Consider the following 180760-nt stretch of genomic DNA (forward strand, 5'->3'; position numbering starts at 1 on the left):
AGGCATGAACTTCCTGATGCAGAAACAAACGACTGAAATTTTTGGCCGGGAACGCGTTGAAGGGCTTCGTTTTAAAGACGGTACGGAAATTAAAGCAGATTTGGTCGTTATGTCAGCTGGAATCATTCCTAATATCAAGCTTGCCAGAGAAAGCGATATTTACGTGAACCGCGGCATCGTCGTCGATGATTATATGGAAACAAGTGTACCGGATGTATATGCGGTCGGCGAATGTGCCGAGCATCGGGAAATCGTCTACGGAATGGTTGCTCCTCTTTATGAACAGGGGAAAATTCTTTCAGAAAACCTTTGCGGTAAAAAAGAAAAGCCATATGAAGGCTCCGTAACAGGCACACAGCTGAAGGTATCCGAAATAGACCTTTACTCTGCGGGAGAAATTTATGATGATCCTGCTACGAAGGCAATCAAGGTTCATAACGAATTTGAAGGCATCTACAAGAAAGTTTTAATACGCGGCAACACGATTGCAGGGATCGTTTTATACGGAGACACGAAAGACAGCTCACGACTATTTCGCATGATGAACCAGAAAGAGAATATAACCGATCTGACAAATATCGCTTTCTTGCAGGCAGTGAACGCCGGAGAGCAGGCAAATGATGTGGCTTCCATGCCTGATGATGAGCTAATTTGTGGCTGTAATGGCGTAACGAAAGGGACAATCGTAAATGCCATTCAAACTCAAGGCCTTTCAACAGTTGAACAGGTTGGCGGCTGCACAAACGCAGGCAGGTCATGTGGCCGATGCAAGCCGCAAATCTCGCAAATCCTGGAATATACGTTAGGCGATAGCTTTGATCAATCTGCTCAAAAACAGACCCTTTGCGGCTGTACCACTTATAGCCGGGATGAGGTTGTCGCGGAAATTCGTGAAAAAGGGCTCACTTCTATTAAAGAAGTCATGATGGTCCTTGAATGGAAGAATGAAGAAGGCTGTACAAAATGCCGGCCTGCTCTGAACTATTATCTCGGTATGATCTATCCAGAGTATCACGATGACCGTAATTCCCGTCTCGTTAACGAAAAAATGCATGCCAATATCCAAAAGGACGGCAAGTATTCTGTTATTCCAAGAATGTATGGCGGGGTGACATCCGCAGAAGATTTACGGAAAATTGCAGAAGTCGCCGATAAATATGAAGTACCTCTCGTCAAATTAACGGGAGGGCAGCGGATTGGATTATTCGGCTTGAAGAAAGAAGACCTCCCAGATGTTTGGGAAGAGCTTGGGATGCCATCAGGCTACGCTTACGGAAAAACCCTTCGCACCGTAAAAACCTGCGTTGGCTCACAATTCTGCCGGTTTGGGACACAAGATTCCATGAGCCTCGGCATTGAGCTGGAAAAGCGTTTTGAGCGTGTAGATACACCTCATAAATGGAAAATGGGCGTTTCCGCTTGCCCGCGAAACTGTGCGGAAGCTGGAGTCAAAGATGTCGGCATCGTCGGCGTGGACGGCGGCTGGGAAATCTATGTTGGTGGTAATGGAGGAACGGACCTGCGCGCCGCGGATCTACTATGCGTGGTGAAAACGGAAGAAGAAGTGTATGAGATGGTCGGTGCCTATATGCAATACTATCGTGAAACGGCCGTCTATTTAGAACGTACAGCCAAGTGGCTGGAGCGCGTAAGTTTGTCACATGTTAAAGAAGTGCTGGCCGATGAAAACAATCGCCGTGAATTAAACGAACGCTTGAACAAAACAACAGAGCGTTATGAAGAACCATGGAAGAAAGCGATCGATGAACAACCGATCCAGAACCATTACTATACAAGACGTTCTGTGCCTGTCATAACAAAATAATTTAAGTAATGCCGGACGGATCAAACACCGTCCGGCTGCTTAATAAAAGAATCTGAAAGGAGAATGATTATGATTCCAACATTAACCCGCCACGAGATTGCAAAATACTCAGAGCTTCCTGCACTAGTAGGGCAACCTATTAAGATAGGCGACGAAGAGATCGCCTTGTTCCGCTTATCGAACGGGGAGGTTAAAGCGGTAGAAAATAAGAGTCCCCATCCTAAAGGAGGAATCCTTTCTGACGGCCTTGTCAGCGGACATTATGTGTACTGCCCGCTGTACGATTGGAAAATCTCGTTGACAGACGGAAACGTACAAGCGCCGGACGAAGGGCATGTAAAAACATATGATATACAAGTGGAAGAAGATAAAGTATTTTTTTTAAATAAGGAAGGATGATAAGAAGTTCGGTATAATCAAGGTGCCTGCACTTTTCTTAAGATAATATGAAAACATCAGGATAATGTTAAACGTGGAAGGAAGTCGTTAAGATGAAGCATGGAAAGGTATATCTAGTGGGGGCAGGCCCTGGCGATATCGGATTGATCACTGTAAAAGGTCTCGAGGCTATCCGCCGCGCGGAAGTCATCCTTTACGATAGATTAGTAAACCCAAAGCTATTGGAATTTGCGAATAACGACTGTGAACTTATCTATGGCGGTAAGCTTCCCGACCGTCATATTCTCCGACAAGAGACAATCAACGAACTTCTGATTTCCAAGGCATTGGAAGGGAAAATAGTGGTTCGTTTAAAAGGAGGCGATCCAGGTGTATTCGGGCGTGTTGGCGAAGAGGCTGCGGGCTTGGCCGAAAACGGGATTCCTTTTGAAATGGTTCCCGGTATCACATCAGGAATCGCAGCCCCGATGTATGCGGGAATCCCGGTCACTCACAGGGAATATGGCGGATCGTTTGCAATTGTGACGGCTCATGATAAATCCAAAGATGGAAAGCCAAATTTAGACTGGACTTCTTTGGCAAAAGGAATCGATACAATTGCCTTCTATATGGGTGTTGCCAACCTTCCGCATATTTGTGAAAATCTCGTAAAGCATGGGAAATCGCTTGACACACCCGTAATCCTTATCCAATGGGGAACATTGGGCAGACAAAAAACGTTGGAGGGGACACTCTCAACGATTGCTCAAAAAGTGAAAGATGCCAAGTTCAGCAATCCCGCCATCACACTTGTTGGTGATGTCGTATCGATTCGCGGGAAAATCAACTGGTTTGAGAAAAAACCGTTGTTTGGACGTCAAATTTTACTGGCACGGACAGGTACGGAAAAAAGTGCACTTGCAGCTGAACTGCGGGAACAAGGCGCTGATGTGATGGAGTATCCGAAATGGAAACGCGAGGCAGCTCCTGTAAAAGAACAGATCTTGGATCGCATAGACAGCTATGAGAAAATCCTGTTCGGTTCACCTGAAAGTGTAAAGGAATTCTTCGAGCTCTTGATTGGTCGCAGCATGGATATCCGCAAAATTAAAGCCGAATTATTTGCCAGTTCCATTAAATCAAAGAAAGCCTTGAATGAACGGGGGTTTTCAGCGGAAATCGTAGATAAAATGAATAGTACCGGTAACTTACTGATTATTGGCGATAACACCGTGGAAAGTAATGAGCAATATTTAATGAGCCAATATGGAGAATTTGATATGTTTCAGACCTCGCAAAAGCAGCTTGATGAACAGTTCATCCCTATATTCTTACGCACGCTGGAAGAAGTAAAATTAGATACAATAGTGTTCCCTAGCAGTGCATCTGTACAGCAGTTTATCGAAGGCTTGAAAACAACCAGGCTTAGTGAACAAGAGGTTATAAAGGATCTCAAAGTGATCTGTATGGGAAATCACACATATGAAGCCGCAATCGTAAATGGATTAAAGCCCAACGGCATGCCATCTTCCCCAACCTACGAAGCTCTCGTCGATTTTTTAGTTAACCAGGAATAGGGTTGCCACCCAAAAATCGAAAATATCCAAGTATGATTGATGTTTCAAACACCCCACAATCGTCTGCTACGAAACCAGAATAAAGAAAACTTTTTTCTGGCTCTCACAATGTGAGAGCTTTCTTTATGTAAACACCTTTTTTAGAGTTTGTTAACGTTCTGTTAATAGGGTTGTTTTATCATATTTATAAGTTAGGATAAAAATAGTTAATTCGACAGGAGGTAAAAACGATGAAGAAGTTGTGGTTGATAATGTCTCTTACTGTTGCCGTGTTTGCAATCCAATTTTCATCAACGGTAGCCTCAGCCGTCCAGCCTATGAAAGAATCGACAGTTGTACCACTCGCAAAAGCACACGCTCACAACGATTATGAACATGAGCGCCCGCTCTATGACGCATTGGAACATGGTTTTACAAGCGTGGAGGCTGATGTTTGGCTGGAAGACGGGGAATTGCTCGTTGCCCACGATCAAATAAACGTGAACCCGGAGCGCACCTTAAAGTCGCTTTACTTGGATCCATTAAAAGAAAGAGTTCATGAAAACCGAGGTTCCGTATACAAAGGGACTAATCAGGACTTTTTGCTTTGGATTGACATTAAATCAGAAGACGTGGCTACGTATAACGAAATTCACAAACAGCTAGCCGAATACAAAAAGATGCTGACAAAGTTTTCAAAATCAGGCGTAAAGCAAAGCGCGATTACGGTCATTATATCTGGAAACCGTCCGCGTGATCTGATGGAAGACCAGTCCATCCGATACTCCACATTCGATGGACGCATGAGCGATCTTGGAACTAATGTGCCAAATGAATTTATGCCAGTCATCAGTGATAATTGGACGAAGCACTTTACATGGCAAGGCATTGGAGAGATGCCTGAACATGAACGTGAAAAGCTAAATAATATCGTCGAGGAAGCGCATAATCAAGGTCAGATTGTCCGTTTCTGGGCCACTCCAGATAAGGCGCTTTCGAACCGCGAAGCTGTCTGGAATGAATTGCTGAAAGCTGGAGTGGACATCATTAACACCGACGACCTTCCCGGCCTCAAGCAATACCTTCTGGAACATGACCAGAATCCGACGAAACAACATATTGAATGGTAAATTTGAATTTGGATCAGACACCATCCATACCTTAGAAGTAGTCAACTGAAAGCAGTTGGCTGCTTTTCTTTTATTTTAGGAACCCTACTGACACATTTTTCTAAAAAGCTAAATATTCATTGAAGAGGAAACCGTATTAAAGTAAGCTAATATTAAATGGATATAGGTGGAAAACAAGAAGGAGTGATATTATGGATTGGTTACATTGGTATGACTGGATAACTCCTACAAATCCATTTGCTTCTATATTCTTCGGCATCTTACTCTCTGTCATAGTGGCGTTCAGTTTATGGTTTGAAACCAGAGAAAAGAAAACACTTTTGATCGCATTGTTTTCCGGTACTTTAGCTTCAGTAATTTTTGTGGTGATTTTAAGCTCCGTTGGCTTTTATCAGTAGAAAAACTTGAAGCCGGAAAAGTTAGTTTGTATTTTTATTAATTAAGTGTAGTGGTGATGCTTGCCTTATCCAGCTTGATTGCTTACCGAAATAGGATGCCAATTTTTAAAGAAATATAATGATGAAGGATAAGGGCTGTTAATCGGCAGCTCTTATTCTTTGATATTAAAGGGGGATTTTATGGAAGTCGCACAAGCTTCAAAAACTGATTTAAAACAAGTATATCAGCATACGGAAATAGCGCTTACAGAAGGAACGCTGGGCTATTTTAAGGGCGGAGAAGAAAAGGCGATAGCCATGATGGAGAAAGTGTTAAGCAATAATGGGAAACTCCTAGTCTCGAAGGAATCGGGTCAACTGGCGGGATGGATTCTGTATGGAACTCAAGCAGACAGCATGGCCGATATCGAATCAGGTTTTATCTATGAACTTTACATACTTAAGGATTATAGAAAAAAAGGCTACGGAAAGAGATTGATGGAAGAGTGTATCCAAGATCTTAAAGCGCAAGATCTTCAAGAAATCAGGCTCGCCGTTTATCAGGGGAATGGAGCAATGGAGCTGTACCGCCAGCTTGGATTTAGCGAAACTAGGATTATTATGAGCAAAAAGATAAGCGGATAGGCACCAGCCTTGTTTTAAATAAAATGGTGTATCCCCGGTCAATCCCAGGAATACACCATTTCTAAAAATTTTACATGGATGAAGCTTGTTTATTTAATCGGATTAGTAAACGTAAGCTGCTCCAACGATTATGAGAAGGATAAACAATACAACGATTAACGCGAAAGCACTTCCGCCGCCTTTGTAATCAGACATTCAATCCACCCCTTTCTAGCTTGCTAATACAGAATATGAACAACCTTGAAAATTGTCCGGGCTAATGCAAAAAATAGAACGATCTCCTAATGAAAGTGGAAAGGCGGATGAACGAGGATGCCCCGGGACCGATAATATTCTTATGGTGTGGGATCTCTTACTTAATAAACCTTGTGATGAGCGGAATCACATAGGGTCCGACAAAAGGTTTTACTTGATCATACATTCTTTTGGCGTTTTGAGCGGTCCCTGCTATTTTCATATAATCGATATTACCATCCTCATTGCGGAAATTAGACATAATCCCTGATTTCTCTTGTTTAACCGGTGCGCGACGTGAAGGCCCTAGTGAGAAAAAAGCGGGCCTGGGTCGTTGTGGTGGCGGCTGCGGTCTTCTGGAAAACAAATCAAAAACCTCCTTTGCTTTAAAACTCCTCTCACTAATTACTATATGAAAAAATAAACCCTTAAGGTCAGGTACCTGTCCATGGTGCACACATAATTGGGTGGTCAATTCCCATGTTTTTAAAAGCGAAAGAAGGAAAGAACGATAATGGTGTCAAAATAGATAAAAAAGAGCGTTTCTTCGAGGATGAAAATCATTCAATGAAAGGGGATAGGAGAATGAAGGTGCTTGTACTTGGCGGTACACGTTTTTTTGGTAAAAGACTTGTTGAATTATTGATTGAGAAGGGTGCTGATGTCACCATCGGTACGAGAGGGAAAACAGCTGACCCGTTTGGGATTCGTGTTAAACGGCTAGAGCTTGACCGGTTCAACCCGGACTCTCTTAAAGCGACAGCGGGCAGCGACGAGTGGGACATCGTGTATGATCAAATAGGCTATTCGCCAGATGATGCTAAATACGCTTGTGAGGTTTTTAAGGATAGAGTCGGCCATTATGTTTTCACTTCCTCACAATCGGTCTATAAAATGTCTGAAACAATCCTTGATGAAGAGGATTTCAATCCATACTCGTATCCTGTGCGTAAGGGAGACCGGAATCAATTCCCCTATGATGAAGGCAAACGGCTTGCGGAAGCCTTTTTTTATCAACGATCGCCTTTTCCGGTTACAGCAGTCCGGTTTCCTATTGTAATGGGAGTGGATGATTATACAGAACGGCTGCTGTTTCATGTGAGAAAAGTAAAGGAGGGACAAGAGATTGGCCTAAGCAATTGGAAATCATCTCTGTCGTTCATTTCCTCTGAAGAGGCAGCGGCATTTTTAGCTTTTACCGGAGAGAACCCGTTTAATTCTCCGGTAAACGCATGTTCAAATGGTTCTATTGCATTGAAGGAGCTCATGGCTCTTATTGAAGAGAAAACGGGAAAAACAACAATCGTAACCGAGAATATAACCGAGACCAACGAATCACCATATAATCTGCCGATTTCATGGGTTATCGCTAACGATAAAGCCCAAAAAGCCGGATTTCAGTTTAAGAATTTAAAAGAATGGCTTCCTGTGTTGATTTCAGAACTCGCAGGTGAGGTACCAACCATTTAAGTGAAAAAGGAAGAGAGGGAAAGCGATGGGTTTTTATTGGGTCGGTTTAATCTTTTGGCTTTTGATCGCAGTTTCTTGTTTCCTATTTTTATACGGGCTTGTTAAAAAGTCCTGGAAATCCCTTATTATAAGCGGCATAGCGTTCTCACCGATTGCCTTGTATTTCAGTGGTTCAGAAAACAGCTATAGATTACTAGGGATTCTGCCTTTGGTTCTTTTTATCCTAGCAATATATATCAGAAAGAGAGTCAAACACTCATGAAGACTAGTTCTCCCAAACTTCCTTTAACAGCTGAAGAAAAGTCAAAATTAAGAACATCTAAAATAAAATTGAATCAAATAGTGAATATGGACTTATCTGAACTATCCCGATGCTTGCAATCCACAGAACGAGCCAGGTACCTTCAAGCTCTCGCACAATTTCAAGCAATCCCTTCAATCGGTCCAAAGTTAGCTCAAATGGTTATCGAACTTGGTTATTATTCTCTTGAGGAGATCAAGGCGAGGAAGGTGCGGAACTACTCAATCGGTTGGAAGCGATAGTCGGTCACTGGGAAGATCCCTGCGTAGAAGACTCATTGCGTTGTGTTGTTCATCACGCTAACCATCCAGGCAGTGATAGAAGTTGGTGGCATTTTACAGCGGAAAGGAAAGAGTACCGGGAACAATATGGGTACCCAGCGACTAGACCGAGTATCCCTTGGTATGAAGCCAAAGACAAATAATGGGCCAGGTACCATCCAGAGTAAGCAAGCTTTTTTCAATAAAATATAACTTATTTAACTATGCACGAAACGTTTTTTCCAATTCTTGTCCTAATCCAAAATAATAATGGCGGAAATTGTAGATAAGAGGATTCCACTTATTCGGATCAATATGTTTGTCATCCATAAGAATATTTTCATGGGCATGTACGAGTAGAGTCTTGGTTTCCACAATGGCAAAATAAGGCGAGTGCTCTGGAACAGTTAGATTTTTAACAGTTGCTTCAATTTGAATCGGGCATTCGTCGATTCGGCTCGGTGTTACTTTTTCTGCAGACAGGGGAGTTAGTTCGCTCACAGTGTACTTTTCCCGTTGGAAGGTAAAGCCCAAATCTTTTTTATAATTAGGCACGTCTTCTTTTCCGGTGTAATGAGCAATTTTTTCTACGTTTTCCCACAAGTCTTTATTAGGGATATTAATGACACATTCAGAAGTTCGTTTTAAATTGTCAAATGCCTTCCCGCCACTTCCTATTCCTAAATTAATACAATCACCCAAAGCCCAGGACGACGATATAGGGCTAATATTTGTAGAACCATCTTCATTAAGGGTAGTAAGTAAGACCACCGGTGTTCCATAATATAAAATCTTAGGTTCGATAATCCTTGAATTTCGATTTAACGTCTTTCTATTCACTACAATCTCTCCTCGTGATAAATTCTTTAAAAACTTTGTACTTCCAATTTTTTCAACTATCATCGAAATATGGAATACAAATGGAGGAATTCAATTTGAGCATCAATCAAAATGTAGCAAACATAGCTGCCCTTATAAACGAGCACTCACGCTCCGCTATCTTAACTGTGTTAATGGATGGAAGATTTCATACAGCGAGTGAATTGTCTTTCATGATCGGTATCACACCTCAAACCATTAGTTATCATCTTTCTAAATTAGTCGAGGGGAACTTAAAAGCAGTGGAAGGTCAGGGAAGACATCGCTATTTTGGAATTCAGAATCAAGAAGTGCCCAGACCATGGAACATCTGCTTGCTATCGCACCTCCTGTCGAAATCAAATCACTTAGACATTCTAGAGAAGATAACGCCATACGAATCGCAAGAACCTGCTATGATCATATCGCCGGCAATTTAGGTGTAAAAATAACAGATTCATTGATTGAAATGAGCGTGATAAAACAAAGTGAAAATGATTTTGTGCTTTCACACGAAGGGGAGCATTTCTTTAATGATTTTCAAATTAAAGTCGAAGATGTTAAAAAGAAGAGGATATCTTTTTGCCATAAATGCCTGGACTGCAGTGAAAGGCGTCATCATTTAGCGGGAGCACTTGGGAATGCTCTACTAGAGAGGTTCCTGGAACTTCGATGGATTTCACGTTCGGTTAATTCAAGAGCCTTAATCATCACTCCTCATGGAAAAAAAGCATTCAGGACAAGTTTTCAATTGAAATTTGATCGGATGAAGGCTCCCTTGAATAACGGTATGTCCTTGCGCCAACTATTTTTAATCGATATCATGGAGGCATACTAAATTTATGTTTTGAAAGGGTGAGTCACCATGGGAAAACAACTGCCTCCTGGTCAATTCGAAACGGAAAAATGGCCGATCCTGCATCAGGGTGATGTTTATGAATTCGACGAAGAAACATGGAATTTCAGATTGTTCGGAGCTGTGAAAAATGAGGTCACCTTATCGTTTGCTGAGGTGATGAACCTGCCGAAGACGATCTCGACAGTCGATATGCATTGCGTTACGGCCTGGTCAAAGTTTGATACGACATTTGAAGGGATCGCGCTAAGGGAGCTGTTGAAGCTAGTTGAACTGAATGAGGATGTTACCCATGTCCAAATTTATGGATACTATGACGGAGACCGGTTTGGATATAATGCCAACATGCCGCTTAAAGACCTGTTAGGTGATGACGCTTTGTTTGTTTACCGCTGGAAGGACCAAACCCATGACTGGCAGGATCTATCGCCAAAGCATGGTTATCCTCTACGATTTATCCCGCCGGCTTCTTTTTATTTATGGAAAGGGACCAAGTGGGTGTCGGGCATTCGATTTATGAACGTTAATGTAGCCGGTTTCTGGGAACAGCTTGGTTATTCAATGTCAGCGAATCCTTTTAAAGAGGAAAGATATAGCTAAGTTTATTGAAGTTGGCCAATAATAAGAAGAGGGCGGATTCAGCAGAGAATCTGCCCTCTTCCTGGACAACTCTACCCTAGTATCCCTTTGTATAATCGACCAGGTTAACGGTAGGTTTGTTTCCTTTAAGATAGTCTTTCAGGTTTGGTATGAATATGTTTTCGAGTACCCTTTGGTCATAATACTCGGTGGAACCGGCGGTATGAGGGGTGATGATCACATTATCTAGCTCCCATAACGGGCTTTCTTCCGTCAATGGCTCTTTTTCAAAGACATCAAGGCCTGCCCCGGCGATCTCCCCATTCTTTAATGCATCAATGAGCTCTTGTTCCACAACTGTTTCTCCACGGCCAATATTGATAAAAAATGCTGTTTTTTTCATTTTTTTAAATTCTTCCGAGCCGAATAAATGATGGGTTTGTTTTGTATGTGGGAGAGTTAGCACGACATAATCACACCGGGGAAGTATGGAATGAAGTTCTTCCCCGGTGAACATTTCATCGACGAATTCTTCAGACATGCCAGAATTCCTGATGCCTAATACAGTCATCCCAAAGGCTTTTGCGATTTTGGCCGTTTCCTTGCCTATCACTCCGACACCAATGATCCCAATTGTCTTCCCATGAATCTCAAGCTTCATGTTAGCATGATCCCAGGTTTTTGAGCTTTGGTTTCTAACATATGTATGGATCTTCCTCGTCCATGCAAGCATTAACCCAAAGATTGTTTCTGAGATGGGGAAGGCATGGACTCCGTTTGCACTGGTTAGTATCACATTCTTGGACTCTAATGTTTTCAATGGCAAAGAGTCGATCCCGGCACTCCATGTTTGCAGCCAGCGAAGCGAGGATTGATTATCCAGCTTGTCTTTCATTCCTTTTTTCCAGCCCGCGATGATTTCGGCATCTTGAACATGGTCGTTCCAAATTTCAGAATCTCTTCCTGTTATAATCGTCCATTCGGGAATGATTTCTTTTATTTGGTTGATAAAGTTTTGGTCAATATTATGGGTGATGACCAGCTTCCTATTCTTCATAAACAGTCTCCTAATGTAAGATTTATAATAAATATACGTCAATTTAATGGAAATTTCTACGAATTTGATGCTCTTGAATTTTTATGTAATTGGAAAGAGCACACCTACATAACAATGGGTGGCCCCTTCAAAAAAATTAATAGAAAGGTGAGTCATGAGGAGTGTGGTGAGGATAATGCGAATGTGCGAGTCCGTAGAGATTCTCAAACATTTGCACTGCGGCCATTGCGACCTCTAAGTCGTTGGCAACCGTGCTGCCGCTGACGCCGACTCCGCCGACAATCTTTCCATCCTTCATTAGGGGAATTCCTCCACCAATCACAACCAAACGTCCATGGTTCGTAGTGTTGATTCCATACAATTCCGCGTTCGGGACTGACATTTTAGCCAATTTTAAAGTTGGCATTTTCATCGAAACGGCTGTCCATGCCTTATTTTTTGAGATATTGATACTGGCGATCGCCGCATCATCCATCCGGTGAGTGGCGATCAAGTTTCCGCCTTCATCAACAATGGAAATCACTTCAGAAATGCCAAGCTCCTGTGCTCGCCTTTCCGCGGCTTTCAAAAGTTTTTTTGCAACGTCCAGCGTTATTTTTAACATTAAAATCCGCCCCTTAAAACTGAATCTTCCATAGTTCTATCCATGAACCCATCTTATGTACCTCTGCGTTTGTCTGTGTTTGGTCATCTATAATTTAAAGCAAAACAGAAAGGAGGGAACACTTGTATATAAAGAAAAGCCCATACCATTTAGGTATGAGCTTTCCATTTTCATTTAAAAATACATTTCTGATGAATAACCATCGGAACTTCGTCCTGTTCTCCAAATATAACGGTTATCTACCAGGCTTCCTTTTGTGATCCAAACATATTTCTTTTTCGAATGAGATGTGCTCAATACACGTTTTGAAGTCGCTGTTAAACTCATGTTTTCCAGTCCCTCCTCATTGGTATTGACTTTAGCTGATATTTAGATGTCTGAATTCAGGCCCTAACGCTACGTCCATCGGTTTTTCACCAATGTCCCTTTCGTCAGTCTGACAAATCTTGAATGTACCTTAGTCAATACGGATCTTGAAGTCGCTGTTAGATCTTCCAATTTAACCAGTCCCTTCATATTGTATTGCCTTACATTCTTAGTATTCCCGCTTTTTAACAATAAAAACTATTTATTCGTTATTAAAAAGTGGATGTTTAACCATGATTATCCAGAAGAAGAAAGGGTTTGTATGTTAAATCAACTATCATTCTTATTCGTTACTTAGAAGAGACTGTTTTCATTCCAGTAATTTCTGAAATGATTTCGAAGGATCGCAAGCGATCAAAATGGTCAAAGATCGAAGCGTTAATGATCATTTCATCAGCTTGTGTTTCATCTAAAAATGCTTGTAATTTTTCTTTTACCGTTTCTGGACCACCGATAATAGACGAACCCAGCTGTTGTTCGAGGGCAGCTTCCTCGTAAGGTGTCCAAAGTTCATCCATGCTGTCAACCGGCGGTTTGATTTGTCCTGGAGTATTGCGGATCAGGTCCAAGAATTGTTGTTGCATAGAAGTAGCAAGGCGTTTTGCTTTTTCTTCACTATCCGCTGCAATTACGTTCACCCCAACCATCGCGTATGGCTTGTCAAGAAATTCAGAAGGCCGGAAATTGTTACGGTACAATTTCAACGCACCTAACGTATTTTTGGGAGAAAAATGGCTCGCAAAAGAAAACGGAAGGCCAAGTTGCCCAGCTAATTGTGCGCTAAAACCGCTTGAACCAAGTAGCCAGATCGGAATATTCAGACCTTCACCAGGAACCGCCCTGACATGTCTATTCGAAGCTAGGGCAGGTTTGAAGTAGGAGCGTAATTCTTCTAATTGTTCAGGGAAATCCTCACCATTACTCGTTTTATCACGGCGAAGGGCATAGGCTGTCAGTTGATCGGTACCCGGTGCGCGACCGAGGCCCAGATCGACACGCCCAGGAAATAGCGACTCCAATGTACCGAATTGCTCGGCAATTACCAGCGGAGCATGATTTGGTAACATAATACCTCCGGAGCCTATACGAATTTTCGAGGTGCCTGCGCCCACATGGCCAATCACTACGGAAGTGGCAGAGCTTGCAATCCCGGTCATGTTGTGATGTTCAGCGAGCCAAAAACGGGTATAGCCCCATTTTTCAACATGCTGTGCAAGATCGAGTGTATTCTGCAAAGACTCAGAAACACTGCCGCCGACTACAACCGGAGCGAGATCGAGCACAGAAAATTTGATATCAGTTAATTGCTTTGTATTTTCACTAGACATACTTTCAACTTCTTTCTGTTGGATTATCTTTTTAATGGAGAAGGAAAGAGATCAATGTAGATTTCTTAATTACTTTTGGAATTAAAATAAACTTAACTTTTTTAACCTTGACAGATGTCTAGCTACGACGTACAGGACGTACAAGTGCCGACGTCGCCACACGATGTGGCGATCTTAGTCGGCCAGCGCCCAACCCCTCGGGTCATAAGCCAAACCACTGTGGTGGCTGGAGAACTGCCTCCTCGCGGTTCGTCTTATGCCTGTCGGTCTTGCCCAGGATGGGCTGGCATCGACGTTTGCCACATGATGTGGCAGATTTTAGTCGATGTTCCACACTTGCAAGGCGCTTCCGCTTTTCAAGTAAGTTGACCAAATTATATCGGTTAAAAAAAAGATGAGCAAAGAAACTGCTCATCCTTGATATGATTATTTTATGGAAATCATGAAAAATTAAACATTCAAAAACTTGACGCACACTGGATAAGGCACGTGTACATCTGACTGAAGCAAGGTGAGTTTTCCTGTTGCTTCATCTCTTGAGTATAGAACGAGGTTATGTGATTCCTGGTTGGATGCTACAACAAATTTCCCGGATGGATCCAACACAAAATCACGCGGCCAATTTCCTTCGGTAGAAGTGTGTTCAACAAAAGACAGTTCACCAGTCTTCTCATTTACCGAAAATAGAGCAATGCTGTCATGGCCACGGTTACCGGCGTAGACAAATTTCCCGTCCAAAGAAATGTGAATGGCGCTGCCCTGGGTATTCTCTGTAAAATCTTCAGGAATGGTGGAGATATATTGAAATTCAGTAAAGCTGCCATCTTCTGAATTGTAAGTTAAACCAATTACTTCGTTGCTAAGCTCTGTCATGATATAGGCATATTTTCCGTTTGGATGGAAGACGAGATGCCTCGGTCCACTTCCAGCTTCGACGTCGAGTGAATGCACTTCGGTTAATTGGCCGTTATCATGTTTATATGTAGACAGCTTGTCGATGCCTAAATCGACAACCGCGACAAATCTTTCATCAGGGGTAAAGCCAGCATAATGTACATGGGGCTTTTCTTGCCTTTCTTTATTCGGTCCTGTGCCCTCATGCTGGATAACAGACACAACAGGACTGAGCGATCCTTCCTTATCCTCAACGCGATAAGATTCAACTGTTCCCTTATGATAGTTCGAGGTTACAACCGTATGCATTTCGCTATCAACGCTCACATGGCAAGGGGAAGCCCCGGCCGACACTTGGGTGTTTTTCAGAGATAGCTCTCCAGTTGTACGATCGATTGAATAAGCTGCCGCACCGCCAAATTCTCCTTGTTTGGTTACTGCAAACAAGTTTTCATTGTCGTTGCTGATTGTTACGTATGTAGGGTTTTCCAGTTCCGCGGCCAGTGTTGTCTCGCTTAACTTTTCGTTATCTGTATCGAGGGTGAAGGTATAAATGCCTTTGCTGTCGCCTTTGGTATACGTTCCAACGTAGCCAATGAATTTTGTCATGATCTCTCCTCCTGTACATTTCTAGTGTTAGTTTATCATAAGTCGAATGCATTCAAGCATTTCAGGCATTGAACATTCAACCTAACCATCTAAGCACAGTATTCACCACTATCCGAAAATATAAAGGATAATCCTGATAAATGTAGAAAGTGAATGATGATAGAAAGCAGACATAATCATAAAAAGGGAGGGAGGACCATTTCATAACATGCCTTTGCGATACTCCAAGATTTAATTCGCCACATTTGAATTTTTGTAACCACTTTCAAAAATACTTCTCTTCAAGAAATTCCACCATAAAAGCTAAATGAAAAACTGGGAGGATGAAAAATGGCTGAAGTCTTAACTATCGAATCTCAAAAAAACTCACGCCCTTTTTTAAATGAGGATCATCTCTTATTTCAGCAATCTTTACGTAAATTTCTCGAAAAGGAAGCTGTTCCTTTTTTCGACCAATGGGAGAAAGATGGGCTGGTACCACGATCGTTTTGGAAAAAGGTAGGAGGCAATGGATTCTTATGTCCATGGATTGATGAACAGTATGGAGGGCTAGGAGCCGATTTTGGTTTTTCCGTCATACTTGCGGAGGAACTTGGCCGGGTTGGTGCAGGCTTGGGGGGAATCTCCCTGCATTGCGACATTGTTGCTCCCTATATCGCTTCATTTGGGACAGTGGCGCAAAAAGAAAAATATCTTCCATTATTTTTAACCGGAGAAATGATTTCTGCTATCGCCATGACCGAACCCGGGGCCGGATCTGACCTGGCGAATATTCAAGCGACAGCAGAAAAAAAAGATGACCACTATATTATTAATGGTACCAAAACGTTTATTACAAACGGCTACCAGGCCGACTTTATCATCGTTGCCGTGAAGACAGACCTACATGCAAAACCTGCCCATAAAGGGATCAGCTTATTTATTATTGAAAAGGATACGCCTGGTTTTTCACGTGGAAAAAAACTTGAAAAAATTGGCCAACATGCATCCGATACAGCAGAATTGTTTTTCGAAAATGCGATCGTCTCGACGGAAAATTTAATCGGAGAAGAAGGAATGGGATTTTTTTATCTCATGCAGAAGCTGCAGCAGGAGCGTCTTCTTTGTGCCATCGGTGCCCAATTGTCCGCCGAAGATATGCTATTTTTAACGCTTGCCTACATAAAAGAACGGGAGGCGTTTGGAAGAAAAATCAGTCAATTTCAAAACACTCAGTTTACGATTGCGGAAATGGCAACGGAAATCCAGCTTGGGCGGACTTTCGTAGATGACCTTATCGTAAAACATATACAAGGAAAAGATATCGTCACTGAAGTATCGATGGCGAAATATTGGATCACTGAAATGGCTAAAAGAGCGTCTGGAAAATGCATGCAGCTTCATGGAGGATACGGGTATATGGAAGAGTATAAGATTGCCCGCCGGTACCGGGATATTCCGGTCACGACCATCTTCGCAGGTTCGAACGAAATCATGAAGATAATCATTGCGAAGAATCTCGGGCTATAAATCATTAAAGCAATCGGTTAAAACAGGTTCTTATAAAATCGTGGAGGTTATGAATTATGAATATTGTTGAATTGCTGTCATCAACAGTTGAACGTTTACCAGATAACCCAGCCATACATTTTAAGAATGAGATTTTAACATATAAGGAATTACAGCATAAGGTTTTTCAAGCAGCAGCAGGTTTGCGGAGTCTCGGCGTAAATGAGAATACAAATGTCGCTCTCATGATGACCAACCGACCAGAGTATATCATTACCTATTTTGCACTTCTGGCAAACGGAGCGACGGTTGTTCCAATCAATCCATTATTTAAAGAACAAGAAGTAACGTATATCCTAAATGACTCGGAATCTGAATTCCTGATTATCGAAGAATTGTCACGCCAGGTTATCGAAAATGCAAGACCTCAGTTTCAAAGTATAAAAGAGATTATATATTATGGAGACCAAGCACTTTCAGGATATTTGAACTGGAAAGAGTTGCTGCTGCATTCCCCGATCACGGAGATTGTACAGCGAAAATCAATCGACACGGCCCAGATTATTTATACTTCTGGAACAACAGGCAATCCGAAAGGCGCCATGATCAGCCACTCTAACTTAAATTGGATGGCGATTACGTCCGCGGTTTTTAGTGAGATAAAACCGGGGGATCGGATTATGTGTGTGTTGCCATTATTCCATGCCTATGCAAAGCTTCAAGGGTTCCTTTCACCGATCTCACATGGGGCGACGATTTATTTGGAGGAGCGGTTTGAACCTGTTTCGATTTTGGACTCAATCGCTAGTCAAAAGATTACTGTGTTTTTAGGAGTCCCAACCATGTATGCGATGTTCGTTCAATCTCCCAATATCACAGAATTGGATTTTTCAAATCTTCGGATCGCCGGGTCGGGAGGAGCGAGTATCCCAGTCGAAATTATTGAGAAGGCAAACCGTTTAATGGGCGTGGAGATAGCAGAAGGGTATGGGATGACTGAGAGCACGGTCATGTTAACCGCAACCCCTGCCAGCGCGGAGAAAAAACATGGTTCCGTCGGTTTGCCCCTTCCAGGTGTTGACTTAAAGATCATTGACCCGGAAGGAAGCACGTTACCGCCAAAAGCGGTGGGCGAAATTGTTTTTAGAGGGCCAAATGCCATGAAAAGCTATTATAAAAAACCACAGGAAACGGAAAATTCGATTAAGGACGGTTGGCTGTATACCGGAGATCTCGCGTACCAAGATGAAGACGGATATATTTTTATTGTCGACCGTAAAAAAGACTTAATCATACGTGGTGGCTATAACGTCTATCCAAGAGAGATTGAGGAAATTCTGTATGCCCATCGTGAGGTAGTTGAATGTGCAGTAATTGGCAGGCCTGACCCGATTTTAGGGGAAAAAATCGTCGCTTATATCGTTATAAAGACGAGCCAAAGCGAAAAAGATCTTCAGGATTTCTGTAAAGAAAAGCTGGTTCATTATAAAGTCCCTGACCATATTTGCTTTATCGATCAGCTGCCAAAATCGGGAACCGGTAAGATTTTAAAAACCGCTTTAAAAAAACAAGATAAAAATTTTGTGTGAAATAACTCAGGTTCATAGCTCATCAATCCAAATCAGCTAATCATTTATCCAACTCAATCAACGATAAATCCAATTTAATTAAATGAACGGTCTCTAAAAAAGACCGTTTTTTCATGCACTAGATGAGTAAGCTGCGTTCTTTTTCAATTGGAATACGGCTGAATGTTGGGACATGAAAGAGCCCCTGGTCTGTCAGTTTCAATTCAGGTATGACCGGTAAAGCCAAGAAAGACAGTGTAACTATCTGCTGACTAAGGTTAGAAAAAATGAAAAAGGGGGAATAAAGAGGGGAAATCGAATTTACTTGACCAGGGAGAGATCACTATGAGCACAACTACAGAAATCAGCCAGTCTGAACGGTTCGAGACAGCATTTAACAGAATTCATAAAGCGTTAATGAAAACAGTAAAGTATGCAAAAACAGATAAATTTTCTGATTTGGTGTACAAAGGAAAAAGTCATACGTTCATACGATACTACGAAAACGATCTTTTTCAATTTGCTAAGCTTCGGAATGCGATCGTACATGAAAAGATAGAGGAGGGCTATTATATTGCGGAGCCCCATTTAGATATTATCGAGAAAATTGAAAGGATGGCAGAGGAATTCGAAAAGCCTGAGTCCGCTTTGTCGGTCGCAAGCAAGCCGGTTGATTACTTCCATGAAGAGGACAAGCTGGCGGATGTGTTGGCTATCATCAAAAAGCATTCCCATTCGCGATTTCCTGTCTATGACAAAAACGGGGAATACGCCTGGTTGTTAACGTCCGCTGAAATTGTAAAATATCTTGCGGAACACTTTGATGATGAGAAAATGAATTTGAATAATGTGAAAGTAAGCGAGCTCTACAATGAAAATATTAACCACAATATCGTGTTTGTATCCCAAAATTGCGGCATTTTTGAAGTAGAAGACATTTTTGAGGAATACCAATCCAAAAATAAAAAAATAGAAGGAGTCATCATAACGAAAACCGGCTCCCAACAAGAAACGCCGAATGGGATCATCACATCATGGGACTTGCTGGAAGTGGAAATCAGCGAATGAGTCTGGTTTCTCATGGCCGGCCACCCAGGAGAGACCATCAATCAAGCAACCCCAGTGACTTTAAACCGTTATATATGCCGGAGTCCATGACATCTGTTGTTTTATGTTTAGCAAAGGGAAACAGTTCCGGCATGCTGTTGCCCATGGCGAAGCCTTCTCCTACGGCAGCAATCATTTCTTTGTCGTTCATCCCGTCGCCGAAGGCAATGGATGCTTCGCGCGGTATATGGAGTTCTTGGAGTAGAGCATTGACGCCTGTTCCTTTATGAACATTTTCACGAATTACATCAAAACAATGCCGAAAGCCTTCCACATTTACTTGGGAAAGATTGATATCCTTTTCACCAGTATAAAGATCAGCGTCAGCATTAGTAGTTGCAATAATGGTCATGCCGAGTATATCATCTGACACGGACTCGGTGTATGGTTCATTTTGCTTTAAGTGAAATTGCTTCTTGAAGGCATCAACAGAAGGGCTGTGCATATTCGTAAAATGATTTTTAGAACTTGAATAAAGGACTAGTTCATGCTGATGATGTTCAGCTGTTTCAAGAAAATATTTCACAGATTCACCGCTCATTGGTTTTTTGAAAATATCCTTACCTTTGTAAATCGCGTACGCGCCGTTATACCCGATGAATGAATCAATATGTAATAATTGTGCAATTTCCGCTATTTCATGAATCGGCCTTCCGGTGGCCAGGACCGTTTCGATTCCTTTTTGCTTCAACGTGGATACCGCTGTTTTAGTGGATTCCTCAATCGTATGGTCAGGACGCATAACCGTCCCGTCGATATCTAAAAATAAAATTTTATATGAATTCATGATCGTGCTCCTCTCGTCCTTTTTACAATCCCCGTTCTCGGAAACACGATACCATATTTTAAGACATTCAGCCATCCATCTACTTATCTCGGTTGATTTTTTGGTTCATTTTCCTCGCCATCCAATCATTTCATGGATGGCGAGCTATCTTTCAGCAGAGCTGAAAGGTGTAAGAAACCATTGTTTTCTCACGAATGAAGCAAAAATATAGTATCTTATAACAGAGCCATCTAAAAAAAGATTTCTACTCTCCTTAAATTATGCTACTATATCTACTGTGAAAACAGCTGAATAAAAACCCGAATATTCGGTAGAGGTTCTAGCTACCCTCTCAAAAAAACTAAGGAAAACAGGACTGCTTTCTTAGCGGTGCTGTTTTTTCGTTGGAAAGGAAGTTGTAAGGAACATGAAAACAGAAAAAGCTGTTGTTGTATTTAGCGGAGGTCAGGATAGTACGACCTGTTTATTTTGGGCTAAAGAACGGTTTGCAGAAATCGAGACGGTGACCTTTGACTATGATCAAAGACACAGCCAGGAAATTGAATGCGCTCAAAATATTGCAAAGGAACTTGGGGTTAAACACCATATCCTTGACATGTCTTTATTAAATCAATTGGCGCCCAATGCTTTGACTAGAGCGGAGATTGAAGTGAAAGAGGGCATAGAGGGCGAGCTTCCTTCGACGTTTGTACCCGGCCGCAATTTACTTTTTCTTTCATTCGCCGGAGTACTGGCGCGGCAAATAAACGCAAAACATATAATTACAGGCGTCTGTGAAACGGATTTCAGCGGTTATCCTGATTGCAGGGACATTTTCATCAAATCGTTGAACGTCACGCTGAATTTATCCATGGATTATCCTTTTGTCATTCACACGCCACTAATGTGGCTTAATAAAGCGGAGACATGGGGATTAGCAGATAATTTAGGGGCTTTTGATTTTATCCGGGAGAAAACATTGACGTGCTATAACGGCATCATTGCAGATGGTTGCGGCGAATGTCCGGCTTGCAGACTAAGGAAAAACGGCCTGGATGAGTACATGGTTAAGCGAAAGGAGTTATTAAGATGATGTATGGTTTTAGAATTGTCGACAAACTCCAAAAAATAGATGAAGATATCAAGCGTACTCAATTGAGATACCATTCAAAACGGGTCCTGGTCAGCAAGGAGTTTACCTTTGACGCGGCGCACCACCTTCACTGTTACGAAGGAAAATGCAAAAATCTCCATGGCCATACATACAGGGTTATATTCGGGATCAGTGGCTTTGTCGATGAGCGCGGTCTTATGATGGATTTCGGGGATATCAAAGAGATCTGGAAAAATGAGATTGAAATTTTTCTTGATCATAAATATTTAAATGAAACATTGCCGGCGATGAATACGACTGCTGAAAACATGGTCGTCTGGATTTATGAAAAAATGTCAGGAGCGCTGGCCAACAGAATCGGCAATTATGACGGGGCAAGAGTGGAATTTGTAAGGCTGTTTGAAACACCGACAAGCTATGCGGAAGCAAGACGGGAGTGGATGGAGGATGAGTAAGCTGCCAGTTATGGAAATCTTCGGCCCGACGATCCAAGGAGAAGGGATGGTGATCGGTCAAAAGACGATGTTTGTCAGAACAGCGGGCTGTGACTATTCCTGCGCCTGGTGCGATTCTTCCTTCACTTGGGATGGTACCGGAAAACAAGATATCGTCCAAATGGAGCCGGAAGAGATATGGTCAGAACTCAAAAAGCTCGGAGGAAACGGATTTTCTTTCGTGACAATCTCAGGAGGGAATCCTGCACTTTTAAAAAATCTAGACGGTCTTATCGATACCCTCCGGAAAAATGACATAAAAATTTGCTTGGAAACCCAAGGTAGCAAGTGGCAGGACTGGTTTCTGAAAATCAGTGAGCTGACAATTTCTCCAAAGCCGCCAAGCTCGAATATGAAGACGGATTTTGTCATGCTTGACACCATCCTAAAAAAGCTGGAAAACAGGGATCTTGGCAATGCGGTGAGTTTGAAGATTGTCATTTTCGATGACAGGGATTATGAGTATGCTAAAGACGTGTATCACCGCTACCCAGGTATTCCTTTCTATTTACAGGTCGGAAATGATGATATCACGACATCGAACGATCAGGAGCTGGTGGGTCGGCTTCTGCATAAGTATGAGGAACTCATCGAGAAAGTAATCACCGATGAGAAACTGACGGATGTGAAGGTACTGCCTCAACTCCATACTTATATTTGGGGAAACAAAAGGGGAGTATAGTAAACGTTATTCAATGTTTCGATTGTATTGTAGATTTTTAAGAGCATTCAGACCCATGGAGAACACTTAAAGCTTCTTTCAAGACTTTTTCCACTGGAAGTTATACAATAATGTTATACACACATCACGTACTGCTTTAACTACCAGTATATCCTGGGAGGAGATACAATGCTTACATCCAAGATAACATTAGTGAATCAGCAAAAAATCGAAGACATATTAAAAGAAATCGTCCGGTCTGCCTATGAAGAAGTGAGAGAAGAAGGAATGATGCTCTGTATGGAATGCGGAGACGTTGATTTATATATAGCTACTACTAATCATGAGGAATTTCAGGAAGCCGTTAAGGAAAATTTTGAACTCGATGAATTCGGGGAAATTATGGACCATGACAAATTTATGGGGCTCATGGAAGACCTGCATGAATGCTACGTCGAACTTTTTCAAACATCAGGACTCTTCGATTATTTTCCATCGGGGTTTTATCAAGTGAATGGGGAAAAGGTCTTTTCCGAAACGGATATGCTCGCACCGAAGGGGATTTTCTTCGCCCCATTTGACGAAGCGAAAGTTAACCTGTAAGCGATCCATAAGAAAAGAGTATATGTTGAATAAAACACATTTATCAAAACGAGATAAATGTGTTTTTTTATGGATACATTTATTTTAAAATTCAGAATTCGATTCCGTTCTGATAAAATAGTAAAAAACAGGAAAATAGGAGGCCAATCAATGACACTATTGCATGGATTAAAAGTACTGGATTTTTCGACCTTGCTGCCGGGACCGTATGCCACAATGATGCTCGCTGATTTAGGGGCAGAAGTGCTTCGGGTGGAATCACATGTCAGGGCAGATGATACGAGAAGCTTTCCTCCACTTATAGACGGGGTATCTGCAGCCCATTCCAATTTGAACCGGTCGAAGCAATCCATCGCTCTTGATTTAAAAAAGCCGGAAGCCATTGAAATTGTAAAAGAATTAGTGATGGAATATGACATAATTTTAGAACAATTCCGGCCTGGCGTGATGGAAAGGCTTGGGATAGGGTATGAATCGTTGAAAGAAGCCAATCCTAGAATTATTTTTTGTTCGCTGACCGGCTATGGACAATCAGGCCCTTATCGCAATAAGCCTGGACATGATATTAATTATTTATCACTATCCGGAATTATGGGCTACTCCGGGAAGCGGGATACAGGGCCGTCATTGCTTGGTACCCAGGTAGCCGACATTGCGGGAGGTTCCCTGCATGCCATTATCGGTATTTTATCCTCGGTTATCTATAGAGAGCGGACGGGAGAAGGACAGTGGGTTGATATATCGATGACGGACAGCTGTTTTGCGCTGAATACTATGCTAGGAGCGGGTTTTGTCGCGAGTGGCGAAGCTCATCCCGAAAGAGAAAGCATGCTTTTAAATGGAGGCGCCTACTATGACTTTTACGAAACGAGTGATGGACGTTATTTTTCCGTAGGCAGTCTGGAGCCGAAGTTTCTTATTGCACTGTGCGAAGCAATCGGACTTCCTGAATTGGCACATGGCGCAGATTCGGACTTTAAAGTGACGCTTAAAGAAGTATTTCTCCAAAGATCGTTTGCTGAATGGAACAGTATTTTCGTGAATATTGACGCATGTGTTGAGCCGGTATTGGATTTTGCAGAAGCATGCAATCACCCGCAGATCCAGGCGAGAGAAATGATAGTGGAAGTTCCTGATAAGAACGGAAATAGTCGAAGACAAATTGCCAATCCTATTAAATCAACAGCTTTTAAACCGGTTTATTCCCATATCGGTTCAGATATAGGGGAGCATACGGACAGGATTTTAGAAAAGATAGGAAGGAATTCCGAAGAAAAAGAAGTACTACGGCGGAGCGGCGTTATTTCATAAGATAACTATTCAGCAGAATGCGGCTTTTGTAGCCAATTTTATATCATTTTGTAGCTAGAATGCGTACTTTTGTAGCTGGAATTTCATGTTTGTAGCCAGAATGGATTTTTGTAGCTGAAATTTTTGATCGAACCCGAACATAAATGTTTCGGTGGTATTTATTAATAACGCAATTATAAGAAAAAGGACCCTGCCATCCCAAATGACTGGGTCCCGATTCCGTGCATGCTAGATATACCGAACTACATCCTCTACAGGGAGACGGCTCGATTGAAAGGCAGGACCGGCTGCCTTTCCTAACGCGATTAATACGATAGGGATATAGCGGTCGGAAACGTCGAATCTTTCAGCGAACTTTTCTTTATCAAAGCCGCCCATTGGTACCGTGTCATAGCCTCTTGCTTTTGCGATCAGCATAAGCTGCATCGCAACGAGTCCGGCATCAAAGGAAGCGATATTTTTCCTCGCCTCAACAGTAGCATGCGGGTACGTACTATTGGTGCTGTCGATCAGGCGGCGCATGTTTTCTTCATCCATATAACCCGCTTCATAATTTGCCCGGTAGATTTTTTCAACACTTTTATACATTTCAGTATCGCCCAAAACCGCAATGACCGCAGACGCAGTTTCGATCTGTTCTTGATTGTTGGCAATTTCTCTTAATTCTTTTTTTGCCTGCTCATCTTGAAAAACGATGAATCTCCATGACTGAAGATTGCTTGATGAAGGAGCAAGTGTTGCCTCCTTGAGCATTTCTTCAATTTCTTCCCTTGCAATTTTATGATTTGGATCATAATTTCTAACAGAATGACGTTCTCTGATAATGTTTGACAAACTTGTATCCGTTAAAGACATGATGAATATCCTCCATATTTCAATTTTACTTACTAATAGTAAGTGGGGTAATGAGCTTACTATTAGTATGTGTTTTAAGTCAAACAGAATGCTTAAAGAACCCTGCTTAATTTTCCAAAATATTTCATTATCTGAAAACCATCATAAATAAAAAAATACGACATACATCTTCAATATGTACAAGGTTTTATTTGAAAGAGACAAAATATAAAAATAGTATTATTGAATAATAAAGGGACCAATGTCATAGACATAGATTGACTTTATTCTGTCTATCAGAATATAATTCTAATATATCCAAAATAAGTTCAGAATTTTCATAAGCTTAAAATTGCTCTGAACTACTTAATTTTTTACATATATACCAAGTGAATGGAGGGTAAGATTTGATCGAATTCAAGGAAGTAAATAAATACTATGGTGATTTTCAAGTATTGAAAGACATTAATCTTTCGATCAAAAAAGGCGAGGTTGTCGTAATCATCGGGCCTTCTGGTTCCGGAAAAAGTACAATGCTTCGCTGCATCAATCATCTTGAAACAATCACGAATGGTGAATTAACCGTTAATGATATCTCAGTTGCAGATAAAAAGGCGGATATCAATAAGCTAAGACAAAATATCGGGATGGTGTTTCAGCATTTTCATCTGTACCCGCACAAAACGGTGCTGGAGAACATCACGCTTGCACCTATGAAAGTTCTCGGGAAATCGGATAAGGAAGCGAAAGAAACAGCCAGGTTTTATCTTGAGAAAGTTGGGATTGCTGAAAAGGCGGATGCCTATCCATCTCAGCTTTCCGGTGGTCAGCAGCAGCGTGTTGCGATTGCCCGGGGGCTTGCGATGAACCCGGAAGTTATGCTGTTTGATGAACCAACATCTGCGCTTGATCCTGAAATGATCGGCGAAGTGCTTGATGTTATGAAGGCTTTGGCTAAAGAAGGGATGACCATGGTGGTCGTCACTCATGAAATGGGCTTTGCCAGAGAAGTCGCAGACCGGATTGTCTTCATTGATGAAGGTAGAATCCTGGAGGAAGCAACACCGGCTGAATTTTATGCCAATCCCCGTGAAGAGCGGGCAAAGCTATTTCTCAGCCGTATTTTAAACCATTAAACAACAGGGGGTAATGTATGTTGAAGAAAAAGAACTTTTTTAAACTGGCACTTATTTCGCTGATGGCTGTCTTGATTTTGGCTGCCTGCGGCGGCGGAGATGATGAAGCTACAAGCGGTGGGGGCAATGAAGAAAAGGATGCTCTAGCACAGATTAAGGATCGCGACAAAATCGTTATCGGTGTAAAACACGATACTCGATTGTTCGGATTGAAAAACCCGAGCACTGGTGAAGTCGAAGGATTTGATATTGATATCGCAAAAGAAATTGCGAAGGAAATCCTAGGGGATGAAAGCAAAGTTGAGTTCAAGGAAGTAACGTCCAAAACAAGAATTCCACTCCTCAACAATGGAGATATCGATGCGATTGTGGCAACAATGACGATTTCGGAAGAACGTAAGAAAGAAGTAGACTTCACAGATGTTTACTTTGAAGCAGGGCAGTCTCTTCTTGTAAAAAAGGGCAGCAAAATCCAAGGAATTGAAGATTTGAAAAAAGGAACAAAGGTTTTAGCCGTTAAAGGTTCCACATCTGCCATCAATATTCGTGAAAAAGCTCCTGAAGCAGAAGTATTGGAATTCGAAAACTATGCAGAAGCGTTTACTGCATTGAAAACTAAAAAAGGTGATGCGTTAACTACAGACGATGCAATCCTTTATGGTATGGCCGAGGAAGATCCGTCTTATGAACTTGTGGGGGGTACTTTCACTGAAGAGCCATACGGAATTGCCGTGAAAAAAGGGAACACAGAGTTGGTTGATGAAATTAACGATGCTTTGAAAGCCATTAAAGATTCAGGTAAGTACGAAGAAATCCAAAATAAATGGATTAAAAAATAAGAAATACTATCTTTATTAATCAGGATGGGCGCATCGCTCATCCTGATTAATTAGGAGGCGATAATACATTGCTTGATTTTACCATTCTTACTGGAAATTTAGATCAATATTTAGAAGGTTTTAGAGTTACAGTCATTGCCAGTCTTATTGCCCTTGTGGCGAGCTTTCTGCTTGGAATACTCATTGCTGTTTTTCGCATAGCACCATTTAAGCCTCTAAACTGGCTCGGCACCATGTATGTAGAGTTTATCCGAAATATACCACTGTTGATCATTGTATTTTTCTTTTTCTTCGGTCTAGGTTTCTCTGGATTGACTGCAGGGACGGTTGGATTGACGATTTACACCTCTTCATTCATTGCGGAAGCAATCCGTGCGGGAATACTTGCGGTACCTAAAGGGCAGATGGAAGCTGCCCGTTCATCAGGATTATCTTATGGACAAACAATGCGGCTCATCATCTTGCCTCAAGCTATCAAAATAGTTATTCCACCACTTGGCAACCAATTTATTAATCTCGTTAAAAACTCTTCTATATTAGGAATCGTCGCCGGACTGGATTTAATGTACCAGGGCGATTTGATCTCTTCACGAACGTTTGTAGTCTTTGACGTGTATATTTTTGTTGCCTTATTCTATCTGATTCTTACCATACCATTAAGCCTTGGCGTAGGTTACTTGGAAAAACGCCTGGCTAAGAGTAATTGAAGGAGGTGCCACGATGGATTTCATTGGTGCTTATTCTCCCGACCATTTAACATTTTTGCTTGAAGGCTTCTGGGTTACGCTTAAGGTGGCATTCATTTCAATCATTTTAAGTTTCATAATCGGAGGGGCAATTGGTACGTTGCGTTATGCGAATATCCCGGTAGTTTCACAGATTCTCGCAGTCGTTGTGGAGACGATTCGTAACCTGCCGTTGTTATTGATCATATTCTTTACATATTTTGCTCTTCCGGAAATCGGCATTAAATTGGAAGTCACCTATGCCGCCATTGCCGCTTTAACGGTATTCGAATCTGCGATGTTATCGGAAGTCATCCGAAGCGGATTGAATTCCGTTGAGAAAGGGCAGATGGAAGCAGCGCGGTCATCCGGACTTTCTTATATACAAACGCTCCAGCATATCATTATGCCACAGGCCCTAAGAAGAATGGTACCGCCAATCGTCAGCCAGTTTATCTCCTTACTGAAGGATACTTCATTGGCTGTTGTAATAGCATTGCCGGAACTTATGCATCATGGCCAGGTTATTTATGCCCAGAAAGATTCTTATATCATTCCGATTTTTGTCATTGTGGCGATCATGTACTTTGTCGTGAATTTCGCACTGTCCCAGATTGCCCGAAGATTGGAAGTTAAGAGAGCATAACAAAGATCTGACTCGAACCTGAGTCAGGTCTTCTTTTGTGATAAATACCTCATTATTAAAATTAGTAACAATAATTAAGCGATGATGGAAAGTAGTAAACATAATAAACATGTCAGAGAGCTGATGGATGGTGTAAATCAGCATGGGTCTTTTGTTGAATGGGCTTTTGGGACTGACTTTTAGTAAGTCCCGGCGGAGAGTCTTACCGTCACAAGAGTCATCGAATTGAAAGCCAAGAGGTTTCTGTACGTTTTTTGAAGTTCGTTATGTTTTCATAAACAAATGCAGGTGGCAGCATGGGTCTTCCGTCCTTTTTATAGGGATGGAAGGCCTTTTTTGCTTTCTGAATTCCATTAATATCTGTAGGCAAATTAGAAAGGGATGATGGAGGGCATCCGCTGGGGAGAAGCAAAGAAGGAGTTGCTTAAGGTGATCGATCCTTTTGTTTCCAAACCTAGGGAGCAATATAATAATCTTATGTAAACTGGATAAAGGCTTAATGAAATCCTGATGCCGAAGCTAAAAAAGCGCGAATAGGAAACAAACCATTTTTACCTGAAATCAAAAATAATTGGAATCCGTTACTGACATTTACGCTCCTGCCTAAAATGGTTCACCTCCCAAGCCTATCAGTGCATATGCTTATAGAGGAAGGTAGGGAGATCTCGAATGAAAATCTTTAATAAATATAATAACCAAAGTGCATTATCATCTTGGCAGCTGGCTGCCCTTGATTCATTCTCTGAAAAAATGAGTGATTCAACTAAAATGTTTCCCTGCATTCCGGCAACGCAGGGTTTTGCCCTTAATCAGTTACGCTATGGCTTTGCCGGAAAACCGGGTGAAGAAACGACATCAGCGGAAGTGGCCGCCCTATTAAAAGAATTTACGATACAATCAAGGGAATTCGGCAATTATACATCGTTGATCGTCTTTTTAGATACTCCTGACGAAATGGTAGAGGATGGCTCTGTTGATTATTTTGAAGAATTATTCTGGAAGCTTTTAAACCAAATGGCTTCCATCGATGAAAAGGAATGGGTGGTTCCCATTCCTTTGGATCCTGAAAATTCCTTATGGGAATATTGCTTTCATGGTGAGCGCTATTTCATATATTGTGCAACACCTGCGCATGTGAACAGGAAAAGCAGGCACTTTCCCTGTTTTATGCTAGCCATCACACCAAGATGGGCTCTCACTAATTTTGATCTTAATAGTAAATATGCTAATAAAATCAGAGACAACATTAAAGCCAGATTAATAGAATATGATTCCATTCCGCCTCATAGCAGTCTAAATAATTACGGTTCAGCTAATAACTTCGAGTGGAAACAATACTTTCTGAGAGATGATGCAACCTTACTCGGTTCCTGCCCATTTTCACGGAAAAATTAACTTTGTACAGAAGGGGAAAGCTTTCATTGAAATTGTTAAATTGTATAAAAATTACACTTACCAACAGAAATATAACAAAGAAAATGTTTAAATATTTTGTTTATTGCACGGTCTCTTTCATGTATGATAAAGGTTAAAAGAACATTTATTGACGTTAGCAGGTGGAAAATAAAGTGATTCACAGTGTCAAAAATACTAAATTAAAAATTGCCTTATTGGCATCTTCCTATCTTTTATTTTCCATTTTTCTTTTGATTTACTTATTATTTTTTGGTTTTTACCGGCAATCGGTAACCGTACAAGATTATAATCTAGTGCCTTTTAAAACAATCATGATGTATATCTCTCATTCCTCACAGTTTAATACAGGCATTATGTTCAATAACCTTGCAGGAAACGAATTGGCATTCATGCCGCTCGGATTTTTTTTTCCATCATTACTTAATCGTGAATTCACGGTATTAAAAATTATGATTCTGTCATTTACTGTTTCGCTTTCTGTAGAGTGCATCCAGTATTATTATCAAATTGGCGGCTTTGATGTCGATGATATCATCCTCAATACAGTTGGGGAATGGCCGGTTTTTGGCTGGCCAAGCTAGTTATTTATGTGAAACAAAGAGTGTTTTATAACTAGCAATGATCTTACAGTTAGTATCTATAAAATGATCGTAGAGGTGATTTGCAGTTGGTTACCATTCAAAAAGCTGAACCCGAGCATGTAGAAGGAATAGCAAAGGTTTGCTCCGATGGGTACCGAGCTACCTATCAGGAAACCCATACCCAAGAATATATTGAAAGAATCATATCCGAATTTTATAATCACGAACGGATTTTGAAGGAAATCTTCGAGCGACAGCCTGGGTGGAATGGCTGGTTTGTTGCTTTGGAAGAAGGAATCGTAGTAGGGGCAGGGGGCGGAGGAATGACTGGCCCGGCAACAGGTGAAGTGTTTGTGCTCTACCTAGACACGCAAAGAAGGAACGAAGGCATCGGCTCAAAATTATTAGCCACCATCACAGAGGAACAAATTAGACAGGGTGCGAACGAGCAATGGGTTTCCGTTAGCAAAGGGAATGATAAGGGCATCCCATTTTATGAGGCTCGTGGTTTTGTAAAAGATTCCGAGAAAAGTTCATACGGTAATAGCAAAGGTGAAGATTATGCTTCGCTGCGATATCGCAAGGTTCTTTAAGAGATGAAAACCGGCTAAAAGCCGGATTCCATCTAACTAATAAAACGAAATGAGCCATCCGCAGATTGCCCCGGCAACTACAACAAGCCACACAGGAATTTTCCAGAAGGCAAGCATCGAAAATAATAATGCGGAAAGTGCAAAGTCTTGCGGTTTTACTATCGCGCTGGTCCATATAGGATGATAGAAAGCGGCTATTAAAAGACCAACAACTCCAGCGTTAACTCCCATAAGTGCACCGGTGATACTAGGATTGCGGCGGATGCTGTTCCAAAATGGCAGGGTGCCGATAACCAGCAGATATGCAGGCAGAAAAATCGCTACGGTCGCAAGCAAGCCACTAGACCATCCGCCGATCACTGTGCCAATATAAGAGGCAAATGTAAACAAAGGACCAGGAACTGCTTGAGCAGCTCCATAGCCTGTCAAAAACGCATCTTCGGTTAACAAACCTTCCGCGACAAATTCGCCTTCCAATAACGGAAGCACAACATGACCGCCTCCAAATACTAGCGAACCGGCTCTATAAAAGCTATCAAACATGGCGAGCCACCGGATATCGAAAAAAGCACGGACAATCGGAAGTGTAATCAATAAAATAACAAAAATGGATAGACAAATAGCTCCGGCTTTATATGAGACTGGACACTTTAACTCCGTTTCAGCAGTATTGTCTTGATTTCTATAAAGCAAAAACCCAGTTATGCCGGCCAAGATAATGAAAACAATCTGAGTTATAGTCGATGGCCATATCAAAATACCAATCATGACAAATAAGGCAATCGATTTTCTTGGGGCATCAGGTGTCAGTGTTTTCGACATTCCCACTATCGCATGGGCTACAATAGCAACGGCCACAAGCTTTAGGCCATGAATAAAACCACTCTCGTTAAATGCGAAACGATCAATGAACAACGCGAAGATTATTAGAGCAAGCATGGAAGGTAGCGTGAATCCGATAAAAGAAATCAAGCCACCGAGCATGCCTCCACGTATTGTACCTATTCCAATGCCGACCTGGCTGCTGGCAGGGCCGGGAAGAAACTGGCACAGAGCTACCAGGTCCGCATAAGTCTTTTCATCCAGCCATCTTCTTCGTTTAATATATTCCTCATGAAAATAACCCAAGTGTGCGATTGGACCACCAAACGAAGTGAATCCCAGTTTTAAAGAAACGAAAAAGATATCTATTAATTTTTTTAATTTCATGTATGTATTCTCCCAAGATTTTAATATGAATTCATTTAAACTGTAGCAGAAAAGCGAAGTGAAGGGTAAAAGATTAAAAAAAGTTTACAAATCATTTACATGGAAAATCCTGCTTTTTCATTACAAGATATACTCCAATATTACGGTACATAACAATAAAATTACATATATTAAAACGAACTTTATACCCACTTATTTATTCATTCATAGAACGAAAGGTTTAGCAAGCAAGGTGAGAGGGTAATAAACAAATAAATACATATAACCAGTAATTTAGGGAGGTTTTTTACATGTTGAATATTGATATTGATCAATTATTGGAAGCTACAGCCGAAATTGCTGACGATGGTTATTCTTTAGAATTAAGCAAAGTGGACATTGATAAACTGCTCGATAATACAATGGATTGGTAACGAAGCCGGGATAAAGCCCCTGGCTTTTTTTATTTCTTATATTCTTAATTAAGTAGTAATATAAAAGTATCGAAACGAAAAGCTTAGGTGAATACAATGCGTGAACAGGACCATTTATCGGAATTGACGATATTAAAAGAAATAGCGGAGACATTGAATGAAGGGACAGACCTGACGCTTGTGCTGAACGATGTTTTAACCAAGCTCCTTGAAGTCACCGGCTTCGAAACAGGATGGCTTTTTCTTTTTGACGAAAAAGGTGAAGTTAGGATGGTCACCTCGAGAAATCTACCCCCAGCGCTTCTGAATGAAACAGAACAGCCGATGTGCGGCAATGATTGTTGGTGTGTGGGACAATATGAGGACGGGCGGCTTCAAAAGGCCACAAATATTATTGAATGCAAACGTCTGGAGGAGGCCATAAAGCATAATTGGGGGGAAACAAGAGGTCTGACCCATCATGCCACAGTGCCTTTGCGGTCCGGGAATGAACGTTTCGGAATCCTGAATGTCGCTTCTGCGGGAAAAGACCGTTTTAAAGGAGAAGAACTGGCTTTGTTAGAAGCTATAGCATTCCAGATCGGGAATACAATCAAACGGATACGGTTAACTGAACAAGCAAAAGAAGTTGCGTTATTAGAAGAGCGGAATAGACTGGCCCAGGATTTGCATGATTCAGTCAGCCAACTATTGTATTCCATCAATCTGATGGCAAAAGCCGGAACTGCTGCAGAAGAAAAAGAAGAGAACAGTGAAATCTTTAAAAATATCCAAAGCATAACCCGACATGCTCAGGCAGAAATGAAAGCGCTCATTTGGCAGCTGCGGCCAAAAGGGCTTGAGAAAGGAATCATAAGTGCTTTGACCGGTTACAGTGAAATGTTAGGTTTGCATATGACCAGCACAGCAAACGGGGTCGTAGTATTGCCAGCACAAATTGAGGAGGCGCTTTGGCGGATTGGGCAGGAAGCAATAAATAACTGCCATAAGCATTCCGGCGAGCGAGTAATCTCTTTTGACTTCACTTTTAAGTCCAATCTTGTTGAATTGGTCATCAAGGATAGAGGCTGCGGTTTTTCTTACGACTCCCAGGTTGACCTGCCATCGATGGGCTTAAGGAATATGAAAGACCGAGCTGAAGCTCTGAATGGACAATTCAGTTTATTGACAAGCCATGGGGAAGGAACGGTTATCTTTGTTTCGATTCCCTTTTAGGAGGTAGCAGCTTTCATGACAATTACAATTTTAATTGCTGATGACCATCATATCGTCAGAAAAGGTTTAGTTTTGTTCTTACAAACCCAAACAGGGGTTGAGGTGATCGGGGAAGCGGAAAACGGATTGATCGCAGTCGAGAAAGCACTGGAGTTGAAGCCTGATATCATTTTGATGGATTTATCCATGCCTGTCATGGATGGGGTAGAGGCAACTCGAAGAATTCTTGGAGAAAATCCAGCCGCAAAAGTCATGATCCTTACAAGCTTCTCCGACAAGAATCATGTACTTCCGGCGTTAGAAGCGGGAGCAAGCGGCTACCAGCTGAAAGATAGCGATCCTGACAAGCTTGTGGAAGGGATACATAAGATAATCAACGGGGAAAACGAACTGGATCCAAAAATAACATCACACCTTTTGTCCCACTTGCAAGGAAAACATGAAAAAGCGTCACATGTCGATGAGCTGACCAATCGCGAAAAAGAGGTATTAAATGAAATCGCAAAAGGAAGGAGCAACAAAGAAATTGCTTCAGCCTTGTTCATTACTGAAAAAACGGTAAAAACCCATGTTTCTAATATCCTCTCGAAATTGAATTTACAGGACCGTACGCAGGCTGCTTTGTATGCGGTACGGAACGGGCTTGATGGCTAACCAGATTGGCAGGCCTTTTAAGACGATGACAGATGCGTAGCTGCTTTCAAGAGAAGAAGTTATTTATCCAGTCTAATAAAGCCCAGTATAATAAACATACCAATCCAACCAACCACACACACTGTTTGAAGAACAGTTTCAATCAGCACATCATTCATGGAATTTCACTCCGTTCATTCATTTCTAATAGTGTTGGCAAACGTCTTTTTAATTATTTGTCGGGATTTAATCTGTTTTTATAAAAGCCAGGCTATGGCGTCCTGCTCTCATGGATCCGTGAATCTTGATTAAGTCTTTGCGAGAGAACCAGAATATTAAACGTCTAATAGGAGGTTTCATTCTTGAATAAAAAGATTACAGTAATAGAACAGCTGTTGCCTATCTTACAAAGAGCTTGGTCTTTATATTCCAGTTCAAAATGGACTCAAAATAATCCGGCAAAAGGGCAATGTGGTGTAACGGCCTTAATCATTAATGATATATTTGGAGGAGAAATTTTTAAGACACCAGAAGGTTGGCACTTTTATAATAAAATAAATCAAAACTACCATGACCTAACTGCATCTCAATTTTCTACTCAAATTCAATACTTAAATGTTCCTTCAAACCGAGTAGAAGCTTTCAATGACACTAATGAAAAACAGTATGGCTATCTAAAAGAAAAAATCTATAGGTATCTTAAAGAGGATAGATAACATACAGGGGTTTTCTCGAGTACAGAGGATTGTGTCATACTGTAGCGAAATATTTTTGCTCTTTGATCTGTCAAAAATTAAAAGTGGTTAACCCCCAAAACTTGGAGTTAACCACTTTTCTCACTTCATTCCTAGCGCTTTTTTAGTTGCAGGTCCAACAATTCCGTCTGCTTTCAGTTTATTTGCTTTCTGGAACTTGCGTACAGCGATATCTGTATTTTGGCCAAAGACTCCATCGATGCCTTTTGTGCTGTAGCCGCGTTTTGTAAGAGCTTGCTGCAGTTCTTTTACTTCAGCTCCGCGGCTTCCTTTTTTTAAGATTCCTGCAGATGAGGATGGTCCCTTTACATTTGATGGTTTCACCTTATACCCATTTGCCGTTGCAATTGCATCGAATGATTTTCCAGATGTCGTAATAATGACGGGAGTATTCACTTTTACTTTGGAGAAAAGCCATTGCACTTCAGTGTTATGCATACGAATGCAGCCGTTGCTTACATATGTGCCAATCGAGCTTGGGTTATTATTGCCATGGATCGCATAAGTTGTTCCCCAGGTTCCCCTTGCATTCAGGCCAAGCCACCTGTTCCCTAGAGGATTGTTCGGGCTTCCTCCGGGGATTTTTTTCTTGTAGTAAGGACGATTGACGATCTTGTTAACAATCTTGAATTTTCCTTCAGGCGTATACGAAGCTTTTTTCCCGGTGGCAACCCTAAAGACTTTTGAAAGCTGGCTATTTTCATAATAAGCAAGCTGGTTGTTTGATTTGTTTATAATGATGAACTGGGTTCCTGCAGCAAAAGCAGGTTTTACACCGACAAACATAAAGCAAATCAAAACGAAACACAAAAATATTTTTCTCATTTTTCCCCTTCCTTTTGGCTATCTCTGTTTAATAGCAAATCTGACCATTCTATCCTATGCGGAAGGGTTCTCATTTGATTACAGAAATGTTAATTTTTTTACAAATAGATTTCATGCTAAAGTAAAATCAATCTATTTGCACTTGTTGGATGAAGACGTATTTTTCAGAAAGTAGATGTAGAATTATAAATGAATGGGGAGGTCATTTTCTGCGTTCTTTACGCGTATTAATAGCAGTCCTTTTTATATCCTAAATAGGACTATCACGATATTTATTTCTTCTCATTACATATTAAAGAGGTGACTCATATGACCAGAGTGTCTGTAGATGATTATCTGCAAGAAGGAATTCATGGCAAGAAAGAAATAAAACCCGAGGAGCGAAGAAAGTACCTGGGAACATTGCGGGAAAGGGTTGTTGCCGTGTTAACCCAGGCCCAGGTGAGGGAGAAGACCATTTATCCGGAAATAGACCGGTTATTAAAAGAAAACCCTCAAGCCACTTTATTGATGAATGGCTCCCTAAATTACTCAGATATTGCAAAATATATTGCATTGGCCAAAGATAATAAAACAGCCTATAAAATTGTCGCCAACAGTACTCATGTTACAGAATTAGGACTAGTACTGGCGTGTGACACAGCTATTGATAAAGCAACAATTTCAATCGATTCCCGACCAAAAAAAGCAGTTGAAAAAAAGAAGAAACCGAGTTTGTTTTCGAAAATAATACGTAGGATTAAGAAGAAAAGATAATGTTGAAAGCGGGGACACACAATCATTCTGAATTATTATATATCTTGACAATCCCACAGCTGAAGCAGTGGGATTCTTTTTTCCCACATGCCATACGTCGCCATATCTCTCGATAGGGTTTCTTGCCATGAGTTTTCCTATGTCTTTTGAACCTTTGGCTCAAAAAAGACAGCGGTGTTACTTACTTGCTATCCATTAGGCTATCCCCGCTTGTCCAGCGGTTAGGAGTCATATCCCTTCTTTCAGAATGTTCTTGGCTGCGTTGTGATCTCGATCATGATGCGCTCGACATTCACATGTCCATATTCTAATCGAAAGGTTTTTAACGGGCTTGTTTTTCTTTTCACAACTGGAACATCGTTGCGAACTGGGAAAATGAGAACCTACTACCACTAGATGTTTCCCGTACCATTTACACTTATATGCTAGCATTCTACGGAACTCAGACCAGGACACTTCTGAAATGGCTTTGGCTAACTTTCTGTTTTTTAACATATTTTTCACACGCAAATCATAATCGCCATCACTTGGTTTTCGCGAACCAGCGAAGAAGAGAGTTTATGCAAAAAGTCTTGTCGGCCATTCGTGATGTCTTCGTGGATTTTTGCCACTTTCCGTTTTTGTTTATGCCAATTGGAACTGCTGACTTTCCTTCTGGAGAGAATTCTTTGGGTTTTTGCCAGCTTTTCTTCCAGTGAACGAAACCATTTAGGATTGGAAATCGTGGTCCCATCCGAAAATGTGGCAAATTCTTTCAAACCAACATCTATTCCTATTTCAAACAAGGAATATTGTATCGTTTCTATTTCTTGTTCGGTTAGAATAGATACAAATTATTTGCCTGTAGCCTCCTTTCGAACCGTGGCAGAAAGAATTTTTCCTCTCACTTCACGGGGCTTCGCAATCTTCACTAATCCAATTTTCGGCAAAAGGAGAAAATCCTTATTTCCAATGCGGTCAATACGAACGCTTCCTACGCCTTTATTATAGTTGCATTTCGCTTTATAGGATTGAATGTTGTTCTTTTTGCTTTTAAAACGAGGTTTTCCTTTTGATTTATGATAAAACTCTTTGAATGCTTTCCCTAAGTCTTGAAGCGTGCTTTGAAGAGCCGCCCGATCCACTTCGTTTAACCATAGCATTTCTTTCTTCATGTAGGTTAATTACTTTTGAGCGTTGGAAGCATTAAAAAATTCGGATTTCCATCTATTCTCGGTCAGCTGTCCGTTTTGAACCATCTCGTTTACGATATGCCAATAAACGTTCTTTTTTTCTTGTTTGGCTAAAGCTTCAAAGAAAAATCGAACCACGTATCTATAGATACGCCTGGTTCGACCTCACTTTCATCCATCCCCTGAAGGAGTGGGCTTTCGCGTTTTTCGAGGTATCTGTAATTTCACTTATGCAGATAGGTAATTCTATAGTTTCGTACCTGCTAAAAAGTGCCAGATTCATCGACGGTTTCCAGGATATTTTTTCTTTTTCGCAAATGGTAGAACAATCGAAAGTTTTTGAACAAGGTCTTAATCACGGAATACAAAGGTATCGCAATTAAGATTCCGATGAAACCGTATATAGAGCCTGCGACCAGAAGCAGCAAGATAATCGTCAGAGGGTGAATATCAAGCTGCCTTCCCATGATATGAGGAGTGATTAAATTCCCTTCCAGCTGTTGAACAATCACCAATACAATCAACACTTTGATAGCCAGAATTGGTTCCTGTTGCAGTGCTACAAACAAAGCTGGAATAATGCCGATTGCAGGCCCTAAAAAAGGAACAACCGTTAAAAACATCGCAAACAACGCAAGAATAAGCGCATAATCGAGCCCGATAATTAAATAACCGATATACATTAATACTCCATCGGCGACGGCCACTGTAAACTGGCCGATAATATAGGCAGACAGCGTCTTATCCACATCCTTTATGATAATATCTCCTTCATTCTCCACTTCTTCGGGAATCGTCTTCAAGAGATAGGGCCTGAGTCTGTGATCATCCTTTAGAAAATAGAAAAGGATAAACGGCACAATAATCAATACGGTCGCAATGCTTGCAATCGTTGAAAAAATATTCATTAGATTGCCACTTAGTTTGGAAGCCAGCTCTTCGATGTATCCTCTCGCTCTTTCTTCAACATTCTCCAAATTTCCGATCATCCCAAAATCATTTTCTTCAATAACCTTCTCGGATTTAGATGACAATTCCTCGACTTTGTCAGGTAGCTGATCGGAAAGTTGTTGGACTTGTTTGACAATCGCCGGGCCTGAAAAGTGAACCACAAGGAATATTAACCCGAAAATTGACGCAAAAACTACCACTATACTAACTGTCTTCGGCATAAATTTTGAAAGCATTCCCACGATAGGTCTTATAAGATAATAAAGAAGACCGGCAATCAGGATAGGAAAGAAAATGGTTGCAATCATTTTCTGGAAAGGCCAAAAAAAATAATCGATCTTTCCGAAGAAGAATATGATTAAGATTGTAAGTAAAACACCTGTCGCATATTTAAAAAATGGCTTGTTAATCCACAAAAATGAATGCCTCCTCGGTAACTCTCTTTGTTACTACTTTTCCTTCTTCTTCACCGATTAAACAATTTTATGAAATAATAAGAAAAGGATGATTTTCATGACCTGGTTCTTTATTATAATTGCCATCATTTTACTTTTTGCTTTATTTATTGATTGGAGACGTAAAATCATTAAAAATAATCATCAAACCCCGACCAACCCCCATTCTAGAAAAGGAGAAGATGCCAACCATACAATGGGGGACAATCGTTATACCGGCGGGGGGCCTGACTTACTTTAATCTTAAAAAACAATGCTATAATTAAAAATGGTAAAAGCGATCATTCTTTAGATCCCAGGTAGAAGTGGAAGCTTTTTCGTTTGAAACCCTTCATAATTTTTGACTTCCATGGGTATCCTTTTCATCATATAACATTCTCACTGGAAGGAGTTTTGTTATTGATGAGCATTTCCCGGATCGTCTCCCTGGCTGTTATTCTGCTTTTTGCTACAGGTCCTGTTTCGTCTTCCTCCAACGTCAATGAACCATTCGAAAAAGATGTTCCTGTTTTGCAGTTTCCTGTGATCAGTGACGTTCATATATGCGGACAGCCAAGAACGATTGAAGGGGTTCGGATTTGCGAAGCAGAAACCGATGGGAAATTCCTCGAAGCCTTGGAGGATATAGAGCGGATCGCCCCCGGATATAAAGCGATTGCCATTGTCGGGGATTTCACAAATCAAGGGCTTGACGAGCAATATGACCGGTTTATGGACCTTTTATTTACCGGTACCAATCCTGGGGCAGAAAAAATTATCGCAATCGGCAACCATGAATTTTTTGAGAATAAGCATTGGAAACGGCCAATGCTTACTAATCAGATGCTTGTAAAAAGATATTCCACAAAAACCGGCATGGGAAATGTATATTATGATAGATGGATTGAAGGCTACCACTTTATTACACTCGGAAGTGAAAGTATGTTCCGCGGCAATCCTAACAAACCGTTTATATCTGACGCACAATATAAGTGGTTGGAGCAAACGCTCAGCGATAATGCCGCAACGGGAAAGCCTATTTTTGTCTTTTTACACCAGCCAATCAAGCATACCGTCTATGGAACAGAAGGAAACTATGCTGATTTCGAAGGAACACGATTAAAGAAAATTCTCAGTAAATATCCGCAGACGGTCCTCTTTAGCGGACATTCCCACTACGATTTGAACCACCCGAAAACTGTATATCGACAGGGGTTTACAATGGTGAACACCTCCTCAATAAGCTACGTCATGGATAAAAAGGGCCGGAAAAAACATTTATCCCAAGGTATACTTGTAGAAGTTTATAAGGACCGGCTGGAAATCAAAGCAAGGGAATTCAGTAACTCCTCATGGATTAGAGCATACTCAATACCGCTAAAAAAAAAGTCTAAATAAAAAACGCATCACTATTATAGTAATGGTGCGTTTTTTGTACCTATTTTTTAAAAAATATGAAAAATATCAGAATTTTTAATAATTTAGGCTTGAAGTTCATACTGATTAAGGAGTAAAATGGCAGTTATAGATTTCATATATTTTTTATCTTACCAATGAGGAGTTTGCGGAATGAATACACAAAAGATCACCATCACCATTAGCGAAAATAAGAAAGAGAAACCTCAATCCGATCAGCTTGAGTTTGGAAAAGTATTTACGGACCATATGTTCGTCATGGATTTTTCCTCAGAACTAGGCTGGCATGACCCTCGAATTACTCCATATCAGCCGATCACTTTGGATCCGGCAGCAATGATATTCCATTATGGCCAATCGGTTTTTGAAGGATTGAAAGCATATGTCACCGGAGATGAAAGAGTCTTGCTTTTCCGTCCAGAAAAAAACTTCGAGCGCCTGAATAAATCCAATGACAGGCTTTGCATTCCCGAAATTGATGAAGACCTGGCGCTTGAAGCACTAAAGCAACTGATTGAAACCGATCGGGAATGGATTCCAACGGCAGAGGGGACTTCTCTTTATATCCGTCCCTTCATTATCTCAACAGAGCCTTATCTGGGAGTTGCTCCTTCAGGTCGTTATAAATTCATTATTATCATGTCTCCTGTCGGTTCGTACTATAAAGAAGGAATTCAACCTGTCAAGATTGCTGTAGAAAAACAGTTTGTCCGTGCTGTAAACGGAGGAACAGGTACTGCAAAAACAGGTGGAAACTATGCATCCAGTTTAAAGGCCCAGGAAGTATCAACTAAAATGGGATATTCTCAAGTATTATGGCTCGACGGTGTCGAGAAAAAATACATTGAAGAAGTTGGAAGCATGAATGTGTTCTTTAAAATCAATGGCGAAGTAGTCACACCTGCGTTAAACGGAAGCATCCTGGATGGAGTGACCCGGTCATCCATTATCGAATTGCTGAAATTTTGGAATGTTCCTGTAACCGAACGTAGAATTTCCATGGGAGAAATTCGGGAGGCACACCAAAACGGAACGCTTGAAGAAGCATTCGGGACAGGTACAGCAGCTGTTATTTCACCGATTGGAGAGTTCTTCTGGGAGGATGAAAAATTAATCATCAATGACGAAAAAACCGGGGAGTTGTCCAAAAAATTATACGACACATTGACCGGAATTCAACGCGGCGAACTCAAAGATCCGTTCGGTTGGGTTGTGGAAGCTACGAAAATAAGCAAGCTCTCAAGCGTCCGTTAATCCGCAATAAATGGGGCTCAATCTATTGAAGATTGAGCTTTTTCTATTCAGATAAATAATTTTTAAAATCTTCTGACTTCTCAGTTGATATCTATTAAAGAATGTAATAATATAAGGGTAATACGTATTCGTACTCACAAGAATGGATTGGTGTAAGAATGTTATTCGTCACGGAAATGCCTAAAGAAGCGAGAGAGAAAGTATATTATGCAAGTCTTATCCTTTTCACCGAAAAAGGGTTTAAAAACACATCTGTACTCGACATAGTTGAAAAGGCAAGGGTATCAAAGACAACCTTTTATCAAAATTTCACAAGCAAGGAAGACCTAATGGCCCGCCTGTTTGATCAACTTGCAAAAGAAATGATAGAAGAGGTGAAAATCGCTTTTCAACAAGAAGAACGCTTTACTTATAAAGCCTATACGGGAATTCGGCGCTATGTAGAAATTTGTTTCATTGATGCTAAGGCATCCAATTTGATTCTGCTCGAGTCTGTCGGCATCTCTCAGGAAGTAGAGGAAATCAGAAGGGCGGCCTATCGTCAACTAGCCGATTTAGTTTATCAGACGGTTCGTAATGAGCTGCCTGATTCTGTTTCAGCAAAAGATATCCGCATCGTTTCACAGGCCATGGTTGGTGCGATAAATGAAGTGATCATTCAAAATTTCAACCAATCTGAGCTTGATAATGAAGACTTTGACTACTTGGCCAGATTGTTAAATCGAATCATCATTGGTGCTTTTGTTAATTTAGCATGACAGTAAGTAAAATCTGTGGCTTGCAAGGAAAGACATTATACAGCTAAACGACAACAAGAGAAGGATTTTGATAGTAGCCAAAAGATTTCTCTTTTTGTTTGTCCAGAAAGATACGAATACGTACTGGTATTATTTTTAACAAACAGCATTTTATTTTACATTTAAATGAAGAGCTAAATGAAGGAGGGACTAGAGGCATGGTATCTTTTATGCCCACTGATGAGGAAACTGCATTTGCCAAGATGGCAAGAGAGTTCGCAATAAAACAAATCCGGCCCAACGCCAGGAAAAGCGAAGAGAACAAACTCGTGGGGAACGACATCATTAATAAGGCGAAGGAATTGGGATTTCTTTCTCTTGAATTACCTGAAAGCTGGGATGGCTTAGAACTGCCCCTGATTTCGCAAGTGCAAATTTTCGAATCACTAGCTTCCGGTGATTTAGGTGTCGTTCAGGGATTTGGAGGACCAGGCGAGACTGCTTCATTCATAAGGGTGGATTCGGAAAACAGCGTGTTTGCAGATTATAAAAGCGCAGTTAAGTCAGGAATGGACGGGACGGTTGCTTTCCTGCATGCCGACGATCCCAAGAAACACCATGTTACAGCTGAAAAGATTGGCGAAGAATACGTGCTTAACGGCCGCTCAGCACCGGTGAGAATGGCCGGTAAAGCAGATTACCTCCTTATTTCGGCCTTGGATACAGCAGGAGATGATATTGTTTTATTTATCCGCCATGATCCAGACGACCATCATCTTCAAAAGGAACTGAATGGAGATTATCGTCTTGGCTTGCTCTCATCACACTTTGCCTGCTATCATTTTGACCATTTTTCAGTGAAGCAGGAAGCGGTGATGAAAAGAGGAGAAGAAGCCCGCAAGCTGAAAGACGATGCTCTCGGAAGAATCAGCGTTCTTGAAGCAGCTAAAGAGGTCGGCTTAATGTCTGCTGCATTATCCTATGCTACTGAATATACTTCACAGCGGAAGGCCTTTGGTCAGGAAATTGCCAAATTCCAGGGAGTGTCCTTCAATATCGCGCAAATGGCTATCCAGACACAGGCTTCGCGGAATCTTGTATGGTACGCCGCGATGAAATTGGACCAGAAGGAAGAAGACGGGCTTGCATTCAGTCTGGCTACCTTAAATACTACGCATGAAGCAGTTCGCTTCGTGACCGATTCTGCCGTACAGCTTTTGGGAGGTCACGGTTATGTACAGGAACATCCAGTAGAAAAATGGATGCGTGATGCACAGGCTCAAGTGAATGCCCTTGAATCAGAAAGTGAACTGTTAGTCAAAAGCGGGGATTATTTACTAAAAGGAAATGAAAGGGGGTCAGGAAATGATATCTTACGAGCTGTCACCTCATCAGAGCCAAGTTAAAGAAATTGTCCATTGGTTTGCAGAAAATGAAATCCGGCCTATATCCATGGTTGCCGATAAATTGAAAAAGGTGCCTGATGATTGGCTAGTCAAAGTCAACAGTATGGGCATAACACTCAGCACATCTTCCTTCGGGGATTCTGATGAAAACAAAAGCTCTAAGAAAAATTCATCAAAGGGCGAGCGCCAGGGAAATCGACTAGGTGTGATTGCCTCTGAAGAAATGGGCTGGGGCGACCCTGCTGTCGCGTTGACTTTGCCAGGACCAGGCCTCGGCGGTCCACCTGTACAGCACAGTGGAACGCCAGAACAAAAAAAGCGGTTTCTATCGATTTTTTCGAGGGAGGAAGAGCCTCGTTGGGGAGCCTATGCATTGACGGAACCGGATGCAGGCTCAGACGTATCCGGCCTGCAGACAACCGCTATCAAAACAAAGGGAGGCTATATACTTAACGGCCAGAAAATCTTTATCACGAACGGGAAACGTGCTTCTTGGGTCGTTGTTTTTGCGACTGTAGACAGAAGCAAAGGAAGGGCCGGGCATCGGGCATTTGTTGTTGAAAAAGGAACGCCGGGGTTCAGCTGTTCCCGATTGGCTGAAAAGATGGGAATAAGAGCTTCCGAGACTGCCGAACTGCTTCTCGAAGATTGTTTCGTTCCTGATGAAAACCTGCTTGGCGGCGAAGAATATTACGAGAATAATAGTGAAGGACGTCCCTCTGGATTCCGTGTAGCGATGCAGACCTTTGACAGCACACGTCCGATCGTCGCATCGATGGCAACCGGGATTGCCCGTGGCGCCTATGAATATACTTTGGAATTTATTAAGCAAGAATACCCAAGGCATGGACATTCCTATCAAATTGCCGCAGCAACTCTGGCGAAGTTAAATCAGCAGATAACAGCTGCGAGATTGTTGACATGGGAGGCAGCATGGAAGGCTGATATGGGACTGCCAAATGCAAAGGAAGCCGCGATGTGCAAGGCCTATTCGGGAAAAATAGCCCTTGAAACTACCTCGAAATGCCTCGAGTTGCTGGGACCCGCAGGCTTGGAAAACACTATTGTTGAGAAAATGTACCGCGATGCGAAAATATTTGATATTTTCGAAGGCACTAACCAAATCCAACAGTTAATCGTAGCCAGACATTTATACGAGCCGCACGGTGTAAGAGTATAAGGAATAAGCATTTAAGGAGGTGATTGTGACTGGACTAGCACAATTTCTATTAAGATTAAGAATAAATTCGCAGATAAATGACTGAATACTACAAAATCAGGAGGTTATGATCTATGGCAAATACCATTGAAGATTATTCTTTAAAAGAAGCCATGCAAAAAATTGAAGAGGTGTTGAATCAAAATCCTAAGCCGATCGAAGGTTTGAATACAATCTATCAATATGACATTGCAGGTGAAGCAGGAGGCACGTTCCAGTTACATCTGGCGGACGGCACAGCAAAAGTAGCGGAAGGAGAACAGGAACAGGCAAATTGTATTTTACAAATGTCCATGGAAGACTTCAGGCTGTTTTTGCTAGGCAAGCTTAACGGGACAGCTGCTTTCATGTCGGGGAAACTTAAGCTTAAAGGAGATATTGGGAAAGCGATTAAACTAGAGGGAATTCTTCGTCAGTATAATGTAAAAGAATATCTCTAGCATGCAGTCAAGCGGTCCGGGATTTTTCCGGATCGCTAAAACAAGCTAACTATCAATCTACAGGAGGTGTCTAATGAAGGCTCGTAACTTAGTTGATGCTGTAAACCGCACCGTCTGCCTTTACCCTGAAAAAGACGCACTGTTATCAAAAGTGAATGGTTCGTACAGCAGCATATCCTATCAGGCTTTTTGGGAAAAAGTAAGAAGCGCAGCTGCCGGATTGGCCAGTCTAGGTATATCAGAGAATAACAAAGTAGCGATTATATCCGAAAACAACCCAAATTGGCCCATATGCGATCTGGCGATCATGAGCATAAAAGCCGTCAGTGTCCCTATCCATTCCACTTTGCCTCCGGACCAAATATCATATATCCTGCAAAATTCCGATTGCACGTTTGTTTTTGTCGAGAATGAAAAGATACTGCAAAAGGTTCTTCATACAAACCAAATATCACAGAAAATAACTATTTTCTACCCGGATGAAAACTTTGTTGAAAGCGATAGTATTTTTTCTTTCCAACATTTATGCCGCAATGGTGAAGAAAAGCCACTGGAAAACTGGGAAGAAGTATGGAAGAGCATCGAACGGGACGATCTTGCCACGATCATTCATACTTCAGGCACTACAGGGTTACCTAAAGGAGCCATGCTTAGCCATGGAAATATCCTTTCGAATCTGGAAGGAGTCCAATTTTGGATGATCGAGGCCAGGCCGACAGACATCTTTTTATCCCATCTTCCGTTATCACATGTATTTGAAAGAATGGCCGGTCAATTTATGCCGCTGTCCATCGGGTCAACGATCGCATATGCCGAGAATATCGACACCGTTCCGGAAAATTTATTGGAAGTCAGACCAACTGTCCTGGTCAGCGTCCCTTTATTGTTTGAACGGGTATATTCCCGCGCCCAGAAAACGATAGACGCTGGCACTCCACTTCGGAGGAAAATCTTTGATTGGGCCGTTTCTGTCGGAATCAAGAGGTATCATTACTACCTTGAAAACACCTTTGATCAAATATTCCGCAACAGTGAACTTCCCAAGGATTTCAGACGGCAGTGGAAGTTGGCCAATATGCTTGTCTATAACAAAATTAAAAGCCAGATGGGTGGTAGGCTAAGAGGGTTGATCTCCGGTGGGGGCGCGCTTAATCCGAAGATTACCGAATTCTTTTGGGCCATCGATCTCCCAGTCTTGGAAGGCTATGGACTTACGGAGACATCTCCAGTTGTCTGTGTAAATCCGATGGCTAGAACTAAGGTGGGTACTGTAGGAAAGCCGCTCCCTAACCTGGACATAAGAATCGGTGAAGATGGGGAAGTGATGGTCAAAGGGCCCAGCGTCATGAAGGGCTATTATAAAAATGAAGAGGCAACATCCAATCAATTTAAGGAGGGTTGGTTCTTAACAGGAGACATCGGTCAATTGGACGCGGACGGTTTTCTAAAAATCATTGACCGTAAAAAACGGATTATCGTCCTCACATCCGGAAAAAATGTCGCTCCCCAGCCAGTCGAGAATGCGATCAATCAGAGCATCTACGTGCAAAATAGTGTATTGGTCGGCCAAAACAGAAAGTTTGTAAGCGCTTTAATCACGCTGGATTTTGAAAACATCGTATCCTGGTCGAAAAAGAATGGAATCAAGGGAGACAAAGAACGATTGATAAGAAATGAAGCGGTCCAAAGTCTGCTCAAGTCTGAAACAGAACGGTTTACAAAGGATTTCCCTAGCTACGAACAGCCGAAAAAGCTTTTAATTTCCTGCGAGGAATGGACAGTTGAATCCGGCGAATTGACACCATCTTTAAAAGTCCGGCTTCCTGAAATTGAAAGAAAGTATCAGGAAACCATTGAGAGGGCATATTCGGATCAGAAATTGAACGGCATGCGGATGGCTGCGGATGAAACGGCCGTCAGTCTCTCATTAAGCAAACCGAGGAGGGAAAAGGAAAATGAATTTACCGCTTGAGGGTAAAACGGCGATTGTAACGGGAGCGTCAAGGGGGTTAGGCAGGGCAGATGCACTGATGCTCGCAAAGGCAGGAGCGGATGTAATCGTTACCGATATTCTGATTGAAGACGATGAGCACCTCGAGGCGACATCAGAGAGTCTTGGACCAATAGCCCAGGTCATGACTCAGTCGAAAAAGATTTATACCAAATCGACGACCAATGAAATCAAAAACTTCGGACGCAAATCTGCCGCTTTCAAAATGGATGTGACGAACCAAAGTGAAGTTGAATCGGTAATGCAACAAGTAAAGGAAGAATTCGGAAGCATCGATATCCTCATTAATAATGCAGGGACACTCGATCATACTGCCAAGCTTGAATATCAGAGTAATGAATATTGGGAGCGTGATTTGCGTGTGAATCTTACCGGTGCATACAATTGCTGTAAAACGGTTTGGCCATATATGAAGGAGAAGAAATGGGGGCGTATTATCAATATGGCGTCTGTAGCGGGGACACTTGGCGGGTACGGTCAGGCCAGTTATTCCACTACGAAGGCAGGCATTCTAGGGTTAACGAAATCCCTCGCTTTGGAAGGAGCAAAATACAATATAACCGTCAATGCAATCATTCCCGGCATCATCAATACTGAAGCGTTTCAAATGACCAACCTGTCGATGCGGGAACGGATGATTGAAAGAACAGCTTTTAAAAGGCCGGGAGAGCCGGAAGACATCGCGGGCGCCATTGCTTTTCTATCTTCCGAACAAGCGAGTTATATTACCGGTGTCGGGCTGCCTGTAGCGGGAGGAATTGATTTATTTACATTCTAGAAAGAAGGTGAAAACGATGAACGATCGTGATGCAGTTATCATAGATGCAGTCAGAACGCCAATCGGAAGAAAAAAAGGCTCGCTGGCTTCGATAAGACCAGATGAAATGGCGGCATTTTTGCTAAAAGAACTGATAAAGCGAAATCAACTTGACCCATCTGTTATAGAAGATATAAAAATGGGCTGTGTGACCCAGATCGGCGAACAGGGATACAATATTGGCAGAATGGCGTCATTAATTGCCGGTTTTCCACCTGAAGTTTGTGGGGTAACCAGCAATCGAATGTGCGGCTCGAGTCTTGAAACCTTGGCCCAAGGGGCACATACCATCATGGCTGGTATGGCTGATTGCGTTGTCGCAGCAGGAGTGGAAAGTATGAATCGTGTCCCGATGGGCAGTGACGGCGGAGATTTCAGCAATCAGTTGCTGGAACAATACAATATCATTCCCCAAGGCTTTTCAGCTGAACTAATCGCAGAAAGATGGGAGCTTACAAGGGAAGAACTAGACTGCTTTGCACTTACAAGTCATGATAGAGCTGTGCACGCTCAAAAAGAAGGCAGGTTTGATCATGAAATCATCTCGATTGAGGCAGTGAACAAAGAAGGCGAAGTATTTACGATGAATGCGGATGAGACGCCCAGGCCGTCCACAAACCTTGAATCTCTTGCCGGTCTAAATCCTTCTTTTAACCCGGAAGGAAGCATAACGGCCGGTAACTCAAGCCAAATTAGCGATGGGGCATCTGCCATGTTGGTTACATCCAGATCAAAGGCAAAATCACTTAATTTGAAATCCCGTGCCAGGGTCGTTGCGACAGCTTTGGCAGGCGTTGAACCGGAAATCATGCTGACCGGGATCATACCGGCGACAGAAAAAGTCCTTAAAAAAGCCAAGCTTGCTATGGATGATATCGATATATTTGAAGTGAACGAAGCCTTCGCTTCTGTTGTATTGGCATGGGAAAAAGAAATCCGCCCAGATATGAACAAGGTAAACCCAAATGGGGGAGCAATCGCGCTCGGCCACCCGCTTGGAGCGAGTGGAGGCCGAATCATCGCAACCATGCTGAACGAACTTGAACGCACAGGGGGTCGCTATGGATTGGCGACAATGTGTATCGGTTTTGGAATGGCAAATGCCGTGATTATAGAAAGAGAGGGCTAGCGATGGAAAAACAATGTTTACTGGAAACCACCGGCAAAACAGCTGTGATTACAATTAACCGTCCGCCAATGAATACATTAAGCAGAGATACAATACAAGAGCTTGATGCCATTTTAACAGAAATAGAAGCGATTGATTCAATCGGTGCGGTCATCTTAACAGGGACAGGGGATAAAATGTTCTCTGCAGGAGCAGATGTAAGTGAATTCGGTGATTTTTCCGATCGCGAGAAAGCAAAGCAAGCCGTTCAAGGCATTCACGAAATCTTCAATAGGATCGAATCCTTTCCAAAGCCAATCATCGCGAGTGTGAATGGCAAGGCATTGGGCGGTGGGAATGAACTGCAAATGGCCTGTCATCTTACGATTGCTTCCGAAGCCGCCGAATTTGGTCTACCTGAGGTTCGTCTCGGAATCATTCCCGGATATGGCGGGACGCAAAGGCTGCCGCGGTTAATTGGCAGACGCCGCGCCCTTGAACTAGCCTTAAGCGGAGAAAGGATATCTGCAGAGAAAGCGCTGAAGTATGGTCTTATCAATAAAGTAGCCCCACAAAACGAACTTCGGAATGAAACGCTAAATTGGGCAAAGCAACTTGCAGACGGACCACCGCTAGCAGTAAAGGGCATTATCGAATCAGTCGTGAAAGGCTTAGAACAACCCCTCCAAGACGGGTTATCCATCGAGCTTGAACACATGCTTAACGTGTCCCGTTCTGAAGATGCGATCGAAGGAGTTTCCGCATTCTTCGCGAAGAGAAAGCCCGAATTTAAAGGAAGGTAGTTGCAGTATTTTCGCATCAGGATTATGATGAATATAAAATGCGGCTAGCTTCCGGAGATGATAGAAGGATATGTCAGAATCACTATACACCAAAATATTCAAATTAGGCTTTAATCTTTTCCCGGCATTTCGAGGGACAGGCGGCCGGATCACCTATATTGCCAGTGATTTCTCGGAAATTCGCCTAAAGCTGCCGTTGAATTGGCGCACGAAAAACTATGTCAGGACAATCTATGGCGGCAGCATGTACGGAGCAATCGACCCGGTTTATATGCTCATGCTTTTAAAAACGCTGGGGACAGATTATATCGTTTGGGACAAGGCAGCGTCCATCCGTTTTAAAAAGCCAGGGAGAACGACCTTGTTTGCCACATTCACCTTGACTGCAGATGAATTGCAGACGATTAAGCGTGAGCTTGAAGAGCAACTGAAGATTGATCGAATCTATACGGTTCATTTGGTAGACAAAGAGGGCAATATATATGCAACCGCAGAAAAAACGATGCATATAAGGAAAAAACAGAGGGCTTAATATATGACATGCTCCCCCATGTACAGCCGACTTAAAAAGCTTGCCAACCGGCGAGTTTTTTTAATTTAGGTTGTTTTCGCCTATTTCCTAATTTTTCTGTTAAAATTATAAAAAAATGGTAATCGTTAGAGGTATTTATGAAAAAAATAAGCTTGTTTTTCGTATTATTTACATTTATGATTTCTTCATCTGTTCAAGCTTTATCTTGGGCGTATCTTTTTGTTGTTTGGGAAGGGAAAGTTTATGAAGTCAAACAAGAAGAAATAGTCGCAAATAGTGAAATTGGCAAGAGTATAGGTGAAGTAAGGACAATACCTGATGATATGACTGGAGACTATTATGGAAATGCATCAAATTATTATCCAAAAGGAACAAAGTATTACGAAATAATGGGTACATCAACTTCTTCAGCCATTGCAGTGAAAGAAGATAATCAGTGGGTCAAGGCTGTTTTTGTTCACAAAGCACCCTTTCACATCATGAATATCTTTTCAAACGTTTTCTCATTAGTTGTGATTGGAGTAATTCTGTTTATTGTAATTGGAGCAATCATTCGAACAAAAAAGTCTAAAAATCTATGACAAAATGAATCAAACTCATATTTTGACTTCATATTTGAGGTCTCTTATCATGCACTTCTCAATATCTCAACAATTGTGTAATTAAATTTTTGACAGGCTGAAATAAGCATTTGTTCTACACTTTTTTCATTCAAGCCAACGTAAGATTAAAAAAAATTAATTCAAGATTTCAGAACTTTAAAACATCTTATTGCTATTATGTGATGACAGAGTAAAATTAAAAGCGTCGATTCGTTTTAAGAATGGGGTGGACATATTGCGTCCGATTGCATTGGGGATTTGCTCAGCTTTGTTTTTTGCTTTTACGTTTATTATTAACCGAATGATGGAGCTATCCGGAGGTAGCTGGATTTGGAGCGCTTCCTTGCGATATTTCTTTATGGTACCGATGTTGCTTATTATTGTCATGTTCCGCAAAAATCTGCTTCCGCTATTCAAAGAAATGAAGAAACAGCCATTATCCTGGCTGTTATGGAGTTTTGTCGGTTTCTGCTTGTTTTACGCGCCGATTTGTTTTGCCGCAGCTTACGGACCCGGTTGGCTGATAGCCGCAACCTGGCAAATCACGATTATTTCCGGTTCTCTTTTGGTTCCTTTGTTTTATGAAACGATTCGTACTGCTAACGGACCAATGCGGCTGAAAGGGAAAATCCCATTTAGAGGACTGATGATGTCACTTATCATCCTTTTTGGCGTTGCTCTCATGCAAATCGACCACGCTACTGAATTATCGATCAAGGACACCCTCTTATGCGTGATCCCGATTATCATCGCCTCTTTTGCATACCCGCTCGGAAACCGCAAGATGATGGAGATATGTTCCGGCCGGCTTGATGCCTGGCAGCGTGTTTTAGGGATGACGATTGCAAGTTTGCCCTTTTGGGTGATTTTAGCTTGCTACGGTTTAGTCACCGAAGGAATCCCTAGTGGATCGCAAGTATGGCAGTCCGCCGCCGTTGCCCTTTTTTCTGGCGTTTTTGCCACCGTCCTCTTTTTTGCAGCAACCGATCTTGTAACAGGAAACATGCAGAAACTGGGAGCCGTCGAAGCTACCCAATCACTGGAAGTGTTATTTGCTGTTGCAGGAGAGATTATTTTGCTCTCGGGTGCATGGCCTTCAAATATATCCTGGATAGGAATGGGACTTGTCATCGTCGGCATGGTTCTTCATAGTTATGTTTCTTCAAGGACAGGAAAGACATTTGTCCCGACAGCCAGTAAAGAAAAAATCACAGGATAATGCCTTTTCTCATTCCAACCGCTACTGCCTCGGCTCGGTGATTTACACCGAGCTTCCTTACGACTGAGCTCATATAGTCTCTGACCGTAAATTCACTTACTGACATCATCCCAGCCATTTCTTTATTCGAATATCCGTTGGCAAGATGTTGAAGAACCTCGGTTTCCCGCTTGCTTAGAAGATTTTTTTCAGAAGATAGGGGAAAGTAGGGAGAGGTGGTCTGTTTAAAATAATACGCAAGAAGTGATAAATAATTCTTTGTGAACGGATATTCTCCGCCATATCTGTCTACTAAAACAAAACCGACAACTATATTTAATAGACTGATTGGAACGATGGCAAGCGTTGACAGCTCAAAGTGCCGAATGTACTTGTCCGGGAAGGAGATAAGAATATCCTCTCTGTTAATGAAGACAGGCTTATTTCTTGCTAACGCTTGATAAAGAGGAAAGATCGACCGAACGTCATCCTTAATTTCTTCCAAAGAGATCAGTCTATCGTTTTCGATTAGAAATATTCCTTCACCTCGATGGCTTAATGGGGAATAGGTAAATAACGATGCACGCTCGAACGGAAAAAAATGAACACAGCCACGCAGCATCCATTCCGCTTTTTCTCTCACGTCAGATACTTCGGCGATTTTCTTCATATAATCATAGACGGCTCCATCCATCATTCGACATTTATCCCCCCTACATTTTCAGTAATGTTCATCTCATTCTCTTCATCTTACAATATAATGAAAGCCCTTACAATTTTTTGTTAACTTAGAAGGTTGCAGGCTTTATATGTTCAGGAGGAGGTTGTTTAAATGGAGCAGAGAACGATTTTAACAACGAGTAAAAGAGGACTCTTGGAAGATTCCCTGCCGTTTCGGCTTTTTCAAAAAGCAAAACGGTTTGGTGTATGGAACCCAACCGACATTGATTTAACCCAAGATGCCAAGGATTGGAGCACGTTCAGTGCCGAACAGAAAGAAGGAATCTTAAAGCTAATCTCGCAATTTCAGGCTGGAGAGGAAGCAGTAACAAGAGATTTGCTGCCTTTAATGATGGTGATCGCAAAAGAAGGCCGTCTTGAAGAGGAAATGTTTTTAACCACATTTTTGTTCGAGGAAGCTAAGCATACTGAATTTTTCAGGCTCGTATTGAATGCGATTGGGGAAAAGGGCGATCTTTCCGTCTATCATACCGACACCTATAACACGATTTTCAATGAAATACTGCCTACCGCAATGGAACGCCTTGTCGACGACCACTCACCCGAGGCATTAGCTGAAGCGTCGACTGTCTATAATATGTTTGTCGAGGGTGTCCTTGCTGAAACAGGCTATTATTCTTTCTATCAATCCTTGGAGGAAATCGGTGCTATGCCAGGGCTATTGAAAGGGATTGGTTACCTAAAAAAAGATGAATCCCGGCATATCGCTTACGGAACATTTTTGTTACAGCGTTTGATTAGTGAACATCCGCATATCTTTGACATTGTTACAAACAGAATGGAGCAATTAACGCCACTTGCCATCCTACTTAACCAGGAGGGAATGGTGGAAGATTCGCCATTTGGCAATGACTTCGAGGAAACGATGAATTTTACGATGAAACAGCTATCGGTCCGGATGGAGATTCTTGCAAGATCAAGAGGACGGAAGATAGAAGAGATCTATAAGCAAAAGGAAAGCGAATTTGGGATCGTATAACCCGGTAAAAAGGAGGATGGAGCAATGACTGTAGAAGTAGATATTCAAACGTTTCCGTTGTTTATCAATGGGAAATGGGAACCGGCAAGCACTGGTGAAACCTTTGACGTTTTCAATCCAGCAACGGGTGAATTAACAGCCAGAGTTGCAAAGGCAGGTGTTCAGGACGTCGAAAACGCAGTACAAGCAGCGAGGGATGCATTTGATAAAACTGAATGGAAGGAGATGGCGCCGAAAGAACGTGCCCAGGTATTGAATGCCATAGGTCACGGGATTGCCACAAACGCCGAAGAATTGGTATATCTCGAATCCATTTCAAGCGGCGGCACAGTTCGCAGAATCGGGAGCATTGATATTCTCCAAATGGTCGATTTATTCAATACAATGGCCAAATTTGTGCAAGAATACCCTTTTTCAGAAACGCTGCCGAATCCGCCGTTTCCGGGACCGGCACATAATTTTGTCTGGCGGGAGCCCATTGGTGTCTGCGCAGCGATTACACCATGGAATATGCCGATGCTGATCGCCACGTGGAAAATCGCGCCAGCGCTTGCCATGGGGAATACAGTTGTCATTAAGCCGGCAAGCTATACACCGTTATCCACCCTTAAACTTGCGGAAATCATTTCGCAGTTTGTTCCTCCAGGTGTAATCAATGTTGTAACAGGTGCTGGAGCGGAAATCGGTGAAGCACTTGTGCGCCATCCTAAGGTTGATAAAGTTGCGTTTACGGGTTCAACTGAGGTCGGCCGAAGCATCATGGCGCTTGCTTCGGGAACGATCAAGAATACGACCCTTGAGTTAGGCGGGAAGTCGCCAAACATCATCCTGGAAGATGCCGATCTTGATATCGCGGTTCCAGGCAGTTTATTCGGCGTGTTTTTGCATTCCGGTCAGCTGTGTGAATCAGGCACCCGATTATTTGTGCCTGACAAGCTACATGATGAAGTCGTCGAAAGACTCGTTGCCTTGACAAAAACCCTGAAACCCGGCCATCCATTGGATCAAGCAACTGAAATCGGCCCGGTTATTTCCAAGAAACAGAAAGAAACCATCCTCGCCTATATTGAAGCAGGTAAGCAGGAAGGGGCTACTATAGTATGCGGCGGGAAGGAGCTGACAGTTCCCGGATGTGAAGGCGGACATTATATTGAACCAACCATCTTCACCAATGTGACCAATGATATGAAAATCGCTAGAGAAGAAATTTTTGGACCTGTGTTGTCGGTCATTCGCTATTCTGATGTTGAGGAAGCCATCACAATGGCTAATGATTCTATTTATGGGCTTGCGGCGGGAATTTGGACACGCGATGTCAATAAAGCATATGCTGCCGCGAGAAAACTGCAGGCAGGGATTATCTGGATCAACGATTGGCATATGCTCAGGAACGATGCTCCATTCGGCGGGTATAAGCAAAGCGGCATCGGCAGGGAAATGGGTAAGCATTCATTGGATGCCTACACACAGCTTAAACATGTCCACACTTCGATGGTTCCTGAAGTGCATAAGCGGAGCTGGTACCAAATTTTATTCTCGAATTCTAATCAATCTTAAAAGGGGTGATTGCTTTGCTTACAACTACATTATCGAGCTACTGGCTCCGTTCAGCCATTCATAGCGGTTCAAATACACGTGCACTTGTACCTGATTTGTTCAGGGGAATGGGGGCAAAAAGGGTCGTACTGTTCAGTGATAGAGGGCTGGAAAAAGCAGGAATTGTTGATAGAGTAGCTGAAATCTTCAAACTGACGCCACATGGGACAGGACCAGAGCTTGCCGGAATATTTCTCGACATTAAACAGGATGCGGAAAGTGAATGTGTAAATGCCGCCGCCCGTTATGCGAGGGAAGTAGGGGCAGACGCTTTATTGGCTGTCGGGGGAGGCAGTGTCCTTGATACCGTAAAAGGGGTAAAATACTCCTTGTTCAAAGGGTTGACCGATATAAAAGAAGCGATTCCGGGTGGATTTGTATCAGAGTCGTTCCCGCAAGCACAACACATCCCAATCCCGCATATCGCGATTCCAACGACAGCGGGGACAGGGTCGGAAGTTTCACCGATTGCCGTTATTTACAATGAAGAAATAAAAATGAAAACAAATATCATCAATCCGTTTTTGAGCGCGGATATGGCCATACTCGATCCGGACCTAACGACCGGCCTTCCACCACTGATTACCGCTTTTACCGGAATGGATGCTCTAACCCATGCAATAGAAGCGCTCGCGTCACCAAATGCAACATCACTAACAGATTCATATGCAATACAAGCTATCCGCCTAATTGAAAAAAATCTTCCGGTAGCTGTCAGCGATGGCGCAAATGTGGAAGCAAGAATGGAAATGCTCCAGGCCAGTTTAATGGGGATTACCGCGTTTAGTTTTGCATTGAACGCAATTCCTGTCCATAACCTGGCACATGCATACGGAGCTTTGTTCCGGATCCCTCACGGACTAGCGAACGCCGTATTCTTGCCGATTGTCATGGAGTATATTCCAGATTTATACTTGCCGAAAGCGAAAGAGTTGGCACAAGCATTGGATATAAAAGCGGACAATGAAGAACCAAGGGCTTTGCTCGAAAAGTCTATTGAAAAGATCAGGTCTATCCAAGTGAAAACCGGGCTTCCTGCTGATTTTTCACAGTATAATATCTCAGATGAAAACTTGCAAAAGGCCATTCCTGCAGTCATGTCCGACCCAGCCGCAATCAACTTCCCTTTACCGAAAGAATTAATTGCAGCAATTGGGCAAAGAGTAATGCCCCTGCCAGTTAACTAACTTAACAGACAGCTTTACTTTTTAGTAGAGCTGTTTTTTTGCGGTCCAATTTCATAATGAAGAGCTGCTATTTTGATTTAAGATTGATTAACCATATTTATGAGTGACAAACTAAAAATAGGAATGATAATTTAAGGTGAACTGAACCGGCTTTATTGTGTCTCCATATTGATTGGGTATAGACTGCCATTCAGGCCAAAAGACACTTTACCCGTTTCTTCAGATACAACCAACACCATGGCATCTGTTTGTTCGGATAAGCCAAGTGCGGCCCGATGTCTCGTTCCAAGCTTTTTACCGGTTATCGTCTGAGCCGTCAGCGGGAGAACATTGGCTGCCGAATCGATAATACTGCCACGTACCAAAACCGCTCCATCATGAAGCGGATTCCCTGGATAAAAAATCGATTCAAGTAAGGATGGACTTAATTGGGCGCCAATTGGCACCCCTTTCTGAATATAGTCATCAACCGGAGTACCTCGTTCAATGACAATTAGCCCACCATGTTGTTTTTCGCTAAGCTGCTGTGCGCTTTCTGATATTTCTTGATACTTATCCGTAAAGGCAGACAAATAGCATGTCAGATAAAAAGAGGAGGCGAGGGATTCCATCTCCACACATTGTTTTCTTATGTCCTCCAACTTGCATAACAAACAATTTGTTTCATCGTTTACCGCTTCAATGCTTTCATTTAGCTCATTTCTTATATTAACCATCGTCTCTTTTAAGCGATGTTTAATCGGTGAGTAATCGCAATTGTAATCTTCCATGAACCGATTCTTCCTTCCCTAAACACATAACAGTTTATACTATCTTTCCCTCGGTAAAAACGCCTATTCCATTTTAGGGTAAAGAAGAAAAACAGGTAGTTATCAACGATAGACAAACAAACCGGACACATTAAAACCCCTTTGCTAGAAGGAAGGGGATCCTTCTAGCAAAGGGGTTTTGCCTTACACCTTACATACTGTTTAATGCTGTTCCATTTAAATCGAATTCAGGTGTGTCATCTCTTAATTGAGCCAAATCAAATGTATTGGTACCTAAAAGATTCTTCGATAAATCATGATGGTCTTGATCACCCGGACTCTTAACGGCTGCATCATTCTCTTTATTCCAGAGACTGAGGATAGTACTCATTGTAAAACCAGCTCCTTTTCCCGAGAATAGCCATTGACTTGGCAATCCAAACCGTCAAAGGCAAATAGATATTCATATTTAACATTCATTACCTCTAACGCTGATCACCCGGACTGTAAATCGCTTCGTCATTCTCTTTATTCCATTGGCAAAAGATCATACACATAGTAGAATCATCTCCTTTGAACTGAGAATGTCTTACATTATAGATATACCCTGACTGATAGATTCTAAACATAATTATATATATAGCATCAAAAAACTTTCTATCAGATTTAAAGAAATAAAACTTGTCTTTTCCGAACATTCTAAATAAACTAATAGATACATACTAACTGGTTGGTATATACTCTTATCAACACATACTTAAATTTTTCGAAATGTCATTAAATGAGGGATGGAGATGGTTGCATGCATTTACGCCTAACTGATGAACAGAGAATGGTACAAAAGACGATTCGCAGATTTGTAGAAAAAGAGTTAATACCACTTGAAAATGATGTATTAAGAAATGAGAGGGAAGGGAAACCGAGCCTCCCACCTGGAAAGTTAACAGAACTTCAGCTTAAGGCAAAAGAAGCTGGCTTTTGGGGCATTAATACACCTGAAGAGTATGGAGGGGCAGACCTTGGGCAAATGATGATGGCTATCGTGTATATGGAGGTTTCGAAAACATTCGTGCCGTTCCAATTCGGTGGATCGGCAGATAATATTCTTTATTATGGAAACGAAGAACAAAAGAAAAAATATCTAATTCCGACGATCAATGGAGAAAAGAAGTCCTGCTTTGCAATGACCGAACCTGGAGCGGGATCTGATACAAGAAATATTAAAATGACGGCCGTAAAAGACGGCAATGAATGGGTACTAAACGGAGAAAAAACATTTATTACCGGTGGAAACGAAGCAGATTTTGTCATGGTTATCGCTATTACTGACAAAGAAAAACACCAGGCAACGGGGATTGATGGGGTTACCTGCTTCATTGTAGACCGGGATTTGGGCTGGAAATCAGAATATATCGATACGATGGGCGAATGGGGCCCGGCTGGCCTAGTTTTTGATAATGTCAGAGTACCTGAGGAGAATATCTTAGGTGAGGTAAACGGCGGATACAAACTTGGACTAGAGTGGATTGGTTTTGCAAGGTGGATCGTCGGGGCCCGCGCAGTCGGTTCCGCAGAAAGATTGCTGCAAATGGCGATTGATTATGCGAAAGAACGTGTAACGTTTGGCAAGCCCATTGCAGAGAGACAGGCCATCCAATGGCAGATTGCTGATTCGGCAGTTGAAATTGAGGCTGCAAGATGGCTTGTTTTGAATGCTGCTTTTACGCTTGATCAAGGAGAGGACAATCGCCATTTAGCTTCCATCGCCAAATTATATGGGGCAATCATGGGGAATAACGTAGTGGACCGTGTTTTGCAAATCCACGGCGGAATGGGCTATACAAGGGAATTGCCAATCGAAAGATGGTACCGTGAAGCGAGGCTTTGGAGAATTTATGATGGTACCGATGAAATCCAACGCATGATAATATCCAGGAATTTGCTCAAGGGACATGTTAAGGTAGGGCAATTCGGTTAATAATATCCTCCTTCATTTGAAGATATCTATGCAATTAAAATAGTAAAACTTAGAAAAAGTCGGGAGGAATTGAGATGGCAGGCAGGTTTGAAGGCAAGGTGGCATTTGTAACAGGAGGAAGTCGCGGTATCGGCAAAGGAATTGTCCAACTCTTTGCGGAGGAAGGAGCTAAAGTCGCTTTCATTGATCTGAATGAAGAAGCCTTGAGTGAAACAACAAGCGAATTAAAGGACAAAGGTTATGAAGTATATTCGAAGGTTGCCAATGTTGTAGAAGCAGATCAAGTTGAAGATGCAATGAAGGAAGCATATGAAATGTTTGGATCGATTGATATCCTCGTTAACAACGCAGGGGTCATTCGTGATAATTTATTGTTCAAAATGACAGATTCAGACTGGCAGACAGTCATGGACGTGCATCTAAAAGGTTCTTTTAACGTTGCCCGCGCTGCTCAAAAGTATATGGTAGAGAAGAAGTACGGCCGTATCATCAACATTTCTTCTACTTCTGCTCTTGGAAACCGCGGCCAGGCTAACTACGCAACTGCCAAAGCAGGCCTTCAGGGATTCACCAAGACGCTCGCTATTGAACTTGGTAGATATGGCATTACGGTAAACGCGGTTGCTCCCGGTTTTATCGAAACAGAAATGACAAAGGAAACGGCAAGCAGAATCGGGATTTCTTTTGACGATTTAGTAAACGCCAGCGTCAGCCAAATTCCGGTCGGCAGAAGCGGGAAACCTGCTGATATTGCTCATACAGTTGCCTTCTTTGCCGATGAAAAGTCATCCTTTGTGAACGGTCAGGTAATCTATGTAGCTGGTGGACCAAAAGCATAAAAGGGGTGAAATATCGATGTTCAAGGAAGCAATAGGAAAGAAATCCAATAAAATAAAAAATAACGTCGAAAAAGGCGCAGTCAAAAAGTTCGCGGAATCGATTGGAGATGAGCATCCAATTTATTTGGATGAGGAAACAGGAAAACAATCTCGCTATAAACAAAATATTGCCCCGCCCACCTTTCCAAGGGTCTTCGACTACGGGAAAATTGATGATTTAAAGCTGCCAAATAAAGGGCTGATTCACGGAGAACAGATCTACCATTATGAACGTCCGCTGCTAGTCGGAGAGGAAATCTTATGCTATACCGAAGTAAAAGATTATTATGAAAAGACCGGTAGTAACGGAACGATGGGATTTTTAGTAATCGAAAATGGCGGGGAAGACTTTGATGGAAACATCATCTTTACCTCGAGCTCGATCGTGATCATAACGGAAGCTGTCCGAAAGGTGATGATGGTATGAGAAGTTTGCCTGAGTTGCAAGTCGGAGATTCACTTTCTGACATCAACCTAAATCCAGTATCAAGGTTAGATTTAATTAAATATGCCGGTGCATCAGGAGATTATAATCCAATCCATACAATCGACGAAGAAGCGACCAAAGCCGGCCTACCTGGTATAATCGCCCATGGAATGTGGACGATGGGCAATCTGGCAAAGTTATTCACTTCTTATTATGAAGAAGGCTTTATTCAAGATTACTCGATTCGATTCAGAAACATGGTATTTTTAAATGATGTTATCACATTGAAAGCAACATTAAGTGAACGAACAGAGCAAACCCTGAGTTTTGAAGTGGCAGCAGTTAATCAGGTGGGGAAGGAAGTCATAAAAGGAGACGTTGTTTACAGACAATTTTAAGCTTTTCTGCAAACGCTTTCTATTTTCTTCCTTTGCTTGAAGGTGGTGAAAGGGACCCGGGTGGCAAACGAGAATTTCTTTTGTCGCTTGGGTTTTATTGCATTTACACCAAGTTAAAAGAACTCATTGACAAAGTGCCCAAGCAATTTGCAATCATTAAAGAGCTTTTCGGAAACACGGTTGGAAACGATTAACAAAGCAGCTCATTAACAAGAAGTGGAAAAGAGAAGCTTTTAAATGGAGGTGAAAGCATGAATTTTGAATTTAGCGAGGATATCCAGTTTTTAAAAAGACATGTACGAGAGTTTATTCAAAACGAAGTAGAAGCAGTGGCGATGCAGATTGAAAATGATGATAGAATTCCGAAAAAAATCATCGAAATGTCTAAGGAAATGGGTCTTTTTGGATTAAGCATTCCCGAGGAATACGGCGGGCTCGGAATCGGTATGGTCGGTAAATGTGCGCTTTATGAGGAAATCGGGGCAACCCATAACGGTTATACAACCTTAATCGGTGCTCATACAGGAATCGGTACAGTCGGGATTGTAGAAATGGGAAGCGAGGCGCAAAAACGACAATACCTTCCTGCGATGGCGAGCGGCGAAAAGATTGGGGCATTTGCCCTGACTGAACCGGAAGCTGGCTCAAATGCCGTCAACATGAAAACATCCGCTGTAAAAAAGGGAGATAAATATATTGTTAACGGCCTGAAGCATTATATTACGAATGCAACGGAAGCGGATGTTTTCACCGTTATGGCTGTTACAGATTCAGAAAAGGGATCAAAAGGAATCACATCCTTTATCGTAGAAAAAGGCTTTCCGGGATTTCAAATTGGGGCAGTTGAGAAAAAAATGGGCTTAAAAGGTTCACATTCTGCGGAATTAGTTTTCGAAGATTGTGAGATTCCGGTTGAAAATGTACTGGGTGATGAAGGACAAGGATATGTAAATGCCTTAAAAATCTTAGCAAACGGCAGGGCAGGTTTGGCGGCAAGGAACCTGGGCTCATGCCAAAAGCTCCTCGACATGTCTGTAAAACATGCAAAAGAGCGTGTTCAATTCGGGACGCCGATTATTAAACACCAGGCAGTCGGGCATATGCTAGCTGAAATGGCTGTAGAAATAGAAGCCCTGCGTTCTTTTACCTTCCGGGTTGCATGGATGGTCGACCAGGGAATGAAGGTCATCAAAGAGGCTGCGATGCTGAAGTTGTACGGGTCTGAAGTGTATAACCGGGTTGCGGATAAAGCTGTTCAGGTTCATGGCGGTCTTGGATATATAGCTGATTTTCCGGTTGAGCGTTTTTACAGAGATGCCAGGATTACGAGAATTTATGAAGGCACATCTGAAATTCAAAAAAATATCATAGCCGCTCAACTGGAAAAAGAATTCTAAATGTAAAAGAAAGAGAGGGAGACGAATGGATGAAATCGTCATTGTGAGTGCCGTCCGTACACCCGTCGGTCGTTATGGAGGCACTTTAAAAAATATTACTTCGGGACACCTGGCTGCCATTGCGATCAAAGAAGCTGTAACGAGGGCTGGCATCTCAGAGGAACAAGTGGACGAAGTCATTTTAGGAGAAGTAAGACAATCTACGGAATCCTCTAACGTAGCAAGGGTTGCCGCATTAAGGGCAGGGATTCCCGTTACTTCTACGGCGTATACAATTAACCGTCTCTGCGCCTCGGGCATGCAGGCTGTCGCTTCAGCAGCCCAGCAAATCGCTACAGGTCATGCTGGAATTGTTGTTGCAGGGGGAACGGAGAGCATGAGCAGGGCACCGGTTTATTTAAGAAACTCACGGTTCGGAGGAGACCAGGCAATCCTGGTCGACTCAAACACCGAGCCTGGACAACAGCCAAGAGAAATATATGGAGATCAGTTAGGAATGGGCATAACAGCAGAAAATGTAGCGGAAAGATACAATATTTCCCGTGAAGACCAGGATGCTTTCGCCCTAGAAAGCCAGCTTCGGGCGGCCAAGGCCATCTCCATGAATATTTTCCATGAAGAAGTCGTTCCGGTAGAAATCAAGGAAAGAAAACATACCTTTTTGTTTCAACAAGATGAACATCCAAGACCGGAAACAACCATTGAGAAATTAAGCAGCTTAAAACCCGTATTTAAAGAAAATGGTACAGTTACAGCAGGGAATGCTTGTGGAAGAAATGATGGAGCGGCAGCCATGGTAGTAACATCTGCGACAAAAGCCAGAGAGCTTGGATTGATGCCTGTTGCAAAAATCGTCGACTGGGTGGCTACTGGTGTATCACCTGACGTGATGGGTATTGGCCCTGTGCCGGCTGTAACGAAACTATTAAAACGCACAAATAAATCACTCGCTGATATTGGGCTGATTGAGCTTAACGAGGCGTTTGCTTCTCAAGCCTTAGCAGTCATACGCGAGCTTAAATTAGTCCCTGAAAGAGTCAATGTTAATGGAGGAGCGATTGCCCTAGGACATCCGCTCGGGGCAACTGGGGCCAAAATCTTGACCACACTACTCCACGAGATGGTACGCAGACAAGAAAAATTGGGCATAGCTACTCTTTGTGTAGGAGGCGGCCAAGGAATGGCGATTATGGTCGAGCTTGTTTAGTAAAGGAAAAAAATAAAATATCAGGTTGAATATTCTGAATTTATCGTATATTATCAAAATATACTTACATACCAACTAGTTAGTATGCGGTAATAAAACCATTGCTCAAGTCTTAAAACATATATATCGAAGGAGTGAAGAACAATGAATCGAGAAGCTGTGATTGTTTCCGCCGTTAGAACGGCAATCGGCAGGCAAGGGAGCGCTCTTGCCGCGATTCCAGCCCATGTTTTTGGGGCGGAGGTTATAAAAGAAGCGATAAAACGGGCGAACATCGATCCTGAAACAGTCGATGACGTCATCTTCGGAAATGTGCTTAGCGGAGGCGGAAATATTGCAAGGTTAACAGTCCTTCAAACCGGATTATCCATCAATTTACCAGGACTGACTGTTGACCGTCAATGCGGTTCTGGTCTGAATGCAATCAACCTTGCTGCACAGGCAATAAAGGCTGGCGAAGGGGATATTTATATTGCTGGTGGAACCGAAAGCATGAGCCGCGCTCCATACTTGCAGGAACGAGCCGAAAAACCGTTTAGTCCGGTACCGCCCCAATACAAAAAATCTCAGCTCTCACCGAAGGAAATTGGAGACCCGCCAATGGGGATAACGGCAGAGAACTTAGTTAAAAAATACGGAATTACCAGAGAAGAACAGGATGAATTTGCTCTTCGCAGCCAGCAAAGAATGGCAACAGCCATGAAAGAAGGACGCTTCGATGAACAAATTGTATCTTTGAGCATTCCAGTAAGAAAGGGTGATCCTGTCCAATTTAAGACTGATGAACACCCTCGTTCCCAAACCACGATGGATGCTCTGTCTAAGCTTTCACCGGCATTCCTTAAAGATGGAACTGTAACGGCCGGCAATAGTTCCGGATTAAATGACGCAGCTTCTGCCGTTGTCGTCATGTCAAGGGGAAAAGCTGAAGAGCTTGGTCTTACACCGTTGGCAACCATCCGAGCTTATGCAGTGGCAGGAGTAGACCCGAATATTATGGGGATTGGGCCGGTGCCTGCCACAAAAAAAGTCCTCGAGAAAGCAGGCCTCTCATTAAATGAAATGGATATTATCGAAATCAACGAAGCATTCGCGGCACAAGTGCTTGCCTGTAATCGGGAGCTTGAGATGGTTCTGGAGAAAGTGAATGTCAACGGAGGGGCCATCGCCCACGGACATCCACTTGGAGCAACCGGTGCGATACTGGCGACAAAAGCGATTTACGAACTTAAACGTTCAAAAGGCAGGTATGCGCTCATAACCGCCTGTATAGGCGGAGGCCAAGGAATCGCGTCCATCCTGGAACGAGGGTAAGACCGCCCTCAGAAGTGCGGAAGTGTTCGGTCTTCATCCTTCTTCACCATGCAGGTAAGAGCTAATAGGCAATATGCTATAATAATACTCACTTAAAAACATAATTCCGTGAATGGTTCTCCACTTATGCACGGAATCAAATGAGAGGAACGTAGCATATGAAGGAAAAAATTATGGAAGCAAGCATTCATTTATTTGACGAAAAAGGGTTTATGGAAACATCCGTACAAGAAATCGTTGAGTACATCGGCGTAACAAAAGGAACGTTTTATTATTATTACAAAAGCAAGGAAGAATTGCTAAGAGACATTAATCACAACTATATTGATAACTTAGTAAAAAAACAGGAAGCTATTCTGAAAGATGAGAATAAAGACTGCAAGAGCAAACTCCAGGGAATTATTTACATGGTTATTGCGAATATTAAACCTTATAAAAAAAACGCCCGGATTTTCTTTAGAGAAATGAGACATTTAAGTGAAAGCCATCTGGAAGAGATTAAAGCAAAGCGAAACCTTTTTCGAAAAAATTATCAGAAGCTAATAGAAGAAGGAGCAACGCTTGGAGTATTCAATCAAAATTTCTCTCCTGATATTCTTACATTTGGAATTTTAGGCATAACGAATTGGAGTTATTACTGGTATAACCCTGAGGGAGAGGTATCTGAGAAAGAGCTTTCCGAAATCTTTGTAGATCTCATTTTAAATGGAATTAAAAAATGAGATCAAGAAGATCTCATTGCTATAAAAATATACTAACTAGACAGTATTAAAAAGGAGGCCATTATTTATGAGTCTGCATTCCCAAGCAAAAGCATTACTTGAAGTGATGCAATCGGGAACGCCCATCGAACAGCAATCGGTTTCAGAAGCCAGGGAAGCATATGCAAAAATGTGCAGCTATTTTAATAAACGCGAAGAAATTTATAGAGTAGAAGACAGGCAAATAAAAGGATTCCAGCAAAATATTTCGATAAGGATCTATAAACCAACCGAAAAGGCCATTCATCCCGTGCTCGTTTATTTTCATGGCGGCGGCTGGGTTATCGGAGATTTGGAAACCCATGATGCACTCTGCCGTTCATTGGCAAACGAATCTGAAACGATTGTTGTTTCAGTAGATTACAGTCTATCTCCAGAATATAGATTTCCAGTCGCCATCGAGGATTCTTATTTGGCGGTTAAATGGACAGCAGATCATGCCGAAGAGCTGGGAATCGACAAAACATCACTTGCTGTTGGGGGTGATAGTGCAGGCGGTAATCTCGCAACTGTCGTTTGCCATTTAGTCAATCAAAGAAAAGGTCCTTCAATCAGCTATCAAATGCTGTTCTATCCTTCATCTGGATATGGGCGAACAGCGTCAATCGATAAATATGGTGAAGGCTATCATTTAACGAATTCAACAATGAAGTGGTTTCAACAACAATACTTATCCCAACCTGATGATCTGCTTAACCCCCTAGCTGCCCCTATGTTAATTTCAGAATCTGAAACCGCTTTATTGCCACCAGCTTATGTCTTAACTGCCGAATATGACCCCCTTTGCGATGGTGGAGAAATGTACGCCAATAAACTAGAAGATGCAGGAGTAGAAGTGACATACGTCTGCTACCCGGGAATGATCCATGGCTTCTTGACGATGTCGGAACCGTTAGACGATTGCAAACTAGCGATTAAAGAAGCTGCACAAAAGTTAAAAACTCGTTTTACAGAAACAATTGTTCCGAACAATTGAAAACGGAGGTTTATAACGAGATTCTGATTTATGTAGCGAGTTTCTCAATATTGTAGCAACGACGAGTTCATCAGCAATATTTATTTTTGCGACGAATCATGTGACAAATAACATTAAAAGGAGGGAAAAAGTTGGAGATTCTTATACAACAGTTATTTAATGGGTTAACGATTGGAAGCGTTTACAGTTTGGTGGCTTTAGGATTAACACTGGTATATGGCATCCTGCATATTCCTAATTTTGCCCATGGCGCTCTATATATGTTAGGCGGTTATATAACATTGACGATGATGGCTTCACTTGGACTTCACTACTGGCTGGCCATTTTCGTATCGATCATTGTTGTTGGACTCGCTGGGGTGTTCATGGAAAGATTCGTTTTTCATCCTTTAAGAGATGCACCGCCGATACATGACAAAATTGCTGCTATTGGGATTCTATTATTCCTAGAAGCTTTCGCACAATTTGTCTGGGGAGCGGATTATCGTTCAATGCCCACACCTTATGACCAAGTCATCAACTTGTTTGGCATAACCTTTACGTTGCAGAGGATGCTGATAATTGTTGCAGCAATCGCCGTGATGATTTTGCTCTATCTCTTCCTGAAAAAAACATTCATTGGTTCTACCATTATTGCGATGTCACAAAACCGGGAGGGTGCAAGCTTAGTCGGGATTAATACAAATCGAGTCGCGATGCTGACATTCATGATTTCCGGCGGCCTTGCAGCGATTGCCTGTTCTCTTGCGGCTCCTATTAATCTTGTGTTTCCCGGAATGGGACATCTGGTTATTTTAAAAGCATTTGTCATCATTATTTTAGGAGGAATGGGGAGCATTCCTGGAGCGATCCTTGGAGGATATATCCTTGGATTCAGCGAAAGCTTGGGAGCTACCTATATATCCAATGACTACAAAGACATCATTGCGTTTGTTTTATTAGTCATCATTCTTTCCGTACGTCCTAAAGGGTTATTTGCCAAGGAGGTACATTAATGGCGGCGATATTTAAGCAAAGAAATGTAATAGCAGCGCTGATTCTGTTTTCTCTTATTTTTCCTTTCATCACGCAAAATGATTATTTTATCCATGTGATGACTCTTTCATTTATTTGGATTATCGGTGTTTATGGCTTGAATTTGCTTGCAGGATATACAGGCTACTTATCTCTTGCCCATGCTGGTTTCTTTGCGATTGGAGCCTATTCGCTTGGAATACTGACGGTTAAGGCGGAGCTTAACTTCTGGCTGGCGTTCATTCTCTCTTGTCTGATTACAAGTGTCGCAGGTTTATTGATCGGCTTAATTGCATTACGGACTAAAGAGCACTTTTTTGCGATTTATACGTTATGCGTCGGCTACATCATATATCTGGTTATCGACAAATGGGAAAGCTTGACGGAAGGAGTAAGAGGCTTAATCGGAATTCCCGCCCCGGCGGATATCGGTCCCATTTCTTTTCAGACACCACTCTCACAATATTACTTTGTCCTGTTCATCCTGTTATTGGTTATTCTTGTCGTTTACCGTATTGTACACTCTCTGACAGGAAGAACGTACATAGCGATACGAAATAGTGAAGATCTCGCTCAAACGATCGGAATTTCCACGATGAAGCACAAATTGACTGTTTTTGTGCTATCCACATTTTTCGCCGGTTTAGCGGGTGCCCTATACGCATCGTTTGTACGTTTCATCGGTCCGGAAATCGCCGCCACGGCAATAACCTTTGATTTGCTGACGTATTTGCTTGTTGGCGGCATTGGAACACTATCAGGGCCGATTATCGGAACGATACTGATCGTCTGGATTTCCCAGCAGCTGCAATTCCTTCAAGATTATCGAATGTTAATCTTTGGCCCGGTGTTAACCTTGTTGGTTATTTTCTATCCGCGGGGTATTGTTGGGGCTGTACTTGGCTGGAAAATCAAATACCAAGATCGAAAGAAAAGAAAAATAACTGTTAATTCGATCGTAAAACTGAAGAAACATGTGAAGGAGGGGTAGCGGATGTTTTTGGAAACAAAAAATCTTACCAAAAAATTTGGAGGTTTATCTGCGGTTAACTCCGTTGACTTTTCCGTTGAAAAAGGAAAGATTAATGCAATTATCGGTCCGAATGGGGCAGGGAAATCTACTTTTTTTAACTTAATCAGCGGTTTTCATCGTCCTACTTCGGGAGCAGTGATCTTTAAGGGGATGGATATCACCACCCTTCCTTCCAACAAAATAGCAGAATTAGGAATTGCGCGAACCTTTCAAACAACCAATCTTTTTGAACAATCTACCGTTCTTGACAATGTTATCGTTGGCCATCGCTTGCGGACAAAATCTAATCTGATTGATGCGGTTCTAAGAACGAAACGCCTTAAGGATGAGGAGGAAAAATGCAAAGAAAAGGCGATGGAGGTCCTAGACTTCGTCGGTTTAACCGGGTCGGCACATAAATTGGTCGCCGGCAGTTCCCAGGAAGAGAAAAAACGTGTCGCCTTTGCCCTTGCGCTCGCCACCGATCCGGAAATCGTTTTTCTGGATGAGCCTGCAGCAGGAGTCAATCCGGATGAAACGGAAGGCCTAGCATTGTTGATGGAAAAAATGATTCGTAAGGGAATCACGGTGTGCCTGATTGAACACAAAATGCAAATGATCATGAAGCTTGCGGATAAGATCATGGTCTTAAACTATGGTGAAAAAATTGCCGAAGGAACACCAGATGAAATTAAAAACAATGAAACGGTTATTAAGGCATATCTAGGAGGGAGTGCCATTGCTTAAGCTAAAAGGGGTTTCCGTGAAGTATGGAAGCTTTACCGCCATCCAAAAAGTGAATATTGAAGTAAGTGCAGGGGATATTGTTGTTTTACTCGGTTCGAACGGTGCAGGAAAAAGCACAACGTTCAGAACGATAAGCGGCCTAAACAAGCCTTTTGAAGGGGACATCTCCTTAGAAGGGACATCCATAAAGGGTCGGACTCCTGATCGAATCGTCCAATCGGGTGTCGTACAATGCGCGGAAGGCAGAAAGCTTTTCTCAGATATGACCGTTCAGGAAAATTTACGAATGGGCGCGTACGTCCATCGAAGGAAAAAAAACGAGATTAAACAATCACTTGAAACCGTATATGATTTATTTCCAATCTTGAAGGATAAGCAAAATGACGCTGCTGGATCCTTAAGCGGAGGGCAGCAACAGATGCTTGCGATAGCTCGTGCGTTGATGTCAAAACCGAAGCTTATGCTCCTTGATGAACCTTCTGTCGGCCTTGCGCCTCTAATTGTAGAGCAGATGTTTAATATAATCCAGCAAATCAACAAGGACGGCACAACGATTTTATTGGCCGAACAAAATGCAAATGCCGCTCTCCGAATTGCCAGTAAAGGCTATGTATTTGAAAATGGTTCCATTGTGTTAGAGGGTACTTCAGAAGAGCTGTTTGCCAATGATGAAGTGCGGAAGGCATATATTGGAGCTTAAATATTGTTTCAAATTTATCTGGTCCTTTAAATGGAGGTGGTTTAACATACCATCTTGTTTCTGAATGGCAAGAACCAATTTTAGATAATATCCGAGGGGGATGAATATGAAAAAAGCAAAGCGACTTTCAATGGTCAGTGTATTTTTTTCTTTGATTCTTATTTTAGCAGCATGCGGCGGTTCAGAATCGAGCAGTTCTTCAGCAGGAGGCGGAGACAGCAAGGGAGATACGGTAAATATAGGATATAGCGGACCACTAAGCGGTCCGGCTGCTTTCTATGGAGAGCGCACCTTAAATGGATTGAAAATGGCAGCAGAAGAAATAAACGAAAGCGGTGGGTTCGAGGTAAAAGGGAAAAAGTACAAGATCAATCTCGAATCACTGGATGATAAATATTTGCCAAATGAGACGGGTGCCAATGCCAAGCGATTAGTTCAGGAGCATAAAACGCCGATCATTTTCACCCCGCATAGCGGTGGCGTAGCAGCTTTGCAGGTGTTCAACCAGCAAGACAAATTCATTATTGGCGCTTATACGAGCGAACCGAAAATCACCGAATCAGAGAACAAGCTAACCGTACGAATCCCGCCTCGCTACGATGGTTATATTGAGCCTTTCACAGAATATACAATGGAGAGGTTCGGCAAGAAAATCGCCGCTCTGCCAACAGCATCCCAATACGGGAAGGATTGGACGGAAAAGCTTCTGCCCCATTGGGAAAAGAGCGGTGGCGAGGTGGTTTATAACTCGTCGATCGATTTCACAAAGGACACGGACTTCTTTACGATTGTCACCAATGCCTTAAAAAAGAAGCCGGATGTATTATTCATCGGCGGTGCATCAGAACCAACGGCGAAAGTTGCAAAACAAGCAAGAGAGCTAGGGTTTAAAGGTGGCTTTATTATCATGGATCAGGCAAAGCTTGATGAAATGAACAAAGTAACTGGTTCATATGAAGCCCTGGAGGGATCAATTGGTGTGTTGCCATTAGTCGATAATAATAATTCAGGTACCGATGAGTTCGTTAAAAAGTATAACGAAAAATACAAGGAAGATCCCGGATCAGAAGCAGGCTTAAATTACATCGCGATGAATATATTTGTCGAGGCAATGAAGGCAGCCGGCACGGTTGACGATTCTGAAGCGATTCGTGAGCATATGCAAGAGGGATTGGACAATTTGCCGGAGGAGAAGAAGGTGTACAACATTCCTTCTATTGATAAGGATGGCGGATTTGAATCAGAGTTAGTCGTCGGAGCTGTTGAAGAAGGAAAGATTGTACCGATTGAAGTGAAGTGATTTTTCATAATTAGCTAGTAACCTTGAAAAAACATGTCAACAATGAAGGTTTGTTATTCAAATTAAGTGTAACGTACACTATTTAATGAAAACTCGCCAACCAGCGAGTTTTCCTTCGTTATTCCGTCTTTACCTTGCTTACTTTTTATTCAAACTTTATAATAAATTAATGAGTAGTTTGAGTAGAATTTTTTAGGAGTGATTTAGTGAGAATACCAATATTAAAGATGTATGATCTTCTTCTTGTTTCGATACAAGTAGAACTTGATGATAACAGCGCCTTGACGCTTCAGGAAGATTTATTGCAGAAGATCCATGAAACGGCGGCAAAGGGAGTCGTTCTTGATTTGACTTCACTAGAGGTTATTGATTCGTACATAGCGAGAATTCTCGGCGAAATCGTCAGCATGGCAGAATTAATGGGTGCAAAGGTCATTTTGACAGGAATTCAGCCTGCGGTTGCGATTACACTGGTCGAGCTGGGGATACACCTGAATGGAGCGAATACTGCCCTTGATTTAGAAAAAGGTATAGAAATTTTTAATGTCATTATATAAGGGGATCCATGAGAATAATTATTGAAGTACCTATACAAAATGAGTGGGATATCGTGGCAGCACGCCAATCAGGGCGGGAGGCTGCAAAAAAGTTGAAATTCGGAGTTGTGGACCAGTCCAGAATCACGACAGCTATATCCGAATTAGCCAGAAATATATTTAAATACGCACTTCCTGGAAAAATTGTGATCGAGGAAATTAACGAAAACAATCGCTCCGGGTTAAAGATTGTAGCTAAAGACGAAGGGCCGGGAATCAAAGATATTCGAAAAGCACTTGAAGATGGATATACAACCTCAGGTGGTTTGGGAGCCGGCGTACCTGGAGTAAAACGCCTAATGGATCATTTCGAGATAGATTCCGAGGTCGGCACAGGTACGGAAATAACTACAATTAAATGGAATAAATAATAGGTAAAGATGGCTGAGAAACTATGAATTTCTCAGTTTTTTTAACATATAGAAAGTATAACTCTTTCAACCAGGATTTCTAGCTAGACGTACCGGAGATACTAGTGCCGTCGTGACAGATTAGAATCCTTACGCTTTTCTTGAAAAATCGTTGATGAAGGAGTAGTGTGAATGAATCCGATCAATGACCGTATTAAAGATGATTTAGATATTTTATTTGTCGGTTTTAATCCAAGTATCCGCTCAGGTGAGACCGGTCACAATTACGCCAACCCCAACAACCGGTTTTGGAGGATTTTGCATGAATCGGGGCTTACTGAAAGAAAGTACAAGCCAGAAGAAGACGATCAGCTACTGGAGCTAGGTTTCGGCTTTACGAATATCGTTTCGAGACCCACCAAAGCTGCCGATGAAATAACGAAGGATGAATATAGAGAGGGAAGAGCGGAACTTAGAAGGAAGATCAGTATATTTAAACCAAGGGTCGTTTGTTTTGTCGGAAAGGGAGTGTATCAACATTACAGTGGAATCAAAGAACTCCCCTGGGGAGTCCAGGAACAGTCTGTCATTCCGGGAACGGTTGATTTTGTCGCTCCTTCTTCAAGCGGGTTGGTACGGATGAAGATAGAAGAGGTTTTAAAAATTTATAGTGAACTGCCCAGATTGGTTTCTTCACTTAAAACAGAAACTAGCAAATAAAAGTCAAGGAGTAGAATCAAAATATATGAAACTTGCATCATGGAATGTTAACGGCATTAGAGCCTGCGTAGGTAAAGGATTTATCGATTATTTCAATAAAATCGATGCTGATATATTCTGTATTCAGGAATCCAAACTGCAGGCAGGGCAAATTAATCTGGAGCTCGAAGGCTATTATCAATTTTGGAACTATGCAGAGCGGAAAGGATATTCCGGCACCGCAATATTCACAAAAAAAGAACCTCTATCAGTGAGCTACGGGTTCGGGTCGGCTGAAAAAGATGAGGAAGGTAGGATCATAACCCTCGAATTTGAGGATTTCTTTATGGTTACTGTTTATACACCAAATTCCAAAAGGGATCTTTCGAGGTTAGGTTACAGATTGACGTGGGAAGATCAAATTAGATCCTATCTGAAAGAATTGGATTCTAGTAAACCCGTAATCCTTTGCGGCGACCTGAATGTCGCTCACAATGAGATAGATTTAAAGAACCCAAAATCAAACAGAATGAACTCCGGGTTTACGGCGGAAGAACGCGAAAAAATGACATCATTACTGAGCACCGGGTTTGTTGATTCATTCAGATATTATATCCCGAAAAAGAAGGAGCATACACCTGGTGGTCTTACATGAGCAAGGTACGGGAAAGAAATATAGGATGGCGCATTGATTATTTCATCGTATCGGAACGTTTAGCTCCTTCTATCAAAGATGCACAAATTGATTCTCATATTATGGGAAGTGACCATTGTCCGGTCGTTCTTGATATCGATCTTGATTAATCTTGGGAAAAGAGGATATATAATAGAGGAACAGCCATATTTTTAAGGCGATGGGGAATAATAAACCTAACCATTCATTAAAAAACAGGAGGTTAAATCATGAACTCATTTATAGTCAGCTTTCACCAGGAAGATAATGTGGACACGATGCAGGTTCAGAAATTAAACCAAGAAGAATTTCAAAAGTCAACGAGTGGAGGAACGAGACGTTTATTCGAATTAGATACAAACTTCGGATTTTTTATTTTTTTCGATGCTGAAGATGAAGACAGTGATCTGTCCTACCTTGCCCTGCACTATGAAGAGGATAGTGAAGAACCGAGCGGGTGCTACTCTTTCGAGATGAAGGACTTTTATGAGTTTATGGCCCTCTTCATGCAGGATGCTTATTTTCAAGAAGAAAATGAAAATGATGAAGAAGAGGGAGAAGAGGAAGAGGATGAGTACGGACCACTTCATCACCTTGCCCATCTACTGCACCATATTGTTGAAGAAGGAAAACACTTGGAAGTGTGATATAAGCCCCATGCCTCTCTGCAAAGAAGGGGCATTTTTTTATGATTAGCAAAAATGGCAAAAGAATGTTTTAATGGTTTTCTAAGGATTATAGAAAAGACACATGTAAGGGGACTAAAAATGATTACTTTTGATAACGTATCAAAGTTATACCCTGACGGTACAAAAGCGGTAAATTCCTTAAGCTTGGATATAAGAAAAGGGGAATTCTTTGTCATTATCGGACCAAGTGGATGCGGGAAAACGACGATGTTAAAGATGATCAACCGTTTGATAGCGTTATCGTCGGGAACGATTTTGATTGATGGGAAAAAAATCAGTGAGTATGATATCCATGAACTCAGATGGAATATCGGATATGTCCTTCAGCAGATTGCGCTATTTCCCCATTTGACGATTGAAGAAAACATCTCGATCGTGCCTGAATTAAAGAAATGGGCAAAAGAGGAGGTCGGGCAGCGGGTGGACGAACTCATGAAAATGGTAAATCTGGAACCTGAAAAATACAGAACTAGAAAACCCAAGGAGCTTTCAGGAGGACAACAGCAACGAATCGGTGTCATTAGAGCCCTAGCGGCAGATCCGCAAATTATCCTTATGGACGAGCCATTTAGTGCTCTCGATCCGATAAGCCGCGAAAAGCTTCAGGATGAGATGCTGGAATTGCAAAAAAGCATTCAGAAAACCATTGTGTTTGTCACGCATGATATCCAGGAGGCCTTAAAGATAGGCGATCGTATTTGCGTTATGCAAGCAGGCGAAATCGTTCAGGTCGGTACACCTAAAGAAATTCTTGAAAACCCTGCCACCGATTTTGTAAGAGAGTTTGTTGGTATCGAGAAGTCGATCCCAACTGAAGAAATAACCATTGAAAAAGCAGTGCGCCGAATAACTTCAGAGGAAGCTATGAACAATCCCTCTGTTACGATTCCTGTAACCTCATCATTAAAAGAGGCCCTGGGGCTTCTCGCTGAACACGAGAGTATCGCCGTGGAACAAGACGGAGATATTATCGGCATGGTTAACAGGCAGTTGGTCATTCAGTTTATGGCTGAAAGATGGGGAGAAAGAGGGAAAGGACATGAATAACTTCTCTAAGGTTTTAGTAGAAAGACAGGATGAACTTATAAGCGCACTGCTTGAGCATATTCAAATTTCTTTTATCGCACTCTTTTTCGCGATTATTATTGCGATCCCTCTTGGCATCTACTTAACAAGGTATAAAAAAGTAGCCGAAGGAATTATAGGTGTTACGGCGGTCCTGCAGACAATCCCGTCATTGGCTCTTCTTGGACTGCTCATCCCGCTTTTTGGCATTGGTACGATTCCTGCCATTATTGCGTTAGTTATTTATGCTTTACTGCCTATTTTGAGAAATACCTATACAGGGATTAATGAAGTTGATTCTTCGTTAATAGAAGCAGGCAGGGCAATGGGGATGAATCGCCGAAAACTGCTAACGAAGGTAGAACTGCCACTGGCTTTGCCGGTTATTATGGCGGGGATAAGGACAGCGATGGTGCTGATTGTCGGGACTGCAACATTAGCTGCTCTCATTGGAGCAGGAGGGTTAGGGGATCTAATCCTGCTCGGGATTGACCGGAATAACACCTCACTTATTGTTCTTGGTGCTATACCGGCCGCGCTTTTGGCGATCCTTTTCGACTTTCTGCTCCGACAATTCGAACGGATCTCCTTTAAAAAATCGCTCATTATATTAAGCATAGCTGCCATGGCCGCATTGCTTGCCATTGTGTTACCAAATGTAATGGGAGAGGAGAAGGAAGATATTGTGATTGCCGGCAAGCTCGGCGCAGAACCTGAAGTTTTAATTAATATGTATAAGCTCCTCATTGAGGAAGAAACTGATTTACATGTGGAGCTTGAGCCTGGCCTGGGGAAAACCTCATTCGTATTCAATGCCTTGAGATCAGGCGATATTGATATCTATCCTGAATTCACAGGAACCGCCATTTCCGAGTTTTTGAAGGAAACGGCTGAAAGTACAGATAGAGAACAAGTATATAATCAAGCGCGGAAAGGGATGTCCGATAAGTTTGATCTTGAGATGCTAGAACCAATGGATTTCAACAATACGTATGCGCTCGCGGTACCAAAATCAACAGCTGATAGGTACCAGCTGGAAAACATATCAGATTTAAAAAATATACAGCAACAAATAAATGCCGGTTTTACGCTGGAGTTTTCCGACAGGGAAGATGGATACCGGGGCATCCAAAAGCTTTATGATATTAAATTCGCGAACGTAAAGACGATGGAACCTAAACTGCGATATGGCGCAATAAAAACCGGCGATATCAATCTTGTGGATGCCTATTCTACCGATAGCGAGTTAAGGCAGTATAAACTTACAGTACTGGAAGATGATAAAGGGTTATTTCCTCCTTATCAAGGAGCCCCTTTGTTAAGAAAGGAAACACTTGATAAATACCCAGAAATAGAGGAAGCATTGAACAAACTCGCAGGAAAAATTACTGACGATCAAATGCGTGAAATGAATTACCAGGTGAATGTGGAAGGAAAGAAGGCAGTTGAAGTAGCCAAAGAATTTTTGGATACAGAAGGTCTGCTAAACTAGACATGCTATAAAGAGAGGGGCCCCAGGGCCCCTCTCTCTTTACTATGTTAGGGATCTTACATAATCATCCGATAATTGAAGATTTCCTAGAATTTGTTCTGATTGAATAATCGATTCTCTATTAGCAGTCGAAACTGTCCTGCTTACAAGTGAACCAGTGGTAAACATAACTGACAATCTGGATATAAGATACTACAACCTGAGCTTTAACTCGTTCAGACAAGACAATCGTAAACCTTTTTTTGCTTAAGAAGCTCGTACGGAAAATGTCCGTACAACGAGGCAACTATTCTAGGTATTCATGTGTAGATAACTGGTAATAGTAATATATGATCGATTTAAGCTTAGGAGAAATTTGCACAACTATAATAACCCGAACTAAAAACCATACGGCAGATGCAATTAGGAGAATAAGAACTACGCAACGGAACGGAACTACCAGTAAGAAGGGGAAATGCTTTGATGTGGAATGGATGTTCGAAAATCTTCCCCGAGGTGGGGTCCCCCCCCACTTTTTTTATCTTTACAAAGGAGTAGACGGCATGCCAGAGCTTCCCGAAATGGAAAATTACAGAATATTGCTCAATCAAAAGATAGCAGGCCAAACGATTACGGATGTACAGATTAATCGTGCAAAATCGGTAAATGTGGAGCCAGATGAGTTTATTAATAATGTTTCCCGGCAAAAGGTTGTGACGGTGGAAAGAAGAGCGAAACAACTATTGTTTCACCTTGAAAACGGCTATTTGCTCTTATTGCACTTAATGCTCGGCGGAAGGATGTTTTTTGGAACGACTGAGGAAAAGCCCGACCGGACGATCCAAATTCAATTTTCATTTGGCGAGCAGAATCTTTACTTTATCGGTTTACGTCTCGGTTATTTGCATCTCTATGATAAAACATGTATACAAAAGGAATTATCTGACTTAGGTCCTGAACCTTTGGGACAGGAATTTACAGAGGATGTATTCATTAAATTAATGGAGAAGAGACGAGGCCGTTTAAAATCGAAATTAGTGGACCAACAGTTTTTATCAGGGATTGGCAATTGTTACAGCGATGAAATCTGCTTTCACGCAAGAATCCTGCCCATGCGGGAAATGAATGAGCTTAATCAGCATGAAGTCATCCAGCTTTATCAATCGATTCGGTTTGTCCTGCAGGATGCTTTAAAGCACGGCGGGTATATGGAACCCTTTTTTCAAGGCGACACGTTAACAGGAGGATACGATTCGTTATGCAAGGTGTATGATCGGGAAGGTGAAACGTGTGTAAGATGCGGAGTTGCGATTATTAAAGAGATCATTTCTTCTCGAAAGACGTTTTATTGTACAGGTTGTCAATCTTAAAAGGGATCCTCAGAAGAAACGGAAGGGATTTTAATGAAATTTGGTTGCCATGTGAGTATTAGAGAGGGATATTTTGGGGCGGCTAAACATGCAGCAGCACTGAATGCGTCTGCTTTTCAATATTTTCCTAAAAACCCAAGAAGTCTAATCGTGAAAAAGTTTGATAAGATCGATGCTGCGTCTTGTAAAAAGTATTGTCAGCAACACAGGCTGACGTCTATCGCGCATACCCCATACCCGACAAGCCTTACTCCATCGCATGATAAAAGAGAGGCTGTAATCCATTCGTTAATTAATGACTTGGAGATTGCTGAAGCTTGTGGATCTGTAGGGATTGTTGTCCACTTCGGAAGCCAAATCAGCAGCCACGATCTTTTGGCGAGCTATCAATTGATGATTGAGATGCTGAACGATGTTACAAAGGAATGGGGAGGGGTTTGCAAAATACTGCTTGAAAACAACGCTGGAAAACCTGGCAGTATCGGTACGACTTTTGAAGAACTAGTACAGGTGAGGAACCTCTGTGAGAAACCCGAAAAAATCGGATTTTGTTTGGATACTTGCCATGCCTTCGCAAGCGGACTTTGGGATGGGGATAATTGGAAGGCTCTTACCGTTAAAGGGCAGGAGTTATCGTATTTTAAGGAGTTATACGCGATACATTTCAATAACTCGAAATTTCAGTCCAGCCTTGGTAAAGATCGTCACGCCAATATCTTCAAAGGCGGACATATAAAGAAAAATCAATTTGATGAACTTATAAGCTCACCAGTTTTAAAAGAGATTCCTTTTATCCTGGAAACGCCTTCTAAGGAAGGAATTACGCATAAAGATGAAATTCTACAATTACAACATACTTGGGGAAAGAGATGAGGGTCTCTTCTGATAAAAATAGACCCCGGAATCAAAGTCCGGAGTCCGCTTATTATTTCTTATTCCCCAACCGTTCCAGGCGTTGTCGTAACTGCGCGACCGCCTTTCCAGGATAGAACCAGCGCGAAGCTTATCATAAGAATGAAAGCCCCCAAGATATAGGGGAAATTGATATTAACATCAAAGAGGATTCCTGCTAAAGCAGGCCCGATCATGTTGCCGATACTCATATACATATTATTCATCCCGGCCACAAATCCTTGTTCATTTCCTGCCATTTTTGACAATAATGTATTCAATGCCGGTCGCACCAGAGAGGTGGCCGTAAAGAACACAACGGTGATTGCCAGGATGGACCAGAAGTTTACGGCCGCTAACAGCACGATCATGGATGCTGCGGAAATCAGGAACGTCCAGTACATCACCTTTTTTTCACCGAAGCGAGTCAGCATTTTATCAACGATAACCGACTGAATGAACACTCCGATCAAGGCGCCAATCGTAATGATGATCGAAATGTCCTTAGGTGTAAAACCGAATTTTTCATCAACATAAAGTCCGAAAATTGCTTCAAAGTTTGACAAGCCGAAGGTCATCGTAAACACAAGAACAAGAAGCATGAAGTAAGGGGCCTTGAAAGATTTTTGCAATTGTCTAATCATGCTTTCTTTTTTACGTTTATCGGATCGAGCTCGTTGCCTTGCTTCAACAGAAAGTGTTTCCGGCAACAAAAGCAATGACAAAACGGTTGCGATTGCTGCAATGACAGTTGAAGTATAAAACGGTACCCTTATTCCGATTTCAGCAAGAAATCCGCCGATCCCAGGTCCGATAACAAAACCGAGCGACATCGATGCACCGAGAAGGCCCATTCCTTTCCCGCGTTCTTCTTCTGTTGTAATATCGGCAACGTATGCCATCATAGGCGGTATCATGAACGCTGCCCCAACTCCTCCAAGAAGCCGGGAAACATACATCATCCAAATCTCCGTCCCCACGGCAAAAATGAGCTGAGACAAAGCAAAACCAAATAAACCGACAATGAGAGGGATTTTTCTCCCATATTTATCTGAAATTTCCCCGGCGATGGGAGAAAAAATAAATTGGGTTAACGCAAAAACAGCGACAAGATAGCCCATTGCCTGGCCGCCGACCCCGAATTCTTTTAGGAACACCGGCAAAACGGGGATAATCAAGCCAATCCCAACCATCGCAATGAACATATTGACCATTAAAAGGACTAATGGCGTCCGGTTTTCTTTAAGTGATGACATACTTTTCCCCTCTTTCATCGAAAACTTATATACGAATTATTTGAAAAGTACCCTCTACAATAATTGAGAGGCTATTAATCTAACACAATCACATCAACCAATCTTACTACATTGAATGACCTATCAGCAATATGTATTTTTACTAATATTTGAAAAGTAACATTTCTGAATTCTTATGTCACGTTATAAAGCAGAATAGTAGAAGTTTAATGAAATCATTTAATACTGAGCCGATTTTTCATTTTCATGCGTTGATTTATTATTGCAGATAGAGATGAGTTAAGGAATATATTTCAGATGCAAAGCTAACGTTAATAACATGGTGATATTTATCTATATAATGATTACATTTTAAAATTCGAAAAGTGTTTAGTTATGATGTGCAGGACGTGACTTGCGCCGATGCAACCACACGAAGTGACGATCTTATTCGGCCGATGTCTTGCTCGGCGCGTCTTATGTCAGTCGCATAAGCATGGAACGGAGTGGCATCGACGTAAGACATAACGATGCAATTTAGTTGAAGGTCGTACTTGCAAGGCACTTCCGCTTTTATTAATGAGGTGTATCAATTGTTTTTAAATGACAAAACAGAGCGGAGACTTATTGGCTACGCGTTGATTTTGATTGCTGTCTATTTAGGCCCATTGTTTATTTTAGGAGAGAACGCACATATTCGGGTTCATGATAATTTAGACTCAAACATTGCCTGGTATAAGGTGTTAACTGAAAGCAGCCAGCTGTTTGGCGGGGTGACAGCGAAAATACCGCAAGTCATCAATGGCTTGCCAAGAAACGCTTTCGGTACGGAGTATAGCGGAATTATCTGGCTGTATGCTCTGTTCCCAACCATGATTGCTTATGGACTAAGCCAGGCAATTACCAGATTTATTGCCTTCCTCGGGATGTATTGGCTGTTGAAGACTCATTTTATCACGCGGGATGAATGGGGAGTAATCCGGGTTGGAACGGCTCTTGCATTCGCTCTTACGCCTTTTTGGCCATCCGGCATGCTAAGTACGCTGGGAATGCCGCTTGCTCTCTGGGCATTCTTAAATATCAGGAAGGGCGACAATTCGTGGATAAACTATCTTGTGCTTACTCTTTTGCCGTTGTATTCAAGCTTTGTGCTCGGCTTTTTCTTTTTCCTGACCGCAATGGCTGTGTTCTGGGTTGTCGAGGTTATTAGAGGGAAGGGATGGAATTTTCGTTTTATATGCTCGATTGCCTATATGACGTTCATCTACTTGTTAGTGGAATACAGACTCGTTCATTCCTTTCTTTTTTCTTCGGAAGGAAGTAGCCGGGATGAGTATTTTCATGCAAGGCTTCCGCTATGGAGATCGGTTCGGCTAGCGTTTAAGAATTTCGTGCTGGGGCATACACATGTGATGACGGTGCATGGTCTTATTGTTCTTCCAATCATTCTATTTGCTCTTTACTTGCTGATAAAACATAAATTATGGAGAAAAGAGAACGTGTTTGTTTTCCTGTTAGGATTAAACTTTGCCCTCTCCACATGGTATGCGTTCTGGTTCTACAAAGGCTGGCTTCCTTTAACGGAAAGATTTCATTTTTTGGATACATTTAATTTTGCCAGATATCATTTTTTGAGACCGCTAGTCATATATCTTGGTTTTGCGCTTGCCTTGAAAATTATCTGGAATTGCACGAAAAATAATCAATCCATCACAGCTATCATCATCGCACAAATTATTGTCCTGTTTGCTTTTAATGATGAAATAATTTATCAAAAGAAACCTACTGTGAGAGAATATTATGCCGAAGAAATATTCGATGAAATACAGGAATATATCGCGATCCCCCAAGAGGATTACCGGGTCGCAAGCATTGGTATACATCCAGCGATCGCCCAGTATAACGGCTTTTACACGCTCGATACATACAATAACTTTTATCCGTTACGCTATAAATACAAGTTTCGCAAAATAATTGAAGAGGAATTGGCCAAAAATAAGACTCTCCGGATTTATTTTGATGAATGGGGAGGAAGATGCTATGTGTTTTCAGATGAACTGGGCAAGCATTACATGTTTAAAAAGGATTCAAAAAAGCGATTAAAGAACCTTGAACTAAACACTCAAGCATTTAAAGATCTTGGAGGAACCTATCTGTTTTCAGCACTACCGATTGAAAACGCAAGCGACATCGAGCTTCATTTGGAACAGGTTTTCACCTCCAAACAAGCAGCATGGAAAATTTACCTATATAAAGCCAAATAGACACCTAGGAGGTTACATGTATGTCTGAACCAATTCTTACGATTGTTGTACCTTGCTTCAATGAGGAGGACGTTCTGCCAGATACAATTAGCCAGCTACATAACTTGTTAGAAAACATGGCCGTCCGCCAACTTGTTTCCGATAAAAGTAAAATCCTATTCGTTGATGATGGAAGCAAGGATCGTACATGGCAGATCATCCTTAAAGAAAGTTTAAAAAATGAATGGGTAACCGGTTTGAAGCTCTCAAGAAACGCTGGGCATCAAAACGCGCTCCTTGCCGGGCTGTTCACAGCAAAGAATATGTCCGACTGCGTAGTCTCCATTGACGCGGACCTGCAGGATGACATCGCGGTTATTGGGGAGTTTGTTGAAAAGTACCGGGAAGGATTTGACGTTGTCTACGGTGTCCGCAGAAAACGTGATAGCGATTCGTTTTTTAAACGAAGCACAGCAGAAGGCTTTTATAAATTCATGAACAAATTAGGCGTGGACCTTATCTATAATCACGCGGACTTTCGGTTAATGAGTAAAAGGGCCCTTCAACAATTGGAGCGATTTGAAGAGGTAAATTTGTTTTTACGCGGAATTGTGCCGCTGATTGGCTTGCGATCCGCAAAAGTCCACTATGACCGAAAGGAACGGATGGCAGGGGAGACCAAATATCCTTTGAAAAAGATGCTTGCCTTCGCGTTCGACGGCATTACTTCCTTTTCCGTTACGCCGATCCGGTTTGTATTGTTCGTTGGCATCTTTTCCTTTGTAATCAGCTTTTTGTTCGGCTGTTACTTTTTCATTCTAAAGTTTTCCGGGAATACGGCCACCGGCTGGACATCGTTAATTACCTCGATTTGGCTTATCGGAGGATTGCAGTTAATTGCCATTGGCTTGATTGGAGAATATATCGGCAAAATTTACAAAGAGTCCAAACGCCGCCCGAAGTATATTATCGATATGGATTCTTATTCTCTGCCGATGTCGCTACATTTAAAAAATACAGAAAGAGCGGAAGATGACGCATATAACCTTGATCTTAGAAACCTGCCTGAAACGAACTAATTCATTTATCCGCTTTTTACTGGTAGGGGTCATCAATACAGGTGTAGGATTGTCAGCCATTTTCATTCTGATGAACGCTTTCCATATAAGTTATTGGTTCTCCACATTTCTCGGAAACGGGGCAGGGGCTGTCATCAGCTTTTTATTAAATAGGGCATTTACGTTCAAAAGCGACGTGTCCTTTAAAAAAAGCGGCCTATTGTTTGTTTCGGTCATTCTCTGCTGCTATTTTGCATCGTATAGCACAAGTAGCTGGGTCAGTGAACGGATCCTCCATAACATTCCAGTCTCACAACAAAATTTATCCGTATTTCTTGGGAGTTGTATGTACACGATTACAAACTACATAGGCCAGAAGTACATCGTATTTAAGGCGTTTTCGAAATGAAATGGAAAAAGGGCCGTTATTACTACTTTATTACGAGATTAATGATGTCAAAACAGGCAGTCGTGAATAAAATAGTAACATACAAACAGCAGGTGTTTACAGAATCAAAGAAATGTAAGCGCTTCATAAATTTATTTTGTCGTTATTTCTGTTTTTTTTGTTTAGAACATGCCAATTTTGAGAAAAATAAGAATAATAATCCAATTTTTAAGGAGTGACGTTCATGAATGCAGAAAAAGCGATTTCTGTTCTTGACACGATGAGGCTTCCTAATGGTGCATATACAGCCAGCGTTTCTCAAGATTACAATTATGTTTGGATCCGGGACGTAGTCTATACCGTACTGTCGTTTTTGCATTCGCCATGTGAAAGGTATGAAAAGGCTTATCATAGCTTGTTCGACTTATTCAGAAATTACGAATGGAAAATCGATATTCACACAAAAAAGAAACCCCAGCATCTTTATGAATTTATCCATTCACGCTACGCAAAGGATTTAACAGAGCTTCATGTGGAATGGGGCCATGCTCAAAATGATGCAATTGGAGCGTTCCTATGGGGCGTTGGAGAAGGAGTCCGGCACGGTAAGAAAGTCATCAGGGATGAGAAAGATCTGCAAATCGTCCAAAAGCTTGTTCAATATCTTGATTGCTTACAATATTGGCAGGCAAAGGATAATGGAATGTGGGAAGAAAATATGGAGGTTCATGCTTCAAGTATCGGGGCATGTGTCGCTGGCCTGCATGCTGTCAAAATGCTGGTTGACGTTGACGACGATAGCATCCACAAAGGCGAAGAGACGCTCCGTTTCATGCTTCCACGCGAAAGTGAGACAAAAGAAACGGATTTGGCTTTACTGTCGCTAATATTCCCTTATAGAATTGTTGATCGCAATACGGCCCTGCTAATCCTGAATAATATCTCAAGCAGGCTGGAGCGAAAGCATGGCTGTATCCGTTATGAAAATGATGTGTATTATAATGAAGGAAGCGAAGCCGAATGGTGCTTCGGGCTGCCATGGATGGGAATGTGTTATAAGGAACTTGGAATGATGGATAAAGTACAGGAATATATCAGCAAAACAAAGCGCATCGTTCCCGAAAACTGGGAGGTACCGGAATTATATATCGGCGGTACAAACAAACCTAATAAGAACACACCGCTGGCATGGGCGGTTGCGTTATCGTATCTGTTTATTGAAGGAAACGAAAAGGACGAACGGAAATATAAAATAGAATAACGAACACTTGCTGATCGGTTCGCCTTATAGGCGGAGATTAAGCGTGGTCTCACTTATGCAGAAAGGGAATGAAACTTTCCTTCTGCATAGTGAAAAAGGGGGCTTCCTGGTAATAGGAAGTCCTTTTTTCGTGTTCGGCTTCAGGGACTAAAGTACTGTTCTTTATAGTTTATTGGATTCCGACAATAATAGACAGCCCTCGTCAAAGGGTTCGCAATTTTCGCATCGAATGTATTCATATCTTTGTTTATTAGCGACTACATAATAAGAAGGGGTGATGCTAACTTGGATATTGCACTCGAAATGAAGGAGAATATTACTCCGAGTGAACACGATTTATATCTTTTTCATGAAGGAACTCTGTACGAAAGTTACAAAACGTTTGGTGCCCATCTGACCACATTACAAGGTGTCGAAGGCGTCCGGTTTGTCGTATGGGCTCCAAATGCGAGAAAGGTTTCTGTCGTAGGTGATTTTAATCATTGGCAGGGCTCCAATCATAGAATGAGCCGTATCCGAAACACCGGTACTTGGGTCATCTTTATCCCGGGACTGAAGGAGGGGAGTTTATATAAATATGAGATTCATACCGCTGAGAATCATGTCGTTCTCAAAGCGGACCCTTACGCATTCTTTTCCGAAGAACGGCCGAATACGGCTTCGATTATCCACTCAGTAGATCAATATGAGTGGAATGACCGAAAATGGATGGCTGCCAGGGGAAAATCGGATTCCTACCATAATCAGATGCTTATTTACGAAGTAAACCTTTTATCGTGGAAAAGAAAGAAAAATGGCGTGGCTTATACCTATCGTGAGCTTGCAGACGAGCTGATTGAACACGTGATCACAAACGGATTTACCCACATTGAACTCATGCCGGTGATGGAACATCCATTTGACGGTTCGTGGGGCTATCAAATTACTGGATTCTTTTCCGCAACCAGCAGGTATGGGAAACCAGAAGATCTCATGTACTTCATTGATCGCTGCCACCAAAGAGGGATAGGTGTGATATTGGATTGGGTTCCGGCCCATTTCTGCAAGGATATCCACGGGCTGGGTCGTTTTGATGGCACGCCTCTTTATGAGCCGATCGACCCTAGACGGGCTGAGCGCCCCTTATGGGGAACGTACAGCTTTGATTTTGAGAAACCGGAAGTGGTCAGCTTCCTCATTTCAAACGTCCTGTTTTGGATGGATGTCTACCATGTTGACGGTTTTCGCGTTGATGCCGTTTCCTCGATGGTTTTGTTGAATCATGACAATCCTTTGCCGGAAAGGCTTCAAAATGAATTTGGCGGAGAAGAAAACGAAGCCGCCATCCGGTTCCTGAAAAAGCTAAATGAAACAGTATTCAAGAAATATCCCGGGGCGCTGATGATGGCTGAGGAAGCAACAGACTGGCCGCTAGTAACAACACCCATCGATAAGGGGGGCTTAGGATTTAACTACAAGTGGAATATGGGCTGGGTGAATGATGTATTAAAATATATGAAACTCGAACCTTCGGAACGGGTACACCATCCCAATCTTTTAACCTTTTCATTTTTCTATGCTTTTTCAGAGAATTTCGTGCTTCCATTTTCACATGATGATGTCGTGCACGGGAAACGTTCTTTATTGGACAAAATGCCCGGAGATTACTGGCAAAAATTCGCCAATTTACGTTTACTATACGGCTACTTCATGACGCACCCAGGGAAAAAGCTATTGTTCATGGGGAGCGAGCTTGGACAGTTTGCAGAGTGGAAAGACAAGGAGGAACTGGATTGGCATCTGCTTGATTACCCGGCACATCAAGAGCTTAACCATTATCTCAAATCTCTGAACCATTTTTATAAAGATACATCTAGTTTATGGCGGCTTGATCATGAACCGGACGGGTTCGGATGGATTGATCATAGCCATCATGAAAATGTCCTGACATTCATGAGAAAGGGAAAACGCAAAGGAGATTACAGCATCGTTGTTTGTAATTTTTCCACGCATGTTTACGATAAGTACCGCATCGGAATTCCAGCGAATGGTAGTTTCATCGAAGTTTTTAACAGTGATGCCAATCACTTCGGGGGCTCTGGAAGAGTTAACAGTGATGCCATCGAAGCTGAAAAAGTGCCCTATCACAACCAAAGGTTCAGCATGGAAATCACCGTTCCTCCATTAGGTATAGCAATATTTATGAAGCAAACAAAAAAACGGCGGGGGAGAGTCGACCAGAATGGCAGATAAAAAGTGGATCGCAATGTTATTGGCAGGCGGGCAAGGATCAAGACTTGGAGAATTGACACATGAATTAGCAAAACCGGCCGTATCTTTTGGCGGGAAATATCGAATTATTGATTTTGCGCTAAGCAATTGCACCCATTCTCACATTGATACAGTCGGTGTGTTAACACAATATCAGCCACATCTACTAAACTCTTATGTAGGAAAAGGCAGCGCGTGGGACCTGGATCGCAATCACGGCGGTGTCTCGGTCCTCCCGCCTTATCAAGGAAAAAATGGCGGACAATGGTATGAAGGAACAGCGAATGCCGTTTATCAAAACATTCATTATGTGGATCAATATGATCCCGAATATGTGGTCATAATCTCTGGTGATCACATTTACAAAATGGATTATAACAAGCTGCTTGAATTCCATATTGAGCATGGTGCTAATGCAACCATCGCCGTCATTCCCGTACCCTGGCTCGAGGCAAGCCGCTTTGGGATCATGAACACCGATGCGACAGATCAAATCATTGAATTTGAGGAAAAGCCCGAGGACCCAAAAAGCAACCTCGCATCGATGGGAGTATATCTTTTTAACTGGAAGCTGTTGAAGGAGTATCTAATTCAGGATGAACAAAATCCGGCTTCTTCGAACGATTTCGGAAAAGACATCATTCCGAAAATACTAAACGACGGAAACTCGATGTATGCTTACCGTTTTGATGGCTATTGGAAAGACGTCGGGACGATTCAAAGCCTTTGGGAAGCGCATATGGATTTGTTGAACGAAGATTCATCCTTCTCTCTCAATGATCAAAATTGGCAGATTTTCGCTGGAAATGCCAATCACCCGCCGCAATACATTGCACCCGAAGCCGAAGTCAAACAATCGCTAGTGAACGAAGGCTGCATGGTGTATGGGCATATACACCGCTCGGTCCTTTCTTATAATGTTCAGGTCGGTTCTGGTTCGAGGATTCATGATTCAGTCATCATGCCGAATGTGATCATTGGCAAAAATGTAACGATTGAAAAAGCGATTATCGCCAATAACGCCGTCATTGAAGATGGAATGGTCATTAAGCCTACAGAAGGATTAGACGAGGTGATTCTGATTGGTGATAAACGGAAAATTTTTTCACATATTTAAGACGAATATCAAAGACAATCTTAGGGGTGATCGATATGGGCAACGTGTTAGGCATTATTAATACGATCAATGAAAAACCATTTCTAAAAGAATTGACACAGCATCGCAGCATGGCATCTGTGCCCTTCGCCGGACGCTATCGCCTGATCGACTTTACTTTGTCGAATTTCATTAATGCCTCCATCACGAAGGTCGGAGTGGCTACAAAAGACAAATATCGTTCCATTATGGATCATTTAGGGTCGGGAAAGGAGTGGGATCTGGACCGGAGAAATGGAGGGTTATTCATATTGCCTCCTGTCCATCCTGACGAAAAATTACAAGGGGACCTCCAGCATTTTTATGACCATCTTGAGTTTTTCCAGCGTTCAGATGAGGACACGGTCATCATTTCCCCTGGCCATCATGTGAATAAGATTGATTTTAATGATGTTGTAGCCAAACATAGAATGGAACGAGCGGATATCACGGTTGTTTACAAAAATTATCACGGTAAACCGGTCGAAAAGCCGATTTATCATACTTGTACATGTGATGCAGAAGGAACCGTTACAGACATCGAGCTATATACCTCTCCCGTGCACGGCGAACATGTATGCTTAGAAACTTTTGTTATCAATAAAAACCTATTAATCGACTTAATTATAAAATGTGTCGAAAATGATGAATATGACTTGATTAAAGATGCGGTGAAGGCAAATCTTCACACATTGCGTGTAAAAGCCTATCATTTCACAGGTGAAATGCCCTTTATCCATTCAGTCGACAGTTTTTATTCAGGCAATATGTCGTTTCTCGATCCGAAGGTTGTCCGTTCATTCTTTTATGATTCATGGGATTTATATACGAAAGTAAAGCACGAGGCTCCGGTAAACTATGGCCTTTTATCAAAGACAAGCAACTCACTTATCGCAAATGGCTGTGAGATAGAAGGAATCGTCGAAGACAGCATTATTTTTCGCGGAGTCAAAATTCATCCTGGTGCCGTTGTGAAAAACAGCATCATTATGCAAAAAGGAGAAATTGGTGCAGGGGCTTACATAGAAAATGTGATTATGGATAAGCAAGCCATTATTACAAAAGAAACGGTTGTGGTTGGGTCGGAATCCCATCCAAAAGTAATTAAAAAAGCGGAAATCATGTGACGGAGGACTTGTGATGAATGTATTGTTTGCTGCATCCGAGTGCGTGCCGTTTATTAAAACAGGCGGTCTCGGAGACGTTATTGGCACCCTGCCCAAAGCATTAAAAAAACAACATATCAATGCAAGTGTTATCTTGCCGAAATACGGGGACCTGCCCTTTCATTTTAAAGAGCAAATGTCTTTTGTAACTAATGTGGAAGTACCGGTTGGCTGGAGAAAGCAATATTGCGGAATTGAAAAATTGATTCATCAGGAAGTAACCTATTATTTTTTAGATAATGAATATTATTTTAAAAGGCATGGCAGCTATGGTTTTATTGATGACGGCGAGCGCTTTGCGTTTTTATCAAGGGCGGTGTTGGAAGCACTGCCCTACCTGGATGATAAACCGGATGTCCTCCATTGCCATGACTGGCAGACAGGACCTGTTAGCGTCTTGCTGAAGGCCCATTATCATAACCATCCTTTTTATCAGGGGATCAAGACCGTTTTCACCATCCATAATCTTCGCTATCAAGGAATATATCCGAAAGCAGTGTTAGCGGAGTTGCTGGATTTAAGCGATCTCTATTTCAACATGGATGCCCTGGAGTTCCATGGGAATGTAAGTTATTTGAAGGCCGGCCTTGCCTTCTCGGATTACTTGACCACCGTGAGTCCGACATATGCAACGGAAATTCAAATGCCGCATTATGGCGAGAACCTCGATGGGTTTTTGCGGAAACGAACGCCGAAATTGGTTGGTATTCTGAATGGAATTGACCATGAAGAATATAACCCCGCATCGGATGAAGCGATATACTTCCCATTTGAGGATGATGAAGGCAAGCCGGAAAACAAACGGATGCTCCAGGAGTCTTTAAATCTCCCACTGCAAGGAGATGTTCCGGTCATATCAATGGTGACAAGGCTTGTTGAACAGAAAGGAATCGATCTGATTTTACGTGTTTTTCATGAAATCATGAACCTCAATGTTCAGCTTGTCGTTCTTGGAACCGGGGATAATCACTATGAGCATGTCTTGAGGGATTTAGCGGCACAGTACTCTGATCGGGTCAGATTCGAAAATTATTTTGATGAAACGCTCGCACGCAAGATTTACGCCGGCTCTGATATGTTTCTGATGCCATCTGAATTTGAACCGTGCGGAATTGGCCAGCTGCTTGCCCTCAGATATGGAACATTGCCTATCGTTAGAGAAACGGGAGGACTTACGGATTCCGTAGTCGCTTATAATGAATTCACCGGCGAAGGCTATGGATTCAGTTTCGCGAATTATAATGCACACGACATGCTATATTCGATTGAAAGAGCCGTTTGGCTATACCGGTTTCAGTCCAACAAATGGCGCAAGCTGGTCAACAGAGCAATGAACAAGGATTACAGCTGGGATGCTTCAGCCGAACAATATCATAAGTTATATGAACAACTAGTCTTTGGCAAAGAACTGACTACTGCCGATGAAGAATAATTTTCAAAATTTTTAAATAGTTTGAATTGACATAGACCCAAATCTCTTGCATAATAAAAAAAATGAATCCATGAACGTTAATGGAGGGTTAATATACGGGTATCTTTCTGTGTCAGAGAGCGAGTTTACAGCTGAAAGACTTCGCCCAGCAAAGCCGTAGAACCTGCCTCCTGAGTCCTGTGCAAAAAACACAGGCGCTAACTTTGAGCGTTATCAAGCAAAGCGGGATGTGTTATGTGCATCCAAGTAAGGTGGTACCACGGAAATTAAGCCCTTTTCGTCCTTTTCACAAGGATGAAAAGGGTTTTTATGTTTAAAGAAAGCAGAGAACTTCATTGGAGGAAGTATGCATGGAGAAGAAACGGATTGTTGTGAAAATCGGAAGCAGTTCTTTGACAAACTCAAAGGGTGAAATAGACCAGGAAAAATTTTCTGACCATATTGAAGCGATCGCCGCCCTCAAGGAAACAGGCCATGAAGTACTTTTGGTATCATCCGGGGCTGTTGCGGCCGGCTTTATTCGTTTAGGCTATCCGTCAAGGCCGGTTACATTAAAGGGAAAACAAGCAGCGGCTGCGGTAGGACAAAGTCTGTTAATTCAATTGTATATGGAAAAGCTCGGCCAGTTTGGGATCATTCCCGCTCAAATTCTCTTAACAAGAAATGATTTTTCCAAACAAGGAAGGTATAGTAATGCCTACGCAACGCTCATGGAACTATTGGAACGGAGTATATTGCCGATCATAAATGAAAATGATACGGTTTCAGTCGAGGAGTTGACCTTCGGCGATAATGATATGTTATCGGCTTTGGTCAGCGGAATGGTCCATGCGGAACAGCTAATTATTCTGACCGATATTAATGGCATTTACGATTCTGATCCAAGGAAAAATCCATCTGCCAAAAGAATCGATTACTTAAAAGAAGTAACAGAGGAAGTACTCCAAGGAGCAGAAGGGGCAGGTTCGAAAGTCGGAACAGGTGGAATGCTTTCAAAGCTATTGGCCGCAAAAAGAGCACTATCACTCGGGGTTCGAGTTTTCATTGGACATGGAACAGGACGCCGCAAATTACTTGAAATATTAGAGGGAAAAGGAGATGGCACATATATTGGGGAGGACCAACTCACCCAAGTTACCGGTAGGAAGCAATGGATTGCCCACCATTCATCAGTGATGGGGCAAATCTTTATAGACAAAGGGGCCGAGAAAGCACTTCTTTTTCACGGAAAAAGCTTGCTCCCGGCGGGAATTCATAAGATTGCAGGTGCATTTAATAGGGGAGATGTCGTCGAAGTTATCGGCCCAACCGGTTTAGTAGGCAAGGGTGAGGTTCTTTATTCCTCAGAAAGTCTAAAAAAAATCATGGGTAAGCGCACGGGTGACATAGAACACGAAACGATTTTGACCATAGAAGTCATTCATCGTGATCAATGGGTAAGAGCTGAGTAGAGGGGGAATAAGCAATGAGCGAGGTTATGAGAAAAGGCCATGAAGCGAAGTTGGCCAGCTATTCCATGATCGGAAAGACGACCGAAGAAAAAAATGAAGCACTGCTTAAAATTGCTGAGCAACTGTTAATCGACCAAAATAGGATACTCGAGGAAAATAGGAAGGATCTCGAAGTGGGGAGCCAGGCAGGGCTTTCAGAATCCATATTAGACCGAATCCTCTTAAATGATAAACGAATCAGTGATATGGCCGATGCGGTCCGGCTTTTGGTTAATCTCGATGACCCGATTGGGGAAATACTCGAAACGATTCAAAAAGAGAACGGCTTGTTGATCGAAAAGAAAAGAGTCCCTATCGGTGTCATCGGTATGATTTACGAAGCAAGGCCGAACGTCACGATCGATGCAGCAACACTAGCACTGAAAACAGGGAACGCGGTTTTATTAAGGGGAAGTTCTTCAGCCATCCATTCTAACCAGGTCCTCGTCCAATCGATTCACCGTGCGCTGGAAAAAACCTCAATCCCGGTGGAAGTCGTACAGCTAATCGAGGATACAAGCAGGGAAACGGCAAAAGAGTTATTTACCTTAAACCAATATCTGGACGTCCTGATTCCAAGAGGAGGAAAAAACCTGATCGATACGGTCGTGAGGGAGTCGACGGTTCCGGTATTGGAAACAGGGGCGGGCAACTGTCATATCTACATCGATGAATCAGCCGAACCAAACATGGCCGAACGTATCGTGATCAATGGCAAGACGCAGCGTCCAAGTGTTTGCAATGCGATAGAAACAATCCTTGTAGACGAAAAGTGGTTTGACCTTCACGGGAAAGATTTGTTAACATCCCTTCATGAACACCATGTTGAATTATATGGCGATGATATCGTGTGCGGGAATTTCCCGCAGGCAAAACAAGCGACAGAAGAGGACTGGTACAAAGAATACTTGGATTTAACCGTCAGCGTAAAAATCGTCCAAAGTATACAGCAAGCAATCAATCATATTAATCAATACGGTACCAAGCATTCCGAAGCGATTATCACGAATAACAAGAGCCATGCGGAAATGTTTTTAACCAATGTAGATGCCGCTGCCGTCTATCATAACGCCTCAACCCGCTTTACGGATGGCTTCGAATTTGGATATGGGGCTGAAATCGGGATTAGTACGCAGAAACTTCATGCCCGCGGGCCAATGGGGCTTCATGCCTTAACCTCGAGCAAATTTTTCATCTATGGACAGGGTCAAATTCGGGCGTAAACGGTTTTAAAATAGGCTGTCCTTTCAAACATGTCGTACATAGGATACACAGTGTTCTCTGTGATAAGGGAAATCATCGACAGTTTAAAAGGAGAGTGACTTATATGGATTACGATAAAAACGATAATGTTGGCTTTGTGTTGCTCGTTATCTTATTCATCTTATTGATCATTGTTGGAGCTGCTTATGTATACTAATAATTAAATGAAATTTAGGAGTCCTGTTATTTGGTGAAATGCCATTAGCAGGCTTTTTTTATTTGGAAAATCCCATCGATTGAATCCGTTTTTCCTGAGCGTTATAATGCAAGGTATGAAGTGTGCCATAAAGAAAGTAGGAACCTATTTTGAAATTAAGTATTTTAGATCAGTCTCCAATTCTTTCGAATGCTACAGCAAGGCGGGCATTACAGGAATCCTTAAAGCTGGCGCAGATCGGGGAGAAATTGGGCTACACCCGCTATTGGATCGCGGAACACCATGACCTGTCGGGGCTTGCCTGTTCAACACCTGAAGTCATGCTTGGGTTTATCGGAGCGAACACAGAAAAGATCCGAATCGGCTCAGGCGCTGTTTTGCTGCCACACTATAAGCCATACAAGGTAGCCGAAACCTTTAATATGCTTGCAACCTTGTTTCCCGGCCGGATTGATTTGGGCATTGGCCGGGCACCGGGAGGATCTGCAGAGGCCACGATGGCTCTTTCCGATAACTTTTTGGAAGGTATCCGAAAAATGCCGGAAACTTTTAAGGAACTGCTGCATTTTTTACATAACGATTTCCCAGCAGACCATATGTTTTCAAAAGTATCCGCTGCACCCCTTCCTCCGGTTACGCCTGTACCTTGGCTTCTCGGAACAAGTGAGAAAAGTGCGATTCTGGCGGCTACTCATGGAGTAGCCTATGCCTTTGGGGAATTTATGAGTGACAAAGATGGAAAAAAGATTGTTGACAGATATAAACATGATTTCCAGCCGACGGCATCGTTAAAAGAACCAAAAACAATCATTACCGCATCGGTTATTTGTGCCGAAACAAGTGAACGAGCGGAGGAACTGGCCTTAACCAACCATTTATGGAAAATACAGCTGGAGAAGCCCGAAGGAAATAAAGGAATTCCTTCTTTGGAGGAGGCAAGACAGTACTCATTTAGCGCTGAAGAGCAAGACATGCTGGTCGAATCGAAAAAGAAAGTGGTAGTCGGCAACCCGGCCGAAGTGAAACAACAGTTGATTGCATTACAGAACCAATATCAGGCCGATGAGATCATGATCGTGACAATCACGCCATCCTATGAGGACCGACTACGTTCCTATCAATTAATCGCGGATGAACTTCTATAGTTGGGCAACCATTTTCATTCGCGCGAAATCATGAGTGATTTAAGCGGAAAGTATCAGCATTTAAGCAAAAATTTGCGGACTTAAGCGAAAAATATCGTCATTTAAGCGAAGCTCAGATAGCAACCGGTTGAAAGTGTTTCACGGATTTTAACGACATACCATCGATAATCCAAGCAGCTTACTATCATAGGTAAGCTGCTTTTTACTGTAAAATCCTAACCTTTTTGAATGCAAAAATTATCTGCGAATAAATATATCAGGAAGCAGTTTTTTATTAAGGGAGTGGATATACATGCTTGAGGTGCAGCAAGACATTGACCGGATTGTCGGCATATTAAAAAAAGAGCAGTCAACGGATGGTTCTTGGAATTATCCTTTTGAAACCGGCGTGATTACCGATGCCTATATGATCATTTTGCTTAAAGTTTTGGAAATAGAAAATGAAGCACTGATTACATCCCTTGTCGAAAGACTTGAAAGCAAGCAAGAAGCGAATGGAGCATGGAAGTCGTTTGCGGATGAGAAGGATGGGAATTTATCACTGACCATTGAGGTTTATTACGCGATTCTCTTTTCCGGTCTGCGAAACAAAAACGATGGAAATCTGAGGAAAGCACGAACATTCATCCGATCTAAAGGAGGGATAAGGAAAGCAAGCATGTATACAAAATTTATGCTTGCGATGACCGGCCAGTATTCTTGGCCTGTTATTTTCCCTATCCCTCTCGAGGTAGTTTTGCTGCCGCCGTCCTCCATCATCAGCATCTATGATTTGTCTGTATTCGGCCGGTCAAACCTGCTCCCGATTCTATTGCTCGGCCATAAAAAGTTTCAAATCAAATTTGCTTCCACTCCTAGTATTGAAGACTTATATACTTCGAAATACAATAGAAACGAAGAACAACCATGGGAGGAATTACGAAGTGATGAAAACCGCCGATTTGCTTCAACAGTCGAAAAAGCGGTCAAATCTTTACTTGGTTTTCCTTGGTACTTACGCTCGATGGCGACAGACGCGGTGAGACGGTATTTGTTTGATAGATTGGAAGCGGACGGCACTTTGTACAATTATTTCAGTTCCACCTTTTATATGATTTTTGCTTTGCTGTCACTTGGCTATTCAAAAAAAGATGCGACCATTACAAAGGCTGTAGAAGGACTTACGACAATGTCTTGCCAGATAAATGGGCACACACATATTCAATACACGACAGCCAATGTTTGGAATACATCCTTAATTAGCTATGCCCTCCAAGAGTCAGGCATCCCAATGGATGATGAGACTGTTTTGGGGGCCAACCGATATTTGCTATCACGCCAGCAATATAAATACGGGGACTGGATCATCCATAATCCTCATACACTTCCAGGCGGATGGGGCTTCTCAGACAAAAACACCATCAATCCGGATGTCGATGACACGACTGCTTCATTACGCGCTTTGTTCCGATATTTACAAACAACTCCTGATAAGCAAGATGCCTGGAACAGAGGGCTTTCATATACGTTTTCCATGCAAAATGATGATGGTGGATATCCCGCTTTTGAAAGAAACGTAGATAACAAGCTGCTGCATCTGCTGCCGGTCGAAGGAGCAGAATACATCCTCACCGACCCGTCAACCCCTGATTTGACCGGAAGAACCATTGAGTTTCTAGGAAATTACGCCAATCTTAAACTGCCGGATAAGAGAATAAAACGTGCTGTGAAGCAACTCCTTAGTAAGCAGAAACAAAACGGTTCCTGGTACGGAAGATGGGGGATCTGTTATCTATACGGGACATGGTCAGCCTTGACCGGACTTATGGCAACAGGTTTTCCTGCCAACGATGATGCTGTAAAAAAAGCTTCAGAATGGCTGAAAAGCATCCAGAACCAAGACGGGGGCTGGGGAGAATCCTGCTACAGCGATATTAAAAAAACATATGTACCATTGGGCACGAGCACCTTAACCCAGACTGCCTGGGCAGTCGATGCGCTAATCGCCATTTCCCCTAAACCCACTTCTGAGATTGAGAAAGGCATTTCATATCTCAAGAAACGATCTGAACAATCGAATTGGACGTCTTCTTACCCGGCAGGTCAAGGGATGGCCGGTTTTTTCTATATTCATTATCATAGTTATGAGTACATCTATCCTTTACTCTGTCTCAGTCATTATAATGCGAAATACGGATGATCTTAAAGGAACGTATCCGAATAGAGCTTACTCACTTAAAAAGTGATTGAAAACATCCGCCACATCAAATGATTAACAAAATTAAATCAATGATGTAGAAACTAGAAAAAGTAGGCTGCCTTAGTGTGGCCTGTTTGTTATTCACTTTAATTAAATAAAGGTTAACTTGAGCAGAATAAAAACAGAATCGATATCTAACACTACTTTCAAATATTACTTTAGGTGGTGGAGATTTTGTTTTGGAAAAAGAAACCGAGGAAAATTCACTCCCTTGAGACGGAGCAATTGGATTTATCAGTAGAATCATTAAAACGGATAACAGCGAATATGGCTGATGCAGAAATAATTGATTTTCAATCGATAAATAATCTACCAGTAACACTTATCTTCATAAGAACCTTAACAGATCTAGAACGTTTAAACGAAACGATTATTGAACCGCTTACACACTGTTCAGATGGCAATGTTCTGAAATGTATTATTTCATCCAAAATAACGAAAATCACTACTTTAGAGGAAGCAAAAAACGCTCTTTTGACTGGCTTTTGTCTTATATACGACTCTGTACAAAAAAAATGGTTGTCTGTGCCACTAGAAAACCCATTAGGCCGATCGATTGAAAGTTCTGAAACAGAAACGATCCTATACGGGCCGAAAGATAGTTTCACTGAACAAATAGAAAGAAATATCAACATGCTTCGAAGGAGACTGCCGATAGCCGAACTAAAAACCGAGACATTTACAGTTGGCTCTCTGACTAAAACAACTGTGATCCTCATGTACATAGAGGGTATAGCCAATCCTGAAATCATTTCGATTGCCAGAAAAAAAATAGCCAAAGTCAATTATGATCTTATTCTTGAATCATCTAATCTTGGAGCGTTCTTGGAAGATCATATTCATAGTGTTTTTCCTCAGTTTCAGCAAACGGACCGGCCTGATCAAACAGCCTATAATTTGGGTTTGGGGAAGATTGTAATCATGGTTAATAATACGCCCTTCGTGTTAATTGCTCCTGTTACTTTTTTTCACTTTTTTCAATCGTCCGAGGATTATATTCATAAATGGGTAGTTGCCAGTTTTCTGCGTTCGCTGCGGATGGCAGGTTTTTGGGTCTCCATCACGCTGATCCCTTTCTATGTTGCATTGACGACTCATCATTATCAAATGATTCCCTTGCAGCTTCTTTTTGTGTTGATGGAATCCAGAAGTAAATTGCCGTTTTCTCCATTTTGGGAAGGCTTTCTCATGTTACTCACTCTGGAGGTTATGAAAGAGGCAAGCTTGCGAATGCCAACCAAAACAAGTCAGACACTCGGAGTCATTGGAGGCATTGTGATCGGACAGGCAGCCGTTGAAGCCGGGTTTGCAAGCAAAATATTAATTGTTTTAGTAGGCATTTCGGCAATTTCCACATTTTTAGTTCCCAATTATTTAATTAGTAAAACAAACACCATTATTCAATTTATCTTTCTCGTTTTGGCTTCTTTCTTAGGAATAGTGGGAATCGTGTTCGGGGAAATATTGTTAATTGCTCATTTGAATGGATTAACATCCTTAAAACAGCCCTTTCTTGCTCCGCTCGCCCCATTGCAAATAAAAGATTGGAAAGATTTTGTCATACGCGCTCCATTACCATGGTTAAAAACTCGGCCTGAATTTTTACGTCCTGTCCAAAAATGGCGATTTAGCCAAAGGAGGAAATAGCATGGCAGCCATATCTTTTTTTGACAAATCCGCTAGCTTCGGTGGCGGCTATGTTTTATCGATGGTCAACCGGATGCAAATGCTTTATTTTATCTTACTTATCCCTAAGCATTTGATGTATCCTTCGATGATAATTGGCATTGTTATTATCGGACTCATCTCGCAAATTAATCTATTCATTTTAGCAAAATGGCTCGCTTCACCCATGGCCGAAAAAGGATACGAAGGTTTTATAGAGCTGTTCGGCAAAAGAGTGGTCCGCATTTTTACATTTTTGGGCCTTTTATTCATTTTGATCAAAGTCACTACGATTACTCTCGGATATGTCGAAATCGTTCATCACTTAATATTTCCTTCAATGAACACCGGATTGTTGATCCTTGTTATTTTATTGGTCAGCTTTTACATTTCTTCACAGGGAATGGAGAAGACGATCCGGTTTGGGATTATTGCGTTTTTCGCTACCATCTGGATCATTATCTGTTACATTCCTTTTTATCTTCCGCCTCATGCTTCACTTCATCATTTATATCCTATTATTCCGACATCAGGATCGATGATTTCCTGGAAGGGGCTTTTGATGGTTTGGTCTTCGCTGGCAGGACCCGAATATTTGATAGGTTTGCTTCCGTGGCTTGGCCAGAAACAGAAATTGTTAAAACCTTTAATGATTGCAAATCTGTTATCAGTCGTTGAATATTTGATCTTGTTTATTGCTACTTTATTATTTTTTGGGCCATCTTACTTAAATAAAGTTCATTTTCCTGTCTTGAATATGACACGGTATTTGCAAACGTCCGCTTTTGAACGAATTGATCTCATCTTGATTTCTATGCATATGTTTCACTTTGTTTTTAGCATTTCGCTTTTGTTGTTACTTTTTTATGGAGGTGTTCGGATTGTTGCAGGCAGAGCGGGTGAACAGACCTCAAGGATTGGTCTGATCAGCAGTTATGCCGTCATCTTTGCATTTATGGTCGTCATTAATTCCTGGTTTTGGCATGAAGAAAAAGAGTGGAATGCTTGGCCCGGCCTTCAGGTGTTGCTGGGGGCATTTACCTACTTAATAATCCCTGCTTTTTTATTGACGGTTACTAAACTTAAAGGAAGGAATGCTTGAAATGCATTTTTATAGAAAAGCAGCATTAGCTATTTCAATCAGCACGCTCTTATTAAATGCCGGATGCTCTCCATTTGTTGAAGATAACACCGTTGAAGAGATCGCTCCTATAACATTCTGGTCATTCAATAAAGGAAATGATGGAAAAATAAAGATGAGTACACTTGTGCCACCCGTAACCGAGGAGAAAAAGAGCTTATTTAACTTTGAAGTTGATTTGTTAAAACAAGGAAGAAAGAACTTTAATTTAAGATATTTCAGGGAATTGAAACTCGGACAGCTCCGCATGATATTTATCAATGAAAGACTGGCAGAAGAGGAGGTAGTATCGTTAATCAGCACGATCATCTCTGATCCGGATGTTTCGCCGCGACTTTATCTTGTAGTAGCGGAAGGCAATTTTGAGGATTATTTGAAAAATCAAGCAAAAAAAGAAAAAAATCTCGATTATAATCTGTACCGGATGCTTAGACACTATGAGCGAAGAAACCAGGGTGAAATGACCATTGTCAATCTGCATCAATTCATGGAAAGGTATTACTCGCCATACTCTGATCCGGTGTTGCCTGTCTTCAAGGCAGACAAAAAGAATTTCACATACACTGGAACAGGTCTTTTCCAGGATGATAAATTAAAGGGAAAGACAAATAAGATGGAAGATCAAATTTTCCAATTGATTGCAAATGATTATTATTTAAGAAACCTGCCTATCCCGTCATTATCCCTTTCTTTAGGTCAAGTGCGTTCAACGGTCCAAAAGAATTTGAATCAAGACAATTCAACCCTTACAATTACGGTCCATATACGTGCAAGGGTTGATGAGTACCGCGGTGATCTAAGCCTAATGGACCAAAATGAATACAACAAGCTGGATCATAGAATTGAAGAGTATTTAAATAAACATATTGTCGATTTAGTACAGAAAATGCAAAGTCTGAAAGTAGATCCGCTTGAAATTGGTACAGAAGCCGGTCATCCCTTTACAGCTCCACTGAGTAAGGATGAATGGTTAAATGACTGGAAAAAAATAAGAATTAAAGCAGAATGCCATCTTGAATTAAAACCTTTTTCTATTTAAATTGGGAGATTCAAACTTTAATAACGAATGAATAACTTGACGGCTATAACTTATAAATATATACTCACTTACATAAAGTAACTATGAAAAGAGGTATTCTTATGAAATTCCATCAAAAACCAATTACTTATGTCGGCTCTGTTCATCTTATCGTTCAAGATTTAAAACGGTCCCTTTCCTTCTATCAAGAAACGATCGGAATGAAAGTCCTTCAGCAGAGCGGGGGAAAAGCAGTGCTCACCACGGATGGCCAAACGCCATTACTCACAATTGAACAGCCTGAAAACGTTGCAGCTAAGGAACGGAATAGAACAGGCTTATACCACTTTGCGATTTTAGTACCAGAGCGTTCTGATTTAGCAAAAGTCCTTCTTCACTTACTGCAAACAGGCTATCCTCCGCAAGGAGCTTCCGACCATCTTGTCAGCGAAGCGATCTATTTAGCCGACCCTGACGGTCATGGAATTGAAATTTACATGGACCGGCCATCTGAATCATGGACATGGGAAGATAAGGAAATTGTTATGACAACAGAAGCACTAGACGGTGAAGGCTTACTAGCAGAAGCGAAAGGAGAAAGCTGGACCGGTCTTCCGAGCGGTACGGTAATGGGGCATATCCATTTGCAGGTATCGGATTTAGACAAAGCGGAGAAATTTTATTGTGAAGGACTAGGTTTTGACCTTGTAAACAGTAAATACGGCCAAAGTGCCCGTTTTGTATCATCGGGCGGCTATCATCACCATATCGGCTTGAATACATGGCATAGTACTGGAGCGCCTGCGCCCACACAAAACACGGTTGGCCTTAAATTGTATACGTTAGTTCTCCCTACAGAAGAGGCAAGACAAAATGCTGTTCAACAGCTTCAGCAAATGGGGGAATGGGTGACGCAAGAAAATGGTACAGCGCTTACAAAAGACCCTTCTGGAAACCATATTCAATTATTGGTTTATGGAGATAAATAAATTTAATTAGTACTGGAGGAGAAATCATGAAAATTGGTGTAATTGGCGCAAGCGGTAAAGCAGGAACCCTAATTATGCAGGAAGCATTGAAGAGAGGACATGAAGTTACCGCTGTTGTGCGAAATGCTTCTAAGATTACTGAGCAAAATGTATCGGTTTTGGAATCGGACATATTTGATCTTAGCTCCAGCGATTTAGCAGATTTTAATGTCGTCGTGAATGCATTCGGTGCTCCTATGGGGCAAGAGCATCTTCATGTGGATTCCGGAAATATATTAATTAATGCTTTAAAGGATGCGCCTGATACGAGATTGATCGTGGTAGGCGGCGCAGGCAGTCTGTATGTGGATGAAGCGAAAACTACACGTTTATTTGAAACACCGGATTTCCCTGATTTCGTGATCCCTACGTCTGAAAACCAGGCAAAAAATCTGGAGATATTACAGGCGACGGACTCCATCAAATGGACTTTTTTAAGCCCATCCGCCGTTTTTGACCCGGATGGAAAAAGAACCGGTTCCTATCAAAAAGGGAATGATCACTTACTCGTAAACGCCAAAGGGGAAAGTTATGTAAGCTATGCTGATTTCGCGATTGCAGTTCTGGATGAAATCGAAAATCCGCAGCATGTAAATGAACGCTTCACCGTTGTTTCTGAACATGAATAACATCCAAGGCTAAGACTTTACATTTTGTCTTAGCCTTTTTGTTTTTCCCCATTTAGTTACTCGTCTCTCGTTCGATAAACATAAGAATATTAAAACTACTATTAGTTCTTAATTTAGGTAACGGACATAGAACTCCCTCTAATTGGAAATAAGCTACATGGTTTTAATCACTCTGGACATACTGAATATGTATCTTTTATAACGATGCAAAATTCAAATCTGGAGGGAAATCATATGCGTAATCAAAATGAATTTAACGATTTTTCAACCGATTCTTCTGTAGTGAATAAAATGGAAGATATTTTGCGGGCAACCTGCGGTACTTGGCAAAACTGTAATCAAACGAACGTTCAGTCCTTTTTAACACGATGCGAGCAGGAGAACATCGATCCGCAATTTTGTATGAATTGGATGCAGGATAATCGTGATAAAATCCCAAACTGGTCGGATGTTTCTGACACCACCCGTGAATGGGTGATCGAACATACATCTACCGGTTCACCTGTTTCGGTTGCAAAAGACAATACTCACTAGATATTTTCATCTTCTGCACAGTCTTTATCCGATTTAGCAGAGGATATGCAGAGCACCATCGCAAGTTCAAAATATAATAATTTGATCATTATCTTTTTTAGAGAAACTCATTTTTTGATGGGTTTCTCTTTTTGTGTAAATATCGCAGGCCTCCGCTAAATTTAATCTGTAAAACACAAAGGAAAAACATCTCTCCGAATCGTATTTAATAAGGAGTAAAGAAAGCTCATGAAATAGAAAAACGAGCACTCACCTTTATAGGAGGTACTCGCTTTCTCTAAGTTTTACTTATCTTTTACAGCCAGTGTGATGATCATCACTATGAGCATGAGAAACTGAATCATAACTTCTGGGTTAATTCTCATTCGCCTCCAGTACGTTAGTGAAGTTCATTCCTCCGGCTTCTCCAAGAAAGTAAAGACTTACGTTTCCCTGTTACATGTATACGGAGGAAAAGTCGTAAATATGCCTAATTAACAGAACCTAAATTCCGTCTGTCATGACTATTTAATAAAAAGTATCTGATATGTAACTTTAAGGAAAAGAAATTGAAAAAATGGCTTGGTAAAATGATGAGAAAAACTTTTTATTTGAGATACATAATGAAATGAAAAGGGAGATGAAACATGGAGGCACATGTTAGAAAGTCGTTAGAAGAGTGGAGAGACGAAATTTGTGACTTATTAAAAGAGATCGATAAAGAATACGAGGAAATAAAATGTGAACTTCAAGTTTATTCCTATAAATTCAGCATTACGAAACAGGTCGTCCAGTCAACCGTAAATGATGAAATTATCCGAAACATTCGTGAACTCTATCATAAGCCGTTTGAACAAAGATTTAACCAGCTGAAAGAAGAAATACGAGATCTCGAAGAAAAGAAGAAGGTTTTCCAAATGTTCGTTGATAAAATTGATAAGGTGAAAGGAAAAGAAGAAGATGCAACACCATATGCATCCGTTCAATAACCTAGATATGTTAATAATATAAGTTCCCATTGAATGGACAGGGCTCCCCTTCTCAGAAACGGCAGAAAAAAAGCCGTTTTTTTTCATGACTTTAATTGGTTTCAAGGAAGGGAAACATCAGACCATTTATTCAATTTTTAAAGATACGCTAGCCTTAATTAATCGGGTTGAATACCATACATTTTGCCTATTTCCACTCTCTATTTGCTGTGAAATAATAATAGAAATGTAAGCAATTTACTTTTTTGTGCAAAAGATTTCACTATAAACAAGGGATGGGAGAATCTAAGTATGAGAGTAAAAAAGGGCGTGGTAATCATCTTTATTATTTCACTATTTTTGCAAACGCTTACTAACAATTCTTTGAACAGTCATTCCAGTACATTAAAAGTTAACGCAGAAGAGAAAACGGTAACATTGGTGGGTGATCTCCAAAGCGAGTTGAGTGCCGTAAAGGACTGGGATCCTGCTGATCCTGGCACACAGATGGTGAAGGAGGAAAACGGCCGTTATAAATTGTCAGGGACAATGCCTGCAGGAACATATGAATATAAAATTGCTATCAACGGTTCATGGGATGAAAACTATGGAGCTGACGGTGAAAGAAACGGAGCGAATTATAAACTAACCATTGAAAAGGAGACGAACTTGACCTTTATTTATGATGATACAACCCATATTGTAACGGTACTAATGCCGCTACCAAAAGATGAACTGCCGCGTATTGTCGGTGATATCCAGCCTTACATCAATGCGGGCCCGGAATGGTCTCCTGAAGAATCGACTGCATTTTTGAGCGATGATGACAATGATAATATTTATACTTATAGGGTGGAAGTGCCAAAAGGGAAACACGAATTTAAAATTGTTCTTGGAAACAGCTGGGAAAAGCCGACCTATCCTCAAGAAAACTTTACATTAAATATCCTAAAAAATACAGAAATCACGTTTTTCTATAATCATGGCACAAAGGCGGTATCCACTGATTATGATGCCGGATTGCCGGATGGTTCGGTGCAAGGTGATAAACTCTATCACAACACATGGGAAAAGCTCTATCGCTATCCGTTCGGTGCCGTAAAGACAGGGGACAAAGTAAAACTGCGGCTTCGAGCGAAAAAGGGTGATTTGTCAGCTGCTAAAGTTCAGCTTAAAAACTATAACACAGGGAACACCAAATCAATTGATATGGATTACAGCGGCTGGGCCAACCTTGATGATTCCGATGTTGAGTTTTGGGAGGCTAATGTGACCCCTGATGAAAAAGGGGTTTATGGGTATAAATTCATTGCTCGTGACGGGGACCATATGAAAGAATATGGCGAAGATCCTCAAGAAGGAAACACAGGAACAGCGGTTGATTCAAACGCCGGCCTCTTCCAGATGACAGTTTATGATCCACAATACAAAACACCAGACTGGATGAAAGAAGCCGTCGTCTATCAAATTTTCCCTGATCGGTTTTTTAACGGAAACAAAAAAAACGACAAAGCGAAAAATACATCCCGCGGGCCTGAACCGATTGAGCAGCAAGACTGGAATGAGCTGCCTGATAATCCCCGCCTAATAGATAGGGAAGGATACGATGGAGACGGCATTTGGAGCAACGACTTTTATGGTGGAGATATTGCCGGCATTCAGAAAAAGCTGGATTATATCGAATCGCTCGGTGTCAATACGCTCTACCTGAACCCTATCAACCATGCAGCTTCTAACCATAAATATGATGCGACCGATTATAAGGCGATGGATCCGATGTTTGGTTCGCCAGAGGAATTTAATGAATTTACTAAGGAACTAAAAAAACGTGGCATGCACTTAATATTGGATGGAGTATTCAATCATGTCGGGGACGATTCGATTTATTTCGACCGCTACGGCAAATATAAAACGGTCGGAGCTTACGAATATTGGTCACGCGTTTATGACCTTGTAAATAAAGGAACGTCCGAGAAAGATGCCAAACTGCAAGTAGAGGAAGATCTCAAGAACCAGGGGCAGCAATTCAGTCCATATGGATTCCATACCTGGTTCAATATCGAAAACGAAAAAGTAAATGGTGTATATAAATATCAAGCCTGGTGGGGATATGATTCCCTGCCGGAGATCAAGTCCATCCCTGGTAAAGCAGTGGATTACAATTCTGAGTTAAATAACCGACCTTTCGCGGATTATATTATGTATGAGGACGATTCGGCAGCAAAAAGCTGGCTAAAGCGTGGTGCGTCCGGCTGGAGATTGGATGTAGCCAACGAAGTCGACCCTGAATTTTGGCGAGAGTTCCGTAAAGAGCTGAAGAAAGGCAAAAAGATTGATCCGTTAATTCTTGGTGAAATTTGGGATGATGCTTCTGAGTATTTTCTTGGTGACCTTTATGACTCGGTAATGAACTACCGATTCCGCGGAGCGATGATCGATTATTTAAAAAACGGCAATGCCCAAGGAGCTTCTGATGCACTTAATGCCGTCCAGGAAGATTACCCGGCAGAATCGTTCCAGGCCCTCATGAACTTAATGGGTTCACATGATACACCGCGTGCCACATTCATATTGGGTAACGGAACCGATTCCTACGAACGGGCAGAGCATGACAGCAAATATGACCACATTCTTGGCATTAAACGTTTGAAGCTAGCGGCCATCCTTCAAATGGGTTATCCTGGTGCGCCAACTATCTATTATGGAGATGAAGCCGGGGCAACGGGCTCCAAAGATCCGGATGACCGTCGCACATACCCGTGGGGCAAGGAAAATCAAGCTTTAATCAAACACTATCAGAGCGTTGGGAAGATCAGAAAGCAGCACAGCGATCTATTTGCCTACGGAGATCTAAAAACCCTTTATAGCAAAGATGACGTGATGGTCTATGCACGCACCGATAAAAAGAACGCTGCCATTATAGCAACCAATCGCGGAAACAACGACCAAATGATTGAGCTGGATACGAAAGATCTTTTAGTGAATGACGTTAACTTTGAGGATCAACTTAACAAAAAATACAAAGTCAAAACAGAAAACGGTAAATTAAAAATCACAGTCCCAGCAATGAGTGGGCGGATGCTCGTTTCGCAAAAAGGGCAAAATCTGAAGCGTCCTTCAGCGGTGAAACAACTTTCAGCCCAAGAAGGAACCCATACCGTCAAACTGCAATGGAAAGGCGATGCCAAATCATATAATGTCTATCAAACCACGATAAGCGGTGCATTGTATAAACAAGTTGCTACCACTACGAAAAACAATGTGACGATCGATGGGTTAGACAATGGCCGTAAATACTATTTTGCGGTAACCGCAGTAGATAAAGGCAATAATGAATCAACAATAACAGAAATAGAAAAAGCGGCGATTCCACATGTTAAACTCACAAACGGCAACTATGATATCGAAAACGTCTCCACCCTTATTAACGGAACAATAGATTTGTCCCAACAACAAAACATAAATGGAGAAATCTTTATCGATGGAGAAACTGATAGCGGCTTGGCGGAAGGCCTTATTGCACAGCTTCATGTTAAAGCACCAGGGGAAACAGATTGGTCCGCTTATCCTGCGCAATATACAGACCAAAAGGCGAAGTATAATGTTTTTACATCAGGTTTCTTGCCGTTAACAGCCGGCGATTATCAATATAAATATATGTTTTCAACTGATCTTGGACGGAACTGGGCAGTAAGCGAAACAAAGACCGTTACTTATTCAAAAGGTGAGGACACAAGCCCGCCTGCAGAAAGTGTAACGCTTAAAGAGCCTCCTCAGGAATCCGGCCAGGTCAACCTATCCTGGAAGATGCAAGAAGCAACCGATCCGTACATGATTGCGATTGTTCGCGATGGGAAAATTATTGAAAGGTTGTTTAACACTACCCAATCAAGCTACAAAGATATGAATGTCACAAATGGACAGACATACGTTTATGAAGTGCTCGTTTATGATCAATTTGGTAATTACGTTACTTCCGATAAGGTGAGTATTATGCCTGATTTGGTAACGGTTGAAGTAACATTCAAGGTACATGCACCAGACTATACACCTCAGGATACAAAGATTACCATACCAGGCAGCAAAAACGGTTGGAATACCGGAGCCTGGGAAATGACAAGAAATGGTGCGGTCACCAATGATTTTGAATATACGATCGAGGCGCAGGAAGGTGAAGTGCTAACCTACAAATATGTAAAAGACGGCTCCTGGGATAAAGAAGGGCTGGCTGACCATACACCAGGCAATCCGAATGATGACGATATCAGCTATTACGGGTATGGTGCACAGGGTACCGATATGAGTATCGTCGTATCTAATCAGGGCGGCAATAAAATGGTCATTCAGGATAACATCCAGCGCTGGATTGATCAGCCTGTGATGATAACCTCACACAATGACGGGCAAACCGTTACAACAGATACGATTTTATTAAAAGGAAATGCGATTAAAGAAGGAGTACTAACCATTAACGGAGAGAGTGTCAAGGTTCATGACGATATGTCCTTCACACATGCCGTAACATTGAAAAATGGCAATAATGAACTAAACATTCATATCGAACCTTCCGAAGAAAATAAAGCAACGATTTTCAAAAATGACGGCGGTGCCATTAGCAAAAATACAAAGGATATAAAGCTGTCGATTATTAAGAAATAAGCAAATTAGTTAGCTATTAATGGACGAAGAAAAACACCTGTATTGGTTCGTTAAAACCGACGAATTCATTGCAGGTGTTTTCTTTATGGAAGAGATACAGTTTGCGCACATTTATCAATGATTGATTTCATAGAGCCTAATTGGTTTGAAAATTGCTTTTTCCGATGACCATTTGCACCGGAAGGGTGGGGAAAACCAAACAGGCAAGTTAGCCCTGAGAGCTTTCTATCATCAATTAGCGTACGGATAACTTGTTCAACCGATTTTCCTAATGGAATGATGAGCGGACTGTGATGAAGCTCTTCGATTTCTTTTGGAAAAACCTCATAGGCATAATGGCGCAAGAGTGAGGATTGGTCTACTTTAGGCTGGTGGCCGGTATAATTTTTATGATGATAAAAGACCGGATATTTTATAATCGATGTAGTATGCAATAGATCCCTTTTTTCATGAAACAATGCTTCAGCGTTTTCAAGCTGTAACGCTCTTGCCACTCCGCATTCAGTTAACATGGAAATTAAGTGGGTTCTCATCGCACCCGAAAAGCTTGCCGCTGTTTTCGCTTCTTTAAATAGCGTTTCCGGAGACTTTCCTCGGCGCATACTTCTAACAGCCTGCTCAAAGGCCGTTTTCATTTGTGTCCATCCTGGTGTGATTCCGACTATTACGATCCGGGCCTCCCGGTTCACATACTCATTATGGGGCGAGAAATACATCGTCAAATCCCCGTGCTGTTCGATTAAAAATTGTTTTGACAGCAATTGTTGCTTAGTTAGGTTTGTATTGTAAGGCAACCCGGCGATTGATGCTAAAAAATCTTCTATCCGTAAGTCTTGGTCTGACATAGCTTTGGCCTCCCAGCCAGTTATACAAAATTAAGAAAAGCTGTGATCTAAAATGCTTCACAGCTTCCATTACATATTTATAATGTCTTTACATAGTCCTCGATCATTTCAGCTGTTACATTTTTACGATCGGGGATAACCCTTAATCTTGGCAGACGGTTGATCATGTCCGTCACTTTATTTATCTTTTCGATCGTAAACGGACGGCTTTGTTTACACAAGGACACTGCTTCCTCGATATAGGATTCACGTTCCTGATCTAAAGCCGAAAATTGATTGTAAATCTCATTCTGTTTCTTCGCATGCATGGCAAGGTCTTTATGTACGCTCATTTTGTCACTCCTAAATTTAAAGCAAATCTTATTAAACATCTTACCAGTTTATCTTCACTTCGTTAAGAGGAAAAGCCTGTGCATGATACATAACTTCAATAATTGAGGTAGAATAATACTAGAATAAATTTAAATGAAAAGTTGTGATAAACCGTGTGTTTAATCCTATTTGCTTATAAAACACATCCAACGTATAAGCTAATCGTTGCCGCCAATCGGGATGAATTTTACGGGCGACCGACAGCTCCGGCCCATTTCTGGGAGGATCAGCCCCATATACTCGCAGGCCGGGATTTAGAAAAAATGGGGACATGGATGGGAGTGACAGCAGCCGGGCAGTTTGCGGCGCTAACGAATTATCGGGATCCAAAGGAGATAACAGAAGGAAAACGTTCACGCGGAGAGTTGGTGGCAGATTACCTGAAAGGAACTATGCAACCTTCAGATTATATGCAAAAAATAGCAGCGCATCGAGAGGTGTACCCAGGCTACAACATGTTAGCCGGGGATGCTAATGAGCTTTATCACTATTCAAATGTTGAGAATACACTTCATAAGTTAGAGCCAGGAATTTATGGGGTTAGCAATCATTTATTAAATACGGACTGGCCAAAGGTAAAGCTTGGTAAAGAAGGCTTAACCACAATCATTAACCAAAATGGCGAGACCATGGATGAGCAGCTTTTTGCACTTCTCCAACAGAATGATCCAGCGCCGAACGAAATTCTCCCAAACACAGGAATTTCCATGGATTGGGAGAGGATTCTCTCACCCTTGTTCATCAAAAGTGAAGACTATGGCACGCGCAGCTCAACTGTTTTGATGATGACTGACGAAGAAATCTTCTATAAGGAACGAGTCTTTAGGAAACATGAGATGAACGACAAGGAATTTATCATGAAGTTATAACATGAGAAAGAGTGAACATATGCGATCTGCATATGTTTTTTTAATGAATGCGATTGGTAGTTACTCCAGGCAGTTGATATATCTCGTTCTCGGGAGGCTCCTGCATTTTCATTCTTAACAAACGCCCTGTATCCACCAATTCCTCTAAGCCTTCTTCAATTTCGCTTGGTCGAACTCCAAAAATATCAGCGATCTTCACTGTTGAAATAGACATATATTTAGGCGACTTTGTTGAAGACATAATCATCGTTGTTATTCTTTGAAACAATGCTTCTTTATCCAACTTTCCAGCTCCCTTCATTTTTCAACCATTTACTTTCAATTCTCCACTGATTAAGTATTTCTATGTCTAATAATTTCTCTCTTAAAAGTAAAAGTTATACCTATGTGTAAATAGGGAAGTATTTTCCGGACTTTTATTAATATTGTTTTTATTGGCAATGCTAGAAAGATAGCGGGAAATTACCTTTCGTACCTTATATGTAAAAGGAGGCAGCACAGTAATGTTTTCGATTGAAATCAACGGAAAAAAATATCAGGCAGAGCATGGCCAGACCATTCTCGATGTAGCCAAATCGGAGGATTTGTTCGTCCCAAGTATTTGTTACCACCCCGATCTCGGTACGATCCAAACCTGTGATACTTGCTTTGTCAATGCGAATGGTCAGATGGTGCGTGCCTGTGCCACAAAGGTTGAGGAAGGGATGATGGTTGACATTGCTTCCCAGACTGTAAAGGACGCACAATACGAAGCGATGTCGCGCATTCTGAAAAACCATGAGCTGTACTGTACGGTCTGTGATAACAATAATGGAGATTGTAAGGTCCATAATACTGTGGAATACATGGAACTTGAACATCAGGCCTATCCATTTGAAGCAAAGCCCTATCCGCCAGATAATTCCCACCCTTTTTACCGTTACGAGCCGGACCAGTGCATCCTTTGTGGCAGATGTGTCGAAGCATGCCAGGATTTGCAGGTGAATGAAACGCTTACGATTGACTGGAATCGAGAGGCGCCGCGGGTTATTTGGGATAATGACGTTCCGATTGATGAGTCATCCTGTGTTTCTTGCGGACATTGTGTGAATGTATGCCCATGCAATGCATTAATGGAAAAATCGATGCTTGGCGAAGCGGGCTTTTTAACAGGCATTCCTCCAAAAATACTCGCTCCGATGATCGATTTAACGAAAGAAGTGGAACCTGGTTACAAGGAAATTTTCGCCATCTCAGAGGTAGAGGCCTCCATGAGAAAGGCAAAAATCAAACGCACCAAAACGGTTTGTACCTACTGCGGGGTCGGTTGCAGCTTTGAAGTGTGGACCAAAGACCGCGATATCCTGAGAATACAGCCAACACATGAAGCTCCGGTCAATGGGATTTCCACCTGTGTAAAAGGAAAATGGGGCTGGGATTTTGTGAACAGCGAGGAGCGGTTGACGAAGCCGTTAATTCGTCAGGGTGATGAATTTGTCGAAGCGACCTGGGACGAAGCGCTTGATTTAATTGCAAGCAAGCTTGGCAAAGTTAAAGAAGAACACGGGCCGCAGTCCATCGGCTACATTGCCTCGTCCAAGTGCTCTAATGAAGAGAACTTTTTATTCCAGAAGTTCGCCAGAAGCATTATGGAATCAAACAATGTAGACAATTGCTCCCGGTATTGCCAATCCCCTGCTACAGCAGCGCTTTTAAGAACGGTTGGGCTCGGAGGAGATTCAGGGACGATGGAGGATATTATGGCAGCAGACCTCGTGATTGTTGTCGGCGCAAATCCTGCGGAGTCTCATCCCGTCTTGGCCACCCGTGTAAAGAGGGCCCATAAATTACATGGTCAAAAGCTTATTGTTGCGGACATTAGGGAGCATGAACTGGCCCAGCGTGCGGATGTACTGATTCATCCGAAACCAAGCACCGACCTTATTTGGCTCAATGCGCTTACAAAGTATATTCTTGACCAGGGCTGGCATGATCAGCAGTTTATTGAGAGCCGCGTCAACGGGTTTGTGGAATTCTCCAAAAGCCTTGAAAAGTTCACCCTCGAATATGCTGAGGAGAAAACTGGGCTCACGAGCGATGAATTAATTACGATCGCAACGATGATTCATGATTCAAAGGGTACGTGCATTTTGTGGGCAATGGGGGTTACCCAGCATACAGGGGCAACAGATACGAGCACTGCCATCTCCAACCTTTTGCTGATTACCGGAAATTATGGCCGCACAGGCACCGGCGCCTATCCATTAAGGGGCCACAATAATGTCCAGGGTGCCTGTGATTTCGGGACAATGCCTGCCTGGTTCCCCGGTTATGAAGCCGTACAGGATCCGCGCGTGCGGGAGCGCTATGAAAAAGCTTGGGGCGTATCCCTTCCAGAAGAACCGGGCTATAACAACCATCAGATGGTCGAAGGCATTCATAAAGGAAATATAAAAGCGATGTACTTATTCGGCGAAGAAATGGCAATCGTAGATTCCAATATCAATCATGTTCATGCTGCATTCGAAATGCTTGATTTCTTTGTGGTCCAGGACATTTTCTTCAGCAGGACCGCCCAGTTTGCCGACGTGGTATTGCCCGCGGCGCCAAGCCTTGAAAAAGATGGAACATTCGTAAACACTGAACGCAGGATCCAACGATTCCATAAAGTGTTTGAACCGCTGGGTGATTCAAAACCAGATTGGGAAATCTTTCAGCTGGTGGCCAATCGCCTTGGAGCGAACTGGAATTATCAGCATCCTTCTGAAATTATGGATGAAGCGGCGAGCCTTGCCCCGCTTTTTGCCGGTGTCAGCTATGATCGTTTGGACGGCTGGAACAGTCTGGTCTGGCCGGTTGAACCAGATGGTCAGGATACACCTCTGCTTTATACGGAAAAATTCGCTTTTGCAGATGGCAAAGCAAAGCTGATCCCGGTCGACTGGACCCCTCCGGTAGAAGTCGGAGAAGAATATGACTTGCATTTGAACAATGGACGCCTGCTTGAGCATTTCCATGAAGGAAATATGACATACAAATCAGAAGGGCTTACCCATAAGGTGCCTAATCCGTGGCTCGAGGTTTCATTACAACTAGCGAAAGAACGGAATCTCGAAGACGGGGCGCTCGTCGGGTTGACGTCCCCATATGGTTACGTCGAGGTTCGCGTGCTTGTGACAGACCGGGTCAAAGGCAATGAGCTTTACCTCCCAATGAATTCGAGAAGGGATATTGAGGCTGTAAACAGCCTGACAAGCAGCTACCACGATCTGATCACCCATACACCGAGCTATAAAGAGATGAGTGTGAAGCTGGAAGTGATTGAAAGTGAAGGGGAACGGCCGCTTCCAAAGGAGAATCACCGCTTTGGAAACCGGATTCCGCAAATCAGTGTCAGGGTCGAAGAAAAATGGAAACGGGAAGATTTTAAACAGATCGATGAACTGTTTGAGATAAGGGGGGATGAGTATGGCGAAAGCGATCAGGCAAATTAATAAAGAAGTACCTAATCAACAGGAAGAACAGGCTGAAGCAGTAGCAGATATCTTAAAGGAATTAGCAGAAAACCGGGAAGCGATTATGAAGAGCCTTTCCATTTTAAAAGGGCTTAATGACATGAGAGTCCTGGAAACGGCCCATGCTCTTTTAGACCAACGCACCGAGGTTGCAGCAATTGCCATTCAACAAATTAACCAGCCTGGCATGCACAATATCATTAAAAATGGAATGGGCGCTGTCGGGTTTCTCGGAACCCTTCAGCCCGACCAGCTGAATACGATTCTAGACGGACTCGGAAATGGTTTAAAACGTCTTTCCAAAACGGGGGAAAAAGGGAAGAAACAAACGATTTGGACAATGAGAAGGCGGCTGCGAAGTCCGGAAATCAGAGCTGCTATGACAACCATGGTTGATTTTCTCGAAGGAATGGGTGAAGTATTCTTAGAGAACAGAGAGAAACAGAAAGGATGAATGGTATTGGAAGAAGCGGTTGTTGTCGTTAAAAATATGCAACACCAGGATGACGCTGATAAAGTGCTGAATGCCCTGCTGGATGTGTGGGGGATTGGAAGGGCAGAAGTGGACCTTAAGCGTAATCAAGCAACCTTTACTTATGATAATCGAATGGCCTCGTTACAAGATTTTGAGCGTGCACTTCTTGATACAGGCTATGAAGTGGGCACCGGATCAAACGAACGATAACCGATCTTGTTTAAGAGGTTTGCCAGCCGCTTTAAGATGATATTTTGAAGATAACTGATATGAAATGAGGTGTCTGCTAATGAGAAAATGTGAAGTATGCGGCAGGGAGGAAGACATGAATGGAACCGAGGAACTGGTGGGGATCTCTCATTTGCATATTTGTGAAACCTGCCAAACTGACAGGTATTTAGAGCCATTAGAATAAGCTTAGGACTGAATTGTTGCAGGAGCCTACTTCTAATCACTAAAAACCGGCAGCACTGTTCGAAACTGAGTAAGTATTGAGGTGAGAAAGCATGCAGAAATGCATGCTTTTATGTTTGAAATAATTCGCTATATACTGGTAGTTCCCTTTTGCTACATATTTAGCGCATTCCACTGAAACTAGAGGAAGGAAGGGGGTGCAAGATGGAAAAATTGATCATTGAAGGAAAAAAGATAAGTATAACCAACCCAGACATAATGATTTGGGAAGAAGCAGGTATTAATAAAATCGACTACATACAATATCTGCTGAATGTTGCTCCTTTTCTCCTCGAGCATGCAAAAAACAGGCTGTTAATGATCTGGATCTATCCCCATGGCATCGATGGGAAGAGAATTGAAAAACGCTCCCTTCCAAGCAGTGCGCCAGATTGGGTTAGCAACTCGTATTATAAAGAGAAGCAGCGGATTTTATTAAATGATAAAGCGACATTGGTATGGGCAGCAAACTATGGTGCTTTGGAATTTCATGTTCCGTTTGATACTTATCAAAAACCTAATTATCCATTGGAAATGGTGTTCGATTTAGATCCTCCTGATGATGAACATTTCGATCTTGTACTAGAGATCGCACTGAAACTGAAGGATGTACTAGGATCCTTGGGGCTCACTTCTGTTCCCAGGACCTCAGGTTCAACCGGTATGCAAATTTTCATTCCTATCGCCTCAGAGTATCCATTTGAAGAAACAAGAAAAATAAATAAATTTATCGCTGAATATTTAGTTGAGAAGATGCCTAGCGCTTTAACGTTAGAAAGAGCTGTTGAAAAAAGAGAAAACAAGGTTTATTTTGACTACTTACAACTGTGGAAAGGCAGAACAATGCCAGCCGTTTATTCGTCCAGAGGAAAACCACAAGCCACAGTCGCCACACCTGTCACATGGGAGGAAGTACAAGTCGGCTTCCATCCGACTGACTTCTCGATAGTAAATATAAGCGAACGAATCCGTGAAAAAGGCGATCTGTTTTCTATGATCACTACAAAAAAGACACCTCAAAACCTTGATGAAATCCTTTTATTTATAAAGAAACATTAAAAACATAATGATAAAGGACTTATTATCTAAGCCTCGGGAATATCTTTTTCATAAGAGGTGATGGAAATGGATAATGAGACAAATGTTTGTTTTCATTGCAAAAGATTAGTGACTTTTATCGATAATACTTGTCCAAAATGTGCTAAACCGAAAAAATTGCTGTTTGAAAAGCAAATTCAGGAGAGAAAGACACAAAGTAAAAAAGAACAAGAGGAATGGAACAAAAATGAACTAATGAGACTGAGAAACCTTAAAATAAGCGAAATTCAATGGGAGTATATCAAATCTATTGCCCCATCCGAGCATGAACTGAATAAATTGGGGGCATACGGCTGGGAACTCGTAACGACCTATTTAATAAAGCACCATGACGACGAACAGACGCAGGAATTTATCTTTAAACGAAAAATTAATAAATAAATGGGCCGGATCCATAAGTTTTTTTCATATGGGTAAAATATGAAAAACCTTTAATAAAGGAGTCGCTGTTAATGGTTGAAGCACAGGTAAATAAGTTTTGTGAAAAATGCAAGAAAGAGACGATTCATTTTGCAAAAGAAGACGCGTTAGAGATCAAATATCGCTGCATGACATGTGATAATTATGAAGAAATAATAAAGACATTTTTTTAAATGCCTAACACCGATTATTCCTTTTCGACCGAATGTTATTACATCCTATACACAAAAAGCGTTTCCACCAAATGGAACGTGAAGTATGCCTCCTGTAGGGTAATAATAAAGGCGATAACCTTGAAAGGATGGGATGTGCGCATGTCTTTAGAATGGTTTGACCGAGTATGCGGGGAATTACAAGATAGCCTTGAATCCATCTGTGATAAATACGACCAAAACGGCGGGATGTTGATTGAACGGGGTGCAAAACATCCGAGAATCGAATTCTTCACAGAAGGGGAAGAGGATGAACGAGAGTATTTTACTACCTTATTCTTTGACCCGCATAATGAAGAATTCTATATGGAATCTTTTGAACCTGATCTTGGTCACGTTAGCAAGGTAGTCCTATCTGATATAGAGGATATCGTTGATGCAGTCCATGAGAGCTTACACGACTATGTGAACGATGAGGGCTTGAACGAAGATGGTTATGTGGATGAAGAGGATTTACATGATCTGGATGAGAGCGGAGACATTCAGCTTCTAGAAGAGATCGATGTAGAATGGGAAACCCCTGAAGTGACAGCTTATTTAGAAGAAAATGAAGTAGAGGTTACTTATCAATTCGGGGTCATCCAGGAAACAGGTGATGGCGTTCTCAAGCGGATCAACCGGATTTGGACGGATGATGAAGACTTGATAAAAGACGAAACCAACTTCATTTTTAGTAAGGAAGAAGCAACCACGATTATCGCGATGATTGCCAGCCACATGGATTCAATGAGTGAAATGGATATTCAATGATTTCAAAAAGCCGCCGAAATTTTGGGCGGTTCTTCTATTCATTCGCTTATTGTTAGAGAAATTATAGATATTGATTACACCTTTATCGATAACTTCGGTAAAATCCAGAATCTTTTCATTAAAAAAGCATAAGCGGACACAATAAATAGCAGGTTCCTAACAATAACCCATAAAGGTGAAAACAATGACAGATTTTTGTCCGGTCATATGGCCGGAAGAACCAACTCCGGAGAAGCATTTATCATGCCGCGAATGTGGACTTTACGAGCATGGATCACGGATGGTCTGGGGCGAAGGAAATCCAGATGCGCCAATCATGATTATTCTTGATAACCCTGGAGCTCGTGAGGACCGAGAGGGAAGCCCCTTTGTTTGCGGCACGAGACAAACTTTACAAAAAGCTGCCAATGAAGTCGGCTTAGACGCGATTGATTTGTATGTTACATCTATATTGGGGTCCTGCCAACAAAACGCGGAAAACATACGCTAAACAAATTTGAACAAGAAGAAAGCCGAAAATTCCTACGCAAAGGAATTTTCGGCTTTATTTTTATTGTACTATTAAAAATTTCCCCCATTAAATTTGGTCGATATTACGATAATTCCTAATCCTTTTACAAGCCTTTTACTGATATTTATTACCTACATTAACAATCTGTGAGCTTTGATTTCCTTTTCGGAATGTAAAAACAGCAAAAATTGTTGAGGTCAAATACAGGAAAAATGCCAAGTAATAGACATAAACTACACCCACATAGTCTGAAATCACACCAGTAATAAATACAGAAAGTGCAAATATTAAATAATAAAGGTTATCTTTCGCTGCATACAATTTGGATAATGTATTATCTAATATGACTTTCTGTATATAAGTCTGCTGGGAAATATCTCTTAATTGGTAAAAGGGACCCATCAAGACTACTAAGGCAAGAGCTACCCAGGCGGTACTGTTAATGGCATAAAAAAGGACCAAGATACTTACCATAAACGAACCTGTTATAATCCCTTTGATTAAATGTTTTTGAAGCTTAATGGAGAATAAAGTGATAAGTATTCCACCTAAAATACTTCCAGCATAATAACTTGAATTTATGAAACCCCACCATTGTTCTCCTTTTTTTAATACTTCATTTACAAATACCAAGGTTATTCCCCCTATCCAAATCCCAGAGGCAATTCCTTCTAATATATCCATAGTTGTAATAGTTCTCATATGATTTTTTTTACTGAAAAGAATAAACCAACCAGCTTTAATAACTTCCCATTTCGGTCGTTTCTTTGCTTCTTTTATCTTTGTGGTTTTTATTTGTAATGATGAAAATAAAGAAAGTGCTAATAGGCCTATGCTCACTATTAAAGCCCAATTGGCTCCATAATAATTAACGGCTATCGGTCCTAAAGACCACCCAAGTAAAGCAAATGTTTGATCAGTTGTACTAACAAGGCTATTTGCTTTTCCTGTCTTCGAGTCTTGCACCAGTTCGGGTATTAGTGACATACGGGATGGGGAGGCAAACCCATCCATAAATCCTGCTAGGCCGATCAATGAAAAAATAAGCGATAATTGCACAACCTGGTTGATTTCCGTTATTAATATACCTAGTATAGATGCAATTATAAGCAATTGAGTAAGTAAAGACATACTTAAGATTTTTTTTAATGGTGTATTTTCTGTAGCCAGAGGGAATACAAAGGAACTCAAGAGTTTACCAATCACATGAATGAACATAACTACAGAAGCAAGAGTAGCGGAATGAGTAATCGAGAAAATAGTTAAGGTTATGGTCATTGTATATAATGATAAGGCAAGCTTTCCAAAAGAGATACTGACCCAAAGATAGTAAAAAGATTTATTCACCTTTCTCTCCCTCGCTTCTTAAACTTCGTAAACACATCTAAATCCAACATCATTATTTCTTTCAATCAATAATCTTTTATCATAAAAAGCAGGATGTAATAATTCTCCTGCACTTGTAAACGATCCACCCTTTACAATGATCCATCCTGACTAATCATCCCAAACTAGAGACTTATCCATACCTCTAAAGGTTGGTTCTTGCTCTTTTTGATCCATATATCTTGTTCTTGTCCACTCCCAAGTGTTTCCTATCATTCCGATAATACCAAAAGGAGATTTGTTAGAATCCTTTTTAAAAACGGAATGAGTTTTTATTATATCACTTCGCTCAATCAAAATTTCTCTCCACTTATTTATTGAAAAATCTTCAATATCAAAAGCGTGGATGAAATCATTAATAAAGTTTTCCTCTGCATGATAATCATAGCCATTTACCCCTCTAGCAGCTTTCTCCCACTGATCAGTTGTAGGTACCTTCTTTCCCTTCCATGCAGCAAATGCATAAGCATCATACCAATCTATTCCGGTAACCGGATGATCGGACTGGGCACTATCATTATTATGCTTAGGCAACGTCGCGGTTCAATCTTTCTTTAAAGACGAGGACGTTGATGTAAAATCCTTACGCGGTTCTTGGCATGATGTTCATGGATTTCCGACTGCAGTAGCTTACCATCCCCTGGCAGTCAGACGTCGCCCAAATTTATGGCCGTTATTTAAGCAAGATTGGTTGCAGGTTGCCGAGCGTTATCACTATTAACATCCCAATAATGAGACTGTCAAAAAAATAAACCCAAAAAGATGGGTTTATTTTTTTTCTTTATCTTGGGGAGTAAAGGGATAAATCTCTTCTGCCGTTTCCGTCTGATACTGAACTCCCTGTAGCCATCGCGGCCTAAACCGTCTCGGAAAAGTGTTCCTTGCAACATACCTGTGATACAAATACTCAAACATCGCTATCAAAGTAGCGGCAATAAAAGTGATATAAATAGGATTTCCGACTGTAGTCATACCCGAAACCAATGACCATATGATTATCAGCGATATACTAAAATCAGCTAGCGTAGCTATATAATTATTAGTTCTTGGTAAGATGACCAAGTCCCCAATAATATATGCGACTACATTCAAAGTAACAGCAATGAGAACAACACTTGTGAATGACATTCCAAATGCAAGGCTTAGAACAATATACAATAGAACCAGAGTAGAAACAAACTTAACCATTATCGTTCGTAAGTGTCGCAATGAAAATCACCTCCTGTCCTATCATTTTTTCCTAGAGCATGGTAGATAATTCACAATATAGATAAAGGAAAACTGGGATTTCATAAATGATAAACGAAAAAAGTTTCAAGACTTATTAAGTTAAAGTAATATCTAAGCCATCTTCACAATATGATTAAATATCTATTTGGGGAATGGGGCGGTATGGTGAAAAAAGATATTGAATTCTTGATTACGAAAGAGATGCTAGCTCAATACGTAGAATTGAATCGCAAGAAAAAGGAAGTTGAAGCTCAATTGGATCAACTGAAGAAAGTGTTTAATAATTACTTTGACGTGTCAGTTGGCCAGAATGTTAAAGGCGAAATTACCATCAGTGATTATAAATTGCAAAGACAAATAAGAACAACTGAAAAATTCGAGCAGGATTTAACAGTAAAAAGGCTGGAAGAGTTAAATATGAATGAGCTTATTCAAAAAAAGCCGGATGAGGTAAAGATCAAATCCGCTTTAAATCTAGGATTATTAAATACAAAGGATTTAGAAGATTGTATCATCACAAATTCCTCGCAGGCCATTTACGTAAAAAATGTAGAATGAAACAATCTTGTTTTTTTGTAAAAATCTATTTATACAGAGCCTAAAAGGGCTCTTTTTTATTGCTGGTTTTATACAGCGGATATATTCATCTTTAGAATAGGAACAAAATTATAGAAATGTCAGTTGCTTTATTTTCAAAGAGCTATCTTCTAGAAGGAGTATTTATTAACATGAAAAAAGCTTCACTCAAAAAAGTTTACAACGTTAACACTTCATTTAAAATTTCCTATATACACTATGGAATAATGTCGAAATGTGTCGATATAAGTAGAATAAAAACGAAACTTCTTCCATCTCTACCATTTAGATAGAATATCACGTTTAAAGAAAGTTCCGTTCAATAAATTGATTCAATGCTACGGTTATTATACTTAATTTTATTAGGAGTGTTAAAGTTGCCTTTTATAAACCAAAAACATCATAAGAGAAACAAAACAGAGGAAGAATTTAGTGCAAACCTCAAAATTGATGCAGATGCAGACCTCTATAGCTATGAGACGTTAACTTCTCTATTCGATTACCATCCAGATATTATATTTACCTTAAATGTAGCAGGGGATATAGAAGCAGTTAATAAGCGAGTGGATCGTTTAGGATATAAACCAGAAGAAATCAATGGATCTTTTACAGAATTTATTGTTAACAAACATTTGATTAAAACCATTGCTAATTTTGAAAAAACATTAAATGGTTCATCTGAGAATTTCGATATTTCTCTTTTACATAAAGACGGAAGTTCGATTGAGGCAAATATAACAAGCATTCCAATCATAACGAATAATAAAGTTATTGGTGTCATTGGTATTGCAAAGGATATCAGCGACATAAAACAAAAGGAAGCTACTTTAAAAAACATCCAAAATGGACTTACTCTTTCCCAAATGAATGCAAACATCGGCAGCTGGGATTCGGACCTTACAACTGGAAAAATCTTTTGGTCCAAACAAATATTCCGTATATTAGGAATTCATCCGGATGAAGAATTTGTACCAACCTATAACAAGCTTATTGAATTCATCCATCCAAAAGATCGTGAGCGATTCGACACAGTCGTTACTTCTTCACTGCAAAATAATGAAAATTATCAAATTGAATATCGGGTTCATAGAGGCGATGGTAAAGAACGAGTTATTTCTGAGAAAGCTGATTTAATCGTCGATGACGATGGTAAAGCGGTCAGATTGATGGGAATCATCCATGATATTACCGAGCGGAAATTGGCAGAGGAAAATGAAGAGCAATTCCAAAATGTTTACTCGAATATTGAAGCCGGCATTTGGTCAAAAGATCTTAATGCTGACAAATTTCGCTTTGTATCTGCAGGAGTGGAACCAATCTGCGGTTTTACACAGGAAGAAATCATGCAAGAGAAGGTGGAATGGGAAAAAATCGTATATCCAGAAGATTTGCCAGGATTCTTATCTTTGCAAAGGGAATTATTCTCAGGCAAAGCCATACAGCATGAATATCGTATTACCCATCAAAATGATGGTATCCGATGGGTTCGGGATCATACAATCCCGCTTTTGAATGACTTCGGAGAGGTGACACGGTTAACAGGAATCATAACGGACATTACAGATCAAAAAATAGCCGTTGCCAGAATGGAGCATTTCGCACATCATGATTATCTTACGGACTTGCCAAATAGAAGATTATTTGACAAGAAATTATCTTCATTAATAGAAGAATCCCAAACAGAAGATAAGCAATTCGCTGTTATCTATCTTGATCTCGATGGGTTTAAGCGTATCAATGACTCTCTGGGTCATCCGGTAGGAGATGATCTGTTAATAAGCCTATCAGAAAGACTATCTAACCTTTTGACGGGCGACAATTTTATTGCACGAATGGGTGGCGATGAGTTTGCCATACTGGTTTCGAAGTATCTTGAGATAGATGAAATCATTAAATTTGCAAAAACGATCATCAATGAAATCAAACATCCTTTTTTTATAAAGGATTATGAGCTTTTTATAACCGCAAGTATCGGAATTAGTATGTATCCACAGGATGGTTTAGACGCAGCAGCGTTAATCAAAAATGCTGATTCAGCTTTATATCGCGCCAAGGAACTTGGTAAAGACAACTACCAAGTCTATATGGCTTCTAAGGATATTCAAGCGTATAAATCTTTTTTGCTAGAAAAAGATTTAAGGTATGCATTGGCTAAAAATGAATTTCATATCCATTACCAGCCGCGCATTGATTTAAGTCAAAACAAAATCGTCAGGGCCGAAGCGCTTATCCGCTGGAAACATCCAGAGTGGGGCCTTGTTTCACCGGATGAATTCATTCCCTTGGCCGAGGAATCGGGGCTTATCATTGAAATAGGGAATTGGGTGGTACGCAACGTTTGCCAACAATTAACTAGTTGGGTGAAAGAGCAGGTACCTGTGGTTCCAATATCAGTAAACATATCGGCTAACAGCTTTCTAAAGACTAATTGGAGCTCTACAATTCTGCAAATTCTAGAAGAAATGAATGTCGACCCCAGCATGTTAGAATTCGAAATAACCGAAAGTACTATCCTGCAAAATGAAGAGGTAGTCCGGAAATCCGTTGAGTTCGTAAAAGAACTTGGCATAAAGCTTTCATTAGATGATTTCGGCACAGGTTTTTCTTCAATCAGTCATTTAAAGAAGTTCCAATTTGATTATTTAAAGATCGATCGTACATTTATCGAAAAAATCGTTGTCAATCGTCAAGACGCGAATATTACTCAATCCATCATACAACTAGCTCACGGATTGGATATGAAAGTAGTTGCAGAGGGTGTTGAAACCGACGAACAGCTGGAATTATTAAAAACATTTGCTTGTGATGAAATACAAGGCTATATATTGAGTAAACCGATTGAGGCAGAGGTTTTTAAAAAATTATTAATGCCCGTTGTTCTTAAACCAAAAGTCAAAAAAAAATCAGATAAACAGGGGGAAAATCGACGTAAATTTTTCCGAATCGACCTTCCGGTGCCATTAAGCTGCAAAATGACGATACTAAATATTAAAGGTAAGAAAATTTCATTGGGCGCCACAGAAATCATAATGGATAATATCGGACCTGGAGGACTTCATTTTTTGTCACATATTAATATGCCCGTAAGACCGGACATCACTTTAAAAATAATGACCGAAATCCTTGGTGAAAAATTTCATATCCTTGGACATATCGTTTGGCAAAATGAAGTAGAATATAAGGTTTATGAATACGGTCTAGAATTCTTCTTGGATGAAAACGAGCGAGAAAGAGTAATCATGTTATTAAACAAATTATCGGTCGAATCTCGAAAGACAACGATTTTTCAAAAAAACCTTTTAGTTACGGAAGATAAAATACAATATATTCATTCTCTCAGGTACAAATAATCATAACAGGGCATATCGGGGCTTATTCAGAAATATATTTTTTGAATAGGCCCTTCCTTATGACGTTTGAAACGCAGTAGAATCAGGGAAAAATCATTAAAAGGAGTCCTTAATATGAAAGGAGATCTTATGTCAAACATTCATCTCTTAACAAACGAGCATAAATTCTCATATTACGAAGAAGATTGGTATCCACCTCTAACAGCTGCCCTTGAAGGCCTGAGTGCCAAAGAGGCTACTTGGAAACCAGCTGGGGAATCGGTCAATAGCATCTGGGAAACGATAAATCATATGCTCTATTTTGAAGAACGGCTTCTTTACCAATTAGAGGGCAGAATGAATCAATTTAACAAAGTGAGTGAGAACGACCTCACATTCAAAGAGGGAAATTCGGATGATGATCAGGCATGGGAACAAATAGTAAAAAAAATAAATGAAATTCATGCGGGTCTAAAACAGGCGATTACCAGCTTGCAAGAAGACGATTTTGAGAGTTTTGCAGAAGCAATTATGGGTGTAATCAGACACGACGCCTACCATACAGGGCAAATCATTCAAATTAGGAAACTCCAAGGATCATGGGCGGCAAAAAGGAGATTTGAATTCTAACAGTTTCATTTAGTTAATAGCAAATAGCATTCCCATGTTCTAAGAATGGAAAACAACCAACTTTATTATTTTTAAAGACCACTTAGTGGTCTTTTTGTAATTTTACTCTTAAACGAAAGGTGTTTATTTGTAGTAGAACATTCCTTATATGCCTCAAGGCTAGAAAATTGTCGAATCTGAAAGAAAGTTATGTAAATATTTCTATTTATTATTTATACTTAAGGAATGTGTAGGATTTTTCTCGTTAACCGAAAAAAAGGAGTTGGCAATATGTCTGATTCATCTAACCAGAATGTAACAATATTCTCAAATGAAACTCTCATAAACGGCTTCATTGAAATTATTGAAGAAATTGCCGATTCACCGGAATCAACATCTATCATGGAGAAACTCGGTTATCGTACTGGAAAATCGGCGGCTGAACAGATAAATATACATGGCAATAAGCCCGAATTTATAAAAACGCTCTCCTCTTTGAAATTAAAGGGAGGGTGGGGGACAGTGGAAGTAACCGACTTATCAGAGGATAGCAAAATCATGTTATTGAAGCTTACAAAAGAAAATGACAGCAATCAAGGTCTTACACCCGCTGAATGCTTTATCTTTAGCTATCTAGCAGGTTTATTTAGCATGCTTTTTGGAGAAGACATGTGGTATGAACATAAGAAAGAAGGAGCAGAGTACTCGCTTATTATGATTACTCCTTCCGCGAACGTTGTAACGAATGACCTGAAAACAATTTTAAAACGGAAAGAACAAGAGCAGATACAGCATTTAGAAAACATGGTCGAACAAAAAAGCTTAGATTTAAAGCACGCAATAAGGGAGCTATCTTCACCAGTTATACCGGTATTAAACAATACGATCGTAATCCCTTTGTTTGGCAAATTTGAAGATCCCCATGCTAGTGAACTGAATGAAAAGATTCTACAAGGTGTTGTCCAATACGGAGCACGCTATTTGCTTCTTGATTTGACCGCTGTTAAAGAGCTTGATGAATTTACACCGTCGGTCATCCACAACATTACAAATTCGGTCAAACTGCTGGGGGCAAAAACATTTCTCATTGGCATCTCACCGGTCATAAGCAGCGGAATAGTCAAGGCCGGCATGGATTTAGGCAATTTTAAATGTTTTAGTACTCTGCAGCATGCTTTACAATACACACTCTTTATTGAAGGTCTTGAAATTACAAAATCCATGAAAAGTTAAGAAGTTAATAGTTATAAGTTAACAATAGGAAGGTGAGGGAGAATGTTTGCAGCCGAATTGAATGGGAAGATTCCTACACTTACAACTATTTTTTCATGTTCTTGATTTCTTCAGTAACGACAAATGCTAAATCATCGTTGCCAAATAGTGATAAGACACCAAGCAATGTTTCGTCAGCAACTTCACCTGCTTCTTCTTTAGGCACCGTCAAATCAAGTACTTCATTTAAAGCCAGGTTAGAGGCCTGATTGGGATAAGCCCTTATATATATTTCTGTTGGATCGAGGTCATGATTAACGCACCATTGAGCAAACACGAGAATCATCATCTTTTCTTCACTTTGATAGTTTTGGATTATTTTTTCTTGTATCTCTTTTTCATTCATTTATTTTCTCCTTTGAAAGCATCTATATAAATTATAATGGAAGCTGATGAGTTTTTCATTAACTTAAACGAACGATACACTACTTTTCCTGGGAAAGCGCAGGATAAGACAATATTTTTACATTTTCAGGTTAAGGGAGTTTATCCGATTTTGATAATCATCGGCTGACTTGCAGTGGTATTTTACACTTTCCTAAAGATATTAAAGCGTTATTTTGATAAGAATTAGGGAAGATTAAGAATAGGATTACTACTTTGCTTTAGAGAGGAGAAATTTACATGGATCGAATTGAAGCGGGCGAAATCTTCACGATCAGCGATGAGGATGAGCAAGAGCATGAAGTTGAGGTAATGGGTACAATCGTTATTGAAGACACAGAATATGCAGCAGTCAGCTTTGTAGAAGACATTCAAGAAGAAAGTGATGATATTGATGTTTTCTTTTTAAAAATCGACAGTGATGGCGACTTTTCAGCCATTGAGAGTGATGAGGAATTTGAAAAAGTATCCGCCGCATTTGAAGAAATCATGGAAGACGAAGAATAATATCAAAACCGAAAAAGGGGGAGGGGACCCCCTCCTTTTTTTTGCAAAATATATCTTACTTAATAGCAATAATTCACACTTAGGATAGATTTACTAGATAGGAGGATTCAAACAATGCTACACAACCAAATAAAAAAATACATATCGGAAATAATGAAATCAGTGGAAGAACAGCAATCTTCACAGAAAGGCGATGCGATAATAGTTCATATATATAAAGAGGAAAAAGAATATGCAGAGAAACATCAGTTGATAGCTGAAGAATTAAGAGGAAACATCACTTTAGCAGAGCCAGTTTCCCGCTTTTCAGACGCGCATATTGAGCGATGTGATAAAGAATCAGAAGAAGTTATTACTATAGAAAAACCGCAGTTTCTAACAGAACCTATTGAGTACTTAAAAAAACATAAAAATGAATTTATTTACCTGGAATCTGATTGGTGGGAACTTGTGGGTGTGGATGCTGTTTCTTTAGAGGCGGACGATGTATTCGGAACATACAACATCATGTTAGGATTGAAGCTGCAGAAGAAATTCGGAACAGCTTTAAAGACTCATCTCAAAAATGAATTACACGGAGACGATGCAAAGTTTTCCTTATTGTTTAATCCTGATGAAGGTTTATGGAATTTAAACTTTGCCTTGGACTATACGGGCGGCTTTAAAGAAGAATTGTCAATTGGAGAAGCGTATAATCTCATTTACCATTTTTTATTTAAGCTAGTTGAAGTGGTAGAACATAAAGAAAACTCGCCGATTAAAGAGCCGTAAAGGCTGACATTAGGCGCAGTTGAATTCATGCAAATAGAAAGTTTTAGAGAAATGCAGGATCGTGGTGTTTCCAAAAAATAAAGGGGTTGATGGTACTTGATTCGTACTTTTGCGGTGATGAACGATTTAAAGGTGATGAATGATTTACCGCTGAATCGATTATCCGATCCAGATGTAAAATGGTATTGGGTGGATTTTGATGCACCTACTGAAGAAGAGGCTATGCTGCTTAAAACTCATTTCGATTTTCATCCGTTGGCCATTGAAGATTGCTTGCAATTTTTACAGCGTCCGAAACTCGATTATTACGATGGATATGATTTTTTTGTGCTGCATACTCTAAATCAAGTCTCGCTGACACCAGAAGAAGTGGATGTATTTGTTGGCGAAAATTTCATCGTCACTTTCCATTTATCGGCATCACCTGAAATGCAAATGGTTCATCAAAGATTAATGGAGGATGATAATTCTCTGGATAAAGGCACATTATACGTTTTTTATTTAATCATGGATAAAATTGTGGACGAATTTTTCCCTAATATTTATAAAATTGAAGATGATTTAAATGAATTTGAAACCAAAGAAGCAAATAAAAACTTTATTGAAGGAGTCTTTGAACTTAGAAGCCAACTGCTCAAAATGCGCCGAACCATTTTTCCAATGCGTGAATTGGTGTATAGAATTCTTAATTCGGAAAGAGTGATCATACCGAAAGAAGAACGGGTGTACTTCATGGATATTCATGACCATTTGCTGAAACTTTCCGAAATGATAGAGTCAAACCGGGAAATGACTACTGATATACGAGACAGTTACATTTCATTAAATTCAAACCGAATGAATGCAATTATGAAGACACTGACCGTTATGACATCCATTTTTATTCCATTAACATTCATTGCCAGTATCTATGGGATGAACTTTGAATATATGCCTGAACTTACATGGCATCGTGGTTATTTCGGGGTACTAGGAGTTATGCTTGTTGTCGGTTTAGGCATGCTCATCTGGTTATGGCGTAAGGGCTGGTTCAAATGATATACCATTGCCAAATGTATACGCCGATGAATTTGAAAAGTGCCCACCGCATTTGATGATTTCATGTAAGATGAAGAATACTATCAAAAAAGGGGGACCTAAAGCCCCTCTTTTTTGGTATCAAGGTTTCATTAAAAGAAGAAAACAGTCGCTCCATATAAAACGGCTGTAATGGCCGCTGCAATCAAAGCCGGCTTTAACTTAAACCTCGCATACTCCAAAACGGATAAGTTCAAAATTCGTGCAATTGTGTTTGTATCATCACTTAATGGCGATGCAAAGGCCCCAAATGTCCCGCTCGCAAAAACAGCTCCGATCACAAGCGGAAGCGAAATATCCGCCGCAACGGACATCGATACTCCTAGCGGCATCAGGATACCCCATGTGCCCCACGCTGACCCAATAAAATACGAGACAGCCGCACCAAAAATAAACAGTAGTGGCACAACTATGGATGCTGGTATCCAACCTGCATTCTCAGTCACAAAGCCAGAAAAACCGAGCTCCTCAGTTACCGAGGAAAGCCCCCAAACAACGGCCAGCAATACAATAACAGACATTAATTCATTTCCGCCGAAAATAAAGCTATTCAGCAAATCAGCCGTTTTCATTTTCTGAAGCTTAAAGAACAAGAAAGTAAATAACGACGTAAAAAGCAGTGCAATGAGCATGGCATCCATAACATCTGCTTTTATGAATGCAGAAAGAAATCCCTTTTCTTTTTTGTAACCGTCCCACCATGTCAGCAAGAGTGTTAAGCTGACGACTAAAAACAACGGAATAAGCAGGTTCAAGGGCTTGTTCGGTAAATCCCTGCCTACTGCCGGATCACAGCTATGCCAGTCATCTTCATCCTCAGCTTGTTCACCAATTTTCTCAGGGTCACTGTCTTCCGTGGATTTAGAATGATGAAAAAAACTTAAATAGATGCCAAGCAAAATCATCACAATCGAGAAGAAATTAAACGGAATGCTTTGGAGAAACAGGTTGTATGGATCCGCGTCTATTTGTTCATTCCTAATGGCGATATCAACGATCGAAGTCATATAACCGACAAATGCCGTCGCAATCGGAATGAGCACTATGATCGGAGTCGCGGTTGTTTCTATCACAAATCCCAATTCTTGCGTGGACATTTTTACCTTCTTTAGAAGGGCGCGCATGATCGGGGCAATCGTCACAAAACGAAAGCTTGGAGCGGCAAAAGTTCCTATCGTGGAAAGGTATGTAAGAATCAGAGCTTCTCTTTTCGTTTGTATTCGTGATGAAGCTTCCTCAACAAAACCGCGAATTCCGCCGGCAATCTTGATCATTCCGACCAATCCGGAAAAAGCGTATAGGAACAAGAGGATTTTTATATTATTTTCATCAATTAGCCCTTTGACTAAAAATTGCACCATCTTCTCCAGGCCGCCAACGAGAGTGGGCTGCAGCAAGTAGGAGCCAACTAACAATCCTGCAAACAAACCAGGCAACACCTGCTTGGTTCTAATAGCAATAGGAATAACGATTAAAAAAGGGATAATGGAAAACCATTCATTCTGCAAACTATTCACCCTAACCAATATGTACTTACGATTAGGGTGCGATAGATCGAAAAACTTATACGGTTAATCAATAGACAGATGGATGAAAAAGCTCCTAAGCTACATTTTTTTAGCGTGAACGCGCTCTATGCATTAAAGCAAGACGCCTTAGTGTGGCGCTTGTAAAATCGGTTGAATTTCGGCTTTTCAATTGATTTCTAATCGGGTTGCCATTTGGTAAACCAGTGTTCTCATCAGTGTCCGTGTGATTGCGCGCCATACAACCGCCTCCCATGTATTATTATTAATAGTTATTCCCTCTGATTAGCTCATTCATGCAAATATGGCTCAGTCTTATTTACTTTTAATGGCTGAATGGAAGGAAAGGTACAACAGATACTATAAAGGATCTTGATAATTTAAGGGGGAGAAGCACTATGCCGGAACGAGATAACATCAGTCCTGAGAGACATTCAAACAGCAATGTCGGGATAATCTGGAATGATTCATTCCATTCGTTGACACAGTTGCACAATACAGATGACAGACCAAATGAAACTGCAGGTGATTCCAACACTAACCTCGGGCGGAAGGGTTCATAGCACATCGTGAAGCTTTAAATAAATTTAATGATTCGAAATAGATGGAAAGGCAGCCAGATTTTGGGCTGCCCTTTTAAGTATTAAGGGTGTTTAATGCTTTTATTGTTATTCAACCGCTTCTAATCCCATAAAGGATGCATGCTACTCCGATAAGAATCCAGAAAAACTTACCGAAGGAGATGCTGCCAGCCATTCCGATCATACCTACTGCCGTGGACACTATTAATATAATTGGTCCAATCATCGCAAGAGAACTATTGATGATAAGCGCTTTTTCAATTTCATTAAAGCGAATCATTAAAAAAGCAGCAAAAATTTCAATACTGCCCGATAAAATTCGCAATAGAGCCATTCCCATGACAGCTTTTTCAAGTAAGATGAACATATTAGTCCCCCCGGCGCAAGATTCATTAGATTATATTCAGGATAGATATCTTAAAGGACAAAGTTATCGGAGAAATTTTTTATAATTTAATTTTCAACTCTATTCCTAAACATCGAAGCCTTGGATTTATACTCATCTCTTTTGCTATACTATTTTTACTAATGATTATTATATTTTTATCCGCACAACTACTTTTAATTGTATAGACATTCTTGATAACCGAAGCGAAATATCCTCAGGAAGGACAAAGCATTTGAATATAAAGTTAAATCAAAAAATCATTAAAGATCAGTGCGGTACAGTTTCCTTCAGAAGAGGAGAGGCTTTTTATCGCGCTAACAAAGTAACATTTAAAAATTACACTCCCGATCATTGTGAAGCAACGGTTACGGGCACAGAAAATTTTCATGTCACCATTGAAAGGGAGGCAGGCGGGGGCCTTCATTCGACATGCAGTTGCCCTGCTCTTGCTTCCTTTCAAAGCGATTGCCAACATATCGCGGCCGTTTTACTGTCGATTTACGAACATCAGCGAAAAGGAACAAATCCTCTTGCTGCAAATGAAGTTCAAATTGAACCTTTAGTAAATCAGGAGCTTACAGTAGGTTTGCTGAATCTTTTCAATGAGCAGCCGATACGATCAAGCGGACAACAGCTGCATTTTGAAAACAGACAAGTCCTTGATGCAGAGTTTACCTGTAAACCTGTCACGATAAGTAAGGGACGGCATATGTTCGGAATAGAAGTTAAGATCGGTCCGACTACTGTGCATAATATCCGGGATTTTTTAGAGCAAGTAAAAGATGGCAATCGAATTAGGCTTTCCAATTCATTCATATACGACGCAAACCTTCATTGCTTTCACAATGAAGCAGATCCTGTTATTCGGCAGCTTATCCAAGTGGTCCAAGATGAAAAAGGGTATGTGGACGCACTGCCGGACAAATCCGACTATCCAATCAGCAATCATCTATTGCCCATTCCACCATCTTCTTGGGAACAGCTTGTACCTTTGCTTACAAGAGCACCATCGGTAAAGCTTGCATATGATGGGGGAATATTTGATGTTCTTCATTTACATGACGGACCGCTTCCTTTACAGTTTGATTTTTCAGAAACTGAGGAAAAAAAGTTTGTCCTGAAGATCAAAGGGTTGAGTGATCTAATTGTAATGGATTCATATCGTTCTGTGTTATTTGACGGGAAACTAGCCCAGTTGAAAAGCGAGGACTGCAAACGTCTAGCAGACTTAAAACAGATGCTGGATATTTCAGGGACAAATCAAATTTCGATTCCTCATGGACAGGTAGGTTTTTTCCTAGAAAAAGTGGTTCCAGGTTTAAAAAAATTAGGCGATCTCCAAATATCGGGAGCAATGACCGGCCAGTTTGCAAAGACACCATTGATTGCCAAGCTATACTTGGATCGTGTGAAGAATCGGCTGCTTGCCGGGGTGGAGTTCCACTATGAAAATATGGTGATCAGTCCTTTGGAAAATCGTGAACTCCCATCAGGTTCCATGCTGTTCCGGGATGTGGAGAAGGAAGACTTGATCCTGGAGCTGATGGAGGATAGTTCGTTTGCCAGGACGGACGGCGGATATGTTTTGCATAATGAAGAATTGGAATATGAGTTTTTATACCATGTCGTTCCGAAACTCCAGAAGCATTTACAAATCTATGCAACTACGGCAGTAAGAAACAGGATTTTCAGGGAGAATGCCCGCCCGCTGGTCAGGGTCAAGGTAAATAAAGAACGGACCAATTGGCTGGAATTCAAATTTGAAATGGATGGCATTCCTCAAAATGATATTCGTGAAATCTTATTGGCTTTGGAGGAAAAACGGAAGTATTATCGTATGCGGGACGGATCGTTATTCTCGTTAGAAACGAGGGAAATCGAAGAAATTAATCGTTTCCTGAAAGCAGTTCCTGTCCAAGATCAGGATCTGGAAAGCGGATTCAACGTTCCAATCGTACGGGGACTTCAGCTTTTGGATTCTGTTGATGATAATAACGCATTTAAGTTAGAGGAATCGTTCCGTCAGTTCCTGGAAAACATCCACAATCCTGAAAGACTGGAGTTCGAGGTGCCGCATAGTTTAGAATCGATATTGCGAGACTATCAAAAACGCGGTTACCACTGGATGAAAACACTCGCAAACTATGGCTTCGGAGGGGTTCTCGCAGATGATATGGGATTGGGTAAAACGCTGCAGAGCATTGCGTTCATTCTATCAGAGCTTCCTAATATCCGTAGAAAGAAATTACCGGCTCTTATTGTTTGTCCATCCTCTTTAACATATAACTGGCTTAGTGAAATGATCAGATTCGCTCCGGATATACGAACCGTTGTCATTGATGGCAGTAAACCAGAGAGGGTTAACATACAGAAGGATGTTTCGGATATGGATGTTGTTATTACCTCCTATCCGCTGTTACGCAAGGATATAGAGTGGTTTGAAAAACAAGTCTTTCATTCTGTGTTTTTTGATGAGGCTCAAGTCTTTAAAAATCCTGCCACTCAAACAGCACGCGCGGTGAAAAGGATAGAGGCAGATCATCGCTTCGCCCTCACTGGTACACCGGTCGAGAATTCACTTGTGGATCTGTGGTCCATTTTTCACGTTGTTTTTCCTGAGCTATTCCTGGGGTTAGAGGAATATAGTAACCTTTCAAGGAAAAGAATTGCCCGAAGAATCCGTCCATTTATGCTTCGCAGGGTAAAAGAGGATGTACTTTCAGAGCTGCCTGAAAAAATAGAGTCCATGGAGTCAGTGGAGTTGCTGCCAGAACAGAAGAAGCTGTACGCCGCCTATTTGGCGAAGCTGCGGCACGATACATTTAAGCATTTGAATAAGGACACATTACGGAAAAATCGTATCAAGATCCTTGCTGGCTTGACTCGTTTGCGGCAGATCTGTTGTCATCCAGCCTTGTTTGTGGATGGGTATAAAGGAAGCTCAGCAAAATTTGAACAGCTGATGCAGATAATAGAGGAAGCAAAGATTTCAGGAAGAAGAGTGTTGATTTTCTCACAATTCACGAAAATGCTACAGCTCATAGGCAAAGATTTAGCGATTCAAGGACTGCCATTTTTCTACCTGGATGGACAAACTCCATCAGAGAAACGATTGGAAATCTGCAATCGATTTAATGCAGGTGAACGGGATTTATTCCTCATTTCCTTAAAAGCCGGAGGTACTGGACTCAATCTGACGGGTGCTGATACCGTCATCCTATATGACACCTGGTGGAACCCTGCAGTCGAGGAGCAAGCAGCCGACCGTGTTCACCGTATCGGCCAGACGAATGCTGTACAAGTCATTAAACTTGTTGCCCGTGGCACCATTGAAGAAAAAATAAATGAATTACAAGAGAAAAAGCGGCATCTGATTGAGGAAATCATCGATCCTGGAGAGAAGGCTTCTTCTAGCTTAACCGAAGATGATATTCGGGAAATATTGATGATATAGCAAGGCTTTAGGAACATTTTAAACTTCCCAATAAAGTCAATGGTTTATTGAATTCCTTCAAAACAGTATGTTGTTTGAATTAATCGTCAAAATTTTTCGGAAAAAAATGGAATAAGTATTGATATTTATCTGTATAATAGGTTAATATGAGAGCATCAATTAGCGGAAGGGTGACCAAAAGGCGATGATTTATTAATCCTATTTCTTAGAAAACATTCGTATAAGTACGATAATTTTTCTGGATAGGATTATATGGCCTTTTGGATAAACGAAAAGAAGTGTGATGGTACCTCAGGTGCGCCCTGTCTTTTTGTCATTACCAAGCCTCCTGTCCAGAAAAAGGGATAAGGAGGCTTTTTTATGACTGAAAATAGCAGTTCAAAATCGAATGTATCAATGGGAGCGCTGTTCCGAAATCGTGTCATTCGGACCATCCTGCTCTCGGTGTTTTTCCTCCAGATCGGCATATGGGTGAGGAACTATTCCATACTTTTGTATGTGATTGAACAGACCAACGCGGATCCGGTAGCTGTTTCATTAATTTCTGTTGCAGAATTTGCACCTATTTTCTTGTTTTCTTTTATCGGAGGAACCTTTGCTGATCGTTGGCGACCAAAGCGGACGATGATTTGGTGCGATCTCTTAAGTGCAGTTTCCATTTTTGTTGTGCTTATGTCTCTCATGTTTGGAAGCTGGAAGGTCATTTTCTTTGCAACACTGGTTTCTTCGATTCTTTCTCAGTTCTCACAGCCGTCCGGCATGAAGCTGTTTAAACTCCATGTTTCTGAAGAACTGGTTCAGCTTGGGATGTCCATGTATCAAACGATGTTCGCACTTTTCATGATATTAGGACCGATCATCGGAACCTTTGTGTTTCAGCATTTTGGAATCAATGCAGCGATTGGAATAATGGGGATCGCATTCTTATTTTCTGCGGCGGTGTTGTTGTTGCTTCCGCCAGACCGTGAGACATCCCGAAATACAGTGAAAACTACCCTCGTTCAGGAAATGAAGGATGGTTTTCGTTATGTGTGGAATAGCAGGTCATTGTCTCTGCTAGGAGGTTGTTTTACAGCAGCCGGCCTTGCCATCGGCCTCACGCAGCCGCTTGGCGTTTTTATAATAACGGAAAGGCTGGGATTACCGAAAGAGAACCTTCAATGGCTGATGGCCGCCTTTGGAATCGGGATGATTCTCGGTGGAGGGCTTACGATGGCGTTGGCGAAAAAAGCACTTCCGCAGGTGCTGCTCGCACTCGGGTTTGGAGCCAGTGTGATAGGCTTTCTGGGGATGGGACTTTCAAGCGTGTTCTGGGTGACGCTAGCGGCTCAATTTTTCTCTGGACTTTTCATGCCATGCATTCATATCGGAATCAATACGATGATTTTGCAAAGTACTGAGGAAGCATTTATAGGCAGGGTAAACGGTATTCTAAATCCGCTCTTTATGGGAGCGATGGTGATTACGATGACCATAACCGGCTGGATGAAGGAAACATTTTCGCTTGTGGCGATCTATGAGACTGCTGCTTTTCTCATGTTGATTAGTATACTAACATTGGTGCCTTTAATAAGAAAAGGAAAGGTGAAGCAGGTGGTAAGAGAGGAAATGTAGAATCAGAACACGCCTGGATATTACCAGGCGTGTTCTTATGTCCATATTTAACTAACGCGACAGGTTGTATGGAGACTTTAATGAGATAGTATATCAACTGAAACAAAGTTGAGATGTCATTTGTTTGTCTAATTGTATGCTGATCAAAGCAATAGAAAAAAAGCCAGGAATTAAATCTCCTGGCTTTCAAAATGGTACTAATTTTACATCTACTGATTAGCTGGTTGAAGGTTTTTTAAATCTGCTTTAACCGTGAAGTCATTACTTGAAGCAACTAATTGAATGTTAGAGAGAGTACCGGTTAACTTGCTGAATTGATCTTGTCCTTGTAGCAGTTGGTTAACATCAGCTTGATTGTTTACGAGAATAGTCTTGCCAAAATGTTTTTGACCATATCGTTTAAAGGAGAATTGGCCCGATTCGGGATCATAGGATCCTTTCACATTCAACTCACCTGAAAATGAAACAGTTGTTGAATCATCACCTTTTTCTACAGATTCGACTGTTAATGAGCCCAGTTTATCACCTTGTTCCAGCCGATTGATAAAGCTGTTCTTGTTGTTCCAATGGTTATAACGTTGATTGTCACTGTAGTCATGTTTCCTAGATTTGTGTTCAGAGTGGTGTTTACCCTCATCCTTAGGAGAGTCCCAATGAGCACCTGCCAAGGTAGGTACAGAGGATCCAATCAAAGTTGCCATGGCGATTCCTGCAGTAAACTTCTTAAGCTTCGTTGCTTTCATTTTCAGCACTCCTTGTTGTCAGATTTGTGCCAAAATACGACACATAATGCAAGTACCCGGTAGGCATGAGAAAAAACGGATTATAAGAGATTGTTAAGAAAATAATCTGTTTGTTAATCTTGTAAATTACGAAATTTAAGAACTCATGATATTAAGATACAAAGGACTAATTTATTAAAATAATAGTGCACGAATTAAGGAGTTGTTTTGTATGGAATTTAGAGGAGCGAGAGCTTACGACCAAACAGATTTTTTATCTAATTACTTGAAGAGAAGGCGCAGACAAGATAGTCCCAACAATGCTATTGAAGGGCCGATTATTTATGAATTAATCGGTGATTTTCACGATAAAAACATTTTAGACTTAGGTTGCGGCGATGCATCATTTGGGAAAGAAATACTAAATCAAGGTGCCAGGCACTACACCGGGGTTGAAGGCTCTAAACAAATGGCAGTCAATGCAGAAACTAATCTATTCGGAAAGAATGGGACGATACATAACGATACAATGGAGTCGTATACTTACCCAACGAACGAATATGAAATTGTAACCTCCCGTTTTGCTAAACATTATGTCTCAGATATCGATCAACTGTTTCTCAACGTGTATAAATCATTAAAAGAAAATGGCAACTTTATCTTCAGTGTCCAGCATCCACTTACGACGTCTTCTTTTGCGAGTAAGCAAACAGGGGATAGGAGAGGGAACTGGATAGTGGATGATTATTTTCTTGAAGGGGAACGAAAGGAACCCTGGATTGATAAAGTAGTAGTGAAGTACCATCGAACCATTGAACAATACTTCACAGCACTGACAAAGGCAGGTTTTTCAATCTTAGCTTTGAGAGAAGGCACGCCAAAGCGTGAGCATTTTAGCAGGGAGGAAGAATTTTTAAGACGGCAGAGAATTCCAGTAGTATTGGTTTTTTCTTGTATGAAATAAATTTAGCGATTAAAACTTAATTTTACGGGAACTTTCTTTATCGAGCATCTGGCAATTGGTATTTGATGAAACAGTCCTTATAAAATAAAAACGCCAAAAAGATGGCGTTCTGTAGATTTATCTGTTTTGATTATTGCTGCCTTGGTTATTCTTTTGGTTATTTTTTTGATTATTGTTTTGATTGTCGCCTGTCAAAGCGTCCATCACGTTTTCCAACCCTTGACCAATAGAACCCATTATGCCATTTTGTTGGTTATTATTTTGTCCATTATTGTTAGGTTTATCTTGATTTTGATTAGCCATATTAATCACCTCCCAAGCTTTATCATGTACAAAGCACAAGAGATTTATTACATGAATGAGTTTCGCATTAAAGGATCATGCTGTTTCTTGTTGAACTACCGGGGGTAGTTAGGCAAATGTCTAATCCCAGGACAATTGAGGAACATAGGATAAACAGAATATAATTAATACTAAGAAAGGGAGTTAAAAATGAATCCTTATCATTATCACATGTCTTATCATCAACCTCAATATTCCAGTCAGTTTCCGCAATATCCTGAGTCTGAGATTTGGGCAGAGCAACTAACCAAACAACCTTTATATCCTTATTTGAAATCACAAGTGTTAAATATTATTGCCCCTTTTGTTAACTATGGCTTGGAAGAGGCAGAAAATACTTCATATGCGCATGCCTTGCAGGAAGTTGCTGCGATGACCTATTTAATAGGCAAAGGGATGGACCCGCAGACCGCCTATTTAATCGTGGAATCATGGGAAATTAATGAAAAGTTTTAAACTGAATGGTCCTAACCTTTGTGAAAAAACTTGTTATAAGCATTATCACAGGTGTCCGCTGTGGATTTGGAAAAACAGCTATGTAGAGTCCTAAGAGGCTGATTTACCAGGCAGGAGATCAAACTGGTGTGACCTCCTAAACTAAAGCAGGCCAGCGGATTAAAGTTACGTTTATGACACTAGAATTTTAAAATGGAAACTTTTTCAAGACTAGGTCAAAATATAGGAGTGAAATTTTAAAAGGAGAGAAATTCATGACACAAAATCAGCAAAACATTGATGTATATCAATTAAACTAAGCTAAAGCAAATGTTACTCTTACACAGAATTCACTAAATCTAAAAAAAGCTTCTTCAGACCCAATTCTGGCTCAAGAAAAAAGCAATCAAACAAGCTGGAACTGAAATAGCACAAGCGCAAACAATTGTTAGTCAAGTGCAAAGCTCGGCTCAAAACCAAAAATCACAATAGAGAAGCACAAAATTCCCCCTACATTTATATATGTGTTGAAGGGGGAATTTTGTATATTTTTTATTCACATCTAGTCATTTACAATTTGCATTATTTGGAGCCCCTTTTTTGGAGGCGGTATTTGGAGTCTTATGCTAGGTTATTGGCTGGTGCAATTTTACATTCGTTATAAAACGACCAATTTTTAAGAAAACTGGTCGCTTTTTTTGTATGGATATTTCTTTCCTATGGCATAAAATCTTCCTTGTTTAAAAAAAGGATAAGAATTAAAAGAATTATTATTATACTTAGTTATTTGAACTTTGTTGAGTGTTTTGCGTATTTTGCTGTTGTTGCATCTGTTGACCTTTGCCACCCATTCCTGTTGCTAATGGTAAAAATTGTTGAAGGGTTTGTCCCATGCCTTGACCTCTGGTCATACTATAAAACGCAGCCGCACCGATACCGGCAGATGCTAGTAATGGAAACCATATTTGCTGTTGTTGTTGCAATATTACTCACCACCTTATATTAACGTTTAATGCCCTTTTAATTTTTGATATAGGAACTAATAATATGTAAGTGAACCATTTCCATAATAATTATGAACACAGGTAATAACAGTCTAAAGGTAATGTTTCAGGACCTAAAGAAATCTTTTGGTAAACAGCATTTTGCCGTATGGTTTTAGCTTACTTCAAACGAATTAACACTAGTTGTGAAAAAATTCCGTTATTGTGTTTTTAAAAAATCTTCAAACGTGCAAACAGATATCGAAGTCAACCAGCACATTAAATTTTCAACATTACGCCAAGAGTGAGTTAAGGCCAGCCTCTTCAGCAATCTATATAAGTTGAACTAAAGATTACGCATTAATAAATTTTTGGCTCATTTAAGCTCCAACAGGATAGGCCGGGGAGAAAGCGAGCTTTCTCTCGGCCTATCCTGTTGGAGCAACCTTTCAGCTTTGCTGAAAGGCATGTGAAACTCTGGTTTCACATGAATGAGCCAAAATTAAATCATTAATTCAACTTATATAGAAACCTTTACCTGGTTTCTTTTTTTACGGAAGTGTAAAAAATCTCTAACAACTTATACTATCTGTTGTGAAAAACTAATGGTCAGATTAAGAAAATTTTTTATTAACCGCTGTATTATACCTTAATTCATGATTTATTTTACCATCATAATATTACGAATAAATATGGAGATATTAAAAAAGTATTTTTTAATCTAAGAAAAGTGGGATAGCTATGAAATCAACTGGATATAGTTTAGAGCAAATTTTAGGCGTGAATATCAGAGCAAGGCATAAAAGAGAAGAAGAACATTTTGATCGATACTTTCAAAATCCCATTGTACATAAGCAAATAAAAGGGGATAAAATATACGTGCCCATAGATTTAAATAGGGTTTGGAAAGGAGAATAAGCACTGATAGTATACTGAAATTATAATGCTCACTTATTTCTTTATTTACGATTTATTAGGATTTTTTTATTCAAGGATTGTGTGAATTGTAAAAAGTTAAAAATTCATCAATGGACGAGATAGACATGATAAGTAGAGTGGTGCAAATCTGCATTTATTAATGATCTGAGACTAACCAGTCTTTGTTTGAGATTTCTGGATTTTTTAATGATTCTATATTTATGTAATTAGAGCTGGAGCCACTATGGTTGGGTAAACTCCCACTTAACACATATACAACAGAAGTGTCTGGTCGCTGCTTCGACATTACCAGATGTGTATGGCAAGTAGAGAAATTGCTAATAAAAAGCTAAAAATAATTTAAAGATCTTATCATTTTTCTTATGTTACCTTCTAGAATGTTATAACACTATTGGCATTTTTATCTTCACTAATGGTCAAAAAGAATACTTTAGCCATCCTTCTATTTATTACATTGTGCCAATTAAACAAATGGATACTAATAGAACATCAAAAAGGGGGAGTGAAGGTTATGGCTATGTGTCCACTATGTAATTCTTTTAAAGAGTTGGAAATATATTGTATAACATGTGGAACCTCTCTAGACGATTCTGGTAAAGTATCCGATTTTTTAGATCCTTACGGTCATTATAATGATGAAGAAACGGTTAAGATGGGCGATGGATATCCAAACACGTCAAGGGACCAAATTTGCCCACATTTAATGTCCTGCAAATCATGTGGACACGATCAGGTGGTATTTATTCAAGAGGAATGATGGGACTGGTTAAATGACTGTCTCACCTTATCCTAATTATATATAAGACGCTTGTAACATCATGCTAACTACAATGTAAGATACTTTTTGATATGCTTTTAATTTATTTGTTGAATAACGTTCATATGATAGTATTTCTTATCTAGTTAATATTTCAAATATTTCTCTAACACTTGTTCCCCAGATGCTAACAAACTTTTGAACCGATTCTCAATTGGTGAGGTGATAACGATATCACCCTTTTTCTTCCATCGAATTTCTGTTTATTTAAACCTCTCCGTTTACCCGCAAAATTCAATCGGGATGATTAGATCAACCCTTTGCAAAAAAAACACCTCCTTTTTTGAAACACATCCAATTCATCCTAACAAATCATTTGTGACATATCATTCCATCTTAGTAAGTTCCTCATCATGATGTTGGTCAAAGAAATGAAGTGATACTGTTCTAGACAAGCTGGTTTATGCGCTTTTCGATTTAGCGATGCTCTACTCTAGGTGCCAACACGGTCCTAGATTTTTTCAGCAATGTCTCGAGGTTTTTCACCTTATTCTTCGCCACCTTTTTAGTAATGTGATTATCCTTTTTCGTATATCGGTTTTACAAAGACTCAATAAAAATAGGCATTTGAATCGGTAACAATACCTAATCATTATTCATATTTTATTGGGGAAAGCATTTGAGTTTTTGGTGGATTCACCTATTGCACAGATGTTATCTGATTTATGTTCATACTGTCCCCCCTTTCTATTTGCTCGCATTTTGTTAAGAAAAATTACGGAGGTAATGAAAATGAATGATTTTCAAAATGAACTCCAAATGTTGAATATTGGAGATTTCCAGACAAGCGAGGCAGTTCCCTGGGATCAAAACCAGTACTATATGGATGATTCGTCACGACAATTCGGTGGTTTCGGTGGTTTTGGTCGTTGCTTTAGTTGCTTTAGTTGTTTTAACTGCTTTCGTTGCTTTAATTGTTTCCGTTGCTCTAGTTGTTTTAGTTGCGGCGGTCGTTGCGGTGGCGGAGGCCGTTGTGGTGGCGGTGGCCGTTGCGGTGGTCGTTGCGGCGGTTATTAGTTTTTATTTTTTAACGAAAACTCTGGAGAAGAAGATGTCCCTGCATGAGTTGTTGCAGGGACCTTTCTCTATAAGATTAGACATAAGAGACAAATTGCAATACATAGTATTATAGAGTAAAAGTGATGATGCAGATTTGTGAACAGCTACAGGTGAGGAGGAGCGGAATGACAAATTTGACCACTTCAATGCGTCTGAAAGTTAAAAGGGATACGTTTTTTCTCCCTGAACCAAACAGCGGTGTGTATTTTCGGAACAACTTAAGTTCGTTCCGTATGGAAGGCAGTTCGATCGATCAGTGGGTTGAAAAACTGATACCTATGTTCAATGGGGAGCATACGTTGGGGGATTTGACAGACGGATTGCCAGGCCCGTTCAGGGATAGGGTTTATGAAATTGCAGAAGTGCTGTATCTAAACGGGTTTGTTCGAGATGTGAGCCAAGACCGTCCGCATCAATTGGCGGATCAGGTTCTTAAAAATCATGCTTCTCAAATTGAATTTTTGGACAGTTTAGGTGACTCAGGTGCGTACCGTTTTCAAGGTTATCGTCATATAAAAGTGTTAGCAGTTGGCTCTGGTCCTTTTTTTGTTTCGTTGGTTTCTGCGTTGATTGAATCCGGATTGCCTAGATTCCATGTACTAATTACGGATTCGGTACCAACCAATAGACATCGGTTGATGGAACTCGTGGCACATGCCCGTAAAACAGATCCCGAGGTGGCTGTAGAGGAGGTCACTCTGCAGAAGGAGGGGGTAAGTTCTTGGCGGGAGATTGTGCAACCGTTTGATTCGATTTTGTATGTGTCGCAAGAGGGCAATGTAGAGGAACTGCGGGTTCTTCATTCGGTGTGTAGAAAAGAGAAGAAGGTGTTCCTCCCCGCTTTATACCTTCATCAGGTGGGAGTGGCAGGTCCGCTGGTGCAACCAGACTCTAATGGGTGTTGGGAGTCTGCTTGGCGCCGCATGCACCAATCTGTGCTTGGCAAAGACCAGCAGTTCTCAACCTACTCTTCGACAGCAGGAGCGATGTTGGCTAATGTGATTGTGTTTGAATTGTTTAAAGAAATTTCAGGAGTGTCCGAATCGGAACGGAATAATCAATTCTTCCTGCTTGAGCTGGATACTTTAGAAGGAAACTGGCATTCGTTCATGCCCCATCCTTTGGTGACCGGACGTGCTGCAGCCGAATGGATTCAAGATATCGATATACGGCTTGAACAGGAATCGAGCAGAGGTGAGTCTAGTGGATTGCTTCTTTACTTCAGCCAGTTGACATCGGCGCAATCAGGTATTTTCCATATTTGGGAGGAGGGGGACTTAAAGCAGCTTCCGTTGGCTCAATGTCGCATTCAGGCAGTCGAACCCTTGTCGGAGGGACCGGCTGCGTTGTTGCCAGACATTATCTGTACAGGTCTGACGCATGAGGAGGCACGCAGGGAAGCCGGTCTGACCGGGATCGAAGTGTATGTGTCGAAAACCGTTGATCTGCTCGTTAAAACTCTGCCTCAACATCAGGAAATAGGTGTTACTAATGTAGAACTTCAGGAATTTGTCGGCGTCGGAACGGGGGAAACGTTTGCCGAAGGTGTTTGCCGTGGGTTGCAGAGGTGTTTGGAGGACGAGTTCCGCAAGCAACAGTTCAATCAAAAGAATTTTGTAACTCAGGTGCAGTTGGGTGCGGTAGAAGATGAACGTTGCCAGTATTATTTGCAGGCATTGACCACGATGCAGAGAGCACCGACAATCGGCTTAGGTAGGGAAGTGTCCGGTTTCCCGGTGGTCTGGGTTGATACAAAAGAAGGCTGGTATGGCGGTGTGGGTTTGAATAAAACAATGGCATTGCGGAAAGCGTTACAACAGGCGGTTATAGAGGCACAAAACCAAACGACTAATCTCACGACACAATCGTTGGAGGTTTCGATCGTGATCCAGGACGAAATGGCACTGCTAAACCTAGTGATCCCCGCGGGAAAAAAGGCGACACAAACCGAGGTTTTGCAGTCCGCTATCCAAGATTTGGAACGGAACCAAAAGAAGCTCTTGGTCTTTGAACTAAAACTGGAACCGTTTTTGAAAGAGGAACTGGCAGGGGTGTTTGGTGTGCTGTTGCGAGAGGAGGAAACAAGGTGAATGCTGTCGTATTGGTAGTCGGAGAAGGGGTGTTGGCGGACCGTGTGTGCGGAGAACTATCCGGCCAATACCAGGTAATTCGCGAGACCGATTTCGAGGCAGGAATACCAGAAACGACTGATCTGGCTCTGGTGCTGCAAGATGCCTGGAATCCCACTGTTCATAAAAAGGCGGAAGAGGTGTTGCCACCAATCGGAATCCCTTGGCTACGTGGTTTCGTTTCATTTGGCGAGGGCGTGGTCGGGCCGCTCGTTCACCCGGGTACGCCGGGGTGCTCCCAGTGTGCGGACCTGCGACGTATTATGGCAGGACGCGACCGTAAAGAGATGTGGGAGATACAACATAAACTGGAGGCTCATCGAGGAACTCAGCGTGACGTGTGGGCATCTCGTACGGGACTTTCACAGATGGCTCACCTGATTGGGGCCGAGGTACAGAGGGTATTGCAAGGTGAAAAGCCCCACTCAGAAGGACGGGTATTACTATTCAATCTAAAAACATTGAATAGTTCTTGGCATACCTATCTTGCCGACCCGTTGTGTACGGTTTGTGGACGATTACCCGACGATTCACCGGCTGCGGCACGAATTACGTTACAACCAAGTCCTAAGATCAGTGCCGACAGTTACCGCTGCCGTTCGATAGATAATCTGAGTAAAGTTCTAGTCAAAGACTATCTGGATCACCGAACTGGCTTTTTGAATGATAAAATGTATGACCTCGTACCGCCATTTGCCGATGTAAGTGTCAATCTGCCTTTGTTCATGGGGGACGAGGGAGCAGCAGGTCGGACTCATTCATACAAGATAAGTGAGTTGACTGCCATTTTGGAGGGTTTGGAGCGGTATTGCGGATTAGAACCCCGTGGCAAACGGACAGTAATTCATGACAGCTTCCGCAATTTGAAAGATCAAGCACTCAATCCTATCAAGGTAGGCGTGCACGCAAAGGGACAGTATGCACAGCCTGGTTTTCCATTCGAACCGTTTAATCCCGATCGCTCAATTAATTGGGTCTGGGGCTATTCGTTTTTGCAAGAGCGTCCAATTCTGGTGCCAGAATTGCTGGCTTATTACAGCTTGGGCTGCGGCGACGGATTTGTCTATGAAACTTCAAACGGATGCGCGTTAGGCGGAAGTTTAGAGGAGGCGATTCTCTACGGAATCTTGGAAGTAGTTGAGCGTGATTCATTTCTGATGACTTGGTACGCGCAGTTGACTCTCCCGCGTCTGGACCCTAAATCCGCAAACGACCAAGAATTGCAGTTGATGATCGAGCGCGTACGGGCGGTGGCGGGATACGATATATATTTATTTAACTCGACAATGGATCACGGTATTCCTAGCGTTTGGGCAATGGCGAAAAACAGGAAGGAAAAGGGGTTGAATATCATTTGTGCGGCCGGAGCTCACCTGGACCCGGTACGAGCGGTTAAAAGTGCGATTCACGAGTTGGCTGGTATGATGCTGACTCTTGACGAGAAATTGGAGGCGAACCAAGAGGAATATGTGAGAATGTTGCAAGATTCTTCACTGGTAAAGAAGATGGATGATCATGGAATGCTGTACGGTTTGCCGCAAGCCGAAGAGCGCCTGCAGTTTTTGCTGGATGATAATCGTCCGTATCGAACGTTTGACGAGGAATTCAAGTGGAAGGCAAGGCATTTAGACCTGACCGAAGATCTGCAGGACATTCTTCACGTGTTTCGTCGAATGAACCTCGATGTGATTGTGGTTGACCAGACGACACCGGAAACCGTACGGAACGGATTGTATTGCGTGAAAGTGCTGATTCCGGGGATGTTGCCGATGACATTCGGACATCATCTTACCCGTGTAACAGGGCTGGAGAGGGTACTTCGGGTACCAAACGAACTCGGGTATACGAAACAACCACTGAAACTTCAACAACTAAATCCACATCCGCACCCGTTTCCATAAGCGGCGACTAGGAGGTAGGAGGATGAGTCTAGAGACTTTTCTATACAATCTACATTTTGACATTGACAAGGTAAGTCCACCGGATTGGGAAGTAGATTGGGAAGATGCACCGCTTGCGTATAAGCTCTACCGTGGCTTGCCTGTTGTTCCTTTTTCTCTGGATGTACCGTTGACGCTTGAGGAATGGGAAACACCCTCAAAGCCTGACCTTCGCAGGATTGGTCATTTCCTTTGGTATGTATTCGGTCTTTCTCAATATAGCCAGACAGTCTTGACCATGGATTCCTCAGAACAAAAAGCGGACCTTATGCAGTCATTTCGGCGTTTTGCTCCTTCTGGAGGAGCGTTGTATCCAAACGAATTGTACGTGTATCTGAAGATGGAGGATTTGCCTGCTGGGATGTACCATTATGATGTGGCACACCACCGCTTGGTGTTGTTACGAGAGGGCAATTTCGATTCATATATAGCCCGGGCTCTTGGTAACCGCTGTGACATGTCTGCTTGTTTTGGTACTGTTTTTGTATCAACAATGTTTTGGAAAAATTTTTATAAATATAATAATTTTTCATACCGTCTGCAAGGGTTGGATGCTGGTGTTCTGATTGGACAGTTACTGGAAGTGGCTAAAAGGTTTGGCTTCGCATCGGGGGTGTACTTCCAATTTCTTGATCGGGCCATTAACCACCTGCTTGGGCTATCCGAACAGGAGGAGAGCGCGTATGCGGTTATCCCACTATCGGTGGAACCTACAATCTGGTTTTTAAATGTAAATGACATTGGCGGGTTTGTCTCTGCAGCCGAATTGTGCCGAGAGTTGACAACGATTCAGTGCAATCACTACGTACGGTCACGGAGAGTAAAAGAGTATTCGATGTTAACCAAAATGAATGAAGCGTCCATGTTGGAATCAACGCGATCGTTTCGACAGATCCATGATAAGGAGAATATGAATTCTGAGGGGCAAGGGATTGACCTGCCTCCCACAAAGCGGTTATCATACGATCTGGCGGCGGTCTGCCGAAAACGACATTCACCGGACAAGGATTTCGTTATGGGAAAGGTAAGTCAACAGCAACTGGCCAATCTACTGCAAGAGGCGACGGCTTCTTTCTCGTATCGAAATGATTTGGATGGAGGAGATAAGCACGAGTCCCGCGTCTCACTATATGGTTGTTTCTATAATACAGAAGGCATTCAGGATGGTGCTTATCATTATGATAGCGTTGCTCATGCATTACGACAGGTACATCTCGGAGATCATCGACTCCAGCTGCAATACGGAATGTCTGCGGATAATGTGAATTTGTTCCAAGTCCCGCTCTGCATACATGTAGCAGGGGACAAGGATCATTTACAGACGGAACTGGGACACAGAGGATATCGCATTCAACAAATGGAAGCAGGAATGCTCGTGCAACGATTGCTTTTAGCAGCGTCAGCCATCGGGATGGGGGGACACCCTCTCCTCGGGTATGATACGAACTTGTGTGATGAGATTTACAAGATGGATTCACAAGGAACAACCAGCCTAATCCAAATCCCAATCGGTCCATATCGACAACGCCCTTGGCTGATGGGAAGTTTGCATAGCTAAGTAAAGACGTTGAAAGCAACGAAAAAGAGGAGAAACAAAAGCAAAGAATATACGTATAAACGAGTTGTATCTAGAGGTAGAGGAACTTATCAAGGATCTTACCCGTAAAGTCCAAGGATTCAGGAATTATTATGTTTTGATAAGGAGGAAAAGGGAGACAAGACAGAATAAAATCTTGGTCAGGTGAAAAGCCCTAAATCACTTAGTATGTTATGGGAAGCAACTCGAAATGAAATTTCTAGTTGAAGGTATAAAAATCAGTACTAATTAAGTAAAAGGGGAGCCCTAAAAATAGAGCAACCCCTTTTTACTATTTTTAAATTAATTTTTAATAACCACCATAGCCGCCGAAACTGGCTCCAATGATTATCAATTTAATATTCGGAAGTTGTATTTTATTAAATTTCCAATTTCATTTCATCTGATAAAAGAGGTAATACAGACAGGATTAACGAACATGGATGTAGTTCACCTACTTATTTTTGACGGCGAACAGTCCATCACCGAATAACAATATACGGTCTCATCATTTCATAATCTTCATGCTCCAAAATATGACAGTGCCATACATACAATCCCGTAAACGGACCAAATTTCATGATAATTCTAGTTACCTGGTTAGGATTAGCTCTTACTGTATCTTTCAATCCTTGTTCTTGTGGTTCCGGAGGCATCGCTGGGCCCGTATAATAGATAACTTTCTCCTTGTTATATTTTTCTAAATCGAAATCTCTCCGGTCTAATATTTGAAAATCAATTAAATGAAGATGGATAGGGTGTGAATCAGTTGTTAAGTTAATTAGATACCAGATTTCGGTTGATCCCAATTTTGGATTTTCTGTTATCGGGGCATCCCACTGTTTATTATCCAATAGCATGAATTCACGACCGTAATTATCCATATTGTCGTTTAATGTTAGATACCGTATCTTTGAAGCTGTCTGTTCGTTTATTTTTGGAAGAGGCATCATATAAGCCGGAATAACACTCGTATCAACACTTGACAGTGGATGTGTCACTCTAAACTGCATCACAGTACCAGTATTTTCATCTACAGGATCTCCGGTCGGAAAAGGAGCGGGGGCATCATTTGTCATGATAATATTCTTGCCCTGAAGATTGGTAAAATCAATGATCACATCAGCTCGTTCTGCAGGTGCCAACATGATTTCTTTGACTCCTATAGGGTATTGCATTAATCCTCCATCGGTAGTGATTTGATAAATAAGTTGTCCTGAATCTAGCTTTAATCTATAGAAACGGGTGTTGGATGCATTTAGCAACCTAAATCGATACTTACGTGGTTCCACATTTAAATAGGGCCATACTTTGCCATTCACCAGGATGGTATCCCCAATAAATTCCGGGACTATCGACGTTTCCAATTCCGGGACTGGTTTTTCTGGTTGTCTCGGGTAAAAAAGAGAACCATCTTTATTGAAAGTCTTGTCCTGTATGATAAGAGGGACCTCATATTTCCCACTTGGCAAATTCAATAAACGTTCCTGATGATCTCTGATAAGATAGAATCCTGCCAAACCAGCATAGACATTGAGCCTCGTGATTCCAAGCGAATGGTCATGATACCAGAGGGTGCAAGCCCGATTGCAATTATCATATCGATATATTTGCTTCCTAAAATATGGACCAACTTGTTTGAATCCCTTTGTAAACCAAGCCTCCGGATAGCCATCGCTTTCCGATTCGACACAAGCGCCATGAACGTGTACCACGGTTCGAACTTCTGGTACATCCTTATGGGCACCATGCACCGTAAAGTCTACCGGCAATAGATGCTTATCCGGAAGATTGTTAATCCATTTAATAAACACTTTTTCTCCGGTCTCTACTTCAATGGTAGGTCCTGGATAGCTGCCTTCATAGCCCCATACCGTTGTATCATTTAACTCACTATGGAGAGATTGTTTAAATTCCGTCATATTCACTTCGTAAAAAGTATGAAATTGATCTTTCACACGAGGTTTTAAAACAGGGAGTATGGGAAGTTCATCTACGAATTTAGAGAGAGTTATACTGGTTGGAGTTGACTCACTACATCCACATTGTTTTTCAGGTGTACATTTACATTGATCCCCACATTTACAATTTGGATTATGACAATACGGGTTAGCACAGGGTTTGGAGAACGCTTCCAGATTTTGCGAAAAACCGTCATTACTATACATTACGATACCCCCATTTTCCTTGTTTTGAAGTATGATAACAAAGCAACCGACTCACACTCGTTATCAGGGATCACTTCATAAAACATCATGGTAACGTACATTTATCCATAATCCAACTTTCTTTGAAACAGGTATCTCCGATCTGCAGCTAAAAAACCTAAACAAAAATACATAACACTTTTTATGAAAAATAAAAACCTTTCACAGTTTAATTCGATAGGAATATCACAATTAAAATCTACTCTTTTCTACCAGTTTTTTGGGTTGGAGGAAAACCGGGATATTTCACAACAGGCCATTTCTCCGTGCGTAGAGACTCGAGCAATTCTGATCCAACATTCAAGTTGCTTGAACTAATTCTTTAGGAGTCAGTGCCATCCATTGATTCAGCGACACGTCTTCAAATCGGTTGCTTTTGAAAATCTCTAAAAACCATAACGTTTCGGAACCGGTGTTCTGAATATAGTGTCCAGTAGCAAAGGGGACATAGCCGACATCACCAGCTCTATAATCAAATGTACGAGCGATACCATTTCCAGCAAATACTGTCATTCGTCCTTGTCCGGTTAGGTAATACTGCCACTCGTCGTTATTGGGATGCCAATGAAGTTCTCTCATTCCACCCGGCTCAATCTCAACGAGTGCTGCTGCGATTGTTTTTGAAATAGGGAAGTTCGAGGAGTCCACAATTCTTACGCTTCCACTAGGCGTGTTGATTGGTGTTTGTTTCAACAGCTCGTGCTTGAAGGTTAACGGAACTTCTCCGTAGGGTGACTGGACTTCCTGACTTTGCAGCGAACCGGGTACCTTTCCCTGATAGATATAAACCTGATCTGAAGGAATGGAGTTAAAGGCACTCTCTGGTACGCCAAAATTGGCCGCCAGAACATCTTTTGGAGTATGTGCAAACCAATCGGAGATGGACAAAGTGGAAAGATCAGAAAAGTTTCCGTCATCGAAGACGAGCAGAAATTCGCAATGTTCCAACCCTTGAATCGAATGTGGGATTCCTGCGGGAAAGTACCACAGATCACCTGGGCCGACGTCGGCAATGAAATTTCGTCCATCTTGGTCAACCGAGGTTAACCGTGCCGGTCCTAACAGCATATAAGACCATTCTGCCTGTTGATGCCAATGGAGTTCACGTACTCCGCCGGCCGTTAAGCTCATATTAACTCCAGAAAGTGTGGTCGCAACCGGAAGTTCCCGAGCGGTGATTTCCCGGGACCATCCCCCGTGATTTAATTTCATAGAAGTGTCTGAGAATGAGAATTTCAAGTTAGGAAGCAAGCCTGCATCTGTAATAGGCGGGACGAGCATATTTGGATTTTGAAGATCCCGGATAATATTACGCGGGCCGGAGTCAATCGCTCCTGCTCCATCACTACGGATCGGTTGTGGCACATTTCCGTCCACTTGATTAATAGTAGTTCGGTTTTCCATTAAGGGGCACCTCATTTGTGGGATTATAAAGGAAAAACCTTTTATCGTACTATTATGAATTGGGCTTCGAATGTGTGCCTATCGATAAAAAACAAAGAAGTATCACTTATTGAAGAATCCCTTTAATTATGGGTTCAAATAAGAATCTCCTTCTAACGTTTTAATATTATTAAATTTGGAACGAATAAATATCAATTTATCGAACTGGATAACTACTTAAAACTTATGACAATATTTTTTGAACAAGACAGTCCATAAAAAACCTCCTTTAAAACAAGCGAGATAGCATAATCGACATTATCGGAGTACCCATATTACCTTGCGCACATCTCTTTCTCATTGTGAATATTATAGAGGACGAGTAGATATTTGTATTTATGAGGGAGAATAGGGTAGATTTCATGAATAATCCATCTAAAGAAATCCTCGGTTCATGGATAGCAGCAATTGGAACAATTAGCTCTGCCATTGGAAGTACACCATCCCATTTTATAGATAGTGATTTGCGAAACAATTTAAATGTATGGGGGAATGTTTTGCAAGCAACCGGAAATGCTCTGGAAGCTGATGGCCAAGGGGGAGTTTCTCTTGAAAAATTTGGAAATGAAATACAATCGGTTGGAAATGTTACTGTAGTTTCTGGGCTGATTAGTAACTTTGAAAAAGAAACGGAACAGAGGTTGATAATTTCTGGAAACTGGATCCAAGCTTTAGGTGGACTTGTTTCACTAGCAGATGAATTAGAGGATCCTACAGCTTCAGGTCAATTATATAACATTATAGGTAATCTATTACAATCTATAGGTAATTCATTGCAGGCTATAGCAGGAATTTATGAATTAGAAAATAATCATGTTGAGAATAAAGGCTATAAAATTCATGAAAATCCTGAATCTTTAGAAGTTAGTGGTAGTTGGATACAAGCAATTGGTTCTGTAATTTCATTGATTGGACAAATAAAAGAAGAGGATAATGAAAATTAACTATCAGAAAAGTAATCATTGCATTTGCTTTGTTTACTTTTACCTCTTGTTGTTTTGCACAAAGAAAAATTAGGGACATTGGATTATCAAAGTTGTCGTCGCTCTACAATTAATCTAAAACAAAAATTACAATCGAGAATGAAAGATTAGTATTCCAGAAAAAAGCTGGCTTAAGGCTTAGGTTATGTCTGTTCCTAGGCATTGTAGACAGACTTCTCACTTTTAAATAATTTAAAATTATCATATAATATAGATATATTAATCTATTAATAATTGTAATACACTATATATGGATATAATTGAGACAGAAAAGTTGTGTGACCAGGTTGCGCCTTAGCTTGTTGTTACGCCTACATCTTTTCTGCAAATTTCAAGGGAAAAGGTTGGTAAAAATGAGCAACAGAGAAACTAAAACAGACGTCATCTTAATTGGTGCCGGAATCATGAGTGCGACTTTAGGGACCCTCCTGAAAGAATTAGTACCGGAATGGAATATAAAAGTGTTTGAGAAGCTTGAAAAAGCAGGCGAGGAAAGCTCTAACGAATGGAATAATGCCGGAACAGGGCATGCGGCACTGTGCGAGCTTAACTACACGGTCGAAAAACCAGACGGATCTATAGATATTAGCAAAGCGATTAAAATTAATGAACAGTTCCAGGATTCAATGCAGTTTTGGTCTTATCTTGTAAACAGCAAGCGGATCAATAATCCTCAGGACTTTATCATGCCATTGCCTCATATGAGTATGGTACAAGGGGAAGAAAATGTAACGTTTTTAAAGAAAAGATTTGAAGCACTGTCAAACAATCCCCTGTTCCAAGGGATGGAATTTTCTGGTGACCCAGCAAAACTGATGGAATGGATTCCACTTATTATGCAAAATCGTCCATCGAATGAAGCGATAGCGGCAACAAAAATAGATACGGGAACGGATGTCAACTTTGGTGCTTTAACACGCATGTTATTTGACCACTTAAAGACTAAAAACGTTGATATCAAATATAAACATAGTGTTGATAATATTAAACGTACTAGCGATGGCTCGTGGGAATTAAAAGTGCGTAATGTCGATAACGGTAGCGTTGAGCGCCATACGGCAAAATTCGTCTTTATCGGAGGCGGGGGAGGAAGCTTGCATTTACTGCAAAAATCCGGTATTCCTGAAGGAAAACATATTGGAGGATTCCCGGTAAGCGGAATATTTATGGCGTGTAATAATCCGGATGTTGTAGCTCAGCATCATGCAAAAGTATACGGCAAAGCGAAGGTTGGAGCACCACCAATGTCTGTTCCGCATCTTGACACACGATATATTGACAACAAAAAATCGTTACTATTTGGACCATTTGCCGGCTTCTCACCAAAGTTCTTAAAAACGGGTTCAATGCTCGATTTAGTTACTTCCGTAAAACCGTATAATGTCTTAACAATGTTAGCGGCAGGCGGAAAAGAGATGTCATTGACAAAATATCTGATCCAGCAAGTTATGTTATCGAAAGAACAGCGTATGGAAGAGTTACGCGAGTTTATCCCGAACGCTAAGCTTGAGGATTGGGATTTAGTAGTAGCGGGCCAACGTGTACAAGTTATCAAAGATACAGAAGCAGGCGGCAAAGGAACGCTTCAATTTGGTACGGAAGTGATTACTGCTGCTGATGGCTCAATTGCAGCATTACTAGGCGCTTCTCCGGGTGCTTCTACAGCCGTTCACGTTATGCTTGAGATAATCAAAAAATGCTTCCCGCAACATATGGAAGAGTGGGAACCGAAAATCAAAGAAATGATTCCTTCTTATGGCGAGTCATTAATGGAAAACCCAGAGCTTCTGCACGAAATTCATACTTCAACAGCAGGGACGCTTGGTCTAAGCGAAAAAGAACCGGCCTTTAGTTAATTCTTTGGATGTAGAAACCAAGGTATTGAACGAAAAAGTTTAAGCAAGATTTTTCATTATTGGACAATCAGAACTATCTATATGAATTTATGTAAAGTAAAGCAGCTATTAAATGTAACAGATGATGCGAGTGGTCTAGCAGGAGCAATCGCAGGAATCAGTGCTGTTATTAAGAGTGCAGCGCCTTCGTCACCGTATATAGGAGCTATAGCAGGATTGCTATGGTTAAGTCGATATGCCATTAAAAAAATCTCTGCAAATGGTACTTATGGTGTCAAATATGAAATATGGGGTGTTTCACCAACTGCATTTGTAATGTATCCTTGGAGACAATAGCAAAGGAGTTTTGCTAATGAAGATCTACAAAATAATGCTTTTTATTGCCAAAGCTGTTTTGATTATCAGCGCAGTAATAATGCCTTTGACTGGTGATGGATTTGACATTAGAGGCATTGGTTTGGCAGGCATATTAATTGCTATATACGCAAATAACAGAAGGCAAAAGCACAACAAAGTTCAATAATATTATCAAGAAAGGGCAGGAAGTGACTATCGACACAAATGTGGTGACCTTCTGAATACTATACTTTCAATAAATTAAAAGCAAGGACAACACTTTTGTGTCGATGAAACCGCCACACAAAAGTGTTGTCCTTGTTAGTTTACGACACAAATGTGTTGACTTTGAGCGAAAAATCCAGCCATGTACTGTTAGGAAAAAGAATCTCATTTTATCTTTACCGGTGATAAAGATTCAGGAAAAACTGCGTTATTTTTCTATTTATAACGGAATGAAAAGTTAGGAGCTGAGTTTGTAATGCATAAAGAGATATATGAACTTGCTAGTGAAGAACAGTTAAAAAAGTATGCAGAACTTGCTGTACGAGCTGGTGTAAATGTGCAAAAGAATCAATTAGTGATTATTCATAGTGATATACAAAATGTTACGTTTGCTCGTCTAATCCAAACGGCAGCCTATGAGGCGGGAGCTTCAAATGTGTTTATAGATTGGACAGATGAACAGTCTACCAAAGAATTTTATTTACGCGCAGCAGATGATGCCATCGATTACTTTCCTGACTGGCAAGCTACGCGCTTTAAGGAGTGGGACGATGCGGGTGCTGCTTACATCCATATTATCTCTGAAAATTTAGATGTCTTTAAGGAGGTTTCGTCAGAACGGATAAGTCGCTTCCAAAAAGTTTCTCGTACCAAGTTGAAGGATTATTACGCAAAGATTAGATCCCACGAGGTACGCTGGTGTCTTCTAGCTGTTCCACACTTAGCATGGGCAACTAAAGTATTTCCGCACTTAAGTCAAGAAGAAGCTTTGCAATCATTATGGAAATCAATCTTACAAGGAGCTCGGGCAGATGGGAAAAATCCTATAAAAGACTGGAAAAATCATGACAGAGCCTTTGAGTCCCGGAAGAAAAGATTAAACGATAGTCAGTTTAAAGCTCTCCATTTTACGAATAGCCGAGGAACTGATATATTAGTCGGTATGCCTAAAAATCATATATATATCGGTGGAGGGGTTATAGATAAAAAGGGAATACCATTTTTTCCGAACATTCCTACGGAAGAAATATTTTCTGCTCCCCATAAAAATAAGGTAAATGGCAAACTAGTGGCTACTAAACCACTTGTCTATAGGGGATGTGTCATCGATGATTTTTATCTAATCTTTAAAGATGGACGGATTACTGACTATTATGCTGGCACTGGGCAAGACACGTTACAAAGTCTTATTGAGACAGACGAAGGTTCACATTATCTAGGTGAAATTGCCTTGGTCTCTATCAATTCTCCTCTTTCTCAGACAGATATTCTCTTTTACAACACCTTGTTTGATGAAAATACAGCCTGCCATATTGGAATTGGAAACGCCTCTCCTTCTAACCTTCAAAATGGTAGCAACCTATCAGAGGAAGAGTTGAAGGAAGCAGGCCTTAATATTTCACTCTTGCTAGTTAACGTGACCTTTGGTACCAAAGATATGAAAGTAGTAGGTATTAAAGAAGATGGGACTGAAATGTTGCTAATGAAGGATGGAGATTTCCAATTCTAACTTGGCTACTCCTTAAAATAGATAAATCGCCAGGAAAATGAGCTTAATGTTTGAAGGAATAGTAATTTTATTGCTGTTCCTTTTCAAATTGATTCTTTTAATTCTGAAAGTATGTTTTTACATAAAAACGTACATTGAAAATCCCGATTTTTCTTTACTCGTCCTCTTTCTCCTTTTACAATGGAGATAGATAGAAAAATAGTACATTCAAAACATTGATTTTATTGGGTTTGGGAGAGGTGATAGTCAACATGAATCCAATCAAAGATGTGCAGCCGATTCGTAGTAAGCAGCAACTTGAAGACATGAAGTGGGCGTTAAAACGTCACTGTTCGGAACGAGATTATATCTTGTTTCTCTTAGGAATTAATACGGGATTGCGTGCGGGGGATCTGTTGGCGTTGAAAGTGAAAGATGTGAAACGGAAGAAACAGCTTCTTATCCACGAAGGCAAGACGAAAAAACCACGCAAAATCAACCTCACCAACATCTACCACGAATTGCAGGACTATGCACAAACGGTGGCTTCCGAGTGGTTGTTTCCTAGTCGAAAAGGCGACCAACCCATCACTGTCACGCAAGCGTATCGTCGGTTAAACCACGCAGCCACCATGGCGGGCATCGATGGTGGCATTGGCACCCACACCATGCGTAAAACCTTTGGTTATTGGTATTATAAACAATATAGAGACGTGGCGAAGCTTCAATACATTTTAAATCATTCTACACCAGCAAACACGTTGCGGTATATCGGCATTACCGAAGAAGAAGTCGAAGAAAGTTTAAACGAATTCGTGTTGTAAGGAGGAAGAGAAGATGGAAGAAGCACCAAAAAAGAATAATATGTTAGTAGGTTTTCATATTAAGAAGCAAGATGAAAGTGGTTTAGTGTTACACACGGCAAACTATGTACAAATGGTTTATCCCGAAAGCTTTACGAGACTTGGATATTCAAAAAGGCGATATTGTGTGGGTACGCAGTGGATTAAGACAAAATAGAAAGAAAAAAGTACGTGTTCCGGTCCTTGTGATGGATGTCTACCGTCAAGAATTAGAAGAACATGAATAGGTCAATAAACCGATACTAGGATTGAAAGAACGAGCTCCACAACCTGTTGAAACGACTTGTTGAATAATACATTTGTGTCGGTAGTCACTTAACCTGCTCTTTTTTATGCGAAAAATATTTAGTTTACATAATATATATTATAGGTAGTTATATAAAATAATGAAGTTTCATCTCAAAACCAAAGATTACTTAAAATAATGAGATATTTTGAAATTTTTGTTCTAAAATCAGTTTTGTCATTAACTCGACTATTAAAATTGTATATTAAGGTCTCATCCATTATTTAACTCAGAATTCGTTTAATAATACATACAAGTTTCTTCATTTAAATATTATTGAATTTAAAAACGAACTTCTAATAATTATTTAAATTTCTCCTCTAGTACGTTTAATTTAGAAAACACCCCCTGAGATATAAAAAGCAAAAAGAGATTACACCTTTGCAGGTCTAATCTCTTTTTATCGAGCCACATGAACCTTTTTCAATTAATTTATGCTTTATGATGATTCTCTTCACCGGCTCTTCAGGATTTTCTATTTTTTGGATAAGGCTTTTCGTTGCATGGTACCCCAAGTCGAATATATTAATATCCACTGTTGTCAATGGCGGTCTTGATAATTCGGAAAGCATTGTGTTGTTAAAGCTGATTACAGATATATCTTCCGGAATGCTGATGTTCATCTCATCAAGAGTGTTTAGCACTCCCAGTGTCATTAGCTCGTCGATAACAACGAGTGCTGTTGGAGGTTTTTTTAGAGAAAACAGTTCTTTGACTGCTTCCCGCCCTCCCTCTTTTAAAAACTCTTCGTGAATCACATATTCATCCTGAAGCATAATTCCGGCATCGCGTAATGCCTTTTCATACCCAAGCAAACGATCTACTGTCATAACAAAGTTGAAACTTCCCCCTATAAAACCAATATGTTCATGGCCAAGCTGGACCAAATACTCTGTTACTTCTTTAGCAGCCCGGAAATTATCATTATCCACATGGGTAATTTCCTCCACATGCTTGAAAGGCTTCCCGATTACGACAAAAGGGAAATTCCGTTTCTGTAAGTAAGTCAGGATTTTATCTTCCACCCGGGAATATAGTAAAATGATGCCGTCGACACGTCCTCCCTGCACCATTTGAACCACGCCCTCGTAAATTTCGCTTTCCGTTTTTCCGGTATTAATTTGAAGCGAATAACTATGTTCATGTGCCCCTTCACTAAGCCCGCGCAATACAGTCGGAAAGAAAGGATTTTGAAAAAATATCTCCGTTGAGTTGGGAAATACTAGTCCAATCACCTGGGTAGATTGGCTCGCAAGACTTCTCGCGATGAAATTAGGATGATAGCCTAATTCATCCATTGCTTCCCGAACACGCTTCTTCGTGTTTTCGCTAATCCGAGGATTGTTGGCAATTACTCTTGAAACTGTAGAAGGAGCAACGTCTGCCAACTTTGCTACATCCTTTATTGTTATAGACATCTTCTTTCTCCCCTCACGCAGCTGTTTATATATAGGAGGGCTGCTAACAAACTGAAATAGCTTATAATAATTTAATAATAATTCTCTTTTAGACAATTGAAAAGGTCTTGGAAGTTAAATAGGTAAATTACCCTTTCGTTCCTCCAGAAGTCAAACCAGAAACGAAGTACCTTTGGAATGCCAGGAATAAAAGCGCAATCGGAATGGCAATTAATACTGCTCCAGCTGCAAACTTTGTAAATTCATTCCCGAACTGTTTCGCTACCATTTCATACAGCCCTACCAGAATGGTGTATTTTTCATCAGAACGAATCAGCATACGGGCAATGATGAAATCTGCAAACGGAGCCGTAAACGAAAATAATGCTACGACAGCTATAATCGGCTTTGCCAAAGGCATAACAATCTGCCAAAAGATACGGAAGTGGCCTGCACCATCCATCTTCGCTGATTCATCAAGCTCTCTAGGGATGGTATCCAGATACCCTTTCATAAGCCACGTATTGATTGGAATTTGGCCTCCAACATAAAATAGGATCAGCCCTAAATGGGTGTCGATTAACCCTGTGCGGGTCGCAAGAACATAGATGGCTATAAGAGCGGCAAAATTAGGGATCATTTGCATGATTAAAAAGGTTACAAGCCCATTTTTTCTACCGACAAAACGGTATCTTGAAAACGCATAGGCTGTGAATGCCACCACAACAATCGTAAGCCCCATCGTTGACAAGGAGATCTTGATAGAATTCCAGAACCAGGTGAAATACAGGCTTTTATCAGTATCAAACAAATAGGCATAGTGCTTGAAAGTGGGATTTTCAGGAAACATGCTTGATCCTGATAAGCTTTGCCCAGGATTGAGTGATGAACCGATGATCCAAAGGATTGGATAAAAAATGAGGACACTCATCACCAGGACGACTAAGTAAGTGAAAGAAAGCCGGATAATTCTGTTTCTTTTTATGCTCATAGTTACATCAAATCCTCTTCCTGGAATGATTTTGTTCGCTTAAATTGCCATAATGCGATACTGATGATAATGAGTGAAAGAATCATCGTGATTGCGGCTGCTTTTCCATATTGTGCTGAAGTCATCGTTAAACGGTATATCCAGGAAATCAATATATCCGTTCCCCATGCATTTTGCTCAGGGATTGCAGGCCCCCCATTATTGAAAAGGAAGATAACATTGAAATTGTTGAAATTAAAGGTATATTGCGTAATTAAAATCGGTGCTGTAGCGAAAAGGACCAACGGCAACGTAATTGTTCTGAACTTTTGCCAAGCGTTTGCGCCATCCACTGTTGCGGCTTCGTACAATTCATCGGGAATTGATTGAAGAATCCCGGTTGTCATAGCAAAGATGAACGGGAATCCTAACCATGTTTGGACCATAATCAAAGCCAGACGCGTCCAATTAGCTTCGGTCATCCAATTAATCGGATCGATTCCTAATATCGGAAGAATTGTGTTATTGATCGCCCCGAAAGATTCATTGAACATTCCAGAAAATATCATTGTAGATACAAAGGCAGGTACGGCCCAGGGCAAAATGAAAATCGTACGGATGATTGCCTTCCCCTTCAAGTCTTTTTGATTAACGAGAACGGCCAGAAAAATCCCAAGGGCAGTCTGAAGGGTAGTGGCGGCCAATGTCCATACAATCGTCCATCCTAAAACCTTGAAGAAAGTGGTTCTCCATATATCGATTTTAAAAATATCAATAAAGTTCTGGATCCCAACCCAGTCCACCAATTTTGCCGGCGGAGAGTGGTATAAGTCATAATTCGTGAAGGCTAAAAGAAAAACAAAGATGATCGGAAAGATAACAACGAATAGTAACAGCAAAAAACCAGGGCTAACCATCAGATATGGGAATCCGTTATCGATAAGATTATGATATTGCTCCCGCACGCTATTAACCTTGAGTCCAATGTCGCGTTTTTTCCCCGTGTTATACGCGTCATACAAATTGAAGATATAAACAGCTAAGCCTAAAGCGGTTACAATCAATGCTAAGATACCGTTTATTAATAGAAATACGGAATGGTCTTCTCCCGGAAGCTCACCTAAAGTAAATAGCCCCCAAAATCCCATATTCATTAAATCACTAAATACAATAAAGAATGATGCTGCTAAAATGAGAAGCACAACACCTTTTAAAATTTGTTTATTATAAAGCTGGCCTATCCCTGGAATAATCGATAATAAGGCAGCATTTCTTCCGTATTTAGAAGTGGGTTTTATTTCATTGATTTGTGGATCAGTCGTTTGTAATTCTGCCATGTGTACCTTTACTCCCCTTCCCTATAGGAGGAAATAGTCTCGCAAATTGTGCAAGTCTCTGATTAGGAATTAAGCATATGTCCACACTGACCAGCTGCTCATTCATTTTTTATTGTGAGCAAGATTAGTCCGCGGTTTAAAAAAGGCAGGTCATACCTCCATTCGGAGGTATCGCCTTTTCCCCTATTTCTTATGGTTTGTTTCAATATTAGTCTTTATCGCTTTAACAGCATCGTCCATCGCTTTTTTCGGTTTCGCTTTTCCGGTGGCAATTGTTTGAAGAGCGGTCGCCATTGGATCCCACACTTCAGCCATTTCCGGAATATTAGGCATTGGAACGGCTACTTCAGATTGCTCTGCAACTGCTTTAGCTGCCTCATTGTCTGCAATAATTGGGTCGTTAATTAATTCCTTAACCGGAGGGATTTCCTGGCTCGCTTCAAAGCGTGCTTTTGCACTGTCTTTATTCGTAATAAACTCTACTAGTTTCGTAGACCAATATGGGTTTTTCGTGAACGCAGTAACATGCCAGCCTTTCACACCCATGAACGTTTTTACCGGTTCTCCGTTTGCTAGCGTCGGCATCGGGGCAACACCATAGTCAATGCCAGCATCTTTCATACTCTGTAATGCCCAAGGCCCGTTCATTACAGAGGCAACTTTACCTTCGTTGAATAGTCCATCCATAGCTGATCCGCCATTTTCGCCAATAATGCCTTTTGGAAATAACTCTTCTTTGTACCATTTTTGGATGTCCTCGGCGCCTTTAACAGCACCCTCGTTATTTAACCCAATATCGTCCCGATTTAAAGCGCCATCCTCGTCAGCGAATACATATCCACCCATGCCGCCAACTAAACCGTGTGCGAAGTAGAAATTATCGAACAAAGCCAAGAAACCGTAGTTTCCGCCTTTCGTGAATTCCTTAGAAAAACTATAAACCTCATCCATAGTAGCGGGTGCACTATCCATTAATTTCTTATTATAAATAAATACAGGTGTTTCCGTTGATTTAGGAAGTCCGTAGAGTTTACCATCATACATTTGTGCTTGTACAGAAGCCTCCGTGAATGTGTCCAGTACAGATTGTTCCACTTTAACTTCTTGGATTAGACCTTCTGTTACGACTTGCCCAATTTGGTCATGTGGAAGAGTGACAACGTCCGGAGCAGTTCCAGCTGGCCCATCCAGGCGCAATTGGTCACGGATTTTATCTGCCATATTTAATTCTTTAAATTCGACTTTAATGCCATATTCTTTTTCGAATTCTTTAATAGCAGGCTCCAAGGCAATCCCTTTGTCTTTATCCTCCCAAACAACCAGTTTTTCAGGCTTCTTTTCTTCTGCGTTTTGGCCATCGTTCTTGTCAGTTTTTGTCCCACTGGTTTCACGATCCGGACCACATGCTGCAAGTACACCCATCATTAAAACAAACATCATTAAAACGGATACTATTTTCTTCATCTTCTTTCCCCCTCCTACAGTGTCAAAATTGATTGGTTTTCAAAAACATACAATCGTTTGCACAAATATTAATAAAGACCCTCATGTAAGCGTTAACATTAAAATCATTAGAAATATAGATAAGAAGATTTAATCATGCATACTTAATAAATATGTATAATACATCTACTTATCATATTGCGAAAACGATTGCACAATTTATAAATTTATTATACAATCTTTTTAATCTTTTACAACCAATTTTTACATAATTACCTTCATATTCCACCCTAATTCCTTCTTAAGTCCTCTAGAATCTACTATTAGTTTCTGTATAAATGCTATCTCTCTATTAAAAAATAATCCAACAAATCAAAATTTCTTTTACAAGGAGTGACGATATGGAAAAGTCCACTATTTATCACCGCCCGGAAGATAGCTATCTTTATCTCTTGGATTCAAGCACGCTATATATTCAAATAAGAACAAAAAGAAACGACATCGAAAGAATTGGAGTCATTTACGGAGATCCTTTTGATTGGCATGAGGGATTATGGGTAACGGAAGAATCATCAATGAGTCTTTCCGGAAGTGATGATTTATTTGATTACTGGAGCGTTGCGATTGAAACTGAAATGCGTCGGTTAAGATATGGATTTAGACTAAAGTCATCTTCAGAAGAAGCAATCCTTACTGAGAAAGGCTATTTTGAGGTTACTCCTGAAGACCCTGGACACTACTTCTGCAAGCCTTATATACATAAGACAGAAGTATTTTCTCCACCTGAATGGGTAAAGGATACAGTTTGGTACCAAATCTTCCCTGAACGATTTTCAAATGGAACTATTGATAATGATCCCCCGCACACGAAAGCTTGGGGCAGTGAAGCACCGGCATGGGATAATTTCTTCGGGGGAGATTTAGATGGGGTTATCCATCACCTTAGCTATTTAGAGGATCTTGGCATAAGCGGAATTTATTTCACGCCTATTTTTAAAGCACACTCAAACCATAAATATGACACGATTGATTATATGGACGTCGATCCCCAGTTTGGGACGAAAGAGACTCTCAAACGATTAGTGGAAGAATGCCATAAGCGAGGGATCAAGGTAATGCTTGATGCCGTTTTTAACCATAGCGGATTCTACTTCCCACCTTTTCAGAATGTATTGAAAAATGGCGAAAATTCACCGTTCAAGGAATGGTTTCATATTCGCAGTTTTCCTGTACAGACTGGGGACCGGCCCAATTATGAAACATTTGCCTTTAGCGACGCAATGCCAAAGCTTAATACTTATCATCCTGATGTGAAGAAGTACTTATTAGATGTTGCAAAATATTGGATAAAGGAATGTAATATTGATGGTTGGAGGCTCGATGTCGCAAATGAAGTGGACCATCAATTCTGGCGGCAATTCAGAGAAGAAGTAAAAGCAATAAAACCTGATGTATATATTTTGGGGGAAATTTGGCATGATTCTACTCCTTGGCTGCGCGGAGACCAATTTGACGCTGTCATGAACTATCCTTTTATGGCAAACATCTTAAACCTCTTTGCCAATGAAACCATTTCTGTAGAACAATTTGTTCATAACATGGGGGCTATCTTACACAGTTATCCGATCAACGTATTGGAAACAACCTTCAATCTGGTAGGAAGCCATGATACACCAAGAATTTTGACAGAATGCAAGGATGACATTAAAAAAACGAAACTGATTTACACAATGCTTTTGACCTTTTTGGGCTCTCCATGTATTTATTACGGCGATGAAATTGGAATGACTGGCGGCGGAGACCCTGATTGCAGAAAATGTATGGAGTGGGATACTACTAAACACAATCAAGAAATTTTTCAACATATTCAAAAGCTGATTGCTTTAAGGAAACAGGAAAAACTCCTCGCAAATAAAGGCCGGCTTCAATTCTTATCAACCGAAAATAATAAGGAAATTGTTGCTTTTAAGAAATATGATGAAGAATCAACTATAATAGTCGCCCTTAATCCATCAACGGAGACAAATAGTTTATCTCTCCCGGCTTATACAAAGGACGTCTCTATACGGGATGTATGGACAGATAAAGAAATCATTTTACATCCAGATAACTTTCACTTAGAACTGGAACCCTATTCTTTCGTTATTCTACTCATTAAAGACAACAGCTAGATTACGTTTAATAAGTAAAAATAGAGCAACTATCATTTAATATTCAATGATAGTTGCTCTATTTTTTATTATATTATTTTCTGTTTGAGATCAATCTAACGCTGACTTTGCCAACATTTGAATCGTTGAATCATCCATCGGAGGATTGTGAAGTCCTGCACGAACATCCCGGTAATAACGTTGCATCGGGTTTGATCGCTGTAAGCTTTTCGCTCCGACTACTCTCATCGCCTTATCGACAATGGAAATCGCATTATTGGTAATACGGAATTTGACGGCAGCTAGATCCTTTGAAAGTTCTTCATGCAGCTGGGGCTTGGTTTCCCACTTTGCGGCTACAGAATAAAGAAAATGCCGTGATTCTCTGATTTCCAGTTCGATTTCACCAATTATCCTCTGGACGTTTGGCAAATCTTTTATCGGCCCTTTGAGGCTGTTAGGTGAATAGGTTTTGGCAAACCCGACGGCATAATCCCTTGCTGCAATCGCAATACCGAGGTAGCATGCCGGAATGTGGAGCAGCCAAGCTGATTTCCCTCTTGGCCTGTCCTCTAGTTTTTCGACGTAGTACTTCTCAGGAACTTCTACATGCTCAAGCACAAGATCATGGCTACCCGTTCCTTGCATCGAAATCATATCCCAGGTTTCTTCAATGTGAACACCTTCGTTATTCCTATGGATCAGGAACGAGCCGATTGTTTCCTCTTCGGGGACCCAAGCACTGATGATAATCATATCCAAAACAGGAGCAAGGGTCGTAAACGTTTTTCGTCCATTGATCACCCATTTGTCCCCTTTTTTCACAGCCGTGGTTTCCGGCCGTCCCCCGCGTGTTGGGCTTCCAGTGCTCGGTTCTGTTGCTGCCCGGTTTACAAGTGCACCGTTCGCCACTTCCTGAAAAAACTCGTCTAAAACCGCTTGATTCCAGTTTTGGTTTTCAGCTAATTCTAATATAACGCCATTATGCCAGCCGATTCCGAGAGCAGTTGGCCCGCATTCCCGGGCGATTCGTTCCTGGGAAAGGAGATAATCGTACAACGACCCGCCTTTGCCGCCATATGCTTTCGGCAGTGTTAAGGTATGATAACCAAATTGCTTTAATTCCTCAATATTCTTAAAAGGAAATCCTCCAGTCTCATCCAGTTCCTGTGCTCGCTTGGAGAAATCCTGTATCGCTTTACCCAATTCATCGATGTATTCTTTCTGCTGATCTGATTGATAAAAAGGCACCCATTTTCATCCTTTCAGGACATAACATTATCCATAAATCATACCACCAACCTATGAAATCTCTAAGTGATATGCTTCCCTTAATTTATCCCTAAAGCCATAATGTTTCCCCGATTTTCAATATTTTCAGCTGTTCATCCGGCATTTCAAGTCGTTTCCACTCTGCCAATAATCGATCGAGGGCTTCGGGCCCTGTATCATCAGCAAGCCGGTATGCCCCATAATGCATCGGAATAAAGAATTCCCCTTTCAGCTCTAAAAAAGCTTTGACGGCATCCTCTGGATTGATATGGGAAACTTCCATGAACCATTCGGGCTCATAAGCCCCGATTGGCATAAGGATATGTCTGGGTTTATATTTTTCTGCGATATCGTTAAATCCCCTGAAATAGCCGGTGTCCCCGACAAAATAAACGGACTGATCTCTTAGTTCTTCTTCCAGCAGCCAGCCGCCCCAATGGGATGTATTGGTATCCAGAAGGCTCCGTCGTGTCCAATGCTGGGCTGGTACAAATGTAAGTGACAACCCTTTATCTTTAAAGGATTCCCACCAATTGGCTTCTATTACATTGGTATAACCCTTTCTTTTGAAAAGGGATCCTAATCCTTCCGGCACATAAAAGGCCGGGTTCCCCTTCAACTTTTTTATTGTTGGAAAGTCCAGATGATCATAGTGGCCATGGGAAATACAAACGATATCAATTTCGGGTAGTTCAAATAAAGGGATACCAGGCGCTGTAAGCCTTTTTTGCATCCCCATCCTGGCAGCATATACAGGATCAGTGAGGATATTCATACCGCCCAGCTGGATTAGGAATGTTGAATGGCCGATCCACGAGATGGAGCCTTTCGTCTCGTTATTATGGAGAGCATCTACTTCTGCTTGGTCCACGCTTGGAGTCTGCGTGCTCAAATCCTTTTTCTTTGCTCGTCTCTCCCTTGTCCATTTCAACATATCCCCTGTTGTTTTGATATTCGAAATGCCATCCAGGTTGTCATATCTCTTCTTCATACTTGTTTCATCCTCTATAACTTGATACTTTGTTTCTCTTCTAAGAATAATAACACGTTCGTTAAGTATTTTTGAATTTCGCGTACTTGGTAAGCGGCGGAATCGGCAATCTGTTTATAATGATAGCGGCCTTCCTCTGTAATTCTTAAAAATCGCTTCGTTCTTTTCTCGCTTTCCCAGCCGCCGATAAGCAGGCCGGTCTCTTCCATCTCATGTGCCAGATCATATAAGTATCCATTGCTCGCATTCCAGCCAAAGTTAGCCTTTAAAATTTCGCCGACTTCTCCCATATACAGTTTTGTTCTCGTCTGCGCCGTCTTCAACGTGATGAACCGGACAAGATCTTTCACCGATATAATCTTTGAGAAGTAAGAGCGGTATTCTTCCGGAAGCTCGTGATGGACAGTCGGATTGCTGCCGGATCCGGTAAGTTCATACATAAACCGGTCAATCACCAGCTTCACTTCAATCATTCTTTCCTTGAAGTTGGATTTATACCATGTAAATAACTCTTTGCCTTTTTCGGTGAGTTTATAATAATTTCTTCCTTTTTCCGTGTATAATTGCAAATGATGTGAATCGACCAGTTGATTGCAGATCTTACATAAATAATCATAGCTGTGCGTTTTTTCGGAAAACTGGTTATTTAATTCTTGATGTATCGCTCTTGGGTAGTTAGCCTTGTCCGAAAGTGTATGAAGCAAATATAACGTCAAAAATTCTCGCTGGCTCATTCCAACTGATTCGATTGAAACAGACTGATCCCCGGATTTTTTCATTTATCATTCTCCTCTCTATTGCTTAAATGACTGCTTTTACTATAGAATATATGTTCTGCATCGATCCTTTCTTTTCCTGCTAATCAGTCAAATATGTAAGGTAATTAAGCCTTTTCGCATCTTAGTACTACTGAATATGATGATTTTCGAAATAGTGAGGATTGCCGAGAGAATTTATATATTCTATCGAGGTTCTTAATGAAATAACTTTTATAGGAATGGCTCCATTTGGTTGAAGCTCTAAACAATGAGGGTGTTGCTAACTGTTCATAATGAAAAAATCCTGAGGGTTCATGCTTTAACTTGAACCCTCAGGATTATTACATTTCCTTTTACTTTACCGGTATCCAGATCTCAGAATATAAATCCGGACTCGCAGGATGTGCTTCTGTATAGACTTCTAAGTCAGGTGTGCCAGCATGCTCATAATTACTGGAAGGCAACCATTCTGAAATGATTTGTTTCCATACGTTTTGCATGGCATGAGGCATCGGGCCATGAACTTCAAATACAGCCCATTTAGATGCTGGTATTTCACATTTCATTAATCCTTCGGGTATGTCTCCGTCATATTCTGTAGCTACCCAATAATCCATAGCTTGCTGCGATTGTGTCTCGCTATTAACAACACATACCCCCAGTACTCCCTTAATCTGGCCATTATTCAAGCTGAATAATAAATCGTCCATACCATTTTGATTTACTTCTTCCCACAGTTTAGGAATACCTTTCAGATTCTCCTCATTGGCTAATGAGAATTCCCGCTTTATTCCTACGACTTGAAACCTGCCTTTTTCCACGATTTTGTACTTCATTGGTTCTGCTCCCTTCAGGCTCACCTGTATAATCAGGCGGTTATAAGATTTCAGCTTTCCAATGTACTTTCTTGCTTCACTTGGTGATACGCCATGTTGTCTGCGAAAAGCCTTTGAAAAAGCCTCGGGAGTGTCATAGCCATATTTGTAGGCGAGATCAATGATTTTGCAATTTGTCCTGGATAACTCCTGTGCGGCAAGTGTCAGACGTCGACGCCTGAGATATTCACCAACGGATATGTCAGTCAATATTGCAAATGTACGCTGAAAGTGGAATGCCGACACATTCGCTTGTTTCGAAATATTTTCGATCGTTATCTCTTGGTCCAATAAATGTTCTTCCATATAATCTATCGCTCGCTGCAATGATTCAAGCCACACCATATCGCTCACTCCTTGATTTCATACTAACAACCATTTCTGCTTTCATCCTGTCATTTTTTGCTTTGTTTAGACTGTATTTTTTGAGATAAAAGAAATTGCAAGCTGGTAGTGCGTCTTGAACAGTTATCATATATGATGTAGGTTTCCAAATAACCTTGATAAATGAACAAATAGAAAGAGCATGTTTTAAAAAAAGCTTGATCAAAACATGCTCTTATCTCTTTTTATTAGGGCAATTCTTTATAAAAAAGTTTGATCATTTTTGTGTTCCTTGTTTCATTAAAGCGCCCGATTGGAGAATATCGTTTATCTATTGAATAGTATTGTTGTACTGTGCAGTAAATGAAAAGGGTTGTGTTTTCTCAAGATAAGTATCTACTAGTCTAAATTCTCATGTTATCTTCTACATCCATTTGAATTTCATAGAAAAAGACCGCCAAATTGACGATCTTCTTGTTCAAATTTTGCACCCTCTACACAATAAATTCATCTTTAAAATCTAACGAACGTTTTTTCGGGTACTTCCATTTGGTCTATATCAAATTTATTGACTTGGATGGTTACTTGACCTTTACTTGACCACCTGGACTTAGGCAACAGTTCGATAGAATTATGCCATCAAGATATATTTTTTCTATTTTTTCATTGCCTTATTGACTTTTTCATTGACCGATTCTTGATAGAGATCCGAGTAAGTTTTTGAATCTCCGATCAGCGCATCACAGAAAGCAGCAACGTCTGTTCCTGTTACTTCAAGCACATCTTTCCCAGCAGCTGCGGATTCTTCAAAGAAGCTAAGAATTTCCGTAAGTAGTCCGATACCTTCGTCTAGTTCTACAGGCCCGACCTTGAAGAGATATTTTTGGATCTCTTTATAAACAATTTGATAATCTTGTGGAAGTTCATTGACACGTGAAACATGCGCTCTCCACTCTTTTTTTCCTTCGATAATTTTTATAATACTCATTTCAGCCCTCCTAATTTTCTTTCTACGTTCTTGTTGAGTTGGACACGCCATTTGTCTCGATAAGTTTTTGCGCCTTCGTCACCAACAAGCGCTGCGCAGAAGTCTTTAATATCATCTCCTAGTACTTCTTCGACACTCTGACCGTCAGCTGATGTAACTTCAAGCAGTTCAAGAGCACTTTCCAGAATCGGCATTAGATTTCGACCGGTGAAATCTCCGTGAATCCAGAGATTGTTTATAATTTCTTTCCAAGCAGTTTGATATTCAGCTGGCAAGACTTTTGCTCGTGCTTCAAAACCTTTCATTTCTTTAGTCATGTCGCTGCCAGTTATTTTTTCTAAAAAGTTCATTGTAGTATCCTCCTAATTAACATATACATGTCTTTTTGTTTAGCATTAAACAATTTCCACTTTCTCTGGTATTCTTACCCTAACTGACGTTTAAATGCTTTACTGGCAATCAAGTAAGCAATGACCATGATTCCCAAACACCAGGCAAGCGCAGTCCAGATTCCATTAACCACAGTTCCTTCATACAAGAGGGCACGAATCGAATTCACAATTGAAGTCACGGGCTGGTTCTCAGCGAACACACGAACAACTTTAGGCATGGTTTCAGTGGGAACAAATGCCGAGCTAATGAACGGAAGAAAAATCAGCGGATACGAGTATGCTGTCGCCCCTTCCATAGACCTTGCTGACAATCCAGGAATGACCGCCAGCCATGTCAGCGCCAGTGTAAACAGCCCTAGTATCCCAACTACCGCAAGCCAATCAATGATACCTGCATTAGGTCGGAATCCCATCAAAAATGCGGCGAGGATAACCACCACGACAGTAAGTGCATTGGAAACCAGTGAGGTTAACACGTGCGCCCACAATACTGACGAGCGCTTGATGGGCATGGTGATAAAACGTGCCATCAGTCCACTTTTTACATCCGTAAATAACCGCAAGGAAGTGTATGCAACGCCAGATGCGATGGTGATTAGCAGAATACCTGGTAATAAATAATTGACATAATTGTCCGTACCAGTTTCTATCGCACCACCAAATACATAAACAAACAACAACATCATCATAATTGGCGTAATCGCCACTGTTATTATCGTATCCGGACTGCGCATGATATTGCGCATTAATCGCCCTAATAAGACCCCTGTTTTACTTTTCATTTATTTCTCCTCCTTTTTCCCGATGATTTCGAGGAAAATTTCCTCCAATGTCGGCTGTTTCTCAACGTATTCCACTTTCGTTGGCGGGAACATCTCCTTGAGTTCGGTAAGGGTACCGCTCTTAATGATTTTTCCGCCATGTAGGATAGCAATACGGTCCGCAAGCTGTTCGGCTTCCTCTAGATACTGGGTCGTCAGTAATATGGTTGTGCCGCCGCCTGCAAGCTCCTTGACGGTTTCCCAGACTTCAATTCGTGCTTCAGGGTCAAGCCCAGTAGTTGGTTCGTCGAGAAAAATGACTGCCGGAGTTCCAATCAAGCTCATAGCGATGTCTAGCCTACGCTTCATCCCCCCAGAATATTTGTCAGCACGGCGGTTGGCCGCATCGGTCAGGTTAAATCTTGAGAGCAAACTGTCGGTAACTTGAGCGGGATTGGAAACTGCTCGCAACTTAGCAATCATCATCAGATTTTCTCTACCCGTTTGCATACCATCTAAAGCTGCAAACTGTCCTGTCAAGCTGATGCTTTGGCGAACTATTTCCGGTTGACGTTGAACATCATAGCCGCAAATGCTTACTTCTCCACCATCTGGCTTCAACAGAGTTGAGAGAATGTTGACCGCAGTAGTCTTGCCTGCTCCGTTTGACCCCAGTAGTGCGAAAATTTCGCCACGCTGCACCTCAAAATCCACCCCCTTTAACACTTCTTTGTCTTTAAAGGATTTTATTAACCCTTTTACAGAAATCGCTGTATCTCTCATATTTTTTCCTCCTTATTATTAGCGCAGCAAGAGCGCATTCTAGAACCGAAAATTTGGTGCTTTGTCTGATAAGTGAGCAAGTAGTTTGCATTCAAACAAAGCTTAGTCATGATTTGGTCAATTAATTTGTGCATCTGTTGTCTATACCCCACTACTTAGCAATACCGATATTCTGTATTACTGATTACCGGATTAAAATATAACTGAATAGTGAAGGTGGCAACTCTCATTAGTAGCCAGCTATTCAGTCGGAATGTTCTATTGAATTTACTTATATCAATGGCATTAAGGCATTTTAACTAATCTTCAATATCTGAGCAATAGGTTTTAAGGTTTAAGTTCTGCAAAGACACTAAATCATCCCTGCTATTTTCCAAAAATTATCTACTTTATGCCGTTTCAGCTTCAACCACGGCTATTAATCACGACCAATTATATCATTCAACTTCTCGCGATATTTATCTTTCCAAGTCTTCGCATCCTTCACTAGTTCTTCACAGAAAGAGGCCACGTCTTCACCCGTAAGTTCAGTGACTTTCTTGCCTGATGCTGCACCTTCTTCAAAAAGATCAAGAATACCACCAAAAATACGGCTTATATCCTTCCAGTCGGTGAGGCCACCAGCAGTCCACATATATTTTTGAATAGCTTTGTATGCGTTATGATACTCACGTGGAAGTACCTTCGCACGAGCCTCCATTGCCTTCCATTCTCGCTTGTCGTCCAGACTTCCGATGATTTTTTCAATAAAATTCATTTTATCTTCTCCTTTTGATTTCTTTTGTTTTGAGTTCGTTCATTTTGCTTGAGATGAAATCCCATTTTACCCAAAATAGTTCAAGTTGCTTTTGACCTGCTTCGTTAAGAGTGTAAAATTTTCTCGGAGGTCCCACAGTGGATCGCTTTTTCTCGATGTCAACCAGATTGTTTTTCTCAAGCCGCATGGTTATCGTATAAACTGTGCCTTCAACTACATCAGTGAAACCAAGTTCTCGCAGATGCTGTGTGATTTCATAGCCGTAAGTTTCGCCACGACTGATGATCTCCAGCACACAACCCTCGAGTACCCCTTTGAGCATTTCTGTGATATTTTCCAAATTTATCACCCATCTGTATTTGATTATTTTTTTAGTACTCTGTATTACCGGTATTAAGTAATACTGATTACCGGTATATAGTAACGCAGATTAGCGTCACTTGTCAATCATAAATTTTAATTTTAATTGTTTGGGTTAGGATAGATGCAATAGTCGGTATTATAACTTCCATCTTCACCGCATTTTTTAATAAGTTTGTGAAGATGCTTGTTTGCGCAGTATATAGTCTACTACGCAATATAAGAGTTGCTCCACAATATGGCCCTTAACATAAAGAAAGAGCACAATTCATGCTGCGAAATTGCGCCCAATTGTTGAAATATAATTTTCTATTGCAAAGTATCCTTGTACTACGTAATATAAAACTACTCAACAATCCGGCCTTGTTTACAGGGTACTTACCTTATTGAAAATCATCCAAATTCGTATAGTAATTGATTCTCAAAACTATGTTTTTTATCTTTTATCATCAGAAGTTTTGAAGTGGTATACAGTCTTTCATTCCTCGGTACACTTATTGTCGTTCGGTGGTAAAACTTTGTCATTATTGGTATATTTTGTTGGTGTTCAATGCAAACCTTTGGTGAGAATATCACTAACTATTCCTATCATATTTCTAACAGAAAAGATGCAAAATAACCGTCCCTGCTCTAATAAAATTAAAAGCAGATATCCTGTTTAGACTACCTGATCTTGTTTAGAACTTTTTCGTGCACAGGATTATTCGGATGGAGACAGGCGGTGATACAATGAAAAGAAGCGCAAGAACCATTCCTGCGCTTTCGTGTTTTTAACTTTGTGAATCAAGTAACATTTATTTTCTATATGTAACTTCTGTAGATACAATAGTACGATTTTCAACATTAATTTTAGATTCAATTTTATTTTTTATGACAGAATATAAATCAACCTCTGTCTCAGGTGCTTCAATACTTACTACTAAAGAATATCTAATCTTTGAATGATATTTCTTTAAGTTTGTTCTAAGTTTCCACCAGCCTGTTATTGGATAAACAGCTATTTGATTACTTTGACTTAATTCACTTGCTGTTCCTTCCCAAATATCAGAATGAACGGATCCTACGTTTCTATTAGATGGCCCAATAACCCAACGGCTGCTATCGTTTTTCACATCACCTTTATCTTCTTCATCATCTCTCATGGCCTTATTAATTCTCTTCAAGAAATTATCTTGATCCTCAGTTGAATTATTCACATCAAACTGCAGGCCACAAGAAGGATATCGGTATTTATCTTTCCAACCAACTTCTCCAGGACCTGGTTCAATAAAATAAGACAATGTAACTCGCATCCTTACATTTTTATCTTCCAGACTAAGTAACACATCATCTGGCCAGGGTATATTATGAATATGCATTTCTTTTGAAGTAATGCTTCCGCTATCCTTCTTATAAAACGGTTGAATTTCATCTTCTATAATAAGATTAACTCTATTAGAAACACTCCAAATTGCTTTCGAAAAATTTGGCACACCATATCCACAAGTTCTCAATAAATTTCTAAAATCCATTCTTTTTGGAGGGTTATTCTCAAAACAAGTGTTTTTCATTGCATCTGTCCATTCAGCTGAATGAATGATTAAAGCTCTTATCGTTTCTGGCCAAAGTTCAGGATAATGATGTTGAATATTCGCACCCATCCATGCCGCTTGTGCTGTTGCAGAACTTGTCATACTAACTGTATCGAATGATTTACCCGTCACAGCATCTTTACTTGTCGTCAAGAGTTGTAGTTCTGGTAATTCCGTATAAAAATTAGAATTTTTATCATAAGCTAAATTCCCGCCCTCTAAAACTATATCCGGTTTCACCGGCCATTTAATACTCCACGTAAGTGAGCTAGAGGTAAATGGTGAGAAACATCCAGGTTCCACAACTGGCTGAAATGTACCAGTTAATTCTTCAGGTATTTGGTATTTGCCTGTATATGCACCTACAGTAATAGCATTCCAAGCTTGTGCAGGATCTTCAATTGCATGGTTGGTGACAGCAGTTTTTACATCACCTGATTCGATAATCTCTGGAACGGATGTATTTCCTGCAGAAATGAACATAAGCTTTCTCTTTATATCAGTTGTCTCAATTTCATTTGCACCTGAAATAATGGAATCAATCGCTCCTGACCATGAAGAAGGTCGGCCATCACCTTTAAGTGTATTGGTGGGAGCCGTAACAGCCATACAAATGGCTCTATTAGTCTCAGGATTTTGTATTTCCGCTAAGCTAATAGCACTTTCGGTAACATAACCATACAATTCTCGTTGATTATCATCACTATGGTCAAATAATTTTACAGACTCTAAGAAGTGATTAATTACCACAGGATCAGTATTTTCAAGTTTATCTTCTAGCGTAAAGTAAGATGCAATTCCAGCCATTCTTGTACCATGATCAGCAATGTCATATACACCTTTTGCAGGGTCTACTGCATGCATATTTTCATCTGTTAAAAGTGGCGACAGCAAATCATGCCCATTATTAACACCTGTATCAAGTAAACAGACTGAAGTATTGGACCGTGCTGAGACATCTAGTCTTTCTATTAAATCTCTTACAAAGTCTCTTTGATCTAATTCAGAAAGCTGGTCAAAAAAACCTGTTGGGGTAACCATAATTCTAAATTCAGCAATTCTGGAACTTAACCACTGCAATTCTGATAATTGCTGCTTATTGGCTCTTACTCCTAATACGATTCTCTCTGGAAATACTATTTTTTGATTCTTATGCTGAATATTTCTAATATCACAAATTTGAAAAAATTCATCAATAATGGTATCTACTTCTTCTTTCATATCGAACATTAGCCACACTTCACACCATTTCGGAATTTCGTTGGGTAATTCATTTTTATCGCTCATCCAGAGAGCATCGACCATTGCAAGATTAATACTTTCTATTGTTCCAATTACTTCTTCTTTATTCTCTGTCTCTTTGTATTTATTTAATTTTTTAATAAAAAAATCCCTTTGGTTTTCAGGGACAAAAACAGTAGAGCTTACAACGTTCTGCTCCTCACCATCATATTCATTTTTTATATTGCAAATTCTAACTTTTTGTGTTGTATTCTCTAAGCTTTTCGTAATAAGATCATAACCAGCCTGACCCTTAATTTCTAAATATACTCCGTGTCGAGAAGATACCGAAACAGCCCCCAATGCTTCCTGCTGTTCTTCAGCTTGTTCCCACGCTCTTTTTAAGTTTTCTTCTATTCGGTCTGCATGGCTAATTCTGCTCGATCTAATAGGGTAATTACCTCTTCCACCCATGGAGGCAATTGGTGTGTAATCAATCGTTTGAGAGGATTGACTAATATATAAGTTGCTTAAATTTGATTTCATTTATTGCTTAAGCCTCCTTATATTTATAATAACTTTTACGATCTTTAATGTAATTTAATAGTATGTTTTTTGTAATTAGGTTATCTTCTAAGATGGAATACTTAACTGCTTCTTCACACGCTTTAACAATATCTGCGTGATTCAATCCTTGAGCCTCTTTGTACACATCCTCTGTAAAAATATCGTTAGATGCTTTGCCATGAAGCTTCATCATAAATACCCTTGAGATTTGTTCGATATCAGGATTTTTATATTCCATTACATCATCAAATCGTCTAAATAGAGCATTATCTAAAATACTCGGATAATTGGTTGCTGCGATGATAATACTATAGGATTCATCATCTTCAAGATTCTGTAGAAATGAATTTAAGATCCTTCTCATTTCACCTACATCATTATCTAAGTTTCTATCTGACCCTATCGCATCAAACTCATCAAACAAATATACCCCACGTCTTTCCTTTATCTGATCAAAAACTTGTCGTAGTTTTGTACTTGTTTCCCCCATGTATTTCGTTATCAACCGATCAAATTGTATTACATAAAGCGGTAAATATAACTCATTCGCTATGACGGAAGCAGTCATGGTTTTTCCTGTACCAGGATCTCCTGCAAGTAAAAGTTTTGAACGATTCATAAGTCCATTTTTTCTTAGGAGATCTTTTTTGTGATATTCATTGATTACACGTTTTATTTTCTCTTCTATCTCAACCGAAACAATTAAATCAGATAAATGAACATGAGTCATCTTCTGTTCAAGAATGTCTAATCGGTTATTTAATGCTACAACCTTATTTTTGTTTAGATATTTAGAGTTTTGAATAATTTCTTTAATTTCTCGAGCACTTGCTGTATGACCTACTTTTGCTTCGTGAGCCGCAATTTGCAAAACAACAGTTTTAAATTTCTCTTCATTACTATCGAAATGCGCTCTTATTAAAGCTTTAATCTGTTCTATTGTTGCCATGCGGATTCACCTACTTTCTTTAGAAGTGCTTATGATAAAAATACAAATATAAGTCACATATGTCCTTTGTGCATCAAAAAATAGTGGTAAAGTTTGCTTAAATTATATTGTATGTTAGGTTATTCATTTTGTTAAAGCACATAGATTCCCTCTTTAGTTTATCACTCAATGTCAAGCATCACAACTACATCACTTGGATACGTTTGATAACTTTAGCTTGCTCTTGCTGGATATGCCAACCCATAATCTTTGTCTACCCAATACCCATTAAGTAGCTTTCTTCCACCGAATAATTCCTCGTTTAGCCTAACTCCGATGTCCTCACTAGGGTCGATGCTATTGAATTTCAGCTTCGTTATTTAAATAGATTCTTTCACAAAGCCACTCAAACGTGAAGACCCTTGATGCGCAGTATGTGTCTACTACTAAATATGAGTTACTCCACAATATGGTGTATAGTGATAATAAAGTTATTGAAATTTGATTGAAAAAGATAAGAGCCTCACTACATTCTATACGCAGCAAGGCTCTTTAAAGTTGTTTCAAATTACATTCATCTCTTATATAATACAAAAAAATGAATAATAAAGTTGCTTACTTCTTATTGAACTAAACCAGCTAATAGGAGTCAATAGTTTTTTATTAAAAAGAAGTATTGCTCGTGATATACTATTCAACGACACGACAAATAACCCTCCAAATGCCGTTTGGAAGGCTTTTCTTAAGTTGCTTTT

The 180760-nt window shown here is 41.0% G+C and carries 173 protein-coding genes, 6 pseudogenes and 1 riboswitch (1 of these 180 cut by a window edge); of the genes and pseudogenes, 127 read left to right on the forward strand and 52 right to left on the reverse strand.

The genetic code is table 11. The features are described from left to right. The 6 genes from nirB to LQ216_RS01040 form a co-directional block, all read left to right on the forward strand. Positions 1-1825 carry the 3' portion of a nitrite reductase large subunit NirB gene (gene nirB / locus LQ216_RS01015; RefSeq protein WP_230126269.1) on the forward strand. It extends 599 nt beyond the left edge of the window, so 1825 of the gene's 2424 nt are visible here — the last part of the coding sequence; its start codon lies off the left edge, out of view; its stop codon occupies positions 1823-1825. A 66-nt stretch (positions 1826-1891) separates the two neighbouring features. Beyond that, on the forward strand, positions 1892-2224 hold the full coding sequence (gene nirD / locus LQ216_RS01020; protein ID WP_230126433.1) for a nitrite reductase small subunit NirD: 333 nt from the start codon (positions 1892-1894) through the stop codon (positions 2222-2224). A 92-nt stretch (positions 2225-2316) separates the two neighbouring features. Beyond that, positions 2317-3780 (forward strand): uroporphyrinogen-III C-methyltransferase, encoded by a 1464-nt coding sequence (gene cobA, locus LQ216_RS01025; protein WP_230126270.1) that lies wholly within the window; start codon positions 2317-2319, stop codon positions 3778-3780. Between the two features lie 230 nt (positions 3781-4010). Then, entirely contained in the window at positions 4011-4889 is an 879-nt protein-coding gene (locus LQ216_RS01030) for a phosphatidylinositol-specific phospholipase C/glycerophosphodiester phosphodiesterase family protein (RefSeq protein WP_230126271.1), read from the forward strand. Between the two features lie 191 nt (positions 4890-5080). Further along, entirely contained in the window at positions 5081-5287 is a 207-nt protein-coding gene (locus LQ216_RS01035) for a hypothetical protein (protein ID WP_230126272.1), read from the forward strand. Positions 5288-5467: 180 nt separating this feature from the next. Continuing rightward, positions 5468-5911 (forward strand): GNAT family N-acetyltransferase, encoded by a 444-nt coding sequence (locus LQ216_RS01040; protein ID WP_230126273.1) that lies wholly within the window; start codon positions 5468-5470, stop codon positions 5909-5911. A 102-nt stretch (positions 5912-6013) separates the two neighbouring features. Here LQ216_RS01040 and LQ216_RS01045 read toward each other — a convergent pair whose 3' ends face one another. Together LQ216_RS01045 and LQ216_RS01050 are read right to left on the reverse strand one after the other, a co-directional pair. After that, positions 6014-6106 (reverse strand): YjcZ family sporulation protein, encoded by a 93-nt coding sequence (locus LQ216_RS01045; RefSeq protein ID WP_230126274.1) that lies wholly within the window; start codon positions 6104-6106, stop codon positions 6014-6016. 157 nt (positions 6107-6263) lie between these two features. Beyond that, positions 6264-6512: a YppG family protein gene (locus LQ216_RS01050; RefSeq protein WP_160118452.1), complete on the reverse strand. Its 249-nt coding sequence runs from the start codon at positions 6510-6512 to the stop codon at positions 6264-6266. 218 nt (positions 6513-6730) lie between these two features. On the opposite strand from LQ216_RS01050, the gene LQ216_RS01055 reads away from it, so the two are divergent. Next, positions 6731-7615, forward strand: a complete 885-nt coding sequence (locus tag LQ216_RS01055; protein WP_230126434.1) for an NAD-dependent epimerase/dehydratase family protein — start codon at positions 6731-6733, stop codon at positions 7613-7615. A 459-nt stretch (positions 7616-8074) separates the two neighbouring features. Then, positions 8075-8340 (forward strand): annotated as a pseudogene (locus tag LQ216_RS20425) (helix-hairpin-helix domain-containing protein). A gap of 58 nt (positions 8341-8398) precedes the next feature. On the opposite strand, the gene LQ216_RS01065 reads toward LQ216_RS20425, so the two are convergent. Continuing rightward, complete coding sequence (locus LQ216_RS01065; protein ID WP_230126275.1) at positions 8399-9016, reverse strand: flavin reductase family protein; 618 nt, start codon at positions 9014-9016, stop codon at positions 8399-8401. A 95-nt stretch (positions 9017-9111) separates the two neighbouring features. On the opposite strand from LQ216_RS01065, the pseudogene LQ216_RS01070 reads away from it, so the two are divergent. Together LQ216_RS01070 and LQ216_RS01075 are read left to right on the forward strand one after the other, a co-directional pair. Continuing rightward, positions 9112-9872: pseudogene (locus tag LQ216_RS01070) on the forward strand (winged helix-turn-helix domain-containing protein). Positions 9873-9899: 27 nt separating this feature from the next. Next, entirely contained in the window at positions 9900-10490 is a 591-nt protein-coding gene (locus LQ216_RS01075; RefSeq protein WP_230126276.1) for a molybdopterin-dependent oxidoreductase, read from the forward strand. A gap of 76 nt (positions 10491-10566) precedes the next feature. Here LQ216_RS01075 and LQ216_RS01080 read toward each other — a convergent pair whose 3' ends face one another. From LQ216_RS01080 to LQ216_RS01100, 5 genes are all read right to left on the reverse strand, one after another. Next, positions 10567-11526, reverse strand: a complete 960-nt coding sequence (locus LQ216_RS01080) for a D-2-hydroxyacid dehydrogenase (protein ID WP_230126277.1) — start codon at positions 11524-11526, stop codon at positions 10567-10569. Between the two features lie 136 nt (positions 11527-11662). Continuing rightward, on the reverse strand, positions 11663-12130 hold the full coding sequence (locus LQ216_RS01085) for a heme-binding protein (protein ID WP_230126278.1): 468 nt from the start codon (positions 12128-12130) through the stop codon (positions 11663-11665). Positions 12131-12304: 174 nt separating this feature from the next. After that, a complete protein-coding gene (locus LQ216_RS01090; RefSeq protein ID WP_230126279.1) occupies positions 12305-12457 on the reverse strand; it encodes a hypothetical protein in 153 nt (50 codons plus the stop codon). A 329-nt stretch (positions 12458-12786) separates the two neighbouring features. Next, a complete protein-coding gene (locus LQ216_RS01095; RefSeq protein WP_230126280.1) occupies positions 12787-13824 on the reverse strand; it encodes an LLM class flavin-dependent oxidoreductase in 1038 nt (345 codons plus the stop codon). Between the two features lie 450 nt (positions 13825-14274). Further along, entirely contained in the window at positions 14275-15327 is a 1053-nt protein-coding gene (locus LQ216_RS01100) for a lactonase family protein (protein WP_230126281.1), read from the reverse strand. A 330-nt stretch (positions 15328-15657) separates the two neighbouring features. Between LQ216_RS01100 and LQ216_RS01105 the strand changes: the two genes are divergently transcribed. Together LQ216_RS01105 and LQ216_RS01110 are read left to right on the forward strand one after the other, a co-directional pair. Continuing rightward, entirely contained in the window at positions 15658-16836 is a 1179-nt protein-coding gene (locus tag LQ216_RS01105) for an acyl-CoA dehydrogenase family protein (protein WP_230126282.1), read from the forward strand. 56 nt (positions 16837-16892) lie between these two features. Then, positions 16893-18404, forward strand: a complete 1512-nt coding sequence (locus LQ216_RS01110; protein WP_230126283.1) for a long-chain fatty acid--CoA ligase — start codon at positions 16893-16895, stop codon at positions 18402-18404. A 118-nt stretch (positions 18405-18522) separates the two neighbouring features. Here LQ216_RS01110 and LQ216_RS20295 read toward each other — a convergent pair whose 3' ends face one another. Beyond that, on the reverse strand, positions 18523-18699 hold the full coding sequence (locus LQ216_RS20295) for an adenine deaminase C-terminal domain-containing protein (protein WP_290369211.1): 177 nt from the start codon (positions 18697-18699) through the stop codon (positions 18523-18525). 29 nt (positions 18700-18728) lie between these two features. On the opposite strand from LQ216_RS20295, the gene LQ216_RS01115 reads away from it, so the two are divergent. Continuing rightward, positions 18729-19451, forward strand: a complete 723-nt coding sequence (locus LQ216_RS01115) for a CBS domain-containing protein (protein ID WP_230126284.1) — start codon at positions 18729-18731, stop codon at positions 19449-19451. A 37-nt stretch (positions 19452-19488) separates the two neighbouring features. On the opposite strand, the gene LQ216_RS01120 is transcribed toward LQ216_RS01115, so the two are convergent. Then, positions 19489-20277 carry an HAD family hydrolase gene (locus LQ216_RS01120; RefSeq protein WP_230126285.1) on the reverse strand — a complete coding sequence of 263 codons (789 nt, stop codon included), beginning with the start codon at positions 20275-20277 and terminating at the stop codon, positions 19489-19491. Positions 20278-20584: 307 nt separating this feature from the next. Further along, a riboswitch (PreQ1 riboswitch) is annotated at positions 20585-20627 on the forward strand. A gap of 50 nt (positions 20628-20677) precedes the next feature. Here LQ216_RS01120 and queC point away from each other — a divergent pair. The 5 genes and pseudogenes from queC to LQ216_RS01145 form a co-directional block, all read left to right on the forward strand. After that, a pseudogene (gene queC, locus LQ216_RS01125) lies at positions 20678-21349 on the forward strand (7-cyano-7-deazaguanine synthase QueC); the annotation flags it as partial. After that, complete coding sequence (gene queD, locus LQ216_RS01130) at positions 21340-21825, forward strand: 6-carboxytetrahydropterin synthase QueD (protein WP_230126435.1); 486 nt, start codon at positions 21340-21342, stop codon at positions 21823-21825. The pseudogene queC and the gene queD, both read left to right, overlap by 10 nt. After that, the gene (gene queE, locus LQ216_RS01135; RefSeq protein ID WP_230126287.1) at positions 21818-22546 is read left to right on the forward strand and encodes a 7-carboxy-7-deazaguanine synthase QueE; all 729 of its coding nucleotides are present in this window, start codon (positions 21818-21820) and stop codon (positions 22544-22546) included. The genes queD and queE overlap by 8 nt, the downstream gene beginning before the upstream one ends. Before the next feature lie 168 nt (positions 22547-22714). After that, a complete protein-coding gene (locus LQ216_RS01140; RefSeq protein ID WP_230126288.1) occupies positions 22715-23128 on the forward strand; it encodes a hypothetical protein in 414 nt (137 codons plus the stop codon). Between the two features lie 150 nt (positions 23129-23278). Then, positions 23279-24439 carry a CaiB/BaiF CoA-transferase family protein gene (locus LQ216_RS01145; RefSeq protein WP_230126289.1) on the forward strand — a complete coding sequence of 387 codons (1161 nt, stop codon included), beginning with the start codon at positions 23279-23281 and terminating at the stop codon, positions 24437-24439. Between the two features lie 228 nt (positions 24440-24667). Here the strand turns inward: LQ216_RS01145 and LQ216_RS01150 are convergent, their stop codons facing one another. Continuing rightward, positions 24668-25294, reverse strand: coding sequence for a nitroreductase family protein (locus LQ216_RS01150; protein ID WP_230126290.1), 627 nt, complete (start codon positions 25292-25294; stop codon positions 24668-24670). Positions 25295-25680: 386 nt separating this feature from the next. Between LQ216_RS01150 and LQ216_RS01155 the strand changes: the two genes are divergently transcribed. The 7 genes from LQ216_RS01155 (at position 25681) to LQ216_RS01185 (ending at position 31209) form a co-directional block, all read left to right on the forward strand. Continuing rightward, positions 25681-26409: an amino acid ABC transporter ATP-binding protein gene (locus LQ216_RS01155; RefSeq protein WP_230126291.1), complete on the forward strand. Its 729-nt coding sequence runs from the start codon at positions 25681-25683 to the stop codon at positions 26407-26409. A 17-nt stretch (positions 26410-26426) separates the two neighbouring features. Next, positions 26427-27248 (forward strand): transporter substrate-binding domain-containing protein, encoded by an 822-nt coding sequence (locus tag LQ216_RS01160; RefSeq protein WP_230126292.1) that lies wholly within the window; start codon positions 26427-26429, stop codon positions 27246-27248. 68 nt (positions 27249-27316) lie between these two features. Further along, the gene (locus LQ216_RS01165) at positions 27317-27955 is read left to right on the forward strand and encodes an amino acid ABC transporter permease (RefSeq protein ID WP_230126293.1); all 639 of its coding nucleotides are present in this window, start codon (positions 27317-27319) and stop codon (positions 27953-27955) included. Positions 27956-27968: 13 nt separating this feature from the next. Then, positions 27969-28619 carry an amino acid ABC transporter permease gene (locus LQ216_RS01170; protein ID WP_117306999.1) on the forward strand — a complete coding sequence of 217 codons (651 nt, stop codon included), beginning with the start codon at positions 27969-27971 and terminating at the stop codon, positions 28617-28619. A gap of 669 nt (positions 28620-29288) precedes the next feature. After that, entirely contained in the window at positions 29289-30014 is a 726-nt protein-coding gene (locus LQ216_RS01175) for a YqcI/YcgG family protein (RefSeq protein ID WP_230126294.1), read from the forward strand. 173 nt (positions 30015-30187) lie between these two features. Continuing rightward, positions 30188-30616: a VanZ family protein gene (locus tag LQ216_RS01180; RefSeq protein ID WP_230126295.1), complete on the forward strand. Its 429-nt coding sequence runs from the start codon at positions 30188-30190 to the stop codon at positions 30614-30616. Positions 30617-30702: 86 nt separating this feature from the next. Next, positions 30703-31209, forward strand: coding sequence for a GNAT family N-acetyltransferase (locus LQ216_RS01185; RefSeq protein WP_230126296.1), 507 nt, complete (start codon positions 30703-30705; stop codon positions 31207-31209). Positions 31210-31245: 36 nt separating this feature from the next. Here LQ216_RS01185 and LQ216_RS01190 read toward each other — a convergent pair whose 3' ends face one another. Further along, entirely contained in the window at positions 31246-32418 is a 1173-nt protein-coding gene (locus LQ216_RS01190) for a chromate transporter (RefSeq protein WP_230126297.1), read from the reverse strand. Between the two features lie 290 nt (positions 32419-32708). Here LQ216_RS01190 and LQ216_RS20300 point away from each other — a divergent pair, with 290 nt between their 5' ends. The 4 genes from LQ216_RS20300 to LQ216_RS01205 all read left to right on the forward strand — a co-directional run bounded on the left by LQ216_RS20300 (position 32709) and on the right by LQ216_RS01205 (position 35395). After that, positions 32709-32831: a hypothetical protein gene (locus LQ216_RS20300; protein WP_290369204.1), complete on the forward strand. Its 123-nt coding sequence runs from the start codon at positions 32709-32711 to the stop codon at positions 32829-32831. Between the two features lie 96 nt (positions 32832-32927). Next, the gene (locus LQ216_RS01195; RefSeq protein ID WP_230126298.1) at positions 32928-34046 is read left to right on the forward strand and encodes a GAF domain-containing sensor histidine kinase; all 1119 of its coding nucleotides are present in this window, start codon (positions 32928-32930) and stop codon (positions 34044-34046) included. 15 nt (positions 34047-34061) lie between these two features. Then, positions 34062-34700, forward strand: coding sequence for a response regulator transcription factor (locus tag LQ216_RS01200; RefSeq protein WP_230126299.1), 639 nt, complete (start codon positions 34062-34064; stop codon positions 34698-34700). Between the two features lie 341 nt (positions 34701-35041). Then, a complete protein-coding gene (locus LQ216_RS01205) occupies positions 35042-35395 on the forward strand; it encodes a hypothetical protein (protein ID WP_230126300.1) in 354 nt (117 codons plus the stop codon). 120 nt (positions 35396-35515) lie between these two features. Here the strand turns inward: LQ216_RS01205 and LQ216_RS20305 are convergent, their stop codons facing one another. Beyond that, on the reverse strand, positions 35516-36259 hold the full coding sequence (locus tag LQ216_RS20305; RefSeq protein ID WP_290369205.1) for a L,D-transpeptidase family protein: 744 nt from the start codon (positions 36257-36259) through the stop codon (positions 35516-35518). Positions 36260-36568: 309 nt separating this feature from the next. Between LQ216_RS20305 and LQ216_RS01220 the strand changes: the two genes are divergently transcribed. Next, positions 36569-37015, forward strand: a complete 447-nt coding sequence (locus tag LQ216_RS01220) for a YueI family protein (RefSeq protein ID WP_230126301.1) — start codon at positions 36569-36571, stop codon at positions 37013-37015. Between the two features lie 228 nt (positions 37016-37243). On the opposite strand, the gene LQ216_RS20430 is transcribed toward LQ216_RS01220, so the two are convergent. From LQ216_RS20430 to LQ216_RS01235, 4 genes are all read right to left on the reverse strand, one after another. Next, positions 37244-37510 (reverse strand): zinc ribbon domain-containing protein, encoded by a 267-nt coding sequence (locus LQ216_RS20430; RefSeq protein ID WP_354958239.1) that lies wholly within the window; start codon positions 37508-37510, stop codon positions 37244-37246. A 5-nt stretch (positions 37511-37515) separates the two neighbouring features. Further along, entirely contained in the window at positions 37516-37773 is a 258-nt protein-coding gene (locus LQ216_RS01225; protein WP_230126302.1) for a transposase, read from the reverse strand. 75 nt (positions 37774-37848) lie between these two features. After that, on the reverse strand, positions 37849-38169 hold the full coding sequence (locus LQ216_RS01230) for a hypothetical protein (protein WP_230126303.1): 321 nt from the start codon (positions 38167-38169) through the stop codon (positions 37849-37851). Between the two features lie 281 nt (positions 38170-38450). Next, positions 38451-39554, reverse strand: coding sequence for an AI-2E family transporter (locus LQ216_RS01235; RefSeq protein ID WP_230126304.1), 1104 nt, complete (start codon positions 39552-39554; stop codon positions 38451-38453). A 97-nt stretch (positions 39555-39651) separates the two neighbouring features. Between LQ216_RS01235 and LQ216_RS01240 the strand changes: the two genes are divergently transcribed. The 14 genes from LQ216_RS01240 to LQ216_RS01305 all read left to right on the forward strand — a co-directional run bounded on the left by LQ216_RS01240 (position 39652) and on the right by LQ216_RS01305 (position 53136). Then, positions 39652-39834, forward strand: coding sequence for a hypothetical protein (locus tag LQ216_RS01240; protein WP_230126305.1), 183 nt, complete (start codon positions 39652-39654; stop codon positions 39832-39834). Positions 39835-39995: 161 nt separating this feature from the next. Then, positions 39996-40970 (forward strand): metallophosphoesterase, encoded by a 975-nt coding sequence (locus tag LQ216_RS01245; RefSeq protein WP_230126306.1) that lies wholly within the window; start codon positions 39996-39998, stop codon positions 40968-40970. A 171-nt stretch (positions 40971-41141) separates the two neighbouring features. Further along, a complete protein-coding gene (locus LQ216_RS01250) occupies positions 41142-42242 on the forward strand; it encodes a branched-chain amino acid aminotransferase (protein WP_230126307.1) in 1101 nt (366 codons plus the stop codon). Between the two features lie 158 nt (positions 42243-42400). Further along, positions 42401-43000: a TetR/AcrR family transcriptional regulator gene (locus LQ216_RS01255; RefSeq protein WP_230126308.1), complete on the forward strand. Its 600-nt coding sequence runs from the start codon at positions 42401-42403 to the stop codon at positions 42998-43000. A gap of 197 nt (positions 43001-43197) precedes the next feature. Beyond that, complete coding sequence (locus tag LQ216_RS01260) at positions 43198-44385, forward strand: acyl-CoA dehydrogenase family protein (protein ID WP_230126309.1); 1188 nt, start codon at positions 43198-43200, stop codon at positions 44383-44385. After that, complete coding sequence (locus LQ216_RS01265; RefSeq protein WP_230126310.1) at positions 44345-45565, forward strand: acyl-CoA dehydrogenase family protein; 1221 nt, start codon at positions 44345-44347, stop codon at positions 45563-45565. The genes LQ216_RS01260 and LQ216_RS01265 overlap by 41 nt, the downstream gene beginning before the upstream one ends. A gap of 113 nt (positions 45566-45678) precedes the next feature. After that, complete coding sequence (locus LQ216_RS01270) at positions 45679-46044, forward strand: SCP2 sterol-binding domain-containing protein (RefSeq protein ID WP_230126311.1); 366 nt, start codon at positions 45679-45681, stop codon at positions 46042-46044. A 73-nt stretch (positions 46045-46117) separates the two neighbouring features. Then, positions 46118-48016, forward strand: a complete 1899-nt coding sequence (locus LQ216_RS01275; protein WP_230126312.1) for a long-chain fatty acid--CoA ligase — start codon at positions 46118-46120, stop codon at positions 48014-48016. Next, complete coding sequence (locus tag LQ216_RS01280; RefSeq protein WP_230126313.1) at positions 48000-48833, forward strand: SDR family oxidoreductase; 834 nt, start codon at positions 48000-48002, stop codon at positions 48831-48833. The genes LQ216_RS01275 and LQ216_RS01280 overlap by 17 nt, the downstream gene beginning before the upstream one ends. A gap of 16 nt (positions 48834-48849) precedes the next feature. Further along, a complete protein-coding gene (locus LQ216_RS01285) occupies positions 48850-50001 on the forward strand; it encodes a thiolase family protein (protein ID WP_230126314.1) in 1152 nt (383 codons plus the stop codon). A gap of 2 nt (positions 50002-50003) precedes the next feature. Next, positions 50004-50783 carry an enoyl-CoA hydratase-related protein gene (locus LQ216_RS01290; protein WP_230126315.1) on the forward strand — a complete coding sequence of 260 codons (780 nt, stop codon included), beginning with the start codon at positions 50004-50006 and terminating at the stop codon, positions 50781-50783. Between the two features lie 70 nt (positions 50784-50853). Beyond that, a complete protein-coding gene (locus LQ216_RS01295) occupies positions 50854-51315 on the forward strand; it encodes a DUF4442 domain-containing protein (RefSeq protein WP_230126316.1) in 462 nt (153 codons plus the stop codon). A gap of 137 nt (positions 51316-51452) precedes the next feature. Beyond that, positions 51453-51896: a hypothetical protein gene (locus LQ216_RS01300; RefSeq protein WP_230126317.1), complete on the forward strand. Its 444-nt coding sequence runs from the start codon at positions 51453-51455 to the stop codon at positions 51894-51896. 256 nt (positions 51897-52152) lie between these two features. Further along, positions 52153-53136: a multidrug resistance efflux transporter family protein gene (locus LQ216_RS01305; RefSeq protein ID WP_230126318.1), complete on the forward strand. Its 984-nt coding sequence runs from the start codon at positions 52153-52155 to the stop codon at positions 53134-53136. On the opposite strand, the gene LQ216_RS01310 is transcribed toward LQ216_RS01305, so the two are convergent. Then, positions 53126-53812: a LuxR C-terminal-related transcriptional regulator gene (locus LQ216_RS01310; protein ID WP_230126319.1), complete on the reverse strand. Its 687-nt coding sequence runs from the start codon at positions 53810-53812 to the stop codon at positions 53126-53128. The genes LQ216_RS01305 and LQ216_RS01310 overlap by 11 nt on opposite strands. Before the next feature lie 135 nt (positions 53813-53947). Here LQ216_RS01310 and LQ216_RS01315 point away from each other — a divergent pair, with 135 nt between their 5' ends. The 3 genes from LQ216_RS01315 to LQ216_RS01325 are packed head-to-tail and all read left to right on the forward strand — an operon-like array spanning position 53948 to position 57618. Further along, positions 53948-54835 (forward strand): R2-like ligand-binding oxidase, encoded by an 888-nt coding sequence (locus LQ216_RS01315; RefSeq protein ID WP_230126320.1) that lies wholly within the window; start codon positions 53948-53950, stop codon positions 54833-54835. A 24-nt stretch (positions 54836-54859) separates the two neighbouring features. After that, positions 54860-56392: an aldehyde dehydrogenase family protein gene (locus LQ216_RS01320; protein ID WP_230126321.1), complete on the forward strand. Its 1533-nt coding sequence runs from the start codon at positions 54860-54862 to the stop codon at positions 56390-56392. 14 nt (positions 56393-56406) lie between these two features. Continuing rightward, positions 56407-57618 (forward strand): iron-containing alcohol dehydrogenase, encoded by a 1212-nt coding sequence (locus LQ216_RS01325; RefSeq protein WP_230126322.1) that lies wholly within the window; start codon positions 56407-56409, stop codon positions 57616-57618. 152 nt (positions 57619-57770) lie between these two features. Here LQ216_RS01325 and cdaS read toward each other — a convergent pair whose 3' ends face one another. Both cdaS and LQ216_RS01335 read right to left on the reverse strand, forming a co-directional pair. Beyond that, entirely contained in the window at positions 57771-58388 is a 618-nt protein-coding gene (gene cdaS, locus LQ216_RS01330) for a sporulation-specific diadenylate cyclase CdaS (RefSeq protein ID WP_230126323.1), read from the reverse strand. Between the two features lie 190 nt (positions 58389-58578). Further along, positions 58579-58758, reverse strand: a complete 180-nt coding sequence (locus LQ216_RS01335) for a hypothetical protein (protein ID WP_230126324.1) — start codon at positions 58756-58758, stop codon at positions 58579-58581. 411 nt (positions 58759-59169) lie between these two features. Here LQ216_RS01335 and LQ216_RS01340 point away from each other — a divergent pair, with 411 nt between their 5' ends. From LQ216_RS01340 to LQ216_RS01450, 23 genes and pseudogenes are all read left to right on the forward strand, one after another. Then, positions 59170-60345, forward strand: a complete 1176-nt coding sequence (locus LQ216_RS01340; protein WP_230126325.1) for an acyl-CoA dehydrogenase family protein — start codon at positions 59170-59172, stop codon at positions 60343-60345. A gap of 74 nt (positions 60346-60419) precedes the next feature. After that, positions 60420-61184: a 3-oxoacyl-ACP reductase FabG gene (gene fabG, locus LQ216_RS01345; protein WP_230126326.1), complete on the forward strand. Its 765-nt coding sequence runs from the start codon at positions 60420-60422 to the stop codon at positions 61182-61184. Positions 61185-61200: 16 nt separating this feature from the next. Next, on the forward strand, positions 61201-61650 hold the full coding sequence (locus tag LQ216_RS01350; protein ID WP_230126327.1) for a MaoC family dehydratase N-terminal domain-containing protein: 450 nt from the start codon (positions 61201-61203) through the stop codon (positions 61648-61650). Then, positions 61647-62048 carry a MaoC/PaaZ C-terminal domain-containing protein gene (locus LQ216_RS01355; protein WP_230126328.1) on the forward strand — a complete coding sequence of 134 codons (402 nt, stop codon included), beginning with the start codon at positions 61647-61649 and terminating at the stop codon, positions 62046-62048. The genes LQ216_RS01350 and LQ216_RS01355 overlap by 4 nt, the downstream gene beginning before the upstream one ends. A gap of 251 nt (positions 62049-62299) precedes the next feature. Then, positions 62300-63445, forward strand: coding sequence for an acyl-CoA dehydrogenase family protein (locus LQ216_RS01360; RefSeq protein WP_230126329.1), 1146 nt, complete (start codon positions 62300-62302; stop codon positions 63443-63445). 25 nt (positions 63446-63470) lie between these two features. Next, the gene (locus LQ216_RS01365; protein WP_230126330.1) at positions 63471-64652 is read left to right on the forward strand and encodes a thiolase family protein; all 1182 of its coding nucleotides are present in this window, start codon (positions 63471-63473) and stop codon (positions 64650-64652) included. A 144-nt stretch (positions 64653-64796) separates the two neighbouring features. Continuing rightward, positions 64797-65966, forward strand: coding sequence for a thiolase family protein (locus tag LQ216_RS01370; RefSeq protein ID WP_230126331.1), 1170 nt, complete (start codon positions 64797-64799; stop codon positions 65964-65966). Positions 65967-66124: 158 nt separating this feature from the next. Continuing rightward, positions 66125-66688, forward strand: coding sequence for a TetR/AcrR family transcriptional regulator (locus LQ216_RS01375; protein ID WP_230126332.1), 564 nt, complete (start codon positions 66125-66127; stop codon positions 66686-66688). A 67-nt stretch (positions 66689-66755) separates the two neighbouring features. Beyond that, the gene (locus LQ216_RS01380) at positions 66756-67703 is read left to right on the forward strand and encodes an alpha/beta hydrolase (RefSeq protein WP_230126333.1); all 948 of its coding nucleotides are present in this window, start codon (positions 66756-66758) and stop codon (positions 67701-67703) included. A 131-nt stretch (positions 67704-67834) separates the two neighbouring features. Continuing rightward, on the forward strand, positions 67835-68698 hold the full coding sequence (locus LQ216_RS01385) for a branched-chain amino acid ABC transporter permease (RefSeq protein WP_230126334.1): 864 nt from the start codon (positions 67835-67837) through the stop codon (positions 68696-68698). Beyond that, positions 68698-69708, forward strand: a complete 1011-nt coding sequence (locus LQ216_RS01390; protein WP_230126335.1) for a branched-chain amino acid ABC transporter permease — start codon at positions 68698-68700, stop codon at positions 69706-69708. Before LQ216_RS01385 ends, LQ216_RS01390 begins: the two co-directional genes overlap by 1 nt. A 3-nt stretch (positions 69709-69711) precedes the next feature. Beyond that, the gene (locus LQ216_RS01395; protein WP_230126336.1) at positions 69712-70476 is read left to right on the forward strand and encodes an ABC transporter ATP-binding protein; all 765 of its coding nucleotides are present in this window, start codon (positions 69712-69714) and stop codon (positions 70474-70476) included. Then, positions 70469-71176, forward strand: coding sequence for an ABC transporter ATP-binding protein (locus LQ216_RS01400; protein WP_230126337.1), 708 nt, complete (start codon positions 70469-70471; stop codon positions 71174-71176). The genes LQ216_RS01395 and LQ216_RS01400 overlap by 8 nt, the downstream gene beginning before the upstream one ends. Positions 71177-71282: 106 nt before the next feature. Next, a complete protein-coding gene (locus LQ216_RS01405) occupies positions 71283-72476 on the forward strand; it encodes an ABC transporter substrate-binding protein (RefSeq protein WP_230126338.1) in 1194 nt (397 codons plus the stop codon). A gap of 206 nt (positions 72477-72682) precedes the next feature. Further along, the gene (locus LQ216_RS01410) at positions 72683-73033 is read left to right on the forward strand and encodes an STAS domain-containing protein (RefSeq protein ID WP_117307439.1); all 351 of its coding nucleotides are present in this window, start codon (positions 72683-72685) and stop codon (positions 73031-73033) included. An 8-nt stretch (positions 73034-73041) separates the two neighbouring features. Next, positions 73042-73443, forward strand: a complete 402-nt coding sequence (locus tag LQ216_RS01415) for an anti-sigma regulatory factor (protein WP_230126339.1) — start codon at positions 73042-73044, stop codon at positions 73441-73443. Positions 73444-73614: 171 nt separating this feature from the next. Next, positions 73615-74142 (forward strand): mismatch-specific DNA-glycosylase, encoded by a 528-nt coding sequence (locus LQ216_RS01420; protein WP_230126340.1) that lies wholly within the window; start codon positions 73615-73617, stop codon positions 74140-74142. A gap of 25 nt (positions 74143-74167) precedes the next feature. After that, positions 74168-74925: pseudogene (locus LQ216_RS01425) on the forward strand (exodeoxyribonuclease III). Positions 74926-75024: 99 nt separating this feature from the next. Then, positions 75025-75441, forward strand: a complete 417-nt coding sequence (locus tag LQ216_RS01430; RefSeq protein WP_230126341.1) for a cytosolic protein — start codon at positions 75025-75027, stop codon at positions 75439-75441. A 120-nt stretch (positions 75442-75561) separates the two neighbouring features. Beyond that, a complete protein-coding gene (locus tag LQ216_RS01435) occupies positions 75562-76530 on the forward strand; it encodes an ABC transporter ATP-binding protein (protein ID WP_230126342.1) in 969 nt (322 codons plus the stop codon). Then, positions 76523-78040 carry an osmoprotectant update ABC transporter permease/substrate-binding subunit OpuFB gene (opuFB, locus tag LQ216_RS01440; RefSeq protein WP_230126343.1) on the forward strand — a complete coding sequence of 506 codons (1518 nt, stop codon included), beginning with the start codon at positions 76523-76525 and terminating at the stop codon, positions 78038-78040. The genes LQ216_RS01435 and opuFB overlap by 8 nt, the downstream gene beginning before the upstream one ends. Before the next feature lie 542 nt (positions 78041-78582). Further along, positions 78583-79389 (forward strand): bifunctional DNA-formamidopyrimidine glycosylase/DNA-(apurinic or apyrimidinic site) lyase, encoded by an 807-nt coding sequence (gene mutM / locus LQ216_RS01445; RefSeq protein WP_230126344.1) that lies wholly within the window; start codon positions 78583-78585, stop codon positions 79387-79389. Between the two features lie 33 nt (positions 79390-79422). Next, the gene (locus LQ216_RS01450) at positions 79423-80262 is read left to right on the forward strand and encodes a deoxyribonuclease IV (RefSeq protein WP_230126345.1); all 840 of its coding nucleotides are present in this window, start codon (positions 79423-79425) and stop codon (positions 80260-80262) included. Between the two features lie 59 nt (positions 80263-80321). On the opposite strand, the gene LQ216_RS01455 is transcribed toward LQ216_RS01450, so the two are convergent. After that, complete coding sequence (locus tag LQ216_RS01455) at positions 80322-81536, reverse strand: MFS transporter (protein ID WP_230126346.1); 1215 nt, start codon at positions 81534-81536, stop codon at positions 80322-80324. A 563-nt stretch (positions 81537-82099) separates the two neighbouring features. On the opposite strand from LQ216_RS01455, the gene LQ216_RS01460 reads away from it, so the two are divergent. The 21 genes from LQ216_RS01460 to LQ216_RS01560 all read left to right on the forward strand — a co-directional run bounded on the left by LQ216_RS01460 (position 82100) and on the right by LQ216_RS01560 (position 110363). After that, on the forward strand, positions 82100-83779 hold the full coding sequence (locus tag LQ216_RS01460; protein WP_230126438.1) for a DUF6044 family protein: 1680 nt from the start codon (positions 82100-82102) through the stop codon (positions 83777-83779). 20 nt (positions 83780-83799) lie between these two features. Beyond that, positions 83800-84837, forward strand: coding sequence for a glycosyltransferase family 2 protein (locus LQ216_RS01465; protein ID WP_230126347.1), 1038 nt, complete (start codon positions 83800-83802; stop codon positions 84835-84837). Further along, on the forward strand, positions 84791-85225 hold the full coding sequence (locus LQ216_RS01470) for a GtrA family protein (RefSeq protein ID WP_230126348.1): 435 nt from the start codon (positions 84791-84793) through the stop codon (positions 85223-85225). The genes LQ216_RS01465 and LQ216_RS01470 overlap by 47 nt, the downstream gene beginning before the upstream one ends. A gap of 223 nt (positions 85226-85448) precedes the next feature. Beyond that, positions 85449-86465 carry a glycoside hydrolase family 15 protein gene (locus LQ216_RS01475; RefSeq protein WP_230126349.1) on the forward strand — a complete coding sequence of 339 codons (1017 nt, stop codon included), beginning with the start codon at positions 85449-85451 and terminating at the stop codon, positions 86463-86465. Positions 86466-86768: 303 nt separating this feature from the next. Then, the gene (glgB, locus tag LQ216_RS01480) at positions 86769-88697 is read left to right on the forward strand and encodes a 1,4-alpha-glucan branching protein GlgB (RefSeq protein WP_230126439.1); all 1929 of its coding nucleotides are present in this window, start codon (positions 86769-86771) and stop codon (positions 88695-88697) included. Beyond that, positions 88687-89832 (forward strand): glucose-1-phosphate adenylyltransferase, encoded by a 1146-nt coding sequence (locus LQ216_RS01485; RefSeq protein WP_230126350.1) that lies wholly within the window; start codon positions 88687-88689, stop codon positions 89830-89832. The genes glgB and LQ216_RS01485 overlap by 11 nt, the downstream gene beginning before the upstream one ends. A gap of 35 nt (positions 89833-89867) precedes the next feature. Continuing rightward, positions 89868-90977 carry a glucose-1-phosphate adenylyltransferase subunit GlgD gene (glgD, locus tag LQ216_RS01490; RefSeq protein ID WP_230126351.1) on the forward strand — a complete coding sequence of 370 codons (1110 nt, stop codon included), beginning with the start codon at positions 89868-89870 and terminating at the stop codon, positions 90975-90977. A 13-nt stretch (positions 90978-90990) separates the two neighbouring features. Further along, the gene (gene glgA, locus LQ216_RS01495) at positions 90991-92448 is read left to right on the forward strand and encodes a glycogen synthase GlgA (RefSeq protein WP_230126352.1); all 1458 of its coding nucleotides are present in this window, start codon (positions 90991-90993) and stop codon (positions 92446-92448) included. Between the two features lie 350 nt (positions 92449-92798). Then, the gene (proB, locus tag LQ216_RS01500) at positions 92799-93899 is read left to right on the forward strand and encodes a glutamate 5-kinase (RefSeq protein WP_230126353.1); all 1101 of its coding nucleotides are present in this window, start codon (positions 92799-92801) and stop codon (positions 93897-93899) included. Positions 93900-93913: 14 nt separating this feature from the next. Beyond that, complete coding sequence (locus tag LQ216_RS01505; RefSeq protein WP_230126354.1) at positions 93914-95161, forward strand: glutamate-5-semialdehyde dehydrogenase; 1248 nt, start codon at positions 93914-93916, stop codon at positions 95159-95161. 104 nt (positions 95162-95265) lie between these two features. Further along, complete coding sequence (locus LQ216_RS01510) at positions 95266-95358, forward strand: YjcZ family sporulation protein (protein WP_230126355.1); 93 nt, start codon at positions 95266-95268, stop codon at positions 95356-95358. Positions 95359-95507: 149 nt separating this feature from the next. Then, the gene (locus tag LQ216_RS01515; protein ID WP_230126356.1) at positions 95508-96503 is read left to right on the forward strand and encodes an LLM class flavin-dependent oxidoreductase; all 996 of its coding nucleotides are present in this window, start codon (positions 95508-95510) and stop codon (positions 96501-96503) included. Positions 96504-96795: 292 nt separating this feature from the next. Next, the gene (gene shc, locus LQ216_RS01520; protein WP_230126357.1) at positions 96796-98682 is read left to right on the forward strand and encodes a squalene--hopene cyclase; all 1887 of its coding nucleotides are present in this window, start codon (positions 96796-96798) and stop codon (positions 98680-98682) included. Positions 98683-98916: 234 nt separating this feature from the next. After that, complete coding sequence (locus tag LQ216_RS01525; RefSeq protein ID WP_230126358.1) at positions 98917-100389, forward strand: spore germination protein; 1473 nt, start codon at positions 98917-98919, stop codon at positions 100387-100389. A gap of 1 nt (position 100390) precedes the next feature. Beyond that, complete coding sequence (locus LQ216_RS01530; protein WP_230126359.1) at positions 100391-101509, forward strand: GerAB/ArcD/ProY family transporter; 1119 nt, start codon at positions 100391-100393, stop codon at positions 101507-101509. A 1-nt stretch (position 101510) separates the two neighbouring features. Continuing rightward, positions 101511-102587: a Ger(x)C family spore germination C-terminal domain-containing protein gene (locus LQ216_RS01535; protein ID WP_230126360.1), complete on the forward strand. Its 1077-nt coding sequence runs from the start codon at positions 101511-101513 to the stop codon at positions 102585-102587. Between the two features lie 101 nt (positions 102588-102688). Then, positions 102689-103555 carry a VOC family protein gene (locus LQ216_RS01540; RefSeq protein ID WP_230126361.1) on the forward strand — a complete coding sequence of 289 codons (867 nt, stop codon included), beginning with the start codon at positions 102689-102691 and terminating at the stop codon, positions 103553-103555. A 26-nt stretch (positions 103556-103581) separates the two neighbouring features. Continuing rightward, entirely contained in the window at positions 103582-104223 is a 642-nt protein-coding gene (locus LQ216_RS01545; RefSeq protein ID WP_230126362.1) for an NAD(P)-dependent oxidoreductase, read from the forward strand. A 234-nt stretch (positions 104224-104457) separates the two neighbouring features. After that, on the forward strand, positions 104458-104757 hold the full coding sequence (locus LQ216_RS01550) for a hypothetical protein (RefSeq protein WP_230126363.1): 300 nt from the start codon (positions 104458-104460) through the stop codon (positions 104755-104757). Between the two features lie 626 nt (positions 104758-105383). Beyond that, entirely contained in the window at positions 105384-105725 is a 342-nt protein-coding gene (locus LQ216_RS01555) for a hypothetical protein (protein ID WP_230126364.1), read from the forward strand. A gap of 291 nt (positions 105726-106016) precedes the next feature. Then, the gene (locus LQ216_RS01560) at positions 106017-110363 is read left to right on the forward strand and encodes an alpha-amylase family glycosyl hydrolase (protein WP_230126365.1); all 4347 of its coding nucleotides are present in this window, start codon (positions 106017-106019) and stop codon (positions 110361-110363) included. A gap of 83 nt (positions 110364-110446) precedes the next feature. Here LQ216_RS01560 and LQ216_RS01565 read toward each other — a convergent pair whose 3' ends face one another. Together LQ216_RS01565 and LQ216_RS01570 are read right to left on the reverse strand one after the other, a co-directional pair. Continuing rightward, positions 110447-111208 carry a hypothetical protein gene (locus LQ216_RS01565; RefSeq protein ID WP_230126366.1) on the reverse strand — a complete coding sequence of 254 codons (762 nt, stop codon included), beginning with the start codon at positions 111206-111208 and terminating at the stop codon, positions 110447-110449. A 77-nt stretch (positions 111209-111285) separates the two neighbouring features. Then, positions 111286-111540 (reverse strand): DUF2533 family protein, encoded by a 255-nt coding sequence (locus LQ216_RS01570; RefSeq protein ID WP_230126367.1) that lies wholly within the window; start codon positions 111538-111540, stop codon positions 111286-111288. Between the two features lie 153 nt (positions 111541-111693). On the opposite strand from LQ216_RS01570, the gene LQ216_RS01575 reads away from it, so the two are divergent. Then, positions 111694-112449, forward strand: a complete 756-nt coding sequence (locus LQ216_RS01575; protein ID WP_230126368.1) for an NRDE family protein — start codon at positions 111694-111696, stop codon at positions 112447-112449. 40 nt (positions 112450-112489) lie between these two features. Here LQ216_RS01575 and LQ216_RS01580 read toward each other — a convergent pair whose 3' ends face one another. Continuing rightward, positions 112490-112732 (reverse strand): hypothetical protein, encoded by a 243-nt coding sequence (locus LQ216_RS01580; RefSeq protein ID WP_230126369.1) that lies wholly within the window; start codon positions 112730-112732, stop codon positions 112490-112492. Positions 112733-112952: 220 nt separating this feature from the next. Here LQ216_RS01580 and fdhF point away from each other — a divergent pair, with 220 nt between their 5' ends. From fdhF to LQ216_RS01620, 9 genes are all read left to right on the forward strand, one after another. Then, positions 112953-115922, forward strand: coding sequence for a formate dehydrogenase subunit alpha (gene fdhF / locus LQ216_RS01585; protein ID WP_230126370.1), 2970 nt, complete (start codon positions 112953-112955; stop codon positions 115920-115922). Beyond that, the gene (locus LQ216_RS01590; protein WP_230126371.1) at positions 115897-116397 is read left to right on the forward strand and encodes a DUF1641 domain-containing protein; all 501 of its coding nucleotides are present in this window, start codon (positions 115897-115899) and stop codon (positions 116395-116397) included. Before fdhF ends, LQ216_RS01590 begins: the two co-directional genes overlap by 26 nt. A gap of 6 nt (positions 116398-116403) precedes the next feature. Next, a complete protein-coding gene (locus LQ216_RS01595) occupies positions 116404-116628 on the forward strand; it encodes a heavy-metal-associated domain-containing protein (protein ID WP_230126372.1) in 225 nt (74 codons plus the stop codon). Between the two features lie 79 nt (positions 116629-116707). Then, entirely contained in the window at positions 116708-116833 is a 126-nt protein-coding gene (locus LQ216_RS20310; RefSeq protein ID WP_290369206.1) for a hypothetical protein, read from the forward strand. A 203-nt stretch (positions 116834-117036) separates the two neighbouring features. After that, positions 117037-117930, forward strand: coding sequence for a non-homologous end-joining DNA ligase (ligD, locus tag LQ216_RS01600; protein ID WP_230126373.1), 894 nt, complete (start codon positions 117037-117039; stop codon positions 117928-117930). A 66-nt stretch (positions 117931-117996) separates the two neighbouring features. Beyond that, positions 117997-118350, forward strand: a complete 354-nt coding sequence (locus LQ216_RS01605; protein WP_230126374.1) for a hypothetical protein — start codon at positions 117997-117999, stop codon at positions 118348-118350. A 71-nt stretch (positions 118351-118421) separates the two neighbouring features. Then, positions 118422-118562 (forward strand): hypothetical protein, encoded by a 141-nt coding sequence (locus LQ216_RS01610; RefSeq protein ID WP_230126375.1) that lies wholly within the window; start codon positions 118422-118424, stop codon positions 118560-118562. Positions 118563-118703: 141 nt separating this feature from the next. Beyond that, complete coding sequence (locus LQ216_RS01615; protein WP_230126376.1) at positions 118704-119351, forward strand: hypothetical protein; 648 nt, start codon at positions 118704-118706, stop codon at positions 119349-119351. Positions 119352-119535: 184 nt separating this feature from the next. Further along, entirely contained in the window at positions 119536-119841 is a 306-nt protein-coding gene (locus LQ216_RS01620; RefSeq protein ID WP_354958212.1) for a uracil-DNA glycosylase family protein, read from the forward strand. A gap of 135 nt (positions 119842-119976) precedes the next feature. Here the strand turns inward: LQ216_RS01620 and LQ216_RS01625 are convergent, their stop codons facing one another. Continuing rightward, complete coding sequence (locus LQ216_RS01625; RefSeq protein ID WP_230126377.1) at positions 119977-121209, reverse strand: MFS transporter; 1233 nt, start codon at positions 121207-121209, stop codon at positions 119977-119979. Positions 121210-121359: 150 nt separating this feature from the next. Then, positions 121360-121782: an SUMF1/EgtB/PvdO family nonheme iron enzyme gene (locus tag LQ216_RS01630; protein WP_230126378.1), complete on the reverse strand. Its 423-nt coding sequence runs from the start codon at positions 121780-121782 to the stop codon at positions 121360-121362. Here LQ216_RS01630 and LQ216_RS01635 point away from each other — a divergent pair. Continuing rightward, positions 121766-121969, forward strand: a pseudogene (locus tag LQ216_RS01635) (uracil-DNA glycosylase); the annotation flags it as partial. The gene LQ216_RS01630 and the pseudogene LQ216_RS01635 overlap by 17 nt on opposite strands. 47 nt (positions 121970-122016) lie before the next feature. On the opposite strand, the gene LQ216_RS01640 reads toward LQ216_RS01635, so the two are convergent. Continuing rightward, on the reverse strand, positions 122017-122457 hold the full coding sequence (locus LQ216_RS01640) for a YndM family protein (RefSeq protein ID WP_230126379.1): 441 nt from the start codon (positions 122455-122457) through the stop codon (positions 122017-122019). 183 nt (positions 122458-122640) lie between these two features. Between LQ216_RS01640 and LQ216_RS01645 the strand changes: the two genes are divergently transcribed. The 4 genes from LQ216_RS01645 (at position 122641) to LQ216_RS01660 (ending at position 128225) form a co-directional block, all read left to right on the forward strand. Next, positions 122641-123036: a hypothetical protein gene (locus LQ216_RS01645; RefSeq protein ID WP_230126380.1), complete on the forward strand. Its 396-nt coding sequence runs from the start codon at positions 122641-122643 to the stop codon at positions 123034-123036. Between the two features lie 395 nt (positions 123037-123431). Then, the gene (locus LQ216_RS01650) at positions 123432-126404 is read left to right on the forward strand and encodes an EAL domain-containing protein (protein ID WP_230126381.1); all 2973 of its coding nucleotides are present in this window, start codon (positions 123432-123434) and stop codon (positions 126402-126404) included. 114 nt (positions 126405-126518) lie between these two features. Next, positions 126519-127013: a DinB family protein gene (locus LQ216_RS01655; protein WP_230126382.1), complete on the forward strand. Its 495-nt coding sequence runs from the start codon at positions 126519-126521 to the stop codon at positions 127011-127013. Positions 127014-127283: 270 nt separating this feature from the next. Beyond that, positions 127284-128225: an STAS domain-containing protein gene (locus tag LQ216_RS01660; RefSeq protein ID WP_230126383.1), complete on the forward strand. Its 942-nt coding sequence runs from the start codon at positions 127284-127286 to the stop codon at positions 128223-128225. An 85-nt stretch (positions 128226-128310) separates the two neighbouring features. Here the strand turns inward: LQ216_RS01660 and LQ216_RS01665 are convergent, their stop codons facing one another. After that, a complete protein-coding gene (locus LQ216_RS01665) occupies positions 128311-128610 on the reverse strand; it encodes a hypothetical protein (RefSeq protein WP_230126384.1) in 300 nt (99 codons plus the stop codon). 278 nt (positions 128611-128888) lie between these two features. Here LQ216_RS01665 and LQ216_RS01670 point away from each other — a divergent pair, with 278 nt between their 5' ends. The 3 genes from LQ216_RS01670 to corA all read left to right on the forward strand — a co-directional run bounded on the left by LQ216_RS01670 (position 128889) and on the right by corA (position 130964). Then, positions 128889-129155 (forward strand): DUF1292 domain-containing protein, encoded by a 267-nt coding sequence (locus LQ216_RS01670; protein WP_230126385.1) that lies wholly within the window; start codon positions 128889-128891, stop codon positions 129153-129155. 153 nt (positions 129156-129308) lie between these two features. Next, a complete protein-coding gene (locus LQ216_RS01675) occupies positions 129309-129926 on the forward strand; it encodes a branched-chain amino acid aminotransferase (protein WP_230126386.1) in 618 nt (205 codons plus the stop codon). Positions 129927-130022: 96 nt separating this feature from the next. Continuing rightward, positions 130023-130964: a magnesium/cobalt transporter CorA gene (gene corA / locus LQ216_RS01680; RefSeq protein ID WP_230126387.1), complete on the forward strand. Its 942-nt coding sequence runs from the start codon at positions 130023-130025 to the stop codon at positions 130962-130964. Positions 130965-131095: 131 nt separating this feature from the next. Here corA and LQ216_RS01685 read toward each other — a convergent pair whose 3' ends face one another. Both LQ216_RS01685 and LQ216_RS01690 read right to left on the reverse strand, forming a co-directional pair. After that, positions 131096-132511 carry a Na+/H+ antiporter NhaC family protein gene (locus LQ216_RS01685; RefSeq protein ID WP_230126388.1) on the reverse strand — a complete coding sequence of 472 codons (1416 nt, stop codon included), beginning with the start codon at positions 132509-132511 and terminating at the stop codon, positions 131096-131098. A gap of 109 nt (positions 132512-132620) precedes the next feature. Further along, positions 132621-132770 carry a hypothetical protein gene (locus LQ216_RS01690; RefSeq protein ID WP_230126389.1) on the reverse strand — a complete coding sequence of 50 codons (150 nt, stop codon included), beginning with the start codon at positions 132768-132770 and terminating at the stop codon, positions 132621-132623. Positions 132771-132927: 157 nt separating this feature from the next. Here LQ216_RS01690 and LQ216_RS01695 point away from each other — a divergent pair, with 157 nt between their 5' ends. Next, positions 132928-133092, forward strand: a complete 165-nt coding sequence (locus LQ216_RS01695; RefSeq protein WP_230126390.1) for a hypothetical protein — start codon at positions 132928-132930, stop codon at positions 133090-133092. A 109-nt stretch (positions 133093-133201) separates the two neighbouring features. On the opposite strand, the gene LQ216_RS01700 is transcribed toward LQ216_RS01695, so the two are convergent. Next, the gene (locus tag LQ216_RS01700) at positions 133202-133477 is read right to left on the reverse strand and encodes a YqhV family protein (protein ID WP_230126391.1); all 276 of its coding nucleotides are present in this window, start codon (positions 133475-133477) and stop codon (positions 133202-133204) included. 253 nt (positions 133478-133730) lie between these two features. On the opposite strand from LQ216_RS01700, the gene LQ216_RS01705 reads away from it, so the two are divergent. Then, positions 133731-136952: a DEAD/DEAH box helicase gene (locus tag LQ216_RS01705; RefSeq protein WP_230126392.1), complete on the forward strand. Its 3222-nt coding sequence runs from the start codon at positions 133731-133733 to the stop codon at positions 136950-136952. Between the two features lie 360 nt (positions 136953-137312). Next, a complete protein-coding gene (locus LQ216_RS01710) occupies positions 137313-138566 on the forward strand; it encodes an MFS transporter (protein ID WP_230126393.1) in 1254 nt (417 codons plus the stop codon). Positions 138567-138775: 209 nt separating this feature from the next. Here the strand turns inward: LQ216_RS01710 and LQ216_RS01715 are convergent, their stop codons facing one another. Next, positions 138776-139309, reverse strand: a complete 534-nt coding sequence (locus LQ216_RS01715; protein WP_230126394.1) for a hypothetical protein — start codon at positions 139307-139309, stop codon at positions 138776-138778. A 211-nt stretch (positions 139310-139520) separates the two neighbouring features. Between LQ216_RS01715 and LQ216_RS01720 the strand changes: the two genes are divergently transcribed. Continuing rightward, on the forward strand, positions 139521-140252 hold the full coding sequence (locus tag LQ216_RS01720) for a class I SAM-dependent methyltransferase (RefSeq protein WP_230126395.1): 732 nt from the start codon (positions 139521-139523) through the stop codon (positions 140250-140252). A gap of 117 nt (positions 140253-140369) precedes the next feature. Here the strand turns inward: LQ216_RS01720 and LQ216_RS01725 are convergent, their stop codons facing one another. After that, a complete protein-coding gene (locus tag LQ216_RS01725) occupies positions 140370-140555 on the reverse strand; it encodes a hypothetical protein (RefSeq protein ID WP_230126396.1) in 186 nt (61 codons plus the stop codon). A 189-nt stretch (positions 140556-140744) separates the two neighbouring features. Here LQ216_RS01725 and LQ216_RS01730 point away from each other — a divergent pair, with 189 nt between their 5' ends. Then, on the forward strand, positions 140745-141050 hold the full coding sequence (locus LQ216_RS01730; RefSeq protein WP_230126397.1) for a hypothetical protein: 306 nt from the start codon (positions 140745-140747) through the stop codon (positions 141048-141050). A gap of 758 nt (positions 141051-141808) precedes the next feature. Here LQ216_RS01730 and LQ216_RS01735 read toward each other — a convergent pair. Next, entirely contained in the window at positions 141809-142012 is a 204-nt protein-coding gene (locus tag LQ216_RS01735; protein WP_230126398.1) for a hypothetical protein, read from the reverse strand. Between the two features lie 741 nt (positions 142013-142753). Here LQ216_RS01735 and LQ216_RS01740 point away from each other — a divergent pair. From LQ216_RS01740 to LQ216_RS01760, 5 genes are all read left to right on the forward strand, one after another. Then, positions 142754-142930 (forward strand): hypothetical protein, encoded by a 177-nt coding sequence (locus LQ216_RS01740; protein WP_230126399.1) that lies wholly within the window; start codon positions 142754-142756, stop codon positions 142928-142930. A 1597-nt stretch (positions 142931-144527) separates the two neighbouring features. Next, positions 144528-144785 (forward strand): heterocycloanthracin/sonorensin family bacteriocin, encoded by a 258-nt coding sequence (locus LQ216_RS01745; protein WP_230126440.1) that lies wholly within the window; start codon positions 144528-144530, stop codon positions 144783-144785. Positions 144786-144952: 167 nt separating this feature from the next. Further along, on the forward strand, positions 144953-146917 hold the full coding sequence (locus tag LQ216_RS01750) for a putative thiazole-containing bacteriocin maturation protein (RefSeq protein ID WP_230126400.1): 1965 nt from the start codon (positions 144953-144955) through the stop codon (positions 146915-146917). Beyond that, positions 146914-148857 carry a TOMM precursor leader peptide-binding protein gene (locus tag LQ216_RS01755; protein WP_230126401.1) on the forward strand — a complete coding sequence of 648 codons (1944 nt, stop codon included), beginning with the start codon at positions 146914-146916 and terminating at the stop codon, positions 148855-148857. Before LQ216_RS01750 ends, LQ216_RS01755 begins: the two co-directional genes overlap by 4 nt. Positions 148858-148879: 22 nt before the next feature. Further along, positions 148880-150454 carry a SagB family peptide dehydrogenase gene (locus LQ216_RS01760; protein ID WP_230126402.1) on the forward strand — a complete coding sequence of 525 codons (1575 nt, stop codon included), beginning with the start codon at positions 148880-148882 and terminating at the stop codon, positions 150452-150454. A 500-nt stretch (positions 150455-150954) separates the two neighbouring features. On the opposite strand, the gene LQ216_RS01765 is transcribed toward LQ216_RS01760, so the two are convergent. Beyond that, on the reverse strand, positions 150955-152487 hold the full coding sequence (locus LQ216_RS01765) for a multicopper oxidase (protein WP_230126441.1): 1533 nt from the start codon (positions 152485-152487) through the stop codon (positions 150955-150957). A gap of 391 nt (positions 152488-152878) precedes the next feature. Then, positions 152879-154083, reverse strand: a pseudogene (locus tag LQ216_RS01770) (oxalate decarboxylase family bicupin). A gap of 401 nt (positions 154084-154484) precedes the next feature. Between LQ216_RS01770 and LQ216_RS01775 the strand changes: the two are divergent. From LQ216_RS01775 to LQ216_RS20435, 7 genes are all read left to right on the forward strand, one after another. Further along, on the forward strand, positions 154485-155066 hold the full coding sequence (locus LQ216_RS01775; RefSeq protein WP_230126403.1) for a hypothetical protein: 582 nt from the start codon (positions 154485-154487) through the stop codon (positions 155064-155066). A gap of 383 nt (positions 155067-155449) precedes the next feature. After that, positions 155450-156961 (forward strand): malate:quinone oxidoreductase, encoded by a 1512-nt coding sequence (locus LQ216_RS01780; protein WP_290369207.1) that lies wholly within the window; start codon positions 155450-155452, stop codon positions 156959-156961. A 352-nt stretch (positions 156962-157313) separates the two neighbouring features. Further along, entirely contained in the window at positions 157314-157484 is a 171-nt protein-coding gene (locus LQ216_RS01785; RefSeq protein ID WP_230126405.1) for a hypothetical protein, read from the forward strand. 294 nt (positions 157485-157778) lie between these two features. Next, the gene (locus tag LQ216_RS01790) at positions 157779-159032 is read left to right on the forward strand and encodes an aminopeptidase (protein WP_230126406.1); all 1254 of its coding nucleotides are present in this window, start codon (positions 157779-157781) and stop codon (positions 159030-159032) included. Between the two features lie 251 nt (positions 159033-159283). Then, the gene (locus LQ216_RS01795) at positions 159284-159835 is read left to right on the forward strand and encodes a tyrosine-type recombinase/integrase (protein WP_230126407.1); all 552 of its coding nucleotides are present in this window, start codon (positions 159284-159286) and stop codon (positions 159833-159835) included. 13 nt (positions 159836-159848) lie between these two features. Further along, entirely contained in the window at positions 159849-160031 is a 183-nt protein-coding gene (locus LQ216_RS01800; protein ID WP_230126408.1) for a hypothetical protein, read from the forward strand. After that, positions 159976-160101 (forward strand): hypothetical protein, encoded by a 126-nt coding sequence (locus LQ216_RS20435; protein WP_354958225.1) that lies wholly within the window; start codon positions 159976-159978, stop codon positions 160099-160101. Before LQ216_RS01800 ends, LQ216_RS20435 begins: the two co-directional genes overlap by 56 nt. Positions 160102-160549: 448 nt before the next feature. Here the strand turns inward: LQ216_RS20435 and LQ216_RS01805 are convergent, their stop codons facing one another. From LQ216_RS01805 to LQ216_RS01820, 4 genes are all read right to left on the reverse strand, one after another. Then, a complete protein-coding gene (locus LQ216_RS01805) occupies positions 160550-161578 on the reverse strand; it encodes a LacI family DNA-binding transcriptional regulator (protein ID WP_230126409.1) in 1029 nt (342 codons plus the stop codon). 127 nt (positions 161579-161705) lie between these two features. Beyond that, entirely contained in the window at positions 161706-162548 is an 843-nt protein-coding gene (locus LQ216_RS01810) for a sugar ABC transporter permease (protein ID WP_230126410.1), read from the reverse strand. 2 nt (positions 162549-162550) lie between these two features. After that, on the reverse strand, positions 162551-163864 hold the full coding sequence (locus LQ216_RS01815) for a sugar ABC transporter permease (protein WP_230126411.1): 1314 nt from the start codon (positions 163862-163864) through the stop codon (positions 162551-162553). Positions 163865-164047: 183 nt separating this feature from the next. Beyond that, a complete protein-coding gene (locus tag LQ216_RS01820; RefSeq protein ID WP_230126412.1) occupies positions 164048-165328 on the reverse strand; it encodes an extracellular solute-binding protein in 1281 nt (426 codons plus the stop codon). Between the two features lie 380 nt (positions 165329-165708). On the opposite strand from LQ216_RS01820, the gene LQ216_RS01825 reads away from it, so the two are divergent. Continuing rightward, positions 165709-167478 (forward strand): alpha-glycosidase, encoded by a 1770-nt coding sequence (locus LQ216_RS01825; protein WP_230126413.1) that lies wholly within the window; start codon positions 165709-165711, stop codon positions 167476-167478. Between the two features lie 90 nt (positions 167479-167568). Here LQ216_RS01825 and LQ216_RS01830 read toward each other — a convergent pair whose 3' ends face one another. The 12 genes from LQ216_RS01830 to LQ216_RS01885 form a co-directional block, all read right to left on the reverse strand. Continuing rightward, positions 167569-168708: an acyl-CoA dehydrogenase family protein gene (locus LQ216_RS01830; RefSeq protein ID WP_230126414.1), complete on the reverse strand. Its 1140-nt coding sequence runs from the start codon at positions 168706-168708 to the stop codon at positions 167569-167571. A gap of 91 nt (positions 168709-168799) precedes the next feature. After that, positions 168800-169720: an MBL fold metallo-hydrolase gene (locus tag LQ216_RS01835; RefSeq protein ID WP_230126415.1), complete on the reverse strand. Its 921-nt coding sequence runs from the start codon at positions 169718-169720 to the stop codon at positions 168800-168802. 14 nt (positions 169721-169734) lie between these two features. Next, positions 169735-170499, reverse strand: a complete 765-nt coding sequence (locus LQ216_RS01840) for a helix-turn-helix transcriptional regulator (protein ID WP_230126416.1) — start codon at positions 170497-170499, stop codon at positions 169735-169737. Positions 170500-170831: 332 nt separating this feature from the next. Then, positions 170832-171698 (reverse strand): AraC family transcriptional regulator, encoded by an 867-nt coding sequence (locus LQ216_RS01845; RefSeq protein WP_230126417.1) that lies wholly within the window; start codon positions 171696-171698, stop codon positions 170832-170834. Between the two features lie 634 nt (positions 171699-172332). Continuing rightward, entirely contained in the window at positions 172333-172665 is a 333-nt protein-coding gene (locus LQ216_RS01850) for a DUF1048 domain-containing protein (protein ID WP_230126418.1), read from the reverse strand. Next, positions 172662-173015 (reverse strand): DUF1048 domain-containing protein, encoded by a 354-nt coding sequence (locus LQ216_RS01855; protein ID WP_117307953.1) that lies wholly within the window; start codon positions 173013-173015, stop codon positions 172662-172664. Before LQ216_RS01855 ends, LQ216_RS01850 begins: the two co-directional genes overlap by 4 nt. A 74-nt stretch (positions 173016-173089) precedes the next feature. Beyond that, positions 173090-173839: an ABC transporter permease gene (locus tag LQ216_RS01860; RefSeq protein ID WP_230126419.1), complete on the reverse strand. Its 750-nt coding sequence runs from the start codon at positions 173837-173839 to the stop codon at positions 173090-173092. Continuing rightward, positions 173840-174601, reverse strand: coding sequence for an ATP-binding cassette domain-containing protein (locus LQ216_RS01865; protein ID WP_230126420.1), 762 nt, complete (start codon positions 174599-174601; stop codon positions 173840-173842). A 418-nt stretch (positions 174602-175019) separates the two neighbouring features. Next, positions 175020-175358: a DUF1048 domain-containing protein gene (locus LQ216_RS01870; protein ID WP_230126421.1), complete on the reverse strand. Its 339-nt coding sequence runs from the start codon at positions 175356-175358 to the stop codon at positions 175020-175022. Between the two features lies 1 nt (position 175359). Beyond that, entirely contained in the window at positions 175360-175698 is a 339-nt protein-coding gene (locus LQ216_RS01875) for a PadR family transcriptional regulator (protein ID WP_230126422.1), read from the reverse strand. 814 nt (positions 175699-176512) lie between these two features. Further along, positions 176513-179056, reverse strand: a complete 2544-nt coding sequence (locus LQ216_RS01880; protein WP_230126423.1) for a S8 family peptidase — start codon at positions 179054-179056, stop codon at positions 176513-176515. Positions 179057-179063: 7 nt separating this feature from the next. Beyond that, positions 179064-180026 (reverse strand): AAA family ATPase, encoded by a 963-nt coding sequence (locus LQ216_RS01885; RefSeq protein ID WP_230126424.1) that lies wholly within the window; start codon positions 180024-180026, stop codon positions 179064-179066. Between the last annotated feature and the right edge of the window lie 734 nt (positions 180027-180760).

It is taken from the genome of Bacillus sp. CECT 9360, assembly GCF_918741275.1.
GTDB lineage: Bacteria > Bacillota > Bacilli > Bacillales > DSM-1321 > Peribacillus.

Bases quoted from the DNA above. Each gene is read 5' to 3' on its own strand.
- cobA (WP_230126270.1), top strand. From the start codon at position 2,317: ATGAAGCATGGAAAGGTATATCTAGTGGGGGCAGGCCCTGGCGATATC.
- LQ216_RS01030 (WP_230126271.1), top strand. From the start codon at position 4,011: ATGAAGAAGTTGTGGTTGATAATGTCTCTTACTGTTGCCGTGTTTGCA.
- LQ216_RS01035 (WP_230126272.1), top strand. From the start codon at position 5,081: ATGGATTGGTTACATTGGTATGACTGGATAACTCCTACAAATCCATTT.
- LQ216_RS01040 (WP_230126273.1), top strand. From the start codon at position 5,468: ATGGAAGTCGCACAAGCTTCAAAAACTGATTTAAAACAAGTATATCAG.
- LQ216_RS01045 (WP_230126274.1), bottom strand. From the start codon at position 6,106: ATGTCTGATTACAAAGGCGGCGGAAGTGCTTTCGCGTTAATCGTTGTA.
- LQ216_RS01055 (WP_230126434.1), top strand. From the start codon at position 6,731: ATGAAGGTGCTTGTACTTGGCGGTACACGTTTTTTTGGTAAAAGACTT.
- LQ216_RS01075 (WP_230126276.1), top strand. From the start codon at position 9,900: ATGGGAAAACAACTGCCTCCTGGTCAATTCGAAACGGAAAAATGGCCG.
- LQ216_RS01080 (WP_230126277.1), bottom strand. From the start codon at position 11,526: ATGAAGAATAGGAAGCTGGTCATCACCCATAATATTGACCAAAACTTT.
- LQ216_RS01085 (WP_230126278.1), bottom strand. From the start codon at position 12,130: ATGTTAAAAATAACGCTGGACGTTGCAAAAAAACTTTTGAAAGCCGCG.
- LQ216_RS01090 (WP_230126279.1), bottom strand. From the start codon at position 12,457: ATGAGTTTAACAGCGACTTCAAAACGTGTATTGAGCACATCTCATTCG.
- LQ216_RS01095 (WP_230126280.1), bottom strand. From the start codon at position 13,824: ATGTCTAGTGAAAATACAAAGCAATTAACTGATATCAAATTTTCTGTG.
- LQ216_RS01100 (WP_230126281.1), bottom strand. From the start codon at position 15,327: ATGACAAAATTCATTGGCTACGTTGGAACGTATACCAAAGGCGACAGC.
- LQ216_RS01105 (WP_230126282.1), top strand. From the start codon at position 15,658: ATGGCTGAAGTCTTAACTATCGAATCTCAAAAAAACTCACGCCCTTTT.
- LQ216_RS01110 (WP_230126283.1), top strand. From the start codon at position 16,893: ATGAATATTGTTGAATTGCTGTCATCAACAGTTGAACGTTTACCAGAT.
- LQ216_RS01115 (WP_230126284.1), top strand. From the start codon at position 18,729: ATGAGCACAACTACAGAAATCAGCCAGTCTGAACGGTTCGAGACAGCA.
- LQ216_RS01120 (WP_230126285.1), bottom strand. From the start codon at position 20,277: ATGAATTCATATAAAATTTTATTTTTAGATATCGACGGGACGGTTATG.
- queE (WP_230126287.1), top strand. From the start codon at position 21,818: ATGAGTAAGCTGCCAGTTATGGAAATCTTCGGCCCGACGATCCAAGGA.
- LQ216_RS01140 (WP_230126288.1), top strand. From the start codon at position 22,715: ATGCTTACATCCAAGATAACATTAGTGAATCAGCAAAAAATCGAAGAC.
- LQ216_RS01145 (WP_230126289.1), top strand. From the start codon at position 23,279: ATGACACTATTGCATGGATTAAAAGTACTGGATTTTTCGACCTTGCTG.
- LQ216_RS01150 (WP_230126290.1), bottom strand. From the start codon at position 25,294: ATGTCTTTAACGGATACAAGTTTGTCAAACATTATCAGAGAACGTCAT.
- LQ216_RS01160 (WP_230126292.1), top strand. From the start codon at position 26,427: ATGTTGAAGAAAAAGAACTTTTTTAAACTGGCACTTATTTCGCTGATG.
- LQ216_RS01170 (WP_117306999.1), top strand. From the start codon at position 27,969: ATGGATTTCATTGGTGCTTATTCTCCCGACCATTTAACATTTTTGCTT.
- LQ216_RS01175 (WP_230126294.1), top strand. From the start codon at position 29,289: ATGAAAATCTTTAATAAATATAATAACCAAAGTGCATTATCATCTTGG.
- LQ216_RS01190 (WP_230126297.1), bottom strand. From the start codon at position 32,418: ATGAAATTAAAAAAATTAATAGATATCTTTTTCGTTTCTTTAAAACTG.
- LQ216_RS20300 (WP_290369204.1), top strand. From the start codon at position 32,709: ATGTTGAATATTGATATTGATCAATTATTGGAAGCTACAGCCGAAATT.
- LQ216_RS01195 (WP_230126298.1), top strand. From the start codon at position 32,928: ATGCGTGAACAGGACCATTTATCGGAATTGACGATATTAAAAGAAATA.
- LQ216_RS01200 (WP_230126299.1), top strand. From the start codon at position 34,062: ATGACAATTACAATTTTAATTGCTGATGACCATCATATCGTCAGAAAA.
- LQ216_RS20305 (WP_290369205.1), bottom strand. From the start codon at position 36,259: ATGAGAAAAATATTTTTGTGTTTCGTTTTGATTTGCTTTATGTTTGTC.
- LQ216_RS01220 (WP_230126301.1), top strand. From the start codon at position 36,569: ATGACCAGAGTGTCTGTAGATGATTATCTGCAAGAAGGAATTCATGGC.
- LQ216_RS20430 (WP_354958239.1), bottom strand. From the start codon at position 37,510: ATGTTAAAAAACAGAAAGTTAGCCAAAGCCATTTCAGAAGTGTCCTGG.
- LQ216_RS01230 (WP_230126303.1), bottom strand. From the start codon at position 38,169: ATGAAGAAAGAAATGCTATGGTTAAACGAAGTGGATCGGGCGGCTCTT.
- LQ216_RS01240 (WP_230126305.1), top strand. From the start codon at position 39,652: ATGACCTGGTTCTTTATTATAATTGCCATCATTTTACTTTTTGCTTTA.
- LQ216_RS01245 (WP_230126306.1), top strand. From the start codon at position 39,996: ATGAGCATTTCCCGGATCGTCTCCCTGGCTGTTATTCTGCTTTTTGCT.
- LQ216_RS01250 (WP_230126307.1), top strand. From the start codon at position 41,142: ATGAATACACAAAAGATCACCATCACCATTAGCGAAAATAAGAAAGAG.
- LQ216_RS01255 (WP_230126308.1), top strand. From the start codon at position 42,401: ATGTTATTCGTCACGGAAATGCCTAAAGAAGCGAGAGAGAAAGTATAT.
- LQ216_RS01260 (WP_230126309.1), top strand. From the start codon at position 43,198: ATGGTATCTTTTATGCCCACTGATGAGGAAACTGCATTTGCCAAGATG.
- LQ216_RS01265 (WP_230126310.1), top strand. From the start codon at position 44,345: ATGATATCTTACGAGCTGTCACCTCATCAGAGCCAAGTTAAAGAAATT.
- LQ216_RS01270 (WP_230126311.1), top strand. From the start codon at position 45,679: ATGGCAAATACCATTGAAGATTATTCTTTAAAAGAAGCCATGCAAAAA.
- LQ216_RS01275 (WP_230126312.1), top strand. From the start codon at position 46,118: ATGAAGGCTCGTAACTTAGTTGATGCTGTAAACCGCACCGTCTGCCTT.
- LQ216_RS01280 (WP_230126313.1), top strand. From the start codon at position 48,000: ATGAATTTACCGCTTGAGGGTAAAACGGCGATTGTAACGGGAGCGTCA.
- LQ216_RS01285 (WP_230126314.1), top strand. From the start codon at position 48,850: ATGAACGATCGTGATGCAGTTATCATAGATGCAGTCAGAACGCCAATC.
- LQ216_RS01290 (WP_230126315.1), top strand. From the start codon at position 50,004: ATGGAAAAACAATGTTTACTGGAAACCACCGGCAAAACAGCTGTGATT.
- LQ216_RS01295 (WP_230126316.1), top strand. From the start codon at position 50,854: ATGTCAGAATCACTATACACCAAAATATTCAAATTAGGCTTTAATCTT.
- LQ216_RS01300 (WP_230126317.1), top strand. From the start codon at position 51,453: ATGAAAAAAATAAGCTTGTTTTTCGTATTATTTACATTTATGATTTCT.
- LQ216_RS01310 (WP_230126319.1), bottom strand. From the start codon at position 53,812: ATGATGGATGGAGCCGTCTATGATTATATGAAGAAAATCGCCGAAGTA.
- LQ216_RS01315 (WP_230126320.1), top strand. From the start codon at position 53,948: ATGGAGCAGAGAACGATTTTAACAACGAGTAAAAGAGGACTCTTGGAA.
- LQ216_RS01320 (WP_230126321.1), top strand. From the start codon at position 54,860: ATGACTGTAGAAGTAGATATTCAAACGTTTCCGTTGTTTATCAATGGG.
- cdaS (WP_230126323.1), bottom strand. From the start codon at position 58,388: ATGGAAGATTACAATTGCGATTACTCACCGATTAAACATCGCTTAAAA.
- LQ216_RS01335 (WP_230126324.1), bottom strand. From the start codon at position 58,758: ATGAGTACTATCCTCAGTCTCTGGAATAAAGAGAATGATGCAGCCGTT.
- LQ216_RS01340 (WP_230126325.1), top strand. From the start codon at position 59,170: ATGCATTTACGCCTAACTGATGAACAGAGAATGGTACAAAAGACGATT.
- fabG (WP_230126326.1), top strand. From the start codon at position 60,420: ATGGCAGGCAGGTTTGAAGGCAAGGTGGCATTTGTAACAGGAGGAAGT.
- LQ216_RS01350 (WP_230126327.1), top strand. From the start codon at position 61,201: ATGTTCAAGGAAGCAATAGGAAAGAAATCCAATAAAATAAAAAATAAC.
- LQ216_RS01355 (WP_230126328.1), top strand. From the start codon at position 61,647: ATGAGAAGTTTGCCTGAGTTGCAAGTCGGAGATTCACTTTCTGACATC.
- LQ216_RS01360 (WP_230126329.1), top strand. From the start codon at position 62,300: ATGAATTTTGAATTTAGCGAGGATATCCAGTTTTTAAAAAGACATGTA.
- LQ216_RS01365 (WP_230126330.1), top strand. From the start codon at position 63,471: ATGGATGAAATCGTCATTGTGAGTGCCGTCCGTACACCCGTCGGTCGT.
- LQ216_RS01370 (WP_230126331.1), top strand. From the start codon at position 64,797: ATGAATCGAGAAGCTGTGATTGTTTCCGCCGTTAGAACGGCAATCGGC.
- LQ216_RS01375 (WP_230126332.1), top strand. From the start codon at position 66,125: ATGAAGGAAAAAATTATGGAAGCAAGCATTCATTTATTTGACGAAAAA.
- LQ216_RS01380 (WP_230126333.1), top strand. From the start codon at position 66,756: ATGAGTCTGCATTCCCAAGCAAAAGCATTACTTGAAGTGATGCAATCG.
- LQ216_RS01390 (WP_230126335.1), top strand. From the start codon at position 68,698: ATGGCGGCGATATTTAAGCAAAGAAATGTAATAGCAGCGCTGATTCTG.
- LQ216_RS01395 (WP_230126336.1), top strand. From the start codon at position 69,712: ATGTTTTTGGAAACAAAAAATCTTACCAAAAAATTTGGAGGTTTATCT.
- LQ216_RS01405 (WP_230126338.1), top strand. From the start codon at position 71,283: ATGAAAAAAGCAAAGCGACTTTCAATGGTCAGTGTATTTTTTTCTTTG.
- LQ216_RS01415 (WP_230126339.1), top strand. From the start codon at position 73,042: ATGAGAATAATTATTGAAGTACCTATACAAAATGAGTGGGATATCGTG.
- LQ216_RS01420 (WP_230126340.1), top strand. From the start codon at position 73,615: ATGAATCCGATCAATGACCGTATTAAAGATGATTTAGATATTTTATTT.
- LQ216_RS01430 (WP_230126341.1), top strand. From the start codon at position 75,025: ATGAACTCATTTATAGTCAGCTTTCACCAGGAAGATAATGTGGACACG.
- LQ216_RS01435 (WP_230126342.1), top strand. From the start codon at position 75,562: ATGATTACTTTTGATAACGTATCAAAGTTATACCCTGACGGTACAAAA.
- opuFB (WP_230126343.1), top strand. From the start codon at position 76,523: ATGAATAACTTCTCTAAGGTTTTAGTAGAAAGACAGGATGAACTTATA.
- mutM (WP_230126344.1), top strand. From the start codon at position 78,583: ATGCCAGAGCTTCCCGAAATGGAAAATTACAGAATATTGCTCAATCAA.
- LQ216_RS01450 (WP_230126345.1), top strand. From the start codon at position 79,423: ATGAAATTTGGTTGCCATGTGAGTATTAGAGAGGGATATTTTGGGGCG.
- LQ216_RS01455 (WP_230126346.1), bottom strand. From the start codon at position 81,536: ATGTCATCACTTAAAGAAAACCGGACGCCATTAGTCCTTTTAATGGTC.
- LQ216_RS01465 (WP_230126347.1), top strand. From the start codon at position 83,800: ATGTCTGAACCAATTCTTACGATTGTTGTACCTTGCTTCAATGAGGAG.
- LQ216_RS01470 (WP_230126348.1), top strand. From the start codon at position 84,791: ATGACGCATATAACCTTGATCTTAGAAACCTGCCTGAAACGAACTAAT.
- LQ216_RS01475 (WP_230126349.1), top strand. From the start codon at position 85,449: ATGAATGCAGAAAAAGCGATTTCTGTTCTTGACACGATGAGGCTTCCT.
- glgB (WP_230126439.1), top strand. From the start codon at position 86,769: ATGAAGGAGAATATTACTCCGAGTGAACACGATTTATATCTTTTTCAT.
- LQ216_RS01485 (WP_230126350.1), top strand. From the start codon at position 88,687: ATGGCAGATAAAAAGTGGATCGCAATGTTATTGGCAGGCGGGCAAGGA.
- glgD (WP_230126351.1), top strand. From the start codon at position 89,868: ATGGGCAACGTGTTAGGCATTATTAATACGATCAATGAAAAACCATTT.
- glgA (WP_230126352.1), top strand. From the start codon at position 90,991: ATGAATGTATTGTTTGCTGCATCCGAGTGCGTGCCGTTTATTAAAACA.
- proB (WP_230126353.1), top strand. From the start codon at position 92,799: ATGGAGAAGAAACGGATTGTTGTGAAAATCGGAAGCAGTTCTTTGACA.
- LQ216_RS01505 (WP_230126354.1), top strand. From the start codon at position 93,914: ATGAGCGAGGTTATGAGAAAAGGCCATGAAGCGAAGTTGGCCAGCTAT.
- LQ216_RS01510 (WP_230126355.1), top strand. From the start codon at position 95,266: ATGGATTACGATAAAAACGATAATGTTGGCTTTGTGTTGCTCGTTATC.
- shc (WP_230126357.1), top strand. From the start codon at position 96,796: ATGCTTGAGGTGCAGCAAGACATTGACCGGATTGTCGGCATATTAAAA.
- LQ216_RS01530 (WP_230126359.1), top strand. From the start codon at position 100,391: ATGGCAGCCATATCTTTTTTTGACAAATCCGCTAGCTTCGGTGGCGGC.
- LQ216_RS01535 (WP_230126360.1), top strand. From the start codon at position 101,511: ATGCATTTTTATAGAAAAGCAGCATTAGCTATTTCAATCAGCACGCTC.
- LQ216_RS01540 (WP_230126361.1), top strand. From the start codon at position 102,689: ATGAAATTCCATCAAAAACCAATTACTTATGTCGGCTCTGTTCATCTT.
- LQ216_RS01545 (WP_230126362.1), top strand. From the start codon at position 103,582: ATGAAAATTGGTGTAATTGGCGCAAGCGGTAAAGCAGGAACCCTAATT.
- LQ216_RS01550 (WP_230126363.1), top strand. From the start codon at position 104,458: ATGCGTAATCAAAATGAATTTAACGATTTTTCAACCGATTCTTCTGTA.
- LQ216_RS01555 (WP_230126364.1), top strand. From the start codon at position 105,384: ATGGAGGCACATGTTAGAAAGTCGTTAGAAGAGTGGAGAGACGAAATT.
- LQ216_RS01560 (WP_230126365.1), top strand. From the start codon at position 106,017: ATGAGAGTAAAAAAGGGCGTGGTAATCATCTTTATTATTTCACTATTT.
- LQ216_RS01565 (WP_230126366.1), bottom strand. From the start codon at position 111,208: ATGTCAGACCAAGACTTACGGATAGAAGATTTTTTAGCATCAATCGCC.
- LQ216_RS01570 (WP_230126367.1), bottom strand. From the start codon at position 111,540: ATGAGCGTACATAAAGACCTTGCCATGCATGCGAAGAAACAGAATGAG.
- fdhF (WP_230126370.1), top strand. From the start codon at position 112,953: ATGTTTTCGATTGAAATCAACGGAAAAAAATATCAGGCAGAGCATGGC.
- LQ216_RS01590 (WP_230126371.1), top strand. From the start codon at position 115,897: ATGGCGAAAGCGATCAGGCAAATTAATAAAGAAGTACCTAATCAACAG.
- LQ216_RS20310 (WP_290369206.1), top strand. From the start codon at position 116,708: ATGAGAAAATGTGAAGTATGCGGCAGGGAGGAAGACATGAATGGAACC.
- ligD (WP_230126373.1), top strand. From the start codon at position 117,037: ATGGAAAAATTGATCATTGAAGGAAAAAAGATAAGTATAACCAACCCA.
- LQ216_RS01605 (WP_230126374.1), top strand. From the start codon at position 117,997: ATGGATAATGAGACAAATGTTTGTTTTCATTGCAAAAGATTAGTGACT.
- LQ216_RS01610 (WP_230126375.1), top strand. From the start codon at position 118,422: ATGGTTGAAGCACAGGTAAATAAGTTTTGTGAAAAATGCAAGAAAGAG.
- LQ216_RS01615 (WP_230126376.1), top strand. From the start codon at position 118,704: ATGTCTTTAGAATGGTTTGACCGAGTATGCGGGGAATTACAAGATAGC.
- LQ216_RS01620 (WP_354958212.1), top strand. From the start codon at position 119,536: ATGACAGATTTTTGTCCGGTCATATGGCCGGAAGAACCAACTCCGGAG.
- LQ216_RS01645 (WP_230126380.1), top strand. From the start codon at position 122,641: ATGGTGAAAAAAGATATTGAATTCTTGATTACGAAAGAGATGCTAGCT.
- LQ216_RS01655 (WP_230126382.1), top strand. From the start codon at position 126,519: ATGAAAGGAGATCTTATGTCAAACATTCATCTCTTAACAAACGAGCAT.
- LQ216_RS01660 (WP_230126383.1), top strand. From the start codon at position 127,284: ATGTCTGATTCATCTAACCAGAATGTAACAATATTCTCAAATGAAACT.
- LQ216_RS01665 (WP_230126384.1), bottom strand. From the start codon at position 128,610: ATGAATGAAAAAGAGATACAAGAAAAAATAATCCAAAACTATCAAAGT.
- LQ216_RS01670 (WP_230126385.1), top strand. From the start codon at position 128,889: ATGGATCGAATTGAAGCGGGCGAAATCTTCACGATCAGCGATGAGGAT.
- LQ216_RS01675 (WP_230126386.1), top strand. From the start codon at position 129,309: ATGAAATCAGTGGAAGAACAGCAATCTTCACAGAAAGGCGATGCGATA.
- LQ216_RS01690 (WP_230126389.1), bottom strand. From the start codon at position 132,770: ATGGCGCGCAATCACACGGACACTGATGAGAACACTGGTTTACCAAAT.
- LQ216_RS01695 (WP_230126390.1), top strand. From the start codon at position 132,928: ATGCCGGAACGAGATAACATCAGTCCTGAGAGACATTCAAACAGCAAT.
- LQ216_RS01700 (WP_230126391.1), bottom strand. From the start codon at position 133,477: ATGTTCATCTTACTTGAAAAAGCTGTCATGGGAATGGCTCTATTGCGA.
- LQ216_RS01710 (WP_230126393.1), top strand. From the start codon at position 137,313: ATGACTGAAAATAGCAGTTCAAAATCGAATGTATCAATGGGAGCGCTG.
- LQ216_RS01715 (WP_230126394.1), bottom strand. From the start codon at position 139,309: ATGAAAGCAACGAAGCTTAAGAAGTTTACTGCAGGAATCGCCATGGCA.
- LQ216_RS01720 (WP_230126395.1), top strand. From the start codon at position 139,521: ATGGAATTTAGAGGAGCGAGAGCTTACGACCAAACAGATTTTTTATCT.
- LQ216_RS01725 (WP_230126396.1), bottom strand. From the start codon at position 140,555: ATGGCTAATCAAAATCAAGATAAACCTAACAATAATGGACAAAATAAT.
- LQ216_RS01730 (WP_230126397.1), top strand. From the start codon at position 140,745: ATGAATCCTTATCATTATCACATGTCTTATCATCAACCTCAATATTCC.
- LQ216_RS01740 (WP_230126399.1), top strand. From the start codon at position 142,754: ATGAAATCAACTGGATATAGTTTAGAGCAAATTTTAGGCGTGAATATC.
- LQ216_RS01745 (WP_230126440.1), top strand. From the start codon at position 144,528: ATGTTGAATATTGGAGATTTCCAGACAAGCGAGGCAGTTCCCTGGGAT.
- LQ216_RS01750 (WP_230126400.1), top strand. From the start codon at position 144,953: ATGACAAATTTGACCACTTCAATGCGTCTGAAAGTTAAAAGGGATACG.
- LQ216_RS01760 (WP_230126402.1), top strand. From the start codon at position 148,880: ATGAGTCTAGAGACTTTTCTATACAATCTACATTTTGACATTGACAAG.
- LQ216_RS01775 (WP_230126403.1), top strand. From the start codon at position 154,485: ATGAATAATCCATCTAAAGAAATCCTCGGTTCATGGATAGCAGCAATT.
- LQ216_RS01785 (WP_230126405.1), top strand. From the start codon at position 157,314: ATGAAGATCTACAAAATAATGCTTTTTATTGCCAAAGCTGTTTTGATT.
- LQ216_RS01790 (WP_230126406.1), top strand. From the start codon at position 157,779: ATGCATAAAGAGATATATGAACTTGCTAGTGAAGAACAGTTAAAAAAG.
- LQ216_RS01795 (WP_230126407.1), top strand. From the start codon at position 159,284: ATGAATCCAATCAAAGATGTGCAGCCGATTCGTAGTAAGCAGCAACTT.
- LQ216_RS01800 (WP_230126408.1), top strand. From the start codon at position 159,849: ATGGAAGAAGCACCAAAAAAGAATAATATGTTAGTAGGTTTTCATATT.
- LQ216_RS01805 (WP_230126409.1), bottom strand. From the start codon at position 161,578: ATGTCTATAACAATAAAGGATGTAGCAAAGTTGGCAGACGTTGCTCCT.
- LQ216_RS01810 (WP_230126410.1), bottom strand. From the start codon at position 162,548: ATGAGCATAAAAAGAAACAGAATTATCCGGCTTTCTTTCACTTACTTA.
- LQ216_RS01815 (WP_230126411.1), bottom strand. From the start codon at position 163,864: ATGGCAGAATTACAAACGACTGATCCACAAATCAATGAAATAAAACCC.
- LQ216_RS01820 (WP_230126412.1), bottom strand. From the start codon at position 165,328: ATGAAGAAAATAGTATCCGTTTTAATGATGTTTGTTTTAATGATGGGT.
- LQ216_RS01825 (WP_230126413.1), top strand. From the start codon at position 165,709: ATGGAAAAGTCCACTATTTATCACCGCCCGGAAGATAGCTATCTTTAT.
- LQ216_RS01835 (WP_230126415.1), bottom strand. From the start codon at position 169,720: ATGAAGAAGAGATATGACAACCTGGATGGCATTTCGAATATCAAAACA.
- LQ216_RS01840 (WP_230126416.1), bottom strand. From the start codon at position 170,499: ATGAAAAAATCCGGGGATCAGTCTGTTTCAATCGAATCAGTTGGAATG.
- LQ216_RS01845 (WP_230126417.1), bottom strand. From the start codon at position 171,698: ATGGTGTGGCTTGAATCATTGCAGCGAGCGATAGATTATATGGAAGAA.
- LQ216_RS01850 (WP_230126418.1), bottom strand. From the start codon at position 172,665: ATGAGTATTATAAAAATTATCGAAGGAAAAAAAGAGTGGAGAGCGCAT.
- LQ216_RS01855 (WP_117307953.1), bottom strand. From the start codon at position 173,015: ATGAACTTTTTAGAAAAAATAACTGGCAGCGACATGACTAAAGAAATG.
- LQ216_RS01860 (WP_230126419.1), bottom strand. From the start codon at position 173,839: ATGAAAAGTAAAACAGGGGTCTTATTAGGGCGATTAATGCGCAATATC.
- LQ216_RS01865 (WP_230126420.1), bottom strand. From the start codon at position 174,601: ATGAGAGATACAGCGATTTCTGTAAAAGGGTTAATAAAATCCTTTAAA.
- LQ216_RS01870 (WP_230126421.1), bottom strand. From the start codon at position 175,358: ATGAATTTTATTGAAAAAATCATCGGAAGTCTGGACGACAAGCGAGAA.
- LQ216_RS01880 (WP_230126423.1), bottom strand. From the start codon at position 179,056: ATGAAATCAAATTTAAGCAACTTATATATTAGTCAATCCTCTCAAACG.
- LQ216_RS01885 (WP_230126424.1), bottom strand. From the start codon at position 180,026: ATGGCAACAATAGAACAGATTAAAGCTTTAATAAGAGCGCATTTCGAT.